The sequence below is a fragment of the Streptomyces rimosus genome, from assembly GCF_008704655.1.
In the GTDB taxonomy this organism is placed as follows: Bacteria; Actinomycetota; Actinomycetes; order Streptomycetales; family Streptomycetaceae; genus Streptomyces; species Streptomyces rimosus.
In genome coordinates this window covers 6,773,187-7,003,872 of sequence record NZ_CP023688.1, presented here as the reverse complement: position 1 = coordinate 7,003,872, position 230,686 = coordinate 6,773,187, and the positions used below count along the sequence as shown (strand labels likewise).

Genomic DNA, 230,686 nt, shown 5'->3' with positions numbered 1-230,686 from the left:
CCACCAGTCCAAGCTGACGCTGATGAGCGAGTCGCTGCGCAACGACGGCCGCATCTGGGTGCCGAAGGCCAAGGGCGACACCCGCCCGCCCGCCGAGATCCCCGAGGCGGAACGCGACTACTACCTGGAGCGGATCTACCCCTCCTTCGGCAACCTCGTCCCCCGCGACATCGCCTCCCGCGCCGCCAAGAACGTGTGCGACGAAGGACACGGCGTCGGGCCCGGCGGCCAGGGCGTCTACCTGGACTTCGCGGACGCCATCGCCCGGATGGGCCGCAAGGCCGTCGAGGAGAAGTACGGCAACCTCTTCGACATGTACGAGCGGATCACCGCCGAGAACCCGTACGAGGTGCCGATGCGGATCTACCCCGCCGTGCACTACACGATGGGCGGCCTCTGGGTCGACTACGACCTCCAGACCACCGTGCCCGGCCTGTTCGCCATCGGAGAGGCCAACTTCTCCGACCACGGCGCCAACCGGCTCGGCGCGTCCGCCCTCATGCAGGGCCTGGCCGACGGCTACTTCGTCCTGCCGTCGACGATCAACGACTACCTGGCCCGCAACCCCCACCACGACGAGGTCACCACCGACCACCCCGCCGTCCAGGAAGCCCTGGCCCAAACCGAGGACCAGCTCAACCTCCTGCTGTCCATCGACGGCGACCGCACCCCCGACTCCTTCCACCGCGAACTGGGCGAGCTGATGTGGGAGCTGTGCGGCATGGCCCGTACGGAGACCGGCCTGCGCAAGGCGCTGGACCGCATCCCGCAGATCCGCGAGGAGTTCTGGCGCCGCGTCAAGGTGCCCGGCACCGGCGAGGAGCTCAACCAGTCCCTGGAGAAGGCCAACCGTATCGTCGACTACCTGGAACTGGCCGAGCTGATGTGCCTCGACGCGCTGCACCGCGCCGAGTCCTGCGGCGGCCACTTCCGCGAGGAGTCGCAGACCCCGGACGGCGAGGCCGCCCGCCGCGACGAGGAGTTCTCCTACGCCGCGGCCTGGGAGTTCACCGGCACCGGCACGGCTCCCGTCCTGCACAGGGAAGACCTGGTCTTCGAGTACGTCCACCCCACCCAGCGGAGCTACGCATGAAGCTCACCCTGCGCGTCTGGCGCCAGCGCGACGCCGGCGCCGAAGGCGGCATGACCACCTACGACGTGGACGGCATCTCGCCCGACATGTCGTTCCTGGAAATGCTCGACACCCTCAACGAAGAACTGATCCTCAAGGGCGACGACCCGGTCGCCTTCGACCACGACTGCCGCGAGGGCATCTGCGGCGCCTGCAGCCTCGTCATCAACGGCGAAGCACACGGCCCGGAGCGCACCACCAGCTGCCAGCTGCACATGCGCTCCTTCCGGGACGGCGACACCATCGACGTCGAGCCGTGGCGCGCGGCGGCCTTCCCCGTCGTACGGGACCTGGTCGTCGACCGCTCCGCCTTCGACCGGATCATCCAGTCCGGCGGCTACATCACCGCGCCGACCGGCGCCGCGCCCGAGGCGCACGCCACGCCCGTGCCGAAGCCGGACGCGGACACCGCCTTCGAGCACGCCGAGTGCATCGGCTGCGGCGCGTGCGTGGCGGCCTGCCCGAACGGTTCGGCGATGCTGTTCACCTCGGCCAAGGTCAACCATCTCAACGTGCTCCCCCAGGGCGCGCCCGAACGCGAGTCGCGGGTCCTGGACATGGTGGCCACGATGGACGAGGAGGGCTTCGGCGGCTGCACCCTCACCGGCGAGTGCGCCACCGCCTGCCCCAAGGGCATCCCGCTGTTCAGCATCACCAGGATGAACCGGGAGTACGTACGGGCGGCCCGCAAGGGCAGGCGGTGAAACGGCCGCGGTCGTCCGGAACCCGGTGGGCCGCCCGCCCCGCTCAGTCGAACGCGCCGTGCCGGCGCAGCCAGGCCATCGGGTCCACGGCGGACCCGTAGTCCGGGGTGGCCCGGACCTCGAAGTGCAGGTGCGGTCCGGTGACGTTGCCGGTGGCACCGGACCGCCCGATGCGCTCCCCGGCGCCGACGCTGCTGCCTTCCGCCACCCGGATCTGCGAAAGATGCGCGTACTGCGTGTACGAGCCGCTGTGGTGCCGGATGACGACCTCGTACCCGTACGCGCCGCCCCAGCCGGCCTTCACCACGGTCCCGCCGCGGGCGGCGCGCACGGCGGTCCCCACCGGCACGGCGAAGTCCTGCCCCGTGTGCGCGCGGGCCCAGTGACTTCCCCCGGCCCCGAACCCGGCGGTGAGCGCGCCACCGCTGACGGGCCGTACGGCATCACCGGCCGCGGCCCGCACGGCGGGCCGCTCGGCGGAGCGCGCGGCGCGTTGCTTCGGTTTCGCGGCCGTACCGCTCAGCTTCAGTTTCGTACCGACCTTGATCAGGTCGGGATTGCCTCCGACCGCTGCGCGATTGCTCGCATACAGCTTGCTCCAGCCGCCCTCGACCCGGTGCTTCGCGGCGATCTCGGAGAGGCTGTCGCCGGGGGCGACGGTGTACGTCCCACCGTCCGCCGCGGAGGCGACGGACGCGCCGACGACCGGCAGCGCGAGAGTGGCCGCCGCGGTCGAGGCGCGGGTCAGTAATCGCCCCGCGCCACTGCGGCGACGCGGGGCTCGGTGACGGCCGGTCGGCGAAAACATCATGGCGAGGTTTCCTTCCGGTGGGCATCCGGGATCCGAACGCGAGAACGGTAGGGAGCCCCCGACCATGAACACAAGCACCACGCGGGAATCGGGCAGCGACTGACCCGATAGGCCCGTTACGCGCCCGGGTTCCGCCTTCTCCCAGCCCCGTTCACGTTTCCTCGCCGTCACTCGGACGCAACCCGGCCTCGAACAAGCCGTGTGCACCGGTGCGTACTTGTCCCCCGGCACGACGCCTCTGCCGCCTGCCGCGCGCAACGCTTTCACAGACGGCCTTGCGCGCCATCCTCTCTACCGGCACACCCAATTCCTCGGCCTCGGCATACAGTTCGGCCAGTTCTTCCGCGGTAAAAGCAACCGTGATCGCAGGCATGCCCGCAGGCTAGGGCACCGCACGGTGCGCTCGTCCCCCTACCGCCGTCACGGGGGACCGGGCGGACATGCGTTCTCCCGCCTCAGGCATCCGGCCGCTCTCTTCCTTGATGCCTCACCGGTACGCCACGGTGCGCACACGCGCCGAGGCGCCCTCCACCGGGATGTGAAGGGCGCCTCGAACCCGCATGAACCAGGGTCGGATCACCGCACCGGATGCCCCGCCCCCCGCAGCGTCTCCTTCACCTCGCCGATACGCAGGTCCCCGAAGTGGAACACCGAGGCGGCCAGTACCGCGTCCGCGCCGGCCTCGACCGCCGGGGGGAAGTCGGCCAGGCGGCCGGCGCCGCCGCTGGCGATGACGGGGACGGTGACGTGTTTGCGGACGGCGGCGATCATCTCGGTGTCGTAGCCGTCCTTGGTGCCGTCGGCGTCCATGGAGTTCAGGAGGATCTCGCCGGCGCCGAGGTCGGCGGCGCGGTGGGCCCATTCGACGGCGTCGATGCCGGTGCCTCGGCGGCCGCCGTGGGTGGTGACCTCGAAGGAGCCGGTCTCGGTGCGGCGGGCGTCGACGGACAGGACCAGGACCTGGCTGCCGAAGCGTTCGGCGATCTCGCGGATCAGGTCGGGGCGGGCGATGGCGGCGGTGTTGACGCCGACCTTGTCGGCGCCGGCGCGCAGGAGTTTGTCGACGTCCTCGGGCGTGCGGACGCCGCCGCCGACGGTGAGGGGGATGAAGACCTGTTCGGCGGTGCGGCGGACCACGTCGTAGGTGGTCTCGCGGTTGCCGGAGGAGGCCGTGATGTCGAGGAAGGTCAGCTCGTCGGCGCCCTCCTGGCCGTAGATCTTGGCCATTTCGACGGGGTCGCCGGCGTCGCGCAGGTTCTTGAAGTTGACGCCCTTGACGACCCGGCCGTTGTCCACGTCCAGGCAGGGGATGACTCGGACCGCCAGGGTCATGTGCTCGTGGCCTCTCTGAATGCTTCGAGTTCGACTTCGACCAGTACGCGCGAGTCGGCGAAGCCGGAGACCACGACCAGGGTCGCGGTGGGCCGTACGGCGTCGAAGAGTTCCTTGTGGGCGCGGGCCGCCGCGTCCACGTCACGGGCGTGGGTCAGGTACATACGGGTGCGGATGACCGCGTCGGCGCCGAGCCCGAACGGCTCCAGCGCCGCCAGCGCGTTGGAGAAGGCGACCTTGGTCTGCTCGTACGGGTCGCCCTCCCCGTACAGCACGCCGCCGACCAGTGGCATCGTGCCGGCGACCAGGACGCGGTCGCCGGCCGCCACGGCGCGCGCGAATCCGATCTCCTCTTCCCAGGGACTGTCGGTCTGCGCGCGCTCGATGGTCATGACGAAACGGCCTCCAATGCCTCTTCCAGGGTGAACGCCTTGGCGTAGAGCGCCTTGCCCACGATCGCGCCCTCCACGCCCTCCGGCACCAGTGTGGCGATGGCGCGCAGGTCGTCCAGGGAGGAGACGCCGCCGGAGGCGACAACCGGCCGGTCCGTCGCGGCGCAGACGCCCCGCAGCAGTTCCAGGTTGGGGCCCTGGAGGGTGCCGTCCTTGTTGATGTCGGTGACGACGTAGCGGGCGCAGCCCTCGGAGTCGAGGCGGGCCAGCGTCTCGTAGAGGTCGCCGCCGTCGCGGGTCCAGCCGCGGCCGCGCAGCGTGGTGCCGCGGACGTCCAGGCCGACGGCGATCTTGTCGCCGTGCTCGGCGATGACCTTGGCGACCCACTCCGGGGTCTCCAGCGCGGCCGTACCGAGGTTGACGCGCTTGCAGCCGGTGGCGAGCGCGGCCTCCAGGGAGGCGTCGTCGCGGATGCCGCCGGACAGTTCGACCTTGATGTCCATCGAGCGGGCCACCTCGGCGATCTGCGCGCGGTTGTCGCCGGTGCCGAACGCCGCGTCGAGGTCGACCAGGTGCAGCCACTCGGCACCCGCGCGCTGCCAGGCCAGCGCGGCCTGCAGCGGGTCGCCGTACGACGTCTCGGAGCCGGACTCGCCGTGCACGAGGCGGACCGCCTGGCCGTCGCGGACGTCGACGGCGGGGAGGAGTTCGAGCTTGCTCATCGCGGAGGGTCCTAGAGGGTCTGGGTCCAGTTGGACAGCAGCTGGGCGCCGGCGTCGCCGGACTTCTCGGGGTGGAACTGGGTGGCCCACAGCGGGCCGTTCTCGACGGCGGCGACGAACGGCTCGCCGTGCGTGGCCCAGGTGACCTGGGGTGCGCGCATGTTGGGGTTGCCGACTTCCAGCTCCCAGTCGCGTACGGCGTAGGAGTGCACGAAGTAGTAGCGCGCGTCGGCGGGCAGCCCGGCGAACAGGCGCGAGCCCTCGGCGGCCTGGACGGTGTTCCAGCCCATGTGCGGGACCACGTCGGCCTTCAGCGGGCCGACCGTGCCGGGCCACTCGTCCATGCCCTCAGTCTCCACGCCGTGCTCGATGCCACGGGAGAAGAGGATCTGCATGCCGACGCAGATGCCCATGACGGGGCGTCCGCCGGCCAGGCGGCGACCGATGACCCAGTCGCCGCGGGCCTCGCGCAGGCCCTTCATGCAGGCGGCGAAGGCGCCGACGCCGGGGACCAGCAGTCCGTCGGCGTTCATCGCCTTGTCGTAGTCACCGGTGATCTCCACCTCGGCGCCGACGTGGGCGAGGGCGCGCTCGGCGGAGCGGACGTTGCCGAAGCCGTAGTCGAAGACGACGACCTTCTTCGCGGGTGCGGTACTCAATTCCACACATCCAGACGGAGAATGCCGGCGGCCAGGCACATGGCCGAGCCGATGCCCAGCAGGACGAGCACGCTCTTGCCCATCCCCTGCTTCCAGAAGGAGTAGAGCCCGCCGAGCAGGAAGAGGCCGAGCACGATGAAGACGGTGGACAGGCCGTTCACAGCGCTCCCTTGGTCGAGGGGAGGATGCCGGCGGCGCGCGGGTCGCGTTCGCTGGCGTAGCGCAGCGCGCGGGCCAGCGCCTTGAACTGGCACTCCACGATGTGGTGGGCGTTGCGGCCGTACGGCACGTGGACGTGCAGGGCGATCTGCGCCTGCGCCACGAAGGACTCCAGGATGTGCCGGGTCATCGTGGTGTCGTACGTGCCGATCATCGGCGCGATGTTCTCCGGCTCGGTGTGCACCAGGTAGGGGCGGCCGGAAAGATCGACGGTCACCTGGGCCAGCGACTCGTCCAGCGGGACGGTGCAGTTGCCGAAGCGGTAGATGCCGACCTTGTCGCCGAGGGCCTGCTTGAAGGCGGCGCCCAGCGCGAGGGCGGTGTCCTCGATGGTGTGGTGGGTGTCGATGTGCAGGTCGCCGTCGGTCTTGACCTTGAGGTCGAAGAGGCCGTGCCGGCCGAGCTGGTCGAGCATGTGGTCGTAGAAGCCGACGCCTGTCGACACGTCCACCTGGCCGGTGCCGTCGAGATCGATCTCGACGAGCACCGAGGTCTCCTTCGTGGTGCGCTCCACGCGCCCAACGCGGTTCATCGGTTCTCCTTCAGTACTGCACGGACCGCGTCGAGAAACGCGTCGTTCTCGGCCGGGGTTCCCGCGGTGACCCGCAGCCAGCCCGGTACACCGTTGTCACGGACCAGGACGCCCTGGTCGAGGATGGCCTGCCAGGTGGCGTGCTGGTCCTCGAACCGCCCGAACTGGACGAAGTTGGCGTCCGAGTCGACCACCTCGCAGCCGATGGCGCGCAGCTCGTCCACCAGCCGGTCGCGCTCGGCCTTGAGCTGCTCGACGTACTTCAGGAGCGTGTCGGTGTGCTCCAGGGCGGCGAGCGCGGTGGCCTGGGTGACGGACGAGAGGTGGTACGGCAGGCGGACGAGCTGGACGGCGTCGACCACGGCGGGGTCGGCGGCCAGATAGCCCAGGCGCAGGCCGGCGGCGCCGAACGCCTTGGACATGGTGCGCGAGACGACCAGGTTGGGGCGGCCCTCGATCAGCGGGAGCAGCGAGGGGCGGTGGCTGAACTCGCCGTACGCCTCGTCCACCACGACCAGCGCGCCGCCGGTGTCGGCGCGGGCCGCCTGCGCGGCCTCGTACAGCGCGAGAACCGTTTCGGCGGCGACGGCGGTGCCGGTGGGGTTGTTGGGCGAGCAGATGAAGACCACGTCGGGCCGGTGCTCGCCGATGGCCGCGACGGCGGCCTCCACGTCGATGGTGAAGTCGTCGTTGCGCGGGCCGGAGAGCCAGCCGGTGCCGGTGCCGCGGGAGATCAGGCCGTGCATCGAGTACGAGGGCTCGAAGCCGATGGCGGTGCGGCCGGGCCCGCCGAAGGTCTGGAGCAGCTGCTGGATGACCTCGTTGGAGCCGTTGGCGGCCCAGACGTTCGCGGCGGTGACCTCATGGCCGCCGGTGCGCGTCAGATAGGCGGCCAGCGCCGTGCGCAGCTCGACCGCGTCCCGGTCGGGGTAGCGGTTCAGTTCGCGGGCGGCCTCGGTGACCCGCTCGGCGATCCGCCGCACCAGCGGTTCGGGCAGCGGGTACGGGTTCTCGTTGGTGTTCAGGCGTACGGGGACGTCCAGCTGCGGCGCGCCGTACGGGGACTTGCCGCGCAGCTCGTCCCGGATGGGAAGGTCGTCGATCTTCGTCACGTGCTCGCTCACTCGCCCTGCGGGATCTTCCAGTCGAACCTTGCCTTCAGCGCCGCGCCGTGGGCCGGGAGGTCCTCGGCCTCGGCGAGGGTCACCACATGGTGGGCGACCTCGGCCAGCGCGTCGCGGCTGTAGTCCACGACATGGATGCCGCGCAGGAACGACTGGACGGACAGGCCCGAGGAGTGGCAGGCGCAGCCGCCGGTGGGCAGCACGTGGTTGGAGCCGGCGCAGTAGTCGCCGAGCGAGACGGGGGCGTACGGGCCGACGAAGATCGCGCCGGCGTTGCGGACGCGGGCGGCGACCGCGGAGGCGTCGGCGGTCTGGATCTCCAGGTGCTCGGCGCCGTACGCGTCGACCACCTTCAGGCCCTCGTCCACGCCGTCCACCAGCACGATCGCGGACTGCCGCCCGGCCAGCGCGGTGCTGATCCGCTCGGTGTGCTTCGTCGCGGCCACCTGGGTCTTCAGCTCGGTCTCGACGGCGGCGGCCAGTTCGGCCGAATCGGTGACCAGGACGGCGGCGGCGAGCGTGTCGTGCTCGGCCTGGCTGATCAGGTCGGCGGCGACGTGCGCGGCGTCGGCGGTGGCGTCCGCGAGGACCGCGATCTCGGTGGGCCCGGCCTCCGCGTCGATGCCGATCCGGCCCTTGAGCAGGCGCTTGGCGGCGGCGACGTAGATGTTGCCGGGGCCGGTGACCAGGTTGACCGGGCGGCACTCCTCGGTGCCGTACGCGAACATCGCGATCGCCTGGGCGCCGCCGGCCGCGTACACCTCGTCCACGCCGAGCAGGGCGCAGGCGGCGAGGATGGTCGGGTGGGGCAGGCCGCCGAACTCCGCCTGCGGCGGGGAGGTGACGGCGACCGCGTCGACGCCCGCCTCCTGCGCGGGCACGACGTTCATGACCACGGAGGACGGGTAGACGGCCAGGCCACCGGGTACGTACAGGCCGACACGCTCGACCGGGACCCAGCGCTCGGTGACCGTGCCGCCGGGCACGACCTTGGTGGTGACGTCGGTGCGGCGCTGCTCGCGGTGGACGATCCGGGCGCGCCGGATCGACTCCTCCAGGGCGGCTCGTACGGCCGGGTCCAGCTCCGCGAGCGCGCGCTCCAGCGCCTCGGCGGGCACCCGTACGCGCTCGATGGCGACACCGTCGAACCGATGGGCGTACTCGATCAGCGCGGCCGTCCCACGATGGCGCACGTCCTCGCAGATGGGCCGCACCTTCTCCAGGGCGGCTTCCACGTCGAACTCGGCACGGGGCAGCAGGTCGCGCAGGGCGGCGCCCTCGGGGAGGGCGTCACCGCGCAGATCGATTCGGGAGATCACCCCTCCAGTGTCTCAGACCCGTTCCCGGGCGCGGCCGCCCGTATCAGTCGGTGATACACAGCACCGCGGACCGCGCGGACCCCACCGGACCTGGCGGAAGACCGGCCGGAACCGGACCTCACGGTTCGTGTTGAGCCGGTCACTCAGCGGGAATGGGGCTCGTACGGGCGTACGGAGTGACGGGGCTGACGCGCGGGACACCGGGCGTACGGGAAACCGCTGGACGCGGACGCCCGTACGCGGGACCGTACGGACCCGCCCGGGGGAGCGGGAGACACGGGGAACAGCGGGGAAAGGGGGACATCAGGTGGCCACGCCGGAGGAGGGCGACGCGCCGGCGGAGCTCATGCTCAACCCGGCCGAATGGAGCATGTGGCAGGCGTTCCGCAACGGCAGCACCTGCGATCTGCGCACCGGCGACCCGGCCAGGGACGACCCGCACGGGCAGTTCCGGTGGGGCCCGGACCGGCGGGTGCGCGCCCGCATCCTGGCGCTCCTGCTGCTGGAGGGGCCGCCGGCGCAGCCCGGCCGGGTCTCCGCGCTGAAACTGGCGGGTGCGTACATCACCGACACTCTCGACCTTGCGGGCGGCACGATCAAGCCATTCGTGGAGCTGCGCGACTGCCGCTTCCAGAACGAGATCGTGCTGCCCGAGAGCCGCTTCACCACACTGCGCATGGTGGGCTGCGCGATACCCCGGTTCGAGGCGGCCCGGCTGCACACCGAGGGCGATCTGCACCTGCCGCGCTGCGTCGTGCGCTCCGGCATCCGGCTGACCGACGCGCACATCGGCACGGACCTGCTGCTCAACCAGACGGTGGTGCACAAGGACCGGCAGGGCCGGTCGGTGATGGCGGACGGGCTCACCGTCGCCCAGGACCTCCAGGCCGAGATGATGGAGTCCTACGGGGAGCTGTCGCTGCGCGGCGCGACGATCGGCGTGTCGCTGAGCCTGCGCGGCAGCCGGCTGAGCAACCCGTACGGCCGCCGCGCCCTGAACGCCCCGCAGATGACGGTCGAGCGCACGCTGTACCTGACCGGCGCGGGCCTGGCCAACTCGCCGTTCTCCAGCACGGCCGCCACTCCCCCGTACGGCATCGCCCACACCCCCACCCGGGGCACCCGCCTGCAGCGCTTCGAGTGCGAGGGCGGGATGCGGCTGGACGACGGGCGGTTCGGCGACGCCGTCGACTTCGAGCAGGCGCGCTTCATCATGGAGCCCGACCAGGAGCTGTCGCTGCGCCGCATCCAGACCCCCGAGCTGCGCTTCCTGGGCGAGCGGCCGCAGCGCGGGCGGGTCATCCTCTCCGGCGCCCGGGTCGTCAACCTGGTCGACAAGGCGGCGAGCTGGCCGGGGCTGGGCGGGCTGTGGATGGCGGGCTTCACCTACGAGACGCTGATCCCCCGCGGGCACTTCCCGCTGTCCCGGCGGGTGGAGTGGGTGGCCGCCGCCACACCGGAGTACGCCCCCGAGCCGTACGAGATGCTCGCCGCCGCCCTGCGCCGCAGCGGCGAGGACTCCGACGCGCGTGAGGTGCTGCTCGCCAAGCAGCGGCGGCGGCGCGAGACGCTGCCGCTGGCCGCCAAGGCGTGGGGCGTCCTCCAGGACTGGACGGTGGCGTACGGCTACCGTCCTGGGCGGGCCGCGGTGTGGATGGCGTTCCTGTGGGCGCTCGGCACGGTCTACTTCGCCCAGTACCCGCCCCCGGCGCTCAAGCCCGGCGAGGCGCCGCCCTGGAACCCGTACCTCTACTCCCTCGATCTGCTGCTGCCGGTGATCGACCTCTACCAGGGCTCGTCGTGGAAGCCGGACGGCGCGTCCCAGTGGGTGGCCGCGATCATGATTCTGACGGGCTGGGTGCTGGCGACGACGGTCGCGGCGGGCGCGTCACGGCTGCTGCGGCGGCAGTAGGAGCGCGACGGCGCCCGCTCCAGGGGCCGCCCGGCCCTCGTACGAGGGCCGTTGTCCCCTGGCGCCGGGCGCCGGATCGCGGGCCGCGAACCACACCCGTCTCCACAGGCTCTAGGCTTACGGGCTGTGACCTCCGTGCGCCTACCGCTCTTCCCGCTGAACTCGGTGTTGTTCCCGGGACTCGTCCTCCCGCTCAACGTATTCGAGGCGCGGTACCGGGCCATGATGCGCGACCTGCTCGCGCTCCCCGAGGACGAGCGCCGGTTCGGCGTCGTCGCGATCCGCGACGGCCGCGAAGTGGCGCCCTCCGCCCCCGGCCTGCCGGACAGCACGGCGATGCCCGCCGGCGGGCCCGGCGCCGGCTTCGGCCCCGACCCGATCAGCGCCTTCCACACCGTGGGATGCGTGGCGGACGCGGCGACCATCCGCGAGAAGAGCGGCGCCCCCGGCACCGGCCTCGCGTCCGACGAGAACGCCGAGGCGGAGGGGACGGCCCCCGGCACCGGACCGGACGCCCCCGGGTACGAGGTGCTGGCCACCGGCACCACCCGCTTCAAACTGCTGTCGGTGGACGCCTCCGGCCCGTACCTGATGGGCGAGGTGGAGGAGCTGCCGGAGGTCGAGGGCGAGGGCGCCGGGGCGCTGGCCTCCGGTGTCACCCGGGCCTTCCGTACCTACCAGAAGCGGCTGGCCTGGGCGAACGAGCGCACCCTGGCCGGCGGCCAGGACCTGCCCGATGAGCCGTCGGTGCTGTCGTACCTGGTCGCGGCCGCCGCCGTGCTCGACATCCCCGCCAAGCAGCACCTCCTGGAGGCGCCGGACACCGCGGCCCGGCTCACCCGGGAGCTGGAACTCCTTCGCCAGGAGACGGCGGTGATCGGTAAGCTCCCGTCGCTGCCCGCGGTGGACCTGACCCGGCACCCCACCAGCCCGAACTGAGCACGCGGGCGGCCGTCCCGTCCGTAGCCGTACCGACCCGTGCCCGTACCACCCCGAAAAGTCTTACGAGGGCGACGACCATGTCCAAGAAGCCGAAGCGGACCAAGCAGGCGAAGAACGGGAAGCAGCCGGCCGGCGCCGGGGGCACGCCCGCGACGGTCGCCCTCACCGAGGCGGGCGTCGACTTCACCCTCCACGCGTACGAGCACGACCCGGCCACCGCGTCGTACGGCGAGGAGGCCGCCGAGGCGCTCGGCGTCTCCCCCGACCAGGTCTTCAAGACGCTGCTCGCCGAGGTGGACGGCGCCCTGACCGTCGCCGTCGTGCCGGTCTCCGGCTCCCTCGACCTCAAGGCCCTGGCCGCGGCGGCCGGCGGCAAGCGCGCCGCGATGGCCGACCCGGCCGCGGCGGAACGCAGCACGGGTTACGTACGCGGCGGCATCTCGCCCCTCGGCCAGCGCAAGCGGCTGCCCACGGTCATCGACGCGTCGGCCACCGCGCACGCGACGGTGTGCGTGTCGGCCGGGCGCCGCGGGCTGGAGGTCGAGCTGGCCCCCGCCGACCTCCAGGAGCTCACGCAGGCGACGCTCGCGGAGATCGCGCGCGGCTGAGCGCGGGCGCGGCCGGATGCGTCCCGTACGCCCCGGCCGTCACCGTGCGAGGTCTTTACGCCTCCCGCTTCCTCCGCTACGACCCGTGGAGGAGGTACGCCCATGTCGAAGAAGACCCGCAAGCGGAAGTGGCGCATCAAGAAGGGCAAGGCCAATCACGGGCGCCGGCCCGCCTGAGTGACCGGGACGGGCCCGCGCGCTTCGCGGGCCCGCTCCCGCCGTCCGACGACGGCCGGGGCCCCTCCGTCAGCTGTCCGACGACGGCGGCGGGGGCGGCGCCTGATGGGGCCCGGTGGCCCAGTCCGACATCGGCGGCTCCGGGTCGCGGGGGCCGAAGAACCCGGTCACGAGCAGGTGGGTGACCATCGCGGCGACCGGCCAGGCGAGCAGCGCGCCCTTGGCCTGGAGACGCAGCGGCGCGTCGAACGTGACGCCCTTGCCGACCTCCGCGGCCCGTGCCGCCAGGTCCGACGTCGGGCCCATGTACATACCGAGCCGCCAGGCCACCACTGAACCGAGCAGCCCGCCCACCGTCAGCGCCACCACCAGCGGGATGCCGCCGCCCTTGCGGTAGAAGAAGGCCGCCAGCGCGCACAGCACCCCGAAGCCAAGGCCCAGCAGGACGAACGTGCCGTCCCCGCCGATGGACTCCTCGCCCTCGCTGTTCTTGAGATAGACATTGCCGCTGCCGTCCGCGATCAGCGGGACGTGCGGCGCCAGCCACGCCCACAGGACGCCCAGCAGCGCTCCGCACACCGTCGCCACGATCGCGATCAGCGCCGCCTCACGCAGCTCCCGGCGGAACTCGGCCCGGTCCTGCACGGCGGTCCCCTCGGTGGTCGAAACGGCGTTCGCCCCCTGGGCTGTCCCGGCCGAAGCGGCCCAGGGGTCGTACGCGCGCTCGGGCGGCTGGTTCTCGTGCGGTCGGCCGTCGGACGGCCCGTCCTGGGACGGCTGATCGTTGGGCGGCGTCTGTGGTGCGGTCACCCCGTCATCGTGCCAGGTGGACACGGTGCCGTCGGCGGGAGGCCGGGGCCGCGACCGGTTCCCGCCGGTCTGCCCGCACCCGTCCGGCCGGCTCCCGTGATCCGCCGGGTCCGTCACCGTACGGCCGCCCGGCGGTACGCCCAGGCCGCCACCGCCAGCGACAGCACGCCCACGGCCGCGCAGACGCCCAGGTCCGCGACGACCGCCAGCCAGTCCGGGTGGGCGTCGAAACCACGCGCCAGGGCCTCGACGCCGTACGTGGACGGCAGCAGGTCACGCGCGTACGAGATCGGCGCGGGCAGCCCGGCGGCCGGCAGCACGCCCAGCAGCAGGGCCGCGGACATGCCCAACTGGCCGCACAGCGTGGCCAGTTCGGGGCGGGGCGCGAGCAGGCCGAGCGCGGCGCCGAGCCCCGCGAGGGCGGCACCGGCCAGCGGGATGACCGCGATCAGCACCCACAGGTGCGCCATCGGCAGCTGGAACAGCAGACAGCCGGTCACGGCCGTGACCACCGTGCCCGGCGCGGTGAACGAGGCGTACGCGGCGGCCGCGCCGAGCACCACGGCGGCCGGCGGCACCGGCAGCGTGGCGTAGTGGTCGAGCCCGCCGCCGGCCCGCAGCTGACCGAAGTACTGCGCCAGCAGGTTCAGCGCCACGAACGCCACGACCAGCACGCTGGAGCCCGAGACGACGGCCCGTGCGGCGTCGCCGCCGTCCACCACGCCGCGCATCAGGACCATGATCCCGATGGACTGGAAGGTCGCCACGAACAGCAGCGGGATACGGGCCACGCGGGCCCGCGACAGCTGGGCAAGGTAGACGGCACTCAGCGCGGGGAACAGGCGCGCCCGGGGCGCCAGCGGGGCCACGACGATGCCGGTCACGTCCTCGGCACGAGTCGCCTCCCCGGTCCCGGTCGCAGCCCGGGCCACCGTCTCCGCCGCCGTCCCCGGCACCGCGTCCGCCTCGGCGGGAACCACGCTCACGCCTTCACCAAGCCTTCCTCCGTACGGCCCCCCAGCGCGAGATACACATCTTCCAGGCTCGGCGTCGCGAGCGTGAAGTCGTCCAGCGCGGCGAAGGCCGGGCCGGCCGTCACGGCCGCCACCGCCTCCCGCGCGCGGTCCGGCGGCAGCCGCAGCGTCCAGCGCCGCCCGCTGGCCCGCGCGGCCGCGCCGAGCGCCGCCACCTCGGGCACGTCCAGCGGCGCCCGCTCCCGCCACACCAGCTCCAGCCGGACCTCTTCCCCCACCAGGCCCTTCAGCCCGCCGGGCGTGTCGCAGGCGATGACCCGGCCGCGGTCGATCACCGCGACCCGGTCGAGCACGCTCTCCGCCTCGATCACGTTGTGCGTCACGAGCAGCACGGTGGCGCCGCGGTCCGCCCTCCGGCGGTCCACGGCCGCCCACACGGCGCGGCGCGCCACGGGGTCCATGCCGGTGGTCGGCTCGTCCAGAACCAGCAGCGGACGCTCGCCGACGAGTACGGCGGCGAAGCATGCGAGGCGGCGCTGGCCGCCGGAAAGCCGCTTGAGCGGGCGCCCGGCGATATCGTCGAGCCCCAGCTCCCCCACGACCGCGTCCCGCTCCGCGCGCGCGTCCCGCGCCGTCAGGCCGCGCAGGCGGCCGGTGGTCTCCACGGCCAGCGCGACGGTCATCTCGTCCAGGGCACTCGACTCCTGCCCCAGATAGCCGAGCAGCCGCGCCGCGCGCTCCGGATACCGCACGAGGTCGTGCCCCAGCACGGTGACGCTGCCGGAATCCGGGCGCAGCAGGCCGGTCAGCTGGCGCACCAGGGTCGACTTGCCGGCACCGTTCGGGCCGAGCAGCCCGAAGATCTCGCCCCGCCGTACGTCCAGACTGATCCCGTCACTCGCCCGAACCGCCGGCGCCCCCGCCGCCCCTCGCCGCCCGCGCACCGCGGGGTACGTCTTGACCAGGTCCCGCACGGCACACACCAGCTCGCCGCACTCCACCCGCTTCGCACCCATCCTCACGACCCACGAGCCTACGCGTCCCCCCGGCCTGCCTCTCGTTCACCCCCTGTGGGTGGGTCGGCTGTTGGGGGGTGGTGGGTTTGCGGTGCTGCCCGGTGGGGGTGCGGTTGCCCCGGTGGGGGTTCGCCTTGACGCTTCGGGTTCGGTGGGTGGGGCTCGGGGCCCCGCAGGGGTCACTCCTCGGCGCCTGGAGCGGCCGATAGGTCGGACGCAACCGGGGCTTCGGTCGCCTGCGGGGAGACCCCTACGTGTCCCCGAGCCCGCGCCGTGGGCGGCTTTCCCGCCGCCGTGGCGGGGGTCTTTTACAGACCCCTGGCGGCCGGACCCATGCGGCCCCCTCCGCACGACGCGGAGCCGCCCGGGCCCTGCGCCTACGCAAGGGCGAGCTTCCGCTCATGGGGGGGGGCGCGCACCAGGCTTCTTTCCCCCTCCCCCCACCGGCCCGCACACGCCACACCGACGGGAGGGGGTGTGCAGGGGGACACTCCCCGCAGGCGACCGTTACATGGTTGCGTCCAGACATGACGGCCGCTCCAGGCGCCGAGGAGATGACCCCCTGGGCACCCCCGCCCCACGACAAACCCCATGCGTATCCGCGCGAAGCGCGGGCCAGGACCCCCTACTCCCCCACGGGAACCCCGGCCGCGGTCCGCAAATCCACTTCCCGCCAAAACCCGGCCCGAATCGCATACCGATCATGCTCATCGATCTGATCATCCTTATGCGCAAGCAGCCCGAACCGAGCCGCATACCGCAGCAACTCACCATCGATCCGATGCGGAATCCGGGGATACTCCGTAGAGATCTGCTGAAGATGCGCCGCATCGGACAACCGCTCCGTCCAGCGGCGAGCGAACACCTGCCCCACTTCGAACGGATCACCGCTGACCGCCGTGATGTCCTCCTCACGATCCGCCCACCGCTGCTCCGCACTCGTGAGCTGGGCCAGCGTCGGCAGGGACGCGGTTTCGGGGGGTTCGCCGACGGGGCCGCCGCGCTCGACCCAGCCCTTGTCGGAGGACCACCGCAGCGTCGCGCTCGGTACGGGCGCCGGCGTCGCGGTGGCCCCGCTGGGCCCGGCGCCGGGGCCGCGGTTGAGGCCGGCAAGATCTTTGGGGGTGGGGACGGGAGCGCCCCGGCCACCGGCCGGCCCGCTCTCGCCGTCCCGTTCACCCGCGCCCGACCGGGCGCATGTACGTGCGGGCCGAGCCGTACCGTTCGTACCGTTGTGCTCGTGTCCACCGCCCCGCTCCGCCTCATGCGCGGCGGACGCCGCGGCCGCCGCGGCGGCGACGGCGGATTCGGGCAGCGGGGCCGAGAGGATCGCGGCGATCTCGGGCCGCGGCGCGGGCGGCGGCGCGCACGGTCCGCCGAGTTCCTTCAGGCGTACGGCGCGGGTGATCCACTCCCGGTCGAGCACACGCCGCTCATCGGCCTCGGCGACCAGGTCCTCGGACTGGTTGTAGTCGCCGTCGGCCGCCTGGACGGCCCACAGGTGCACGGCGACGCCGTGTTCCTTGGCGGACATCAGGCCGGGCAGCAGGTCGCCGTCGCCGGTGACGAGCACGATGTCGGAGCAGGCGCGGTTGCGCGCCAGTTCGGTCAACTCCGCGTGCATCGCGGCGTCGACGCCTTTCTGGGCCCAGCGTCCGTCGCTTCGGGTCAGGGCGCCGAGCCGGACCGTGACGCGGGACATGACGCGCAGCCGCCGGTGTTCGGGCTGCGGTACGCGGTCGGGCGCGCCGTCGAACCAGTAGATGCGCAGCAGCGGCCGTTCCGTGTCGGCCTCGGCGCGCTGGCGCAGGCCCTGGATGAGCTCGGCGTGATCGACGGTGATCCGGGAGCGGGTGGGCTCTCCGGCGAGCAGGCTCGCGGCGGCGCCCAGCAAGTATCCGGCGTCCACCAGGACGACGCAGCGATCCACGTTCCACCCTCTTCCCTGAGGTGCTGAAGTCGGACGCCCCCCGGCTCGGCCTGTGGCACGAGGTTTTCCTACGGCTTTCCTTCGAGTCTGCCCGACCGTACGGGGGTTAACTGCCCGAACTCGATCATCGGCGTGGCGGATTCGCCGCCGAAGGCGAACACACCACGTGACGCACCGTATGACTGACGGTAATTGTCCAAAATGCGCCCCTCGACGTCGCGTGTAAGCCTGGTCACGGCCCCGATCCCAGGATCCCCCTCAGGAGGCACGATCATGGCCAAAAACAAGAATCGCGACCGCAATCAGCAGCAGAAGGGTGCGCAGGCCGCCGAGCGCGGTCGCGAGGAAGCACAGAAGTCGGCGATGGAGGCCCAGGCGTCGGCCCAGACGTTCGAGGCGTCCCCGAGTGATGTCGCCCGTAAGCACCAGCGGCGTTTTGGTCACAACTGATCGCTGCCGCGCGGCAGTAGCAGCAGAGGGGCGCACCCGTCCGGGGTGCGCCCCTCTTCGCGCTCCATGCGCCACCGGGTCGCGCCCCCGGACGGCGCCCCCGACTTTGTTCCCGGGGTGAATAAATGCGAGGGGCGGGCAGCCTCGGCCGCCCGCCCTCACCGGCTCACCCCGCCAGGCAGGACGGGCCCAGCAGCACCTTCAGGTCGCCGAAGAGCGACGGATCGGGCGTGACCCGGTGCCGGTCGAGCCGGAGCACCGTCGTCTTGCGCGTGCCCTGGAGCTTGATGCGGACCTCGGTCGCGCCGCGGTGGCTGGTGAGCACCTCGCCGAGCTTCTCGACCAGCGGCGGGGTGACCTTGACCGTGGGGATCGTGATCGTCACGGGCGCGTTGGCGCCGGCCTCGGAGAGGTCGGGGACCATCATCTCCATGGCGACCAGCCGCGGGATGTCCTCGCGCTTGTCCAGCCGGCCCTTGACGAAGACCACGGTGTCCTCGACGAGTTGGGTGGACACCAGCTGGTAGGTCGCCGGGAAGAACATGCACTCGATGGAGCCGGCCAGGTCCTCGACGGTGGCGATGGCCCACGCGTTGCCCTGCTTGGTCATCTTGCGCTGGAGGCCGGAGATGATGCCGCCGATGGTGACGATCGAGCCGTCGGAGTAGTCGCCGCCGGTCAGCTGGGAGATCGCCGCGTCCGCCTTGTCGGACAGCACATGCTCCAGGCCGAACAGCGGGTGGTCGGAGACGTACAGGCCGAGCATCTCGCGCTCCTGCGCGAGCAGGTACGTCTTGTCCCACTCGATGTCGGAGAACTCGATATCCAGACCGAAGCCGGGGCCGTCGTCGGAGCTGTCGTCGCCCATGCCGCCGAAGAGGTCGAACTGCCCCTCGGCCTCCTTGCGCTTGACCTGCACCACGTTGTCGATCATGGCTTCGTAGTGCGCCATCAGGCCCTTGCGGGTGTGCCCCATCTCGTCGAAGGCGCCCGCCTTGATCAGGGACTCGGTGGTGCGCTTGTTGCACACGACCGCGTCGACCTTGTCGAGGTAGTCAGGGAAGGAGGCGTACTTCCCCTTGGCCTTGCGGCAGCGGATGATCGAGTCGACGACGTTCTGGCCGACGTTGCGGACGGCGGTGAGGCCGAAGAGGATCACGTCGTCACCCTGGGCGGCGAAGTTCGCCAGCGACTCGTTCACGTTCGGCGGGAGCACCTTGATGCCCATGCGGCGGCACTCGTTCAGATAGACCGCCGACTTGTCCTTGTCGTCGCGCACCGAGGTCAGCAGCGCGGACATGTACTCCGCCGGGTAGTTCGCCTTCAGATAGGCGGTCCAGTACGTGACGAGGCCGTACGCGGAGGAGTGGGCCTTGTTGAACGCGTAGCCGGCGAACGGGACCAGCACGTCCCACAGGGCCTGGATCGCCTGGTCGCTGTAGCCGTTCTTGCGGGCACCGGCCTGGAAGATGGTGAAGTTCTTCGCCAGTTCCTCGGGCTTCTTCTTGCCCATGACGCGACGGAGGATGTCGGCCTCGCCGAGGCTGTACCCGGCGATGATCTGGGCGGCCTTCTGCACCTGCTCCTGGTAGACGATCAGGCCGTAGGTCAGGCCGAGGGTCTCCTTGAGCGGCTCCTCCAGCTCCGGGTGGATCGGGGTGATCTCCTGGCGGCCGTTCTTGCGCTCGGCGTAGTTGATGTGCGAGTTCATGCCCATCGGGCCCGGGCGGTACAGGGCCGATACGGCGGAAATGTCCTCGAAGTTGTCGGGCTGCATCTGGCGCAGCAGCGAGCGCATCGGGCCGCCGTCGAACTGGAAGACGCCGAGGGTGTCACCGCGGCAGAGCAGTTCGAAGGTCTTGGGGTCGTCCAGCGGGACTTCCAGCAGCTCCAGGTCGACGCCCTTGTTCGCCTTCACCATCTTCAGGGCGTCGTCCATGATGGTGAGGTTGCGCAGGCCCAGGAAGTCCATCTTCAGCAGGCCGAGCGACTCGCACTGCGGATAGTCCCACTGGGTGATGGTGACGCCGTCGGTGTGCCGCACCCAGACGGGGGCGTGGTCGATGATCGGCTCGCTGGACATGATCACGCCGGCCGCGTGCACGCCCATCTGCCGGACCAGGCCCTCGACGCCCTTGGCGGTGTCGATGACCTTCTTCACGTCCGGCTCGTTCTCGTACATCGACCGCACCTCGCCCGCCTCGTTGTAGCGGGGGTGCTGCGGGTTGGTGATGCCGTCCAGGTCGATGCCCTTGCCGAGGACGTCGGCGGGCATGGCCTTGGTGATGCGGTCGCCCATCGCGTACGGGTAGCCCAGCACGCGCGCGGAGTCCTTGATGGCGTTCTTCGCCTTGATCTTGCCGTACGTACCGATCATGGCGACCTTGTCCTCGCCGTACTTCTCGGTGACGTACCTGATCACCTCGACGCGCCGACGCTCGTCGAAGTCGATGTCGACATCGGGCATGGAGACGCGCTCGGGGTTCAGGAACCGCTCGAAGATCAGGCCGTGGGTGACCGGGTCGAGGTCGGTGATGCCCATGGCGTACGCGACGATCGAGCCGGCCGCCGAGCCACGGCCGGGGCCCACCGCGATGCCGTTGCGCTTGGCCCACATGATGAAGTCGGCGACCACGAGGAAGTAGCCCGGGAACCCCATCTGGATGATGACGTCCATCTCGTACTCGGCCTGCTTCTGGCGGTCCTCGGGGACGCCGCCCGGGTAGCGGCGCTCCATGCCGCGGCGGACCTCCTCCTGGAACCAGGTGACCTCGGTGAAGCCCTCGGGGATGTCGAACTTCGGCATCAGGTCGCGCTTCTCGAACATGCCGGTGGTGTCGATCTGCTCGGCGACCAGGAGGGTGTTGCGGCAGCCCTCCTGCCAGGCGTCCGAGGAGTCGATGGCGTACATCTCGTCCGTGGACTTCAGGTAGTAGCCGGTGCCGTCGAACTTGAAGCGGTCCGGGTCGGTGAGGTTCTTGCCGGTCTGGATGCACAGCAGGGCGTCGTGGGCGGTCGCCTCGTGCGCGTAGGTGTAGTGGGAGTCGTTGGTGACCAGCGGGGGGATGCCGAGCTTCTTGCCGATCTCCAGCAGGCCGTCGCGGACCCGGCGCTCGATCTCGATGCCGTGGTCCATCAGCTCCAGGAAGTAGCGGTCCTTGCCGAAGATGTCCTGGTACTCGGCCGCCGACTTCAGGGCCTCGTCGAACTGGCCGAGGCGCAGCCGGGTCTGCAGCTCACCGGAGGGGCAGCCGGTGGAGGCGATCAGGCCCTCGGACCACTGGGAGATCGTCTCCTTGTCCATCCGGGGCCACTTCTGCAGCCAGCCTTCCTTGTACGCGTCGGAGGAGAGCTTGAAGAGGTTGTGCAGCCCGGTCTTGTTCGCCGCCCAGATCGTCTTGTGGGTGTAACCGCCGGAACCGGAGACGTCGTCGCGCTTCTGGTGCGGCTGGCCCCACTGGATCTTGCGCTTGGTACGCCGCGACTCGGGCGCCACATACGCCTCGATGCCGATGATCGGCGTCACACCGGTCTTCTGCGCGGTGTGGAAGAAGTCGTAGGCGCCGTGGAGGTTGCCGTGGTCGGACATGGCGATGTGCGTCATGCCCATCTCCTTGCACGCCTCGAACATGTCCTTCAGCCGCGCGGCACCGTCCAGCAGGGAGTACTGGGTGTGCACGTGCAGATGCGTGAAGGGCGGCTTGGCCACGGTGGACGACCTCCGGACGGGGAGTGGCGGGGATTCTCGGGACGGTCTCGAAGTCTACGACCCTCCACCGACAACGAGAGCGGTCGCCGCGCCCCGCGGGCGGCGGCCGGGCACCCCTGAGTAGCCTCGGCCGTTGGAAGAGACGGCACACCCGTCTGCATCACCTGCCCCAGGAGGCACACCGCGATGTCGTCCCAGCACGTCCCGGCGCCGGACGCCGATCGGCGCGGCGAGGAGATCCTCGCCGTCTTCGACACCGCCTTCGGACAGCTGCTCGCCGCCGACCCGGCGGCCTTCCGCGTCAAGTTCCGGAAGATGGCCGCGTCCGCCTTCGCCTTCTACCGGGGCACGGCCTGCCTCTTCTACCACGACCTCCAGGCGCAGGACGGCGGCGCGGGCAGCGGCCCGTACGAGGACGAGCAGACCGGCCAGGTGTGGATCCACGGCGATCTGCACGCCGAGAACTTCGGCACGTACATGGACGCCACCGGCCGGCTGATCTTCAACGTCAACGACTTCGACGAGGCGTACGTAGGCCCCTTCACCTGGGACCTGAAGCGCTTCGCCGCCTCGGTGGCCCTGCTCGGCTACGCCAAGGCGCTGAGCGACGGGCAGATCGGCGAGCTGGTGGGGATCTACGCCACCGCCTACCGCGAGCGCATCCACGCGCTGGCGACGGGGGCCAAGGACGACGATGTGCCGCCCTTCACCCTGGACACGGCCGAGGGCCCGCTGCTGGGCGCGCTGCGCATGGCCCGCTCGCTGACCCGCTTCGGCCTGCTGGACTCGATGACCGAGATCCGCGACTTCGAGCGGCGCTTCACCGAGGGCGGCGGCACGGTCGAGCTGGACGCGGCGACCCGCTACAAGGTCCTGGCGGCCTTCGACGGCTATCTGGAGACGCTGCCCGAGTCCAGCCTGACCCGCCCGGACTCCTACCGGGTCAAGGACGTGGTGGGACGCCGCGGCATCGGCATCGGCTCGGCGGGCCTGCCCTCGTACAACATCCTGCTGGAGGGCAACAGCGACGCCCTGGAGAACGACGTCGTGATCTACATGAAGCAGGCGCAGACCCCGGCGGTCTCGCGGCACATCACCGACCCGCGGGTGCGCGGCTACTTCCAGCACGAGGGCCACCGCACGGTGATCTCGCAGCGCGCCCTCCAGGACCACGCCGACCCCTGGCTGGGCTGGACCGAGCTGGACGGCGCCGGGCAGCTGGTCGCCGAGATCTCGCCGTACGCGGTCGACCTGGACTGGTCGGACATCGACGACCCGGAGCAGATCGCGGCGGTCGTCGCGGACCTGGGGCGGGCCACCGCGACGATGCACGCCGCCGCGGACGACGAGAGCGGCCACTCCCTGGTGCCGTTCTCCACCGAGCGCGCCATCGACGCGGCGATCGCCGCCGACGAGGAGGGCTTCGGCCGGCTGCTGGTGGACTTCGCGCACGCGTACGGGGCCCGGGCCCGCGCCGACCACCAGATCTTCGTGGACCTCTTCCGCAACGGACGCATCCCGGGGCTGTGAGCCTGCCCACCGGGTGAGCCGGGTCACGGGGTGCGGCGGGCCCGCACGGGGCCGGGGCGAGAGTGCGCGGCAACGTGTTCGCGCCTCTTAGTCCCCGCTTACACCGGACCATGGCAGACTCGCTGCAATGGACATCTCGGCGGCACACCTGCGGGCACTGCGCGCGGCGCTCTTCACGGCGCTGTGCGTGACGCTGTCCGCCGCGGGCCATGTGCTGCTGTCCCGGATGCCGCTGCCGCTGACCCTCGTCGCCGCCCTCTCGGCCGCCGTCTTCACCGTCGCGTACGCGCTGGCCGGCCGGGAGCGCGGCTTCTGGCGCATCGCCGCGCTGCTCGTACCGCTGGAGCTGGCCGCCGACACGGTCTTCTCCGCAGGTCAGCACACCTGTTACGGACGGGCCGGCGGGCCGGTCACCGGTCCGCTGCGCTCCCTGGGCGTGGACCTGCTGTGCGGTGGCGGCAATGTGGGCACGCCGCTGGCGCACCTGTCCGGTGACGATCCGGCGCCCGTCTCGACCTGGCTGCTGCTGCTCGCCGTGCACGTCGCGGTGGGGTTGCTCGCGGCGGCCTGGCTGCGGCGGGGCGAGGCGGCGCTGGCCCAGTTGCTGGGGGCCGTGACCGCGTTCGCGTTCCGGCCGCTGCTGCTGGCGGTGGCGGTCGTCCGGGCGCTGCCCGTACCGCACCGCCCGGCCGCCCGGCCCACGCGCAGCGAACCGGTACCGCGGGCCGTCCCCCTTCTCGTGCACTGCGTCGTACGGCGTGGACCGCCCTGTTCCCTCGCCGCGTAGCCTTCGGGCCGCGGCTCACCGGACAGGCACCCGTTCACACCTTTCCCAGGAGCAGGACAGTCATGAGCAACCGCAACAGCCAGGCCAACAAGCAGGCAGCCCGCGAGCGGCTGCGCGTCGAGCGCGAGCGGCAGAAGAAGAAGGAGAAGGTCCGCCGGCAGCTGACTGTCGGCGGCGCGATCGTCGCCGTGCTGGCCATCGCGGGCGGCATCGGTGTCGCCGTGGCCAACTCGGGCGGCGGCGATTCGGGCGGCGGCGCCGACAAGTGGGCCAAGGCCGCGAGCGCCAAGCTGGTGCAGCCGGCCAACACGTCGGGCAAGAACGGCCTGGACATCGTCGTCGGCAAGAAGGACGCCAAGCACACGCTGACGCTCTTCGAGGACGCCCGCTGCCCCGGCTGCGCGGCCTTCGAGCAGAACGTCGGCGAGACGGTCCAGAAGGACATCAAGGCGGGCAAGTACAAGGCGTCCTTCCACCTGGGCACCTTCCTGGACAACAACCTCCAGGGCACCGGCTCCAAGAACGCGCTCAGCGCGATGGGGGCCGCGCTCAACGTGAGCCCCGACGCGTTCCTGAAGTACAAGGAAGCGCTGTTCTCGAAGAAGTACCACCCGGAGGAGACCGGCCCGGACAAGTTCGCCGACAACGACTACCTGCTCAAGGTGGCCGACACGGTGCCGGACCTGAAGGGCAACGCGAAGTTCGAGAGCGCCGTGAAGGCCGGTACGTACAACCGCTGGGCGCTGGAGATGTCGGAGAACTTCAACTCCTTCAAGGACGTCAAGAGCACGCCGACGATCAAGCTGGACGACACGGTGCTGGGCACCGACTCGCCGAACGGCAAGGTCGCCCCGTCCTCGCCGGACGCCTTCACCGCGGATGTCGACAAGGCGATGAAGGGCTGACCGCGCACGCCTCTTCCTGAGCGCCCTGCCCGGAGCCCCGGACCGACGCCCCGGTCCGGGGCTCCGGCGTTCGCCGATGCCAAATCTTGACCCGGCGACTCGCCGTGCCCATGGCAGACTCCGGGCATGGAGCGGACCGGGGCACGGCCGGGGGCGCCCTCGGGTGTCCCACTGCGCGCGGTACGCGCCGCGGTGTTCGCCGCGCTGTGCCTGACGCTGTCCGCCGCCTCGCACGTCCTGCTCACCCGCACCCCGGTGGCGCTGACCACGCTCGTCCCGGTCGGCGTCGCGGTGTTCGCCCTCGCGTACGCCCTGGCGGACCGCGAGCGCGGCTTCCGGCACATCGCCGGGCTCCTCGTGCCGGTGGAACTGGCCGCCGACACCGTCTTCACCTCCGGCCAGCACACCTGTTACGGGCAGGGCGGCGGCCCGGTCACCGGGCCGCTGCGCTCGGTCGGCGTGGACCTGCTGTGCGGCGGCGGCGATCTGGGCGCGGGCAGCTCCCCTCCCCTTCGGGCCATGGAAGACGCCCCGGAAGGTGCGGCGGTGCTCCCCTGGCTGCTGCTCGCCGCGCACATCGCCGTCGGGCTGCTGGCCGCGGCCTGGCTGTGGCGGGGTGACGCCGCGCTGGACCGGCTGCTGTACGCCGTACGGGCCTGCGCGTTCCGGCCGCTGCGGCTCGTGGCCGCCGCGTCCGCCGCCGGTCCGTGCGCGGTACGCCGCCGGGTTCGCCCCCTGCGTCCGCTCCCCCGGCCCCGGCCGCTCCCCCGGCTCGGCCACTGCGTCGTACGGCGCGGCCCGCCCCGGCCCCGGACCGCCGCGTACTGACATGCACGTACCAAAAGAACCGGGACAGGGAGTCGGGAAGCACCATGAGCGACCGCAACAGCCAGGCGGGCAAGCAGGCGGCCCGCGAGCGGATACGCGCCGAGCGTGAGCGGCAGAAGAAGAAGGAGAAGGTCCGCCGGCAGCTCATCGTGGCGGGCACGGTGGTGGGCGTCCTCGTCGTCGCCGGCGGGATCGCCTTCGGCATCATGAAGGCGAACGAGCCCACCGGGTGGGAGGCGGCCAAGGAGGCCGACCTGGTCAAGCCCGCCAACACCGGCGGCAAGAACGGCACCGAGATCGTCATCGGGAAGCCGGCGGCGAAGGAGACCCTGGAGGTCTTCGAGGACGTCCGCTGCCCGGCCTGTGCGAGCTTCGAGCAGAGCGCGGGCCCGGCCCTCCTGAAGGGCATGGAGGACGGCCGCTACAAGATCCGCTTCACCATGTACACGTTCATCGACGGCGGGCAGGGCGGCGAGGGCTCCAAGAACGCGCTCAGCGCGCTCGGCGCGGCCCTGAACGTGAGCCCTGAGGCGTTCCTCAAGTACAAGACCGCGCTGTACTCCGAGAAGAACCACCCGGAGGAGGCCGACGACGCGTACGCCAAGGACGCGAAGCTGCTCGCGGTGGCCGACCAGGTGCCGGAGCTGAAGGGCAACGAGAAGTTCCGGACGGCGGTCAAGAACGGTACGTACGACCGCTGGACGATGGAGATGACCGCGCTCTTCGGCCGCAAGGGCGTGACCGGCACGCCGGCGTTCCTGCACGGCGACAAGAAGCTCAAGCTGCCGCCGGTCCCGCAGCAGCAGATGACCAAGCAGCAGTACTACGAGCTGGCCACCGCCAACTTCAACAAGATGATCGACGACGAGTTCGGTCCGGCGAAGAAGGAGGGGGGCGAGCAGAAGAAGGACGCGGCGCGGTAGCCGCGGCCGGTTCGGCGGACGGCGGTTTACGGCTCGGCGAACTTTGTGCCGCGGGCCTCCCCTCCTGCCCTACGCGACAGTATGGTCATCGGCCGTGACCGACCATGACCAGATATCCCGCCGTACCGCCGTCACGGCCGCAGCCGCCTCCGCCGCCCTGCTGCCCTTCGCCACCGCGGGCCCCGCCCACGCCGCCGGGACGCGTGCCACCGGCCGGACCCGCGCGGGCACGCCGCAGGTCTTCCAGCACGGCGTGGCCTCCGGCGACCCGCTCCCGGACGGCGTCCTGCTGTGGACCCGCGTCACCCCCGAGCCCGGCGCGGTGCCCGGCTCGGGCCTCGGCCGGGACACCACGGTGGGCTGGGAAGTGGCGGCGGACCAGGACTTCGGCTCGGTGGTCGCGCGGGGAACCGCGACCACCACGGCCGCGGCCGACCACACCGTCAAGGCCGATGTACGCGGTCTGGCGCCCGCCACCACCTACTACTACCGCTTCACCGTCGAGGGCACCCGCTCGCCCGTCGGCCGCACCCGTACCGCCCCCGCGCACGACGCCAAGGCCCCCAACGTCCGCTTCGGCGTGGTCTCCTGCGCCAACTGGGAGGCGGGCTACTTCTCCGCTTACCGGCACCTCGCGGCCCGCCGCGACCTGGACGCGGTGCTGCACCTCGGCGACTACATCTACGAGTACGCGACCGGCGGCTTCCCCTCCCCGGGCAAGGTCGTACGGCAGCACTCCCCGAAGCACGAGATCATCACGCTCGCCGACTACCGCACCCGGCACGGCGTCCACAAGACCGACCCCGATCTCCAGGCCCTGCACGCCGCGCACCCGATGATCGCGATCTGGGACGACCACGAGTTCGCGGACAACGCCTGGTCGGGCGGGGCGGTGAACCACACCCCGGGCACCGAGGGCGACTGGGCGGACCGGATGGCCGCCGGCAAGCGCGCCTACTTCGAGTGGATGCCGGTACGGACCTCCGTCGCGGGCACCACCTACCGCCGGCTGCGCTTCGGCAAGCTGGCCGATCTGCACCTGCTCGACCTGCGCTCGTTCCGCGACCAGCAGGCCGGGGTGGGCAGCGGGAAGGTGGACGACCCGGACCGTACGATCACCGGGCGGGCCCAGCTGGACTGGCTCAAGGCCGGGCTGGAGCGCTCGGACACCGCCTGGCGGCTGGTCGGCACGTCCGTGATGATCTCCCAGGTCGCCTTCGGGTCCGTACCGGCCCATCTGCTGGCGCCGCTCGCCGAGCTGCTGGGCCTGCCCAAGGAGGGCCTGGCGGTCAACACCGACCAGTGGGACGGCTACACCGACGACCGGCGCGAGCTGCTGACCCACCTGCGCGACCGGGGCATCGGCAACACCGTCTTCCTGACCGGCGACATCCACATGGCCTGGGCGAACGAGGTGCCGGTCAAGGCCGCGACCTACCCGGCAGCGCCGCCGGTCGCCACCGAGTTCGTGGTCACCTCGGTGACCTCCGACAACGTGGACGACTTCCTGCACGTCGCCCCGCACACCGTCTCGCTGGCCGGTGTCGCCGCCGTCCGGGCCGCCAACCGCCACGTGAAGTGGGTGGACATGGACTCGCACGGCTACGGGGTCCTGGACGTGACGGCGGAGCGCACCCAGATGGACTACTTCACCATCTCCGACCGCACCGACCCGCACGCCACCACCGCGCCGGCGCGCTCCTACCGGACCCTCTCGGGCACCCAGCAGGTGGAGCGGGTCCGGCAGCCGGTGCGCTGACCCGCCGCCGGGCCCGGCACCACCGTTACAGCGAGTCGAGGAAGCCGAGGGCGACCTTCCAGGCGCTCTCGGCGGCCTCCGCGTCGTAGTCCGGCAGGTCGGGGTCGGTGAACAGGTGCCCGGCGCCCTGGTAGCGGTAGACCTCCACGTCCGCGCCGGCCCGCCCCATGCGCAGGTACCAGGCGTTCAGCCAGTCGTGCGGCTCGAACGGGTCCGGGTCCGCGACGTGCAGTTGTACGGGCAGCTCGTCGACCGCCGCGTCGTCGGCGATGTCCGAGGTGCCGTGCATCAGCAGCAGCCCGCGCGCCTTGTCGTCCGCCAGGGCCAGGTTCTGGGCGACCGCGCCGCCGAAGGAGAAGCCCGCGTAGACCACGCCCCGGTCGGAGTACGGGGCCACGGCCACCACCGCGCGGCGCAGCAGCTCGTCCTTGCCGATCTCGTCCTTGATCACCACGCCGTCCTCGACGGTCTCGGCGGTCCGCCCGCCGAAGAGGTCCGGCACGACGACCTCGTGCCCGGCCTCGCGCAGCCGGTCGGCGGCGGCGTGCACAGCGGGTCGCAGACCGCACACCGAGTGGAACAGAACAACCGTCGAGGGTTTCGCGGACGGCGCGGACGGCGAGGCGGGCGAAGAGGCCACTGAGTTCACTTCCCTGTCATTGAATCGCACTTTCACCATCGTGCCAGTTACGGTCGGGAGGAACCGGCACGAAGCTGACCACAACTAGGAGGACCGAAGTGTCCATGGAGGACGTGCTTCGTCCGCTCATCGTCGTCGGCGGCTCCATAGTCGTGACGCTCATTCTGGGCTGGCTGGTCGATCTGGCACTGCGCCGGGCCGACACCGCCCGCCCCGACACGCCACTGTGGGGCCTGCTGCGGCGCTGCCGGGTCCCCCTGCAAGTCGTGCTGGTCACCGCGCTGCTGCGCGGGTTCTACGACAGAACCGGCGTGGCGTTCATCGAGGACCACGAAGCCGGTCTCGGCCAGGTCCTCTCCCTCATACTGATCGCGGCCACCGCCTGGCTCGCCATCCGCGCCGCCGCGGCCATCGTGGAGTCCTCGTACTCCCGCTACGCGGCGGGCGCGCGCGACGCCGCCCGGGTGCGCCGGGTCCGTACCCAGGTCACCCTGATCCAGCGGGTGGTCACGGCGATCGTCATCGTCGTCGCGGCCGCCTCGATGCTGCTGACCTTCCCCAGGATGCAGACCGTCGGCCAGTCCATGCTGGCCTCGGCCGGTCTGGTCGGCATCGTCGCCGGTGTGGCGGCGCAGTCCACGCTCGGCAACCTCTTCGCCGGCCTGCAGATCGCCTTCGGCGACATGGTCCGCATCGGTGACACCGTGGTCGTGGACAAGGAGTGGGGCACGGTCGAGGAGATAACCCTGACCTTCCTGACCGTACGGACCTGGGACGAGCGCCGGATCACCATGCCGGTGTCGTACTTCACCAGCAAGCCGTTCGAGAACTGGTCGCGCGGCGGCGCGCAGATGACCGGCACCGTCTTCTTCCACCTCGACCACGCGGCGCCGGTGGAGAAGATGCGGCACCGGCTGCACGAGATCCTGCAGAACAGCGCCGACTGGGACGGCCGCGGCTGGAGCCTGGTGGTCACCGACACCACCCCGACCACGATCCAGGTACGCGCCCTGGTCACCGCCCGGGACTCGGACGCCATCTGGTCGGTGCGCTGCGAGGTCCGCGAGCGGATGATCGACTGGCTGCGCGCCGAGCACCCGTACGCGCTGCCGCGGGTCGTCACCGCCGCCGCTCCGGACGGCGGGGAGAACGCCGCCCGGCTGGCCGACGGGCAGCGGACCCCGGGCACCCTGGACAAGGGGCCGGGGCTGGACGGCTGACGGGCCGGGGGCGACGTCGCCCTTACGGCAGCGGCGCCCCCCGCAGGCTGCGCATGTCGAGCTGGCGCAGCACCCGGTCCACGATCTCCGGGTCGGCACCCGGCTCGCTGCGCGCCGACAGCACCTCGTGGCGGGCGGCGGAGAGCATCTCGCTCTGGATGCGCTGCACCTTCTTCATCCGGGTGATGCGCTTCTCGAAGTGCTCGCGCCGGTCGTCGTCCACGATGTCCGGCGCGATGCGGGCGCCCATGTCGTACGCGCGCCGGGCGAGCTGCTCGCTGATCTCCTCCGGCATCTCCTCGACCTCGAGGATTTCCTTCAGGCGCCGCTTGGACGCCTTGATCACCCGCAGCGCCAGCTCGTGTTCCAGCTTCTCCTCGGCCTCCGTGTCGGCCCGTACGCGCAGCTTCTTGACCAGCGTGGGCAGCGACAGGCCCTGGACGACGAGGCCGGAGAGCACCACCGCGAAGGCGATGAAGAGGATCTCGTCGCGGGCCGGGAAGTCCGCGCCGCCGTCGATCTGGTACGGGATGGCCAGCGCCAGCGCCACGGACGCCACGCCGCGCATCCCGGACCACCACATGATCACGGTCTCCCGCCAGCTCAGCGGGATGTCCTCGTCGAAGTCCCGGCGCTTGTGCATGCGCTTGGCCAGCCAGGCGGCGGGCAGCAGCCACAGCAGCCGGACGCCCACCACGACCACCACGATGGCGGCGCCGATGCCGAGCATCTCGCCCCAGCGGCCGGACGCGGCCTTGATGACGTTGTGCAGCTCCAGGCCGATCAGGCCGAAGGCGACGCCGGTGACCAGGGTGTCGACGATCTCCCAGAAGGTGTAGCCGGCCAGCCGGCCCATCACGTCGTCGGCGTCCACCGCGTACTCGGCCAGGAACAGCGCGGTGGTCAGCACCGCCAGCACGCCGGAGCCCTTGAACTCCTCGGCCAGGACGTAGGCGACGAACGGCACCAGCAGCGTCAGGCCGATCTGCAGCGTCGGGTCGCCCAGCAGGCCCATCAGCTTGTTGGCGGCCCAGCCCAGCACCAGGCCGACCGCTATGGCGACCACCGCGGACAGCACCAGCGAGCCGACCGCGCCGGGCACCGAGAAGGAGCCGCTGACGGCCGCGGCGAGCGCGACGTGGTAGAGCACGATCGCGGTGACGTCGTTGAACAGTCCCTCGCCCTCCAGGATGGAGACCATGCGGCGGGGCAGCCCCAGTTTGCCCGCGACGGCGGTCGCGGCGACCGGGTCCGGCGGCGCGACCAGGGCGCCGAGCACCACCGCCGCGGCGATCGGCATACCGGGGACGACGGCGTGCGCGACGGCGGCGACGGCGGCCGTGGTCGCGAAGACCAGGGCCACCGCCAGCAGGAAGATGGGCCGGATGTTGGCCGTGAACTGCCGCCAGGAGGTGCGCTGCACGGCCGCGTACAGCAGGGGCGGCAGCACCAGCGGCAGGATGTACTCCGGCGGCACCTCGACGTTCGGTACGAACGGCAGCAGCGCCAGCACCGCGCCCGCGAGCGTCATCAGGACCGGCGACGGCAGGCCCAGCCGGTCGCCGACCGGGACCATGACCACGGCCCCGAGCAGTAGGACGAACATCAGGGCCAGCTGGTCCACGGTGGCGCGCTCCGGGGTCGAAATCGATCACGTTCCGCCCCAAGCCTGCCATGGAACGCGCAAAAACCGCTCGGACGAGCGTTCCGGCCGCTCGTCCGTCCGGCCTACCCCCGCGCCCGTGCCTCAGGCCGCGCGGATCAGGCGCTCTCCGCCCGCACCCGGTCCAGGGCGCGCTGGAGATCGTCCGGATAGGCGCTCTCGAACTCCACCCAGCGGCCGTCGGCCGGGTGCTCGAAACCGAGCTGCACGGCGTGCAGCCACTGGCGGGTGACGCCGAGGCGCTTGGCGAGCGTCGGGTCCGCGCCGTAGGTCAGGTCGCCGACGCACGGGTGGCGGTGGGCGGACATGTGCACGCGGATCTGGTGCGTACGCCCCGTTTCCAGCTTGATGTCCAGCAGGCTGGCGGCGCGGAACGCCTCGATGAGGTCGTAGTGCGTCACCGACGGCTTGCCTTCGGCCGTCACCGCCCACTTGTAGTCGTGCTGCGGGTGGCGCCCGATGGGGGCGTCGATCGTGCCGCTGAGCGGGTCCGGGTGGCCCTGCACCAGGGCGTGGTAGCGCTTGTCGACCGTACGCTCCCGGAACTGCTGCTTGAGCAGGGTGTACGCGCGCTCCGACTTGGCCACCACCATCAGGCCCGAGGTGCCGACGTCGAGGCGGTGCACGATGCCCTGGCGCTCGGCGGCGCCGGAGGTCGAGATCCGGAAGCCCGCGGCGGCGAGCCCGCCGATGACGGTGGTGCCCGTCCAGCCGGGACTGGGGTGCGCCGCGACGCCGACCGGCTTGACGATCACCACGATGTCGTCGTCGTCATGGACGATCTCCATGCCCTCGACGGGCTCCGCGACGATCTCCACCGGTGGCGCGGCCTGCGGCATCTCCACTTCCAGCCAGGCACCGCCGTGCACCCGCTCGGACTTCATGACTTCGGCGCCGTCCACCCGGACCTTCCCGCCGGCCGCCAGCTCGGCGGCCTTCGTACGGGAAAAGCCGAACATCCGGGCCAGCGCGGCGTCGACGCGCTCGCCCTCCAGGCCGTCCGGTACGGGCAGGGTGCGGATCTCGGGAATCGTGCTCACCCCACCGAGTATGGCAGTCCCCGATGACACTCCCGCCGGGGACCGTGCGCCCGGCGGACCTTCGGGCCAGTCAGTCCTTGTGGACCGTGCCGTCCGGGTCCAGGCCGCGGAAGGACAGGATCACGATCAAGATGCCGCCGCAGACGATCGCCGAGTCCGCGAGGTTGAACACCGCGAAGTGGGTCGGGGCGATGAAGTCCACCACCGCGCCCTCGAAGACGCCCGGCGTACGGAAGATCCGGTCGGTCAGGTTGCCGAAGGCGCCGCCCAGCAGCAGGCCGAGCGCGATGGCCCACGGCAGGCTGTAGAGCTTGCGGGCCAGCCGCGCGATCACCACGATCACGATCACCGCGATCAGGCTGAGGAAGATCGTCAGCGCCTCGCCGATCCCGAAGGCGGCACCGCGGTTGCGGATCACCTCCAGGCGCAGCAGCGAGCCGATCACCTCGATCGGGGCGTGGTGCTCCAGCTTCGCGACCACCAGCGCCTTGCTGCCCAGGTCGAGGAGGTAGACGACGGCCGCGACCAGGAGCAGCGCGGCGATCCGCCGCTTGCCCCGGCGCGCGGTGGCGCCCGCCTGCGCTTCCTGCTCCAGCCGCTGTTCCCGCGGCGCCACCCGGTCGCCGTCGCACCCGGGTCCCGGCACCGCCGCCGCTTCCGGCCCGGATTCGGGACCGGTCTCCGGCGTACCGGTGATGCGCTCCGCCTCTGCCACGTTGTGAGCCCCTCAGCCCGTCGAGTCCGCACGCCAGGCCGCCCCCGGCTGAGGACGAGAGTACGGCACAGGCGTGCGGACACCGCCGGTACGGGGGCCATCGGCCTCGGGTGATGTCCCCGCGCCCGGCCGGACGGCCCGTCCACCGGGCCGCCCGTCACTGGCGCCGTTCCTGCTTCTGCTTGCACTCCACACACAGCGTGGCCCGGGGAAACGCCTGCATACGGGCCTTGCCGATCGGCTTGCCGCAGTTCTCGCACAGGCCGTACGTGCCCGCGTCCAGCCGTTCCAGCGCGCGCTCGGTCTGCAGCAGCATCTCGCGCGCGTTGGAGGCCAGCGCCATCTCGTGCTCGCGGGTGATGTTCTTGCTGCCGGTGTCGGCCTCGTCGCCGGTGCCTTCACCGGTGTCCCGCATCAGCCCGGCGAGCGCGTTCTCGGACGCCTCGATCTCGGCACGCAGCCGTGACACCTCGGCGTGCAGTTCCGTACGCGCCTCGGCGACCTCCGGCGGGGTCCAGGGGTCCTCACCGGGCCGTACGGCCAGCTCGCCGGGGGCCGCCGCAGCGCGCGCCTTGGGCACCGCGCCCGCCGTCCCGTCCTGCTCCGCCTCGGCGGTCGGTGCCCCGCCCGGAGTCTGCTTCTCCACCACCGTCTTGGCTCCCGTCTTCTTCGCCGGCACCGCCTTCCCGGCGGGTGCGGTCTTCTTGGCCGCCTTCCTCGGCGCGGCCTTCCCGGCCGGGGGCTTGCCGTTCGGAAGGGGATCCCCGGCCTCCTCCAATGCCCTGGCGGCCGCCGTCTTCCTGGCCGCCGTCTTTTTCGCAGGCGTCTTCCCGGCCGCCTTCTTGGCCGTCTTCTTGGCCGCTTTCCGGGCCTCCGGCTGCTCCGGCGCCCCGTCCGGCGCATCCGGTTCGGCCTCCGTGCTCATCGCCGCGGCGGCGGACACCCGCTTCTTCGCCGCCGGGCCCGGCTTGCCTGCCGCGGCCTTGCCGGCAGCCGCCGTGCTCTTCTTCCCGGCGGTCTTCTTCGCCACCATGGCCGCGACCCCTTCACGTATGTGATCATGCTCGCGAATCGTGACCGGAACGATAAATCGCCTCAAGGCACGCGGCAACGGGACGCACCGCCCTTTCCCACCCGGTCTCCCCACGCGGGAGCCCGGTCTGCATCCGTTGTGCCCCCCTGCCCGCCCGGTAATCCGCCAGCCCACGGCGCGCGTGGTCGCCGGCGCGGCCCGCCCGCCGCGCGGGCGCCGACTCCCGCGCCCTGCGTATCGCCATTCGGGTCACGCCCTCGGCGCCCGCTACCTCACTCGGCGCAGCCCGGGAAACCGGTCGGCCCGCACCCCCGGTGCCCCGTACACTGGGGGAAGCGAAAGGCGCGGATGGGACGAGTAGCGTCGTACGCAGCCATCAGCGATCCGGGGACGGTGCGAGCCCGGAGGCGTGCACGACGTGAAGATCAGCCCGGAGCCGCCGGAAGAAAGCCGCACGCAGCCCCGCGGCGAGTAGAACCGGCCTCGCGACCCCAATGAGGGGGCGGTGGAGCGCTCACCGCCAAGGAGGGTGGTACCGCGGGAGTGCAGACTCTCGTCCCTCCGGACGGAGAACGCAGCAGGTGTCCGCCGGAGGAACGCCCCGATGTCACAGCCTCAGTACCGCCAGGTACCCGCCCAGGTAGACCTGCCCGCCCTCGAGCACGCGGTGCTCGACTTCTGGCGCGAGCAGAAGGTCTTCGCCCGAACCCTCCAGCAGTCCGAGGGGCGGCCCGAATGGGTCTTCTACGAAGGCCCGCCGACCGCCAACGGCATGCCCGGCGCCCACCACATCGAGGCCCGCGTCTTCAAGGACGTCTTCCCCCGCTTCCGCACGATGCGCGGCTACCACGTCGGCCGCAAGGCCGGCTGGGACTGCCACGGCCTGCCGGTCGAACTGGCCGTCGAGAAGGAGCTGGGCTTCAACGGCAAGAAGGACATCGAGGCGTACGGCATCGCCGAGTTCAACGCCAAGTGCCGCGAGTCGGTGACCCGCCACACCGACGCCTTCGCCGCCCTGACCACCCGGATGGGCTACTGGACGGATCTGGACGAGCCGTACCGCACCATGGACCCCGACTACATCCAGTCGGTCTGGTGGTCCCTCAAGCAGATCTTCGACAAGGGCCTGCTGGCCCAGGACCACCGTGTCGCCCCCTGGTGCCCCCGCTGCGGCACCGGCCTGTCCGACCACGAGCTGGCCCAGGGCTACGAAACCGTCGTCGACCCCTCGGTCTTCGTGCGCCTGCCCCTCACCTCGGGCCCGCTGGCCGGCGAGGCGGCCCTCCTGATCTGGACGACCACCCCCTGGACCCTGGTCTCCAACACGGCGGTCGCCGCCCATCCCGACGTCACCTACGTGGTGGCCACCGACGGCCGGGAGAAGCTCGTCGTCGCCGAGCCCCTCCTCGAAAAGGCCCTCGGCGAAGGCTGGACCGCCACCGGGCAGTCCTTCACCGGCCGCGAGATGGAGCGCTGGACCTACCGCCGCCCCTTCGACCTGGTCGAGCTGGAGGACGCCAACTTCGTCGTCAACGCCGAGTACGTCACCACCGACGACGGTACGGGCCTGGTCCACCAGGCCCCGGCCTTCGGTGAGGACGACCTCAAGACCTGCCGCGGCTACGGCCTGCCGGTCGTCAACCCGGTGCGCCCCGACGGCACCTTCGAGGAGGGCCTCGCCCTCGTCGGCGGCCAGTTCTTCAAGAAGGCCGACGAGCGACTCGTCGCCGACCTCGACGCCCGCGGCCTGCTCTTCCGGCACCTCGCCTACGAGCACAGCTACCCGCACTGCTGGCGCTGCCACACCGCGCTCCTCTACTACGCCCAGCCGTCCTGGTACATCCGCACCACCGCGGTCAAGGACGCCCTGCTGCGCGAGAACGAGCACACCAACTGGTTCCCGGAGTCGGTCAAGCACGGCCGCTTCGGCGACTGGCTGAACAACAACATCGACTGGGCGCTCTCCCGCAACCGCTACTGGGGCACTCCCCTGCCGATCTGGCGCTGTGCCGAGGACCACCTCACCTGCGTCGGCTCCCTGGCCGAACTCACCGAACTCACCGGCACCGACCAGTCGGACCTGGACCCCCACCGTCCGTACATCGACGCCGTCACCTTCGCCTGCCCCACCTGCCAGGGCACCGCGACCCGCGTCCCCGAGGTCATCGACGCCTGGTACGACTCGGGCTCCATGCCCTTCGCGCAGTGGGGCTACCCCTACAAGAACAAGGAACTGTTCGAGAAGCGCTACCCCGCGCAGTTCATCTCCGAGGCGATCGACCAGACCCGCGGCTGGTTCTACACCCTCATGGCCGTCGGCACCCTCGTCTTCGACAAGTCCTCGTACGAGAACGTCGTCTGCCTGGGCCACATCCTCGCCGAGGACGGCCGCAAGATGTCCAAGCACCTGGGCAACACCCTGGACCCGATCCCGCTGATGGACCAGCACGGCGCCGACGCGGTCCGCTGGTTCATGGCAGCGGGCGGCTCCCCCTGGGCAGCCCGCCGCGTGGGCCACGGCACCATCCAGGAGGTCGTCCGCAAGACGCTCCTCACCTACTGGAACACGGTCGCCTTCCAGGCCCTGTACGCCCGCACCTCCACCTGGGCCCCGAGCGCGTCCGACCCCGCCCCGGCCGACCGCCCCCTCCTCGACCGCTGGCTGCTCAGCGAGCTGAACGCGCTGACACAGGGCGTCACCGACGCGCTCGAAAGCTACGACACCCAGCGCGCCGGCAAGCTCCTCTCCTCCTTCGTCGACGACCTCTCCAACTGGTACGTACGCCGCTCCCGCCGCCGCTTCTGGCAGGGCGACAAGGCGGCCCTGCGCACCCTCCACGAGGTCATCGAGACGGTCACCCGCCTGATGGCCCCCATCACCCCGTTCATCACCGAACGCGTGTGGCAGGACCTGATCGTCCCGGTCACCCCCGAAGCCCCCGACTCGGTCCACCTGAGCACCTGGCCCGAGGCGGACCACTCGGCGATCGACCCGGAGCTGTCCCAGCACATGCTCCTGGTCCGGCGCCTGGTCGAACTGGGCCGCGCCACCCGCGCCGAGTCCGGCGTCAAGACCCGCCAGCCCCTCTCCCGGGCCCTGGTCGCGGCCGCCGGCTTCGAAGCCCTCTCCCCCGAACTGCGCACCCAGATCACCGAAGAGCTGAACGTCTCCACCCTCGCCTCCCTCTCCGAGGTCGGCGGCTCCCTGGTGGACACCACGGCCAAGGCCAACTTCCGCGCCCTGGGCAAGCGCTTCGGCAAGGGCGTCCAGGCAGTGGCCAAGGCCATCGCCGAAACCGACGCGGCAGCCCTCTCCCTGGCCCTGCGCGAGGGCACGGCGACCATCACCGTCAACGACGAAACGGTCCCCCTCTCCCCCGACGAGGTCATCATCACCGAGACCCCGCGCGAGGGCTGGTCGGTGGCCTCCGACGCGGGCGCCACCGTAGCCCTCGACCTGGAGATCACCCCCGACCTCCGCCGAGCCGGCCTGGCCCGCGACGCCATCCGCCTCATCCAGGAGGCCCGCAAGAACAGCGGCCTGGACGTGGCCGACCGTATCGCTCTGCGCTGGCAGACCACCGACGACGAGGTCCGCACCGCCCTGACCGACCACCAGCCCCTGATCAGCGAAGAGGTCCTGGCCACCGACTTCGCCCAGGGCGAGGCCGACGACACGTACGGCCCGGCCTTCGAGGATGAGTCCCTGTCCCTCACCTTCCGGCTGAGGAAGACGGAGGCGTAAAGCCCCCGGTCAACACGCCAACGGCCCCCGACGCGCGATGCGTCGGGGGCCGTTCTCATACGGACAGGGTGGGGTCTTTGTGGCACCTCAGCGCAAAACGCACGGAAAGCCGCGCACGGCGCGGGCTCGGGGACACGTAGGGGTCTCCCCGCAGGCGACCGTTGCATGGTTGCGTCCATACATGACGGCCGCTCCAGGCGCCGTGGGGGCACCCCCGGCCGAAGGCTGGGGGAGAGTGACCCCTGCGGGGCCCCGAGCCCCCACCCACCGAACCCCAAGCGCCAAGGCGAACCCCCACCGGGGCAACCGCACCCCCACCGGACCAGGCGAACGCAAAGAACCGGGCCCCCGGGAAAACCCCGGGGACCCGGCCCTGATTGCCGACTACGCGCACACCGCGCCTACGTCAGTTGTCGTCCTCATCGATCAGAAACCCACGCATAGGCGACGGCGCCTGCTGCATCGGCTGCTGCCCCTGCGGCCGGACCGGAGCCATCGGCTGCGTCATCGCCGGCGACATCTGCTGCTGCCCACCGTACGACGGAGCGCTGCCCGAGCCCCCACCGTGACCGCCCATCGACTGCCCGCCGCCCATGGAGTGGTTCCCACCCATGGACCCCGCACCGGCCGACGCCATCGACGGCGACGGCGGCAGCGAGGCGGTCGCCGGCGTCCGCGGCGGCGCCAGCGAGTCGTCGGCCTGGTTCTCCAGCTGGCGCAGCTGGCTCTCCAGGTAGGACTTCAGCCGCGTACGGTACTCGCGCTCGAAGCCGCGCAGGTCTTCGACCTTGCGCTCCAGCGTGGCGCGGGCCGACTCCAGCGACCCCATCGCGACGCGGTGCTTCTCCTGCGCGTCCCGCTCCAGCGCGTCCGCCTTGGCACGGGCGTCCCGCTCCAGGCCCTCCGCGCGCGACCGGGCCTCGCCGACGATCTTGTTGGCCTCGGAACGGGCCTCCGCGATCGCCTGGTCGGCGGTCTGCTGCGCGAGCGAGAGCACGCGAGCGGCGCTGTCACCGCCCGGGCCCTGCCCCGGCTGCGGCAGCTGCGGGCCGCCGTGCCCACCGGGACCGCCCATGGGGCCGCCCAGCGGACCACCAGGGCCCATCGGACCAGGACCGTGCGGGCCCTGCGGCCCGGGACCGTGGCCACCGGGGCCGGCCGGCAGCTGCGGGGCCCCTCCGGTCAGCTGCGGCGGGCCGCCCAACTGCTGCTGTTGCTGCTGTTGCTGCGGCGGCACCGGCTGCGGTCCGGATATGGCGGCGGGCACAGGAGCGCCGGGCCTGCCCTGCTGGTGCTGCTGCCCCTGGTCCTGCTGCTGCTCCTGCTGCTTGCGCATGTTCTGCTGCTGGTTCTGCGCGGCGGCACGCGTCGCGGCGGCCAGCTTGGCGCGCAGGTCCTCGTTCTCGCGCAGCAGGCGGGTCAGTTCGGCTTCGACCTCGTCGAGGAAGGCATCGACCTCGTCCTCGTCATAGCCTTCTCGGAGGCGGACGGTCGTGAACTGCTTGTTCCGCACGTCCTCGGGGGTCAACGGCATCTCTACTTCACCTCAACGTAGTCGTCGGCAATCGGCAAGACCGTATCGTTCACACCAACAACACCGACCTCACGACGGTGATCAGGATGTACACGATGATCATCAATACGAAGAAGGACAGGTCGAGCGCCACGCCCCCGAGACGCAGCGGCGGAATGAACCGCCGCAAGAGCTTGAGTGGCGGATCAGTGACAGTGTAGGTGGCCTCCAGAACGACCACCATTGGCTTGCCGGGTTGCCATGAACGGGCGAACTGGAAGACGTAGTCCATCACCAGCCGGAAGATCAACACGATGAGGAAGCAGTACAACGCGATGTAGATCACCTGCCCAGCAATGCTCATCCGCGCTGTCCTCTCCCCTTGCCTTGCTGTCGTGTTGGGGCCTTACGGCCTGGTGTGCCCGGTGTTGCGTCTCAGCTCTGGTTGAAGAACCCGCCCTCTGCGATGCGGGCCTTGTCCTCCGCCGTGACATCGACGTTAGCAGGCGACAACAGGAACACCTTCTGCGTCACCCGCTCGATGCTGCCGTGCAGACCGAAGACCAGACCGGCGGCAAAGTCGACAAGTCGCTTCGCGTCCGTATCGTCCATCTCCGTGAGATTCATGATCACCGGAGTGCCCTCACGGAAGTGTTCCCCGATGGTACGGGCTTCGTTGTAGGTCCGGGGGTGCAGCGTGGTGATGCGGTAGGGCTCCCGCTCGGACACAACCTTGGGCATGATCACCGGTGCGTTCTTCTCCAGGTTCGGACGGTCGGGTGTGATGGACGCCACGGGGGCGATTCGGGCGGGTCGTCCGCTTTCGGCGGCCGGCGGTGCGGACTCACGTTGCGCGGGAGGCTGGGTGACCCGTACCGGTTCGTCCCGTTCCGGGTGCGGTTCGGTGGGTACTTGGGCCTGCTGTCGCCGCCCCCGGTCGGGCTCCGGGTCAAGCTCGGGCTCGAACTCGTCGTCGGGGTCGAACCCCCGGCCGTCGTACCCATCGTCCTCCACGAGGCCGAGGTAGACCGCCATCTTGCGCATCGCGCCGGCCATTCTCTGCGTCCTCCGCTCTGTGGTGGATCGGCTCCGTCACCGGGCGCCTTGAATCCACGTGGCCTGCCCTCCTTTTGGGGGCAATGACCATATTTTGTGCTGTGGTCCGACTTGCTTGGCGACGTTACCCGAGCCGTGGTCGGACTCCGAGTACCGCGGTGCCGACGCGCACATGTGTCGCACCGGCGGCCACGGCGTCATCAAGGTCCGCGCTCATCCCTGCTGACACCATGTTCGCAGCAGGATGGTTCCCGCGCAGGCCGGATGAGATTTCCATCAAACGCTCGAAAGCCGCCCGCGGATGCCCCGCGTACGGGCCGGCCAGCGGAGCAACCGTCATCACACCGTCCAGGCGCAGCCCTTCGGCGGCGGCGATCGCGTCGGCGAGAGCGTCGACCCCGGCCGGGGTGACCCCGCCGCGCCGGCCGAGCTGCCCCTCGTTGTCGCCCGACTCGGCGTCAAGTGCCACCTGGATCAGGCAGCCCAGCTCCCGGCCGGCCCGTACGGCCTCCTTCGAGAGCGCCGTCACCAGCTTGGGGCGGTCGACCGACTGCACGACATCGGCGTAATTGACCACAGACCGTACTTTGTTGGTCTGGAGCTGTCCGACGAAGTGCCAGTCGAGGGGCAGATCCGAGCACTCGGCGGCTTTCGGTGCCGCGTCCTGGTCACGGTTCTCCGCCACGTGGCGGACGCCGAGTTCCGCGAGCAGCCGGACGTCGCTCGCCGGGTAGGTCTTCGTGACCACGACGAGGGTCACGTCCGCACGATTGCGACCGGCTTTGGCGCAGGCGGTGGAGATTCGTTCTTCCACGTGCGCCAGGTTGTCGGCCAGTTCGGTCCTACGATCCGTCACAGCTCAGCATCCAGCCATACATAACTCGCGAGCCGCCCGGTGATGCGGTCGCGCCGGTACGAGAAGTGGTCCGCCGACTCCAGCGTGCAGATGTGGGAATGTTCACCCACCCGCACGCCGTGCGCGGCCAGTTGGGCACGGACCCCGGCGGCCATGTCGACCGCGGGCGTGCCCCGGGAGGTGGTGGCCCACGCTTCGGGCACCACCGCAGCGACCTCGGCGCGCATCGCCTCGGGCACCTCGTAACACCGCCCGCAGACCGCGGGTCCGGTACGGGCGATGATGCGCTCCGGGTCGGCGCCGAGCGCGGTCATCGCCTCGACGGTCGCCGGGACCACCCCGGCCACCAGGCCCGGGCGCCCCGCGTGGGCGGCGCCCGTGACTCCGGCGACCGGGTCGGCCAGGAGGACCGGGGTGCAGTCGGCGGTCAGGACGGCGAGAGCCAGGCCCCGGCGGGCCGTCACCACCGCGTCCACGCAAGGGATGTCCGTGTCGTCGCGCCACGGTCCGTCGACCACGGCGACGTCCCGGCCGTGCACCTGGTTCATCCACACGACCTGCGCCGGGTCCAGGCCGAGCGCCTTGGCCGCCAGTTCGCGGTTGGTCCGCACGGACTCGGGGTCGTCGCCGACCGCGCCGCCGAGGTTGAGCTCGGCATACGGAGCGGCGCTCACCCCGCCCCACCGGTCGGTGAAGGCGAAGTGCGCGCCGCTCGTGTCGTTCGTCAGCACCGGGTGCTGCTGCCCTATCACGTCGGGACTTCGGTTATTTCAGGAAGTCGGGGACGTCCAGTTCCTCGGCCGTGGTGTCCGAGTACGGACGGGCCGGCGGAACCTGCGGCGAGGTGGTCGGGGGCGGCGGCACCTCGCCCAGCGGGGACGGGTCGGCCGGGGCCGGCTCCTCGTCCCGTACGGGCACCGAGCCCAGGCCGCCGAAGGACGACGGCCGCGGTTCGGCCTGCGGGGCCGGGCGGCTGGGGGCCGGGGCCGGCTCCTCGCGCTTGCCGTTGTTCTGGCTGCCGAGCACGGTCTGCTGACGGGCCGGCGGCTGGCCGCCGTCGAAGCCCGCGGCGATGACCGTCACCCGTACCTCGTCGCCGAGCGCGTCGTCGATGACCGCGCCGAAGATGATGTTCGCCTCGGGGTGGGCCGCCTCGCTGACCAGCTGCGCGGCCTCGTTGATCTCGAAGAGACCGAGGTCGGAGCCGCCGGAGATGGAGAGCAGCACACCGCGGGCGCCGTCGATGGACGCCTCCAGGAGCGGCGAGGAGATCGCCATCTCGGCCGCGGCCACCGCGCGGTCGTCGCCGCGCGCCGAGCCGATGCCCATCAGGGCCGAGCCCGCCTCGGACATCACGGACTTGACGTCGGCGAAGTCGAGGTTGATCAGGCCGGGGGTGGTGATCAGGTCGGTGATGCCCTGGACACCCGACAGCAGTACCTGGTCCGCGGACTTGAACGCGTCGAGCACGCTCACCTGGCGGTCCGAGATGGACAGCAGTCGGTCGTTGGGGATCACGATGAGGGTGTCGACCTCGTCGCGCAGGCCGGCGATGCCGTCCTCGGCCTGGTTCGCTCGCCGGCGGCCCTCGAAGGTGAACGGGCGGGTGACCACACCGATCGTCAGGGCGCCCAGCGAACGCGCGATGTTGGCGACGACGGGCGCGCCGCCGGTGCCGGTGCCGCCGCCCTCTCCCGCGGTCACGAAGACCATGTCGGCCCCCTTGAGGACCTCCTCGATCTCCTCGCGGTGGTCCTCGGCCGCCTTGCGGCCGACATCGGGGTTGGCGCCGGCGCCCAGGCCACGGGTGAGTTCCCGGCCGACGTCCAGTTTGACGTCGGCGTCGCTCATCAGCAGGGCCTGTGCATCGGTGTTGATCGCGATGAACTCGACGCCCTTGAGCCCGACCTCGATCATCCGGTTGATGGCGTTCACGCCACCGCCGCCGATGCCGACGACCTTGATGACTGCGAGGTAGTTCTGCGGTGCTGCCACGTCGAAGGCCTCTCGCCTCGAGTTACGTGTCGCCGCCGCACCGGGGTGCGGTCGCCGACTGATGCCGATGGGACGGTTCGTTGTGCCGACCCGAACCCTAACGCTGAAGTTTAGGGTTACCAGTGCCTGTGTTCCTGGGACTCTTTGGAACGAGACACTAAGTCGACAAGTGGCGCACGTTCAACGAACACGCCGAACCTCCCGTTTTTCTTTTCACCCTATGTGATCACCCATAGTGGTAGCCATCCAGGGTGCTGGCCTGCGGGTACGCACGTCAACTCCCGGACACCGCGGGTGCGGTGGGCACACTCACATCGAAGTGGCGCGCGTCACGCGCCGCTTTCAGGGCGGCAGTGAGCACCTTGGCCTTGGCCGTACTGCGTTCCTCGCTCCCCCAGACGACGGTACGGCCATGTGTCAGCCGCAGCGTGATGGAGTCGTAGGAGCGCACCTGAACGGTACGAACGTCCTGGTGAACCGCCTTGGGCAGGGCGGCGACGACGGTCGCGGCCGCGGCGCGGATCCGGTCGGGACCGAACCGCTTCAGGCTCGGGCTGTCGCGTACGGCCATTTCCAGAAGCGGAACGCCCTTCGGGGCGGTGGTGACGGTGGCGAAACGGATGCCTTCGGCGTCCACTTCGACGAACTTTCCGCCCGTTTGAATAAGGAGTTCCGGCTGCCTTTCGGTCACTTTCAAGCTGACCGTGTGCGGCCAGGAGCGGGACACCTCAACGGACTTGATGCGCGGGAGTTTCGCGCGCAGCCGCTCGGCGATGGCCCTCTTGTCCACGGAGGCGAGGGGGGTGTCCATCGGGACCGCGGCGGCCCGTACGACCTCATCCTCCGTCAGAACCCCGGTACCGGTGGCCTTGACCGACTCCGTACGCAGCCAGGTGGAGCCGTACAGGGCCCAGGCGCCGAAGCCGGCCAGCAGCACGGCGCCGGCCAGTGTGATGATCAGGACGCGGCGGGACGGCAGCCGGAACCCGCCGCGCGGCGCGAACCGGCCGTTCTTCGGGCCGGACGACTTTCCGGACTTCTTGCCTCCGCCGCCGCTGGAGCCGCCGGATCTGCCGGAAGCGGGCGGGCGGGAGCGCGCGGGCTTCTTCTCACCGCGCCGAGCGGTCGTCGGTCCGGCCACGCTCCCTCTCCTTCCGGCCGCCGCCCCGGGGTGTGCCCGGGGCGGCGCCGCACTTTTCCGTCAGCGGCCGGCGACCGCCTCGTACACCATCCCGACCAGCAGCTCGTCCGCGTCCCTGCGGCCGAACTCGGACGCCGCGCGGGACATCTCGTACAGCCGGTGCGGGTCGGCGAGCACCGGGAGCACCTGGCTCTGCACCCACTCGGGCGTCAGCTGCGCGTCGTCGATCAGCAGGCCGCCGCCGGCGTTGACCACCGGCTGGGCGTTCAGCCGCTGTTCGCCGTTGCCGATGGGCAGCGGGACGTAGGCGGCGGGCAGCCCGACGGCGGACAGTTCGGCGACGGTCATCGCGCCCGCGCGGCAGAGCATCATGTCGGCCGCGGCGTACGCGAGGTCCATCCGGTCCACGTACGGTACCGGTACATACGGGGGCATCCCGGGCATGTTGTCCACATGCGGCATTTCATTCTTCGGGCCGACCGCGTGCAGCACCTGGATGCCGGAGCGCTGGAGCGCGGGCACCGCGGCCTGGATGACCTCGTTCAGCCGCCGGGCGCCCTGCGAGCCGCCGGAGACCAGCAGCGTCGGCAGGTTGGGGTCCAGCCCGAAGGCGGCCCGGGCCTCGGGGCGGACCGCGGCCCGGTCCAGGGTCGCGATGGAGCGGCGCAGCGGGATGCCCACGTACCGGGCGTCGCGCAGCTTGCTGTCCGGCGTGCTGACCGCGACGTACTTGGCGTAGCGCGAGCCGATCTTGTTGGCCAGCCCGGGGCGGGCGTTCGCCTCGTGCACGATGATCGGCACCCCGCGCCGCTTGGCGGCCAGGTAGCCGGGCAGCGCGACATAGCCGCCGAAGCCGACGACGCAGTCCGCCTTGGTGCGCTCCAGGATCTGCTCGGCGGCCTTGATCGTGCCGCGCAGCCGCCCGGGGACGGTGATCAGTTCGGGCGTGGGCTTGCGCGGCAGCGGTACGGCCGGAATCAGGCCCAGCTCATAGCCCCGCTCCGGCACCAGCCGGGTCTCCAGCCCCTTCTCCGTGCCGAGTGCCGTGATCCCCACGGTCGGGTCCTGCCTGCGCAGGGCGTCCGCGAGGGCGAGCGCGGGCTCGATGTGGCCGGCGGTCCCCCCACCGGCGAGTACGACATGCACCGAAATTCACCGCTCTCCGGACGGCCGCTTCTTGACGCGCCGTCTCATCGTCTTCCGTCTCACCCCAGCCAGTTTCCTGCCGAAAACAGGCTGCCGCATGGCCAGTGCCGCCCGTGCAGCGGGCTCGTCACGCGCGAAGGCGATCAGCAGACCGATGGCGAACATCGTCGGCAGCAGGGCGGAGCCCCCGAAGGAGAACAGCGGCAGCGGGACCCCGGCGATCGGCAACAGACCGAGCACCGCACCGATGTTGATCACGGCCTGGGCCGTGATCCAGGTGGTCACGCCTCCCGCTGCGTACCTCACGAAGGGATCCTCCGTGCGTCCGGCCACGCGGATACCCGCATAGCCTAGAGCCGCGAAGAGGGCGAGCACCGACAGCGTCCCCGCAAGCCCCAGTTCCTCCCCGGTGATGGCGAAGATGAAGTCGGTGTGCGGTTCAGGGAGTTCACCCCATTTTTCCATACTGGCGCCGAGCCCCGAACCGAAGAATCCGCCGGAGGCCAGCGCGTAGATGCCGTGCACGGCCTGCCAGCACTGGTCCTGCGGTCCCGGATCGGTCGCGCCGATGCAGGCGAGCCGGGCCATCCGGTTGGCGCTGGTCTTGATCAGCAGCGCCCCTATCACGGTGGCGGCGCCGAGCACGCCCACGAAGAGCCGGGTGGGGGCGCCGGCCAGCCACAGCAGCCCGAAGAGGATCGCGGTCAGGATGATGGCGGTGCCCATGTCGCCGCCGAGCATGATCAGGCCGAGCAGCAGGAAGGCCACCGGGATCAGCGGCACCAGCAGGTGCTTCCACTGCATCAGCAGCTTCTTGTCCTGCTTGCGGGCCAGCAGGTCGGCACCCCACAGGACCAGCGCCAGCTTGCCGAACTCGCTGGGCTGCATCTGGAAGGGGCCGCCCAGGTTGATCCAGTTCTGGTTGCCGTTGACCGCGACCCCTATCCCGGGGATCTGCACCAGGGTCATCAAGAAGACCGAGACGGCCAGCAGCGGATAGGCCAGGGTGCGGTGCACCCGGACCGTCATCCGGGCCGCCACCAGCATCAGGATGCCGCCGAGCACCGCCGCGAGCAGCTGCTTGCGGAAGAAGTACGTCGGCGCCAGCCCGAGCTGGAGCGCCTTGATCTGGGAGGCCGAGTAGACCATCACCAGACCGAGCACGGTGATCAGCAGACTGCCGCCGACCACCAGGTAGTAGGCGGTCAGCGGCCGGTCCCAGGCCCGTCTGAGCCGGGTGTACGGCCCCCGCGGGGTGCGGGGGCCGCCGCCGCGCGCCGGGCGCGGGCCGAAGCCGGTGCGCCGGGCCGGGCGCGGCGGCGCCGCCTTCGCCGATCGGGCCGTCATCGTCGTCCCCTCCACAGGTGCGCTGCGCCGTGCGTCCTCGACGGCGGCGGGGACGTACGGACTACTGTTCCTGAGCGGCCAGCGTGCGGACCGCGTCGGCGAAGGCTTCGCCCCGCTTGTTGTAGTTCAGGTACATGTCCATCGAGGCGCAGGCCGGGGCCAGCAGGACGGTATCGCCCGGCCGGGCCAGGCGGGCGGCTTCCCGGACGGCTTCGGACATCGCCCCAGTGTCGGTCCGGTCGAGGTCGACCACCGGCACATCCGGCGCGTGTCGCGCCAGGGCCTCCCGAATGAGCCCCCGGTCGGCGCCGATCAGGACCGCGCCGCGCAGCCGGCCGGCCGACTTCTGTACGAGTTCGTCGAAGGTGGCGCCCTTGGCCAGGCCGCCGGCGATCCAGACGATGTGCTCGTACGCCGCCAACGACGCCTCGGTGGCGTGGGTGTTGGTGGCCTTGGAGTCGTCCACGTACGCGACCCCGGCGATGTCCGCGACGCGCTCGATGCGGTGCGCGTCCGGGTGGAAGGCGCGCAGGCCGTCCCGTACGGACTGGGGGCGCACGCCGAAGGCGCGGGCGAGGGCCGCGGCGGCGAGCGCGTTGGCGATGTTGTGCGGGGCCGCGGGCGTCACGTCCGAGACCTCGGCGAGTTCCTGCGCCTGCTTGTGCCGGTTCTCGACGAAGGCGCGGTCGACGAGGATGCCCTCGACGACGCCCAGCTGCGAGGGGCCCGGGGTGCCGAGGGTGAAGCCGATGGCGCGGCAGCCCTCCTCGACGTCGGCCTCGCGCACCAGGTCCTCGGTGGCCTTGTCGGCGACGTTGTAGACGCAGGCCACGGTGTTGCCCTCGTAGATGCGGCCCTTGTCGGCGGCGTACGCCTCCATGGAGCCGTGCCAGTCGAGGTGGTCCGGGGCCAGGTTGAGGACGGTGGCGGAGTGGGCGCGTACGGAGGGCGCCCAGTGCAGCTGGTAGCTGGAGAGCTCGACGGCGAGGACGTCATACGGCTCGTCGGAGAGCACCACGTCCACCAGGGGGACGCCGATGTTGCCGACGGCGGCGGTGCGCAGCCCCTCGGCCTCCAGGATGGCGGCGAGCATCCGTACGGTCGTGGTCTTGCCGTTGGTGCCGGTGACCGCGAGCCAGGGCGGAGCTGGTTTTCCCGCACGGGGCTCACGCAACCGCCAGGCCAGCTCCACATCGCCCCATACGGGGACGCCGGCCGCCTCGGCGGCCTGGAAGAGCGGGCTGGTGGGCTTCCAGCCGGGGGTGGTGACGACCAGGTCGGTGCCCTCCGGGAGCGTGTCACCGTCGCCGAGGCGGACGGTGATTCCCAGCTCCTCCAGGGGCGCGGCCTGGGCGCGCTCCCGCTCGCCGTCGCTGCCGTTGACGACGGTGACGACGGCGCCGAGGCCGGCCAGGGCGCGGGCGGCGGGGACGCCGCTCACACCGAGGCCGGCCACGGTCACCTGCTGTCCGGCGAGGTCCAGGGCACTCACTTGGCCGCCTGCCAGCCGCCGTAGAAGATGCCCAGACCGACGATCACGCACATGCCCTGGATGATCCAGAACCGGACCACGACAAGGACTTCGGACCACCCCTTCAATTCGAAGTGGTGCTGGAGCGGCGCCATCCGGAAGACCCGCTTGCCGGTGAGCCGGAAGGAGCCGACCTGGATGACCACCGACATGGTGATCAGGACGAACAGGCCGCCGAGCACGGCCATCAGCAGCTCCGTACGGGAGCAGATGGCCAGGCCCGCCAGCGCGCCGCCCAGGGCCAGCGAGCCGGTGTCACCCATGAAGATCTTGGCGGGCGAGGTGTTCCACCACAGGAAGCCGAAACAGGCGCCCATCAGGGCGGAGGCGACGACCGCCAGGTCGAGCGGGTCGCGCACCTCGTAACAGGCCGGTCCGGCGCTGATCTGGTTGGCGCAGGACTCCTGGTACTGCCAGATGCCGATGAAGGTGTACGCGCCGAAGACCATCACCGAGGCGCCGGTGGCCAGGCCGTCCAGGCCGTCGGTGAGGTTCACGCCGTTGGACATCGCCAGGATCATGAACAGCGCCCAGATGACGAAGAGCACCGGGCCGATCTGCCAGCCGAAGTCCTGGGTGAAGGAGAGCCGGTCGGAGGCCGGGGTCTGGCCGCGCAGGTCGGCGAACTGCAGCGAGAGCACCGCGAAGGCGATGCCGACGATCAGCTGGCCGGCCATCTTGGCCTTGGCCCGCAGACCCAGCGACCGCTGCTTGACGATCTTGATGTAGTCGTCGAGGAAGCCCACCAGGCCCATGCCGGCCATCAGGAACAGCACCAGCACACCCGAGAAGCTGGGGTCGCTGCTGGTGATGACCTTGGTCAGCGCATACGCGATGAGCGTGGCCAGGATGAAGGCGATACCGCCCATGGTGGGCGTACCGCGCTTGCTGTGGTGGTCGCGCGGGCCGTCGTCGCGGATGTACTGCCCGTACCCCTTCCTGGCCAGCAGCTTGATCAGCAGCGGGGTGCCGATCAGGGTCAGGAAGAGCCCGATCATTCCGGAGAAGAGGATCTGCTTCATCGTGTTCATCGGGTGGCGGCCCCGCCCTTGACACCGTCGTCGTCCAGCAATGCCGCGGCGACCCGTTCCAGGCCGACCGACCGGGACGCCTTCACCAGCACGACGTCACCCGGCCGCAGCTCGCTGCGCAACAGGTCGATCGCCGCCTGCGCGTCGGACACGTGCACCGACTCCTCACCCCACGAACCCTCGTTCTTGGCGCCCATGTCGAGCCAGGCCGCTTCCCTGCCGCCGACCGCCACGAGCTTGCTGACGTTGAGCCGGACGACCAGGCGCCCGACCGCGTCGTGTTCGGCGAGTGACTCCCCGCCGAGCTCGGCCATCTCACCGAGCACCGCCCACGTACGGCCTCCCGTTGTCTTGGAGGCTTCGCCCATCGCCACGAGCGCGCGAAGCGCCGCCCGCATCGATTCCGGGTTCGCGTTGTAGGCGTCGTTGACGACCGTCACACCGTCCGCGCGCTCGGTGACCTCCATGCGCCAGCGGGAGAGCGTGCCGGCTTCGGAGAGCGCGGCGGCGATCTCGTCCACGGGCATGCCCAACTCATGGGCGACGGCGGCCGCGGCAAGCGCGTTCGACACGTGGTGCTCACCGTACAGCCGCATGGTCACGTCGCTGCACCCGGAGGGTGTGTGAAGCGTGAAGGAGGGCTGTCCGAGCGCCGTGAGCCGGACATTCTCGGCACGTACGGCGGCGTCCGCGGACTCGCCGAAGAAGACCGTGCGGGCCTTCGTGCGCGAGGCCATGGCCCGTACGTACGGATCGTCCGCGTTCAGTACGGCGATGCCGCCCTCGTCGGCGGTGGGCAGCACCTCGACCAGCTCGCCCTTGGCCTGGGCGATCTGCTCGCGGCCGCCGAACTCGCCGATGTGCGCGGAGCCGACGTTGAGCACCACGCCGATCCGCGGCGGGGTCAGCTCCGCCAGGTAGCGGATGTGGCCGATGCCGCGGGCGCCCATCTCCAGGACGAGGAACTTGGTGTCGGCGTCCGCGCGGAGCGCGGTCACCGGCAGCCCGATCTCGTTGTTGAGGTTGCCCACCGGGCACACGGTCGGCCCGCTGCGCGACAGCAGCTGGCCGATCAGGTCCTTGGTGCTGGTCTTGCCGGCCGAGCCGGTCAGCCCGACGACGCTGGTGCCCAGGCGGCCGACGACGGCGCGGGCCAGCGCGCCGAGGGCGGCGACCACGTCGTCCACGACGATCGCGGGAACGCCGACGGGGCGGGCGGCCAGGACCGCCGCGGCGCCCGCCTCGACGGCGCGCCCGGCGTAGTCGTGGCCGTCCACGCGCTCGCCGGCGAAGGCCGCGAAGAGGCTGCCGGGGCGGACCTCACGGGAGTCGAACACGACGGGGCCGGTGACCCGGGCTTCCGGGTCCGGTATGTCGTGCTGCTGCCCGCCGACGATGCTCGCGATCTCGGCGAGGGACAGGGAGATCACTTCTCACCCCCGGCCGTGGGCAGGAAATGCCATTCGAAGGGTTTTGCGCGCATGGCGGTGTGTCATCCCTGGTGGTTCGGCTGCTGCGAGTTCAACGAAGCCTCGATGGCCCGGCGCAGCACCTGTCGGTCGTCGAAGGAGCGGACCACTCCGGCGATGTCCTGGCCCTGCTCGTGGCCCTTGCCCGCGACGATCACGGTGTCGCCGGGCTCGGCGCGGGCCACGGCGGCCGCGATGGCGGCGGCCCGCTCCTCCTCGACCAGCACGGTGCCGCGCTCGTGGACGGGCACCTCGGCGGCGCCCGCGAGCATGGTGGCGAGGATCGCGAGGGGGTCCTCGCCGCGGGGGTTGTCGGAGGTCAGTACGGCGGTGTCGGCGAGGCGGGCGACCGCCGCGCCCATCGGCTTGCGCTTGTGCGGGTCGCGGTCGCCGCCGCAGCCCAGCACGGCGTGGATACGGCCCTCGGTGACCTTGCGCAGGGCGCGCAGCACCGATTCGACCGCGTCGGTCTTGTGGGCGTAGTCGACGACCGCCAGGTACTTCTGGCCGGCGTCCACGCGCTCCAGGCGGCCGGGGACGCCGGGCACCGCGGCGACGCCGTCGGCGGCGGTCTGCGGGTCCACGCCGGCCACGGCCAGGGCCGTGATGGCGGCCAGCGCGTTGGCGACGTTGAAGGGGCCCGGGATGGGCGCGGCGGCCCGTACGGACACGCCGTCGGGGCCCAGCACGGTGAAGGTGGAGCCGAGCGCGCCGACCTCGACGTCGGCGGCGCGCCAGTCGGCGTCCGGGTGGCCCTCGGCGGAGAACGTGGTGACCGGCACCTCGGACTCGCCGGCGGCCAGCCGCTTGCCGTACTCGTCGTCGATGTTGACCACGCCGGCCTTGCTGCGGGCCTTGGTGAACAGCTGGGCCTTGGCCTGGAAGTAGTCCTCCATCCCGGAGTGGAACTCCATGTGCTCCGGGCTGAGGTTGTTGAAGATCGCGACGTCGAAGACGCAGCCGTCGACGCGGCCGAGGACCAGCGCGTGGCTGGAGACCTCCATGGTCACCGCGCGCACGCCGCGCTCGCGCATGACGGCGAACAGCGCCTGGAGGTCGGTGGCCTCGGGGGTGGTGCGCTCGGACTTCAGGCGCTCGTCGCCGATACGGGACTCGACGGTGCCGATGAGCCCCGTCTTCCCGCCGCCGGACTTCTCGGCGGCGGCCCGCAGCCCGCCGTCGATCAGGTACGCGGTGGTGGTCTTGCCGGAGGTGCCGGTGATGCCGATCTGGAGGAGGTCCTGGCCCGGGTCCCCGTAGATCGAGACGGCGAGCGCGCCCATCCGGGCCCGCGGCTCGTCCACGACCAGGACGGGCAGTCCGGTGGCGGCGGCGCGCTCACGGCCCGCCGGGTCGGTCAGGACCGCCGCGGCGCCGAGGTCGGCCGCCTGGCCCGCGAAGTCGGCGCCGTGGAAGCGGGCACCGGGCAGCGCGGCGTAGACGTCACCGGGGCGCACGGCCCGTGAGTCGTGGGTGATGCCGGTGACGGCGGTATCGGCGGCGTCCGCCGCGGCCGGCACCGAGGTGCCCAACTGCTCGGCGAGGTCCGTCAGGGGGGTGGGACGGACCCGCTCTGGGCGGGGCGCTCCCGGGAATTTCCCGGCGGCGTCCTTCTGGGCGTTGTGGGACTGATCAGCGTGTGACACGGCGGTGAGCGTACCGGGCGCGGCGCCCTCGGGGCGAAGTGAGGGCCGGGTCCCGGAGCGGTTCCCGGGGTCGGGGGTGATGGTCGTCACGGCGGCCTGCCTCGTTTTCATTCGCCTGGCTTGAAGGTGACGGGCAGGCGCGGGGGCTGGGCGCCGCTCGGCGGGACCTGGAGCGTCTTGAGCGCGAACTCCATGACCTGCTGGTAGATCGGGCCGCATACCTGGCCGCCGAAGTAGCTGCCCTTCGTCGGGTTCTGGACGGCGCAGTAGACGGTGATACGGGGCTGGTCGGCGGGCGCGAACCCGGCGAAGGATGCGGTGTAGCCGTGGTAGCGGCCGGTCTTCGGGTCCACCCGGTTGGACGTGCCGGTCTTGCCGCCGACGCGGTACCCGTCGATCTTCGCCTTGGCGCCGGTGCCCTCCTTGTCGTCGACCACCGATTCGAGCATGGTGGCCAGTGTCCTGGCGGTCTTCTCGCTGACCACCCGGGTCTTCTCCGGCTTCGGCGCGGCCTGGTAGTGGCCGTCCGGGCCCGTACTGCCCCGTACGAGCGTGGGGGCGATCCGCTCGCCGCCGTTGGCGATGGTCGAGTAGACCGAAGCGGCCTGGACGGCGTTGAGCGACAGCCCCTGCCCGAAGGGGATGGTGTACTGCTGCGAGGTGCTCCACTTCAGCGGCGGGGCCAGCAGACCCGCGGTCTCGCCCGGGAAGCCGAGCCCGGTGGGCTTTCCGATCCCGAACTTGCGCAGGTAGGAGTAGAGCACCTGGTTGGCCTCCTTACGGGTCTTGCCGAGCTGCTCGGTGGCCAGGATGGTGCCGATGTTGCTGGACTTGGCCAGGACGCCGTTCAGCGTGAGGTGCCAGGTCGGGTGGTCGATGTCGTCCGCGAAGTTGCGGTCGCCGCGGTGCAGCCGGTTGGGGACGGTGACGCGGGTGGCGGGGGTCGCCGCGCCCTCCTCCAGGACGGCGGCCATCGACATCAGCTTGCTGGTGGAGCCGGGTTCGAAGGCGTCGGTGAGGGCGGCGTTGCCCAGCGCGTCCGGGTCGGCCTTGGAGATGTCGTTGGGGTCGAAGCCGGGAGCGTTGGCCAGGGCCAGGATCTCGCCGGTCCTGGTGTCCTGGACCACGACGTAGCCCCGGTCGGCCTGCGACTCGGCGACCTGCTTGGTGATGGCCTGCTGGGCCATCCACTGGATGTCGCGGTCCAGCGTCAGCTCTATGTCGGTGCCCGGGACGGCCGGGTGCTCCTGGGTGTCGGCGGTGGGGACGCGGCGGCCGCCGGACTGGGCGTAGACCAGCTTGCCGTCCTTGCCCGCCAGCTGCTTGTCGAGCCGGGCCTCCAGGCCGCCGCCGCCCCGGCCCTCGCTGTTGACGAAGCCGAGGACGCCGGAGGCCAGGTCCTTGTTCGGGTAGACGCGCTTGCTGTGCTTGTCCGCGAAGATCCCGACGAGCACGTTGGGGCGCGGCTTGCTCTTGGGCGCCTTGGCCGCCTTGGCGTCCAGCGCCTTGCGCAGGTCCTTGATCTGCTTCCAGACCTGCGGGGTCCGCTGCCGGGCGAGCCGTACGTAGCGGGAGCCGGGCGTGGCGAGCTTCTTGGCCAGGACGGCCCGGTCCTCGCCCAGGATCGGCGCGAGCAGCCCGGCGGCCTGCTGCGGGGCGTCCTTGATCTTGATCTTGTCGGGCGCGAGCAGGCTGGGGTCGGCGGTGATGTCGTACGCGTCCACCGTGGTCGCCAGGTCCACGCCGTCCCGGTCGGTGATCGCGCCGCGCTCGGCGGCCAGCTTGACCGGGACGTAGCGGTTGACGTTGGCCTTGGCGGCGTACGCGCCGGCGTCCACGGCCTGCACCTGGAACAGCCGGATCACGAAGATCAGCATGATCAGCGTGAGCGCGAGGGAGACCATGCGCAGCCGGGGGCGCGGGCTGCCCAGCCGCAGGGTCGAGGGGCCGGAGCGGGGGCGGGGGCCGCGGGCGGCCGGGGCGCGCTTGGGTGCGGAGCGCTGGGCGGCGGGGCGCGGTGTGCTGCGGGACTGGCCGGTACGGGACTGGCCGGCGCGTGCCTGGCCGCCTCGGGACTGGCCTGCGCGGCCGTCGGGCGGGGTGGGGCGGGGGACGCGGCGGGGGGCCGGGGGCTTGGTGCCGGACGCTTTGGCGCCGGACGGCTTGGTACCGGACGGTCTGGCGCCGGTGCCGGGGCTCTTCGGGCCGGGGGTGCTCGCGCCCGTGCTCTTCGGGCCGGGGGTCTTACCGGGTGTCTTGCCGGGCGTCTTCCCGCCCGTGCTCCTCGCTCCGGAGCCCTTCGGGCCGGGGCCGGAGCCGTTCGCGGAGCCGTTGCCGGAGCGGGGGCCCTTGGGGTCGGTCATACGGCGTCCTCCTCCGGTGCGGCCGTCCGTACGACGGAGGCCGCGGGCGCGGCATCGGGCAGGGCGTCGGCGTTCTCGTACGGCACGGTGTTCTCGTACGTCACGGGCTCACCTGCCGGAGGTCGTCGGTGCGGACCCGGGCAGCGGGCGGCCGGGCGCGGTGAGGGCGGGCATGGGATGGTCGGGCAGCGGCGCGTCCGGGGCGGTGGGCGCGGGACGCGGCCCGGCGGACGGCCGGGGGCCGGCGGCCGGTGCGGCCGCGGGGCCCGGCGCGGGCCGCGGCGCGGGGACGGCGAGCCGCGACGGGCCGGGCGCGCTCATCGGGCCGACGCCGCCGCCCGCGGCCTTGCTCGGCTTGCCCCGTACGGTGCCGTCCGGCTCCAGGAACGCCGGGCTGCCGCCGGGGACCATGCCCAGCTCGCGGGCGCGCTGCTCCAGGGCGCCGGGCGCGGAGAAGGCGTCCACCTCCTGCTGGAGCGCCTGCTGCTCGTCCTTCAGCTCGTCGGTCCGCTTCTCCAGCTTGCTCAGCTCGAAGGAGCCCTGGTTGAGCGCGGAATTGAGCAGCAGCAGCGTGATCAGACCGGAGCCGAGGAGCACCACCACCAGGAGCACGAACGGCGTACGCGCCGGTGTGCCGCCGGGGCCGGAGGCGAACAGGCCCGAGAGCCGGCCCGGCCCCGAGCGCGCCCGCCCCGGCCGGTTCACGCGATGTCCTCGCGGATGCGCTCGGCGCCGCGCAGCCGGGCGGGGGCCGCGCGCCGGTTCTCGGCGATCTCCTCTTCGGTCGGCAGCTCGGCGCCGCGGGTGAGCAGCTTCAGGCGCGGCTGGTACTGCTCGGGGACGACGGGCAGGCCGGGCGGCGCGGTGTGGGCCGCGCCGGCCGCGAGGACCTGCTTGACGATGCGGTCCTCCAGCGAGTGGTACGCGAGCACCGCGATCCGGCCGCCCACGGCGAGGGCCCGCACGGCGGCCGGTACGGCGCTCTCCACGGCGGCCAGCTCGGCGTTGACCTCGATGCGCAGCGCCTGGAACGTGCGCTTGGCGGGGTTGCCGCCGGTGCGCTTCGCGGCCTGCGGCAGCGCGTCGCGGATCAGCTCCACCAGGCGCGCGCTGTTCGTGAAGGGCTCCTTGGCGCGCTCCCGTACGACCGCCTCGACGATCCGCTTGGCCTGCTTCTCCTCCCCGTAGGCGCGCAGGATGCGGACCAGTTCGCCGGGCGGGTAGGTGTTGAGGACCTCGGCGGCGCTGATGCCGGTCGTCTGGTCCATGCGCATGTCGAGCGGCGCGTCCTGCGCGTACGCGAAGCCGCGGTCGGCCTCGTCCAGCTGCATGGAGGAGACGCCGAGGTCGAACAGGACACCCTGGACGCGCGGGACGCCGAGGCGGGCCAGGACCTCCGGCAGCTCGTCGTAGACGGCGTGCACGAGGGTGGCGCGGTCCCCGTAGGGGGCCAGGCGCTCCCCCGCCAGCTTCAGCGCGGCCGGGTCCCGGTCGAGGGCGATCAGGCGGGCGGCCGGGAACGTGGCGAGCAGCGCCTCGCTGTGCCCTCCGAGGCCGAGCGTGCAGTCGACGACGACCGCGCCGGGCTCGGCGAGCGCGGGGGCGAGCATGTCCAGACACCGCTGGAGCATGACGGGTACGTGGCGATCGTTGCTGCTCATGCGCCTTCCGATGGGGTGGGCGGCAGGTGGGTCCCCCCGGCCGCTGGCTGGGGGAATGCCGCACGTACCGCTTGGTCCCCGCCCGCTCTGAAGGGGAAGTGGCCCTCCGACGACGGGGAAGTGCCGTCGGCGGACCGGTTGGAGCGGGAGGAGGCCGAGCCGTACGTGCAGATCGCACGCGAAAGATTCGGGATCCAAGGAGAGCGTCACGCCTCCCACTTCGCGCCACTTTAGTCCACTGCCGCGCGGGGTCAATCAACCGGTTCCGCGCGTCCCGCACCGGCCGCCGGGGTGGTTCCGCGCGGTTTTCGAATGGCCCGGGAGCGCCGCGGGACGGGCCGGGCGAGCGGCCGCGACCGGGGCGAAAAGGCCGCTTTCACCCGATCGGCGGCGCCCGGCGGGGCGTGTGGAAAACCTCACAGGACGCCGTAGTGCCCCCCTATGCCCGCTCCCACGTGCAGCCTTACCGGCCGGTGCCCTTTACCGTGTTGCTATGTCGATACCTGCCTCTCAGCCGCTGCCCCCGTCCGCCGACAGCGCCCTGGCCCCCGCGGCCGGCACGGTCACCGACCGCCTCGTCGAGGCCAACAAACAGTACGCCGCCGCCTTCACCGACCCGGGGATGGACGCCCGCCCCGTCCTGAAGGTCGCCGTCGTGGCCTGTATGGACGCCCGGCTGGACCTCCACGACGCGCTGGGCCTCTCGCTCGGCGACTGCCACACCATCCGCAACGCGGGCGGCGTCGTCACCGACGACATCATCCGCTCCCTGACGATCAGCCAGCGGGCGCTGGGCACCCGCTCCGTCGTGCTCATCCACCACACGGGCTGCGGCCTGCTGAACCTGACCGAGGAGTTCCGCCACGAGCTGGCGGCCGAGGTCGGCCAGCGGCCCAACTGGGCGGTCGAGGCGTTCAAGGACCTCGACGAGGACGTCCGCCAGTCCATCGAGCGGGTGCGGACCTCCCCGTTCCTGCTGCACACGGACGATGTGCGGGGCTTTGTCTTCGATGTGACGACCGGTCTGCTGCGGGAGGTCGACCCGAAGTAGGCGCCGGGGGACGACGGTGATCCGCGGCCGGGAGGCCGTGATCCATGACAGCGGGGCCGGGCGGTCCGTCCGTCCGGCCCCGTCGTTCGCGCTGCTCAGCGGGTGGCCGCGGAAAGCCGGCGCCGGCCGGCGTGGGTCCGCGGGCGGGTGCGCGGCCGTGCGGCGGGGGCCGGCGCGCGAGTTATCCACAGGCCATGACGCGAAGCGGCGTGGACGGCGAGAATGCCTACGTGGCGTTGCCGCGGCCGAGGGGCCCGGCGGCGCTCGACGGGGAGGGCCGGTCCGTACGGAGGACGTGCGCCCGCAGTTGGGTGTCCCGCGTGCCGCGGGGCGCGGGGAAGGGCCGAGGAGGGCCGGGTGACGACCTTTGACGAGCAAGCGAGCCTTGGGGGTCCCCCCGCGCGGACGGAGCCGGGCGCGCGGGGCGATCTGACCACCACGGCGGAGCGGGTCCGCAGGTCGGTGGAGGGCGTGATCGAGGGCAAGCCGGAGGTCGTGCGGCTCGCGCTGACCGTGCTGCTCGCGGAGGGCCATCTGCTCATCGAGGACGTGCCGGGCGTCGGCAAGACGATGCTCGCCAAGGCGCTGGCCCGCTCCATCGACTGCTCGGTGCGGCGCATCCAGTTCACCCCCGACCTGCTGCCGTCGGACATCACCGGCGTCAGCGTCTTCGACCAGCAGCGCCGCGACTTCGAGTTCAAGCCCGGCGCGGTCTTCGCCCAGGTCGTGATCGGCGACGAGATCAACCGTGCCTCCCCCAAGACCCAGTCGGCGCTGCTGGAGTCGATGGAGGAGCGCCAGGTCACGGTGGACGGCCAGACGTACGAGCTGCCCGCCCCCTTCATGGTCGTCGCCACCCAGAACCCGGTCGAGATGGAGGGCACGTATCCGCTGCCCGAGGCGCAGCGGGACCGCTTCATGGCCCGCGTCTCGATCGGCTACCCGAGCCCGGACGCCGAGCTGCAGATGCTGGACGTGCACGGCGCCGCCTCGCCCCTGGACGACCTCCAGCCGGTCGCGCACGCCGACGAGATACTGAAGCTGATCGACGCGGTCCGCACGGTCCACGTCGCCGAAGCGGTGCGCAGATACGCCGTGGACCTGGTCGCCGCCACCCGCAGCCACCCCGATCTGCGCCTCGGCGCCTCGCCGCGGGCGACACTGCACCTGCTGCGCGCGGCGAAGGCCGCGGCGGCGCTGGCCGGCCGGGAGTACGCCCTCCCGGACGACGTGCAGGCGCTCGCGGTGGCGGTGCTGGCCCACCGGCTGCTGCCGACCGCGCAGGCCCAGCTCAACCGCCGTACGTCCGAGCAGGTCGTGGGCGAGATCCTGCGCCGCACACCGGTGCCCGACCCCTCGGCGCAGCAGTGGCCCAGGCCCCACCCGGGGCAGCCGCCCGGCCTGCGGGGGTACTGATGACGGCCGGGGGGATCGAGGGCGCGCCGGAGCGCGGCGGTCTGCGGGCCGCCTTCGCCGGGCTGACGACGCGCGGCCGGTCCTTCCTGGCGGCGGGCGTCGCGGCCGCCGTGTGCGCGTACGCCCTCGGGCAGACGGACCTGCTCCGCGTCGGGCTGCTGCTGGCCGTGCTCCCCCTGGTGTGCGCGATCGTGCTGTACCGCACCCGCTACCGGGTCGCGGGCAGCCGTACCCTCTCCCCCGCCCGGGTGCCGGCCACCGCCGAATCGCGGGTGCGGCTGCGCGTCGAGAACGTCTCGCGGCTGCCCACCGGTGTGCTGATGCTCCAGGACCGCGTGCCGTACGTACTGGGCCCGCGCCCGCGCTTCGTGCTCGACCGGGTCGAGGCCGGGGGCCGCCGGGAGGTGTCCTACCGGGTCCGTTCCGACCTGCGCGGGCGCTATCCGCTGGGGCCGCTGCAGCTGCGGCTCTCCGACCCGTTCGGCATGTGCGAGCTGACCCGCTCCTTCAGCGACCACGACACGCTGACCGTCGTGCCGCGGGTCGAACCCCTGCCGCCGGTCCGGCTCGCGGGCGAGGCGTCCGGGTACGGCGACGGCCGCCAGCGCTCGCTCGCCCTGGCCGGCGAGGACGACGTGATCCCCCGCGGCTACCGCCACGGCGACGACCTGCGCCGCGTCCACTGGCGCTCCACCGCGCGCTACGGCGAGCTGATGGTCCGCCGCGAGGAGCAGCCGCAGCGGGCCCACTGCACGGTCCTGCTCGACACGCGGCGCACGGCCCATCAGGGTTCCGGCCCCGACTCGGCGTTCGAGTGGGCGGTGTCGGGCGCCGCGTCGGCTGCGGTCCACCTTCTGGAGCGCGGTTTCTCGGTCCGTTTTCTGACCGACTCTGGCATGTCCGTACCGGGCCCCGACGGAACCGGCGGCTGGGCGGGCGGCGCCGAATCCGCCGACACCGCCGGCCTCCTGCTGGACACCCTGGCCGTGGTCGACCAATCCGACGAACCCGGCCTGGCCCGGGCGTATGACGTCCTGCGCAGCGGCAACGAAGGGCTGCTGGTGGCATTCTTCGGCGACCTCGACGAGGAACAGACCGCGGTGGCCGGACGGATGCGGCGGCGCGGCGGCGCGGCAGTCGCCTTCGTACTGGACAGCGACGCCTGGTCGCGGGGCACCGGATTCCGCTCCACCGGTGGTCAGCCGCGGCTGCCGCTGGAGGAGCGGTTGCGGATGCTCCAGGAGGCGGGCTGGAAGGCACTGCCGGTGCGACCCGGTGATTCGCTGGCGGAGCTTTGGCGGCGGGTGGATCGGGTGGGGGGTGCTCCGGGGGCGGGGGACTCCGGGGGCTCCGGTACGGGCGGTGCTGGTGTGGTCGGGGGTGCCGGTACGGGCGGCGGGGCGGGGCCGGGGAGCGAGGTGGGGGCATGAGCGGGCGGGCGCGGCTGACGGTTTGTGCAGTGGTGGCGATGCTGGCCGCTTCTTGTGCGCTGCTGTCGTTGACGGCGCGGTGGTGGCAGGTGGATCGGGCGGGCGTGGCGGAGGGATCGGCGGGCGGCGGGCCGGTGGCGGGAGCCGCCGGGGGTGCCGGTACGGCCGGCGCTGATGCGGCCGGTGCTGTCGCTACGCGCGGGGGCGTCAGCGCTAGCGGCACGGCCGGGGGCGCCCGGCCGGTCGCGGCGTCGGGGAGCGGGGCAGAGGCATGAGCGGGCGGGCGCGGCTGACTGTGTGCGCGGTGGTGGCGACGTTGGGCGCTTCTTGCGCGCTGTTGCCGCTGGTGGATCCGGTCGGCTGGATGCTGCAGGCGGCGATTCTGCTGACGATCGTGTCCGGGGTGGGGGCGCTGGCCCGCCGGGTGCCGCTGGCGCGGCCGCTGACGGTGGCGGCGCAGGCCGTGGTGGCGCTGCTGCTGCTCACCGTGCTCTTCGCGCACGACAAGGCGATCGCCCTGGTCCTGCCCGGCCCGGACGTCTTCGCGGAGTTCGGCGAACTGGTGCAGGAGGGCGTCGCCGACGTCAGCCGGTATGCGATACCGGCCCCGGTGACGGCCGGCATCCGTCTGCTGCTGGTCGGCGGGGTGCTGGTGGTCGGCCTGATCGTGGACGCGCTGGCCGTGACGTACCGCAGCGCGGCGCCCGCCGGACTGCCCCTGCTCGCGCTGTATTCGGTGGCGGCGGGCCTCTCGCAGGGCGGGGCGGGCTGGCTGTGGTTCCTGGTCGCGGGGGCCGGATATCTGCTGCTGCTCCTGGCCGAGGGCCGGGACCGGCTCTCGCAGTGGGGCCGGGTGTTCGGTGGCCGGAGCGCCGGCTCCGGGAGGCCGGCGTTCTCCGGCGGGCAGAGTTACGCGGGCACGGTCGGCGGCCCGGCGCAGGCCCCGGTCCGTATGGGCCGCCGGATCGGCGCGCTGGTGCTGGGCGTCGCCCTGGTGGTGCCCGCGGTGCTGCCCTCGCTCGGCGGCGGGCTGCTGGGCCAGGCGGTGGCCGGCCGCGGTCCGGGCGGCGGAGGCGGCACGATCTCCGCGGTGAACCCGCTGGTGTCCTTGCAGAACAGCCTGAACCAGCCCGAGGACCGGCAGGTCCTCAACTACCGCACCACCGCCTCCGACACGCGTGACATGTATCTGCGCATCGTCGCGCTCGACCAGTTCGACGGCACCGCGTGGAAGCCGTCCGAGCGTGCCGTCAAAGACGTGCCGGACCGGCTGCCCGAACCTGCCGGACTGAGCCCGGAGGTGGACGTCACCCCCGTCAACACGAGCATCTCCACCGCTCCTTGGTACGCGCAGAACTGGCTGCCCCTGCCCTACCCCGCCTCCCGCGTGGACATAGCCGGGCGCTGGCGCTTCGAGCCGGAGGGCCGCACGCTGGTCGGCGACCGCGGGCAGAACACGCGGGGCGTGCAGTACCAGGTCGAGAGCCTGCTGGTCCGGCCCACCGCGCGCCAGTTGGAGGAAGCGCCCGCGCCGCCCGCCGAGCTGACGCGCGAGTACACCAAGGTCCCGGACTCGCTGCCCCCGGTCGTGCGCGAGACCGCGAAGCAGGTGACGAAGGGCGCCGGCACGGCGTACGACAAGGCCGTCCGCCTCCAGGACTGGTTCTCGCTCAACGGCGGCTTCACCTATAACACGGAGGTGCGGGCCGGCAGCGGCACGGAAGCCATCTCCCGGTTCCTGGAGCAGAAGGAGGGCTTCTGCGTGCACTTCGCCTTCTCCATGGCGGCGATGGCACGCACGCTGGGCATACCCGCCCGGGTCGCGGTCGGCTTCACCCCCGGCACCCGGCAGAGCGACGGCTCGACCTCGGTCGGTCTGAAGGACGCCCACGCCTGGCCCGAGCTGTATTTCGAGGGCACCGGCTGGACGCGGTTCGAGCCGACGCCGAGCCGGGGCACGCTGCCCGACTACACCCTCACCAACACCCCGTCCAACGGCGGTACGAACGCCCCGGCACCGCAGCCGTCGCGCTCGGCGGCGGCGCCCGTCGGGCCGTCCCCCGCGCAGAGCTGCGCCCCCGCCGAGCGGCGCGTCGGCCCGTGCTGGACGCCGCCCGCGCAGTCGACGAGCGGCCCGGCCGAGGGCGGGCCGTCGCCGTGGACCGTAGCGGCGATCGTTATCGGCATCCCGCTCCTGCTTCTGCTTCTCCTGCTACCGGTGCTGTGGCGGCTGCGGGCCCGCTCCCGACGTCTCGGCGGCAGCGTGGCCGGCCGACACCGTCCACGGTCGGCCGCCGCGCCGGACCTCCGCACGGCCCATCTCGAACCGGACGACTCCGGCTGGGACGGCGGCGGCGCGCCGGAGTCCCGGGGCGGCATACCGGCCGGGGCCACGCGCACGCTCGCGGCCTGGCAGGAACTGATCGATTCCGGCTGGGATTACGGCATCCTGCCGGACGAATCGCTCACTCCCCGCAAGGCGGCGGAGCGGATCGTGCGGATAGGCGAGTTGCGGGCGCCGGCGGCGGAGTCGGCCCACCGGGTCGCGGCGTCGGTGGAGCAGGTGCTGTACGCACCGCATCCGCAGCCGGCGCCCGGCCTCGCCGACGAGGTGCGCCGCGTCCGTACCGGCCTGCACGACGCCGCGTCCCGGCGCCTGCGGCTGCGCGCGCTCCTGGCGCCGCGCTCCGCCGCACGGGCCCTGTGGACCCTGTCGTCCCGCTGGTCGGCCTTCCTCGCCCGCTGCGCCACGAGCCCACCGGCCACCGCGGTGCGCAAGGTGGCGAGCGCTCTGCGGCTGTCCCGGGAGCGGACATAGAGGTACGGCTCTTTCGCGAGCGGACGTAGAGATACCTCATTCGCGAGCGGACGTAGCGGTGCGCCTTCTTTCGCGAGCGGACGTCAACGTCAGGAGGTCAGCGAGCGCGCGTCAGCGTACGGGCGCGCGCGTGGGCGCCCGGCGAACCGTGGGCGCGGCGAGAGCGCGGAGCGCGTGGGGGGTGCAGCGCGTGAAAGGCGGAGCGGAGGGCGCGAAGGCCAGGAGGGGACGGCCAGGCTGTGTACCGAGGCAACAGCGGCCTGATAGCGGCGCCCTGGGACGTGGCCCGCACCACGACCGGCACCGCGACCCGCGCCCCACCTCGACACCCCGCTTTGCCCTCGCGTATGCAAAGAGCGAAGTCGACCGGTAACCGGCCGCAGCCCCGGCCGCCCCCGGCCGTCGCTCCCCCGAACACGAGAAGCGGCCGTCCGGAATCCGGACGGCCGCGACATCTCAAATGTTGGGCGTGGCAGGGCGAGCAGGAGGTCGGGGAGCCGAGGGGCCGGTCAGTGGCCCTGTTCGTCGCGGCGGCGCTGCCACCGGCTCTCGATCCGGTCCATCATCGAGCGGCGCTGCCGGGCCTGGCGCCTGGCCTGACCGCCACCGGGTCCCGCGCGGCCGCCCGCCGCGGCCTGCTGCTCTCCCGGCTTGGGCGCCTTGCGCCAGCCGGTGACCGCGAGCACCGCGCAGCCGAGCATCACGAGGAAGCCGACCACGCTGATCCAGATCTGCTGGGCGACCATACCGGCCATGAGGAGCGCGATACCTACCAGGAAGCCCGCGACCGCTTGGTAGACCCGTCGCCGGGTGTACGTACGCAGCCCGCTTCCCTCAAGCGCTGTCGCGAACTTCGGATCTTCGGCGTACAGCGCTCGCTCCATTTGCTCGAGCATGCGCTGCTCGTGCTCCGAGAGCGGCACGGAGTCCTCCTACTCGTCGGTCGCGGGGGGCGACCGGGTGCGACCCTTTCAGGATAGGCAGGGAATCGCCCCCGTGAAACCCGCCCCTCTACGCCAATTCACCGCCCGGGCCGCCGTGGCGGTCGGTGGTGCCTGCAGCCTGCATTCCCCACCCGCCGATCCGTCATGCCGGGCGTTGTACCCCCGATCATACGGGGCGAAGCGGCTGATCGGGTGGCCTGTGGCCGACTGCACGCACAGCGTGAGCGGCTCGGGGAAGTCAGCCGCGCTCGGCGAGCACGTGCAGCTGGGTGGCGACCGAGTGGAACGCGGGGTTCTCGGCGGCGGCTGCCTCCAGTTTCAGCAGGGCGTCCATGGCGCCGGGCTCGGTGTCCACCAGGACGCCGGGCACCAGGTCGGCGAAGACCCGTACGCCGTGCACACCGCTGACCTTCAGGCCGGTGTCCGAGACCAGTGCGGTGAGCTGCTCGGCGGTGAAGCGCCGGGGCACCGGGTCCCCGTCGCCCCAGCGGCCCGCCGGGTCCGTCAGGGCGTTCCTGGCCTCGGTGAAGTGGCCCGCCAGGGCGCGGGCGAGCACGGCGCCGCCCAGTCCGGCGGCGAGCAGGCTCAGGGTGCCGGCCGGGCGCAGCGCGCCGACCGCGTTGCGCACGCCCTCGGCCGGGTCGTCGACGTACTCCAGCACGCCGTGGCACAGCACGGTGTCGTAGCCGCCGGGCTCGACCACGTCGAACAGGCCGTGGGCGTCGCCCTGCACGGCGCGCACCCGGTCGGCGACGCCCGCTTCGGCGGCCCGCCGCTCCAGGGCGAACAGGGCGTTGGGGCTGGGGTCCACGACCGTGACGCGGTGGCCGAGGCGCGCGACCGGCACGGCGAAGTTGCCGGTACCGCCGCCGGTGTCCAGGACGTCGAGGACGTCCTGCCCGGCGGCCGCGGCCCGGCGCTCCAGGGCCTCTACGAGAACCTCCCAGACCACGGCGGTACGAAGGGATGCGCGCGGGCGCAGCGGGTCAGACACGGCGGGTGGCTCCTCGACGGGGGCATGGAACTGATGGGTACCACCCTAATGGGACGCGAGGGGACGGCCCGGCCTCCCGATACCGGCCGACCGGGCCGGATACCCCTGCCCCCGCCCCCGCCCGTCACCCCGCCCGCTGGGACGGCAGGGTGGGCTGGAGGAGCAGCATCCGTTCCACCAGGCGCAGGAACATCGCCACGTCGCGGATCAGGTCGTCGGCGTCGCGCGGGCCGGCCGCGCCGGCTATGCCCGCCTCGGCGCGGGCACGGCGCTGGGCGCCGGAGGCGAACAGGGCGCTCCACTCGGCGAGTTCGGGAGCGACCTCGGGCAGCACCTCCCAGGCGCTGCGGATGCGCTGCCTGCGGCGGAGGCTGGTCTCGGGGCGGCCGCGCACGGCGAGGACGGCGGCCGCGGTGCGCAGTGCGGCGAGGTGGGCGGTGGCGTAGCGCTCGTTGGGGGTTTCCAGGTCGCGGGCTTCGTCGATGCCACGCTGGGCCTGGGCGAGCAGGTCGAGGGCGGCGGGCGGCGCTGCCGCCCGGCGCAGGACGGGGTGGACATCGCCCGGAGGGCCGTACGCCGCGGAGCTGCCCGCGGCCGAACTGGCTGCCATGACGAACCTCCTGTCGTCGCATGACGGTTCGGGGACCGTATGGGGCCATCGTGCGGCACACCACTGACAATCGGCTCTGACCTGCTCTTTCCCTGTGCGGGGCGGGTAATTCGGGGAGATCGCGGCTTTCCCCGGAAAGCGGGCGGACGGCCGGGACCCCCTTGCGGAGACATGACAAGGCTGCGCATACTTTTTGAACTGACTGGTCAGTTCAAAGGAGGGGATCGTGCACAGCACCCCGCACGGGGCGGCCGTCACCGCCACCGGGCTCGGCGTCCGGGGCCCCCGCGGCTGGGCCTTCCGGGACATCGGCCTGACGGCCGGGCCGGGCTCGCTGATCGCCATCGAGGGCCCGTCCGGTTCGGGACGCACCTGCCTACTGCTCGCGCTCACCGGCCGGATGACGCCCTCCGCCGGTACGGCCGAGGTCGCCGGGCTGCCGCTGCCCAAGAAGATGGCGGCGGTACGGGCGATCACCGCACTGGCCCACGTACCCGGTGTCACGGATCTCGAACCTGCCCTGACGGTGGCCGAGCACCTGCGCGAACGCACCCTGCTCCAGCACCGGTTCGGCGAATCGGTGCGCGCGCTGCTGCGCCCGCGCCGGGAGCGTACCGCGGCGGCCCGCGCCCGTACCGACGCGGCCCTGGAGGCGGCCGGTCTGGATGTGGAGGTTCTGCCCAAGGGCGTACGGACGGCCGTACGCGACCTGGAGCGCGCCGAAGCGCTGCGCCTGTCGCTCGCCCTGGCGCTGATCGGGAAACCCCGCCTGCTCGCCGTGGACGACACCGACATGAAGCTCTCCGACGCCGAACGCGCAGGCGTCTGGGCGACGCTGCGCGCCCTGGCGGAGTCCGGGACGACCGTCCTCGCGGTGTGCAGCCAGGCGCCCGAGGGCGCGGTCGTGGTGCGTACCGGAGCGCATGACGCAGAAGCAGCGACCAGCGACGAAAAGAAGGAGGCGGCGGATGCGCTCGCCGAGGCTGGCCGCGCTTGAGCTGAAGCGGTTCGGGAGGGGCAAGCTGCCGATGGCGGCGCTGATCGCCCTCCTCCTGCTGCCGCTCCTGTACGGCGCGCTCTACCTGTGCTCCTTCTGGGACCCGTACGGGCGCCTGGACAAGATCCCGGTCGCGCTCGTCAACGAGGACACCGGCGCGGAGGTCAAGGGCAAGAAGGTCGCGGCCGGTGACAGCATCGTCGATGGCCTGCGCGACAGCCACACCTTCGACTGGCACCGGGTGAGCGCCCAGGAGGCGGACCGCGGCGTCGAGGACGGCTCGTACTACCTGTCGCTGACCGTTCCCAGGGACTTCAGCAAGCGCATCGCGTCCAGTGGGGGCGACCATCCGGAGACCGGCGCCCTTCAGGTCCGTACGAACGACGCCAACAACTACATCGTCGGGCAGATCTCCCGCACGGTCTTCTCCGAGGTGCGCTCGGCGGCCTCCGCGAAGTCCTCGCGCAGCTTCTACGACAACATCTTCGTCTCCTTCTCGACGCTGCACGACAAGACCCAGGAGGCCGCGGACGGCGCCGGGAAGCTCAAGGACGGCATCGGGCAGGCCCAGGACGGCACCGGAAAGCTGAAGGACGGCCTGGGGACGGCGAAGAACGGCAGCGGCACCCTGGCCGACGGCCTGAAGGACCTCGACGCGGGCGCCGGGCGGCTCTCCACGGGCACCGCCGAACTCGCCCGGGGCGCGACCGCCGCCTCCCGGGGCGCGGACCAGTTGGCCGGCGGTTCCGGCCAGGTCGCCCAGGGCACCCAGCAACTGGCCGACAAGGTCAACGGCGTGGCGGCGGAGGTGGGCCCGTTCGTCCGTGCGCACGGCAAGGAGATCGGCCGGGTCGCCCGGGTGGTCGCCGACGGCGCACAGGCCGTACGCGAGAACCTGGACAAGCTGCCGCGCGCCGCCGACGCGGGCGCCAGGCTCTCCCGGGGGATGTCCGACCACCTCGCGGCCTTCTACCGGCAGCGCTGCGGGGACGCGGCGCGGCCCGACGCCTCCTGTGCCGAGCTGAAGCAGCTCAAGGAAGAGGCGGCACGCGCGGCGGCCAAGGCCGAGGAGATCAGCGGCTACGTGCACGACCAGAAGAACCTCGACCGCCTCGCCCGCGACCTGGACTCGCTGCACCGCCTGGCGGACGAGCTGGCGCGGCGCGGCCCGCATCTCGGCGCCGACCTGGACGCCGCCGTCAAGAAGATCAACCAGCTCAACGCGGGCGCCCACCAGGTCTCCGCGGGCGCCGGCAAGCTGGCCGCCGGGACCGGCAAGCTGGCGGACGGCGCGGGGCAGGCGGCCGACGGGGCCAGGAAGCTGCACGACGGCGCCGGACGCGCCTCCTCCGGAGCGGACGCTCTCGACCAGGGCGTCGGCAAGCTGAAGGACGGCGCGCAGACCCTGTACAGCGGCATGTACAAGCTCTCCGACGGCTCGCAGAAGCTGGCCGGCGGCCTGCACGACGGCGTACGGCAGATCCCCGACTACGACAAGCACGACCGGGACGCCCGTACGCGCGTCATGTCCGACCCGGTGCAGCTCGCCTCCGAGGCCACGCACCGCGCGCCCAACTACGGCACCGGTTTCGCCCCGTACTTCATCCCGCTCTCCCTCTGGGTCGGCGCGATGGTCGCCTACATGCTGATCCCGCCGCTCAACCGGCGCGCGCTCGCCATGGGCGCGGGCGCCTGGCGGATCGCGGTATCCGGATGGCTGCCGGTGTTCGCCCTGGGGGTGCTCCAGACGGCCGCCCTGATGACCGTGCTGCGCTTCGGGCTCGGCCTGCACATGGAGCGGCCGGCCGGCACGGTCGGGTTCCTGCTGCTGGCCACGGCCTGTTTCGCGGCGATCGTGCAGTGGCTCAACGCCCGGTTCGGACCGGCCGGCCGCATCCTGGTGCTGGCGCTGCTGATGCTCCAGCTGACGTCGGCGGGCGGTACGTACCCGGTGCAGACCAGCCCCGGCTTCTTCAACGCGATCCACCCGTTCCTGCCGATGACTTACATCGTGGAGGGGCTGCGGCGGCTCATCACGGGCGGTGAGCTGACGCCCGTGTGGCAGGGCAGCGTGGTGCTGCTCGCCTTCACCGCGGCGGCGCTCGCGCTCACCGCCTGGGCGGCGCGCGGCAAGCAGGTCGTACGGCTGAAGGACCTCCATCCGGAGCTGAGCCTGTGAGCGCGCGGGCCGCCGGGGGCGGCACAATCACCCCCATGGAAAGCTCCAGCACGCGCCGCCAGGCCACCCGGCGCAAGCTCTTCGAGGCCGCGGTCACGCTCATCGCCGAACAGGGCTTCTCCTCCACGACCGTGGACGAGATCGCCGAGCGGGCCGGTGTCGCGAAGGGCACCGTGTACTACAACTTCGCGAGCAAGAACGAACTCTTCGAGGAGTTGCTGCGGCACGGCATCGAGCTGCTGGCCACCTCCCTCCAGGAGGCCGCGGACGGGGCCGCCGCCCGGGGCGGCACCCGGGTGGACGCGCTGGACGCGATGATCCGGGCCGGGCTGGACTTCATCGCCCGCTATCCGGCGCTGACCCAGCTGTACGTGGCCGAGCTGTGGCGGACCAACCGGGCCTGGCAGTCCACGCTGATGGTGGTGCGGGAACGGGCGATCGCGGTGGTGGAGGGCGTGCTCCGGGAGGCGGTGGCGGGCGGCGAGCTGAGCGAGGACATCGACATCCCGCTGACCGCGTCCGCGCTGTTCGGGATGGTGCTGGTGGCGGCGCTGGACTGGCAGTCCTATCAGCCGCACCGGTCGATCGACGACGTGCACGCGTCCCTGTCGCGCCTGTTGCAGGGCCGGGTGAGCGGGCACCCGTAGGCGCCCCGCGCATACGGAAGCGGCGGCGGTGGCCGGCATCATCTGCCGGCCACCGCCGCCGTCGTACCGGCGCGCTGCCCCGGAGCGGATCGTTCCCCCGGCGATCCGTCCAGGACAGCGCTTCCCCCGTGGGGCCCCGTACCCCCGTGCACTCCCCATGTGGAGCCCCCGTGCTCCCCCGTCACGTCCGGGCTGCCGTGCCGTTCCGCCGCCCCGTGTCGGCGGTGCGGCCCGGCTTCCCTTCCGTGGCCCCCACTCTTCCGTCCGCCCAGGTCGCGGCCCATCCGCGTACCTACTCATCTCAGGGACTGAGTACGGATACTCAATCCTGAGCACCGGCGCGCAGCGGCTGGCTACGATCTCCTGCGTGTCTGTACTCCCTCTCGTCTTCACCAGCGGCTGGGCCAGCGGTATCAACGCCTACGCCGTCGTCCTGCTGCTCGGCGTGCTCGGGGCGACCGGCGTCACCGACGAGGTGCCCGAAGCGCTCCAGCGACCCGATGTGCTGATCGTCGCGGGGGTGCTCTTCCTGTGCGAGGCCGTCGCCGACAAGATCCCTTACGTGGACTCGGTGTGGGACGCCGTGCACACGGTGATCCGGCCGGTGTCCGGCGGCGTCGTGGCGGCCCTGCTGGCCGGCCACGACGGGTCGCTGCCGCAGCTGGCGGCGGGCGCGGTGGGCGGCTCCAGCGCGCTGGTGAGCCACCTGGTGAAGGCGGGCACGCGGATGGCGGTGAACACCTCGCCCGAACCGGCCAGCAACTTCGTGCTGAGCACGCTGGAGGACCTGGGCGTCGCGGGCATCGTCGTCTTCGCGGTGTTCCACCCGGTGGCCGCGGCGATCATCGCCGGGGTGCTGCTGGTCGGCGGGATTCTCCTGGTGGCGTTCCTGTGGTCCCGCGTACGGCGCTTCCTGCGGCGCAGGAAGCAGAGGCGCGAGGAACGGCGGGTGGCGGCGGCGCGCGGGGCGGGGACGCGCGGGACCGGGACGCCGGTGGGCTGAGCCGGGGCCTGTGGCGTTCCGGTCCAGGTCAGGCAGGCCGCGGCCGGATTGTCAGTGCCGCCGGATAAAGTCGCAGGCATGGCACGGATTGCGGTGATCGGCGCCGGGATGGGCGCGATGGCGGCCGCCGCCCGGCTGGCCGTCGCGGGCCACCGGGTGGCGGTGTACGAACGTAACGGCACGTACGGCGGCGCGGTGCGCCGCTTCGAGCGCGCGGGCTTCGGCTTCGACACCGGCCCCGGGCTGCTGCACCTCCCCGCCGTCTACCGCGACCTGTTCGTCAAGACCGGCCGCGAGCCGCTGGAGAGCGTGCTGGAGCTGTCCCAGGTCGACCCCGCCGCCCGCCACGTCTTCGCGGACGGCACGGCCGTCTCGCTGCCGAACGCCTCCCGGGCCGGCGTCCTCACGGCGCTCGACGGCGCGCTGGGCGCGGGCGCCGGTGAGCGCTGGAGCGACTTCCTGGGCCGCGCCCGCGAGGCGTGGGACCGCACCCGCCGGCCGCTGCTGGAGGAGCCGCTGTGGCCCGACTGGCAGGTGCTGGGGCGCGATCCGTATCCGGCGCTGCCGAAGCGCGGCCTGTTCGGGCGGCGCAGGCCCGCGGCGGACGGCACCCTCGCCGAGGTGGCCCGCCGCGAGCTGAAGGACCCCCGGCTGACCGCCCTCCTGGAGAGCTACGCCGTGGCGTACGGCTTCGATCCGCGCACCGCCCCCGCGAGCGCCGCGATCCTGCCGTACATGGAGCAGACTTTCGGAAGTTGGTATCCGCGTGGCGGCATCCGGGCGCTGGCGGACGCGCTGTACGAGCGCTGCCTGGCCCGGAAGGTGGAGTTCACCTTCGGCGCCGAGGTCACGCGGATCGTCGAGGCGGACGGCCGGGCGGCCGGTGTCGAGCTGCGCGACGGGAGTTGCGCCGAGGCGGACACGGTCGTCGCGGGCATTGCCCCCGACCTGCTGACGGCGCTCCTGAAGGGCGCCGATCCGTGGGGCGCGGACGACGTACGGCCCGCGGCGGACGAGCGCCGCCGGGTGCCCGGCCGGTTCACGGTCGCGCTCGCCCTGCGCGGCCCCCGCCCGGCGGACGCGGCGCACCGCACGGTGGTCCACGCCGCCGACCCCGCGGCGGAGTTGGCGGCCGTCTTCGGCGCGGGTCCGGGCACGCTGTGCGACCGCCCGACGGTGACGGTGCTGCGCCCGGACGACCCGGAGTCCCGGCCCGACGACGACCACGAGGCCGTGACGCTGAGCGCCGCGGTCGCACCGTACGGAGACCTGGCCCGGCCCCCCGCCACGGCCGGGAGCGGCGCACCGGCCGCGTCGGCCGACCCCCGAAGCGGCGCGCACGAGGGGGCAGTTGAGGAGACGGCCGCGCTGGCTGCCGCCGCCGACCGGCTGATCGAGGCCGCCGGGGCGGCGATACCCGGGCTGCGGGAGCGGGTGCTGTGGCGGGCCGTGCTGCCGCCCGCCGAGGGCGAGTCGGTGCCTGGCCCGGCGCTGGCCGGTGCCGGAGGCCGTTTCCTGCGCCCCGCCAACCGCACCCGCATACCCGGGCTGTACGCGGTCGGCGGCTGGACGCACCCGGGCGGCGGGCTGGCACACGCCGGGATGTCCGGCGCTCTCGTCGCGGGGCTGATCGTGAACGGGGACGACTGGCGCGGCTCCCAGTGACCCGGAGCGCGCCCGCCCGATCGCCGGCGCTGCCGCCGCCCGCTCAGTAGCGGTACTGCTGCCCGTCAAAACCCTGGTTCTGCGGGGGCTGGTAGGGCGGGTACGGCTGCTCCGGGGCGGGCTCGTTGCCCCGCTGCTGGGGGACCCACACCCCGCCGGGCGGCGTCTCGCCGTACGACGACTGCGGGTCCTGCACGCCGGTGTACTGCTGCCCCGGATAGCCCGGCGAGCCCCCGAAGGCGTCGGGCTGCTCGTACGGGTCGTACTGCCCGGGATACTGCTGCGAGCCGAGGTAGGGATCGGAGTAGGGCGCCTGCTGGCCCGGCCCCTGGGCGTGGGGCTGGCCGTGGGCCTGGCTCTGGTCCTGGCCGGTGCCGTAAGCGCTGTAGTGGTCGGTGTAGGCGTCCTGCCCGCCCTGGGCGGCGGCGCCCCCGTAACCACCGTCGTAGCCGTAGCCGCCCTGGCCGTAGTCCTGGTAGCCGTCGTACGCGGCATAGCCGGGCTGCTGCGGGCGCGCGTCGGTGCTGTATATGCCGTACTGGCCGGTGTCCTCGGGGATCGGCTGGGGCGCGTAGACCTCGGCGGGGTCGGCGCTCGCGTAGCCGTCGTGGGATCCCGCCTGCGCCTGGGCCGGGAAGCCGTCCTGCGGGGCGAAGGGGTCCGTGCCGTCGTACGCGGCCGGGGCGGCGTCCGCTCCCCCGGCGCCCGCGCCCTCCATGGCCGGGACGGCTTCCAGGTCGGAGACCTGGAGCGTCGGACCGGCGGACGCGGCCCGGCCGCCGCCCCGGGCCCGGCGCCGCCGGTTGTCACCACGCTTGCCGCTGTCCCCGCGCTTACCGCTGTCTTTCCGCTTGCCGCGCAGCGCCCAGCCCTCGGAGAAGCCGCTGCGGAAGGAGAGCGTGACGTAGGTCTGCCCGACGGCGAAGGCAATGGCGCCCACCGCTATGACGATCACCGACGGAATGACGACACCGACGACCACGCCGAGGAAGCCGGTGAAGGCCAGCAGCCGCCACCGCAGCCGGGCCTTGTACTGGAGCAGCACTTCGCCGAGGAGCCAGAGCGCGACACAGGCGAACGCGATGTACAGGACCACCAAGCCCATATAGGCCCCTCTTCCGCCGCTCCACAGACGGCGTGGTGCGGCAAACCGCCGTCAGGACTGCTGGTGCAGTCCCAGGTTCTCGTAGATTTCCAGCGTCGCCGTGGAGTGGTTCAGGGTGATGAAGTGCAACCCGGGACTTCCCTCGGCCATCAGGCGCGCGCACAGCTGTGTCGCGTACTCGATGCCAATGGAGCGTACAGCCGCCGGGTCGTCCTTGACGGCGAGGATGCGCTCGGCGAGCTCGGGCGGGAAGGCCGCGTTGCTGAGCTGCGCGAACCGTTCGATCTGGCGGACGTTGGTGACCGGCATGATCTCCGGGATGATGGGTGTCTCGCAACCCGCCGCGGCGACCCGGTCGCGCAGCCGCAGATAGTCCTCGGCGTAGAAGAACATCTGGGTGATGGCGAAGTCCGCGCCGGCCCGGCACTTGTCGACAAAGTGCCGTACGTCGGTGTCCCAGTCCGTCGAGCGGGGGTGCATCTCCGGGAAGGCGGCCACGCCGACGCAGAAGTCGCCGGACTCCTTGATCAGCCGGACAAGTTCGGCGGCGTACAGCACGCCTTCGGGGTGCTGGACCCAGTCGCCCATCGGGTCGCCGGGCGGGTCGCCGCGCAGCGCCAGCATGTTGCGGATGCCGGCGTCGGCGTACTGCCCGATGATGTTGCGCAGGTCGGCCAGCGAGTGGTTGACGGCGGTCAGGTGGGCGACCGGGGTGAGGGTGGTGTCGGTGGCGATCCGCTCGGTGGCGCGCACGGTGCCTTCGCGGGAGGTGCCGCCCGCGCCGTAGGTCACCGAGACGAAGGTCGGTGAGACGGCCTCGATGCGGCGGATGGCGTTCCACAGCGTCCGCTCGCCCTTCTCCGTCTTCGGGGCGGCGAACTCGAACGAATACGACTGCTTGCCGGAAGCGAGCAGGTCGCGCACGGTCCGCGCGCGATCAGTCCTGGTGGAAGCTGTGCCAAGGGCCATACGTGCAGATTATCCACCGGTGCGGTCCGCACCAACCAGCTCCGACGAAATGCCCGGATAGCCGCATTCCGGTCCACGCCTTGGACACCGGCCGGCCATCTCACGTCCAGGCGGAGCACCCCGAACGACTCATGCTTCGTGGGCGCGCACCCGCTTCGCCAGGGCGGCGGCAGCGGCTCCCGGGTCCTCGGCCTCGGTGATCGCCCGTACGACGACGACCCGGCGGGCGCCCGCCGCCAGCACCTCGTCCAGGTTGTCCGCGTCGATGCCGCCGATCGCGAACCAGGGGCGCTCGGGGCGCCGCGCGGCGGCGTACCGCACGAGGTCCAGACCGGGGGCGTGGCGGCCGGGCTTGGTCGGGGTGGGCCAGCAGGGGCCGGTGCAGAAGTAGTCCACGCCGGGCTGGGCCAGCGCGGCGTCCACCTCCGCCTCGGCGTGGGTGGACCGGCCGATCAGCACGTCGTCGCCGAGGATCGCGCGGGCGGCGGGCACCGGCAGGTCGCCCTGCCCCAGGTGCAGCACGTCCGAGCCGATGGCGTGCGCGACGTCGGCGCGATCGTTGACGGCCAGCAGCTTGCCGTGCCGGCGGCAGGCGTCCGCGAAGACCTCCAGGTGGGCCAGCTCCTCGCCGGCCTCCATGCCCTTGTCGCGCAGTTGCACGATGTCCACGCCCGAGCCGAGCACCGCGTCCAGGAACCGCGGCAGGTCGCCCTGGCGCCTGCGGGCGTCCGTGCACAGGTAGAGCCGGGCGTCGGACAGGGCGTCGCGTGCGGTGGTCATCGGGCGGATCCCCCCAGGTCTGCGGCGTACGGGCCGGGCCTTCCGGCCCGTACGCCCTCGTGGTGCGAAACGGTCGCGGCCGCGGGTGCGGCAGCGACGGCGAACGGCCGCGGACAGGCCCGCGGCCGGGTCAGGCGCTGCTAGACGGCGAGCGCCTGGGCTCGGCGCTTCACCTCCGTACCGCGATTCTCACGCAGGGCCTGGGCGGGGGTGCCGGGCAGTGTCTCGTCGGGGGTGAAGAGCCACTCCAGCATCTCCTCGTCGGTGAAGCCGTCGTCCCGCAGGAGCGTGAGCGTCCCGACGAGTCCCTTGACGACCTTGCCGTCCTTGATGAAGTCGGCCGGCACATGAAGGGCACGGTTCTCGCCACGGCGCACCGCGATCAGCTGGCCCTCCTTCACCAGCTGCCGCACACGCGTCACCTCGACGTCGATCATCTCGGCGATGTCGGGCAGGGTGAGCCAGGCGGGAACGAGTCCATCGATCTTTGCGTCAATCTCGGTCACGGGACAAGCCTGCCACCTCCCACTGACAGCCGGTAGCGGGGCATCGCCATCGGTGCAGGCAGGCACCCGTACGAGACCCCTGCCCGGGCCCGCCGCCGGGCCTCAGACGGCCGCCGACTTCAGCGGTACGGACGCGTCGGCGGCCAGCCGCCGGTCCAGCACCGCGCCCCGTTCGATGAGCTTGCGCCCCTGCGCCAGGTCGCGCGGCCGGCCCACCGCCAGCAGCGCGACGAGCACGCCGTCGCGCAGCCAGATCACCGACCAGGCCGCGCTCTCCGGGTCGCCGCGCCAGACCGTCTCGTCGGCGCCGGTGTGGTGCCCGGCGTACTGCACGAAGCGGCCGAACTGCTCGGACCAGAAGTACGGGACCGGGTCGTACACCGGACCCTCGGCCTCGCCGCGGGCGATGGTGGCGGCGACCGTGCGCGGACCCTGGAGGGCGTTGTCCCAGTGGTGGACGAGCAGGCGGCTGCCGTAGCGGGCGGACGGGAAGGAGGCGCAGTCGCCGACCGCGTACACGTCGGGCAGCGAGGTGCGCAGCCGCTCGTCGGCCAGTACGGAGCGGTCCTCGGGCGACAGTTCGACGCCGGAGCCGGCCAGCCAGGCGGTCGCGGGCCGGGCGCCGATGCCGACCACGACCGCGTCGGCGGCGAGCGTCGTGCCGTCGGCGAGCGTGACCGTGCCCTCGGTGAGGGCGGCGACCCGGGCGTTGATGCGCAGCTGGGCGCCGCTGTCCTCGTACCAGGCCGCCATCGGGGCGGCGACCTCGGCGGGCAGCGCGCCGGCCAGCGGCCGGTCGGCGGCCTCGACGACGGTCACCCGGCAGCCCGCCTCGCGTGCCGCGGTGGTGAACTCGGCGCCGATCCAGCCCGCGCCGACCACCACGACCTCGCGCTGCTCGGCCAGCACGGGCCGCAGCCGCTCGGCGTCGTCGATGGTGCGCAGCACGTGGACGTCCGGCAGGCCGTCGCAGCCGGGCAGGGTGACCGGTTCGGCACCGGTCGCGATCACCAGGTGGTCGTACTCGACCGGTCCGGCATCGGTCTCGACCACCTTCGAGGCGGGCGCGAGTCCGGTGGCGTGCCGGCCCAGGACCAGGTCGATGCCGAGCGCCTCGAAGTCCACGTCGAAGGTCGAGCCGTCGGCCTTGCCGAGCAGCACGGCCTTGGACAGCGGCGGGCGGTCGTACGGCCGGTGCGGCTCGTCGCCGAGCACCGTGATCACCCCGCGCCAGCCCTGTTCGCGCAGGGCGACGGCGGTCTGTACGCCGGCCAGTCCGGCGCCGACGATGACGACGCGCCGGGCGCGTTCGGCGGCGCGTTCGGCGGGTTCGCCGCCCTGGCGCGCGGGGGCGGGGTCCTGGGGCTGCGTCTGCTCGGTCACCCGATCACTCTAGGACGGCGTGTCGCGCCACCCCGAGATCCGCGCAACGAGATCTATGACACAACGTCACGGCCGGTCACCCTCAGGTGCCCGCGCGACGCCCCGTGTTCACGCCCCGTTCCCCGGCCCCGGCGCTCCCTTACGGCGCGTCCGCGGCCCGTACTAGGGTTGCGGGGAACGCACTCGCGGGAGCCCGGACGCACCGGGCTGAGAGGGAGGCTGCTGCGGCCTCCGACCGTACGAACCTGATCCGGGTCATGCCGGCGAAGGGAGGGGCTGGACGCCCATGCATCCATCCGCACAACCGTCCGTACGGACCTCGGAGCCCACCTCGGTACCGACGTCCCCTGGCGTACCGACGTCCCCTGACGCACTCGTCATCGGCGGCGGCATCATCGGCCTGGTCACGGCCTGGCGGGCGGCCCAGCACGGGCTGCGCACCGCCGTCGCCGACCCGGCGCCCGGCGGCGGCGCCGCCCAGGTCGCGGCCGGCATGCTGGCCGCCGTCACCGAACTGCACTACGGCGAGCAGACGCTGCTCGGCCTCAACCTCGCCTCCGCCCGCCGCTACCCGGACTTCGCCGCCGAGCTGGCCGAGGCGAGCGGCCGGGACCTGGGCTACCGAAGGTGTGGCACGCTGGCCGTCGCGCTCGACGCCGACGACCGCGCCTATCTGCGCGATCTGCACGCCCTCCAGCGCCGCAGCGGACTGGACTCCGAGTGGCTGAGCGGGCGTGAGTGCCGGCGCCTGGAGCCGATGCTCGCGCCGGGCGTGCGCGGCGGGCTGCGCGTGGACGGGGACCACCAGGTCGATCCGCGCCGGCTGGCCGCAGCGCTGCTCGCCGCCTGCGAGCGGGCCGGGGTCGCCTTCCACCGCACCACCGCCGAGCGGCTGACCGTCGAGCGGGGCCGCGCCACCGGCGCGGAGCTGGCCGACGGGAGCCGGATCGCGGCCGGGCAGGTCGTGCTCGCCGCGGGCAGCCGCAGCGGGCGGCTGGCGGGCGTCCCCGAGGACGTGCTGCCGCCGGTACGGCCGGTCAAGGGCCAGGTGCTGCGGCTGCGCATGCCCGAGGGGCTGCCCGGCGGCGTACCGTTTCTGTCCCGCACCGTACGGGCCGTGGTGCGCGGCGGCCCGCTCTACCTCGTACCGCGCGAGGACGGCGAGCTGGTCGTCGGCGCCACCACCGAAGAACTCGGCTGGGACACCACGGTCACCGCGGGCGGGGTCTACGAACTGCTGCGGGACGCCCACGAACTGATGCCCGGCATCACCGAACTGCCGCTGATCGAGACCCGCGCCGGGCTGCGCCCCGGCTCGCCCGACAACGCGCCGCTGCTCGGCCCGACCGCGCTGCCCGGCCTGCTGCTGGCCACCGGTCACCACCGCAACGGGGTGCTGCTGACGCCCGTCACCGGCGACGTGCTGGCGGCGGCACTGACCGGCGGCCCGCTGCCGGAGGAGGCCCTGCCGTTCGCCCCGGACCGCTTCACGACGCAGCCGTACGGTGCCCGGCCGGGCGCCGCGCCCACGCCCGTCCCCGCCTCTCAGGAGCAGCCCGCATGACCGTCAGCACGTCCATCAGCGTCTCCGTGAACGGCGAGCCCCGCGAGGTCCCCGGCGGGCTCACCCTGGACCGGCTCGTCGCCGGGCTCACCACGGCCTCCAGCGGCGTGGCCGCCGCCGTCAACGAGACGGTGGTGCCGCGCGGCCAGTGGCCCGCCACCCCGCTCGGCGACGGCGACCGCGTCGAGGTCCTCACCGCAGTCCAGGGAGGCTGATCCCCGTCATGGCCGACGATCTCTTCACCATCGCCGACACCGCCTTCGACTCCCGTCTGATCATGGGGACGGGCGGGGCGCCCAGCCTGGACATCCTGGAGCGGGCGCTGCTCGCCTCCGGTACGGAGCTGACCACGGTCGCCATGCGCCGCCTGGACCCGACCGTGCAGGGCTCGGTGCTGTCCGTGCTCCAGCGGCACGGCATCCGCGTCCTGCCGAACACCGCCGGCTGCTTCACCGCCGGCGAGGCCGTGCTGACCGCGCGCCTGGCCCGCGAGGCACTGGGCACCGACTGGATCAAGGTCGAGGTGGTCGCCGACGAGCGCACGCTCCTGCCCGACCCCATCGAGCTGCTGGACGCCGCCGAGACCCTGGTGGACGACGGCTTCACCGTCCTGCCGTACACCAACGACGACCCGGTGCTCGCCCGCAAGCTGGAGGACGTGGGCTGCGCGGCGATCATGCCGCTGGGCGCCCCCATCGGCTCCGGTCTCGGCATCCGCAACCCGCACAACTTCCAGCTGATCACCGAGCGGGCCGGGGTCCCGGTGATCCTGGACGCGGGCGCGGGCACCGCCTCGGACGCGGCGCTCGCCATGGAGCTGGGCTGCGCCGGGGTGATGCTGGCGACCGCGGTGACCCGCGCGCAGGAGCCCGTCCTGATGGCGGAGGCGATGCGGCACGCGGTCGAGGCCGGCCGGCTGGCGTACCGGGCGGGCCGTATCCCGCGCCGCCACTACGCGGAAGCCTCCTCGCCCACCGAGGGCGTCGCCGTGCTGGACCCGGAGCGGCCCGCCTTCTGAGGCGCGGCGGACGCCACCCGTGCGGCCGATGGCTGTACGGGTGCCGCCCGCGCCCGGCGAAACGGACATCCGGCGCGTCCCGCCCCGGCCCGCGCCCCGCCCCTGTCACCGTTCGGTCGCAGAAAGGCGCTGGTCGTGGGCGGGGCGTGGGCCATCACCACGGCGGCTCGTAGACTCCTCTGCCGTGGATACGACCCTTCAGGACCCGCTGGTCGGGCAGCTGCTCGACGGCCGGTACCAGGTGCAGGCGCGCATCGCCGCCGGCGGCATGGCCACGGTCTACCGGGCCATGGACACCCGGCTGGACCGGGTGCTCGCCCTGAAGGTGATGCACCCGTCGCTGGCGGCCGACGCCGCGTTCGTCGACCGCTTCATCCGCGAGGCGAAGTCCGTGGCCCGCCTCGACCACCCCAATGTCGTCGGCGTGTACGACCAGGGCACCGACGGGACGTATGTGTACCTGGCCATGGAGTACGTCGCGGGCTGCACGCTGCGCGACGTGCTGCGGGAGCGCGGCGCCCTCCAGCCGCGCGCCGCGCTGGACATCCTGGAGCCGATGCTGGCCGCGCTGGGCGCCGCCCACCGGGCCGGGCTGGTACACCGCGACATGAAGCCGGAGAACGTGCTGATCGGCGACGACGGCCGGGTCAAGGTCGCCGACTTCGGGCTCGTACGGACCATGGGCACCCACACCACGGCCTCGACCGGCTCCGTCCTGGGCACCGTCTCCTACCTGGCGCCCGAGCAGATCGAGGACGGCAGCGCGGGGCCGCCCGCGGACGTGTACGCCTGCGGTGTCGTGCTCTTCGAGATGCTGACCGGCGGCAAGCCGCACTCGGGCGGCAGCGCGGCACAGGTCCTCTACCAGCACCTGCACGAGGATGTGCCGCCACCGTCCACGTACGCGCCGGAGCTGGCGCCGCAGCTGGACGACCTGGTCGCCGCGGCCACCGCGCGCCGACCCGAGCTGCGCCCGCAGGACGCGGTGACGCTGCTCGCGCAGGCCCGCACGGTCCGCGCCGACCTGAGCGACGCGCAGCTGGACGCGGTGCCGCCGCAGGCCAGGGAGGTGCCGGAGGGCGGTTCCGCGGCGGGCTCCGAGGACCGTACGAGCGTGCTGCCGCGGGCCGTCGCCGTACAGCCGCCGCTGCCGCTGGAAGAGCCGCAGCCGGACGGGGAGCCGCTGCACCGCACCAGCCGGCTGGAGCTGCCGCCGGCGGAAGCGGCTTCGGCGGCCGAGCCGACCACCCGGCTGCGGCCGGCCGCCACGGGCCGGTCCGGGGCGGTCGCCGGGCTGCTGCGGGCCCGGCGCAAGGCCGTTTCCATCGTGGCGGCCGTGCTGCTCGTCCTCGGGGTGGGCGCGGGCGTCTGGTACATCAACTCCGGCCAGTTCACCACCGTCCCGGCCGTCCTGGACATGACCCAGGCGAAGGCGGAGAAGACGCTGCGGGCCGAGGGCCTGAACGTGGAGGTGAAGCACGCCTTCAGCCCGAACGTCGAGCGTGGCCACGTCATGGCCACGACCCCGGAGAACGGCAAGCGCATCCGCGGTACGGGCACGGTCGTCATCACCCTGTCCAAGGGCCCGGAGATCGTCCAGGTGCCCGAGCTGGCGGGCACGCCGGTCGCCGACGCCAAGCGCAAGCTGCGTGACCTGGGGCTGACCGTCGGCACGGTGCGCAAGGAGTTCTCCGACGAGGTCGCCAAGGGCTCGGTGATCAGCACCGATCCGGCGGCGGGCAGCAAGCGCCGCCCGGACACCGCCGTCGCGCTGACCGTCAGCCGGGGCGCCGCGGTGGACGTGCCGGACGTGACCGGCCGGGACCGCGCGGACGCCGAGGCCACGCTGCGCGGCGCGGGCTTCGATGTGAAGATCGCGGACGGTACGGTGCACTCGCCGCACGAGGCGGGCAAGGTGGCCCGCCAGTCGCCCGGCCAGGGCAGCAAGCAGGGCAAGGGTGACACCGTCACCCTCACGCTCTCCTCGGGCCCGGAGATGGTCGCCGTCCCGGACGTGACGGGCAAGAGCACCGACGAGGCCAAGCGGGCGCTGACCGGGGCGGGCTTCGAGGTCGAGGTCAAGAAGCCGTTCCTGTTCCCGCGGGACAAGGTCGAGAGCCAGTCGGTCGCGGGCGGCGAGCAGGCGGCCAAGGGCAGCAAGATCACCATCCGGCTGGAGAGCGCGCTCTGAGCCGGGCCCGCGGCGTGTGTCCCCGCGGGTACGGCCGCACCGCGCGCCCACTGTGAGCAAGGACGCCCGCCCGCACGCCGGGCGGGCGCCGTGCGCCTGGCACCCTTGACGGGTGAGCACTTCCCCCTCCCCGCAGCACGCCCGTGAGCGCAATCCGGTCGGCAGCCATGTGCCGGTGGCCGGCGGCCTGGCCAAGGTCGGCATCCCGTACGCCCGTGACATCGGCGGCGAGGCCGTGCAGGTCTTCGTCGCCAACCCGCGCGGCTGGGCCACCCCGGCCGGTGTCCCGCAGCAGGACGAGGCGTTCCGGGAAGCGTGCGAGCGGGAGGCGATCCCGGCGTATGTGCACGCGCCCTACCTCATCAACTTCGGCTCGCACAACGACGGGACGGTCGAGAAGTCCGTGGTCTCGCTGCGGCACTCGCTGCTGCGCGGCCGGGCGATCGGCGCGCTGGGCGTGGTGGTGCACACCGGCTCGGCGACCGGCGGGCGGCCGCGCGCGGAGGCGCTGGCGCAGGTGCGCGAGCGGGTGCGCCCGCTGCTGGACGAGCTGACGCACGACGACGACCCGTGGCTGCTGCTGGAGCCGACGGCGGGGCAGGGCGCGTCGCTGTGCGCGCTGGCCGAGGACCTGGGCCCGTACTTCGACGCGCTGGACCGGCACCCGAAGCTGGGCGTCTGCCTGGACACCTGCCACGCCTTCGCGGCCGGGCACGACATGGCGGCGCCCGGCGGGACGAAGGCGCTGCTGGACGAGCTGGTCGACACGGTCGGCGAGGGACGGCTGAAACTGATCCACGCCAACGACTCCAAGGACGTCGTCGGCGCCCACAAGGACCGCCACGAGAACATCGGCTCGGGGCACATCGGGGCCGACCCGTTCGGCGAGCTGTTCCGGCACCCGGCCACGGCGGGCGTACCGCTGGTGATCGAGACGCCGGGCGGCAAGGAGGGCCACGCGGCGGACGTGGCGCGCCTGAAGGAGCTGCGCCACCCGGCCTGAGGTGGCAGCCTGGGCATACCGATGCACCAGGCACACGACGGGCACGAGCACGGCGGGCACGCGGCGGCGAGCTGGGGCGCCGCGGCCCGCGCGACGCTGCACTGCCTGACCGGCTGCGCCCTCGGCGAGATCCTGGGCATGGTCGTCGGTACCGCCCTGAGCTGGCACAACGCCCCGACGATGGTGCTCGCGGTGGTGCTCGCCTTCGTCTTCGGCTATGCCCTCACCCTGCGCGGTGTGCTCGGCTCCGGGCTCGGCCTGCGGGCCGCCGTACGGGTCGCGCTGGCCGCCGACACGCTGTCCATCGCGGTCATGGAGCTGATCGACAACGGGGTGATCGTGCTGATCCCCGGGGCGCTGGACGCGGCGCTGTCCGACGCCCTGTTCTGGTGGACGCTGGCGCTGTCACTGGCCCTGGCGTTCGTCGTGACCACGCCGGTGAACCGGTGGATGATCTCCCGCGGCAAGGGACACGCCGTAGCACACCGATATCACTGAGCGCGGCCCGCATTCCGGCCGTTCCCGGACCGCCGCCGGGCGGCCCGGCGCGCTACAGCTCGGGCCCGTCCCCCGGCTCCTCCTGATACGAGTAGCGCTGCTCGCGCCACGGGTCACCGAGGTTGTGGTAGCCGCGCTCCTCCCAGAAGCCACGGCGGTCGGCCGTCATGTACTCGATGCCGCGCACCCATTTGGGCCCTTTCCAGGCGTACAGGTGCGGGACGATCAGCCGGACCGGGAAACCGTGCTCGGCGGTGAGCGGCTCGCCGGAGCGATGGGTGGCGAACAGGCACTTGGCGTCGGCGAAATCGGCCAGTTTCAGGTTCGAACTGAATCCGTATTCGGCCCACACCATCACATGGGTGACATCCGGAGCCGGTGGCGCGAGATCGAGGACGGTGCGGGTGGACACGCCGCCCCATTCGGCGCCGAGCATGCTGAACTTCGTGACGCAGTGCATGTCGGCGACCACGGTGGTATAGGGCAGCGCCGAGAATTCCTCGTGCGTCCAGCAGTGCTTGCCGCCGTCCGCGGTGGCGCCGAAAGCCCGGAACTCCCAGCGTTCCGGCCGGAATTTCGGCACCGGGCCGTAATGCGTGACCGGCCATCCCCGTTGCAGTCGCTGCCCCGGAGGCAGCTGAGGATGCTCCGCTTCGCGGCTTTCGGGCTGACCCATGCTCCCCATGGTGTCAGACCCTCGGGGGTGCCGATGACCAGGGCGGCAGCGATTCGGGCAACTCGTACTAAGCGTGCACTTACTGGACGCCCCGCGCGCGACGGTGCGAGGATGCGCGGCACCTGCCAGTTCTCGCGTGGAAGGAGCCCGCCGTCATGCAGGGCGACCCCGAGGTCATCGAATTCCTCAACGAGCAGCTGACCGCCGAGCTGACCGCGATCAATCAGTACTTCCTGCACGCGAAGATGCAGGAGAACTTCGGCTGGCACAAGCTGGCCAAGTACACCCGGCACGAGTCGTTCGACGAGATGAAGCACGCGGAGATCCTCACGGACCGCATTCTCTTCCTGGACGGGCTGCCCAATTACCAGCGGCTCTTCCACGTCCGGGTGGGCCAGACGGTCACCGAGATGTTCCAGGCGGACCGGCAGATCGAGGTCGAGGCGATCGACCGGCTCAAGCGGGGCATCGAGCTGATGCGGGCCAAGGGGGACATCACGTCAGCCAACATCTTCGAGAGCATCCTGGCCGACGAGGAGCACCACATCGACTATCTGGACACGCAGCTCGATCTGGTCGAGAAGCTGGGTGAGCCGCTCTACATCGCCCAGGTCATCGAGCAGCCGGACAGCTGAGCCGGTCCGGCAAACCGTTCCTGCGGAGCGGGGCGGGGCACGGCCACCGGTCGGGCCGGCGTCAGGCCGCTTCCGGCAGGGCGCCGGGCGTCGTGTCCGGGACCGCGCCGGGCGTCGTGCCGTAGGTTCCGCGCGCCCCGGCCGCCGGCAGTTCGGGCACCTCGGCGCCCAGCGGTTCCGGCGCGCCCTGGTCGATCAGCTCGCGCCGGGGGCACGCGCCGCGGCCGAGCAGTGCCTGGATACGGCGTACGCAGCCGCCGCAGTCGGTGCCGGCCTTGCAGGCGGAGGCTATCTGGCGCGGGGTGCAGGCGCCGGATTCCGCGTGGTCACGGACTTGCTGCTCCGTGATGCCGAAGCACGAGCAGACGTACACGCGGGTCACCTCCGTCGACCTGTTCCGCGGTGAGGTTACCCTTACCTTACCCGGGACGGAAGAGCGGTAACAACGGCGATGGGGCGCGAATCCCTGTGATCCGCGCCCCATCGGGTGTCCACCGGCCCGGCCGGGCCCCGCAGAGCTACTGGTCCCGGTACATCTCCGCCACCAGGAACGCCAGGTCGAGCGACTGGCTGCGGTTGAGCCGCGGGTCGCAGGCGGTCTCGTAGCGCTGGTGGAGGTCGTCGACGAAGATCTCGTCGCCGCCGCCGACGCACTCGGTGACATCGTCGCCGGTCAGCTCCACGTGGATGCCGCCGGGGTGGGTGCCGAGGCCCTTGTGCACCTCGAAGAAGCCCTTGACCTCGTCCAGCACGTCGTCGAAGCGCCGGGTCTTGTGACCGGAGGCGGCCTCGAAGGTGTTGCCGTGCATCGGGTCGCAGATCCAGGCGACCTTGGCGCCGGAGGCGGTGACCTTCTCGACCAGCTCGGGCAGCTTGTCGCGGATCTTGTCCGCGCCCATGCGGGTGATGAAGGTCAGCCGGCCCGGCTCGCGCTCCGGGTCCAGGCGCTCGATGAGGGTGAGCGCGTCCTCGGCGGTCGTCGTCGGGCCCAGCTTGACGCCGATCGGGTTGCGGATGCGGGAGGCGAACTCGATGTGCGCGCCGTCCAGTTGGCGGGTGCGCTCACCGATCCAGACCATGTGCCCGGACACGTCGTACAGCTTGCCGGTGCGGGAGTCCGTACGGGTCAGCGCGGACTCGTAGTCCAGCACCAGCGCCTCGTGGGAGGAGTAGAACTCCACCGTCTTGAACTCCTCCGGGTCCACCCCGCAGGCGTTCATGAAGTTCAGCGCGCGGTCGATCTCGCGCGCCAGCGCCTCGTAACGCTGCCCGGACGGGGAGGACTTCACGAAGTCCTGGTTCCAGGCGTGCACCTGGCGCAGGTCGGCGTAGCCGCCGGTGGTGAAGGCGCGCACCAGGTTCAGCGTCGCGGCGGAGGCGTGGTACATCCGCTTCAGGCGCTGCGGGTCCGGGATGCGGGCCGCCTCGGTGAACTCGAAGCCGTTGACGGAGTCGCCGCGGTAGGTCGGCAGCGTCACGCCGTCGCGGGTCTCGGTCGGCTTGGAGCGCGGCTTGCTGTACTGGCCGGCGATCCGGCCCACCTTGACGACCGGGACCGACCCGGCGTACGTGAGGACCGCGCCCATCTGGAGCAGGGTCTTGAGCTTGTTGCGGATGTGCTCGGCCGAGACGGCGTCGAACGCCTCCGCGCAGTCGCCGCCCTGGAGGAGGAACGCCTCACCCCGGGCGACCGCTCCCAGGCGCTCGCGCAGCTGGTCGCACTCGCCGGCGAAGACGAGCGGCGGATAGGACTCCAGCTCGGCGATCACATCGCGCAGAGCCTCTTGGTCCGGCCATTCGGGCTGCTGCGCCGCGGGCAGGTCTCGCCAGGTGTTGCCACCGGCGTGGATTTCAGCGTTCACGGTCACGGGTCAAACTTTACGGGGTCGGGACAGGGGTCCATCTCGCCGACCGGGATGTGAGACGAAGCTCCCACTGCCGTGGACGCCCGCGCACACGGCAACAGGGTCCGGGCGCGGGCTCTCAGTCCGGTACGCAGTCCTCCGGGGTGCCCCGGGCGATGGCGGCCAGCGCGGTGAGCGCGTGCGTCAGCTCGTCGGCGGCCGGGGCGGCGAGGGCGACGCGGACGGCGCCCGGGGCGGGTGCGGCGCCGTGCGCGCCCTCCGGGCCGACGGCGAACGCGGCGCCCGGGGTGACGGCGATGCCGCGCCGGGCGGCGGCCGCGAGGAAGGTCTCGGCGCGCCACGGCGCGGGCAGCTCCCACCAGGCGAAGTAGGCGGCCGGGTCGGCATGGACACGGAATCCGGCCAGGTGCTCGCGGACCAGGGCCTGCCGGGCGGCGGCGTCCCGGCGCTTGGCCTCCACGATCGCGGCGACCGCGCCGTCGCACAGCCAGCGGACCGTGGCGTTCAGGGCGAAGGCGCCGGCCGTCCAGCCGCCGGAGCGCAGGGCCGCGGCGACCCGCTCGGTGTACGAGGGCGGCGCCAGCACCAGGCCGACGGTCAGGCCGGGCGACAGGCGCTTGGAGAGGCTGTCGACCAGAAGCGTGCGTTCGGGGGCGAGGGCGGCCAGCGGCGGGAGTCCGGCCTGCCGGTCGTCGTCGAGCAGGAAGGACCAGACGGCGTCCTCGACGGCCCACAGGTCCAGCGCGCGGAGGGTGCCGGCCAGCTCGGCCCGGCGCTCGGCCGGCATGGTCACGCCGAGCGGGTTGTGCAGCGTCGGCTGGAGGTAGACGGCGTGCAGCGGGGCGCCGCGGTGGGCGGTCCGTACGGCGTCGGGCAGCAGGCCGTACGCGTCGCCGGCCAGCGGCACGAGGGTGACGCCGAGGCGGGCGGCGACCGACTTGACCAGCGGATAGGTGAGCGCTTCGACGCCCAGGCGCCCACCGGGCGGCACCAGCGCGGCGAGGGCGCCCGCGATGGCCTGGCGCCCGTTGCCCGCGAACAGCAGACCGTCCGGGTCGGGCCGGAAGTCCCCGCGGGCCAGGAGGGCGGCGCAGGCTTCGCGGGCGGCCGGGGAGCCGGTGGCGGGGGCCATCGTCAGGGCCGCGCTCAGTACGTCGGGGCGCAGCAGGGGCGATAGGCCCTGGGCGAGGAGGGCGGCCTGCTCGGGGACCTCGGGGTAGTTCAGTTCGAGGTTGACGCGGGGGCGGCGGGCCGGGTCGGCGGGCTCGGCCAGCGCGGGTCCGGGGCTGTGCTGCGCGGCGCGTACGTACGTGCCGCGGCCGACCTCGCCGACGGTCAGCCCGCGGCGGGTCAGCTCCCGGTAGACGCGGGTGGCGGTGGAGTTGGCGATGCCGTGGGCGCGGGCGAAGGCGCGCTGGGTGGCGAGCCGGTCGCCGGGGCGCAGCCGTCCGGCGGCGATGTCGGCCGCGACGGCGTCGGCGATGCGCTGGTAGTCCTCCACGGGCCTTCTCCTCAGATCAGCCTGATTGCACCGAGAGCAATGTTTCTATTGCACCGAGATGATGCGCCCCATAGCATCGAGCCGTCAACAGGCCAGCGGCCAATTTCCGGCGAACAGGGGCGAGTTGTGCTGCATACCGCTGCCGTCAACGGCATCACCCTCACCTACGAGGACACCGGCGAAGCGGACGGCGCGACCGTCCTCCTCGTCCACGGGCACCCCTTCGATCACACGATGTGGGCCCCGCAGACCACCGCCCTGGCCGCCGCCGGGCACCGCGTGATCGTCCCCGACCTGCGCGGCTACGGCGCTTCCCAGGTCGTGCCGGGCACCACCCGCCTGGAGGTCTTCGCGGCCGACCTCGCCGCGCTCCTGGACCATCTGGGGGTGACGGAGCGGATCGTCCTCGGCGGGCTGTCGATGGGCGGCCAGATCGTCATGGAGTGCGCCCGCCGCTTCCCGCACCGGCTGCGCGCCCTCGTCCTCGCGGACACCTTCGCCCACGCCGAGACGCCCGAGGGCCGCCGGGCCCGCAACGCCATGGCCGACCGGCTGCTGCGCGAGGGCATGGGCGGCTACACGGAAGAGGTCCTCGACAAGATGATCGCACCGCGCACCATCGCCGCCCGGCCCGCGGTGGCGGAGCACGTGCGCCGCATGATGCGCGGCACGCCGCCCGAGGGCGCCGCCGCCGCGCTCCGGGGCCGCGCCGAACGCCCCGACTACACCACGACGTTGGCCCGCCTCGCCGTCCCGGCCCTGGTGGCCGTCGGCCGCGACGACACGTACACACCGGTCGCCGACGCCGAGTTCCTGCGCGACCGCATCCCGGACGCCCGTCTCACGGTCATCGAGGACGCCGCCCACCTGCCCAACCTGGAGCAGCCGGACGCCTTCGACGCCGCCCTGACCGGCTTTCTCTCGGTGCTCCCGGAGCGGGTCGGGTAGGGTGGCCCGCATGTACGCGCAACCGGCAACCATGACCTGGTGGTGGACCGCTCATCCGGCGGCCCACTGATCGCGCGTACGTACCGACATCGCGAAGGCCGCCCGAGGGGCGGCCTTTCCGTTTGTGCGGGCCGTTCCTCCCCTCCTGGAAGGAACCGCCGTCATGCCTCGCTCCACCCACGACGTCCTGCGGCGTCTGCTGTCCCCCGGCTGCCCGCCGTTCGCCCTGCTGCGCCGCCGCACGCCCGGCCGACCGGCCGCCGACACCGTCGAGGTGCTGGTCGGCGAGGTGACCGAGGTGCCGCGGCTGGCGGACATCCCGCTCGGTGCGGGCGTGCCGGAGGGCGGCGCGGCGACCGCCGACGCGCTGGCGCTCGTACCGTTCCGGCAGATCCGCGAGCGCGGCTTCGATGTCCGCGACGACGGCACACCACTGGCCGTACTGCGCCCGGACGAGGCGTACGAGCTGCCCCTGGACGAGGTGCTGGAGCAGTTGCCCGCGCATGAGGTGCGGGTCGAGGACGGCGCCTTCGACGTCTCCGACGACGCGTACGCCGGGATCGTCGAGCGCGTCCTGAAGGACGAGATCTGCACCGGGGAGGGCGCCAACTTCGTCATCCGGCGCACCTTCCAGGGCGAGATCCCGGGCTTCGGCGCGGCCGACGCGCTGGCCCTGTTCCGGCGGCTGCTGGCCGGTGAGCGCGGCGCGTACTGGACGTACGTCGTCCACCGGCCGGGCCTGCGCACGCTGGTCGGCGCCAGCCCCGAGGTGCACGTCCGGATGTCCGGCGGGACGGTCGTGATGAACCCGATCAGCGGCACCTACCGCTACCCGGCCGGCGGCCCCAGCGCGGAACACCTGCTGGAGTTCCTGGGCGACCGCAAGGAGGTGGAGGAGCTGTCCATGGTCGTGGACGAGGAGCTGAAGATGATGTGCACCGTCGGCGACAAGGGCGGTGTGGTGGTCGGGCCGCGCCTGAAGGAGATGGCGCACCTCGCGCACACGGAGTATGAGCTGCGCGGGCGCTCCTCGCTCGATGTGCGGGAGGTGCTGAAGGAGACGATGTTCGCGGCGACCGTGGTCGGCTCGCCGGTGCAGAACGCCTGCCGGGTCATCGAGCGCCACGAGGTGGGCGGCCGGGGCTACTACGCCGGGGCGCTCGCGCTGATCGGCCGGGACGCGGGCGGCGCGCAGACGCTGGACTCGCCGATCCTGATCCGTACGGCCGACATCGACGCGGACGGCGGGCTGCGGGTCGCGGTCGGCGCCACGCTCGTACGGGCCTCCGATCCGCGCGGCGAGGTCGCCGAGACCCATGCCAAGGCCGCCGGGGTGCTCACCGCGCTCGGCGTGCGCCCCGCGCCGGACCGTACCGAGGACGCCGCCGGACGGCCGCGGCTGGCCGACGACCCGCGGGTGCGCGCCGCCCTGGACGCCCGGCGCGCGGACCTCGCTCCCTTCTGGCTGCGGATGCAGAGCAGCGCGCCGACCGCCGCGCTGACGGGCCACGCGCTGGTGATCGACGCGGAGGACACCTTCACCGCGATGCTGGCGCACCTGCTGCGCACCTCCGGGCTGACGGTGACGGTGCGGCGGTACGACGAGCCGGGCCTGCGGGAAGCCGCGGCGGCCCACGAGGGGCCGATCGTGCTCGGCCCTGGGCCCGGCGACCCGTCGGACACCGCCGATCCGAAGATGCGCCTGCTGCGCGCGCTGACGGCGGAGCTGGTCCGCGACCACCGGCACGGCCTGCTCGGGGTCTGCCTCGGCCATGAGCTGATCGCCGCCGAACTGGGCCTGGAGATCGTGCGCAAGGAGGTGCCGTTCCAGGGCGCGCAGGAGCGCATCGACTTCTTCGGCCGCCCGGAGACGGTCGGCTTCTACAACACCTTCACGGCCCGCTGCGACGAGCCGGCGGTGACGGAACTGGCCATGCACCGCGTCGAGCTGAGCCGGGACGCGGCGACCGGCGAGGTGCACGCGCTGCGCGGTCCGGGCTTCGCGGGGGTGCAGTTCCACCCGGAGTCCGTGCTGACGCTGGACGGGGCCGGGATCACCGCGCGGCTGCTGGCCGCTGTCCTGGTGTGACGAGGAAGTTGTCGTTGACGCGGCCGGCCAGGTAGTCCTCGACGTTGCGTACGGTGGCGCCGATGATCTGACCGACCGCGTCCTCGGTGAAGTACGCCTGGTGCGAGGTGACCAGCACGTTCCCGAAGGTCATCAGGCGGGCGAGGGTGTCGTCGTCGATGACCTCCAGGGACTTGTCGAAGAAGAAGAGCCCGGCCTCCTCCTCGTAGACGTCCAGGCCGACACCGGCGAGCCGGCCCGCCTTGAGGGTCTCCACGAGCGCCGCGGTGTCCACCAGGCCGCCGCGGCTGGAGTTGACCAGGATCGCGTCGTCCTTCATGGCGGCCAGCGCGGCGGCGTCGATGAGGTGGCGGGTGGACTCCAGCAGCGGTACGTGCAGGCTGATCAGGTCCGATTCGGCGAACAGCCGGTCCAGGCCGACGTACTTCATGCCCAGCTCGGCGCAGCGCGGGTTCTCGGCGATGTCCCAGCCCAGCAGCTCCATCCCGAAGCCGTGCGCGATACGGGTGAACGCCTCGCCGATCTTGCCGGTGCCGAGCACGCCGACGGTGCGGCCGTGCAGGTCGCGGCCCATCAGCCCGTCCAGCCGGAAGTCGAAGTTGCGGGTCCGGTTCGCGGCCCGGACGATCCGGCGGTTGACCGCCATGGCCAGGCCCCAGGCGAACTCCGCGACGGAGTACGGCGAGTACGAGGAGACCCGGCCGACGGTCACGCCGAGGTCGGCCGCGGCCTCCAGATCGATGTTGTTGTAGCCGGTGGAGCGCTGGGCGATCATCTTCGTGCCGCCGACGGCCAGCTCCTGGATCACCTCGGCGCACAGGTCCGCGTTGACGCTGACGCTGACGACCTCGTAGCCCGCGGCGATGGGGGCGGTGTCGCGGTTGAGGAAGACGTCGAGACAGCGGACCTGGTGGCGGCCGGCGAAGGCCTTCACCAGCAGCGGCCGCTCGTCCGCCTGCACGCCGAATGCGATGATCTCCACGGTGTCTCCCGCCGTTGCCGGTCACTCGGTCCGGTCACCGGCGCGCCCGTCACGCCACGTCGGGCGCATTCCGGGCATATGCGGTGACACGGCCGAATATACGGCGCCGGGCCCGGCCGGGCCGTCCAGATGCCGGGCGCGGCGGCATCCGGCGCCGCGACGAGGCGCCCGTACCGGTGGAAGGCCCGCTCAGCCGAAGAACACCCCGGCTTCCGCGTACAGCTTCGGATCGACGGTCTTGAGCTTCGCGGTGGCCTCCGCCAGCGGCACCCGCACGATGTCGGTGCCGCGCAGCGCGACCATCTTCCCGAAGTCGCCGTCGCGCACCGCGTCGATCGCGTGCAGGCCGAAGCGGGTGGCCAGCCAGCGGTCGAAGGCGCTGGGCGTGCCGCCGCGCTGGGTGTGGCCGAGCACCGTCGTACGGGCCTCCTTGCCCGTACGCTCCTCGATCTCCTTGGCCAGCCACTCGCCCACACCGGTCAGGCGGACATGCCCGAAGGAGTCCTTGGTGCCGTGCTTGAGCACCAGGTCGCCGTCCTTGGGCATGGCGCCCTCGGCGACCACCACGATCGGCGCGTAGCGCACCTTGAAGCGGGACTCGATCCAGCCGCAGACCTGGTCCACGTCGAAGCGCTGCTCGGGGATGAGGATGACGTTGGCGCCGCCGGCCAGTCCGGAGTGCAGTGCGATCCAGCCCGCGTGCCGGCCCATCACCTCGACGACCAGGACGCGCATGTGGGACTCGGCGGTGGTGTGCAGCCGGTCGATGGCCTCGGTGGCGACGCCGACGGCGGTGTCGAAGCCGAAGGTGTAGTCGGTGGCGGACAGGTCGTTGTCGATGGTCTTGGGCACGCCGACGCAGGGGATGCCGTATTCGCCGGAGAGCCGGGCGGCGACGCCGAGGGTGTCCTCGCCGCCGATCGTGATCAGCGCCTCGACCTCCTCCTTGGCGAGGGTCTCCCGGATCCGGCGGATGCCGTCCTCGTGCTTGAGGGGGTTGGTCCGCGAGGAGCCGAGGACCGTGCCGCCGCGGGGCAGGATGCCGCGTACGGCGGGGATGTCGAGCGGTACCGTGTCGCCCTCCAGCGGCCCGCGCCAGCCGTCCCGGAAGCCGACGAAACCGTAGCCGTACTCCTGGACGCCCTTGCGCACCACGCCCCGGATGACCGCGTTCAGACCGGGGCAGTCACCGCCGCCGGTCAGTACTCCGACCCGCATCGCTTCATCACCTTCATCCGTGAGGGGCCGCGCCCGCGCCGGTGGCCGCGCGCGGCCGTGCTGTGCCGACGCCGGTCACGCTAATGGCGAGGTGTGTCACCCAGGGATGGGGCGGAAGGCGAATTCCCCGGAAATGCCGGGGAGTTGGCGCGATGCGTTCACTCGTACGAGCGGATGGCACAGGGCGCGTACGGCGTCCCGCGCGCCGCACGGACGGCATCGCGCCCCGGGCGGCGCGGGCTCACGCCTCGTCCAGGCCGCGTTCTATCGCGTACCGCACCAGCTCGACGCGGTTGTGCAGCTGGAGCTTGCCCAGGGTGTTCTGCACGTGGTTCTGGACCGTGCGGTGCGAGATGACCAGCCGCTCGGCGATCTGCTTGTACGACAGGCCCTTGGCGACCAGGCGGAGCACCTCGGTCTCCCGCTCGGTCAGCCGGGGCGCGCCCGGCTCGTCCTCGGCGGCCGGTGCGGGCTCGGTCGCCAGTCGGCGGTACTCCCCCAGGACCAGTCCGGCCAGGCCCGGCGTGAACACCGGGTCGCCGGCCGCCGTACGCCGCACCGCGTCCAGCAGCTCCGCCGTGCTGGCCGACTTCAGCAGATAGCCCGTCGCGCCGGACTTGACGGCCTCCAGCACATCGGCGTGCTCGCCGCTGGCGGAGAGCACCAGCACCCGCAGCGCCGGGTTGGCGCCGACCAGTTCCCGGCAGACCTCCACGCCGGGCAGGCCCGGCAGGTTCAGGTCCAGCACCAGCACGTCGGGCGCCGCGGCCTGCGCGCGGCGCACCGCCTGCGGCCCGTCCCCGGCGGTGGCCACCACCTCGAACCCGGCCTCGGCCAGGTCGCGGGCGACCGCGTCCCGCCACATCGGGTGGTCGTCGACCACCATCACCTTCAGGCTTGCGGCCTCGCTCATGCCGTGCTCCTCCCCCGCTTTCCGCCCCCGGGCACCACACCGGCCTTGGGGACCTTCAACTCCACTTCCGTGCCCTGGCCGGGGACCGAGATCCAGTCGGCGCTGCCGCCCAGGTCGCGCAGCCGGCCGCGGATCGACAGGGCGACCCCGAGGCGGCCCTCGCGCTCGGCGTCCGCGAGCCGCCCCTCGGGGATGCCCGGGCCGTCGTCCCGCACCGTCACGATCACCTCGTCCGGCTCGTCCTCCACCAGGATCCACGCCTGTGCCGTGGCACCCGCGTGCACCCGCACATTGTCCAACGCGGCACTGACAGCGGCGGCCAGCTCCGCTGCGGCGGCGGCCGGGAGCACGACGGGCGCGCCGGGCTCGGAGAAGGTGACGCGCGCCCCGGCGTGCGGCGCCAGCAGGGCCCGTACGTCGCAGGGACCGGCGTCGGGGCCGTCCTCGGCGCACGGCACGGGTGCGGCCAGCGCCTCCTGCGGGGTGCGGACCGCGTCGTCCGCGGCGCCGGAGACCCCCGGGCGCGACGGCGGGACCAGCCCGCTGGAGACCAGCGTGCGCAGCGCGACCTCCTGCTCGCCCGCCATCCGGCCCAGCTCGGCCGCCTCCCCGCCGATCGCGGCACCGCGCCGCTGCACCATGGCCAGGACCTGCAGGACGCTGTCGTGGATGTCCCGGGCCAGCCGTTCCCGCTCGCGGGTGGCGGCCTCGATCTGGAGCGCGCGGGCGAGGGTGCGCTCACTGGCGCGGGCCACCTCGACCACGTAACCGATGGCGACGCTGGCCACCCACACCAGCACCACGTTGTGGATGGTGTCGCGGGCCAGCTCCTGGCGCTCGACCAGGTTGACCACGGCGACCAGCGCGGAGGCGACCGCGGCCCAGCGCCAGCCGCCCTTGATCGCGAAGCCGAGCACCGCGCCCGCCGTCCAGATGGAAGGCAGGGTCGCCGCGCCGTCCATGATCCGCTCATGGCTGTCCGCCACGAGGGTGAGCAGGATGCCGCCGAGCGCGAAGGACAGGTCACCGATGAGGAAGGCGCGGGTGCAGCGCTCCGCCGAGGTCGTACGACGCCAGGTGAAGGCCATCCACACGGTCAGCGCCGTCATGTAGGCGGCGGCGACGAGGGGGTGGGCGTACTTCTTGTACGAGACCACGAACAGGACCAGGACGTAGGCCAGGGTCAGCACGCGGTAACCGGTCAGCGCCCGCCACAGCGGGAGCTCCACGGACATCCGGACCGGCCGCCCCGGGCGCCCCGTGCCCCGGCCCGCCGCCCCACCGGCCGCGGACCGTATCTCTGCCTCTGCCATTTCGCCCCCACCCCTGTGCCGGGGCGCGACTACGCCCCGGATCCGGTCCGGCCCTGCTGCTCCGGCTGCCCCTTGCCGGTCTTGGCCGCCTTTTCGGCCTTCTCGGCCTCGGCCTTCTTCTTGGCGGCCTCCGCGATCTGCCGCTTGGCGGCGGTCGCGTAGATGTCCACGTACTCCTGGCCCGACAGCTTCATGATCTCGTACATGACCTCGTCGGTCACCGAGCGCAGGATGAAGCGGTCCCCCTCCATGCCGTGGTACCGGCTGAAGTCCAGCGGCTTGCCGATACGGATGCCCGGCCTGATCATCTTCGGCATGACCTTGCCGGGCGGCTGCACCTTCTCGGTGTCGATCATGGCGACGGGGATGACCGGGGCGCCGGTGGCCAGCGCCACCCGGGCCAGGCCGCCCGGCTTGCCGCGGTAGAGGCGGCCGTCCGGCGAGCGGGTGCCCTCCGGGTAGATGCCGAACAGCTCACCGCGCTCCAGCACCTCGATGCCGCTCTTGATCGCCGCCTCGCCCGCGCCGCGCGCGCCCGAGCGGTCCACCGGCAGCTGGCCGACCCCCTTGAAGAAGGCGGCGGTCAGCTTGCCCTTGACGCCCGGAGTGGTGAAGTACTCGGCCTTGGCGATGAAGGTGACCTTCCGGTCGAGCACCGCGGGCAGGAAGAAGGAGTCCGAGAAGGACAGGTGGTTGCTCGCCAGGATCGCGGGTCCCGTCGCGGGGATGTTCTCCAGGCCCTCCACCCAGGGACGGAAAGCCAGCTTCAACGTCCCGCCGACGGAAAACTTCATTGCGCCGTAGATCAACCCACTGCCTCCTGTGTCTGACGCAAAGACCTTAACCTGCCCCGACGCCCCCCTCTCCTCGAAGGTCCGCTCCGCCGGCGGTGAACGGGCCCCGCCGCGTACGGCCCGGGCGCCTCCCGGCGACGGCCGGGGCACGGGGTGCCTTTGGACCTATCCGCCCGGCGCCGCTCCGCGTACGCTTCCAGTAACCCGCACAAACCGTTGCCGCCCGGCCCCTCACCGATCGGAGTTCCCCGGTGCCGCTGCTTCCCGGAGCCGAGCCGTTCCGCCGCGACGGCGGCCCGACCGGCGTCCTCGTCTGCCACGGATTCACCGGCTCCCCGCAGTCCGTGCGCCCCTGGGCGGAGTATCTCGCCGACCGCGGCCTGACGGTCTCGCTGCCGCTGCTGCCGGGACACGGCACCCGCTGGCAGGACATGCAGCTCACGACCTGGCAGGACTGGTACGCCGAGGTCGACCGCGAGCTGCGGTCGCTGACCGGACGCTGCGAGCGGGTCTTCGTGTGCGGCCTGTCGATGGGCGGCGCGCTGGCGCTGCGGCTGGCCGCCCAGCACGGCCCCGCCGTCAGCGGCCTGGCCCTGGTCAACCCCGGCAACAAGGTGCACGACGCGGCCGCCCCGCTGCTGCCGGTGCTGCGGCACGTGGTGCGGACGACCAAGGGCGTGGCGGACGACATCGCCAAGCCCGGCGCCCACGAACTGGGCTACACCCGGGTGCCGCTGCACGCCGCGCACTCGCTGCGCCGCTTCTTCCAGATCGTCGACGCCGAACTGCCCCGGGTGACCCAGCCGTTGCTGGTGCTGACCAGCCCGCAGGACCACGTCGTGCGGCCCGCCGACTCCGAGCGCATCCTGAGCAGGGTGTCGTCCACGGACGTGCGGCAGACGCTGCTGGAGCGCAGCTACCACGTCGCCACGCTCGACCACGACGCCGAGCGGATCTTCCAGGAGACCTACGACTTCATCGCCCGCCTGGCACCGAGCGTGCGCGGGGGCGTGGAGAGTGAGGAGACGGCCGCCAGTGGTGGAGCGTAGCCCCCGCGACCCCCGCGACCCGCTGGACGAGGAAGCCGCCTGGGCCGAGATAGTGGCCGGGTACGGCGAGGCGCCCGCCTTCCCGGACGAGGACGGGCCGGTCTCCAGCACGGACCGCGGCGGCGCCGACAGCCCTTCCGGCGACCGTGCTCCCGGTGACCGTGCTCCCGGTACGGGCACGGACCGCGCGGACCGCGGCCGTACGGACGAGGACCGCCCGGACAGTACGCCGCGCGCCGACGGGAAGCCGCCCGAGAAGGCGGGCCCGGGGCGTGCGGACGGGGACGACGGCGGCCTGACGGTCGAGGAGCGGCCGCGCAGCGAGCCCTCCCCCGGTGCGCCCGGCCGGCCCGGCGGCGACTCCGTCGGCAGCTTCGTGGTCTTCGCGCCCGGCGTCGGGCCGCGCGACTGGTCGGCGAAGGAAGCGTCCGACAACGACTTCGACGACTCGGACGAGGGCCACTTCGAACCGCCCGAGCCGCCCCCGCTGCCCAAGGCCGACGTGACGGCCAAGTTCGCCTGGATCGCTGTGCTCGGCGGGCCGCTGCTGCTGGTGCTCATGGTGCTGTTGCAGCAGCCCGTCACCTGGTGGATCACGCTGCTGGGCATCGGCGGCTTCCTGGGCGGCTTCGCCACGCTCGTGGCCCGGATGAAGCACGACGACGAGGACGAGGACGACCTGCCGGGCGGCGGCGCGGTCGTCTGACCGCGCCCGCGCCGCCCGTCCCGCCCTCCTTCGGGCGGTTTACCCCGCTTCGCCGGGTGTCCTGACCGCCGGTGACCCTCCGACCGGGGATGATCACGCCGAGTGTCCGGCCGTGTCTCCGGGAGGCCCCCATGCGTCATCCGCTCGCGTCGTCATGCCCACGTCCGCGCCGTCGCACCCGGGTGGCCGCGGCCGCCGCCACCGCCGCCGCGGTCACCGGGCTGCTGGCCACCGCTCCGGCGGCGGCCGGTCCGCCGCGGGCGCGGCAGCCCGCCGGGCCGGGGGCCGTGGTCTCGCTCGGCGACTCCTACATCTCGGGCGAGGCCGGACGCTGGGCGGGAAACTCCGACGCCAACCCGGCCAACCACCTGCGTATCGACGCGCTCGGCCCCACCGCGTACTACGACAACGCGGCCCGCACCGCCGAGCGCGTCCCGAAGTGCCACCGCTCGCGCTCCGCCGAGATCCACCTCGGGCTGCCCGGCACCGAGAGCGAGAACCTGGCCTGCTCCGGAGCCCGTACCGACTCCTTCCTCGCGCCGAGGGGCGTCGCCAAGCCGGGGCTGGACTTCTCGGACGCGGCGGGCGTACCGGGCCAGGCCAAACAGCTGGAGGAGTACGCCCGTGACCACCCCGTGCGGCTGGTCGCGGTCTCGGTCGGCGGCAACGACTTCCGCTTCGCTGACGTGGTCCAGTCCTGCGTGCTGGCGTATCTGAGTCCGCTGCCGAAGGCGTGCAGCCAGGACGCGGCCAACCGGGCCCGGTTCACCGACCGGGCGGTCGAGCAGCGGGCGGGCGACATCGCGGGCGGCCTGCAGAACGTACGGCGGGCGATGCTGCGGGCGGGCCACGACCCCGACGAGTACGACGTGGTCGTACAGAACTACCCGGCGCCCATCCCGCACGGCCGCGACTTCCGCTACCCGGCGCCGCTGGGCGCGCGCCAGACGCTGGGCGGCTGCGGGTTCAACGACCGGGACGCCGACTGGGCGGTGGACAGCGTGCTGCCCGCGGTCAGCCGCGCGGTCGAGCGGGGCATCGACAGGAGCGGGCTGACCAACGTCCGCTTCCTCGACCTGACGCACAGCTTCGACGGGCACCGCCTGTGCGAGCGGGGCGTCGGGCTGGTCGATCCGACGCGCGGCACGGTGAGCCGGTGGACCGACCCGGGGGCGTCGGACAGAACCGAGTGGATCAGCTGGGTGCGGACGGTCAGCGCGGTGCTGCCGCCGTTCCAGGTGCAGGAGGCGCTGCACCCCAATTACTGGGGCCAGTTGGCGCTGCGCAACTGCCTGCGGCAGGCGTACGCCTTCACCGGCACCGACAAGGCCCCCAAGAGCCGGCTCACCTGCACCGGCGGCGGTCCGGGCCGCAACGAGCGGGGCGAGCCGCGGATGCGGCTGTCCTGAGGGGTTACGCGGCGGCCGGGACCCGGAGGGCGGCCAGCACCGGCAGGTGGTCGGTCGCCGCGAGGAGGTCGCCGTGGCTGACGCCCGGCAGCTCGCGCGGCACACCGCAGCCCAGCACCTCGACGCCCTCGGTGGTGAACACCGCGTCGATGCGCTGATGCGGGTCGTGGGGTGTGGAGGTGAACTCCCCGCCCCACGGCGCCGCCGCCCAGGCGTCGGTGAGCGAGCCCGCCAGCCGCCGGAAGGCACGCCCGTCCGGCCGGTCGTTCAGGTCACCGGCCGCGACGGCGTACGGGGTGTCCAGCGCGCGCAGCCGCTCCAGCAGCAGGCCCGCCTGGTCGTGGCGCTCGGCCGCCTGGAGGCTGAGATGGCAGCTGAGCAGGCCGAGCCGGGCGCCCCCGACCCGTACCACCGCGGTCGCGAAACCGCGCTGGTGCAGGCCGGGGGTGCGGGGCAGCAGCACGTCCTCCGTGCGCTCCACATGGGCGCGCAGCGAGGACAGGATCATCGGGCCGGCCGCGGTGGCGCCGCCCGTCACATACACCAGGTCCGTGGCCCGGCAGAGCTTCGCCACGCTCTTGCGCCAGCGGAAGAAGCGCGGCGCCTCCTGCACGAACACCAGGTCCGGGGCGCAGGCCCGGATCACCCGGGCCAGCGCCGCGCGGTCGTCGCGCAGCGAGCGGACGTTGTAGCTCAGCACGCGGAGCACGGCCGAGCTCCGCTTCGCTCCGCCTCCGCTCGATGCAAAGTCCTCGGAAGCGGAGCCCGGCTCGGTGCGGGAGGTGGGCAGTGCGGCCGGCACCGCGGGTCAGCCCTGGCGCGCCAGGTCGGCGGCGCCGACCAGACCGGCCTTGCCGCCGAGCTGGGCGGCGAGGACCTGGGCGTGCGGGCGCCACTGGTTGCCGACCAGCCAGCGCCGGAAGGACTTGCGGATCGGGTCGAGGACCAGTTCGCCCTCGTCCGAGACGCCGCCGCCGACGATGAAGGCGGACGGGTCGAAGAGCGAGGCCAGGTCGGCGAGGCCGGCGCCGGCCCAGCGGGCCAGCTCGCGGAAGGAGTCGATGGCGACCGGGTCGCCCTGGCGGGCGGCCTCGCTGATGTGCCGGCCCTCGATGCCCTCGGAGGTGCCGTCGCCCATCGACAGCAGCACCTGGGCGTTCTCCGGGGTGGCGAAGGCGCGCTGGCGGGCGTAGCGCAGCAGGGCGCGGCCCGAGGCGTACTGCTCCCAGCAGCCCTGGCTGCCGCAGCCGCACAGCAGGCCGTCCGGTACGACGCGGATGTGGCCGAACTCGGCGGCGACGCCGAACCGGCCGCGGCGCAGCTTGTTGCCGATGATGATGCCGCCGCCCAGGCCAGTGCCCAGGGTGATGCAGATGACGTCGCTGTGGCCCTGTCCCGCGCCGAAGCGGTACTCGCCCCAGGCCGCCGCGTTGGCGTCGTTCTCGACGACGACGGGCAGGCCGACGCGCTGTTCGACCTTGTCCTTCAGCGGCTCGTGGCGCCAGTCGATGTTCGGTGCGAACAGGACGGTGGCCCGCTTCTCGTCCACATAGCCGGCGGCCCCGATGCCGACGGCCTCGACCTGGTGGTCGGCGCTGATGGTGCGGACCGCGTCGGCGATGGCCTCCGTCAGCTCGTCGGTGGCCTGCGGGGTCGGCACCTTGCACGTTTCGAGGATCGTGCCCTCTTCGTCGACCACGCCGGCCGCGATCTTCGTGCCGCCGATGTCGACGCCGATGGTGAGTCCCATGTGTCCCTCAGTTATTGGTCGTACCCCGCCGCGTCCAACGGTACCGGAGTGAGGGGCGCCACCCGCGCCCTCCCGACCAAGAGGGACCGTCCGCCGGTCTCAGTCGAGGTCGATCCGCTCGGTGCCGGCCGGTCCGCCGTCGTCCCGGCGGGGGCCGTCCGGGGTGTCGCGCCTGTCGCGGAGATCACGGACGTTGCCGCCGTCCCGGCCCGTCTGCGGGTCGGTGGCGTCGCGCGGGTCGGCCGCCGCGGCTTCGTCGGCGGCCTCGCGGGTCCAGCGGCTCTCGCTGTTCTGGACGGCGGAGCGGTAGGCGGCCAGCAGTTCGGAGCCGGCGGCGGCGAGGTGGTCGAAGACCTCCGGGTTGCGCTCGACGACCGGCTCCACGACGGCCTTGGCCTGCCGGAACAGCTGCTGTACGGCGCCCTGCGCGGCCATTCCGGCGAGCGCGCCCGGCAGCTGGATGCCGGCGAGCTTGTCCGTGACGGCCTCGGCGAGGCGGCGCAGTTCCTCGGCGGCGCTGCCGGGCGGCGGGCCGTACTGCGCGCGGCGGCGGGCCTTCTCGGCGGCCAGGTCCTCGGCGCAGGCCGTCTCCCAGGCATCGGTGTCGAACCGGTCCGTACGGTCGGCGGGGCGCTCGGTGGCATCGCTCATGGCGGACTCCTGCGGCGAGGCGGTTCGGCCGCCGCGCGGCGCGGCGGGTTCGAGGCGGTGCTGCTTCTCCCGACGTTACCCGAACGGCGGTGTGCCGTTCACAGACCGCGGGGCCAGAGGGCGGGGTCGGGGGTGAAACGGATGTGCAGCGCGCCGTCGCGCAGTCCCGCCCCGGAGACCGAGCAGCGGCGCAGCGCGGAGGGCAGGGTCCGTATCCGCCGGAACCGGCCGGCCGTCACGATCACCTCGTCGCCGCGCCGCAGCAGCCCGAGCCCGTCGCGCTCGGCGCCCGGCAGCGGCACCCGCCACACCAGCAGGCCGTCCGAGGCGAGCCGGTCCTCCACGGTCCAGGGGTCCGCGGCGTCGCCGGGCGCGGCCGGTTCCCCGGTCGCGCCGCCGATCAGCGCGTCCAGTTCCTCGACGCCCTCGGGGTCGCGGCCCAGGTGCGGCACCTCGACGACCGGCGCTTCGGGGAACTCCTCGCGCAGCGCCTTGAGCGCGCTCTGCTGCTGTCCGGAGAGCCCGGCCAGGAAGGGGTCGGACGAGCCGGTGGGCAGCAGCCGGTTGGCGACGACGGCGTCGGTGCGGTGTCCGTACAGGGCGAGGCCCGAGCGCACCTCGCGCAGGTCGGCGACGGCGCCGGGGCCCGCCTCGGTGACGATCCGTACGGTCGTGCCGGGGTGGTCGATGACGGCCTGTACGGCGGCGAGTTCGTGCTCCCAGCGCTCGGCGGCCTCGTACAGCTTCTGCGTGGGCAGTTGCACGCCCGCCAGCTGGGCGAGCACCGGCCGCAGCGCGCGGGCGGCCTGGCGCTCGGGCGGCAGCAGGCGGCGGAGGTAGCGGCGGGCCTGCTCGGGCAGGGCGAGCAGGGCGACGGTGTCGGCGGCGGGCGGCATGTCGACGACGACCGTGTCGGGCCCGTCGGGCTCCCCGCCCGCCTGGTGCGCGGCGCGCAGCTCGTGGAGCAGCGCGAACGCCTCCGCACCCGGCAGTTCGGTCAGTTCGTCCTCGTCCAGGGGCGCGGCGCCGAGCAGGTCGAGGGCGGCTTCCGCGCGCTCCTGGAAGGCCAGCACCTCACGGCGGAAGTGGTCACCGGCGTCGACGCAGCGGACGTGCAGGCCGGGGACGACGGGCACCGGGCCGTCACCGGGGCGGACGGGCCGGATGCCCAGGGCGCGTTCCGCCGCGCCGCCGCGGGCGGTGAGCAGCAGGACGCGCTCGCCGCGCCGGGCACCGGCCAGGGCGGTCGCGGCGGCGATGGTGGTGCGGCCGGCGCCGCCGGGGCCGGTGACGAGGACGGTGCGCATGGTCAGAGGCTCTTGGCCGCACCGTCGGCCGGGGCGGCGGGGCCGCTCTCGACGCGCTTCTTCAGCCCGTCCAGCGCGCGGTCGATGATGACCTTCTCCGCCTTGCGCTTGATCATGCCGAGCATCGGGATCTTGACGTCCACGGTCAGCTGGTACGTCACTTCGGTGTGCGCCCCGCCGGCCAGCGGAACCAGCCGGTAGGAGCCGTCGAGGGTACGCAGCATCTGGGACTTCACCAGCGACCAGCTGACCTCGTGATCGCTGATCCAGTTGTACGCGAGGGTGTGGTCGTCCTTGATCGCACCGGCGTCCAGCAGCAGCCGTACCTGCTCCGCACGGCCCTGCTCGTCCTTGCTGAGGATCTCGGCTTCCTTGACCTCGCCGGTCCAGTCCGGATAGCGGGCAAAGTCGGCGATCACTCCCATCACCTCGGCGGGTGCCGCCTCGATCGTGATGCTAGAGCTGGTGTGTTCGGCCATCGCCGTGACTCCTCCATGCCGATTCGTGCCGGTCCGCCAGACGCGTATCCCTGCTGCTGAAGGCTACCGCGCGGGGGAAGCGCCCCGGACAGGCTCCCCGCTGGTCCCGGCCGTCCCCGGAGAAGGTCCCGGGAAGGCCGTCACCACTCCATGACGTACGGCGTTCCCGTCGCGTTGAAGTGCCCCACGTTCACGCACTCGGTGGCGCCGACGCGTACCCGCGGGGCCAGCGGCTGGTGCACGTGTCCGAACAGCGCGTAGCGGGGGCGGGTGCGGCGGATCGCGTCCAGGAGGGCGGCGCTGCCGCGCTCGAAGCGCCGGGCGACGACGTCGTAGCACAGCTCGGGGACGTCCGGCGGGATGTGGGTGCACAGCACGTCCACCTCGCCGACGGCCTCGATCTTGGCGGCGTACTCCTCGTCGCTGATCTCGTACGGGGTCTTCATCGGTGTCGTCAGCCCGCCGCCGACGAACCCGAAGACCCGGCCGCCGATCTCCACCCGCTCGCCGTCCAGGACGGTGGTGCCGGGCCGCGCGTACTCGGGCCACAGGTGGGGGAGGTCCACGTTTCCGTAGGTGGCGTACGTCCGGTCCGGGAACGCGGCGAACAGTTCGGCGTACTGCCGGCGGACGGCTTCCTCGATGACGGCCATCCGGCCGCCGCCCTCGCGTTCGATGTCGCCCCACAGCCGCCGGCCCAGCGCGCGTGCTTCCTCGAAGCGGCGGGCGGTACGCAGTTCGACCAGCCGGTGGGCGTTCTCGACGCCGAAGAGGTCGGGGAAGATGCCGCGCGAGTGGTCGGCGTAGTCGAGGAAGAGGACGAGGTCGCCCAGGCAGACCAGGGCGTCGGCCCCGTCGCCCGCCCTGGCGAGGTCCGTTCCGTTGCCGTGTACGTCGCTGACCACATGCACTCGCATGACGTCACCCTAGATCGAACGGCGTACCGCCGGGAGAGGGGTCCGACCTGCGGTTACTTCCCGGTCACCGAAAGCCTGGTCTACTCTGCGCTGAGCAGTCCCCAGGCGTGTCCGTAGGTGCGGCACACCGCTGTGACGCATCGAACATCTGGGCGTACACCCCTATGCCAAAGCGATACCGGTGGGTAACGTCCGGGCAGTCCACCACCCCCCTGCCTGATCATGGACCGCAGCCGGCCGGCACACAGCGTCGTGAGGCCGGCGCCAATGAGGAGCAGCAGTCTTGCGCGAGTTCAGCCTTCCGGCCCTGTACGAGGTCCCCGCGGACGGCAACCTGACGGATCTGATCCGCCGCAATGCCGCGCAGCACCCCGATGTCGCCGTCCTGGGCCGCAAGGTCGACGGGCGGTACGAGGACGTCACCGCCACCGAGTTCCTCGCCGAGGTACGGGCCGTCGCCAAGGGCCTGATGGCCACCGGGATCGAGCCCGGCGACCGGATCGGCCTGATGTCGCGCACCCGCTACGAGTGGACGCTGCTGGACTTCGCGATCTGGAGCGCGGGCGCGGTCACCGTCCCCGTCTACGAGACCAGCTCCGCCGAGCAGGTGCAGTGGATCCTCGGCGACTCCGGCGCGGTGGCCTGCGTGGTCGAGTCCCCCGCGCAGGAGGCCGCCGTCGAGTCCGTACGGGACCGGCTGCCCGCGCTGGAGAACATCTGGCAGATCGAGCGGGACGCGATCGCCCGGCTGCGCGCGGCCGGCGAAGGGATCACCGACGCGGAGGTGGACGAGCGCAGCGCCGCCGCCGACGCGGACTCCCCCGCCACCATCGTCTACACCTCCGGCACCACCGGCCGCCCCAAGGGCTGTGTGCTCACCCACCGCAGCTTCTTCGCCGAGTGCGGCAACGTCGTCGAACGCCTCAAGCCGCTCTTCCGCACCGGCCACTCCTCGGTGCTCCTCTTCCTCCCGGTGGCGCATGTCTTCGGGCGGCTGGTGCAGGTGGCGTCGGTCATGGCGCCCATCAAGCTCGGCCACGCGCCCGACATCAAGAACCTCACCGACGACCTCGCCGCCTTCCGCCCCACGCTGATCCTCGGCGTCCCCCGGGTCTTCGAGAAGGTCTACAACTCGGCGCGGGCCAAGGCGCAGGCCGAGGGCAAGGGCAAGATCTTCGACCGGGCCGCCGAGACGGCCATCGCCTACAGCCGCGCGCTGGACACCCCGGCCGGGCCCGGCCTCGGCCTGAAGCTCAAGCACAAGCTCTTCGACAAGCTGGTCTTCGGCAAGCTGCGCGCGGTGCTCGGCGGCCGGGCCACCCACGCCATCTCCGGCGGCGCGCCGCTGGGCGAGCGGCTGGGCCACTTCTACCGGGGCATCGGCTTCACCGCCCTGGAGGGCTACGGCCTGACGGAGTCCTGCGCGGCCACCGCCTTCAACCCGTGGGACCGGCAGAAGATCGGTACGGTCGGCCAGCCGCTGCCCGGCTCGGTGGTCCGCATCGCCGACGACGGCGAGGTGCTGCTGCACGGCGAGCACCTGTTCACCGAGTACTGGAACAACGAGGCCGCGACCAAGGAAGCGCTGTCCGACGGCTGGTTCCACACCGGTGACATCGGCACCCTGGACGAGGACGGCTACCTCGCGATCACCGGCCGCAAGAAGGAGATCCTGGTGACGGCGGGCGGCAAGAACGTCGCCCCGGCCGTCATCGAGGACCGCATCCGCGCGCACGCGCTGATCGCCGAGTGCATGGTGGTCGGCGACGGCCGCCCGTTCGTCGGCGCGCTGGTCACCCTCGACGAGGAGTTCCTGCCGCGCTGGGCGGCGGAGCACGGCCGCCCGGCCGGGCAGGGTGTCGCCGAGCTGAGCCGGGACCCGGAGCTGCTGGCCGCGGTGCAGCGGGCGGTGGACGACGGCAACGCGGCGGTCTCCAAGGCCGAGTCGGTGCGCAAGTTCCGCATCCTGCCGACGCAGTTCACCGAGGAGTCCGGGCATGTGACGCCGTCGCTGAAGCTGAAGCGGAACGTGGTGGCGAAGGACTTCGCCGACGAGATCGAGGCGATCTACCGCCCGTAGCGGGCGGGGTGACGCTGCGACGAAGGCCGGGCGGCTGGTTCCTCCAGTCCGCCCGGCCTTCGCTCATACCGCCGTTGCATGCCGCTTACAGAAGCGCCTTCAGCCGCTCCGCCAGCAGGTCCCAGCGCCACTTCTCCTCCACCCAGGCCCGGCCGCGCTCGCCCATGCGGCGGCGGGCCTGCGGGTCCTTCAGGAGGGCGATGACGCGCTCGGCGGCCACCGTCGGGGAGCCGCCCGGGACGACGTACCCCGTCTCGCCGTCCAGCACCGCGTCCGGCGCGCCGCCGGAGTCGCCCGCGACGACCGGGAGCCCGGTGGCGGACGCCTCCAGGTAGACGATGCCCAGGCCCTCGACGTCCAGGCCGCCGCGCCGGGTCCGGCACGGCATCGCGAAGACGTCCCCGGCGCCGTAGTGGGCGGGCAGTTCCTCCCACGGGACGGAGCCGGTGAAGCGCACCGAGTCCGCGACGCCCTTCTCGACGGCGAGCGCGTGCAGCTGCTTCTCGTACGGGCCGCCGCCGACGATGAGCAGCACCGCGTCCGGCACTTCGGCCAGAATGCGCGGCATCGCCTCGATCAGGGTGTCCTGTCCCTTGCGCGGCACGAGCCGGGAGACGCAGACGACGACCGGCCGCTCGGCGAGCCCGAGGCGGGCCCGTACCTCGTCGCCGCCCGAGCCGGGGTGGAACGTCTTCTCGTCCACGCCGGGCGGCAGTTGGACCATGCGGCCGGCGGCGGCCGGGGTCAGGGCGGCGGCGATCCGCGAGCGGGTGTACTCACCGAGGTAGGTGATCGTGTCGGTGCCCTCGCCGATCCGCCGCAGCAGCTGGCGGGAGGCGGGCAGCTGTGCCCAGCCCGCCTCGTGCCCGTGCGTGGTGGCCACGATCCGGCGCGCGCCCGCCCGGCGCAGCGCCGGGGCCATCAGGCCGAGCGGCGCGGCGGCGCCGAACCATACCGAGGAGCAGCCGTGGCGGCGCAGCAGGGCGGTGGCGGTGCGGGTGACCCGGGGCGTCGGCAGCAGCATCGTCGTACGGTCCCGTACGACCGGGAAGGGCTGCTCGGCGTCGAAGCGGGCGGTGGCGGCGACGCCCTCCTGGCTCCGCTTCCAGGTGGAGGCGTAGACCACGACCCGCTCCGGGTCCAGGCGCAGCGCCATGCTGTGCAGGAAGGCCTGGATGCCGCCGGGGCGGGGCGGGAAGTCGTTCGTGACGATCAGCGTCTTGTCCATTGCCCTCGCACAGTACCGGGTCGCCGGACACGGCCGGTGCGGGCGGCCCCGGCACGGACGTGTCTCGTCTACGGTCGGGACAGGCCGTCGTGCGCGCGTGCGGACGCGGGCGGCGGGAGGACGGCGGAGGACGGGGGACGAGGTGCCGATGACCAGGGCCGGCAACCGGCCCCCGTGGGACGCCGTGCGCGCCCTGGCGCCGCCGGTGGCGGTGTGGGCCGCGACCCGGGCGGTGCTCCTGCTGTGCGTGTTCAAGGTGCTGGTGCTGCCGGGGCCGGACGTGACCAGTGACGTCGCGGGCATCTACCACGGCTGGTACGAGGTCCTGAAGTCCGGCAGCTTCCCGCAGGACGACGTGACCTGGCAGTATCCGCCGGCCGCCGCGCTCGCCGTGCTCTCCCCCGGCCTGCTGCCCTTCCTGGACTACGCCTCGGCCTTCTTTCTGCTGGCCGGTGCCGCCGACGCGGCCGCCTTCGCGCTGTTCCTGTACGCGGGCCGGCGGCCGGGCAAACGTCTCACCGGCGCCTGGGTGTGGACCGCGGGCGTCGCCCTGCTGGGCCCGACCGCGTACTCCCGGTACGACCTGATGGTCACGGCCGTGGCCGTCGCCGCGCTGTTCGCCGCCGCCAGTCGGCCGCGCCTCTCCGGCGCGCTGCTGGCCTTCGGCGCGCTGCTGAAGGTCTGGCCGGTGCTGCTGCTGACCGGCGCTCCCCTGCGAGGCGTCCGGGCCCGCAAGTTGTGGGGCGCGGCGGCCGTCGGCGCGCTGACGCTGGCGCTGCTGCTCGTCGCGTGGGCCCCTGGCGGGCTGGCGTTCCTCACTTTCCAGCGCGACCGGGGTACGGAAGTGGAGTCGCTGGGCGCGCTCGTCTTCCATCTCGCCCGGCAGTTCGGCTGGGATGGCGAGGTGCTGCTGAACTACGGCTCGGTGGAGTTCGTCGGCCCGTACGTACCGCTGGTCAGCTCCCTGGCGCTGGTCCTGACCGCGGTGGCTTTCGGCTGGCTGCTGCTGTGGCGGCTGCGCGCGCGGGAATTCACCTCCGCCACGCTCGCCGACGCCGCCTTCACCGCCGTCCTCCTCTTCGTCACCACCAGCCGGGTCATCAGCCCGCAGTACATGATCTGGCTGGTCGGTACGGCAGCCGTGTGCATGACGCTGCGGGCGAGCCGGATGGCGCTGCCCGCGTTCCTGGTGCTGCTGGCGGCCGGGGCGACGCTGCTGGAATTCCCCGTCGGGTTCGCGGACGTGGTGACCAGTCAGGGGCCCGGCGTCGTCATGCTGACCGTACGCGATGCCCTGCTGGTGGCCGCCTCTCTGACTGCCTGCCGCAGGCTGTGGCGCTCTACGGCCACCGGGCCACGGCGGCGGCGCGCGGGCGTCGCCCGTCCGCGGGCCGCCGGAACCGGGCACGGGCCGGACGCCGAACCGGAGCCCGGAACCCGGCGCGGGCCCGATGCCGAACCGGAGCCCGGCACCGTCGCCACCTCCCGTACGGAAGCGGCCTCACCAGGGTTCGCGCTGTCCGTCAGCCCAGCTGCTCGGCCACGTACGCCCGCCACCGCCGGGTGAACTCCGCCGGGCCGACGCCCAGCTGATCCCGCATCGCCCGCCCGGCGCTCTCCGTCCCGCCGTGCCCCGCCGCCCGGTAGAACGCGCCGAGCTTCCGCTCGCCCCACCTATCGGCGATCATGCGGCAGGCCAGCCAGCCGCCCTCGTACGCGCGGGCCAGCTGCCGCGCGCTGCGGCTGAAGCGGAAGTCGCCGTCGGCCGGAAGCCGGGACGGCGGCGCGCCCTTGGCGACCGCGTGGGCCAGTTCGGGAGCGGTGGTGGCGGCCGGGCGCCCGCCGCCACGGTAGGCGGCCCAGTCGGCGAAGCCCTCGGAGAGCCACATCGGGGTGTCGGACGTGGTGACCGTACGCGTCGCGACATGGGTCGCCTCGTGCGTCAGCACGACCTGCCGGCCGGCCGCGGACAGTTCGCCGTACGCCTCCGGGTTGACGACGACCCGGTCGGCGGGGGCCGCCGGGGCCGGGCCCGACTCGCCGGTCGTCACGGCCGCTATGCCCCGGTAGCCCGCCGGATCGGTGGCGTTCAGCAGCTCCGCCATCCGCTCCAGCGACTGCGGCGCCTCGACCACCACCCGCCCGGCCCACTCCCCTGCCCACGCCTTGCCGACGGCGGGCACCGCCGCGTCCGTACGCTCGGCCAGCTCGCGCAGCGCCGCGGTGCCGCGCCCGACCCCGAGGACCAGGCTGTGCCGCCCCCGGACCACCTCGACCGGCCCCTGGTCCCACAGCTGGCGCGCACTGCGCCGCCCGCTCGTCGCGCCGTCCGAATCCGAGCTGATCCGCCACCGGCCGCCGCGGTCGGTGAGGGTCAGGTACTGGACGGCGGTGACCGGCGCGGTGTCGTACCCGGTGAGCCGGTAGCGCAGCCGCACCTCGGCCGCGACCCGCCGCCCGTCCGCGCCGACGACCGCGGGCAGCCCGAACGCGTCGGTCCGCACCAGCTCGTACGACCAGGCGGCCAGCGGCACCCGCGCGAGGTTGGCGAACATCCGCCGCTGCTCGGAGCCGTACGCGGTCGCGCGGGGGTCGACCGAGGCGAGGAAGGCCCCGGAGTCCCGGTTCCGTACGGCCGCGGCGCGCTGGTCCAGCATGCGCTGGATGCCCGGCGGGGCGGCCTGCGCGCCGGCCGGATCGTCGCAGCCGGTGAGGAGCGCCAGCAGCACCAGCGGCAGGGCCGCGCACAGTGCCGCCCTGATCCCCCGGACCGTCCGCCGCCGTACCTGATGACCTGCCACGCGGCTGATCGTAAGCACCGTCCCGGAACGCGGACAGGGGTCAGGGGCGGGTTACGGACGAGATCGGCATCATGCCGACGGGGTCGGACCGCACCCGCGCACCCGGATACGGCGCGTGCACCACCTGTCCGTTGCCCACATACATGGCGACATGACTGGCATCGTCCCGGTAGATGACCAGGTCGCCCGGCTGTGCCTGGCTGACCTGAACCTGCCGTCCCGCGCCGCGCTGGGCTTGCGAGGTGCGCGGGATGCCGACTCCGGCGCGCGCGTAGGCCCACTGCATCAGCCCGGAGCAGTCGAAAGCGGACGGACCGGAGCGCCCCCACGCGTACGGCGTGCCGATCGCCGCGCGCACCGCCTGGACGGCGGCCCCGGCGCGGCCCGAGGGGTGCGCCGCCCCGGACGGGGCGGGCAGCGACCGCCCGACGCCGCGGTTCGCCCGGTCGTAGGCCGCCCGGTCGGGGCCGGTCAGGGCGTTCAGCAGGTGCTGCGCGGCGGCCAGTTTGCGTTCGATGTCCTTCTTGTGGCTCGCCACCTCGCGCCGGCTCGCCTCCAGGTCCGTCAGCTTGCCGGCCGCCGCCCGGCGCTCCTGCTCCAGCCCGCGCTGGGCGCCCTGGAGTTCGCGGAGCTGCCCGGCCTGGTTGCCGTGGACGCGGTCGAGGACGGACGCCTTGTCGAGGTAGCTCGCCGGGTCCTCGGACAGGATCAGCTTCAGGGCCGGGTCCAGGCCGCCGGAGCGGTACTGGGCGGAGGCGATGGCGCCGAGCCGGGCGCGCAGCCGGTTGACGCGCTCCTGGCCGCGGGCCACCCGGTCCTGGAGGGCGGTGACTTCGCCCCGTAGCTTCCGGGTCCGTTCGGAGGCCCCGTTGTAGTCCTCGGTGACCTTCTCGGCCTGCTCGTAGAGCGCGTCGACGCGCGAGGTGACCTCGGCGGGTGCCGGAGCCGGGGCGGCGCTGGCCCCGCCCGCCGACAGGGCTGCTGCCGCGGTGACCGCGGCGGCCGACAGGACGGTGATCCTGGTCGCACCGGCCAGGCCGGACTGTGAGACACGGCGGTGGGACACCACGAGAAGCCGCACTCCTTCCGTGCAGCCGCTGCCGCCCGGACGGACGGTCGATGACCGGCGACTGCGAGGGCAGACAGTAACGGCGCCGGTGGCCCGTATCCAAAGACCCGCAACGCGCCCTGCCGGTACGCAAAAAGCCGCCCCGCCGGTGACTGCGCAGGTCACCGGCGGGGCGTGAAGTCAGCGGCGGCCACCGCAATTCGCCCGATCGGGCGGCAGCGGCGGCCGGTCCGCGTCAGACGCGGACGCCGAACTGGAAGGGCATGTTGTTGATCGACTCGTAGCGCACGGACGCGCCCGGCTTCGGCGCGTGCAGCACCTGGCCGTTGCCCGCGTACAGGCCGATGTGGTGCAGGTCGCCGTAGAAGAGCACCAGGTCGCCCGGCTTGAGGGCGCTCTGCGAGCTGATGCGGGTACCGGCGTTGGCCTGCGCCTGCGAGGTGCGCGGCAGCGACTGGCCGGCCTGCTGGTAGGCCCAGGAGGTCAGGCCCGAGCAGTCGAAGGAGGACGGGCCGGTGGCGCCCCACACGTAGGGCGAGCCGATCTTGGAGGCGGCGGCGGACAGCGCGGCGGCGCCACGGCCGGAGGCCGGCGTGTCGTTGCCCAGGTCGGGACGCTCGTTGCCGCGGCTGGAGCGGTTCTTCTGCTGCTCCTCCTTCTGGAGCGCTTCCTTCTCCTTGGCGGTGAGGGTGTTCAGCAGCTCCTGCGCCTTGGCGAGCTTGCCCTTGATCTCGTCCTTCTTCTCACCCAGCGCCTTGCGGGTGTCCGAGAGGTCCTGGATCTTGGACGCGGCCTCCTGGCGCTCCTGCGCGAGCTGCCGCTGCTTGTCCGCGATGGTCTTCAGCTGCTCGGCCTGCTTGCCGCTCAGCTGGTCGAGCGTGGCGGCCTTTTCGAGGTAGGTGTCCGGGTCGCCGGACAGGAAGAGCTGCACGGACGGGTCTATGCTGCCGCTGCGGTACTGGCCGGAGGCGACCGAACCGAGGCCCTTGCGGAGCTGGTTCAGCTCTCCCTGGCCGCGGGCGACCTTGTCCTGGAGGCTGTCCACCTCCTTCTGCAGCTTCTCCTGGTCCTCCTTGGCCCCGTTGTACTTCTCGGTGGCCTGCTCCGCCTGCTCGTAGAGCTTGTCGACCTCGGACTTGACGTCTTCCTTCTTCGGCTTCGGGTCGGCATGGGCGGCCTGGGACGAGAGGGCGACGGCCGCGGCCGCGGTCGCGGTGAGCACAGTGACACGCGTGCGGCTCGGCTGCTTGGGTCGACGGTGGGACGCCACGGAGGCGAGCTCCTTCTTCCTTCAGCCGCCTACCGGGAGTGGGGGGAGCTGGACCCCGGCTCCGCGCCAACGCCGCGGATCTGGCGGTTCCTTCACTGTTCATCCCGGATGGATGATCAACTGCATGAAGGGTTGAGGCCTGACCTTAGTAACCGAGTTGTGATCGCTTCAAATCCTCATCGGAAAAAACTCCCGGATGGTCCTCATCCTTTACCAACATCACACAGGCAGTAGCGGTCACTTGACACTCAGGCACGAACGGTGGGCATGAGATGCCTCGTTGATGGGTACACCTTTACCTCCGTTCCGCGCGCCGCACCGGCCTCGGATCCCCCGGCGGCACTTCCCGGAACCTACCTCCCGCCCCACCCCGGTTGTCCCGCGTTCCGGACAAGTCGTACGCATAGTACGGATCGCACGAATCGCACAAACGGACCGTACGACCCGCAGTCCACCGGTGGTTCAGATACGGGCGAGCCGCTTGAGCAGCAGGGTGGAAGCCACCGGTCGCGCCCCCGCCTTGGCGACACCGTCGGCCACCTCGCGGTCCGTGGAAACCACCACGACCGGGCGGCCCGGCGGCTCGGCCCGTACGAGCTGGCGGATCAGCTCATCGGCCGTCACACCCGGCTTGCTGAACAGGACCCTTACCCCGCGCGGCGGCGCGAGCAGCACCGGCGCGGCCAGTTCGGCACCGTCGAAGACACACGTCATCTCCGCGCCCGTCTGCGCCGCCAGCACCGCCAGGCCACCCAGCAGCCGCAGCCGCTGCTTGTCCAACGGCATCGTGGGGTAGCCGGTCTTGGTGACGTTGTAGCCGTCCACCACCAGGTGGGCCTGCGGCAGCGCCAGCAGTTGGTCCAACAGCGCCGGGTCGGTCTCCGACAGCGCGCGCGTGGCGATGTCCTTCGGCGTCATCTTCCCCGGCGCCACGGCATCGACGGTGTCGGCCGGGTGTGTGTCGGCGGGCGGCAGCGCCAGTTCGCGGCGCAGCCCCTGGGCCGCGTCCAGCACGGTGTCCAGCAGCAGCCGCAGTCGCATGTCCTCGACGCTGCGACCCTCCCGCGTGGCGCGGCGGCTGGCCTCCAGCGAGCCCTCGGCCTCCGCGATCCGGGCCTTGAGGCGGCGGGCCTCACTGTCGGCCGCGTTCTTCTCCTGCGCGGCGGCGGCCCGTACGGACTCCGTCTCGGCCACGGCCTTGCGCACCGCCGCCTCACCGCGCTTGACGTCGCTGAGCGCGCTGCGCAGCTTGCGCTGCAACGACTCGTTCTCCTTGCGCAGCGCGTCCAGGTCGCCGCGGACGCGCTCGGCCTCGCTCCGCGCCTCCGCGCGTACCCGTGCCAGTTCCTCGCGCAGCGCCGCCAGCTCGCGCTCCGCCTCCTCGCCGGCCCGCTCGGCGCGGGCGCGCTGCGCCTCCTCGCCGGCCGCCGCGACGAGCTTGACCCAGCCCTCGGGGCGCAGCACATAGGCCGCCGCCGCGACATCGAGCGGGTCGGCGGCGGCGGGCGGGGTGCCGCTGTCCAGCGCCTCGGCCAGCTCCGGCTGGGCCTCGCGCAGCCGGCTCGCGATCCGCTGCCGGAAGACCGCGTCGTTCTCCAGCGCCGCCGCCATCGCGTTGCCCGCGAACTTGGCGCGGCGGCTGGGGGTGAACCGGGCGTACTGCCGCAGCGGCGGCGGGAGTTCGGTGACCGTCAGGCCGCCGAACGCCTCCGCGGTGAGCGCCACGACGCGGCGCCGCACGCCCTCGGGCAACGGACGGTCGAGCACCTCGTCCGCCGCGGCCGCACCGGCCTCGGCATCGCGCTCCGCCCCCGCAGGCCCATCTGGACGCTCCACCACTGCTGCATCGCTCCGATCTCAGGCGCTCGACTCAGGCGCTCGCGCCCGGCCGGTCCACCAGCTCGATCTGGTCGACCGCGTTGCACCAGCGGCAGCGCACGGACTCGATGCTCTCACTGCGCACCTCGCGCTCCTCCACCTTCGCCTCCCCGGCCAGGTCGAAATGGAGGTACTCCACGGCCTCGGACCGGCGGGTCACATCGAAGCGCGTCAGGTTGCCGCACAGCGTGCAGCGCCACCGGGTCCCGTCCGTCGGCAGGGGAACAGCCATGGTGTCGTCCTCTTTCGTCACGCTCGGGCGAGCGGGGCTCGTGCTGTCGTTCGGGGGCTTCCCGCGGTGCGCCGTCGGACTGCGGAAGTACGCGGGGTACTGCCCGTACCCTACGGCCTGATGCCGGTACGGTGCGGGCCCCGGCCGAGAGGCGGGACGCGGCGAGGCGCTCTGTCCCGAATGCCCCCCATTGAGCCATGATCACTTCATGACGGCCCCGCCCCTGATCCCCCGGACGCCCCGCGTCCGCTCGGTGCTGACCGTGTTCTCCCGCATGACGAACGTCCTGATCGCCGTGTGCTGCGTCCTCTTCGTCATCGGCCCCGCCTCCGGCCTCAACGGCATATACGGGACCGGCGACGCCGTCGTCCAGGCCCAGACCGCGTACTTCGAACGGTGGGGCGTCATCCCGCGCGACCTGTGGAGCGGCTCCCCGCGCGCGCTGCTCACCCCGCTGACCGCCCTGTTCGTGCACGGCAGCTGGCTGCACCTGCTGGGCAACGTGCTCTTCCTGTACGTCTTCGGCGGCATGACCGAATCCCGGATGGGCCGGCTGCCGTTCACCGTCTTCTACGTCGTGACCGGCTACCTGGCCCTGATGGGCTACGCGGCCGCGCACGCCGCCTCCGGCCAGACCCTGGTCGGCGCCTCGGGGGCGATCTCCGGAGTGCTGGGAGCCTTCCTCTACCTGTTCCCCAGAGCCCGGGTCACCAGTCTCTACCCGTTCCTGTTGTTCCTGCCGCTGCGCTTCCCCGCCTGGATCGTGCTGCTCTTCTGGTTCGTCCTCCAGTGGCTCGCCGCGCAGCGCGACCCCAGCACCCCGGGCGTCGCCTACCTGGCCCATGTCGTGGGCTTCGCCCTGGGCTTCCTCTACGCCTGGGTGCGCTACCGGCCCGCCCCCTGTCCGACGCGGGACGCCGCCGCGGCCACGGGTAGTGTGGGGTCCGCCGGAACGGCGAAGCAGCAGGCGACCGAGGGAGAGAGCCAGCCGTGATCACTTCGATCGTGCTCATCAGGACCAGCGTGGACCGCATCCCGGAGATCGCGGAGAAGATCGCCGCGCTGGAGGGCGTCAGCGAGGTCTACTCGGTCACCGGTGCGCACGACCTGATCGCGATGGTGCGGGTCGCCCAGCACGACGAGCTGGCGGACGTCATCCCCGGCCGGATCAGCAAGATCCCGGGCGTCGCCTCCACCGAGACGCACATCGCCTTCCGTACGTACTCCCAGCACGACCTGGAAGCGGCCTTCGCCATCGGCCTGGACGCCTGATCCGGGCGGTCGCCGCCCGCTGATACGACAGCCGCGGCGGCCGGCTCCTGTGGCCGCCGCGGCTGCGGCCCGGGCGTCTGTGCACGCCCGCGCCGTTTCCCCCGCGCCGCGGCGCCCGGACAGCGGAGCGCCGCGACGAGGTGGTCCTTAGGCGGCCGCCGTGTCCGGCACGCAGCGCCCGTCCTCGGTGCGGTAGCTCCACCGCGCGCCGTCCGCGACCAGCTCCTTGACGGCCCGTACGAAGCGGTCCACGTGCTCGTCGGGCGTACCGGCGCCGAAGCTCACCCGGATGGCGTTCAGGCTCTTCTCCCCCGGCGCGCCCTCCGGCGCACCGCACTCGCCGGGCGCCTGCGACTCGGCGCCCAGCAGGGTCCGTACGAGCGGGTGCGCGCAGAACAGCCCGTCGCGGACGCCGATCCCGTACTCCGCCGAGAGGGCCGCCGCGAAGTGCGAGCTGTTCCAGCCGCGGACCACGAAGGACAGCACGCCCACCCGCGGCGCGTCGTCCCCGAACAGCGACAGCACGCGCACCTCGGGCACCTCGGCGAGGCCCGCCCGTACCCGCTCGACCAGATGCTGTTCCCTGGCCACCAGGTTCTCGAAGCCCGCCTCGGTGAGGGCCTTGCAGGCGGCGGCGATGGCGTAGGCACCGATGACGTTCGGCGAGCCGGCCTCGTGGCGGGCGGCGGTGGTGTGCCACTCGACGTCGACACCGCCGTCGGCGCGGCGCGCGACCGTACGGCTGGCGCCGCCGCCCGCGAGGTACGGCTCCGCCTGCTGGAGCCAGTCCGCGCGCCCGGCCAGCACACCGGCGCCGAAGGGCGCGTACAGCTTGTGGCCGGAGAAGGCCACCCAATCCACGTCCAGTTGCGCGATGTCGACCGGGTGGTGCGGGGCGAGCTGGGCGGCGTCCAGCACGATCCGCGCGCCGTGCGCGTGCGCCGCCGCGGCCAGCTCCCGTACGGGCCACAGCTCACCCGTCACGTTGGACGCACCCGTCACGCAGACCAGGGCGTGCCGGTAGGGCTCGCGCTCCGCCAGCGCCCGCTCCAGGGTGTCCACCGCCTGCTCCGGCGTGCGCGGCGCGTCCAGGTAGGTCACCTCGGCGTCCGCGCGCTGCTCCCAGGGCAGCAGCGAGGCGTGGTGCTCGGTCTCGAAGACGAAGACCCGGGTGTCCGCGGGCAGCACCGCGGCCAGCAGATTGAGCGAGTCGGTGGTGGAGCGGGTGAAGACCACCTGGTCTCCTTCCCGGACCCCGAGGAAGCGGGCAACCTCCGCCCGGCTGTTCTCGAACAGGTCGGTGGACAGCTGCGAGAGGTAGCCCGCGCCGCGGTGGACGCTGCCGTAGTACGGGGCGTACGCGGCCACGTCGTCCCAGACGCGCTGGAGCGCCGGGGCGCTGGCGGCGATGTCCAGCGCCGCGTACCCGACCTCGCCGCCGGTGACGAGCGGGACCAGGACGTCGCGACCCAGCACGGGCAGCGGGGCGCAGACGGCGGAATCGGTGGCGACAGCGGAAACAGGCATGGCGAACTCCCGTGAAGGCAGGGCGACTTCGCTGCGGGGCACACACGCAGGAGCGGGGCCGGCCGGCAGCGGTGAAAGAGGAAAAGGGTGCGGAAAACGGGGCCGTGCGGCCCTAACGCATTCGCTGCATCACAGGAGATCTCCCTCGACGACCAGGATCCCTGGCGAGGGATCCGCGCTTGCCGCAGACCTCGCTGCCTGCGGCCTGGTCATCACCCGGGGCACCCCGCCACGGACGGAGGGTTGCCGGACAGCGGGCCGGGGCCGTAGTCGCTGTCACTCGTGACCTGCGCAGCATCATGCCACATGATCGGACGCGCGCAAGGCCCGGTCCGCATCCCGGACCGGGCCCCGCGTCACCTCACCGCTTCCTCAGGCGTTGCTGGCCGCCACCCACCGCTCCAGGGCCCGGCGGGCCGCGCCGGAGTCGATGGCCTCGGCGGCCCGCTCGATGCCCGCCGCGATCTGCTCGGCCAGCGGCGCCGCGGACGGCGCCAGCGCCACCAGCGCCGCCGCCGAGTTCAGCAGCACCGCGTCGCGCACCGGCCCGTGCTCGCCGCCCAGCAGGCGGCGCGCCACGTCCGCGTTGTACGAGGCGTCGGCGCCGCGCAGCGCCTCCACGGGCACCAGGCCGATCCCCACGTCGCGCGGGTCGAAGGTCTCCTCCCGTACGGCGCCGTCGCGCACCACCCACACCTTCGAGGTGGCGGTGGTCGTCAGCTCGTCCAGTCCGTCGTCGCCGCGGAAGACCAGTGCGGAGGAGCCGCGCTCGGCCAGCACGCCGGCCAGGATCGGGGCCATCCGCGCGTCGGCGACGCCGGTGGCCTGGGCGCGGACCTTGGCCGGGTTGGTCAGCGGGCCCAGCACGTTGAAGGTCGTACGGATGCCCAGCTCGCGCCGTGCGGCGGCGACGTGCCGCAGCGAGGGGTGGAACTTCACCGCGAAGCAGAAGGTGATGCCGGCCTCCGCGGCCACCTCGACGACCCGGCGCGGCGTCAGGTCGAGGTTGACGCCCAGCTTCTCCAGCACGTCGGACGCGCCGCTGGCCGACGAGGCGGCGCGGTTGCCGTGCTTGACGACCTTCGCGCCGGTGCCGGCGACCACGATCGAGGACATGGTGGAGATGTTGACCGTCTTGGCGCCGTCGCCGCCGGTGCCGACGATGTCCACGCTCGGTCCGGGCACGTCGATGAGGTTGGCGTGCGCGTACATCGTCCGTACCAGGCCGGAGATCTCGGCGACGGTCTCGCCCTTGGCGCGCAGCGCCACCGCGAACCCGGCGATCTGCGCGTCGGTGGCCTCGCCGCGCATGATCCGGTCCATCGCCCACGCGGTGTCGTCGGCGCTGAGGTCACGGCCCTGGAGGAGCGTTTCCAGCACGGCCGGCCAGGTGTGGGCCGCCACGCTGTCGCCGCCGTTCGGGGTCGCAACGTTCATGGTCCACACTCCTGGATTCGTGTCCTGCTGATGCGCAGAACCCTATCCGGCGGCACGGCATGCCGAAGGGCCCCGTCCAGTCTGCAGACGGGGCCCTCTGGGTGGCGTACTTACTCGGTGGTACTGCCGTGCGTCACACGGCGGGGATCAGTGGTGGCCGTGGCCGCTGGTGATCTCCTTGTACTCCTCCGGGGTCGGCTTCGGGATGACGTTGTCCTCGCCGTAGTAGCCCTTGGAGAGCTTGGCGCGGAGCTTCGTCGACCGCTTGACCTTCCGCTCGACACCGTTCTCGTCGACCTCCGGGCCGATCTCGAACGGCTTGGGCTGCTCGTGCTGCGTGAGCACGTGCAGCTGCTCCTGGTTGAGCGGCTCGTGCACCTCGATGAACTCACCGTGCGGCAGCCGCTTGATGATGCCGGACTCGCGTCCGTGCAGCACCTTGTCGCGGTCGCGGCGCTGGAGGCCCAGGCAGATCCGCTTGGTGACGATGAAGCCCAGGATCGGGCCCGCGAAGAACGCGATCCGCACGAACCAGGTGATCGAGTTGATCGACAGGTGGAAGTGGGTGGCCCACAGGTCGTTGCCACCGCCGACCAGCATCACCAGGTACGCGATCAGCCAGGCCACACCGAAGCCGGTACGGGTCGGGGCGTTGCGCGGACGGTCCAGGATGTGGTGCTCGCGCTTGTCGCCGGTGACCCAGGACTCGACGAACGGGTAGACCGCGATCGCCACCAGCACCAGCGGGAAGATCAGGATCGGGATCAGCACACCGAAGTTGATGGTGTGGCCCCAGATGTCCCACTCCCAGCCGGGCATCACACGGACCAGACCCTCGGCGAAGCCCATGTACCAGTCGGGCTGGGCGCCGGTGGACACCTGGTCGGGCCGGTACGGGCCGATGGCCCACACCGGGTTGATGCTGGCGACCGCCGCGATCACCGAGATCACGCCGAAGACCAGGAAGAAGAAGCCTCCGGCCTTGGCCATGTAGACCGGCAGCAGCGGCATGCCGACGACGTTCTTGTTGGTCTTGCCGGCACCCGGGAACTGCGTGTGCTTGTGGTAGAAGACCAGGATCAGGTGCGCCACCAGCAGGCCGAGCATGATGCCCGGCAGCAGCAGCACGTGGACCGTGAAGAACCTCGGGATGATGTCGTGCCCCGGGAACTCCCCGCCGAAGATGAACATCTGCAGGTACGAGCCGATCAGCGGCATCGCCAGGATGACACCCTCGATGAACCGGACGCCGGTGCCGGAGAGCAGGTCGTCCGGCAGCGAGTAGCCGGTGAAGCCGGTGAACATGCCGAGCACCAGCAGCAGGAAGCCGAACAGCCAGTTGACCTCGCGCGGCTTGCGGAAGGCGCCGGTGAAGAACACCCGCATCATGTGCACCATCATGCCGCCCAGGAAGACCAGGGCCGCCCAGTGGTGGATCTGCCGGATGAGCAGACCGCCGCGCACGTCGAAGCTGATGTCCAGCGTCGACTCGAACGCCTGCGTCATCCGGATCCCGTGCATGGGCACGTACGAGCCGTGGTAGGTCACCTCGGCCATGCTCGGGTGGAAGAACAGCGTCAGGTAGACGCCGGTCAGGATGATGATGATGAAGCTGTAGAGGCAGATCTCGCCCAGCATGAAGGACCAGTGGTCCGGGAAGATCTTGCGCATGTTGGACTTGGCGAGGCTGTAGATGCCCAGCCGGCCGTCCGCCCAGTCGGCGATCCGCTCGCCCCGCGGCGCCTGGCCGCGGCGCGTGGTGGTCGCGCTCGTCTCGTTACTCATCCGCGCTCCCAGAAGCTCGGGCCGACGGGCTCCGCGAAGTCGCTTACGGCTTCGAGGAAGCCGTCCTTCACCGTGATGTGCAGCTGCGGCAGGGCGTGTCCGGCGGGGCCGAAGATGACGCGTCCGCCGTCGGACAGGTCAAAGGTCGACTGGTGGCAGGGGCACAGCACGTGGTGCGTCTGCTGCTCGTAGAGGCTGATCGGGCAGCCCACGTGGGTGCAGATCTTCGAGTAGGCGACGATGCCCTCGTGCGACCAGTCCAGTTCCTGCTTGTCCTTGATGTTCTGCGGCTGGATCCGCACGAGCATCAGGGCGTCCTTGGCGATCTTGGTGTTGAACTCCTCGTCGTCCTCCTCCAGGCCCTCGGGCTTGGCGAACGTCAGGGAGCCGACCGCGATGTCCTCGGGACGCAGCGGGAGGTTGGTGGACTGGTTGACCAGGCGGACGCCCTTCTTCCAGCCCGTCGTGCGCAGCTTCTTCTCCGGCAGCGGACCGAGGTCGCGCAGCAGCACGACACCGGACAGCGGCACCACGGCCAGCGCGCCGAACATGGTGTTGCGGATCAGCTTGCGACGGCCGAAGCCGGACTCCTTGGCACCCTGCCGGAAGTCCTCCATGACCTTGGCCTTGACCTCGGGGGTCGCCTCGATCGGGTGCCGGTCGTCGGCGACCTCCTCGTCGGACATCAGCGTGCGGGCCCAGTGGACCGCGCCGGCGCCGATGCAGAAGAGGGCCACACCCAGCGTCAGGCCCAGCGCGAAGTTCAGCGCGCTGACGTGGCCGAACGGCCAGATGTAGACGATCTTGTCGACCGGGAAGATCACGTACGAGGCGATGAAGCCGATCGTCGCCAGCATCGACACCGTGAACAGCAGGGCGACGGTGCGCTCGGAGCGCTTCGCGGCCTGCTCGTCGATGTCCTGGATGCGGTGCTCGTGGGGCGGCAGCCCCGGGTCGGCGAAGGGGTTGTCCGCCGTGTCCACCGCGCCGCCGTGAGCCGTGTCCCGCTCACCGGGGAGGTTCTTTTCTGGCACGTCTTCGTGTCGTCCAGTCTCACTCATGACTTCTTGGCCTTCGTAGTCCGGGCTGCGACCCAGATGGCGACCGCGATCAGCGCGCCCAGGCCGGCGATCCAACCGAAGAGGCCCTCGGTGACAGGTCCGAGACCGCCCAGGCCCAGACCACCGGGGCTGGGGGTGTCGTCGCTGTTGACGGCGCCGAGGTAGGACACGATGTCCTTCTTGTTCTGCGGGGACAGCGAGCCGTCACCGAACGAAGGCATGTTCTGCGGGCCGGTCTCCATGGCCTCGTAGATGTGCTTCGGGTCCACGCCCTCGAGCGTCGGTGCGAACTTGCCGTTGGTCAGGGCACCGCCCTTACCGGTGAAGTTGTGGCACTGCGCGCAGTTCGTACGGAACAGCTCACCGCCCTTGGCGATGTCCGCGCCGTCCTTGCTGTACTGGTCCTTGTTCGGCACGTTGGGACCGGCACCCAGCGACGCGACGTACGCGGCGAGCTGGTCGATCTCGGCCTGGCTGTAGATGTTCTTCTTCCGCGGCACCTGGGCGCCGGGCTGCTGCGCCGGCATCCGGCCGGTACCGACCTGGAAGTCGACGGCGGCGGCGCCCACGCCGACCAGGCTCGGGCCGTCGGAGGTGCCCTGACCGCCGGTGCCGTGGCAGCTGGCGCAGCCGACGGCGAAGAGCTTCTTGCCCTCCTTGATGGCAAGAGACTGGGCGGTGTCATCGGCCTGGGCCTTGTCCGCAGGCGCGAACGCGGCGTACAGCCCCCCAGTGACCGCCAGCGCGAAGAGTAGGACGACGAGCGCCGCCAGCGGATGGCGCCGTCGTGCGGAGAGCTTTTTCACGGATTACCCCGGTGTCAGGATCTTCTGCGTCGATGCTTTGGCTATGTCTGTCTGAAATGCGGTTCCGGTACGGGACCGGTCACCGGATCAGGTAGATCGTGGCGAAGAGGCCGATCCAGACGACATCGACGAAGTGCCAGTAGTAGGACACGACGATGGCCGCGGTGGCCTGTTCGTGGGTGAACCTCTTGGCCGCGTACGTCCTGCCCAGGACCAGCAGGAAGGCGATGAGTCCGCCCGTCACGTGCAGTCCGTGGAAGCCGGTGGTCAGGTAGAACACCGAGCCGTACGGGCTGGACGAGAGCGAGAGGCCCTCTTCCTTGACCAGATCGGTGTACTCGAAGACCTGACCACCGATGAAGATCGCCCCCATGATGAAGGTGATCACGAACCAGGTCCGGAGCTTCTTGACATCGCCGCGCTCGGCCGCGAACACACCGAGCTGGCAGGTCAGCGAGCTGAGTACCAGGATCGTGGTGTTCGTCGCGGAGAACGGAAGATTCAGCGCATCGGCGGATTCCTTCCAAAACTCGGCCCCGGTCACCGATCGGAGGGTGAAGTACATCGCGAAGAGGGCCGCGAAGAACATCAGCTCGGAACTCAGCCAGATGATGGTTCCGACGCTGGTGAGGTTCGGCCGATTGACCGACGGGTGCGCGTGCCCGGTTTCTACTGTCGTTGCTGTCGCCACGACCGACATTATGTCGGTCGCTTATCCCGCCCTCACTCCGGGGGGTGCCGTTCGGTGTGTCAAGGGCGTATGCCCTGCTCGTACGGCCCACCCCGGCCGTCGCCCGAAGGAGGGAGGCGCTGCCCGCCGGGTGGCGGCACACCCCCGCCGTGACCAGTCCTGACGGCCCGTCGGCCAGATCTTGGATCGCGCCGAACCCTCCTGCGCACGGCCGTACGAGCAGTAGCATCCGCGCAGGAGGCACCTCCCGGCGGCGTCCGGGCGTGGCCCCGTCCGAAGCCGTACTGCCGAGATGCGTGGAGGAACGATGCAGGCGACTGCCACGGTGCTGGTCTACAGCGACAACGCCGACACCCGCGAGCAGGTACGGCTCGCGACGGGCCGCCGGCCTGCCGCGGACGTGCCGCCGGTGGAGATCCTGGAGTGCGCGACCCTGCCGGCCGTCCTGGAGGCCCTGGAGCAGGGCGGGATCGACGCGTGCGTGCTGGACGGGGAGACCGCGCCGGCCGGCGGCATGGGCGTGTGCCGGCAGATCAAGGACGAGATCTTCCACTGCCCGCCGGTACTGGTGCTCATCGGGCGCCCGCAGGACGCCTGGCTGGCGACCTGGAGCCGCGCGGACGCCGCTGTGACGCACCCTGTGGACCCGGTGGAGTTCACGGACGCCCTGGCCGGGCTGCTGCGCCGCAGGCTCCTGACGGGGGCCTGAGCGGCCCTCTGAGGGCCCTCCTGAGGGGTCCTCAGACCTGGGGGCGCAGCCGGGCAGCATTCTCGGGACCCGGCCGCTGCTCCTGCTCGCCCGTGGTGCTGAGCCTGTTCTTGTCCAGCGCGCTGCCCGCGCGCCATTCCTTCCACGGCATGTTCCAGTCGCCGAAGCCGTTGTCGAAGGGCGTCATGGTCTCGCCGCCGCTGTTGACGACCTTGACCAGGTCACCGACCTGCACGGTGTCGAAGAACCACTTGGCGTTCTCCGTGTTCATGCCGGTGCAGCCGTGGCTGACGTTGGCGGCGCCCTGCGACCCCACGGACCAGGGCGCCGCGTGGACGTATTCGCCGCTCCACGTCACCCGGGTGGCCCAGTAGACCGGCAGGTCGTAGGAGTCGGAGCTGCCGGACGGGATGCCGATCGTGTCGCCGCGCATCCGGACGAAGCTCTCCTTGCCCAGCACGACCTTGGTGCCGTTGCGGGTGGAGTAGCCCGGCTTGCCGGTGGTGACGGGGATGGTGTTGATCACCTCGCCGTTGCGGGTGACCGTCATGGTGTGCGCCGCGGCGTCCGTGACCGCCTCCACCCGCTCCCCCGTACGCAGCTTCACGGGCTTGGCGGGGCCCCCGTACAGCCCGCCGGCGATCTTCAGGCCCTCCAGGTTGCTGTGCACGTCGATGGCGGCGTGCGTGGGCCAGTACTCCTTCGGCCGGAAGTGCAGGGTCTTGCTGTCGACCCAGTGCCAGGAGCCCTCGACGCGCGGGGTGGACTCGACCTTGAGCGCGCCCTCCACGACCGCGCGCGCCTTGGGGTCCTTGACCGGCTTGCTCAGCTGCGCGGTGACGGGCTGACCCACCCCGTACGTGCCGTTGTCGGGCCCGAACTTGACGTTCAGCCGGTCGCCGGTGTCCTTGGTGTCGATCTGGAGGATCTTGCGGCCGGGCGCGCCGTCCTCGTCCTCGGTGCTCACCCGCACCGTGTAACGGGTGCCGGCGGCCAGCGGGACGGTGGTGTGCCACTGCTTGCCGTCCGCCGCCAGTTCGCCCCTGATGTAGCGGCCGGAGGCGTCGGTGGCGGTCACGTCCGTGATCCGGGCCTCGTCGCCGGTGGTGGTGATCTCCAGCGGCTTGTCCGGGTCGGCCTTCTCATCGCCGCCGGGCGCGTTGGCCGAGATCTGTTCGGCCGCGTCGTACGGCGTCTCCGAGAGCGGGTCCGCGTCCGAACCGCCGCAGGCGGTGGCGCCCCCCGCCAGAAGCGTCAGCAGGGAGGCGCAGCCCAGCGCCGTCCGGTGGCGTGGTCGGTGGCTCATGCCCCCAAAGTAGGAAGGTTCACCGGCCACGGCGCGCTGGAGGACTGCAAACGGGCGGGCCCGGACACCTGGGGAGGTGTCCGGGCCCGCCCGGTGCGGGGACCGCGTTACTGCGTGCGGTTCTCGCCGCGGTAGTACTCGAAGACCCAGCCGAACAGGCCGATCAGGATGATCGGGGCCGAGAAGTAGAGCAGCCACCAGCCGAAGACGACGCCCAGGAAGGCGAGCGCGCCGCCGAAGCCCAGGGAGAGCGGCTGCCAGCTGTGCGGGCTGAAGAAGCCCAGCTCACCGGCGTCGTCGGAGACCTCGGCCTCGTCGTTGTCCTGCGCGCCTGCGTCCACCCGCCGGGCCGTGAAGGCCAGGTAGTAGCCGATCATGATGCACAGGCCGAAGGCGAGGAACAGCGCGGTGGTGCCCGCCGGCTCCTTCGACCACACGCCATAGACGATCGCCATGGCGAGGACGAAGACGGAGAGCCAGATGAACATCTTGCCCTGGATCTTCACTTGCCGACCTCCTTGCCACCGGCCAGCGCGGTGTCCTTCTGGCCCTCGTTCTCCAGGGCCTCCAGCGCCGCGATCTCCGGGTGGTGGAGGTCGAACGCCGGGGATTCACTGCGGATGCGCGGCAGGGTGAGGAAGTTGTGCCGCGGCGGCGGGCAGGAGGTCGCCCACTCCAGCGAGCGGCCGTAGCCCCAGGGGTCGTCGACCTCGACCTTCTTGCCGTACTTGGCGGTCTTCCACACGTTGTACATGAACGGCAGCATCGACAGGCCGAGCAGGAACGAGGCGATCGTCGAGATCGTGTTCAGCGTGGTGAAGCCGTCGGCGTTCAGGTAGTCCGCGTAGCGGCGGGGCATGCCCTCGGCGCCCAGCCAGTGCTGGACGAGGAAGGTGCCGTGGAAGCCGACGAACAGCGTCCAGAACGTGATCTTGCCGAGGCGCTCGTCCAGCATCTTGCCGGTGAACTTCGGCCACCAGAAGTGGAAGCCGGCGAACATCGCGAAGACGACGGTGCCGAAGATGACGTAGTGGAAGTGCGCCACGACGAAGTACGAGTCCGAGACGTGGAAGTCCATCGGCGGCGAGGCCAGGATGACGCCGGTCAGACCACCGAAGGTGAAGGTGATCAGGAAGCCGACGGCCCAGAGCATCGGCGTCTCGAAGGACAGCGAGCCCTTCCACATGGTGCCGATCCAGTTGAAGAACTTCACACCGGTCGGTACCGCGATGAGGAATGTCATGAACGAGAAGAACGGCAACAGGACGCCGCCCGTCACGTACATGTGGTGCGCCCACACGGTGACCGAAAGGCCCGCGATCGAAATCGTCGCCGCGATTAGACCGATGTAACCGAACATCGGCTTCCGGGAGAAGACCGGAATGACCTCGGAAATGATGCCGAAGAACGGCAGCGCGATGATGTACACCTCGGGGTGGCCGAAGAACCAGAAGAGGTGCTGCCAGAGCAATGCGCCGCCATTGGCCGCGTCGAATACATGCGCCCCGAATTTACGGTCCGCCTCCAGGGCGAACAGCGCGGCGGCCAGGACCGGGAAGGCCAGCAGGACCAGCACACCGGTCAGCAGGACGTTCCAGGTGAAGATCGGCATCCGGAACATCGTCATGCCGGGGGCGCGCATGCAGATGATCGTGGTGATGAAGTTGACCGAGCCGAGGATCGTACCGAAGCCGGAGAAGGCCAGACCCATGATCCACATGTCGGCGCCGACGCCCGGCGAGCGGACCGCGTCCGACAGCGGGGAGTAGGCGAACCAGCCGAAGTCGGCCGCGCCCTGCGGGGTCAGGAAGCCGGCCACCGCGATCAGCGAGCCGAAGAGGTACAGCCAGTACGCGAACATGTTCAGCCGCGGGAACGCCACGTCGGGCGCGCCGATCTGCAGCGGCATGATCCAGTTCGCGAAACCGGAGAACAGCGGCGTCGCGAACATCAGCAGCATGATCGTGCCGTGCATCGTGAACGCCTGGTTGAACTGCTCGTTCGACATGATCTGCGTGCCGGGACGAGCGAGCTCGGCGCGCATCAGCAGCGCCATCAGGCCGCCGATGCAGAAGAACGCGAACGAGGTGACCAGGTAGAGCGTACCGATGGTCTTGTGGTCAGTGGTCGTCAGCCAGCTCACCACGACGGAGCCGGGAGACTTCTTGCGTGCGGGCGGTGCTGCCTCAGCCGTATCGGCGGCGGCACCCTGAGGTTCGTTGAGGATGCTCACTTGTTGTTGGTCTCCGCGTTCCTGGCGTGATCCGTCTGCTTGATGCCGGACGGCAGGTAACCGGTCTGGCCCTTCTTCGCCAGGTCCTTCAGGTGCTCCCGGTACTTCTCGGGGGAGACGACCTTGACGTTGAAGAGCATCCGGGAGTGGTCGACGCCGCAGAGCTCGGCGCACTTGCCCATGAAGGTGCCCTCCTTGTTGGGAGTCACCTCGAAGACGTTGGTGTGGCCGGGAATCACGTCCTGCTTCATCAGGAACGGGACCACCCAGAACGAGTGGATGACATCACGCGACGTCAGGACGAACTGAACCGTCTCGCCCTTGGGCAGCCACAGGGTCGGACCCGGGTTGCCGGTCTGCGGGTTCCGCGTGCCCGGGATGCCCTCGTCGTACACGCCGTCGGCGCCGGCGGGGACGTTCTTCTTCCACTTGTCCGGGATCGCGGAGAGTTCCTTGGAGTTGATGTTCGTGGTTTTGGCGTCGCCGTCCACGTTCTCCAGGTAGTTGAACGCCCAGCTCCACTGATAGCCCACCACGTTGATGACGTGGTCGGGCTTCTTCGAAGTCTTGAGGAGTTCGCTCTCATCGCGCGCGGTGAAGTAGAAGAGCACCGCGATGATGATGAACGGAACGATGGTGTACAACGCCTCGATGGGCATGTTGTACCGCGTCTGTGCGGGGACCTCCACCTTGGTCCGGCTGCGGCGGTGGAAGATCCAGCTCCAGATGATCAGGCCCCACACCAGCACGCCCACTGCGAGGGCGGCGGCCCAGGAGCCCTGCCAAAGGGAGAGGATCCGCGGCGCCTCTTCAGTAGCCGGATTGGGCATGCCGAGGTTGGGAAAGTCCTTGTATGTGCAACCGGTCGCGGTTGCCAGGACCAGTCCCGCAGCCAGCACCTGCGGCAGCTTCCGCCGCATCGGGCGCCGCGACGAGCGGTCGGAGCCGTTGGGACTCACGTAGCGCCTTCCCGAGAGTCTCGCCCGCGAGACCGGCTGCGGCCGTCTCGCTGGTCGGTCGCCGGCCCTGGCACGGGCAGGGGTTTGGATGTTTATGCGGACCAAACCCTACTGGACGCTATTTGGGGTCGCGCGGGGAGGGTGCCCAACGCGCCGCACCGCCCTCCGAAGGGGTGGCTGCGGCATCCGGGGGACGGCCCCCGCGCGCCGGAATGCCGGGCTCCGCCGGTCATCTGACGCCGTGCCCGGCGCCCGGACCCGAACACGCTAGCGTCAGGGGCGTGTCCTACTTCGACGCCGCCTCGGCCGCTCCCCTGCACCCGGTCGCCCGTGAGGCCCTGCTCGCCTCGCTCGACGAGGGCTGGGCCGATCCGGCCCGCCCCTACCGGGAGGGCCGCCGCGCCCGGCTGCTGCTCGACGCGGCGCGGGAGGCCGCGGCGGAGGCCGTCGGCTGTCGACCCGACGAGCTGGTTTTCACCCCTTCGGGGACGCAGGCGGTGCATTCGGCCATGTCCGGCACGCTCGCCGCCCGTCGGCGTGTCGGCCGCCATCTGGTCCACTCAGCGGTGGAGCACTCCTCCGTCCTGCACGCCGCCGCGGCCCACGAGGCGGCGGGCGGCACGGTCACCGAGGTCGGCGTGGACCGTACGGGCCGGGTGGCCGCGGGGGACCTCGCCGCAGCGCTGCGCCCGGACACCGCGCTGGCGGCCCTGCAGTCCGCCAACCACGAGGTGGGCACCGAGCAGCCCGTGGAGGAGGCCGCCACGGCCTGCCGGGAGGCGGAGGTGCCGCTGCTGGTGGACGCCGCCCAGTCGCTGCCCTGGGGCCCGGTGGGCGGCGCCTGGTCGCTGCTTACGGGGAGCGCGCACAAGTGGGGCGGGCCGCCCGGCGTGGGGCTGCTGGTGGTCCGTAAAGGCACCCGGTTCGCGCCGCAGGGTCCGCAGGACGAGCGCGAGTCCGGCAGGGTACCGGGCTTCGGGAACCTGCCCGCCGTGGTCGCGGCGGCGGCCTCGCTGCGCGCCGTACAGGCCGAGGCGGCGGCCGAGGGGGCGCGGCTGCGGGAGCTGGTGGACCGTATCCGGGCCCGGGTGGCCGCGGCGGTGCCGGACACCGAGGTCGTCGGCGATCCGCTGCGCCGGCTCCCCCACGTGGTGACCTTCTCGTGTCTCTATGTCGACGGAGAGACGTTGCTGCACGAGCTGGACCGGGCGGGCTTCGCCGTCTCGTCCGGGTCGTCCTGCACGTCGAGCACGCTGACGCCGAGCCATGTGCTGCGGGCTATGGGCGTGCTGTCGGAGGGCAACGTACGGGTGTCGCTGCCGACGGGCACCGCCGAGGCCGACGTGGACCGCTTTCTGGCCGTCCTCCCGGAGGCGGTCCGTTCCGTACGGGAACAGCTGGGCGCCCCGGTGGCCGCCGAGCCGAAGACCACGGGGCCGGAGACCGCCGGACCGGTCGTGGACGCGCTCGGCAAGCGCTGTCCGCTGCCCGTCATCGAGCTGGCGAAGGTGATCGGCGACGTACCGGTGGGCGCCACGCTGACCGTCCTTGCGGACGACGAGGCGGCACGGCTGGACATTCCCGCGTGGTGCGAGATGCGGGGCCAGGAGTACGTGGGCGAGCGGCCGGCGGAGCGCGGCGCCGCGTATGTGGTGCGGCGCCGGGTCTGAGCGAAGCGGCGGGCGATCCGGGCCCGCCGCCCCCTACCGCGACCGGATCAGGCCAGATGCGCGCGGATCTCGTCCGCGGCCTCGTGGCCGTACGCCTTGGTGAAGCGGTCCATGAAGTGGCTGCGGTGCAGCTCGTACTCCTGGGTGCCGACGGTCTCGATGACCAGCGTCGCCAGCATGCAGCCGATCTGCGCGGCGCGCTCCAGGCCGACGCCCCAGGCCAGGCCGGACAGGAAGCCGGCGCGGAAGGCGTCGCCGACGCCGGTCGGGTCGGCCTTGGCCTTCTCCTCGGCCGTACCGACGAGGATGTCCGGCTGACCGGCCCGCTCGATGCGCACGCCGTCGGCGCCCAGCGTCGTGACCCGGGTGCCGACCTTGGCGAGGATCTCCTCGGAGGTCCAGCCGGTCTTGGACTCGATCAGGCCCTTTTCGTACTCGTTGTTGAAGAGGTACGCGGCGCCCTCGGTGAGGGTGCGGATGCCCTCGCCGTCCATCCGGGCGATCTGCTGGGAGAAGTCGGCGGCGAACGGGATGCCGCGGGTGCGGCACTCCTCGGTGTGCCGGACCATCGCCTCGGGGTCGTCCGCGCCGATCAGCACGAGGTCCAGGCCGCCGACGCGCTCGGCGACGGTGTGCAGCTCGATCAGCCGCGCCTCGCTCATCGCGCCGGTGTAGAAGGAGCCGATCTGGTTGTGGTCGGCGTCGGTGGTGCACACGAACCGGGCGGTGTGCTTGACCTCGGAGATGCGCACCGAGCGGGTGTCCACGCCGTGCCGGTCGAGCCAGGCGCGGTACTCCTCGAAGTCGTTGCCGGCCGCGCCGACCAGGATCGGGGCGGTGCCGAGCTGCCCCATGCCGAAGCAGATGTTGGCGCCGACGCCGCCGCGCCGTACGTCGAGTTCGTCGACCAGGAAGGAGAGGGAGACCGTGTGCAGCTGGTCGGCGACCAGCTGATCGGCGAAACGGCCGGGGAAGGTCATCAGGTGGTCGGTGGCGATGGAGCCGGTGACTGCGATACGCACGACGGGTCTGCTCCTGCGGGAGGCGGAAGGACGGGACGGACGTTGGTCAACGGTACCGGGTGTCCTGATCTCCCCCCACCAGGCGAAACTACCCCTTAGTAGGGCTTTCTTCGCGGTCCGGCAGATGCGTACGGTGCCGGTATGACCAAGCATGTGAAGGGCGTCACACCCCGTTCGTCCGGCGTTCGCGCCGCCGCCTCCCGCCGCTCCCCCGGCTCCGCCGAGCCGGAGTCGATGGCCCAGCTGCTGGGCGACTGCGCGCGGATGGCACCGCACTGGCGCAGCGGCCCCCAGGCGCCCCGGCCGCCCGCCCGCGAGCTGCACGGCATCACCGTCCCCGCCTCCTCCACGGCCCTGGTCAGCGGGATGTCCGAGTACGGCGACTGAGACCGGGGGGAACCGCGGACGCTCCGGCTCCGTCCAACCGGCGTCCTCCCCACGCAGGAGGGCACGTCAGTTGTTCAGCGGAGCCGAAGGAGCGAAGCGGTGAGCACCGAGGACACCTCCCCCGCGTCCGGCGGGGAGCATTCCACCGACGATACGCAGGAGACCACCGCCCGGCGCCGGCGCAGCCCGCTGATCGCGGCCTCGGTGGCCGCGGCCGTGCTGCTGGCCGGCGGCGGCGCGGCGTACTGGGCCTCGACCGCCTCCGGCGGCGGGGACAGTGGCGCCGGTGCCCGCCCCGAGGGCGGCCCGCCGCCGCTGGCCCTGGACGGCTACGCGACGGGCAAGGGCACCGGCTCGCACAGCGGCATCGCCCCCGGCGAGCCCGACCCGTCGGGCTCGGGCTACCGGGCGACCGGCAAGCTGCCCGACGGCCCCTCCTCCGCCCCCGTCTACCAGCCGCGCGGCCAGGTCTCCCAGGAGGCCGTGGCCCGGCTGGCCAAGGCCCTGGACCTGCCCGGCCAGGTCCGCTCGGACGGCGACTCCTGGAAGGTGGGCGGCCTGACGCGGGACGCGCGCAGCCCCGTCCTCCAGGTGGCCAAGAGCGGTTCCGGCGCGTGGACGTACTCGCAGTACGGCACGCCCAACGGGACCGGCTGCGCGGAATCCGGCAAGGGCTCGGACAGCTCGCAGGCGAGCGGCCCCGGCTGCCGCACGGGCGACGAGAGCGGCGAAAAGGGCGCCGTCTCCCCGGAGAAGGCGAAGCAGGCCGCGCAGCCGGTGCTCGCGGCCCTCGGCCAGAAGGACGCCAAGCTGGACGCGAGCGGACTGTCCGGCGCGGTACGCACCGTCAGCGCGAACCCGGTGATCGGCGGGCTGCCCACGTACGGCTGGCAGAGCGACATCCAGGTCGGCTCGGACGGCCAGGTCGTCGGCGGCAGCGGCCAGTTGGCGCAGCCGGTCAAGGGCGACACGTACCCCGTACAGAGCGCGGAGAAGACGCTGGAGCGGCTGAACGCGACGCACGGCGGCGCGAACTCCGGCATCGGCGGCTGCGCGACGGCCGAGCCGCAGAAGCAGGACAAGGCCGGCGGCCAGGACGTCGAGCCGTGCGTGGGCAACGCCTCGGCGCGCAAGCCCGCCGACGTGACCGGCGCGGTCTTCGGGCTCTCGATGCAGTACGTCGGCGGCCGCCCGGCGCTGGTGCCGTCGTGGCTGTACACGGTGCAGCGGGCGGGCGGCGGCACGGTCACCCACCCCGCGGTGGACCCGAAGTACGTCAAGAAGGGCGACGGCGGCACCTCCGCCCAGCCGCCGGACAGCGGCAAGCCGTCGGGCAAGGCCGGGGCGATGAGCTTGGAGTCGTACTCCCTCGGCGCGGACGGCAAGTCCCTGAAGCTGCACTTCTGGGGCGGCGTGTGCAGCGTCTACTCGGCGACCGTCGAGCAGACCGGCAAGAGCGTCAAGGCCGAGGTCATCGGCAAGGACAAGAAGCCGAACCAGATCTGCGTGAAGATGGCGAAGGAGTTCACGCAGACGGTGCCGCTGGACAAGCCGCTGGCGGGGCGGGATGTGATCGACGCGTCGTCCGGCAAGGAAGTACCGGCGAAGTAGCCGTCGCAGGCTTACGCGCACACGACAACGGCGGCGCTCCCCATGGAGGGGGGGCGCCGCCGTCGTACGCGCTTACGCGCCGGCGTCCGGGCCGTCGACTCAGTTGAAGGAGTCGCCGCAGGCGCAGGAACCCGTGGCATTCGGGTTGTCGATCGTGAAGCCCTGCTTCTCGATGGTGTCGACGAAGTCGATGGAGGCGCCGCCCAGGTACGGGGCGCTCATCCGGTCGGTGACGACCTTGACGCCGCCGAAGTCCTTGACGACATCGCCGTCCAGCGACCGCTCGTCGAAGAAGAGCTGGTAGCGCAGTCCGGAGCAGCCGCCGGGCTGGACGGCCACGCGCAGCGCGAGGTCGTCGCGGCCTTCCTGCTCCAGCAGGGCCTTCACCTTCGACGCGGCCGCGTCGGACAGGATGATGCCGTCGCCGACGGTGGTCTCGTCCTGAACGCTCATCTAGATCTCTCCCGGGTTGTACGGACCGCTTGCCCTCGGCTGCAACCGATGGGGCCCCGGATTAATTCCGGCTGGGCGCGACGTGTTGTGGGCCTTCCGTCTTCATGCTCGCACACCCGCGGCGGGGTGCGGGCGGCCGCGGCACAGGGATGCGTCACATCGACACGATGGCCATCGTCAAACTGACGTGAAGCGGTTATGATAGATAACGTCAAACCGACGAAAAGGCTTCCGGCGCCACCAGCACCGGCCCCGGGTGCGGCCTCGCCTCCGGTGCAAGCACCGGCTCCACCGGAGCGGCTACGCCGCGCTGAATTCACGGAAAGAGAGGGTGCGTGTCGTGACCACCGCCCAGCCCCTGGACGTCCAGCCGACCCCGCTCGCGCTGCTCCTCCTCGGCCGCGAGGCCGACCCCAAGAGCGAGCGCGGCGTGGACTGCCCCGGTGACCTGCCGGCTCCGTCCGACCCCGGTCTGGTCGAGCGCGCCCGCGCCGCCAAGGCGAAGCTCGGGGACAAGGTCTTCGTCCTCGGCCACCACTACCAGCGCGACGAGGTCATCGAGTTCGCCGATGTGACCGGCGACTCCTTCAAGCTGGCGCGCGACGCGGCGGCCCGGCCGGACGCCGAGTACATCGTCTTCTGCGGTGTGCACTTCATGGCCGAGTCCGCCGACATCCTGACCACCGACGACCAGCAGGTCGTCCTGCCCGACCTGGCCGCCGGCTGCTCCATGGCCGACATGGCCACGGCCGAGCAGGTCGCCGAGTGCTGGGACGTGCTCACCGAGGCCGGCGTGGCCGAGCAGGTCGTCCCCGTCTCGTACATGAACTCCTCCGCCGACATCAAGGCGTTCACCGGCAAGCACGGCGGCACGATCTGCACCTCCTCCAACGCCAAGCGCGCGCTGGACTGGGCCTTCGAACAGGGCGAGAAGGTCCTGTTCCTGCCCGACCAGCACCTGGGCCGCAACACGGCCGTCCGCGACATGGGCATGTCCCTGGACGACTGCGTCGTCTACAACCCGCACAAGCCGAACGGCGGCCTCACCGCCGAGCAGCTGCATGCGGCCAAGATGATCCTGTGGCGCGGCCACTGCTCCGTGCACGGCCGCTTCTCCCTCGAATCCGTCGAGGACGTACGGGCCCGCATACCCGGCGTGAACGTCCTCGTCCACCCCGAGTGCAAGCACGAGGTCGTGGCGGCGGCGGACTACGTGGGCTCCACCGAATACATCATCAAGACCCTCGAAGCCGCCCCCGCCGGCACCAAGTGGGCCATCGGCACCGAACTGAACCTGGTCCGCCGCCTGGCCAACCGCTTCGCCGCCGAGGACAAGGAAATCGTCTTCCTCGACAAGACGGTCTGCTTCTGCTCCACCATGAACCGCATCGACCTCCCCCACCTGGTCTGGGCCCTGGAGTCCCTGGTGGACGGCAAGGTCGTCAACCGCATCCAGGTCGACCGCGAGACGGAGAGCTTCGCGAAGCTGGCACTGGAGCGGATGCTGGCGCTGCCGTAACGCGCGGAGCGCGCCTTTGGCGCGCAGGGTGCCCGTGGTCTGTGGGGCCGCACCGGACGAGGGGTCCGGTGCGGCCCCACGCCGTTTCGCCTCCAGCCCGCCGGTTCCCAGACCGAGTGGTCTCGTCCACGATCACGCTCCACCAGGGCGCGCGAAGTGTACAGTTCTGCACATGAGTGACACTCTGCCGATCACCGAAGCGCGCGCCCGGTTCGGGTCACTGGTGCGCCGCGCCTCCCACGCCCGTGAGCGGATCACGATCACTGATCACGGCCAGCCGGCGGCCGTGTTGATAAACCCCCAGGAACTCGCCGACCTGGAAGACGCCCTGGCATTGGCGCGATACCGCGCGCGGCAGGGTTCCGGGGAGACCGCGGGTGTCCCGCACGACGAGGTACGTGCCCGGCTCGGGCTGGAGCGCGGTTGACATACGAGATCATCTGGGACCCGGCCGCCGTCGACGCGGCGACCCGGTTCCTCAAGGACGACGCCGACGGACTGCGCCTCCTGATGGACGCCGTCGACCTGCTCGCCGCTCAGCCGCGCCCGACGGGTAGCGCCGAGTACGGTTCACCTGACCTGCGGCGCATACACGTCGGCCGCTACCGGGTGCTGTACGAAATCACCGAGGCCACCATCACGATCGTGGTCATCCACATCGGCCGCCTCGGCTGACGGCAGGGGACGAACGCACCTCAGCCCGTCCCAGAACCTCCCCGGGACGGGCTGAGTCATATGCGTCAAGCGCTCCGGGCGCCTCAGACTCCCGCAGGCTCCGGCGTGCGGGGCTCGCTCTTGTCGGAATCCTCGGCCCGGCGGGCCATCCGCTTCGCCGCCCGCCGTTCCTTCCGCAGTTCGATCATCGCGTACAGCGTCGGTACCAGCAGCAGCGTCAGCAGCGTGGACGTGATCAGGCCGCCGATGACGACCACGGCCAGGGGCTGGGAGATGAAGCCGCCGTCGCCGGTGACGGACAGGGCCATCGGGAGGAGGGCCATGATCGTGGCGAGGGCCGTCATGAGGATGGGGCGGAGGCGGTGGCGGCCGCCTTCGATGACGGCTTCGACGATGCCGTAACCCTGGGCGCGGTACTGGTTGATCAGGTCGATCAGCACGATCGCGTTGGTGACGACGATGCCGATCAGCATCAGCATGCCGATCATCGCCGGGACGCCCATCGGGGTGCCGGTCGCGACCAGCAGGCCGATCGCGCCGGTCGCCGCGAAGGGGATCGAGACGAGGAGGATCAGCGGCTGGACGAGGGACCGGAAGGTGCCGACCAGCAGCATGAAGACGATGGCGATGGCGGCCAGCATGGCCAGGCCGAGCGAGGAGAACGCGTCGGACTGGTCGGCGGAGACACCGCCGATCTCGGCGGTGTCGCCCTCCGGCAGGTCCAGCGCCTTGATCTTCGACTGGAGCTGGGCGGTGACCGCGCCGGTGTTGTCACCGGTCGGCTTGGCGGTGATCGTGGCGGACCGGGCGCCGTCGATACGGGTGCTCCGGACCGGGCCCGCGACCGTACGGATGGTGGCCAGGTCGCCGAGCTTGGCGGGGCCCGCCGGGGTCGGTACGGCCAGGTCGCGCAGCGCGGCCTCGGACGTGACCGGGTGGGCGGACTTGATGACGATGTCCCGCTCGGCGTTGTCGATCATGGCCTTGCCGCTGGTGGTGCCGCGCACCGCCTGGGCGACGACCTGCCCGAGGGCGGCCTGGCTGTAACCGGCCTCCGCCGCCTTCGCGTTGGCCTGCACGGAGATCCGCGGCACGCTGCGGGAGAGGTCGCTCTGCACGTCGGTGACGTGGTCGAGGCCGGCGACGGTGGCCCGTACCTGCTCGGACGCCTTCTTCAGTACGTCCGCGTCGGCGGCCTTGACCACCACGCTCAGGTCCTGGTTGCCGAAGCCGCCGCCACCGGCCGAGACGGTGGTCTCACCGATGTCCTTGCCGAGCTTGCCGAGTTCGGCGCGGAGCTTGTCGGTGACCTTCCCGGAGTCCGCCGCGTCCTTCAGCTTGACCTGGTACGACGCCTGGTTGGCGCCGCTGCCGCCGCCGAAGGCCGCCATGAAGCCGGACGAGCCGACGGTGACCTGGTAGTCGGCGATCTCGTCCATCCCGGCGAGGACCTTCTCCACCCGCTCGGCCTGCGCGTCGGACGCGGCGAGGCTGGTCCCCGGCGTCAGCTCCTGCTTGACGCTGAGGGTGTCCTGGTCGCCCTGGTCGAAGAAGTTGGTCTTCAGGAGCGGGGCCATGCCGAAGGTGGCGAGGAGGACGACGACCGCGATGACGACGCTGGTGATGCGGCGGCGCGTCGCGAAGCGCAGGACGGGCACGTACAGGCGCTGGAGCGGGCTGCCGCTCTCCTTGGCCTCGGCGGCCCGGCGCAGTTCCTCGGGGTCGGTGCCCTCGGGGATCTGCGGCGCGCGCAGGAACCAGTAGGAGAGGACCGGGACGACGGTCAGGGACACGAGGAGCGAGGCGAGCAGGGCGACCGTGACGGTGATCGAGAACGAGCCGAAGAGGGCGCCGACCATGCCGCCGACCACGCCGATGGGCAGGAAGACCGCCACCGTGGTCAGGGTGGAGGAGGTGATCGCGCCGGCCACCTCGCGGACGGCGGTGAGGATGGCCTGCTGCCGCTCCTCGCCGTAGCCGAGGTGCCGTTTGATGTTCTCCAGGACGACGATCGAGTCGTCCACGACACGCCCGATGGCGATGGTCAGCGCGCCGAGGGTGAGCATGTTCAGCGACAGGTCGCCGGTCCACAGCACGATCAGCGTGATGACGACGGACAGCGGGATGGAGACCGCGGTGACCAGCGTCGAGCGCAGGCTGAGCAGGAAGACCAGGATCACGATCACGGCCATGACCAGGCCGAGCAGGCCCTCGGTGGTCAGCGACTCGATGGACTTCGAGACCGCCGGGCCCTGGTCGGAGACGACCGTGACCTCGGCGCCCTTGCCCAGCGCCGTACGGATCTTCGGCAGCTTGTCCTTGACCGCCTCCGAGATGTCCACGGCGCTGCCGTCCTGGCCCATGGTCACCATGACGGCCAGGCTGGGCTTGCCGTTGGTGCGCGTGATGGAGGTCGGGGTGGCCGACTCCTCCTTGACGGTGGCGATGTCACCGAGGCGCACGGACTTGCCGGCCGCAGCGCCCCCGGCCCCACCGGGACCTGCCGCCGGGGTGACCGTCAGGTCCCGTATCTGCTGCGCGGAGGTGAAGCCGGAACCGACCTGGACGGTGTTGCTCCGGCCCTTCTCGGAGAACGAACCGGCCGGTACGGACGCGCCGTTCGCCTCCAGCGCCTGCCCGAGCGCCGCGGCCGTCAGCCCGGCCCGCGCCAGCTTGGCGTCGTCGGGGGTGACGGCGACGACACGGTCCTGGACGCCGTTGACGGTGACCTGGCCGACGCCGTCGATGTTCTTCAGGTCCGGCACCACGCTGCGGTCGAGCTGGTCGGCCAGCGCCTGCTGATCCTTGCCCGCCGCGGACACGGCGAGCACGACGGCCGGGATGTCGTCCGTCGAACCGGCCACGACCTGCGGGTCCACGTCCTTCGGCAGCTTGGCGCGGGCCCGGTTGACGGCCTGCTGCACATCGGCGACCAGCCGCTTGGAGTCGTTGCCGTAGTCGAACCGGGCCATGATGACGGCCGAGCCCTCGCTCGCCGTCGAGGTGACGCCCTTGATGCCGTCGACCGCCTGGATTCCGTCCTCCAGCGGTTCGATCACCTGCTTCTCGACGACGTCGGGCGAGGCACCCTGGTAGGGCGCCAGCACGGACACCATGGGCAGTTCGATGGTGGGCAGGAGCTGCTGCTTGAGCTGGGGGATCGCGATGGCGCCGAAGGCGATCGCGACGATCGACATCAGCGCTATCAGGCCCCGTTGTACGAGGCTGAGTCGGGACAGCCAGGACATGGGTGGGGTCTCTCTTCTGTTCTGTACTGCGGCGTGGTCGTACGGCATGGCCGCACGGTGCTGCCGTACGGCACGGCCGTACGGCGTTCCGGCGGGCGGGCACCAGGGAGGGCACCACTGGCCCGACTAAACGATCCGCCATGCCCCACGCGCTTTTCCTCGCTCGCAGGTCGGTTTCCGCCCCACCCGGCTACCGCGTTCGGAGTACGCCGGTCTCCACCCCCTGCTGCACCCGTGGGACTACCGCACCCGCGGCCGGACCAGCCCCGATTCGTACGCGATGACCACCAGCTGCGCCCGGTCGCGCGCGCCCAGCTTGGCCATGGCCCGGTTGACGTGCGTCTTGACCGTCAGCGGGCTGACCGCGAGCTCCTTGGCGATCTCGTCGTTGGACAGCCCGCCCCCGACCAGCACGAGCACCTCCCGCTCCCGCCCGGTCAGCGTGCCCAGCTCGGCCGCCCCCGGCCGCCCGGCCCCGCCCTCCGCGGGCCCCTCCCCCTGCGCGAGGAACTTGGCGATCAGCCCCTTCGTCGCGGCCGGCGACAGCAGCGCCTCCCCGGCCGCCGCGATCCGGATGGCGGCGAGCAGCTCGTCCGGCTCGGCCCCCTTCCCGAGGAACCCGCTGGCCCCGCCGCGCAGCGCCTGCACCACGTAGTCGTCCACCTCGAAGGTGGTCAGGATGACCACGCGTACGGCGGTCAGGTCCGGATCGGCAGTGATCATGCGGGTGGCGGCGAGCCCGTCCACCCCCGGCATCCGGATGTCCATCAGCACCACATCGGCCCCCGTGGCCCGCGTCAGCTCATACGCCTCCGCCCCGTCGGACGCCTCCCCCACCACCTCCATGTCGGACTCGGAGTCCACCAGGATGCGGAAGGCGCTGCGGAGCAGGGCCTGGTCGTCGGCGAGCAGCACCTTGATCGTCATCCGGTCTCCCCCGTGCGGCAACTGCGGCCGGACGCTCCGGCCTGGTGGGTGGCTTGGGTGGTGTGGAGGGGCAGGCGTACGTGTACGCGGAAGCCGCCGGTGGGGCGGGGGCCGGTTTCGACGGTGCCGCGCAGGGCTTCGACGCGTTCGCGCATGCCGATCAGGCCGTGGCCACCGCCGGGTTCCGGGGCGTCGGGGCCGTCCGGACCGGTGCCGTCGTCCAGGACCGTGACCGTCAGGGCATCGGCGGTGCGGGTGATGCGGACCGTCGCGCGGGCGCCCTGACCCGCGTGTTTGTGCACGTTGGTCAGGGCTTCCTGGACGATGCGGTACGCGGTCAGGTCGATGGCGGCGGGCAGGGCGTCCGCCGGGCGCGGTACGTCGAGGTCGACGGGGAGGCCGGCGCGTACGAAACCGTCGATGAGGTGGTCCAGGACGGCCAGGCCCGGCGTGGGTTCGGTGGGGGCCCGCGGGTCGTCGGACTGGCGCAGCAGGCCGACGGTGGCACGCAGTTCGTCCAGGGCGGAGCGGGATGCCTCGCGTACGTGGGCCAGGGCCTGCTTGGCCTGGTCGGGGCGGCTGTCCATGACGTGCGAGGCGACTCCGGCCTGCACGTTGACCAGGGCGATGTGGTGGGCGACCACGTCGTGCAGTTCGCGGGCGATGCGCATGCGCTCCTCGGCGACGCGGCGCCGGGCCTCCTCCTCGCGGGTCCGCTCGGCGCGTTCGGCCCGTTCCCGTATCGCGGCGACGAAGGCGCGGCGGCTGCGGACCGCGTCACCGGCCGCGGCGGCCATGCCGGTCCAGGCGAAGATCCCCAGGTTCTCCTGCGCGTACCAGGGGCGGGCCCCGAAGAGCATCGCGGCGGCGGTGAGCACGACGACGGTCAGCGCGCCGACGCGCCAGGTGGTGGAGCGGTCCGTACGGGCGGCGAGGGTGCACAGCGCGATGACCACGGAGCAGGCGACCGGGGCGCGCGGGGCCTCGGTTTCCAGGAGGAGTTCGAGGACGGTGCAGACGCCGGTCACCGCCAGCACGCTGCGCGGGAAGCGGCGGCGCACCGCCAGGGCGCCGCTGGCGACGGCGGCGAGGACCGCGGTGGTGACGGTCAGGTCGCGTTCGCCGAAGCGGGGGCCGTGCGGACCGTGCGGACCGGCCATCGCGCCGACCAGGATGGCCACGAAGACGGCGAGCGCCAGCACGGTGTCGCAGGCGCGCGGGTGGGCGCGTATCCAGGCGAGCGGGCCGCCGCCCGGACGCGGGCCGGCCTGCCCGGGGGCGAGGGGAGTCACGGGGAAACGGTAGCGCCCCGGTCCCACGCGGGGTCCGGGGCGCTGCCTGCGCTGGAGGTCGTACGGGCCGAGCGGTGGCCGGTGGCCAATGACCGATGGCCGGGCGGAGCGGTCCGGAAGTGGGTGACGGTCGCCCCGAAGGTCGTGGCGGACCGCTTCGGTGGCCGGTGGCCGGTCAGCCCGGTAGCCGGTACCCGATCGGTCCGGCCGCCCGGCGGCGGCCGGTCAGTCCGGGATCGAGCCGCCGCCCCGGCCCGCACGAAGCCGTGGTCTCACCCCGGGATCAGCCCGTCGTCGCTGAGCATCTGCCTGACCTCGTCGAGGGTCGCGTCCTCGGCGGGCAGGATCAGTTCGGACGGCTCCAGGGAGTCGTCCGGCAGTGGGGCGCCCAGGCGGCGTACCGCGTCCAGAAGGGCGCTCAGGGTGCGCCGGAAGCCGTCCTCGTCGCCGCTCTCCATCTCGTCGAGCAGCTCGTCGTCCAGCTTGTTCAGCTCGACGAAATGCGCGTCGTCGAGCTTCACCTGCCCCTCCCCCATGATCCGTACGATCACGACGGTCTCCTTCTGGTCCGGTTTCCGGTCCGGTGCGGCGGTCGCGACGAGGCTAACCGCCGCCGGCCGTCACTGCTTGTCGAAACGCGGCTGTCCGGGCTGCGCCTGCGGGGCCTGCTGCCCCTGGCTCGCCTGGCCGCCCTCGATGGCCTGCTTGTCGGCGCCCGGGCCCGCCAGCTCGGCCTTCATGCGCTGGAGTTCCAGCTCGACGTCCGTACCGCCGGAGAGCCGGTCCAGCTCGGCGGCGATGTCGTCCTTGGCCATGCCGGACGGGTCGTCCAGCGCGCCGGAGGCGAGCAGTTCGTCGATGGCGCCGGCCCGGGCCTGCATCTGCGCGGTCTTGTCCTCGGCGCGCTCGATGGCCATGCCGACGTCGCCCATCTCCTCGGAGATGCCGGAGAACGCCTCGCCGATCCGGGTCTGCGCCTGGGCGGCGGTGTAGGTGGCCTTGATCGTCTCCTTCTTCGTACGGAAGGCGTCGACCTTGGCCTGGAGGCGCTGGGCGGCGAGGGTGAGCTTCTCCTCCTCGCCCTGGAGGGTCTGGTGCTGCGTCTCCAGGTCCGTGACCTGCTGCTGGAGGGCCGCCCTGCGGGACAGCGCCTCGCGGGCGAGGTCCTCGCGGCCGAGCGAGAGGGCCTTGCGCCCCTGGTCCTCCAGCTTGGAGGACTGGGCCTGGAGCTGGTTGAGCTGGAGCTCCAGGCGCTTGCGGGAGGTCGCCACGTCGGCGACGCCGCGGCGTACCTTCTGGAGCAGCTCCAACTGCTTCTGGTACGAGTAGTCAAGGGTCTCGCGCGGATCCTCGGCCCGGTCCAGGGCCTTGTTGGCCTTCGCGCGGAAGATCATCCCCATCCGCTTCATGACACCGCTCATGGGCCTCGCGCGCCCCCTTCTGACCGAGTTACATCGGGCTTCGGCTCCAGCACATCTACAGACCCCACAGTACGGGCCCGGGTTCCATTACCGCACTGTTCGGACCCGGATGCGCTCCTCCTACAGGACGATCAGGACGGCCCGGTCCTCCGGCGCAGGGAGTAGGGAACGCCCGGGGACCCCACCACCCGTCCTTTTCACCCCGTTACGTCCCTGATGGCGCACCGGTCACGGGACCGCGCCGTTGCCGGATCGTTCCCCATGCCGCTGTGGTCCATGCACCGCGTACCCGTACCCTTGCGTATGTGTTCCGAAGCCGTTCGAAGGATGAGCAGGCCGCGACCGCCAAGGTGACCGCGTCCGAGCCCAAGCAGCCCCGCGACCCGCAGGCCCCGAAGGGCCGCCCGACGCCGAAGCGCAACCAGGCGCAGGCGCAGCGCCGTACGCGCGCGCACACGCCGGCCAACCGCAAGGAGGCGCAGAAGGCCGCGCGTGAGGCGCGCCGCGCCGACATGGCCCGGCAGCGCGAGGCGCTGGCCAACGGTGACGAGCGGTTCCTGCCGGTGCGCGACAAGGGACCGGTGCGCCGCTTCGCGCGCGACTTCGTCGACTCGCGCTGGTGCGTGGCGGAGTTCTTCCTGCCGATGGCCGTGATCATCCTGGTGCTGACGATGCTGCGGCAGCCGGGGATCCAGAACATCGCGCTGCTGCTGTGGCTGTTCATCATCGTGCTGATCGTGATCGACTCGTTCGTGCTGTGGTTCTCCCTGGGCAAGCGCCTCAAGCAGCGCTTCCCGAACGAGAACCTGAAGGGCGTCAAGCCGTACGCCCTGATGCGCACCCTCCAGATGCGCCGGCTGCGTCTGCCGAAGCCGCAGGTCAAGCGCGGAGAGCGGCCCTGAACGCGACCCCTTCGGGCTTTTCGCCCGGCGCCGGACGGTGGCTGGGCGGACTGGGCGGACTGCGCGACACGGTCCGCCAGGAGCTGGTGGCCCGCCAGCTGGAGGAGCAGATCTCGGCGCGCTTCCCGGTGGGACAGCGGCTGCGGGTGCTCGATGTGGGCATGGGCCAGGGCACCCAGGCGCTGCGGCTGGCCCGCGCCGGACACAAGATCACCGGTGTGGAGTCCGACCCCGCGATGCTGGCGGCCGCCCGCGCGGCCCTCGCGGAGGAACCGGCCGGCATCCAGGAGCGCGTCCAGCTCGTCGAGGGCGACGGCCGGGACACCGGCGTGCACTTCCTCCCCGGCGCCTTCGACGTGGTGCTGTGCCACGGCGTGCTGATGTACGTGGCGGAGCCGGACCCGATGCTGGCCGGACTGGCCCGCGTCCTGGCGCCCGGCGGCCTGCTGTCCCTGGTGGTGCGCAACGCCGACGCGCTCGCGATGCGGCCGGGGCTGTCCGGCGACTGGGACGGCGCGCTGGCGGCCTTCGACTCCGCCGAGTACGTCAACCGCCTCGGCCTGAAGGCACGCGCCGACCGCCTGACGGCGCTGACCGCCACGCTCGACGGGATCGGCGCGCCGCTGGAGACCTGGTACGGCGTACGGATCTTCACCGACACCGCGGCGGACGACGCGCCGCTGCCCGCCGACGGCGAGCTGGAACGGCTGCTGGCCGCGGAGGACCGGGCCGGGCGCACCGACCCGTACCGCTCGGTGGCCGCACTGCTGCACCTGTGCGGCGTACGAGGTGGAACGGGGAGCGAGGGGCGCTAGGAGCGCGGGTGTGCAACCGGGCGTGCGCACGAGCGCGCGCCCCGCCCCTGTCTCCAGCCGCCCGTGCCAAATCCCCTACGGGTAAAAGACAGGTAATCGCCCCTCTCCCGCGTCTTGTTCTTCGTGAGCACCGACACCCCGAGAACCGCCCCGGCCGCCGCCGACGCGGAACCCCCGCAGCCCTCCCTCCCCGTCCGCAAGACCTGGCGCGTGCTGTACGGCCACATCCGGCCGCACCGCGCCGCCATCGCCCTGGGCGGGCTGCTGACCCTGGTCGGCTCGGCCGCCGGCCTCGTCCAGCCACTGGCCGCCAAGGCGCTGGTCGAGCGCCTGGGTGTGCACGAGTCGATCACCATGCTGCTGGTGCTGCTGACCGCGCTGGTGGTGGCGGGCGCCGTGGCGGAAGCGGTCGGCGCGTACGTCCTGGAACGCACCGCCGAGTCCGTGGTGCTCGCCGCCCGGCGTCAGCTCGTCGCCCGGCTGCTGCGGCTGCGGATGCCCGCGGTGGACCGCAGCAAGCCCGGCGACCTGATGTCGCGGGTCACCGCGGACACCACGCTGCTGCGCGCGATCACCACCCAGTCGCTGGTGTCCGCCGGGACCGGCCTCGCCACCCTGGTCGGCGCGATCGTGTTCATGGCCCTGCTGGAGCCGGTGCTGCTCGGGGTGACGGTCGCCGTGATCGTGCTCATCGGCAGCTCCATGGGGCTGGTCATGCCCCGGATATCCAAGGCGACGAAGCGGGCGCAGGAGGCCGTGGGAGCGATCTCCACGGCGCTGGAGCGGACGTTCGGCGCGTTCCGTACGGTCAAGGCGTCCGGCGCGGAGCGGCGGGAGGAGGCGGCCATCGAGGCGGCCGCGCGCGAGGCGTGGCGCGGCGGCGTACGGGCCGCGAAGTGGCAGTCCCTCGCGATGTCCTCGGTGGGGCTCGCGGTCCAGGTCTCCTTCCTGGCCGTGCTGGGCGTCGGCGGCGCGCGGGTGGCCTCGGGGGCCACCGACATCGCCACCCTGATCGCGTTCCTGCTCTACCTCTTCTACCTGATCGACCCGATATCCCGGCTGGTGGAGGCGGCGTCCGCCTACCAGGTGGGGTCGGCGGCGATCGCCCGGATGGCGGAGGCGGAGGGCCTGGAGACGGAGCCCTTGGAGACGGAGCCCCTGGAGGCAGGGGATCAGGAAGGCGCCGGGGCCGCCACCCCCGCGAAGCCCGCGAGCATCGCCTTCGAAGGGGTCACCTTCCGCTACCGCCCGGACCTGCCGCCCGTCCACCACGGCGTGGACTTCGTGGTGCCCGGCGGCGGCATGACGGCGTTCGTCGGCCCGTCCGGCGCCGGCAAGTCCACCGTCTTCGGGCTGGTGGAGCGGTTCTACGAGGCGGACGGCGGCCGGGTGCTGGTCGATGGCACGGACGTACGGGACTGGCCGCTGGAACGGCTGCGCGCCCAGATCGGCTACGTCGAGCAGGACGCGCCCGTCCTGTCCGGCACCTTGCGTGAGAACCTGATGTTCGCGGCGCCCGGCGCCACCGACGACCAGCTGGCCCGCGTCCTGACCCGGACCCGGCTGGACGGCCTGGTCGAACGGCTGCCGGAGGGCCTGGAGACGCCGGTGGGACACCGCGGCAGCAAGCTGTCCGGCGGCGAGCGGCAGCGGGTGGCGATCGCGCGGGCGCTGCTGCGCGAGCCGCGGCTGCTGCTCCTGGACGAGGCGACCTCGCAGCTGGACGCGGTCAACGAACTGGCGCTGCGGGACACGGTCGCGGAGGCGGCCCGTACGACCACGGTGCTCGTGGTGGCGCACCGGCTGTCCACCGTCACGCTCGCGGACCGGATCGTGGTGATGGAGGCGGGACGGGTGCGCGCGATCGGTACGCACGCGGAGCTGGTGGCGAGCGATCCCCTGTACGGAGAGCTGGCGGCGACGCAGTTTCTCGCCACGGCGCCGGATGACCGGGCGAATCAGGCGTCCTGACGGGACACTCCAGGCATGACGCCTTCACCGACTTCCCCTCACAGGGCGGCGGTCGCCGCGGCGGCCGCCCTGTGCGCGACCGCACTGATGGCCGGCTGCTCCGGTTCGGGCTCGCCCGACTCCGCCGACCGGTCCCCGTCGTCGGCCCCCGCCACCTCCCCCGCGAGGGCGGCGGCCCCCAGCGTCAGCACCGACCTGCAGAACGCCTATCAGAGGGTGGTGAAGGACGTGCTGCCGTCGGTCGTCCAGATCACCACCGGGGAGGGGCTGGGCTCGGGGGTGGTCTACGACGCGCGCGGGCACATCGTCACCAATGCGCATGTCGTCGGCCAGGAGAAAACGTCCAAGGTGACCACGGCACGGGGCAGCCGCTCGCTGAACGCCTCGCTGGTCGCCTCCTATCCGGAGCAGGACCTCGCCGTCATCAAGATCGACAAGGCGCCGGGCGATCTGAAGCCGGCCACCTTCGGCGACTCCGCCAAGGTGGAGATCGGGCAGATCGTGCTCGCCATGGGCAGCCCGCTGGGGCTGTCCGGCAGCGTCACCCAGGGCATCGTCTCGGCGACCGGACGCACCGTCAGCGAGCCGAGCAGCGGCGGCGGCACGGGCGCCACCCTCGCCAACGTGGTGCAGACCTCCGCCGCCATCAACCCGGGCAACAGCGGCGGCGCCCTGGTCAACCTCTCCGACCAGGTCATCGGCATCCCCACGCTGGCCGCCACCGACCCGCAGATGGGCGAGGGCGCGGCCCCGGGCATCGGCTTCGCCATCCCGGCCTCCACCGTCCGCAACATCGCCGACCAGATCATCAAGGACGGCAAGGTCACCAACTCGGGCCGCGCGGCGCTCGGCATCACCGGCCGCACCATCGTCGGCCAGGACTTCGAGGGCGCCGGGGTGAGCGTCGCGAGCGTCAAGGAGGGCGGCCCGGCCGATCAGGCGGGCATCAAGGCGGGCGACGTCATCGTGAAGTTCGACGGGACCGCCGTCCGCACCATGCAGGACCTGTCGGAGGCGCTGGCGGGCCACAAGCCCGGCGACAAGGTGGAGGTGACGGTCGACCGGGACGGGGCGCAGAAGACGGTACGGGTCACACTCGGGACGATCTGAGCAGGTCGGGGCGGCGGACACCCGGCCGGTACGGATGCGGCGGGCCCCGGGCGGGATGGCTCCGGCGGGCACTGACCCGTACGGATACTGCGGGCACCGGCCGGGCCGCTCCCCGGCCGGTGCCCGCCGGCCCGGTCAACCGGTCAACCGGTCACCCCGCCGCCTCCGCGTGCAGGCTCATCCCGTAGATCTCGGTGCTGTCCTCGAAGAGCGTCACCTTGTCGGCGCCCCCGTCGAGGAGGTCCTTCCACACCTCGCCGATCCAGGACTCCGCGTCCCCCTGGGTGGTGAAGTCCTCCGGCTGCACCGCGGGCTCCACCTCCGTACCGTCGGCCTTCTCGAACCGCCACGTCCACACCATGTCCGCCTCCTGGTCCACCGAGTGCCTGCTCGTCGCGTACCACTGCCGCACCGGGGCGCGCCGGGAAGCCGTGCCGCCCCCGCCCGCGCCGGTGCGCCGTACGCCCGGCGTATGCCCCGCCAACGCGCGGTGTACGTCCCGCGTACGTGCTGTTCCGCAGCCTAGGCCCTGTCGTCAAGCTTCCGCCGTCTGCCCGGAGGGCAGGCCCCGCGGCGTCTGGTGCACCCCGCTGCGCTCCGTCTCGGCTCTTCGACCCGTCCTTCGGAAGCCGAGCCGATCGCAAGGCGGAAGGTCTTCCGGGTACTGGGTGTACCGGGAAGGGCCCGACAACGGTGGGGGCCCCGCGCCGTGCAGGCGTGGGGAGTGCGTCCTGGGGGCACCTCCCAGCGGTAGCCGGGGGAATCGCGGGGCAGGCGGGAGCTTGGCGACAGGGCCTATCGGCCGTGTCGAGACCGGCCCCCGCGCGCCCGGCCGGCGTGGACGGGAGAAAATCGGCGCGTGGAACTGACTCTGCTCGGCACCGGAGCCCCCCGGGGGCTGCCGCGCCCCGGCTGCCCCTGTGCCGCCTGCGCCACCGCCGTCGGCGACGAGGCGCGGGCGGCCACCGCGCTGCTCATCGACGGGGCGCTGCTTCTGGACCTGACCCCGGGCCCCGCGTTCGCCGCCGCGCGCGCCGGGCATTCGCTGACCGCCGTACGGCAGGTGCTGCTCTCGCATCCGCACGACGGGCCCGCGATGGAGGTGCCCGCCGGGCTGCCGCAGCCGGGGCGGGTCGCGGACGGCCGGGAGCTGGCGCTGCTGGACGGGCACCGGGTGCGGGCCGTCGCCGTGGACGTACCGGGTACCGGTTACGAGGTCGGCGGCCCGGAGGGCGAGCGGCTGCTGTATCTGCCGCCGGGCGCAGCGCCGGCCGGGCTGGCGGAGGGCGAGGGCCGCGGGCGCGGCTCCGGCCCGTACGACATGGTTCTGCTGGACGTGCTGGGGCGGCCGGACGCGCTGGCGCGGTTGCGGGCGAGCGGGGCCGTGGACGCGGCGACCGATGTGCTGGGCGTCCATCTGGACCACGATGTACCGCCCGGCCCCGAGCTGCACCGCAGGCTGGCGGCGGCGGGCGCGCGCGCTGTACCGGACGGCACGTCGCTGCTGGTCGGCGAGTACCACGCGGTGCCCGACCTGCCGCGCCGCACGCTCGTGCTGGGCGGCGCGCGCAGCGGCAAGTCGGCGGAGGCCGAGCGGCGGCTGGCGGCGTTCCCGGACGTTCTGTACGTGGCCACCGGCGGCACCCGGGACGGGGACACCGAGTGGGCCGCGCGGGTCTCGGCCCACCGCGAGCGCCGCCCGGCTTCCTGGCGTACGACGGAGACCTGCGACCTGCTGCCGCTCCTCGAAGGCGGCGCCCGCCATGAGGAGCGCCCGGTCGGCAGCGCCGTACCGGACGCGCCGGACGACTCGCCGCTGCTCATCGACTGCCTCGCCCTGTGGCTGACGCACGCCATGGACGAGGTGGACGCGTGGGACGACGGGAAGTGGGCGGCGGGCGGCGAGCGGGAGCTGCGCGCGCGGGTGGACGAGCTGGTCGCGGCCGTACGCGGCACCCGGCGCCCGGTGGTGGCGGTGAGCAACGAGGTCGGCTCGGGGGTGGTCCCGGCCACCGCGTCCGGCCGCCGTTTCCGCGACGAACTGGGCCGGCTCAACGCGATGTTCGGCGCCGAGTGCGAACACGTCCTGCTGGTCGTCGCCGGTCAGGCGCTCGCGCTGCGCGGGTGACACGGCCCGCAGCCACCAGGCCGGTACTCGCGCCGACGCGGATGACCCAGCCCACACCCGCCGGACAGCCGCTCGCACCGCGCTGACGACACCGCGATCACCGGGCAGGTACTCGCACTGCGCGGTGACACAGCCCGCGACCCCCGCCGGCGCTTGCGCTGCGCGGATGACACGGCCCGTCCCATGCCCGTGTCCGCTTGCCCGCGCCCGCGGCGCCGGGTGGTCTTGTCCTGTGACCGATACGGAGGGCAGGGTGACCGGCGCGGGCGGCCCGCCGGTCCCCGCGGCCGGTCCGGTGACCGCCGCTGGCGCCCCGTGGCGCGCCGCCGCGGACGCCCCGGGGTGCCCCGTCTCGTACCGCTTCGACGCCGTCGTACGCGCCTACGTACACCGCCACCCGCTGGCCACGGTCGTCGCGCTCGGCGAGGGGCTGGGGACCGCCTTCTGGCGGCTGGACAACGGGCGGCTGCACTGGCTGAGCGTGGAGGCGCCGGAGACCGCGGCGGTCCGCCGGATGCTGCTGCCGGACGGGCCCCGGCGGCGGACGCTCGCCTGCCCGGTGACCGGTCCCGGCTGGCTGGACGCGGTCCGGGCGCCGGAGCGCGGGGTGGTGGTGACCGCACGCGGCCTGCTGATGTTCCTCCGTCCGCCCGAGGTACGGGCCCTGTTCGCGGCGTGCGCGGAGCGCTTCCCCGGCGGCGCGCTGGTCTTCGACGCGGTTCCCCGCTGGTGCGCGGGCCGTACGCCTCCCGCCGCGCCGCCGCTGCGCTGGGGCCTGAACGCCGCCGACCTCCCGAAGATCGCGGGCGCACATCCGAACGTCGTCGCCGTCCGCGAGGTGCCGCCGCCCGGCCGTGGGCCGCTCGCCGGGCGCCTGGCGCGGTGGCGGCAGTACGTACCGCTGCTGCACACGCCCGCCCGTACGGTCACCGAGATCCGCTTCGGCGCCCGCCGGACCGCCGCGGCCCGCTTGCCGGGAGGCGCCGCGGCCGACCCGGAGCGGCCCGCCGGGCACCGTTCCCGGTAATCTGCGCCGAATGAGCGCCCTGAACCTCGATGACTTCGCCCACCTGATCGAGCGCCCCGACGGCGGCGCGCGCCGTGACGCCGAGGAGCGCCGGGCGCGGCTGGCGCTGCGGCCGGGAGCCCTGGGCCGGCTGGACGAGATCGGCGAGTGGCTGGCCGCCACGCAGCAGCAGGTGCCGGTACGGCCCGTCGAGCGGCCGCGTGCGGTGCTGTTCGCGGGCGATCACGGCGTGGCGTCGCTGGACGTGTCGGGCCGCCCGGCCGGGAGCACCAAGGACCTCGTACGGGACGTGCTGGACGGGTCGAGCCCGGCGGCGATCCTGGCGCGCCGGGCCGGGGTGCCGGTGCGCGTCGTGGACGTGGCCGTGGACTGCGACCCGGCGGAGCTGCCGGAGGAGGTCACCCGGCACCGGGTGCGGCGCGGTTCGGGCCGTATCGACATCGAGAACGCGCTGACCGCCGAGGAGGCGGAGCAGGCGTTCCGGGCGGGCATGGCGGTCGCCGACGAGGAGGCGGACGCCGGTACGGACCTGGTCGCGCTGGGCGATCTGAGCGTGGGCGGCACCACCGCGGCCAGCACACTGATCGCCGCGCTGTGCGGCACCGACGCGTCGGTGGTCACCGGGCGCGGCGGCGCCGGCATCGACGACCTGGCCTGGATGCGCAAGTGCGCGGCGATCCGCGACGCGCTGCGCCGGGCCCGGCCGGTCCTCGGCGACCAGCTGGAGCTGCTGGCCGCCACCGGCGGCGCCGACCTGGCCGCGATCACCGGTTTCCTGCTGCAGAGCGCGGTCCGGCGCACCCCGGTGATCCTGGACGGGGTGGTCTCGGCGGCCTGCGCGCTGGTGGCGCAGCGGGTGGCGTTCCGGTCACCGGACTGGTGGCTGGCCGGGCAGATCAGCGGGGAGCCGGCGCAGGCGAAGGCGCTCGATCGGATCGCGCTCAACCCTCTGCTCGATCACGGCGTCACTGCTGGTGAGGGGACGGGGGCGCTGCTCGCCCTGCCACTGGTGCAGGCGGCCGCGGCCCTGGCGGCAGACCTGCCCGTACGCGACTGACCGGAGCCTGTCGGCACCGGCCCGCGCACCCGCGGGACGGCCGGATTCCAGCGGATCCGGGCGTCGGTGGCGCCCCCATATGATCAAGTTTCATGGGAGAAGTCCGCTTGAGCCCGGATGAGGACCGCACCAGCGGTCGGTGGTCACAGCGCGGCGCCGCGTACGCCGTGTGGTATCTGCGAGCCGTCACCTTCATCAATGTCCTCAGTGCCGTGTGGGTGTCGATCGGCAACGACATCCGCCGGCACAACGTCGACGAGTTCTTCACTCCCTATCTGCTGACCGCGGGCTTCGCCTCCGGCGTCTTCTCGCTGTTCTTCGCGGTGACGATGCGCCGCCGCAAGCGCGCCGCCTGGATACTGAACCTGGTCCTTTCCGGGCTGTTCCTGGTGCTGTTCGCGCTCGCGATGGTGGCGGCGCCGGAGTTCCGCCGGCACGGACAGAACTGGTTCTCCTTCGTGGTGACGCTGCTGTTCGTCGTCTCGCTGCTGGTGGGCCGCAAGGAGTTCTACGCCAAGGGCGACCGCTCCAACCCCAAGCTGGCCGCGGCCGTCGCGCTCGGCGGCCTGCTGGTCACCTCGCTGCTCGCGGCGTGCCTGGTCACCGTCGCCAACACCGCATCGAGCGGCCACTCGACGTTCCTGGAACGCTGGCGCTACGGCGTCATGCGGCTGGTCTCCATCGCCGCCGACGACTCCCGCTTCCCCGGCATCGCCACGCCGAACTGGGTCAACGTCGTCATCAACGTGATGAGCACGGTCCTGCTGCTGCTCGTGCTGTGGGCGGCCTTCCGTTCCGTACGGAGCACCGACCCGATCACCGCCGAGGACGAGGAGAAGCTGCGCGACCTGCTGGCGCGGCAGGGCGACCGGGACTCGCTGGGCTATTTCGCGCTGCGCCGCGACAAGAGCGTCATCTGGTCCCCCAGCGGCAAGGCCGCCGTCACCTACCGCGTCGTCGGCGGGGTCTCGCTCGCCTCCGCCGACCCGATCGGCGACCCCGAGGCGTGGCCCGGCGCCATCGACCTGTGGCTCGCCGAGGCCCGCGCGCACGGCTGGACGCCCGCGGTGATGGGCGCGAGCGAGGAGGGCGGCACGATCTACGCCCGGCACGGCCTGGACGCGCTGGAGCTGGGCGACGAGGCGATCGTGGACACGGAGGAGTTCACGCTGGAAGGGCGCGCGATGCGGACCGTCCGGCAGGCGTACAACCGCGTCAAGCGGGCCGGCTACACGGTCCGTATCCGCCGCCACGCGGACATCCCCGAGCCGGAGATGGAGCGGCTGCTGAAGCTGGCCGACGACTGGCGCGACGGCGAGACCGAGCGCGGCTTCTCCATGGCGCTGGGCCGGCTGGGCGACCCCGCCGACGGGCGCTGCGTGATGCTCGAATGCACCGACGCGGACGGCGAGCTGCGCGCGCTGCTCAGCTTCGTGCCGTGGGGCAAGCAGGGCCTGTCCCTCGACCTGATGCGGCGGGACCGGGACTCCGACAACGGGCTGATGGAGTTCATGGTCCTGGAGCTGATCCAGCGCGCGAAAGAGGTGGAGATCACTCAGGTCTCGCTGAACTTCGCGATGTTCCGCTCCGTCTTCGAACGCGGTGCGCGGCTCGGCGCGGGCCCGGTGCTGCGCCTGTGGCGCTCGCTGCTCAGTTTCTTCTCCCGGTGGTGGCAGATCGAATCGCTCTATCGCGCGAACGCGAAATACCGGCCCATCTGGGAACCCCGGTACATGCTCTTCGAAAAGAGCACCGACCTGCTGCGCATCGGCATCGCGAGCGCCCGCGCCGAGGGATTCCTCGAAGCGCCCGGCCTGCCGAAGTGGCTCAACCGCAAACACCTGGAGACCAAGAGATGAGCGAGCCGGTCCTGCGCCGCGCCGTGCGTGCCGAGTGGGGCCTGCTGTTCCGGACCCTGTGGTCCGGGTTGCGTACCAAGAAACTGGCGGCGATCCCGATGACGATCGCCGCCGTCCTGCTCACCTCCCTCTTCCAGATCGTCCAGAACCAGTCCTGGGGCTATCAGTTCGTCCAGAACATCGGCTCGGTCCAGGCCGACGAACATCTGTGGCTGGCGCTGCTGCGCACACCGCTGTCGCTGTTCGTGCCCGCCCTGGACCTGCCGGTGTGGGGCGCGCTGGCGCAGATCCTGCTCGTCTTCGGCATCTGCGAGATCTGCCTGGGCCGGGCCCGGACGCTGCTGATCGCGTACGCGGCCACGCTGGCCGGGACGATGTACGCGCGCATCGGCATCTGGCTCGGCCCCGACAACCCCATCGGCCTGCCGCCCACCGACGCGTTCGTCCACGACACCGGGCCCTCGGCGGCCGTGGTGGGCCTCGGGATCTTCGTGTGCTGGGTCTACCGGGCGTGGTTCACCTGCGCGCTGGTGGTGCTGTCGATGGTCTACGAGATCGTGTTCATCAAGAACAACCTGGCGGGCCGGGAGCACATCGCCGCCGTCGTGGTGCTGCTGGTGCTGTGCGGGGTCTGGGAGGTGCTGCACCGGCGCAAACCGCGCGGGACGCAGCGGGCCAGAGCCGGCGCCTGAACGGCTCCCGAAAGGTTTCGGCACCTTCAGGAATGCGGCACCTTCAGGAATGCGGCGCCTTCAGGAATGCGGCCCCTTCAGGAGTTCGGCGCCCCGCCGATGACGTGGTTGACCCGGCGGCGCAGCCCGTTCCAGCGCCGGTCGTGCCGGAAGGCGCGGACCTTCGCCTTGGCGCGGGCCTTGGGGCGCCGCCGGTAGAACCGCTTCGCCCAGGGTGAGTTCGGCCGCGCCAGCCGCACCGCCCCGAACAGCGCGACGAACGGTACGAACACCCCGATCACCGCCAGCCTCCCCTTCCCCTTGAAGAGCGCCACCAGCGCGAACAGGAAGTTGATGCCGACGGTCCGCACCACCCGGAACCGGTTGTGGAACTCCTCGGGGTCCAGCTCGTTCACCCCGAACGGCAGCGCGCCGCCCAGGATCAGCGCCACCAGCGCGGCCGTGACGATCACGATCTCCACGCTCTTGGTGCCCTGCTCGCTCCAGTACACGTCGTCCAGGTGCAGGATCAGCGCGAACTCGTCCAGCACCAGCCCGACGCCCATCCCGAACAGCACCGCCGCTATCCCGGCCCCGTACCCGTGGCGCCCGCCGGCCAGCGCGGTGAACCCGCCGATGACCATCAGCACCACACCGGGCACGACGTGGTGGATGTGCAGGCCCCCCGGCGAGATGTTGCGGAAGGGGCCCTTCCCGGCCCGGATCAGCCGGGTGATCACCCGGGTCACGGCGAACGTCAGCACGAAGGAGACGAGCGCGAGCAGCAGGGGGAGCTTCCCCGGCTCGATGATGTTGCGGAACCACCAGTGACCCATGCCACGCACTCCCCGTTTGTCGCGTATAGGGGCAATTTACGCCGTACGGTCCGCGGCGGCCGGGTTAGCCTGCCGCGGTGAACGACGCCGCCACCTCCTCCGGCCCCCCGCCTTCCCCCACCCTCGGGGACGCCATGCGTTTCGCCTTCGGCACGCTGACCGTGCTGCCGGTACGGCTGCGCCGCTGGGACCGGGCGGCGGCACGCGGCGGCATGCTGTGCGCACCGGTCGCGGGCCTGGTGATCGGCCTGGCGGCAGCGGCCCTCGGCACCCTGCTCACCCTCCTCGGCAGCGGCCCCCTCCTCGCCGCCGTCGCCACGGCCGCCGTCCCCGCCGCCCTCACCCGCGGCCTGCACCTCGACGGACTCGCCGACACCGCCGACGGCCTGGGCAGCGGCAAGCCCGCCGACGACGCGCTGCGCATCATGAAGCAGTCCGACATCGGCCCGTTCGGCGTCATCACGCTGCTGTTCACGCTGCTGGCCCAGGTGGCCGCCCTGTCCCACCTCTACGAACAGAGCTGGACCCACGGCGCGGCAGCCGCCACCCTCTCCGCCGTCACCGCCCGCTGCGCCCTCACCCTCACCGCCCGCAAGGGCGTCCCGGCAGCCCGCCCCGAGGGCCTGGGGGCAGCGGTGGCCGGCACGGTACCGCTGCGCTGGGCGGCAGCAGCGGCGACACTGGTAACCGCCCTCGCCGCAGCCACCGGCGCCCTCCACGGCCCGCACGAAGCCCTCCACGCGACCCTGGCCACCCTCCTCGCCCTCGCCACAGGAGAAGCGACCCTACGCCGCTGCCGCCACCGCTTCGGCGGCATCACCGGCGACGTCTTCGGCGCGATCGCGGAGGTGACGGGGGTGGTTGTTCTGGTGGTGCTGGCGGTGGGGTAGTGCCGGGACCAGGCCCACCTACGCCTAAGTTGCCCCCGTGGCGCACGACAACCAACCCCAGCGCATGTCCGACACCGAGCTGGAGCAGTTTCGCGAGCTCCTGCGGCGCTACTGCGCGCAGGAGCTCGACCAGTGGGAGGCGTGGCGGTTGGAGACGCCGTACGGTCCCGTATACGTCACTTTGAGCCGGGCGCTACCGGAGGGGACGGACGGGAGTGCGTACCGGCCTCTCTAGATGCTCCGCCTCCCACGGCCTCAGCAGCTCTCCCGCCAAGCGTCCAAATGCAGCCGCTTCTGCATGGAGCTGAGTCCCAGGCGCTTGGAGGTGCGGCAGAAGCGGGAGGCCGGGAGTTCGTATTCGACGTGGAAGACGGCCTTGTCGGCCTTGATGAAGGGGGTCATGGCCGCGCACTCGTCGTACTCGGCGCACTGCTCGTTGACGGCGAAGTCGAAGTCGCCGACGAGCTGGGGGATCTGGTCGAGGTCGTTCTTGAGGCCGACGGACATGCCGCGGTCGTGGGCCAGTTTGGCGATCATGCGGTTGAAGGCGAGCTGGTCGTCGGCGGTCAGGTCGAAGCCGGTCTTGTTCTTGTAGCCGTCGACGTTGTCCGGCTCGACGGCGTCGAAGCCCTTGTCGCGGCACATGTCGAAACGCTTCGCCATCAGGGGACGCAGCACGTCCAGGCGGCGGATGTCGAGCCAGCGCTCGCCCTTCCAGCCGTTCTCCTCGCCGATGACGTTCTTGGGGAAGCGGCGCGCGTCCGGGCGGAAGTCCTCGTAGGCGCCGACGCTGATGTAGCAGATGGCCTTGCGGCCGCGCTTGTGGAGGTCGGCGACCGTGGCGGCCTTGTGGTTGAAGCCGTCGATGTCGTAGACGGGCGCGTCGACGGACAGGTCGAGCTTTCCGGTCAGCTGCCACTGCCAGTCGGTGCCGGGCTCGGGGCGCCAGATGGGCTTGTGCGTACCCGTGCCGCCGCCGGGGCTGCTCGGGCTTGCGGTGCCGGGGCTCGCGCCGTGGCTGGGCTTGCCGTCCGGGCCGTCCGGTATCTGGGAGCAGGCGGTGGTGACCAGCAGGAGCGAGCCGAGGAGGAGCAGCAGTCTCTTGCGGAAGCGCGGGGACGTCATCGGGGGGTCTCCAGGAAGGGGGGAAGGGCGTCCCAGGGGTGCGGCGCAGTGCCGGGGACGGCGCAGTGCACGGCGGCCCCGCGCTGCCGGGCCAGCTCGGCGGCGGCCTCCGCGCAGGTCTCGGGGAGGCCGTGGATGAGGTGGCAGAACCGTTCGGGCGGGTGGTGGGCGGTCCACTCCGGGATCTCGGCGTTCTCGTACGCCGCCCAGCTGTTCTCGAAGGTGACCAGGAGGTCGGCGAAGTCGAGGTAGCGGGGGTGCGGGTGGAGACCGTGGTTGAGGACGACGGTGCCGGCCCCGGCGGCGCGCGCGGCAACCGTCAGCCGGCTGTAGTGCGCGAGGAGACCGGCGTCGGCGGCGGCCTGGTCGAAGAACGCGCCGTCGGCCCCGTACCAGTCGCGGTGCCGCAGCAGGTCCTGGGCGACGGCCGCGTGCGGACGGCGCCCGTAGTCGGTGTCGGTGTAGCCGAGGATGCGTACGCCCGCCTCCCGTAACCGCCGGGCCACCTCGGCGAAGTCCCGGTCGGGGGCGGTGCCGGGGCCGCTGGCCGGGTTGAGCACCACGCCGTAGAGGTCGGGCGCCGCCTCGATGAGCCGCCGCCAGGCGTCCGGGCGCTCGGCCGGGTGCTCGTAGAGGGGGACCAGCAGCTGGCGGGAGGGCGGACGGGGCTGTCGCGAGGACGGCCGGGTCATGGTTCGTGGGCTCCTGTCGGAAATGGGGCGAGATGCTGAGGATACGAGTACCGGCCACGGCACGCGGATCCGGCGTCGGTTACCGGCCAGGGGCGGGGCCCGGGCCGGGGCACCTGCCCATCGGGCCGCGGTGCGCGGGACCGGCGCCGGATTCCGGCCAGGGGCGGGGCCCGGACCGAGGCACCCGCCCGTCGGGCCGCGGTGCGCGGACCCGGCGGGGGGCGGGACCGTACGGGAGCGCCCGTCCGTCGGCCACGGCGCGCGGAACCAGCGAGGGGCCGTCCGTATGGGAGCGCCCCTCCGTCGGACCACGGCGCGCGGAACCAGCGAGGGGCCGTCCGTATGGGAGCGCCCCTCCGTCGGGCCACGGCACGCGGATCCGGCCCCGGTTACCGGCCGGGGACGAAGCCCCGGACGGGACCGCCCGCCCGTCGGTCCGCGATGCGGGGACCGGGCACCGTACCGGACGTGCGGGCGCGCCGTACGAGCGTCGAGCGGCTGTCGCCTCCTCAGCGATGAGCCGTGGCCCTCCCCAGCAGCACCGAGACCAGCCCGCCCAGGACGAGCGCGGCCACCCCGCAGACGATCAGCTGCGCGACGGCCGGAGACAGTGGCCCGGCCACCAGGAGAACCGTTTGAGCGATCGCGGCCAGGCCGCACACCGCCGCCGCGACCGGCACCGCTCCGAACGCCTGGAGCAGCAGCGCCGTCCACAGCACCGTGCCCAGGCACAACAGCCCCAGCGCGTGCGCCCAGTCCATCGGCGGTCCCTGCCGCCACACCGCGCTCCCGACGCCGCCGAGCAGCGCCAGGACCGCGAGGTAGCAGGCCAGGCAGCGGGCCAGCGCGCCGGAGGTGGCGCGCCAGAACGCGGCGAAGGTGGTGCTGGCGCGCAGCCCGGCCACCGCCCGGCTGCGGTAGCGGTACAGCAGCCATTCGGCCGGGCCCATGCTGAGCGTGAGGGCCACCGCAGCGGGCGCCGCGACCTCGGCGTGCGCCCCGTACCGCAGGACGTCGCCGAGCGCCGTGTGCAGCACCAGGACGCCGATGGCCAGGCCGAAGAGCCCGTACGGCACGGAGGCCACCGCGCGCGGCGCGGGCCCGTCGTGCCGGGGCTCGCTGCGGCAGCGCCACACGGTGACGGCGGCCAGCGCGAGAGCCGCGCCGAGCGACAGCACGAGCAGCCCTTCGCGTACGGGGTCCGGCGGCACGTACACCGCCATCAGCGCGGCGCCGAGCCCGACCGGGGCCAGCGCGCACAGCAGCCACCGTTCCTGCCCGAAGACGAGCAGCGCGGTCGCGGCGCCGAGGTAGACCGCCTGGCCGGCGGCGAAGGCCACCGCGCCGGGGGCGTCCGCGTCGGCGACGCCGACCGCCCAGGCGACGCCCGCCCCGAACAGCGCGCCCAGCGGCGCGCCGACGGCCAGCGAGCGGGCGGCGGGCCACCGTTCGCCCAGGCCCAGCCAGGAGTACGCGCGGTGGGCGAGCGCCTGGTTCCAGACCCAGCCGGCCAGGGCGCCCGCCAGCAGCGGGAGGGTGCCGGCGGGCAGCCCGCGGGAGTCCGGCGGCCCGGACAGCAGGTGGGAGCCGACGACGTAGGCGAGGCCGGGCAGGGCGAAGACCAGGGCGCGCAGCAGGCAGCCGAGCAGGCTGACCCGCCAGGGGTCGGTGAGGACGCGGTCCGGCTCCGGGTAGCGGCGCGGCACGCGCTCGTACAGTTCCTCGGCGAGGGCGAAGGAGTTCTCGCGCCCGTAGGTGAGCTTGATCTGGTCGTCGCTCATGCCGTCGGACTCGATGATCGCGGCGATCTCGTCGGGGTGGACGGCGGCGGCGATCAGATCGCCCATGCGGCCGGCGAGTTCGTCGACCGGGTCGGGCGCGGCCCACTGCGGGCGCTGCGGACGCGGCACGTCCGGCAGGTCGTCCGTACGGTCCTTGCCCTCCCCCGGTACGAGCCAAAGGGGTCCGCTCACCAGCCGCCCCCGTCAGCGGCGAGCGGGGCGCGCCACGGGCCGCGCAGCTGGAGGGTCCACTCCTCCCGGGATTCCTGCGTCTCCTGCGCCTGCCGGTCCGCGCCGTCGAGTTCGCGGTAGATGGTGCGGAAGCCGTCGACCGAGCGGCGCAGCGTGAACTGGTCGATCACCCGCTGCCGGGCCCGGCTGCCGAGTTCGGCGCGCTTCTCCCAGCCGCCCTTGAGGAGTTCGAGGGTGGCCTTGGCCATGGCCTCCGGTTCCCGGGGCGGTACGACGAGTCCGGTGTCACCGACCGCCTCGCGTACCCCGCCGACATCGGTCGAGACCGTCGAACGGCCGCAGGACATGGCCTCTATCAGGCTGAACGGGAAGCCCTCGGAGATGCTGGAGAGCATGACGATGCTGCCGGCGGCGTAGGCGCGGGCCACGTCGTCGATGCGCCCCTCCCAGCTGAGCCCGTCGGTCACACCGAGCGAGGCGGCCAGCTTCTCGCAGCGGGTCTTGTACGCCTCGCCGCCGGCCGGCACCCCGCCGAACAGCCGCAGCCGCAGGTTGGGTACCTCGGCGCGGCACAGCGCGTAGGCGCGGATGAGGGTTTCCAGGTCCTTGATCGGGTCGATCCGCCCGGCCCAGCTCAGCGTCGGGTCGTCCGGCTCCTGTTCGGCGTGCGGGAAGAGCTGCACATCGACGCCGTTGTAGACGGTCCGTATCTTCTCGGGCGGGGTGCCGCCGCGCTCCTCCCAGCGGGTGTTGTACTTGTTGCACGGCGTGACCAGGTCGGCGGCCCGGTAGCTCTCGATCGTCAGCTGCCGGTAGAAGCCGAGCATCAGGGCCTTGACGGGCCAGCGCTGCGCGTCGCGGCGGTAGCCGAGGTAACGTTCCCGCAAGTAGATGCCGTGCTCGGTGAGCAGGAACGGCACCTCGTCGAACTCCTTGGCGGCGAGCGCGGGCAGGCAGGCCAGCCCGTTGCTGACCGCGTGCGCGACGCTGTCCCGCGGTATCCGTACGGCCAGCGGGCGCAGCGCGTGCTCCAGCAGGTCGGTGGCGGTCAGCGCGTCGTGGACGGTGGGTTCGGCGGCGCGGGTGGCGACGTGCGGCAGGGTCCAGATCCACATCAGGGAACGCAGCGCCGTCTCGGTGCGCAGCGCGGCACTGAGCCGCCCCTCGCGGGCGAGCGCGGCCAGCGCGTACAGCTCGGTGCCGAAGTCGGTGCAGGACTGCGGGTCGAGCATGGAGAGCAGGAAGCGCTCGTAGGTGTCGACGAAGCGACGCCGTTCGCGCCCCCGGAGCCCGGCGGTCCGGCGGCCCGGCTGCGGGCCCCACATCGGCACGGAGGACTGCGCGTAGACGTTGGCGGGCAGGTCCCAGGTCACCGGTTCCCGGCCGCTGCCGGTCAGCGCGATGACGTTGAAGCGGACTTCCGGCATGCCCCGTACGAGCTGGTCGCACCAGGTGGAGACGCCACCGTGGACGTGCGGATAGGTGCCCTCGGTCAGCATGGTGACATGCCGGCCGGGCTGTGGCGCGTCGTCCGGCCGCGGACTTCGGCTGCCGACCTCGTACAGGGTTGCGTTCATGGCAAATCCCCCCCGGGAACATAGGTGCTGGGTGGAGCGGTGTGGGGCGCGCGGGCGCGGGTGTTGCGGGCACCGTGCGGGCGCGGTGGTGCGGCCGGCGGCCGTGCCGGCCAGGTGCGGCGTGCGGGCGCGGACTGCGGGGACGTATGCGGGCACGCCGGTGCGGCGAGCGGGTGCCGGTGTGCGGGCACGCCCGAGGGGCACCGGTACGGACGCGTCCGTACCCACGCGTCCGTGCCGGTGCCTGAAGACGGGTGCGCCCTGCTGCACCGGTGCGTCGGTACGGGCGCGATGAGTCTGTGCGGTGGAAGCTGTGCGGTGTCGTTGGTGCGGGGTGGTGCGGTGCTGCGGGTACGGCCGCGTGCGGGCTGCGGTGCGGGCGCGCGCCGCGCGTGGCCGTGGTGCGATGTCATGGGGTGGTGCTGTGTGTGTACGTGCGGGCCGGGTGATCGCCGCGGTGCGGGTACGCGACGGCCGGCCGCCCGGTCCGGGCCCGCCGGGCCCGGCAAGCGGGCCTGGCGGTGCCGGGAACGCGTCAGGCGGTCGTCGGAAGCTTGAGCGTGATGGCCGCTCCGGGCGACTGCGCTGTGGCCCACTCCGATACCCGTCCGGCATAGCGAGTGCCGAAATCCACGGTCCCATTCGGGAGTTGTGTTCTGGTTCCGTCGGGCATCGTAGCCGCAGCGGCCACCCCGGCCGGCGACGTGATGGTGACAGTGTCGCCAATTCTGTATGCCGTCACCGAACCGGCGTCCAGGGCCTTCTGCCAGGCCGCACGCTGCTGCATCTCGCGTCCGATGTCCCGGTGGCGCTGGTTGACGACCGGCGTGTCGGCGGCGAAGAACCCGCGATAGTCGGCCAGAACTTTGTCCAGAACCGGATAGGCGATCCGGTCCTCGGCGAGGTTCGACTGGTGGATGTAGTGCGGGCGCGGGTCGTTGGCCAGAGCATGCCCGAGAGCGGTGCGCGCCTCCAGCGGGACGATGTACGAGGTGTAGCCGGTGGAGGTCGGCAGGGGCGCGGGCAGACAGGTGGAGTTGGGGTCGGTCTCGCAGATCCCGCTGCCGCCGTCGGCCTTGCTGGTGTAGATCCAGTTGTACTCGTCGGTCTCCTCGGCCGCCGTCGCCGCGTTGTAGAACACGTTCATCGGGTAGCGCGGCACGGTCAGCGCCGGGCCGGCCTGCCGCTGCGCGGATTCCCGCGAGTTGTCGCTGGCGAGCCACTTGACGCCGGTGGCGGTGAGCGCCGGGGCGAGGTTGGGGTTGTCCTGCGGCTGCTGCGGCGTGGACTTCAGGCCGGAGTGCTCGCCGGTGACCAGCTCCGAGGCGTCCACGTCCAGGCCCTTGGCCACACCCCAGGCGTGGTTCTTCTCGATCTCCGCGGTGATCTCGCTGCGGCTGACCCACCGGGTCTGGCCGAACCAGTCCTTGGCGCAGCGCCAGGGCACGGTCGAGGTGTCCTGCACACAGCCCAGGAAGGGGTGGGTGTAGGTGTGGTTGACCCAGCGGTACGCGGACTTGTCGGCCAGCAGCCGGTCGGCCAGCGCGTCCACGCCGCCGTGTTCCGCCTTCCACTCCTCGCCGGAGCCCGCGTTGTAGACCAGGTCGAGCTGGTAGCCGCGGTCGCGCTGCCACTGGGCGGCGTACGCGGCGTCCGCCTCGGTCATCCGGATCTGCGCGGTGTCCGGCACACCCGGCGGGCAGTCGAAGTCCCCGGGGGTGCAGTTGTTCTTGGTGTCCCAGCGGGAGTCCGGCGCGAAGATGTCGTCGACCTGTACGGAGAAGTAGTTGCGGCTCTGGCCCAGGTGGACGCCCTGCGTCAGCCAGTCCACGATGCCCCGGGCGAGCAGCCGGAACTGCTGCTGGTAACGATTCTGCGCGAAGGTGACGACCAGTTCCCTGCGGCCGTCGTGGGCGTACTCGCCGATCAGCGAGCCGCGCGCCGGGCCGCCCGGCACGGCCGCGTCCAGGTACGTCGTGAACGTGGCGCCCGCGGGCGGGTTGGCGACCGGCTGGGCGATGTAGCCGTACGACTCGGAGACCTTCGGGTCGGCGTCCTCGAAGGGCACCGCGCCCTTGAGGTAGCCGAAGGGCCCGGTCTTGCCCGCGTCGGTGGTACGGGTGGCGAAGCCGTCCAGCACACCGGCGTAACCGCCCTCGTCGGGCGTGCGCAGGCCGACGTCGGGCCGCGCGTAGGTGTAGGCGTCCACCTGCGGGATCTTGTACGTGGTCTCGTACGTCTTCAGGGCCGCCAGCTCCGGCGAGTCGGCACTGCCGAAGGGGTTGTCGTTCGACATCACCACGCCCTGGAACTTGGCGCGCGGCCGGCCGTCCACGGTGTCGCTGAGGAACGCCTCGTTGATCACCGGCCGGCCGGAGGCCGACAGGTTGACGGTCGTGTACGGGATGCCCTGGCTGCGCAGTTCGCTCGCGATGGCGTCGGTGGTGTCACCGCCGTCGGTGATCACCAGCACCCGCAGGTCGATACGGGGCACCACGTCGGCGGCGGCCGGCGCCGCCTGCGCGGGCGTGGTCGCCACCGCCAGCGGCAAGGCCGTGACGAACGCCGTGGCGAGCGCCGTGAGAATCCTGGCCGGTCTGATGGACGACTTGCTGTTGCTGCCCATGGGCACAGTCCCTTCCCCCCGGAAGTCCCCCTGCTTCCGGAAGCACACCGGGCAGGCTCGTGCTCATCATGCGAAGGTTCGCGGGCCTGTATCCCACAGTCACCACGACTGTGACGCACGTCTCATTCGTCGCACGGGAATTGACGGCGGAACCCGGCACGCCGGACCGGCCATGTTTCCCGTGAAACCGGCAACTTCCCGGCTGGTGAGGCGCGTTGGGGCCAGCGGTGCGGGTGGTGAAGATGTGACAGGACGGCCGATACGGCATCAAGCGGTTACGGGCGGCGGGCCCAAGCGTAGGCTCGGCCGCAGCAGCGCCCTGGGCGCGAACGGATTCCCGGACGGAACAGGACTTTCATCACCGTGACTGCACTGACCCTCAGCACATCCTCCGCCGCGACGTTGCGTGCGGACGCCGTCGTCGTCGGCCTGGCCAAGGGCGCCAAGGGCGCCGTGCTGGCCCCCGGCGCCGAGGCCGTGGACAAGGCGTTCGACGGCAAGCTCGCCGCCGTACTGGAGACCCTCGGCGCGAGCGGCGCCGAGGGCGAGGTGACCAAGCTGCCCGCCGCCTCCGGTCTGAAGGCCGCGGTCGTGCTGGCGGTCGGTCTGGGCAAGGCCCCGGCCGAGGACGCGGACTACGACGCCGAGGCGCTGCGCCGCGCCGCCGGCTCCGCCGCCCGCGCCCTGGCCGGCAGCAAGAAGGCCGCGTTCGCGCTGCCCGCGGAGGACGCCGAGGCCGTCGCGGCGATCGGCGAGGGCGCGCTGCTCGGCGCGTACGCCTTCAGCGCGTACCGCAGCAACGGCGACGCGAAGGCCGCCCGCGGCGCCAAGAAGGCCGACGACAAGTCGGCGCCGCTCGCCGAGGTGGCGATCCTCGGCGGCAAGCCGCGCGACAAGGCCCACAAGGCCGCCGTCGAGCGGGCCCAGACGCTGGCCGCCGAGGTCAACCGCGCCCGCGACCTGATCAACACCCCCTCCAACGACCTCACCCCGAAGTCCTTCGCCGCGCAGGCCCAGGCCGCCGCGAAGGAGTTCGGCCTCAAGGTCGAGGTGCTGGACGAGCGGGCCCTGAAGAAGGGCGGCTACGGCGGCCTGATGGGCGTCGGCCAGGGCTCGGAGAACCCGCCGCGCCTGGTGCGGATCGGCTACACCCACGCGAAGGCCGAAAAGACCCTGGCGCTCGTCGGCAAGGGCATCACCTACGACTCGGGCGGCATCTCCCTGAAGCCGGCCGGCCACAACGAGACCATGAAGTGCGACATGAGCGGCGCCGCCGCGGTGTTCGCCGCGGTCGTGGCCGCCGCCCGGCTGGGCCTGCGGGTCAACGTCACCGGCTGGCTGGCGCTGGCCGAGAACATGCCGTCCGGCGCCGCGCTGCGCCCCGGCGACGTGCTGACCATGTACAGCGGCAAGACCGTCGAGGTGCTGAACACCGACGCCGAGGGCCGGCTCGTGCTGGCCGACGCGCTCACCCGCGCCTCCGAGGAGCAGCCGGACGCGATCGTGGACGTCGCCACGCTGACCGGCGCCATGGTGCTGGCGCTGGGCAACCGCACCTTCGGGATCATGGCCAACGACGACGCCTTCCGGGCGAGCCTCCACGAGATCGCGGAGGAGGCCGGCGAGCCGTCCTGGCCGATGCCGATGCCGTCCGAGCTGCGCAAGGGCCTGGACTCCCCGATCGCCGACCTGAAGAACGTCGGTGAGCGGGCCGGCGGCGGCCTGCTGGCCGGTGTCTTCCTCCAGGAGTTCGTCGGCGAGGGCATCCCGTGGGCACACCTGGACATCGCCGGTCCGGCCTTCCACGAGAGCGCGCCGTTCGGCTACACCCCCAAGGGCGGCACCGGCTCCGCGGTCCGCACCCTGGTGGGCCTGGCCGAGCGCACCGCCGAGGGCGATCTCGGCTGACCCGTACGGGTTGCTCCCGATGTGACGGTACGGCCCCGGGTACGGCACCCGGGGCCGTACGCGCGTGTACGCCGGTCGCCACCGCGGCCGTGCGCCGCGTGTTCGCCCTCGACGAAATTCGTACACGTCTACGCCGGAGTAACCGCCAGCGCAACCCCCGGGAACGGCCATCGTGCCGCCCCGCAGCCCGGCCCGCCGTCCCGCCCGCGTTCAACAAGTGCGAAGATGGGTTCTTGGCAGGACAGGGCCCCCCTTACTCAGGGCCGATCCAAGAAGCGGCCGATCAACAGCCGCCGCCCGGTCACCGACGACCGGCTCCGGCGTACCCATGCATGGAGGACGTGACGTGGCGAACGACGCCAGCACCGTTTTCGACCTAGTGATCCTCGGAGGCGGTAGCGGCGGTTACGCCGCTGCCCTGCGCGGGGCGCAGCTGGGCCTGGACGTCGCCCTGATCGAGAAGAACAAGCTCGGCGGCACCTGCCTGCACAACGGCTGCATCCCCACCAAGGCCCTGCTGCACGCCGGCGAGATCGCGGACCAGGCTCGCGAGGCCGCGCAGTTCGGTGTCAAGGCCTCCTTCGAGGGCATCGACATCGAGGGCGTCCACAAGTACAAGGACGAGGTCATCTCGGGCCTGTACAAGGGTCTGCAGGGCCTGGTCGCCTCGCGCAAGGTCACCTACATCGAGGGTGAGGGCCGGCTGTCCTCCCCGACCTCCGTCGACGTCAACGGCCAGCGCGTCCAGGGCCGCCACATCCTGCTGGCGACCGGCTCCGTGCCGAAGTCCCTGCCGGGCCTGAACATCGACGGCGACCGGATCATCTCCTCGGACCACGCGCTGAAGCTGGACCGCGTGCCGAAGTCCGCGATCGTGCTGGGCGGCGGCGTCATCGGCGTCGAGTTCGCCTCCGCGTGGAAGTCCTTCGGCACCGACGTGACCATCGTCGAGGGCCTCAAGCACCTCGTCCCGGTCGAGGACGAGAACAGCTCCAAGCTGCTGGAGCGGGCCTTCCGCAAGCGCGGCATCAAGTTCAACCTCGGCACCTTCTTCGACAAGGCCGAGTACACCCAGGACGGCGTCAAGGTCACACTGGCCGACGGCAAGTCCTTCGAGGCCGAGGTGCTGCTGGTCGCCATCGGCCGCGGCCCGGTCTCCCAGGGCCTGGGCTACGAGGAGGCCGGGGTCGCCATGGACCGCGGCTACGTCCTGGTCGACGAGTACATGCAGACCAACGTGCCGACCATCTCGGCCGTCGGTGACCTCGTCCCCACCCTCCAGCTCGCGCACGTCGGCTTCGCCGAGGGCATCCTGGTGGCGGAGCGACTGGCCGGTCTGAAGACCGTGCCGATCGACTACGACGGCGTGCCGCGCGTGACGTACTGCCACCCCGAGGTCGCCTCGGTGGGCATCACCGAGGCCAAGGCCAAGGAGCTGTACGGTGCCGACAAGGTCGTGGCTCTGAAGTACAACCTCGCGGGCAACGGCAAGAGCAAGATCCTCAAGACCGCGGGCGAGATCAAGCTCGTCCAGGTCAAGGACGGTGCCGTGGTCGGCGTCCACATGGTCGGTGACCGCATGGGCGAGCAGGTCGGCGAGGCCCAGCTGGTCTACAACTGGGAGGCCCTGCCGGCCGAGGTTGCGCAGCTCATCCACGCGCACCCGACGCAGAACGAGGCGCTCGGCGAGGCCCACCTGGCCCTGGCCGGCAAGCCTCTGCACTCCCACGACTGATCCCGGTCCGGGCGCGACCACATCCGCACTTTCTGTAAGGAGCAAGAGAAACCATGGCGGTTTCCGTAACCCTTCCGGCGCTCGGCGAGAGCGTCACCGAGGGCACCGTCACCCGCTGGCTCAAGGCCGAGGGTGAGCGCGTAGAGGCCGACGAGCCCCTGCTGGAGGTGTCGACCGACAAGGTCGACACCGAGATCCCCGCCCCCGCCGCCGGCGTGCTGGCCTCCATCAAGGTGGCCGAGGACGAGACCGTCGAGGTCGGCGCCGAGCTGGCGATCATCGACGACGGCAGCGGCGCGCCCGCGGCCGAGTCCGCCCCGGCGCAGGCCGAGGCCCCGGCCGCCCAGCCCGAGCCCGCCGCGGCTCCGGCCCAGGAGGCCCCCGCCCAGGAAGCCCCGAAGCAGGAGGCCCCCGCGGCCCCGGCCGGCGGCGCCCAGGGCTCCGGTGCAAGCACCGGCTCCACCGGAGCCTCCGGCACTGATGTTCTGCTCCCCGCGCTCGGCGAGAGCGTCACCGAGGGCACCGTCACCCGCTGGCTCAAGGAGGTCGGCGAGGAGGTGGCCGAGGACGAGCCGCTGCTGGAGGTCTCCACCGACAAGGTCGACACCGAGATCCCCGCCCCCACCGCCGGCACCCTGCTGGAGATCCTGGTGGGCGAGGACGAGACCGCCGAGGTCGGCGCCAAGCTGGCCGTCATCGGTCAGAAGGGTGCGGCTCCGGCGCAGGCCGAGGCCCCCGCGGCTCCGGCTCCCGCCCAGGAGGCCCCGAAGCAGGAGGCTCCCAAGCAGGAAGCCCCCAAGCAGGAGGCTCCGGCTCCGGCCCCGGCCCCCCAGGCGCCCACCACCCCGGCCCCGCAGGCCGTGACCACCCCGGCTCCGGACCCGGTTCCGGCCGCCCCCGCGCCGGCTCCGGCCGCCGCCCCCGTCACCCCGGCCCCGGCCGCGGGTGAGGCGGACGCCGCGTACGTCACCCCCCTGGTCCGCAAGCTGGCCCAGGAGAACGGCGTCAACCTGGCCACGGTCAAGGGCACCGGCGTCGGTGGCCGTATCCGCAAGCAGGACGTCATCGCCGCCGCCGAGGCCGCCAAGCAGGCCGCTCCGGCTGCCGCCGCTGCCCCGGCCGCTTCGGGCACCAAGGCCCCGGCCATCGAGGCGTCGCCGCTGCGCGGTCAGACCGTCAAGATGCCGCGGATGCGCAAGGTCATCGGCGACAACATGATGAAGGCGCTGCACGGCCAGGCGCAGCTGACCTCCGTGGTCGAGGTGGACATCACCAAGATCATGCGGATGCGCAACAAGGCCAAGGACGCCTTCGCGCAGCGTGAGGGCGTCAAGCTCTCCCCGATGCCGTTCTTCGTCAAGGCCGCTGTCCAGGCGCTGAAGGCCCACCCGGTCGTCAACGCCCGGATCAACGAGGACGAGGGCACGATCACCTACTTCGACACCGAGAACATCGGTATCGCGGTGGACGCGGAGAAGGGCCTGATGACCCCGGTCATCAAGGGTGCGGGCGACCTGAACATCGCCGGCATCGCCCGCAAGACCGCGGAGCTGGCCGGCAAGGTCCGCACCAACAAGATCAGCCCGGACGACATGTCGGGCGCGACCTTCACGATCAGCAACACCGGCTCGCGCGGTGCGCTGTTCGACACGGTCATCGTGCCGCCGAACCAGGTCGGCATCCTGGGCATCGGCGCCACCGTCAAGCGCCCGGTGGTCGTCGACCACCCGGAGCTGGGCGAGACCATCGCCGTGCGCCACATGACCTACCTGGCGCTCTCCTACGACCACCGCCTGGTGGACGGTGCCGACGCGGCCCGTTACCTGACGACGGTCAAGCAGATCCTGGAGGCCGGCGAGTTCGAGACCGAGATCGGTCTCTGAGCACGGCAGCCACCCCGTAGGTGTGCAGGGTCGGCCCCGGTTCGTACAAGTTCGTACGAGCCGGGGCCGACCCGTTTTCGTTCCACGGATAATGGCCCTCCCGTGGTGGCCCCGTACCGCCCGTCGGCCCGGGGACCCGGCCGCCACCTGCCGCACGCTCTGAAGGAGCACGTCATGACCCCGCCCGTCGTCCATTCGCTCCGCGAGCAGATCCGCGAGCACATCCTGGAGGGGATCGTCAGCGGGCGCTGGCAGCCCGGCGAGCGGATCGTGGAACGGCGGATCGCGGTCGAGCTGGCGGTCAGCCAGACGCCCGTACGCGAAGCCCTGCGCGAGCTGGAGTCGCTCCAGCTGATCGAGTCGGCCCCGAACAAGGGCGTACGCGTACGGAATCTGACCGCCGACGACCTCAAGGAGAGCTATCCGGTACGGGCCGGGCTGGAGCAGGTGGCCGCGGAGCTGGCCGCCGGGCGGCTGGCCGAGGACACCGCGGCGCTGGACCGGGAGGTGGCGGCGCTGTGCGAGGCGGACCGGCACGGCGACGGCGAGGCGCAGGTGCGGCACACGGTCGCCTTTCACCGGGAGATCGTGCGGGCGGCCCGTAACGCCGTCCTGCTGCACACCTGGGAGTCGCTGGGCGTCGAGGTGTGGACCACGCTCTCCATCCGCTGGTTCAGCCCCGAGCCGCGCTCGCACGCCCGGGACCACCAGGAGATCGTGGACGCGTTCCGGCGGCGCGACCCGCGGATCGGCGAGCTGCTGAAGACCCATGTGCTGAGCTGCGCGCCACGGGTCTGACGAGTCAGGTCCCCAGGCGCACGCGCCGGGTCTGATGAGTCGGATTCTCAGGCTCACGCCCCGGGTCCGATGAGTCAGGTCCTCAGGCACACGCCCCAGGACTGACGACTCAGGCCCCAGGCACACGCCCCGGGTCTGACGACTCAGGCCCACAGGCACCCGCACCGCAACTGACGACTCAGGCACCAGGCACCCGCCACGGGCCCGAATCCGCAGGTCCGCAGCCGTATCGCCTTCGATTCGGAGCCGCAGGCGACCTGGCACCCCGTGCCTAAAAGGCTGGCACCCCGTGCCGACCTGCGGTTTTTCCTTCAACTTGCGTTGATCGATCATCGATCAGAGGCGTATCGTCGTTCCTGGGGCGCGACACCCCTGCCTGCCAAGCACTCATCGCACCTCCCTCCTTCGTCCGGAAAGGGGCCACCCATGCCCGATCCCGTGCGCATGCCGTACAGCCAGCTCGACCAGGTCCCGGACCGCGACCCGGAGGAGACGGCCGAGTGGCGCGAGTCCCTGGACGCCGTCACGAAGGCGGCCGGTGAGCACCGCGCCGCCTACCTGATGCGCCGTGCCGTGGAGCACACCGGTGCCCCGGGCCTCGCGCCGCTGGAGACCGACTACGTCAACACCATCCCGACCGCCGCCGAGCCCGAGTTCCCGGGCGACGAGGCGATGGAGGCCCGGATCACGGCGTGGAACCGCTGGAACGCGGCTGCCATGGTCACCCGCGGCTCCCGCCTCGGCCTCGGCGGCCACATCGCCACCTTCGCCTCGGCGGCCTGGCTCTACGAGACCGGCTTCCAGCACTTCTTCCGCGGTAAAGAGGCCGACGGAAGCGGCGACCAGCTCTACATCCAGGGCCACGCCTCCCCCGGCATCTACGCCCGCGCCTTCCTCGAAGGCCGCCTCACCGAGGACCAGCTCGACCGCTTCCGCCAGGAGGCGGCCGGCGACGGCCTGCCCTCGTACCCGCACCCGCGGCGCCTGCCCTGGCTGTGGGAGTTCCCCACCGTCTCCATGGGCCTCGGCCCGCTCTCCGCGATCTACCAGGCGCGCTTCAACCGCTACCTGGAGCACCGCGGCATCAAGGACACCTCGAACTCCCACGTATGGGCGTTCCTCGGTGACGGCGAGATGGACGAGCCCGAGTCGACGGCCGCACTGGCGCTGGCCGGCCGCGAGGGCCTGGACAACCTGACCTTCGTCATCAACTGCAACCTGCAGCGCCTGGACGGCCCGGTCCGCCCCAACTACAAGATCGTGCAGGAGCTGGAGGCCCAGTTCCGCGCGGCGGGCTGGAACGTCATCAAGTCCCTGTGGGGCCGGGCGTGGGACGAGGTCTTCGCACAGGACACCGACGGCGCCCTGCTGCGCCGCCTGCGCGAGACCCCGGACGCGCAGTTCCAGACGTACGCCACCCGCGACGCCGCCTACCTGCGCGAGCACTTCTTCGGCGCGGACCCGTCGCTCGGCCGTATCGCCCAGGGCCTGTCCGACGCCAAGCTGCTGGAGCTGTTCCAGACCTCCCGCGCGGGCCACGAGCCGCGCAAGGTGTACGCCGCGTACAAGGCCGCCGTCGAGCACAAGGGCGCGCCCACCGTCATCCTGGCGCAGACCGTCAAGGGCTACACCCTCGGCGAGGGCTTCGAGTCCCGTAACGCCAACCACCAGATGAAGAAGCTCACCGGCGAGCAGTTCCGCACCATGCGCGACCTCCTGGAGCTGCCGATCCCGGACAGCGCCCTGGACGCCGACGTCGTGCCGTACGCCCACCCCGGCGCCAACTCGCCCGAGATGGAGTACCTGCGCGAGCGCCGCGCCGCCCTCGGCGGCCCGGCCCCCGCCCGCAAGGTCGTCGCCAAGCCGCTGCCGATGCCCGCCGACAAGGCGTTCGACGCGCTGAAGAAGGGCTCCGGCTCGCAGGAGATCGCCACCACCATGGCGTTCGTCCGCCTGGTCAAGGACCTGATGCGGGACAAGGAGACCGGCAAGCGCTGGGTGCCGGTCGTGCCCGACGAGGCCCGTACCTTCGGCATGGAGTCGCTGTTCCCGTCCGCCGGGCTCTACTCCCCCGTCGGCCAGACCTACGACCCGGTCGACCGCGACCAGCTCCTGTACTACAAGGAAGCCAAGGACGGCCAGATCCTCAACGAGGGCATCACGGAGGCCGGTTCGCTGGCCGACTTCACCGCGGCGGCGACCTCGTACGCCACCCACGGCGAGCCGATGATCCCGTTCTACATCTTCTACTCGATGTTCGGCTGGCAGCGCACCGCCGACCAGTTCTGGGCGCTCGCCGACCAGCTGGGCCGCGGCTTCGTCATCGGTGCCACGGCCGGCCGTACGACGATGACCGGCGAGGGCCTCCAGCACGCGGACGGCCACTCGCACCTGATCGCCTCCACCAACCCGGCGGCGCTCTCCTACGACCCGGCGTTCGCGTACGAGGTCGCGGTGATCGTCAAGGAGGGCCTGCGCCGGATGTACGGTCCGGACGCGGAGGACATCTTCTACTACCTGACGGTCTACAACGAGACCAAGGTGCAGCCCGCCATGCCGGAGGGCGTCGAGGAGGGCATCCTCAAGGGCCTCTACCGCTTCAAGGAGGCCGGGCCCGCCGCCGCGGACGCGCCGCGCCTCCAGCTGCTGGCCTCCGGCACCGCCATCCACTGGATCCTGGAGGCCCAGGAGATCCTGGCCCGCGACTGGGGCGTGGCGGCGGACGTCTGGTCGGCGCCGTCCTGGACGGAGCTGCGCCGCGACGCCCTGGAGTGCGACGCCGCGCGTCTGGAGGGCGAGGACCGTATCCCGTACGTGACCCGCGCGCTGGCCGGTGTCCCCGGCCCGGTCGTGGCGGTCAGCGACTGGATGCGTGCCGTGCCCGACCAGATCGCCCCGTGGGTCGAGCAGGACTGGACCTCCATCGGCACCGACGGCTTCGGCCTCTCCGACACCCGCGAGGCCGCCCGCCGTCACTTCGGCGTCGACGCCCAGTCGGTGGTCGTGCAGGCCCTGGCCGCGCTGTCCCGCCGCGGTGACGTGAAGGCGGAGACGGTCAAGGAGGCCAAGGAGCGGTACGGGCTGTAAGCCCTGTGAGACGCGGCGGGCGGTTCGTCCGCCGCGTTCGCCCCTGAGGCATGTCCGCCCCACGCGCCGGGTCCGGTCGGCGCCCCCCGCTCCCGTGCGGAGACCACTTCAACCGCGCCCGGGGTCTCCGCACGGGATCTTCGTATGCCGATACTTGTCGGCACGCGGGGCGACGCTCAGGATGGCGTTCAGGACGGCTTTCAGGACGGCATGATGCAGGCATGCGTGCTGCCCGGCTGATCAGAATGGTGCTGCTGCTCCAGTCCCGCCCGTCGATGACGGCCGCCGAGCTGGCGCGGGAGCTGGAGGTCTCGGAGCGTACGGTCGCCCGCGACGTGCTCTCCCTCTCCGAGGCCGGGGTGCCCGTCTACGCGGACCGCGGCCGGGCCGGCGGCTACCGGCTCATCGGCGGCTACCGCACCCGGCTGACCGGCCTGGGCCGCAGCGAGGTGGAGGCCCTGTTCCTCTCCGGCGTGCCCGCCGCGCTGCGCGACATGGGGCTCGCGGACGCCGCCTCCGCCGCCCGCCTGAAGGTTTCCGCGGCGCTGCTGCCCGAGCTGCGGGACGCCGCCGACGGCGCCGCCCAGCGCTTCCATCTCGACGCGCCCGCCTGGTACCGCGAACCGGCCACCCCGGAACTGCTGCCCGCCGTCGCGGACGCGGTCTGGGACGACCGGCGTGTGGCCGCCCGCTACCGCCGCAAGGACACCGAGGTGGAACGGGAGTTGGAGCCGTACGGGCTGGTGCTCAAGGCGGGCGTCTGGTACCTGGCGGCACGCGCCGGTGAGGACGTACGGGTGTACCGCATCGACCGTTTCACGTCCGTCACCCTTCTCGACGACCGCTTCACCCGCGACCCCGATTTCGACCTGCCCGCCTTCTGGGCGGAGCGCGCCGCCCAGTTCGCCCGCTCGATCCTGCGGGACGAGGTGACCGTACGGCTGACGCCCGCGGGCGCCCGGCAGCTGCGGCACGTCACCGACCGCGCCGGCGCCGACGAGGCCCTCGCGGCGGCGGGTGAACCCGACGAGCAGGGGCGGATCACCGTCACCCTGCCCGTCGAATCCCTGGACGTCGCCTTCAGCCAGCTGCTCGGCCTCGGCCCCGAAGGGGAGGTGCTGGCTCCGGCCGCACTGCGGGAACGGTTCGCCGAGGCGGCGGCGCGTACTTATGGGCTGTACCGGGAGTCGTGAGGGGGGCGGGGCCGGAGTCGGGGGCTGAGCCGGGGGCCGGGGGCCCGGGGCCGGGGGGCCGGGGCCGCCCGTACCCGCCCGGGGCCTCCCCGCCCGTCCCGCCTACCGGTACCCGGTCGTGTCCGCCGGCTTCCCCGCCTGTTCGACCTCGGTGATGTAGCGCCAGGCGTCCGGCGCGGAGCCGTCCACGTCCGTGAAGCCGTACTCCTTCGCCAGGCCGCCGCTGGAGAGCGCCTGCCCGTTGAAGCGCGCCACCTCCGGATCGGCGGCCAGCGCCGCCACCGCCCGCCCGACGAACACCGGCGTCTCCGAGATCGCGAAGTGCGGGTTCTGCGCGCAGCCCGCCCGCCAGTTCTCCTCGGTGACCTTGAAGTGGGTGTCCAGCATGGCCTCCGAGCGCAGCCAGCCCGGCGTCACGCACACCGCCGTGCAGCCGTACTCGGGCAGCTCCTCGGCGAGCCCCTTCGCCATTCTGATCGGCGCGCTCTTGGCCAGGTCGTAGTAGAACGGCTCCCGGTAGCGCCGGTTGAACTCCTCCGTACCGTCCGTCACCTCCACCACCAGCCCGCCGGGACGGCGGATCAGCAGCGGCAGCGCGCAACTGCTGGTGATGATGTGGCTCTCGACCCCGAGCCGCAGGACGCGCAGCCCCTTCTCCAGGTCGTGCTCCCACATCTTCTTTCCCCACTCGACATGCACATCGCCGCCCCACAGGTCGTTGACGAGGAGGTCCAGCCGCCCCTGCTCGCGGTCGATACGCCCGGTCAGGGCCCGTACCGCCGCCGGGTCGAGGTGGTCCGTCGGTACGGCGACGCCGGTGCCCCCGGCCGGCGCTCCGGCCGCCGTCACCAGCTCGGCGGTCTCCTCGATCGTCTCGCTCGACCGGCCGACCTCGCTGATGTGCCCGCGGGTCGTACGGCCGGTGACGTAGACCGTGGCGCCGCCCCGGCCCAGCTCCACCGCCATCGCCCGGCCCGCGCCCCTGGTGGCCCCGGCGACCAGTGCGACCTTTCCGGTCAGCGGTCCCGGAGTGGTGGTTGTTGCGGCCATGGTGTTCTCTCCTTCACGCATGGCACGACCTTCGCGCCGAAACCCGACACCTTGTGTCCGGTTTTTGTGTCGCTTTCTGTGTCCGCTTTCCTGGCGGAGCGGAGCGGGCTCCTGCCGTTGGGCCGGTGTGGTCGGTGTGGTCGGTGTGGACTTTTCCCGGCGGTTCGGTGTGGATAACGACACCGTCGCATCTGGGGTAGTCCGCGTGCGGCGCCGCGCGGCAGCAACGATGCTGGACCCGTGATGGACGAGACGGAGTTCTGGCAGCTGATCGACAGCTCCCGCGAGGCCGCCGAGGGCGACCCCGAGGAGCAGGCAGACGCGCTCGTCGAACGGCTGGTGGCCCTCGACCCGGACTCCGTGGTCGACTTCGCCCGGCACTTCGAATCGCGCTACAACCGCGCGTACACCTGGGACCTATGGGCCGCCGCCGCACTGCTGCTGGGCGGCGCGGGCGATGACGCCTTCGACTACTTCCGCTGCTGGCTGATCGGCCAGGGCCGGGAGATCTTCGAGGGCGCGCTGCACGATCCGGACAACCTCGCCGACCTGCTGGACATGTTCGACGAGGAGGTGGACGGCGACGCGGAAGAGCTGGGTTACGCGGCGGACGAAGCGTACGAACAGCTCACCGGCGCCGAGATGCCGGACCTCGGCCTCCCGGCCCAGCCGCCCGAACCGCTCGGCACCTATATCGACAACGACGACGACCGCGCCCTGGCGGAACGTCTTCCCCGGCTGTGGGACCGGTTCGGCACCTGAGAGGGCGCGGGGTCACGGGGTTACGAGGCACGGGACGGGTCCGTTCCATGCCCCGTCCTCAGACCAGCATCTTGCCCATCATCACGTCGTCCACGTACTTGCCCTCCAGCAGGAACTCCTCCGGCAGCACGCCCTCCACCGAAAAGCCCGCCGCCTCGTAGAGCCGACGGGCCGGGGCGTTGTGCCCGAGGACGCGCAGGGTGACGCGGCGGGCCCCCTCGTCCAGCGCCCGCGCGCAGGCCGCGTCCAGCAGGGTCCGGGCGACGCCCCGGCCGCGCGCCCAGGTGTCCACGGCCAGGCCCTGGATCTGCCGTACGTGGGCGTTGCAGGGCAGCGGCGTCGGCGGCACCAGCCGGATGTAGCCCGCCAGCCGGCCGGCGATCTCCGCCACGAGCAGGTCCTCGGGGCGGTGCCGGTCGTCGAAGAACCGGTCGTACGGGGGCTGCGGCCGGGGCGTGACCGCGTGCAGCGTGGACCACGTACGGCGGTCCAGCACCGCGAGCGGCTCCTCGTCGGCCAGGACGGCAGTACGTACGAACGATTCGGACATGCGTGCCACTGTGTCATGTGTCCGTCGCCGGGGGCAGTATGGCTGCCATGCGGATCGCGATCACCGGCTCGGCCGGTCTCATCGGTACGGCACTCGTCGGCTCCCTGCGCGCGGGGCGCCCTGACCAGCCGTCGGACGGTGCCGGCACCGGCACCGGCACCGGCGGGCACGAGATCGTCCGGCTCGTACGGCACGCGCCGCGCGCCGCCGACGAGGTGCGCTGGGACCCCAAACGCCAGACCGTGGACGCCGCCGGGCTCGCGGGCTGCGACGCCGTGGTGCACCTCGCGGGCGCGGGCGTCGGCGACCACCGCTGGACCGACGCGTACAAGCGCGAGATCCGGGACAGCCGCGTCCTGGGCACGGCGGCGCTCGCCGAGGCCATCGCCGCCCTGGACACCCCGCCGCGGGTCTTCGTCTGCGGCAGCGCCATCGGCTTCTACGGCGATACCGGCGACCGGCGGACGGACGAGTCCGCGCCGCCCGGCGACGACTTCCTGGCCCGGGTCTGCGTGGACTGGGAGGAGGCCGCCGCACCGGCCGTCGAAGCCGGCATCCGTACGGTCTTCGCGCGCACCGGGCTGGTCGTGGGGCGCCAGGGCGGTGCCTGGGGACGGCTGTTCCCCGTCTTCAAACTGGGCCTGGGCGGCCGGCTGGGCAGCGGTGACCAGTACTGGAGCTTCATCTCCCTGCACGACCACATCGCCGCGCTCCGCCACCTGATCGACACCGACGGACTGAGCGGGCCGGTCAACCTCACCGCACCCGAGCCGGTCACCAACCGCGAGGTCACCGCGGCGATGGGCCGCGTCCTCCACCGCCCCACCCCCTTCCCCGTACCGGCCCCGGCTCTGCGACTCGCCCTGGGCGAATTCGCCGACAACGTCCTCGCCAGCCAACGCATCATCCCCCAACGCCTCCTGGACTCCGGCTACACCTTCACCCACCCGACGGCGGACGAGGCGATCCGGGCGGCGGTTGGGGGGTGATGTGGGTGGGGGTGGGGCGGGGGTGACCCGCGCGCGGAAGAGGTCGGGCCCGGTGGGGGAATGGGCGCGGCCGTGATCGCATGGGGACGGGGCTGTCCGGCGCGCGGTGGGAACGGGACTCTCCAGCGCGCGGTGGGAGCAGGCGCGCCCGGCCACGGGAGGAGGCGTGAGATGCGATCGGAACGGGTCCGGCCCGGCGGGGGGACGGGCGCAGCCGCGAGCGCACCAGACCCGGCCCGCAGTGGGAACGGGCCTGCCCGGCCGGCGATGAGAGCGGACGCGCCCGGCCGCGGGACGAGGCGTGAGCCGCGATCGGAACGGGTCCGGCCCGGTGAGGGGGCGGGTGCAGCCGCGAGCGCAACAGACCCAGCTCGCGGTGGGAACGGGCCTGCCCGACTGGCGATGAGAGCGGGCGCGCCCGGCCACGGAACAGGCGCGGTCCCGCGCACGGAACGGGTGCGGCCCCGCGCACGGAACAGGCACGGCCCGCCGGGAGAACAGGCGCAGCCGCGATCGCAACGGGCCCGGCCCGCGACAGCCCACCACCCGTCCCTCCCCCGCGCCCTCCGGGCGCACCGCACTGCGTGCCGCCTCACGCGACGCCGTGGGCGACCGCGGCTCCGCGCCTCCCACGGACGGCGGTCGGCGGCACTGCGTGCCGCACCGTGCACCCGTGCGCGGTCTACGCGCGATCCCCCCGGCCGCGGGCCCGTTCTTAAGGTTCCAACCTCACGAACTCGGCATCCCGCGCGCCGGTACGGGGCAGGAGCCCCCTAGCGCCGGCACCGGGACCGACCTCGGGAGGGCACGTGCTGCGCACCGCATCGACCGTGGACGTCGTCATCGTCGGGGCCGGCCTCGCCGGTCTCGCCGCCGCCCACCATCTGACCAGCGCGGGAGCCACGGTCACCGTGCTGGAGGCCGCGCCGTACGTCGGCGGCCGGACCAGCACCGATCACCTGGACGGCTTCCGGCTGGACCGCACCGGCCAACTACTCGTCACCTCGTACCCCGAACTCCGCACCACCCCCGGCCTCAGCGGCCTGGTCCTGCGTCACTTCGCCCCCGGGCTGTGTCTCCACAACGGCCGGCGGAACCAGCGCGTCGGTGCCCCCCGGAGCACAAGGGGCGCACTTTCGGCCGCGCGCGCCCTTTCGCGCGCCGAGCGACGCGCCGACCGTTCCGCCGCCCAAGTGCTGGCGGCCCGCCCCGTCTTCCCGCCGTACATCCCCGACGGGTTTCTGCGCCCCCTTCTGTCCGCCCTCCTGTGCGATCCCGGACTCACCGGATCCAGCCGCAACGCCGCCCTGGCCCTGCGGTCCTTCGCCCGCGGACGGCTGTGCCTGCCCGCAGGCGGCGCCTCGACCCTGCCCGAACTCCTCGCCGCCTCCCTTCCCCCCGGCACCGTACGCACCTCCGTACGCGCCGTCTCGGTCTCGACCACCGGCGTCGGCACCGCCGCCCACGGGCAATTCCCCTGCCGTGCCGCGCTCGTGGCCACCGGCGCGCGCGATGCGGCAGGGCTGCTCCCGGGGCTGCGGGTCCCCGATTTCCACCCGGTGACCATCGTGCACCACACCACTGACAGTCCCCCGGCCCCCGAACCGGTGGTCTTCCTGCCCTCCGAAGGCCCGGTCGCGCACACCTTCGTCGCCAGCGAGGCCGACCCGTCCCGCGCCCCGGCGGGCCGCGCCCTGGTCACCACGACCGTGCTGGGCGCCCCGGCGACCCTGCCCGCCCGCGCACTGGACAAGACGGTCCGCCCCCAACTCGACCGGATCTACGGCACGTCCACCGACACCTGGGACCTGCTGGCCGTCCACCACGACCCGGAGGCGGTCCCGGCCATGCCCGTACCGGACGATCCGCACCGCTCCGTACGGCTGCTGGCCGGGCTGTACGTGTGCGGCGACCACCGGGACACCGGCACCGTCCAGGGCGCCCTGCGCTCCGGCCGCCGGGCCGCCCGCGCCGCCCTCGACGACCTGCGCCTGCCCCCGTTCCGCGAACCCTGCGAGCTGTCGGCCGCGGCCTGACCCGCGCCCCAGGGCCGGACACACGGACGGACGGGCAGGGCCTGCTACCGACCCCGCCCGTCCGCCCGGCGCGTTGTCACCCCGTCACGCCTTTATCGCCGCCACCCGATCGCGGTATCCGCGTACCGCCGCCGCGTCCCGGTACGGCTCCAGTCGGCGCTCGAACTCGCGGACGTACTCATGCGCCCGTACGGACCGCATCTCGGACGCCTGGAGCGCCGCCTCCGCGCCCAGCGCGCACGCCTGCTCCAGCTCGCCCAGGCCGAGGCGCGCCGTCGCCAGCACCACCCGGCAGAACAGGCGGCTGCGCGCGAACCCGGCGCCGCGCAGCTGGAGCGAGCGCTCCGCGTGCTGCGCCGCGGCCCGGAACTGCTGGAGGTCGCGGTGGCAGTGCGCCAGTTCGTCGGCGAGCTGCGCCTCGTCGAAGAAGCGCGCCCAGTACGGCGTGTCGTCCCCGGGGCGCGCCGTCTCCAGCGCCCGTTCCGCCCGCGCGAGCGAGGCCGTGCACGCCCGTACCTCGGTCAGTACGCCGTGCCCGCGCGCCTCCGCCGCGTGCAGCAGGGCCTGCACGCCGGGCGGCGCGTTGCTGCCGACCCCCTGCTGGGCCACCCGCGCCAGCTGGACGGCCTCCCGGCCGTGCCCCAGATAGACGGCCTGCCGGCTCATGGTCACCAGGACGTACGCGCCGTACGCGCGGTCCCCGGCAGCCTGCGCCAGCCGCAGCGCCTGGACGAAGTACCGCTGGGCCAGGCCGTGCGCGGCGATGTCGTACGACGTCCAGCCGGCCAGCCGCGTCAGGTCGGCGGCGGCCGCGAACAGCCGCCGCCCGGCCGCCTCGCCGTACGTGCCGCGCAGCATCGGCTCGACCTCGTGCTCCAGGTAGCGCACCAGGGCCTGGCGCGCGTGCCCGCCGCCGTACGCGTGGTCCAGCGCGCGGAACAGCTCGCCGACCGACCGGAGCGCCTTGATGTCCCCGGCGGACACACGGTAGGTGTGCGCCCGGTCCGAGCGCTCCGCGCGCTCGGGACGCTCCGTGCGCCCGGGCCGCTCGGTATGGCCGGGAGGGCGCTCGTGACCGGGCCGCTCGTGGGTCGGGCGCTCGTGGCCCGGACGCTCCATCTGCCGCTGCCGGGGCACCGCCACCTGCATCCGGCCCGGCGCGGGCAGCCGGCCGGCGGGCTCCGCCGCCTCACCGTGCGCGACCCGCTCGTCGGCCCGTCCGATCAGCCAGTCCCGGCTGGGCACCACCAGCCCGGCCGGGGTGAAGGCGATCTTCCGCAGCTCCGCGTGGCTGCCGGAGTCCTTGCGCCACAGCCCGCTGACGATGTCCACCGCCTCGCTCGGCGTGGCCGCGAATTCGAGCCCGGCGTACACCGGCGCGCAGGCGTCCAGGCCCAGATCCTGGGCCGACAGCCGACGCCCCAGTCTGCGCGTGAAGACCTCGGCGATCAGGGCGGGTGTGGTGCCTCTGGGCTGCTGCCCGCGCAGCCAGCGCGTGACCGACGTCTTGTCGTAGCGGAGGTCGAGCCCGTGCTCCAGGCCGAGCTGGTCGACCCGGCGGGCCAGCCCGGCGTTGGAAAATCCCGCCTCCGCGATAAGCGCGGCTAGCTGTCGGTTGGGCGTGCGCTGGGGGGGTCGGTCCGTCATCAGCTTTACCGGTCTCCTGCCTTCCGGGCCGAGCTGCCCGGGTTCGGCGGACCCTGACCGGCGCTGCTCCCTGCCCTCGTGGAACGGCGTGAATGTAACGGCCGCGGGCGGCTTTCTCGCCGCGTTCGCCACGCGTTCATCCGATCGTGTGAGCAGGGCTCGTACTGTCCTCCGCGCTCGCACAAGCGACCTCGGCCGGGCCCCGCACGGGTGGCCCCCCGGAGTGCCCCGGGGGCTCCCGGAACACCTCCGCGCGCCCGCGCGCCGGTCCCCCGCCCCGGGCGCCTGCGGGCACCGTCCGCCCCCGCCGTACAGTTGGCGTGGGCGCGAAGGACTCAACAAAGTTCGAAGAGGAGCTGCCGTGACTGCGATCTCTCGGGGGGACACCCCCGCACCCGAGGGGCTGCGCTTTGTCCATCTGGGCTTCGGCGCCCACGCCGTCGATTACGAGGAGGCGTGGCAGGAGCAGCGCAGGGTCCACGCCGCCCGGTTCGCCGACGAGATCCCGGACACCTGCCTGCTGCTGGAGCATCCTCCCGTCTACACCGCGGGCCGGCGTACGGAGGCCAGCGAGCGCCCCCTGGACGGCACCCCGGTGATCGACGTCGACCGCGGCGGCAAGATCACCTGGCACGGCCCCGGCCAGCTCGTCGGCTACCCGATCCAGAAGCTCCCGCGCCCGGTCGACGTCGTCGCCCACGTACGGCGCCTCGAAGAGGCCCTGATCCGCGCCTGCGCCGAATTCGGCCTGGAGACCACCCGGGTCGAGGGCCGCAGCGGGGTCTGGGTGCTGGGCGACCCGGTCGCCGACCGCCCGTCCCTGGGCGGCCTGTCCCTGGACTTCGACCCGCGTACGGCCGACGAGGAGTTCGACCCGCGGCTGAACGGCCCGGAGTACGCCCCGTCCAACGCCGGCCAGCGCCGCGAGGACCGCAAGCTGGCCGCGATCGGCATCCGCGTCGCCAAGGGCGTCACGATGCACGGCTTCTCGCTCAACGTGAATCCGGACAACACCTCGTTCGACAAGATCGTCCCGTGCGGCATCCGCGACGCCGGGGTCACCTCCCTCGCCAACGAGCTGGGCCGGGAGATCACCATCGCCGACGTGCTGCCGGTCGTCGAGAAGCATCTGCGCGCCGTGCTGGAGAACGCCGTGCTGCTCCCCCGCGCGGTCTGAGCCGGTTCGCCGGCCGACGGGACCCCCGTAAGGCCGCCGGATCCGACCGCGAGGAATGCGCCCCTGCCATACGGGGTTGCCGTGCACGTAAAGACGTGCGAATTGACGGGCGTACCCTGGTGTACGCCGAAGAAACGAAGTCGTAGGGAGCCGGACGTGTCCGCTGTCGCACCCGACGGACGCAAGATGTTGCGCCTGGAGGTCCGGAACAGCCAGACCCCCATCGAGCGCAAGCCCGAGTGGATCAAGACCCGGGCGAAAATGGGCCCCGAGTACAACCACCTGCAGGGCCTGGTCAAGAAGGAGGGCCTGCACACGGTCTGCCAGGAGGCGGGCTGTCCCAACATCTACGAATGCTGGGAGGACCGCGAGGCCACCTTCCTGATCGGCGGCGACCAGTGCACCCGGCGCTGCGACTTCTGCCAGATCGACACCGGCAAGCCGCAGGAGCTGGACCGCGACGAGCCGCGCCGGGTGGCCGAGTCCGTGCAGACCATGGGCCTGAAGTACGCCACGATCACCGGCGTCGCCCGTGACGACCTGGAGGACGGCGGCGCCTGGCTGTACGCGGAAACCGTCCGCCAGATCCACGCCGCGATGCCCGGCACCGGCGTCGAACTGCTCATCCCCGACTTCAACGCGGTCCCCGAGCAGCTCGCCGAGGTCTTCTCCTCGCGCCCCGAGGTGCTCGCGCACAACGTCGAGACGGTGCCGCGCATCTTCAAGCGCATCCGCCCCGGCTTCCGCTACGAGCGGTCCCTCGAGGTCATCACCAAGGCCCGCGAGGCCGGCCTGGTCACCAAGTCCAACCTCATCCTGGGCATGGGCGAGGAGCGCGCGGAGATCAGCCAGGCGCTCCAGGACCTGCACGACGCGGGCTGCGAGCTGATCACCATCACGCAGTACCTGCGTCCCTCGGTGCGCCACCACCCCATCGAGCGCTGGGTCAAGCCCGCCGAGTTCGTGGAGCTCAAGGAGGAGGCCGAGGAGATCGGCTACGCCGGCGTCATGTCCGGCCCGCTGGTCCGCTCCTCCTACCGCGCCGGCCGCCTGTACCAGCAGGCGATCGAGCGCCGCCAGGTCGAGGAGTCGGCCCAGGCCGTCTGAGACGGCCACGCACCTCCCGCATGGGGCACAGCTGACCTCTGGGTCGGAATGTGAGTCCCGGCACACGCTGCGACGACGCGGCCCGCACCATCCCAGGCAGGGGCGGTGCGGGCCGCGTCAATGTTTCATCGGTGTTTGACCGCCGGGTCATCAGTTGGTAACACCGATCTGTAACGATGGTTTCACACAACGCATCCACTATTCCTCCAGAAGGGGAAACCGTCATGCAGGCCGCGCCCGCTCGCGCCACCGCCGCTCTCCCCCTCCCGTCGGTCACCGACGCCCTGCGCGCAGTCGAGTCCGTACTGATGCGCGGCGGTCAGCGCACAGCCCGCCGGAACGCGTGGACATCGGTACTGGAGGACCGCCGTCGCGCCAGGGACCGGCGGGAGGCCGAGCACGTACTGGAGGCCGCGGCGACCGAGGGCCCGAGCGCCACGTAAACTGCGCCCCATGGCGAGGAAGGCAAAAGCAGACAGCGCTGAGGGCGCTGCGAACTCCGGGCGACTGAAGCAGATCGCCCAGACCTACAAGATGACCCGTCGGGTCGACCCCAAGGTCGGTCTTGTCGTCGCCGGCGTGGGCATCGTCGTTTTCGGCGTTCTCCTCGTCCTCGGCTTCGTGATCGGGCACCCGGTCTACCTGGGCATCCTGGGATTCGTCCTGGCCTTCCTCGCGATGGCGATCATCTTCGGCCGGCGTGCCGAGCGGGCCGCCTTCGGACAGATGGAAGGCCAGCCCGGCGCGGCCGCCGCGGTACTGGACAACGTGGGCCGCGGCTGGACCGTCACCCCGGCGGTGGCGATGAACCGCCAGCAGGACGTCGTGCACCGCGCCGTCGGCAAGGCGGGCATCGTCCTCGTCGGCGAGGGCAACCCGAACCGCGTACGCGGCCTGCTGGCCGCCGAGAAGAAGCGGATGGCCCGCATCGTCTCGGACGCCCCGGTCCACGACTACGTGGTCGGCGACGGCGAGGGCGAGATCCCGCTGAAGAAGATCCGCACCACCCTGCTCAAGCTGCCGCGCACCCTGCCCGGCCCCCAGGTGACGGCCGTCAACGACCGCCTGCGCGCCCTCGGGGACCTGATGAGCAACATGCCGGTCCCGAAGGGCCCCATGCCGAAGGGCATGCGGATGCCCAAGGGCGGCGGCGGCAAGATGCGCTGACCATCGCGTCGGCGGACGCGATGGAGCGCGTCACTGGAACGGCCGAAGGGCCTGGGATCTTTGTGGTCCTGGGTCCTTTGGGTTTTTTTGGGGGTGTGGTGGGGCTGGGTGGCGGTGGGGAGGTGGGGGTGTTGCGTGGGTACGGGGGTGTGTCGGCGCATTGGGGGCGGGTCGACGGGCGGGGGCGTAGCGCCGCCGGGACGGGGGCGTTCCGTCGGGACGGGGCCGCATCGTCGTGACGGGCTCGTAGCGTCGGGACGGAGGTGTGTCGCCGAACCGCACTCGTATCGACGAGACGGGGCCGAGTCGTCGAATCACCGTCGTACCGACGTGACGGGGCCGTAGCGCCGAATCGCATCCGTACCGACGAGTTCGGGACCGTAGCGGCGATTCGGCCACGTAAGGACAAGACTGGGCCGTATACCGTGCGCCGCTGCCTCCGCCCCCGCCACCGCCGCCGTCACACCGGCATCGGCTCAGATCCGCACCTGCACCGCGCGGGCCATGCGGTCGTGGAGGCCGCGGCCGTCACGGTCCCAGATCACCGCCGGGATGATCACGACCAGCGCGACCGTACGCAGGACGACGCGCGGCAGCGACAGCCGTCCGCCGTCCTCGGCGACGACCCGCAGGCCCAGGATCCGCTTGCCGGGCGTGAAGCCCACCGTGCCGACCGTGAGCACGCTGAGCACCGCGAAGACGGCCAGCGCCCAGTTGCTCGTCGCGTTCGCGCGGCCGTCGCTGAGCAGCCCGTACGCGACGAGCATGCACAGCGCCCAGTCGATGAAGAGGGCGGCGAAGCGCCGGCCCGGGCGCGCGAGCGAACCCGGCCCTTCCTCGGGCAGCCCGAGCCGCTGCCCGCGGTAGCCGAACTCGACGCCCATGTCCTCGGCTGCCGCGCGGGGCCCGGAGATCCACGATCCGATTGCTTGCCTGTTGTCCACCCGTCCACGGTACTGCGACCGCATACGTTCCCCCCTCCGCGGGGCACCCGCGACGGCCGCCGTAACCCGCCCCACACCGCCCCACGACGACTCCGCCCGCCGGACGCCCCCGGACGGAGCCGGCCCTCACCCCACCCCTCCACCACCGCCCCCGGCCCGTGCCGGGCCACCCACTGATCGCCCGCAGACCAGCCACCGCCCACCCGCCAACCGTCCTCGGAATGATCAATTCCGCTCCAAAAACAGGCCGCGCGGCGGTTAACCTCGGCGAAACAAATGGGTCATGCTTGAGAAATCCCGCCTGCCTATGGTCGGGCAAGCGCGCCACCGCACACGGCTGCGCTCCGAGTAGCAATCCCGCGTGCGCCGATCGTCGGTGACCGGGCTAGGAGGAGTTGGATGTTCCAGAACGCCGACGAGGCCAAGAAGTTCATCGCGGACGAGGACGTCAAGATGGTCGACGTCCGCTTCTGCGACCTGCCCGGTGTCATGCAGCACTTCACGGTGCCCGCGGAGGCGTTCGACCCGACCGAGGAGCTGGCCTTCGACGGCTCCTCGATCCGTGGGTTCCAGGCCATCCACGAGTCCGACATGGCCCTGCGCGCCGACCTCTCCACCGCCCGCGTGGACCCGTTCCGCCGCGACAAGACCCTCAACATCAACTTCTTCATCCACGACCCGATCACCGGCGAGCAGTACAGCCGTGACCCGCGCAACGTGGCGAAGAAGGCCGAGGCGTACCTCGCCTCCACCGGCATCGCCGACACCGCGTTCTTCGGCCCCGAGGCCGAGTTCTACGTCTTCGACTCGGTCCGCTTCGAGACCTCCGCCAACCGCTCGGTCTACGAGATCGACTCCGAGGCGGGTGCCTGGAACACCGGCTCCGAGCTGAACAACCGCGGTTACAAGGTCCGCTACAAGGGCGGCTACTTCCCGGCTCCCCCGGTCGACCACTTCGCCGACCTGCGCGCCGAGATCTCCCTGGAGCTTGACCGCGCCGGCCTGAAGGTCGAGCGCCAGCACCACGAGGTCGGCACCGCCGGCCAGGCCGAGATCAACTACAAGTTCAACACGCTGCTGGCCGCCGCCGACGACCTGATGCTGTTCAAGTACATCGTCAAGAACGTCGCCTGGCGCAACGGCAAGACCGCGACCTTCATGCCCAAGCCGATCTTCGGCGACAACGGCTCCGGCATGCACGTCCACCAGTCCCTGTGGTCCGGCGGCGAGCCCCTCTTCTACGACGAGCAGGGTTACGCGGGCCTCTCGGACACCGCCCGCTACTACATCGGCGGCATCCTCAAGCACGCCCCGTCGCTGCTCGCCTTCACCAACCCGACGGTGAACTCCTACCACCGCCTGGTCCCCGGCTTCGAGGCCCCGGTCAACCTGGTCTACTCGCAGCGCAACCGTTCCGCCGCGATGCGCATCCCGATCACCGGCTCGAACCCGAAGGCCAAGCGCGTCGAGTTCCGCGCCCCGGACCCGTCCTCCAACCCGTACCTGGCCTTCTCCGCGCTCCTCCTCGCGGGCCTGGACGGCGTCAAGAACAAGATCGAGCCCGCCGAGCCGATCGACAAGGACCTCTACGAGCTCGCCCCCGAAGAGCACGCCAACGTGGCCCAGGTCCCCACCTCCCTCCCCGCCGTCCTCGACGCCCTCGAGGCCGACAACGAGTACCTCCAGCAGGGCGGCGTCTTCACCTCCGACCTCATCGAAACCTGGATCGACTACAAGCGCACCGCCGAAATCGCCCCGATCCAGCTCCGCCCGCACCCGCACGAGTTCGAGCTTTACTTCGACATCTAAAAGGCGGAGTCGAAGCCAGAAGTAGCAGCGAGGGCCGCTACCCCATGCCGGGGTAGCGGCCCTCGCCTGCTTTCCCGGCTCTGTGAGCGGCGGCAGCTCTTCTACTGGCGGTCAGCTGCCCGTCCCGAGAGGTCGAGTTCGCTCTGCTCCGGCTGTGGGAAGGGTTCCCAAGGTGAGGGAGGGGAGATCGATGTCGCGGAGGAGACGGTCGGTCTGTGCTTGCATGAGCTCGGGTCCGCCGACGTTCGTGTAGGGCGCCTGTTCGCCCAGGATGACGTCGTAGTGGTGGTCGCCGTCGTACAGCACCTCCTGCCGTCGCATGCGCTTGGCGACTCCGGCCGGCACGTCATCGGGTACACCGAGGAAGTCAACGACCTGCCTCAGGATCACGGTGGCGTATGCCTCGGTCTGGAGAGTCCCCCGGACCATCGTGGGCACGTATGCCTTGCACCTCGAATCACACATTCACGCGAAGTGTCAAGAGGGGGGATAACGCACCGAGGGGCTGGGTAGTGCTCGGCCGCTGGGGGCGCCGGGTCCGGGGGAGCGCCCCCAGTAGGTAGGGAGACGGACGACGAGAGGGTGGGGCGTGGTGGCGGAGCCGTTTGAGTTGCCGGGGTTTTATCTGCCGTACCCGGCTCGGATGAACGCGGGGCTGGAGGAGGCTCGGCGGCATTCCAAGGAGTGGGCTCGGGGGATGGGGATGTTGGAGGGGTCGGGGGTTTGGGGGGAGGGGGATTTGGATGCGCATGATTACGCGTTGTTGTGTGCGTACACCCATCCGGACTGTTCGGCGGATGTGCTGTCGCTGGTGACGGACTGGTATGTGTGGGTGTTCTTTTTCGACGATCATTTCTTGGAGGCGTTCAAGCGGACGCAGGACCGGGTGGGCGGGAAGGCGTATCTGGATCGGCTGCCGTTGTTCATGCCGATGGATCTGGGTACGCCGGTGCCGGAGCCGGCCAATCCGGTGGAGGCGGGGCTGGCGGATCTGTGGGCTCGGACGGTGCCTTCCATGTCGGAAGGGTGGCGGGCCCGGTTCCGGGAGAGTACCGAGCATTTGCTGAATGAGTCGTTGTGGGAGTTGTCCAACATCAATGCCGGGCGGTTGCCCAATCCCGTCGAGTACATCGAGATGCGGCGGAAGGTGGGTGGTGCGCCTTGGTCGGCGGGGCTGGTGGAGTTCGCCGCGCAGGCCGAGGTGCCGGCGGCGGTGGCCGGGGCGCGGCCGTTGCGGGTGCTGAGGGATACGTTCGCGGACGCGGTGCATCTGCGGAACGACGTGTTCTCGTACCAGCGGGAGACCGAGGAGGAGGGGGAACTCAGCAACGGGGTGCTGGTGCTGGAGAATTTTCTGGGGTGTTCGACGCAGGAGGCGGCGGAAGCCGTCAATGATCTGATCACTTCGCGGGTGCAGCAGTTCGAGAACACGGTGATGACGGAACTGCCGGTGCTGTTCGCGGAGAAGGGGCTGAGTCCGCGGGAGTGTGCGGACGTGCTGGCTTACGCCAAGGGGTTGCAGGACTGGCAGGCGGGCGGGCATGAGTGGCACATGCGGTCGAGCCGGTACATGAACGGGGGTGGGGAGGCGGCGGACGCGGGTGCGGGTGCGAGCTGGTCGCCGTTTGTGTTCGGCGGGTTGGGGACTTCCGGGGCGGATGTGCGGAAGGCCGTGGCGGTTACCGGGGCCAAGCGGGTGCGGAACTTCACGCATGTGCCGTATCAGAAGGTGGGGCCTTCACAGCTGCCGGATTTCTTCATGCCGTTCGCGACGATGTTGAGTCCGCATCTGGATGGGGCGCGGGTGAACACGGTGGAATGGGCGCGGCGGATGGGGCTGCTGCGGCCGCAGGCCGGAGTGCCGCTTTCGGGGATCTGGGACGAGGGGAAGCTGAAGGATTACGACTTCCCGTTGTGCGCAGCCGGGCTGCATCCCGACGCGACGCCGGAGGAACTGGACCTGTCGTCGCAGTGGCTGACCTGGGGGACGTACGGGGACGATTACTACCCCGCGGTGTTCGGGGCGGTACGGAATCTGGCCGGGGCGAAGGCGTGCAATGCGCGGCTTTCGGCGCTGATGCCGGTGGAGGACGGCGCGGCCGCGCCGGAGCCGGCGAACGCGATGGAACGCGGGCTGGCCGATCTGTGGGTCCGTACGACGGAATCGATGGACGCGGAGGCGCGGAAGACGTTCCGGGACAGCGTCGAGGCGATGACGGCCGGGTGGATCTGGGAGTTGGAGAACCAGGCGCTGCATCACATTCCCGATCCGGTGGATTACATCGAGATGCGGCGGGCGACGTTCGGCTCCGACATGACGATGAGCCTGAGCCGTGTCGGGCATGGGCGGCGGGTGCCGGAGGAGATTTATCGCAGTGGGACCATGCGTTCGCTGGAGAACGCCGCGGCCGACTACGCGACGCTGATGAACGACGTGTTCTCGTACCAGAAGGAGATCGAGTACGAGGGTGAGGTGCACAACGGGGTTCTGGTGGTGCAGAACTTCTTCGACTGCGACTATCCGACGGCGCTCGCGATCGTGCACGACCTCATGACGTCACGTATGCGGGAGTTCCAGCATGTGGCGGCGAACGAACTGCCGGTGCTTTACGACGACTTCGATCTGTCGGAGGAAGCGCGGGCACTGCTGGACGGGTACGTGAAGGAACTGGAGAACTGGATGTCCGGAATACTGACCTGGCATCGAGGGTGCCGGCGGTATCGCGAGGAGGACTTGCGGCGGCATAAGGGAGATAAGGGCGGTATGGGTTCGGGGGTGCGGAGCGGGGCGGTCGCCGGTGCGGCTGAGGCCGTGGCGGCCGGGGCTGGTGAGTGGAGTGGGCGGCCTACTGGGCTGGGGACCTCGGCGGCGCAGGTGGCCTTGCGACAGGCAACTCCGGTGCGGCAGTAGGGGGAGCGTCGGGGCCGGAGGCGGAAGCTCGACGGTCTTCGGGCATGACGTGTGGCCCCTCCCGGGTCTGGGCCGGGAGGGGCCGCCGGGGCCGGCCGGCCGCGCTCAGAGGCGGCGGAGGCCCGGTAGGTCAGGTGGTGTGATCAGGGTCGGTTGGAGTCGTCGCTCGTGTTCGCGCGCAGTCGGCGGCGCGGCGCCTGCCGGTTCAGCGGGCGTTCTCAATGATCAGGGAGCGGACCATGCGGCAGGTCGTGTTGGAGGGCGGGTGCACTCCGATACGGGCCGCGGTGGTGCGGATGGTGCGGTTACGGGCCCGCTCCGGGGTGTAGACACCACCGTCGAGCAGGGCTATCGCCAGGCGCATGGCCTTCAGACGGCGGTTGTGGGCTTCGTACCACTCGCGCGGGAGACCGGCGGGCAGCGGCTTCTTGACCATCGGTGTGCGGCGGACCACCCGGCGCGCGGCGGTCTTGCCGTACGTGGTCTTCTTCGTGGCGGCGGTGTTCTTGGACGGTGCGGCTACGGCCATCGGCAACCTCCCGGGTCGACAGCGAAGCAGTCCTGGACTGCTTCCTTTCTGCCTCCAATTTTAGTGCCGACCACTGACAAAGCCCCCTGGTCAGGGAGCGCTTGGGCAGCCTACGGAGCCGTGGGGCGCCGGCTGACGTCAGCGCGTTCGCGGGGTGCTGGAGCCGTCCGGGGCGGGGGTGGGAGCGGGGGTACGGGAGCCCTCCGGGCCGGTAACCGGGAGGGCGATGCCGTTGCTGGAACAGCGCACCGTCCACGGCTTTCCGCCGCTCCCCGGCTCGTACATGCGCACATCGACCTCAGTGGCCGGACGCCCGCCCGGAATGGCGGCGTTGGCGGCGGTGCACGCGATCTGGTGGACGGCCGCCGCCTCCATACGGGCCACGGCCATGGGGAGGTAGACGCTCACCGCGCCGTTCGCGGGTACGGCGGTCAGCCGGCCCGGCATCTGGGGCACCACACTGACCAGCCCGCGGGCCCGCTCCGCCTCGGTGGGTCCCTTGACCAGCAGGTCCAGGGCTTCCTGCGGCCCGACCGGGCCGTCGGCCGGGCGGGCGGCCGCGTGGATGCCGAGGGGTGAGAGGAAGAAGATGCGGGCGGTGTACGTGGCGGTGCCCGGCTGCCGGATGCCTTGCGCGGGGGCGCCGGCCTGTACGTAGCCGGTGGGGCTGATGCCGCAGCCGGTGAGGAGGAGGGTCAGGAGGAGGGAGGGGAAGAGGGTGAGCGAGAGGGCTGTGCGCAGAGTGGTGCTCTTGGTCCTCGTGGACGGGGCGGTCCGCGTCGGTCGGATCGGGCTCCTCATGGACGGCCGTCCTCGATCTCGGCACCCTTGGTCTCGGCGCCTTCAGTCTCGGCACCCTTGGCCTCGACACCCTCGGTCTCGGCACCCTTGGCCTCGACACCCTCGGCCTCGGCGTCCCTGGCCCCAGCGCCCCCGGCACCGGGCACGGAAGCGACGCCCCCCGCCCCGGACCCGTCCGCCCCCGACCCGTTCGTCTCCACCCCCACCCCACCCCACGGATCCACCGGCACCTCCACCGTGAACACCGCTCCCCCACCTGGCGCGTTGGCCGCGCGCAGGGTGCCCCCGTGGAGCCGTACGTTCTCCATCGCGATGGCCAGGCCCAGGCCGCTGCCGCCGGAGCGGGCGCGGGCGGCGTCGGCCTTGTAGAAGCGGTCGAAGACGTGCGGGAGCGCTTGTGGGTCGATACCGGGGCCCTGGTCGGCCACGTCGATACGGAGCCGTCCCGACGTTGCGTACGCGGTCAGCCGGACCGGCGTACCGCCGTGCCGCAGCGCGTTGCCGACCAGGTTGGCCACGACCACGTCGATGCGGCGCGGGTCGAAGCGGGCCCGCAGTCCCTCGGGGAGGTCGGTCTCGACCTGGTCCTGCCAGCCGCGCAGCTGGAGCGTCTTGCGGAGCGCCATGGCGACGTCGATCTCGTCGAGGTGCAGGTCGGCGGCGCCCGCGTCAAAGCGCGAGACCTCTATCAGGTCCTCCACCATGCGGGCGAGCTTCGTCGTCTCGTCGCTGATGAGGCGTACGGCGTCGGCGGTGTCGGGGTCCAGCCGGGCGGCGTCCTCGTCGAGGACTTCGGTCACGGCGGACATGGCCGCCAGCGGGGTGCGCAGCTCGTGCGAGACATCGGCAGCGAAGCGCCGGGCGTTGGCCTCCATACGGCGCAGTTCGGCGTCGTCCTTCTCCAGGGCGCGGGCCATTTCGTTGAACGTGACGGTCAGATCAGCGAGTTCGTCGCGGCCGGTCACCGGGAGCCGGGTGTCCAGTTCGCCGGAGGTGATGCGTTCGGCCGCCTCCCGCAGGCGGCGGACCGGCCGCAGCACGCGGCGGGCGGCGAACAGCGCGGGGACGACGGCCAGCGCGAGCGCGGGCAGTGCGCCCGCCTGGGCGGAGGTGACCAGGGCGGAGATGTCGGCCTTCTCGTCGGTCAGGGGGAACTCGGCGTAGACGATCAGGCCGGAGGGCTTGCCTTGCTGGGGGGCGGCCGAGGGGGTTGCCTTGGAGCCCGTACGGCCCGCCCCGTCCCCACGGCCATCCGCGTCCGTGAAGTCCACCGGCATGCCGATCGCCAGCCACGGCTGCCCGTCCCGGTCCACCCGCTGGAAGATCGGCGCGTGCTGCTCGCGTACGGCCTTGCGCAGACCGTCGGTGACCGCAGCCCCGCCCTTGGCCGCACCACCCGTCCCGCCCGCCGAGGAATCGGCGCCCGCGCCCCACGGCCCCGGCACGACCGGCCCGTCCTCGTACTGCGCGTACGTGCGCCAGTTGCGGGAGCCGCCCGCCCGGTCGAGCTGGACGACGAGGTTCTGCAGGTCCTCGCGCCGGGGCGGGAAGGGCAGGTCGGGGCCGAGGGACTGCATCTGGTCGCGCAGGTCGTGCACGGCGGTGTTCTGAGTGCGGGCCAGTATCGCCGTACGGGCCTGCCGGAAGGTGAGCGCGGCGGTGATCAGCGCGCTGAGCGCGGAGACGACGAGGAAGCCGACGATGAGGCGGGTACGCAGCCCGCGCAGCCTGGTGCAGGCGGCGGCCAGCCACTCACGGCCCCGCGTCGGCGCGGTCCCTTCCGGGGACGTACGGGTGCTCACAAGGGTCCGAACCGGTAGCCGAAGCCCCGTACCGTCTGTACGTACGCGGGCGTGCGCGAATCGTCCTCGATCTTGGCGCGCAGCCGCATCACGCACGCGTCCACCAGCCGTACGTCCCCGTAGAAGCTGTGCTCCCAGACCTGTTCGAGGAGCTGCTGGCGGCTGAAGACCTGGCCGGGCGAGTCGGACAGGAACAGGAGCAGTTTCAGCTCGGAGGGGGCGAGCACGACGTCCCGGCCGTTCTTGGTGACGAGCAGACCGGCGCGGTCGATGGTCAGCGCACCGTACGTCACGGAGGAGGACGCGGACGGGGCGGACACGGCAGGGGAACCACCGGAAGCCCCCGCATCCCCACCTCCCTCCCCCACCACACGCCGCAGCACCGCCCGCATGCGCGCCTGGAGCACTTCGCCGCTGGCGGGCTTGACCACGTAGTCGTCCGCGCCGGCCTCCAGTCCCACGACCATGTCGATGTCGTCGCCGCGCGCGGACAGGATGATGATCGGGATCTGCTGCGTCTCGCGGATGCGGCGGCACACCTCCAGGCCGCTCATGCCGGGCAGCATCAGGTCCAGCAGCACCAGCTCGGGCCGGAAGCGGTCCAGCGCGAGGAGGCCGGTCTCGCCGCTGGCGGCCGCCTCGACCTCGTGACCGCGGCGGCGGAGCGCGAGGTGGACGCCCTTGCGTACGGCGGGGTCGTCCTCGATCAGCAGCACACGGGTCATGGGGCGGGGGTCTCCGAAGCGGGCCGGGCGGACGCTGGTCGAAAGCGTACGGCGAGGAAGGGGCCCGACCATGGTGCGCGGCGTTCATGACGCCGTGTCTCGCATTGTGTGAGGAATTGATGACGGCCGCGGCCCGCCCGCCATCCCGGCCCGCCCAGACCAACCGCCCCGGCCGCCCCGGCCGCCCCGAGAGCGAACCGCCCCCGCCCGAAGAGCCCGTACGCCCCGCCTGCCCCACCCGCCCCAGCACCCCGCGGCTACCGCGCCCCCGCTCCCCCTACCCCCTCCCCTCCACCTCCTCCTTGAGCCGCTTCTTGTCCGGCTTGCCGACCGAGGTGAGCGGGATGCTGTCCACCTGGTGCACGGCGCGGGGCGTGTACATCGCGCCCCTGTGTGCCACGACGAAGTCGGTGATCCGCGCGGGGTCGACCGTGCGCCCGGGTGCGGGGACGACGGCGCAATGCACCTCCTCGACCTCGTCCGCGCCGCGTACGCCGAAGACCGCGCACTGCGCGATGTCCGGGTGGGTGTGCAGCAGGTCCTCCAGTTCGGCCGGATAGACGTGGCCGCCCACCACGATGATCATTTCCTTGACCCGGTCCATCAGGTAGAGATAGCCGTCCTCGTCCCGGTAGCCGACGTCGCCGGTGCGCAGCCAGCCGTCGCGGATCACCTGGGCGGTCAGCTCGGGCTGCTTCCAGTAGCCGGTCATCAGGCCGCCGGAGCGGACGTACACCTCGCCGCTGGCGTCCGGCGGGAGGGGGCGGTCGTGCTCGTCGCGGATCTCGATGTCCACGCCGGGTACGGGGCGGCCGACGGTGATCTGCCCGCCCCGCCCGGTGATGGCGTGCTCCGCCGGGCTCACCTCGGTGAGCAGCAGGGCCTCGGACTGCCCGTACCAGCCGTAGAGGACCGGTCCGAGGACGTCCAGGGCCTGCCGCAACCGGGACGGGGAGGCCGGGCAGCCGCCGTAGCTGATGCGGGTGAGGCTGCTGAGGTCGGTGGTGGCGAGGTCGGGGTGGTCCAGGAGTGCGTAGAGCAGGGGCGGCAGCAGCCATATGTGGGTGATGCGCTCGCGGGCGATCGCCGCGAGGACCGCACCGGGCTCGAAGCGCTCCTGGAGGACGACGCTGCCGCCCGCGGCCAGCGTCATGTCCGCCACGTGTCCGGCGAGGTGGGTGAGCGAGGTGCAGGCGAGCTGGCGGGGCGGGTCGCCGGCCGCTTCGACGGGGTAGGACAGCAGCGTCGCGTACGGGCCGTGCGCCGTCCGGATGCCCTTGGGGACGCCGGTCGTGCCGCCCGTGTAGCGGATGCACCAGTCCTCGTCGGCGCGGGCGGCGCTCTCGACCGTACGGCCCGAAGGGCGGGCGGCGGCCAGGGCGGTCAGGTCCTCGGCCTCCAGCCCGGTGCCGCCGGGGCCCAGCATCAGGACGTCCGGCGCGGGCCCCTCCAGATGGGAGAGGAGTTCCGCGGCGGCCTTGGCCGATTCCGGCCCGACGAGCAGCAGCGCGGTCTCCGCGCTCTCCACGAGGCGCGCCTGGGTTTCCGGTGCCTGCCCCTCGTAGAGGAGGACGATCCGGGCACCCAGCAGGTTGACCGCGTACCGGGCGGACAGGGCCTCCGGCCGGTTCCCGGCCAGTATCGCGACCGTACGGCCGCGCCCGATGCCGCGGTCGGCCAGCTCGGCCGCCATCCGGTGCACGCTGTCGTGGAGCTCGGCGGCGGTGATGTCCCGCCCCTCGGCCGTGGTCAGTACCGGGCGTTCGGGGCTGCCGGTCAGCTTCTGGAGAATGATCTCGACGTAACTCGTGAACGCGGTCATGAGCTGCGCCTCCTTGTCGTACGTGAGCGCGCGTCGCGGTGTGCGAAGGCCGTGATCACGACGTTAGGCGGCATCGTCGATGCCTTCCAAGACCAAAATCGGCATGTAGGCATAGCAGTTGAGCCATGAGGCGGGAAGCCCGCCGGGGGCGCGGCCGGCGCCCCCGGCTCCACGCCGGATTCTGCTAAACCGCCGCATTCCCCGGGTGCTTGATGCCTTCCACCAGCCGCGTGAAACTCTCCGCGCCGTGTCCCTCGGACACCTGGCGGCGTATCAGTTCCAGCAGCGGAAGCAGGACATCCGCGCCGATGCCCGCTTCCCGGCTGGTGTGTACGAGGTGTTCCACGGCCGCCGCGTTGAAATCGAGGCTCTGGACGTCGGTGCGGTAATCCCCCGAATCCAGGAAGTCGGCCATGGCGGGCAGGCCGAGGGTCATGGCGTTGAGCCACGGCACGGCGAGCGCCGTGAACTCCTTGGCCGGTACGCCCGCCGTGCCGACCAGTGCCGCGCCGTGCAGGAAGCCCCCGAACATGGCGTACATGGCCGCCAGCAGACCGACGTCGTACAGCGGCGCCGTGCCGGGGTCGGTGCCGAGGTGGGTGGACCGGCCGAGCCGTTCGAGCAGGCCGCGGTGGGCGGCGAAGAGGGCGTCCGGGCCGCTGTAGAGGAGCATCGACTGCGGGCCGCCGATCAGCGCGGGGACGGCCATGATGGCGCCGCTGAGGTGCCCGATGCCGTGCTCGTCCGCCCAGGCCGCGGTGGCGCGGGCGTCCTGCGGGGAGACGGTGGTCAGGTTGATCACCGTACGGCCGGCGAGCCGGTCCGCGAGCGGGGTGAGCACGTCGCGTACGGACCGGTGGTCCATGAGGCAGACGACGGTGACCGGGGAGGCGGCTGCCGCCTCGGCGGCGTCGGCGGCGAGGGTGGCGCCGGCCGCCACGAGGGCGTCGGCGCGGCCCGGGGTGCGGTTCCAGACGGTGGTCGGGTGGCCGCCCTCCAGGAAGGCGGCGGCCAGGGCGCGGCCCATGGCGCCCAGGCCGAGGACGGTGACCGGGGTGGGCTCTGCACCGGGTGCGGTGGATGTCACGGAAAACTCCGGAAAGGTGGTGAGGACGGGCAGGAACAGGAGCGGCGCGCCGGGGAAAATCCTCGCGTCCCGCCTGCCGGTCCGCAATTACCCACTTGAAAGTTGGTTACTTACCCGGAGGTGCGTACGGAGGCCCGGGTCATACCTTTGGCCATTCCTTATCCGCCGTTATGGTGACGCGGCGACCGGCCCCGCCGATTTAACGTGGACGGCTCATTCCCTTTTCCCGCACCGGCTACATGCCGCACCGACCACATTCCCGCACCGCCCCATTTCCGTATCACCGGGGAAAGGAGCTGCCCATGGCTTCCAGCATGCTGTTCGGAGGCGTCTACGGAACCGTGCTCTCCAGCGCCCTGCTGGCCGCCCTACAGAGCGAGGGCGCACCGTTCACGCCCGTCTACGACGCGCTGTGGGTGCTGGTCACCGCCGTGACGGCGGCGCTCGCGCACGGCTATGCGCACCACATGGCCACCCATCGCGGGCACAGCGCCGGGCACCGCTGGTACGCGCTCGGGCACCGGCTGATCGACGAGTGGCCGCTCGTCGTCGCCTCGCTGCCCACGGTCGTACTGCTGCTGGCCGCCGGGAACTGGAACTGGCCCGAGGGCCCCACCACGGCGGCCGGGCTGACGCTCAACGCGACGCTGCTGTTCGCCTGGGGCATGGCCGCCGCGCTGCGGATGGGGTACCGCAGACGCGGGGCCGTGCTCATCGGGGCGGCCGACGCCGCGCTGGGCCTGGTGATCGCGGTGGCCAACGCCCTGATCAAGTGAGCGGTACGCCCTGATCACGCAAGCGGTTTGCGTTCCCCCGCCCCCTCGAACGACGCCTCCGCCGCCGCCAGCACCTCCGTCACCCGCAGCCCGAACCGCGCGTCGCACGCGTGCCCTTCGCCGCTGCGTACGGAGGCGAGCAGGGCGTCCACGGCGCGCTCGTAGGCGACTTCCGGGCCCTCCTGGCGGCGCGGCAGCGAGGTGGCGCCCGAAGTCCCGTACAGCGTGACGGACACGCCGGACGCCGCCCGCGGCGCGGTCAGGCTGACCGTCGCCGAGCTGGCCGCGCCGCCCGCGTGCCGCAGGGTGAGCAGCACCGTGTCGCCGGGGCCGCGGGTGGCCGTGACGTGCTCGGCGTCCCCGAGGACGGGCAGCAGCAGGGACAGTGCGTGGGGGCCGACGTCCCAGAGGGCGCCCTTCTCGCGGCGCCAGGGCGAGGCCGCGTACGGGCTGTCGCTGTCCGCCGCGAAGACCGAGCCGAGCCAGTCGGCGTGCGCGGTGAACCAGCCGCCGGCCGCGGCGGCCCGGTCGACCCACTCCCCCTCGGCGGTGCCGAAGCGCGCGGTGAAGAACACGATCGAGGCGACGCCCGCCCGCTCGGCCGCCTCGGCCACCGCCCGCGCCTCCGCGACGGTGGTGGCGACCGGCTTGTCCAGGAGGAGGTGGCGGCCGGCCCCGGCGGCCCGTACGGCGAGGTCCGCCTGCACGGACGGCGGGAGCGCGATGGCGAGGGCGTCGGTGTCGGCGAACAGGTCCTCCGGGGTCGCGTACGGGCGGGTGCCGTGGCTCGCGGCCAGCGCGGCGGCGGCTTCCGGGCGGCGTCCCCACACGCCCGTGAAGGTGACGCCGGGGTGGGCGGCGAGGGCGGGGGCGTGCACGCGCCGGGCCCAGGGGCCGGTGCCGAGGAGGCCGATGCGCAAGGTCGTCGTCATGCCGCCAGTGTGCCCGCGCGCGCGGGCGCCGCGCGCGCCGTGGCGCGAACCGCGCGGGTCCGCAAGGTCCGGCGGTGCCCGTTCTCGGTGCGGAAGTTCTCCGCGGGAAAGCCGTCCCGGTTTCCGGGTCCTTCTCGTGCCGTTGTCGGGGCCTTTCGGGACAGATGACGTAGGCAAGGGCCATCCACAAGAATTCGGCGCATCTTGCGTTGTCCACCCCCGGCGGCCCGCAGTACAAGAAGAGGACTCCTTCCAGGAGGACTCCCACAGTGCACCGCGAGAACCGAGAGGCTCGGTGACAAGCAATGCCGATCGAGTTCCACACCGCCGTCTCGAACGAACCGGAAGAACAGCAAGTCGTCTTCAGTGCCGAGGAGTTGACCGTCCAGCCACCGTCCGAGGGGCCGCAGGGCGACGCGGCCAGGGCGACCGCGGACGGCCTGGAGAACGTGCGCGGCTACACCCGTCCCGAAGGCACGCCGGAGCAGCTGTGGCAGCCGCCGACCGCCGCGCTGCCGGACATCGGCGAGGCGTCCTTCGGCCCGCCGCCGGTCGCCGCCGAGACCGTGCACGGCCCGGACGACCGGGTGCAGATCACCGACACGTCCGTCTACCCGTGGCGGGTGCACTGCTCGCTGCTGATCACCGCGGCGGACAACTCCCGCTGGATCGGCACCGGCTGGTTCATCGGCCCGCACACCCTGGCCACCGCCGGGCACGTCGTCTACATCAAGAACAGCGGCGTCGCCGGGCGCGACGGCTGGGTCAAGAGCATCAACGTGATGCCGGGCCGCAACGGCAACACCCTCCCGTACGGCGTCGTGACCAGCACCAGCTTCCGTACGGTCAACGGCTGGGCCAACAACGGCGACGAGAACTACGACTACGGCGCGATCATCCTGCCCAACAACCTGGGCAACACGACCGGCTGGTTCGGCTTCGGCGTGTGGTCCGACGCCGACCTGCTCAAGACGGTCGGCAACATCTCCGGCTACCCGGGCGACAAGCCGGCCGGCACCCAGTGGTACGACGCGCGCGGCGTCGCCTCCGTAGGCCCGCGCAAGGTGTACTACGACATCGACACGGCGGGCGGCCAGAGCGGCAGCTCCGTCTACCACTTCTACAACGGCGGCCGGTACGGCATCGCGATCCACGCGTACGGCGGCGCGGTCACCAACTCCGGCACCCGGATCACCACGCCGGTGTACAACAACTACGTGGCGTGGAAGGCGTGACCGTACGGCAGGCATGACCGTGCGAGACGAGTGAACGGATGAAGGGGCCCGGCATGGCGGTGATCTCCGGAGTCGTGGTGGACGCGGACGGCCGGGCCGTCCCGGACGCCCGGGTGTACCTCGCCGCGGGCCCCGGTTCCTTCCCGGACGTGGCCGCGCTCACCGACGCCGAAGGGCGCTTCACCCTCTCCGCCGGCGCCGACGGCCGCTACACCGTCGAGTGCCGCTCGGAGCGGGGCGGCGGCGTGGCGCGGGCCGCCGGGGCCCCGGTCACGGTGCGCGGCGGCTCGGCCGAGCCGGTGGAGATCCGGCTCGGCTGAACGGGCCCGGCCGGTCCTGCCGACCGGGTCCCGCCCGCCGTCACGCACGGTCCCCGGGGATGATGGAGGGCATGAAAGCGCCCTCCGCCTACGCTCCCTGGCTCGCCCCGCTGTACGTCGGCGCCGTCCAGCTCGGCGCGTACGCCACCGCGCGGATGCCCGCGCACGAGCGCGCCGAGCTGCTGCGCGCGCACTCCACCAACGTCCACAACCTGCGTGCGGGCCGCTGGCGGACGCTGGCGACCAGCGCCGTGTTCGTCGAGAGCCCGCTGCCCGTCCCGTACGGGCTCGCGCTGCTCGCGGCGCTCGGCACGGCCGAGGCGGCGTGGGGCACCCGGCGGGTGGCCGGGATGTTCGCCGCCGGGCACATCGGCGCCAGCGTGCTCGTGTACGGCGGGCTGCGGGCGGCCCGCGCGCTCTCCCACGAGTACGTCACCCCCGACACCGAGCGGGCCGTGGACGTCGGCGCGAGCTACGGCTTCTACGCCACGGTGGGCGCGCTCGCCGTGTCCCTACCGCACCGCGGGGCGCGGGCGGCGGCGACGGCGGGGCTGCTGGCGCTGGGCGTCCACCCGGTCCTGCGCAGGGAACGGGACTTCACGGACGTGGGGCATCTGACGTCCCTGCTGCTGGGTATGGGCGCGGGCGCCGTGTTCAAGGCCCGCCGCCGGGCCCGCGCCGGGCGGCGGGACACCTGAAGGACAGAACACCGGCAGTCTGGTTGAATGGGGGCATGGCCAGCCTTACCGAAACCGCGACGGGTCGCAGCGACCTAGAGCCTTTCTGGCCGTCCCGGCAGGGGCATCACTTCGACCGTCTGTGTTGCCGCGCGCACTGAGCGCGGGCCCGCACACACCTCTCCGACGCCTTTCGCGGCGTCCCCAGCCCTGCCCGCGCGCACGACGTCCACCGACGCCCCCACTGCGCGAAAGAGCTGACCGATCATGACGAACGTCCGTACCCTCACCGCCCCTTCCGCGAAGTCCGCCGCCGTCTCCGCCCCCGTCTCGGCCGCCGCGACAGCCGCCGCCCTGCCGGGCCGCCAGCGCCTGCGCGCCGTGGCGCCCGACGAACTGCCGCCCGTCGCCGACCTGCTCACCTCCGGCGCGACCTGGCTCCCCGCGCCACAGCACAGCCTGCCCGCGCTGCCGGGACAGCCGGCCATGGTCGGCTATCTCGTCCTGGTCCCCGCGGAGTCGGTACCGGCCGCGGCGGCCCCGCCGGGCACCGCCGTGGGGCCCGCCCCGGACACCGTCGGCCCGGCCGCGGCGACGACCGGGGACGCGACCGTACGCATCGACCCCGAGCAGCGGACCGTGCACGTCCACGGCCGTCCGCTGGACCTGACGTACCTCGAATTCGAGCTGCTGGCCCACCTCGTCGCGCACCCGCACCGGGTGCACACCCGCGACCAGCTGGTGACCACGGTGTGGGGGTACGGGCACGTCGGCGACGGCCGGACGGTGGACGTGCATGTGGCCCGGCTGCGCCGCAAGTTGGGCGCGGACGTGCGGTCGTCGATCGTGACCGTACGGCGCGTCGGCTACAAGTACGTACCGAGCGCCTGATCCGGCGCGGGCGCTGCGCCCACCCGGCACGCACCCGGCGCGTAACGGACCGGCTCGCGGACGGTGCGGGAGACGGCGGCGCGGGCGAGGGCCGCCAGCGTGCGCCGGTCGTGCGCGCCGGGGTGCGGGAGCAGCGGGGGGTGCACGGTGACGCGTACGGTCAGGCCGCGCGCGCCGACCACCCGCCGTACGGAGGACAGGAACTCCTCGTCGCCGAGGAAGCCCGCGACCGTGCTGGGCATCCCCAGCTGCTCGTACGCGATGGTCACCGGCCGTACGGGGGCGTCCGCGTCCAGCGCCGCCTGGAAGGTGGCGCGCCGGAACGCGCCGTGCGCCACCGAGCACCAGGTGGTGGCCTGCGGGAACGCGGCCACGGACCGGCCGGAGCGCAGCAGGTCCGCAAGGCCGGCGACGGCCGTGGGCAGTTGGCGCGGGCCGGCGCGGTCGATGAAGCGGGTGCCGGCGCGGCGGGCGAGGGTGCCCACCAGCGGCCAGTCACCGACCTCGCGCTTGGCGAGCAGGGTCACCGGCTCGACGGCGAGCAGCGCGGGGATGTCCAGCCAGGAGATGTGGTTGGCGACGACGAGGGTGCCGGGGCGGGCCTGCGACGCGGGCGTGGCGTCCGCCCCGTGCGGCACCGCGGACCCCGCCCCGTACGGCACCGCGAGCCCCACCCCGTCCCGCGCCGCCTCGACCACGAGCCGTACGCCGACCGAGGCGAGCACCGCCCGCGCGTGCGCCCGCAGCCGGGCCGGTTCGGCCATCCGCTCGCCGTCCCGCAGCGCGCGGCCCGCGGCGCGTGCGAAGGCGGCGCAGCGGCGGGCGGTCTCCGTGAACGGGACCCGCGGCGCGGCGTGCGCGGCGCACCGCGGGGTGCACTCGGAGCGCACCTCCCAGGTGCTCACGGCCGGCCCCCGGCCACCGGAGCGCGCCCGTCCGCCTGCTCCCCCAGAAAGAACCGCCGGTACCGCTCGTTGAGCCGCTCCATGTCCAGCAGCACGAAGAAGTCCGCCACATCGAACTCCGGGTCGTGGGCGGGCGGTCCGCACACCCACGCGCCGATCCGCAGGTAGCCGCGGAGCAGCGGCGGCAGCAGCGACGGGTTCGGGCGGGCGTCCGGGCCCGGTCCGGCGGGCCGCCACGGGTGGTGCGGGGTGACGCGCAGGGTGGGCGGTGCGGCGTACCGGGTGCGGCCCAGCTCCCACGCGGCGGCCGCGGCCGCGCCCCCGTCCCCCAGCGGTACGGAGGCGCAGCCCGCCAGGTAGCGGTGTCCGGAGAGCAGGGTGTAGCGGGCCAGCGCGGCCCACATGAGGTTGATGACGGCGCCGCTGCGGTGCTCCGCGTGCACGCAGGAGCGGCCCGCCTCGATGAGCGAGGGGCGCAGCGCGGCCAGCGCCGTCAGGTCGAACTCACCGTCCGAGTAGAGGCGTTCGGTGCGGCCTGGCGGCAGCAGCCGGTAGGTGCCGACCACGTCGCCGGTCGCGGTCTCGGTGACGATCAGATGGTCCGCGCGGGCGTCGACGGGGTCGATGTCGTGGCCCGCCACGGGCGAGTGGAGGGTGGCGCCCATCTCCTCGGCGAAGACCCGGTGGCGCAGGCGCTGGGCGGCGCGTATCCGGTCCGGCGCGTCGGCGATCGAGGTCTCGTACGGGGCGGCGGTGGCGGGCGGGGTGGCTGCGGACACGGTCGCGGGGACGCTCATGGGGCTCTCCGTCCGGAGGTCGAGACGTGGTGAGGCCGACGGGATCGCGTACGGGAGAAGACGGCGGCCACCGGGTGCGATCGCCTGGGGCACCCCCGGGGGGGTGGTGCCAGGTACACCCCCTTTTCCGGGGGCGCGGCCCAGTGGCCTGGACTTCTCTTCCAGGCAGACTGTCCCCGCGCCCGACGTCCGGGCGCGTGAAGGAGAGGGAGCGTACGGATGAGAGTCCGCCGAACACTGGTCGCCGGGGCACGAGGTCTCTGGCTCACAGGCTTGTCACTCGTGGGCTCGGCCGCCCTCTTCTGCCTCACCCTCGTCTCGCTCGCCTCGCTGCCGCTCGGACTGGGCTGGCTGACCACCCCGCCCCTCATATCCCTGACCCGGCGCTACGCCGACCAGCGGCGGCGGTGGGCGCACGACTGGACCGGGCTTCGCATACCGGACGACCAGCGCCCGCTCCCCGACCGGCAGCCCGGCCTGTCCGGTCATGTGCAGCACTGCTACCAGCTGCTGCGCGACCCGGCGACCTGGCGGGAACTGGGGTGGCTGGGGGTCGACCTGACGGCCGGGTGCATCACGGCGCTGCTGCCGGGCGTGCTGATCGTGCTCGGCATCGAGGGATTCGTCCTCCCGCTGCTGGTCTGGAAGGGCCTGGTCCACGACTACGAGTACGTGTTCCTGTCCGTCTCGGACCCGGTACAGGTGGCCCTGATGCCGGTGCTGGGCGCGGCGGTGCTCGCCGCCTCCCTCTTCAATACGAAGCTGCTCAGGGTGCACTTCCGGCTCGCGGCGGCGTTCCTCACCCCGTCCAAGGCCGAGCTGGCCGCCCGGGTGACACGGCTCACCGAGACCCGGCACGACGCGGTGGACGTCTCGGCCGCCGAACTGCGCCGGATCGAGCGGGACCTGCACGACGGCGCGCAGGCCCGGCTGGTCGCGATGGGCATGGACCTGGGCACCATCGAGGCGCTGATCGAACGCGACCCGGCCAAGGCCAAGGAGCTGGTCTCCCGCGCCCGTACGTCCTCGGCACAGGCCCTGACCGAACTGCGCGACCTGGTCCGCGGCATCCATCCCCCGGTGCTCGCCGAACGCGGCCTGGACGACGCCGTACGGGCGCTGGCCCTGCGGATGCCGCTGCCGGTGGAGGTGACCGGGCGGCTGCCGGGCCGCCTGGAGGCGCCGGTGGAGTCGGCCGCGTACTTCTCCGTGAGCGAGTTGCTCACCAACGCCGTGAAGCACGCGGACGCGGAGCGGGTGTGGGTGGACCTGGAGTACGCCGAGGGGCGGCTGCGGATCAGCGTCGGCGACGACGGCCGCGGCGGTGTGGTCCTGTCCGCGGACGGCACGAGCGGGGCCGCCCACGGCGGTGCCCACTCCGGCCTGCGCGGCCTCGAACGCCGACTCGGTACATTCGACGGCATTCTGGCCGTCAGCAGCCCTGTGGGCGGCCCCACCCTGGTCACGCTGGAGATCCCGTGCGCGTTGTGCTCGCCGAAGACCTCTTCCTCCTGAGGGACGGGCTGATACGGATGCTGGAGGCGTTCGACTTCGAGATCGCCGCCGCCGTCGGCAACGGACCCGATCTGGCGCGGGCGCTGGAGGAGGAGCGGCCGGACGTGGCAGTGGTCGACGTGCGGCTGCCGCCCACCCTCACGGACGAGGGCCTGCAGTGCGCGCTCGCCGCCCGCCGCGCCCGGCCCGGCCTGCCGGTCCTGGTCCTCTCCCAGCACGTGGAGCAGCTGTACGCGCGCGAACTGCTCGCCGACGGCACCGGCGGTGTCGGCTACCTGCTCAAGGACCGGGTCTTCGACGCCGAGCAGTTCATCGACGCGGTACGGCGGGTGGCGGCGGGCGGGACGGCCATGGACCCGGAGGTGATCGCCCAGCTGCTGTCCCGGCGGTCCGGGGACCGGCCACTGGCCCGGCTGACGCCGCGCGAGACCGAGGTGCTGGAGCTGATGGCCGAAGGCCGCTCGAACACCGCCATCGCGAGCAAACTCGTGATCACCGAACGGGCCGTCGCCAAGCACACCTCCAACATCTTCGGAAAGCTGCAACTGCCGCCGTCCGACGACGACAACCGCCGGGTGCTGGCGGTGCTGGCGTACCTGGACCGTGGCTAGGAGCTGCGCGTATCACACCTGGCGGCACCGCTGGAAGCCGCTCGGGCCACCGCGTACGCTGACGATCCGTACGCAGAACCGTACGGACCGCGAGCGAGGAGTTCACCGTATGAGTGCCGCAGCTGAGAAGGAGTGGCTCTACGCCCTCGACATCTCCGACGCCACCTGGCAGCGCGCCCCGGGCGAGTCCGAGGAGGCGGTGGAGATCGCCTTCCTGGAGAAGGGCGCGGTGGCCATGCGGAATTCGAAGGAGCCGGACGTGGTGCTGCGGTACACCGAAGCGGAGTGGCGCGCGTTCGTCCTGGGCGCCCGGGACGGCGAGTTCGACCTCGACCGCCACCTGCCTTCGGAGTAGCCGCGCGTGACCGTACGGCGGCGGGGCGGCCTCGCCGCCGTACGGAGCACCTCGTCCGGCGACGGCGGACGAGGTGACCATCCCAGGATTCACTCGTTTCACCGAACGTGGAGCAGCAGCAGGCAACAGCCCCCCGTCCGGACGGCTCCGGCGCCGGTGACGGCCCGGACGTCTTCGTCGGCGTCGACCAGGCCGAGGCCGCCCTCGTCGAGCACTACCCGCGGCTGACGCGCCTCGCCTACCTGGTGCTGCCGCCCTCGCTGGGGCGCAACCGGCGCGTCCTGACGGCGCATGCGATCGTGCAGCGCGCGCTGCCGCGCCAGGACTCCCGCTCCCCGCTCCCCGTCCTGCCGTCCCAGCGCCGCTCCGGCCGCCCGGCCGCCGACCCGGGCTACGCGTTCGTACGGCTGCGGATGCTGCGCTCCGCCCTGGCCGCCGAACGGCCCCGGCTGCGCCTCCCCTTGGTGCGCCGCGAGGTGTCCGTGCCCTCCCTTCCCCCGCTGCTGCCGCGGGTCTGGGGGCTGCGGCTGTTCCCGCGGGCCGGCGGCGCGGACGAACTCGCCCTCGACCGGACCCTGTCGGCGCTCTCCGGCCCGGCCCGCGCGGCGTATGTGCTGCGCGCCCTGGAAGGGCTGGGCGACGCGGACGTGTGCGCGATCCTGGAGGAGGCCGGGGCACAGGACGCGCCCGGCGCGCTCGCCGCGGCGGCGGACACCCCGCTGCCCGCGGGCAGCCGGGACCGCTCGCTGCTGGAGTCCGCCGAATTCGACCCGTGCTCGCTCCAAGCCCGGCCCACCGACCTCATGCGGCGCCGCCAGCGCACCCGCGCGGTGCCGGCGGCCGGGGCAGCGGTGCTGGTGTGCGGAGCGCTGCTGGGTCTGCCGGGCGGCGGTTGGGGCCCCGATGGCGCCGCGGCTCCCCCGTACGCCCAGAACCCGGCGGCCCAGGCCGCCCTCGACCCCGCCAAGGTGACGCGGGCCCCCGCCGGGGCCTGGCAGGACGCGACACGGCGGGGTCTCGCGGCGTGGCCCGCCCGCGGAGACCGCACCCACGACAGCGCGCTGCTCCGGCGCGCGCTGGCCGTGTGGGCCAGGCCCGGCCCCGACGTGCAGGTCTCCGCCACCCCGGGCACCGCCAAGGGCCCCGCGGCCGGTCCGCCACAGCTGCTCTACGCGGGCGTGGTGGACCGGTCCGCGGTGGTGCTGCTGTACGACGGGCTGCGCGTGGTGCGCTATGTCGAGGCTGCCGACGGTACGGGCGAGGGGAGCGAGGACGGCCCCGGCGCGGCGCTGGACCTCGCCCGCACGGACAACTCCGACGATGCCTCCGCCCCGGCCCTGGTCCTGAACCGCGCGGACAGCAACGTCCGCTATCTGACCGCACCCTGGATCGACCGCGCGGACCTGACCGACCTCCGGAAGCCCGCCGACGCTCCCCAGCCGCTGCACCTCGACGACGGCACGACCGGCCCCGTACCGTCCCCTGCCCAGGCCACCGGTTGCACCGCCTGGCAGGCCCTGCGCATGGACGGCCACCTCTACACCGACCTGGGCGAACTGCTCCCGGCCCGCCTGACGTACGGCGCACCGGACCGGCCGGGCGACCCGTCGGGACCGCAGGCACGCGCCGCCTGGGCCCGTACGGCATGTCACCTCGGCGGGCTGCGCGGCCAGGGCGTGCGAAGCGTCAACTCCTGGGAGTTCGCCCGCGGCCCTCTGCCCGCCGGCGGCGGCACCGCCGCCTGGCTCTGCACCCGCGCCGAGACCTGGCGCGGTCCCGGCTCCCGCACATTCGCCCAGATCCAGACCCCCACCAAGCCCGGTCGGCCCGACGCACCGGGCACGGTCGTGGCCCGCTCCGAAGGCGGCCCCGGCTGCGGCCCCCGCGAGCCGTGGGCCCTGGCCGGAGTGCTGTGGAAGGCGCAGGGCGGCCAGTGGTGGCTGGTGGCGGCGGGCAGCGGACAGCTCACGGAGATCACCGCGCGGGGCGGGGTGACAGGCCGCGCGGCCGGTCCGCTGCTCACCGTACCGGCCGCGGCGGGCGCTCAGGCCGAGCTGTCGGCGCGGCTGCCGAGCGGGGCGCGGGTGTCCGGGCTGAAGTAGAAGGACGGCAGTGAAGGGGTGCGGCAATTCCCCGTCCCAGCCCTGTTGCCCACCCCGTACTCACCAGTACATTGACGCCATGTCTAATACGGCCTCGTTGCGGCCCCGGCCGACCGCGTCCGAGCACACCCCGTTGAAGGCCCGCAACGTCGCCTTCGACTGGGCGGACACCCCGCTGCACTGGATTCCCGGCGACCCGGACAGCACCCACACGATCAATGTGCTGCATCTGCTGCTGCCCGCCGGCGAACGGTGGTTCGTGCACGTCTACAAGCAGGTGCTGCCGCAGATCCGCGACGCGCGGCTGCGGGAGGACGTGCTCGGGTTCATCGGGCAGGAGGCGATGCACTCGCAGGCGCACGACGACGTGCTGCCGCATCTCAAGCGGCTCGGGCTCGACCCCACCCCGTACACCGCGCAGGTCGACTGGCTCTTCGAGAAGCTGCTCGGCGATCGCACCCTGCCGCCGGGCCGGGCGCGTCAGTGGTGGCTGATGGAGCGGGTCGCGATCATCGCGGCGATCGAGCACTACACCGCGTTCCTCGGGGACTGGGTGCTCAACGCCGGGGCGCTGGACGCGCGGGGCGCCGATCCGACGATGCTGGACCTGCTGCGCTGGCACGGCGCGGAGGAGGTCGAGCACCGTTCGGTGGCCTTCGACCTGTTCATGCACGTGGACGGCGGCTACCGGCGGCGGGTGCGGACCTGGGCCACCGCTTTCGGCGCGCTGGTCTTCCTCTGGCAGCGCGGCGCCCGCTTCTTCATGGCGAACGACCCGACGCTCCCGGACGGCCGGGCCAGCCTTCGGGAGTTCGCGCGGGGCGGGCGGCAGGGCGTGCTGCCCACGCCGGGGGCGATGGCCCGTTCCATCCCGCAGTACCTGAGCCGCGCCTACCACCCGTCGCGGTACGGCAGCACCGCGCAGGCTGCCGCCTACCTCGCGCGATCCCCCGCCGCGACCGCCGCCGAGGCCCGCCCGACGCACCCCGCCCGCCCGACAGGAGCCGCCTGACATGCCGTCCCTCCCCCGCATACCCACGGTCCTGATCGCCGCCGGCGCCGCGCTGGTCGTCCGGCGGGCGCTGCGGCGGCGCATCGGCCGGTCGCCGCTGTGGCCGATGCCCGCCCTGGAGAACCCCGTCTCCGGCCAGGGCCGCGACCGCTCCGGTCCCCGGCAGCTGCTGGTCGTGGAGCGCGCCGAGGAGGCCGAGGGCGTCGTACGGCTGCGCCTGGAGGGCGACGGCCTGCCGGGCTGGGAGCCGGGCGCGCACGTGGACCTGGTGCTGCCGTCCGGCGCCGTACGCCAGTACTCGCTGTGCGGCGACCCCGCCGACACCGGCTCGTACACGATCGCGACGCGGCTGATCGAGGACGGCCGGGGCGGCTCGCGGGAGGTGCACGAGCAGCTGCACGAGGGCACGGCGGTCGAGGTGCGCGGGCCGCGCAACCGCTTCCGGCTGGAGGAGTGCCACGCCTACCTGTTCATCGCGGGCGGCATCGGCATCACGCCGATCCTGCCGATGCTGCGGCAGGCCGAGTCCGAGGGCGTGCCCTGGCGGCTGGTGTACGGCGGGCGGACGCGCGCGTCGATGCCGTTCCTGGCGGAGATCGAGAAGCTGGCGGGCGCCGCGTCGGACTGGGTGACGGTGGTCGCCGAGGACGAGGACGGCCTGCCCGACCTGGCCGCCGCGCTCGCCGACGCGCCACCGCACGCCGCCGTGTACTGCTGCGGCCCCGATCCGCTGATGGACGCGGTCGCCGCGCTGCTGCCACAGGGCGCGCGCGGACTGACCCTGTACACCGAGCGGTTCGCGCCCGCGGCGGCCGCACCGGCCGGGGAGAACGCGGAGTTCGAGGTGGAGCTGCGGCGTACCGGCCGTACGGTCACGGTCCCCGCGGACCGCAGCGTCCTGCGCGCCATCCGCGACCAGGCGCTGCCCGACCTGCCGTACTCCTGCGAGCAGGGGTTCTGCGGCACCTGCCAGCAGCGGGTGCTCGCCGGGGAGGTGGACCACCGCGACGAACTCCTCACCGACGCCGAACGGGACGACTCCCTGCTGATCTGCGTCTCGCGGGCGCGGGGGGAGCGGCTGGTGCTCGACCTCTGAGGGCCGGGGGCAGCGGGCGCGGAGCGGGTCGTGCCCGGTCTCCGACCGCTTCGCGGAGACCGCTGTCCGCACTCCGGTCGTTCGATTCCGCGGTGCGGTCCCGGTCGTTAGGGTGTTCGCATGACCAACGGGGCGCGCCGCAGGATGGGTGTCGAGGAACGGCGCGAGCAACTGATCGCCGTGGCGCTCGGCCTGTTCAGCCACCGGGCCCCGGAAGAGGTCTCGATCGACGAGATCGCGGAGGCGGCCGGCATCTCCCGGCCGCTGGTCTACCACTACTTCCCGGGCAAGCAGAGCCTGTACGAGGCGGCGCTGCGCCGGGCGGCCGACGAGCTGGCCGCCCGGTTCGTGGAGCCGCACGAGGGCCCGCTCGGCGCCCGGCTGCTGCGCGTCATGGAGCGCTTCTTCGACTTCGTGGAGGAGCACGGCCCCGGTTTCTCCGCGCTGATGCGCGGCGGGCCGTCGATCGGCGCGATGGAGGCGGCGGGCTCCGGCCGGGCGCGCGCGATGATCGACGGGGTGCGCCAGGCCGCGTACGAGCAGATCCTCGCCCACCTGGGGGTGACGGGTCCGGCGCCGCGAGTGGAGCTGGTGGTCCGCTCCTGGATATCGCTCGCCGAGACCACGGCGCTGATCTGGCTGGACAGCCGCGCCATTCCGCGCGGCGAGCTGGAACGGCAGTTGGTGCACGACTTCGCGGCGCTGGCGGCGGTGAGCGCCGCGTACGACGAGGAGATGGCCGGTCTCCTGGGCCGCGTCCTCGCCGACGAGCCGTCCGACGGCCCGTTCGGGGATCTGCTGACGCGGCTGGTGGCGCTGGCACCGCAGCCGACGTAGGGCGGGCACTCCGCAAGAAGGCGAGCACGCCAGATTTCGTTGGCCAGGGGCGGTGGCCGGTGGCCGGTGCCGGGCTGCCAGGAGTGTCCGGCGGAAAGGTTCGTGCTCCGGCGCGGGCCTCCGTCCGCCGGGCCGGACCCCGCTCTCCGACGCCACAGCGGGAACAGCGCCCCCTGCCGCGCGGGCAGCCCCCGCCGTAACGTCCCGGACACCTGCGAACGGCCGCTTTCTCGTCTTCCGCACCGGCAGAAACAGAGCGATTCAGTCGGCCTCATTGCCCCTGAGGTTCCCACGGTCCGCAGCACTACCTTGGCTGACGGCCCGGGGAACGGCCCCGGGCCGAAGCGAGGGGGCAGACATGGCGAACGCGGACTTCCAGCCGAGGACATTCATCCGCCGCAACCAGGCGTGGACGTCCGGTAACGGCGAAACCCTGCTGCGCCTCCAGGAGGACGGCAACTTCGTCGCGTACCGCAACGGCAAGGCGAGCTGGCAGGCGGACGGCGTCTACCCGAACGGCGAGACGGCCGCCTTCGAGATGGACGGCGACCTCGTCGTCTACGACTCCTCCGGCCGGCAGATCTGGCACTCGGACACCGGCGGCAACCACGGGGCCAAGCTCTCCGTGCAGGACGACGGCAACATCGTCATCTACAACGCCAGTGACAAGCCGATCTGGGCGACGAACACGGGGTCCTGAGCCACGGGGCGGGCGCCGGTGAGCGAAGCAACCGCTTTCCGGCCCTGCCCCTACCGGTCGCCGCGTACGGGGCCGCCGCATGTCCCGGGACCGCCTGACGTCCCGGGGCCGTCGCATGTCCCGGGGCCGCGCCGTTCCACCGCACCTGCGGCACAATCCGCGCATGGACATGATCAGTTACCGCCTCGCCGAGGACACCGACGCCGATGTGACCGCCCTCGTCGCCCTCTACGACGGCGCCGCCCGATGGATACAGAGCCGCGGCATCGACCAGTGGACCCCGGGCGAACGGGACGCCGCGCACTTCCGGCTGCGCATCAAGCAGGACGAGGTGTGGTTCGCGGAGCTGCACGGGGAGATCGTCGGCGCGTGGGAACTGTGGTGGGAGGATCTGCCCGCCTGGGGGCCGCGACCGCCCGAGGCGGGCTATCTGCACCGTCTGATGGTCGACCACGACCGCGCCCCGGCGGGTACCGGCCGCGCGATGCTGTCCCGTGCGGAGCAGCGGATCGCCGCGGCGGGCCGCCCGTTGAGCCGCCTCGACTGCAAGTCGGGCAATCCGCGTCTGCGCCCGTATTACGAGAGCGCGGGCTACCGTGTCGTCGGCGAGCAGCCCGCGAAGGTGGGCTCGGACGGCAGCAGGTACACCGTGACGCTGATGGAGAAGCGCCTGCTCGGGCCGGGCGCATAGGGGGCGCATAGGGGGCGCGCACCCGGCGCAGAGCACCGGCGCGCGATGAGGCGCCGCACCACCGGTCCGGGTTGTACGGGCCTTTGTCCGGTGCGAACAGCCCTTTCGGACAATCCCCCGGGCCGGGAGAGTGGATGTCACCGGGGCCTGCGGGTCGAGGGACCACGGGGGCCCATGGAGTCCGCTCCGGCGGACGTATGGGGGAACCATGGGAAGGGTCCACGGGGGAAACCCAGGCCCCGGAGCCGCCTTCGGCGGATGGGCCGTTCATGGGCAGGGCGGCCCATGAACGGCCCCACCAAGAGCCTCGCGAACGGCCCCACGCAGGGCTTCGAGCACGCCCCCACCGCGCCGCGAAACCACCGCGCCGCGAACCTACCGCTCCGCGAACACCGCCACCGTCCGCCCCGGCACCGCGAACGTCCCGGTCCGCTTCTCGTACGACGCCGCCTTCACCACCGGGTCGGCGCCGCGCGCCTGGACACGGTGCAGCCCGTACCGCTGCCCCGCCAGCGCCGGGACCCGCTGGACCTGCCGGTGCTGCGTCGCGTTGAACACCACGACCAGCTTGCCCAGCCGCATGGTCACCACGCCCAGCGTCTCGGCCGTCCCCGACAGCGGGAAGGACAGCGCCTCCTGTACGGCGGCGGCACTGCCCAGGCCGAAGACCGGCTCGGCGGCATGGATACGGAGCAGGTCGCGGTACGCGGCGGAAGCGGCGGTGATCTCCGTGCAGCCGGGGCGCAGGGCCGGGTCGGCCAGCAGCGGCCGGGCGTACGGCCACTTGTCCTTGTTGTCGGCGGCGGGCGGCAGGCCGCGCCCGAAGCCGTTGCCGTCCCGGCAGTCCCAGTGCAGCGCGTTGAACCAGTCGCCGCTTTCGAAGGAGTTGCGGTCCAGCGACTTGGACCGGAGCAGGTCGCTCCCCGCCTGCGAGAGGGCCGGGCCCTGCGAGAGCGCCGCGACGCCCAGGGCCACGACCTGCATCCGCGCCCGGTCGGCGGGGGACGTGGGCTGTGGGAGCTTGTAGGCGAGGGCGTCGTAGAGCGTCTCGTTGTCGTGGGCATCGGCGTACGCGAGGGCGTCGCCGGGTGCCGCGGCGTACCCGGCGGGCGCGCCGTTGTAGTCGACCTCCGAGCCCTTGACCGTACGGCCCGAGGTGTCGGTGAAGGTGTAGCCGGCGAGGTTGCCGGTCAGACCGACCTTGATCAGGTCCTGGTAGTGGAGCAGGCGGGCGCGCTGGTCGGCCGGGGTGCCGTTGGCGGGCGAGGGGTTGGGGGCCGTGTAGAGGCCGGAGGCGAAGCCCTGGACGCGCGGGTCCGCGTCGAAGGGGCCGCCGCCGCGCACCGCGTCGCGCGAGCGGTCGTTGAAGGTGGCGATGCCGGTGCCCGCCATGTTGCGCTGTGTGGCCTGGACGAAGCGCGCGTCGTTCGCGACCTCGCCGAAGTTCCACCCCTCTCCGTAGAGGACGATGGCCTTGCCGTCCACGCCGTCCTTGGCGACGGTCAGCGCGTCCAGGGCCTTGCGCACGGCCAGGATGTTGGCCTTCGGGTGGTGCCCCATCAGGTCGAACCGGAACCCGTCGACCTTGTATTGCTTCGCCCAGGTCACGATCGAGTCCACCACGAGCCGGCCCATCATCAGGTGCTCGGGCGCGGTGTTCGCGCAGCAGGTGGAGGTGGCCACGGAGCCGTCGTCCAGCAGCCGGTGGTAGTAGCCGGGCACGATGCGGTCGAGTACGGACAGCGCGCCCTGCCCGCTGGCGGCGGTGTGGTTGTAGACCACGTCCATGACCGTACGCAGCCCGGCCCCGTTAAGCCCCTGCACCATGCGCCGGAATTCCACGGTCCGGGCGCGCGGTGAGTCGGGGTCGGAGGCGTACGAGCCTTCCGGCACGGTGTAGTGGAACGGGTCGTACCCCCAGTTGTACGCGTCACGCCCGGCCACCTTGCCCACGCACTCCTGCTGCCGCTCGGAGTCGGCGGGCAGTGCCGCCAGGTCGCAGTCGGGGCGGGCCTGGTCGGCGCGCCGTTCCGGGATGGTCGCGATGTCGAAGGCGGGCAGCAGATGGACGTACGAGGTCCCCGCGTCCGCGAGCGCCTTGAGATGACGCATTCCGTCCGAGCGGCGATCGGTGAAGGCCAGGTACTGACCGGGATGGCGCGAGGTCCGGTCCGCCACCGAGAAGTCCCGGATATGCAGCTCCTGTATACGGGCCCGGTTCAGCGGCACCGCGGCGGGCTTCTTCAGCTTCGCCCACCCCTTAGGCGCGAGGCGCGGATCGGCGAGGTCCACGATGACGCTGCGCTGCGAGTCGGCGGTCAGGGCGGTCGCGTACGGGTCGGTGACCTTGTTGGTCACGAAGCGGCCGACGCTCGGCGCCCAGACGGTCACGACGTAGCGGTACGGCTTCCCCGCCCAGCTCCGCGCGCCCCGCACCTGCCACACACCGCTGGCGTCGTCCCGCCGCATCGGCACCGTCCGCCCGTCGAGCTCCAGCGCGACGGTGCGGGCGGTCGGCGCCCAGACGGCGAGCGTGGGACGGCCGCGCCGGAAGACCGGGCCGAGCGGCACCGTGGCGGCGGCCGGTCCGTACAGGTCGTCCAGTACGCCGGGGATCTGTACGCCGGTGCTGACGCGCCGCCCGTCCGCGTCCCGCTGCACGGCGACGAGCCGTTCCCGCAGCGCGGTGGCCGCGAGCCGCTGATCACGCGGATCGACGGCAAAGGCCGGGAAGTCCTTCAGATGCGGATACGCGGCCCGCTCGGCGGGACCGAGCGCGGCAGGCGCAAGACGTATCAGCCCTTGGCCCTCCCCCTCCACCCCGAACTCCAGCTGGGCGGGCGCGTGCCGGGCGCCCTTCCACACCACGGTGTCGCGGTCGATCCACTGCGCTGCCGCCCGGGCGGGAGCCGGTGGCGGTGCGGCGTTCGCGGGGAGCGGGGCGGGCAGGACCGCCGCGCACAGAGCCATGGCCACGGCTGCGACGGTACGGCGGAGGGTGCGCCTCACGTAAGGACTCCTTCAGGACGTTCGGGGAAACCGGCCGGTCAGGAGCTCAGCCGCAGGTGCGCGCGCCGACGTGCAGCGCGAGCGCGGTGTTCGGGGCGAGCGTGGCGGTGAAGCGGCCGTCGGCGCCGACGGTCACCGGCTTGCGGCTCTGTACGTCGCAGTACGCTCCGGCGGGCAGCGAGGTCTGGAACGTACGGGTCAGCGGGCTGCCCTCGTGGTTGACGACGGCGTACCCCTTGTTCCCGCGCCCGAAGGCGATCGCGTCGTTGCCGTTGTCCCACCAGTCGGTGACGGCCGCGCCGCGGGTCGCGTTGCGGAACCCGACCATGGCGCGGATCTCGGGCCAGTTGTGCTGGCACTTCCAACGGTCCTGCCAACAGGCGCGTACTTCACCACCATTGGGCGGCCCATCGTCATTCACGGAAAACTCGTACCCCGAGTGCACATCCGGCGCCCCGTAGGGCCACGCCAGCATGAAGACATTGGCGAGGGTGTAGTCCGCGCCGTCCTTGTAGCTGAGCGTGGAGCCGTTGCGCTCGGTGTCCCAGTTGTCGACGAAGACCCCGGACTTCCCGGAGGGCAGGTACGCCCAGCCCTCCCCGAAGTTCTTCAGATACGCCAGCTTCTCGTTCTGGAACACCCGCTTGAGGTCCCGCCCGTAGCGGAACTCCTGCACGTCCCCGTTCCCCAGGTATTCCGTCGGCGATACGGCCTCGCCCTCCCCGTAGATCGCCTCCTGCTTCCAGTACACGGACGGGTCCTTCAGCTGCTTCTTGATCGCGGCCAGGTCCTCCGCCGCCATGTGCTTGGCCGCGTCGATCCGGAAGCCGTCCACGCCGAGCGACAGCAGGTCGTTGAGGTACGCGGCGATCCGCGACCGGACGTACGGCTCGCCGGTGTCCAGGTCGGCCAGATCGACCAGTTCGCAGTGCTGGACGTTCCACCGGTCGCGGTAGTCGGTGATCCGCTCGGTGCAGTCGTCCATGTCCTGACGCTGGTAGATGCCCGGGTAGTCGTACTTCGTATACGAGGACCCGCCCGTCCCCGTACCCGACCCGGCCGACATCTGGTTGATCACCGCGTCCGCGACGACCTTGACCCCGGCCGCGTGGCAGGCGTCCACCATGTGCTTGAAGGCGGCCCGGTCGCCGAGCCGCCCGGCGATCCGGTAACTGACCGGCTGGTACGAGGTCCACCACTGGCCGCCCTGGATGTGCTCGGTGGCCGGGGAGACCTCCACGTAGCCGTAACCGGCGGGCCCGAGCGTGGTCTTGCACTCCCTGGCCACCGAGTCGTAGCGCCACTGGAAGAGTTCGGCGGTCACGTCCTTCGCCCCGGGCGGCGCCGCGTGCGCCGGCTGCGGCGGCGGGGCGAGGACGGCCGCCGCCGCGCCGGAGAGGAGGGCGAGGGCGGCGGCCGTGGATCTGCGGGCGGACGGGTGTCGGCGGGTGCGGGCCATGGTTCCTCCTGAGGGGGTGGGAGGTGTTCGACCGTCGTTCTATCCGCCGCGGTTGATTGTTGCAAGAGTTTGCGCAAGAGATTGCAGCGAGGTTACGGCTGTTGCGGCAGGCCCCGCCGCCGTACCGCCGCCCCGCGCTCACACATCCCAGGCGACCGGAAGACGCTTCACCCCGAAGACGTCCGCGGACTCCGGACGCAGTTCGACCTCTTCGGCCGGTACGGCCAGACGCAGCGTGGGGAAGCGGTCGAACAGCGCGGAGAACGCCACCCGCAGCTCGATGCGGGCCACTTGCTGCCCAAGGCACTGGTGAACGCCGTGACCGAAGGCCAGGTGTCCGCCGCCCTGCCGCCGGAGATCGAGCACATCGGGGTCGGCGAAGCGCTCGGGGTCGCGGTTGGCGGTGCTGAGCGACAGGGCGACCGTCGTGCCGGCCTTCACGGTCTGACCGCCCAGCTCGACATCCTCCAGCGCCGTACGCCAGAACTGCTTGCCGACGCTGAGGTACCGCAGCAGCTCCTCCACCGCTCCGTCGACAAGCGCGGGATCGGCGCGCAGCGCGGCCAGTTGCTCAGGGTGCTGCAACAGCGCGAAGGTGCCCAGCCCCAGCACATTCGTGGTCGTGTCGAGCCCGGCCGTCAGCAGGACCAGGCTGATGCCCTTCAACTCCTCGTCGGTGAGGTCGGTGTCGGTGAGGTCGCTGAGCACGTCGTCGGTGGGGTTCGCGCGCTTGGCGGCCACCAGGTCCGCGAGGTAGTTCTGGACCTCGGTGTAGGCCGCCATCAGGTCCTCGTCGCTCGTCTCACCGTTCATGAACGAGTCGATCCGCCCCTGGAAGAAGCCGCGGTCCTCGTACGGCACGCCCAGCAGCTCGCAGATCACGATGGCGGGGATGGGCTTGGCGAACGCGGCCACCAGGTCCACCGGCGGGCCCGCCTTCTCCATGGCGTCCAGGCACTCGGCGGTGACCTGCTCGATGCGCTCGGTCAGCAGCCGCATCCGCCGCACGGTGAACTTCCCCATCAGCGGCTTGCGGTAGCGCCGGTGCTGCGGGTCGTCCATGAGGACGAACTCGCCGGGTGGCGGCGGCGGAATCTCGAAATCGACCACGTTCATCAGCTCCTTGCGCGAGCTGAACCGCGGGTCGGCGAGCACGGACCGCACCATGTCGTACCCGGTGATCATCCAGCCGGGCTTGCCGCCGGGGTGGGTGTAGTGGCCGATCGGGCCCTGCTCGCGGGCGTCGAGCAGTTCCTTCGGCGGGGAGAAGGGGCAGCCGGCCCGGGGCCCGGTGGGCAGCGGCGGGACGGCGTGGGCGGTGCGGGCAGTGTGGGTGGACTCAGCCATGGTCATTCCTCAGCTCGCGACAGTGCGCGTTCGGCACATCGCGAAAGCTACGTTGCATTCACGCAAGCGTCAACGTACAGAACCACGCTTCCGCACCTCAGCGGCGCCTAATTGATGCAATGACGCTGAGATTGAACGCAACGACGCGTTGCAATGGCTGACGGCGAAGGCAATACTGACGGCATGCCAGGAGGACGGTTGACCCAGCAGGAGCGTCAACGCATCGCGGACGGACTCGCCGACGGCCTCTCCTACGCGGAGATCGCCAGACGGCTCGACCGGCCGACCTCGACCATCAGCCGGGAGATCGGCCGCAACGGCGGCCCCGGCGGCTACCGCCCCCAGCAGGCACACCGGGCGACGGCCCAGCGCGCGCGGCGCAGCACACCGGCGCCGCCACGCGCGGCCGGACCGTCGGGCGGTGCGGTGGAAGAGGAGATCATCGAACTCGCGGTCAGGTCAGGGATGCCGAGGATGACGGCGCGCGTCCACGTCGACCTGGCCCTGTCCGAGGACGGCAGACGCACCGCGGCCGAACTGACCCGCCGGCTGAAGGTCAGCCCGGCCTCCGTCTCCGTGGCCGTGAACTTCCTCGTCCAGCACGGCTACGTACGGCGCGAGCGCGACCCGCAGCGGCGTCGCGACATCTACGTGATCGACGACGACGCCTGGTACAACTCGGTCGCGACCAGCGCGCGGCAGACGCTCGCGACGATACGGGCCACGATGGCGGTGGCGGAGACCGCCGGGCTCGACACGCCCGTGGGGCAACGGTCGGCCAAGGCGGCGACGTTCCTGGAGCGGGTCATCACGGACATGATGGAATCGGCCGATCGGTGGCGGTTCCTTCTGGAGTGACTCCCGGTACGAGGTCCAGCTCCGCGCGTACGGTCTTGCCGACCGGTACGCGGTCCAGGACGGACCACCGGGTGGCGAGCGCGGCCACGACGATCAGGCCGCGCCCGGCGTCCGCGTCGGGCGGCGCGGGGGTGTGGGCGTCGGGGGACGGCGGGCGCCGCTCGGTCCGCGTGTCCGTCACGTCGATCCGCAGCGTCCCCGTACGGGCGAGCCCACCGACGATGGCGAGCCGCAGCTCGAAGTCCCGCCCCGGTACGCGGCCGTGGGTGACGGCGTTGGCGGTCAGCTCCCCGACGACCACGCCGACATCGTCGGAAAACGGCGTCCCGTACGGGAAGCCCCATGCGTCGAGCCGGTGCACGGCGAGGTGGCGCGCCAGTCGCGCGCCGAGTCGCGTGCTACTGAAGCGTTGGGTGAACACACGTACGGTTACGGGGGGCTTGGGCGGGCGGGTGATGAGTTGCGCGTGCATGCAGCCACGGTTGCCTGTTCGCGGCTGGTAAGGCCACCCTCCCGACCCGTACGCATGCGCAGCGTACGGGTAGCCGCCGTAGACGTACGGGTAACGGGCCGTGACCATTTGCATGTTGAGCGGATTAGCCAGCTGAGCAATGGAGGTGGCCTAAATGGCAAGCAACGCGTACGGCTTCGAGCCGGAGTCCACAAACAGCCTCAAGACGTTCGGGGCCGTGGTGAAAGTCTTTCGGGAACGAGCGGGCCTGACTCAGGAAGAGCTGGCCCCGCTGGTGCAGTTCTCTGCGCAGACCGTCGCCTCGATCGAGCAGGGGCGACGCCTTCCTGATCCGGAATTCATCCAGCGCGCGGAGGAGGTACTCGATGCGTTCGGTACGTTCAAGGCAGCGGCAGAGCACCTGTCACGTCGTGCGGGACTGGCGGCCTGGTTCCGGCAGTGGGCTGCGTTGGAAGCGCGGGCCGTCGCGCTCTGCGCGTACGAGTGCCGGGTCATCCCGGGCCTGTTGCAGACGGAGGCGTACGCGCGAGCCGTAACCCTGAGCGTCCCTCCTCCACCGGACGAGCAGGAGGCCGAAGAGCGAGTCGCCGCGCGTCTCGCACGGCAGAAATTGCTGCACCGAAGGCCACCGATCGCGTTCAGTTTCATCCTCGAACAATCGCTGTTCGAGCGCGGCACAGGCGGCGCGGGTGTCACCCGCAACCTCATCGACCATGTGCTCGGCTGCGCGGAACTGTGGAACGTGGAGCTTCAGGTCATGCCGCGTTGGCAGCCGAATCACGCGGGGCTGGACGGCCCCATGAGGCTGCTGGAGACTTCGCGGAACAAGTGGCTCGGATACAGCGAGGGCCAGCAGTGCGGGAACCTGATCACGGGGCCCAAGGACGTCAGCGTGCTGTATCAGCGCTATGCCAAGATGCGCTCACAGGCCCTTTCCCAGGAGAAGTCCGTGAGCCTGCTCAAACAGATCCGAGGAGCGCTATGAGCCCTACAGAGCCGTCCTGGTTCAAGAGCAGCTACAGCGGCTCGCAGGGTGACGACTGCGTAGAGATCGCCACCACCCCCACCACCATCCGCATCCGCGACTCCAAGAACATAACCGGCCCCCACCTCACCGTCCCGGCGGACGCCTGGGCCGCCTTCCTCGCCGTTGTTGACCGGGCCCCCTGACCGCAGTTGCATGGAACGCGGCCCTGCCCCAGGGCCACCGCACCCGCGAGAGGACGGTGGGTTCCATGGCGGCGTACGACACCCTCGACCGGAAGTTCAGCATTCTCTTCGACTGGTTCGACCGGACCGAGGACGGCTGGCTGACCCGCGAGGACTTCGAGCAGATGGCCGCGATGTTCACGGCGCTGGTCCGGCCCGGGGACACCGAGAACCGGACCGCGATGCGCGACGCGTTCATGAGGTGGTGGGACGTGCTGCGGGACGCGGGCGGCGTGGACAGTGAGGGGCGGGTCGCGCGCCGGACGTTCATCGACCTGATGCGTACGCAGGTGACCGAGCCGAAGACGTTCGAGCACGTCGTACTGGCCATCGTGGACGCGCTGATGAGCGCCCTCGACACGGACGGCAGCGGCGAGCTGACCGCCGACGAGTACGTGCGCATGTACGACGCGCTCGGTGTCGACCCGGCGACCTCGCAGCCCGCCTTCCGGCGGCTGGACCGGGACGGGAGCGGGGCCATCAGCCACGCGGAGTTCCGTACGGCGATCGAGGAGTTCTACCTGAGCCCGGACCCGGAGGCCCCGGGCAACTGGCTGCTCGGGTCGCCGCTCGCAGCGGGTTAGCGGCCCGCGATGCGCAGCCGGTTCGACGCGCTGGCCCGGTTGTACGAGGACATGGCCGAGTTGCCCTGGCGGCGGGACCTGGAGTCGTACTCGGTGCGGGAGCTGCTGGGTGATCTCACCGGCCGGTCCGTGCTGGACATCGGCTGCGGCACCGGCCAGTACTGCCGGATGCTCAGGCGGGCCGGCGCCGGGCGGGTGGTCGGTTACGACATCTCCGCGGGCATGATCGCCCATGCCGCGGACCGCGAGTCCTGGGAACCGCTCGGCATCCGGTACACGACCGAGCCACCGGCGGACGGCACGTTCGACATCGCGCTCGGCGTGTACGTGCTGCCGTACGCGACGGCGTACGACGAGCTGGTCGAGCTGTGCGCGGTGGCCGCCCGGGCACTGGTCCCGGGCGGCCTGTTCGTGGCGCTGCCCGTCAATCCCGACTACGACGGGCGGCCCACGTACTACGAGCGGTACGGCATCCGGCTGCACGAGGACGAGCCCCGCGCGGACGCCTCACGGATCACCCTGGAGCTGTGCTTCGACGCGTACGAGGTCAGCGTCGAGGCACGCCACTGGACCCGGCGCGCCCTCCAACAGGCCCTGCTCGACGCGGGGTTCACGGGCATCGACTGGCACCCCTTCCGGGTGTCCCCCGCCGCCCTGCGCTCGTACGGCACCGACTTCTGGTCCCCGTACCTGCGCTGCCCGCACGCCGCGCTGATCAGCTGCCGGACTCCCCGCCCTCATGCACCGTGACGAACACCCCGCGCGCCTTCTCCCCCGCCGCATCCGGCCACGGAGCGCTGATGTGACCGAGCGCCCCACCGGCCGGCTCCTCGCCCGCCGTCAGCACACGGTGTACGCGCAGGACCAGCGGGCGGGACGACCGGATGTGGATGTCGGTCGCGGACGCGCTCTGCGTCACCGACTCGGGCCCGGTGGCCCCCTCGTGGCCGGGTTCCGTGAAGTGCGGGAGGACGGTGGGGTCGAGGGCGTCGGTCTCGCTCTGGGCCTGGGGGGCGGCCTTGCCGAGGAGGCAGGCGAAGAGCTGGGTGGCGAGGACCGGGTCGTGGGTACCGTCGTAGACCCAGCGCTTGCCCAGGACGCCGTGTTCGAGCGTGCCGACCAGCGCGTGGTCGGCGCCGACCAGGGGCGCGCCCCGGTAGGTGAACGGGACGTGGTACGCCACCGGTTCGGGCCCGGCGGCATCGGTGGCCACCATGAATTCCATGCCGACCTCGCCCTCTGGGTCATCGAGCCGGAAGCCGCCCGTCCTGGCCAGCTCCGGCGCGCGGCCGTCGCCCGCGTACCAGGGCTGCTTGAGGAGCCAGGGGGCGAGCAGTTCCAGTTTGGTGGGCGAGAGGGTGGTGTGGTGGATGATGGCCATGGTCGTCCGGCACCTTTCCCGTGGTGGCTGCGGCGGCGCGGCTGGAGGCCGTCGCGGAGGGCCATCCTGTCATCCGCGTTGATCGCTGCGAAGCCGTACCGGGCGTACGCCGAAGTGGACACATACGGACGCGAACACCGAACGCTCCCGGTTTGAAACCCCGGAGAACGGGTACCCGCCCGAGCGCACCGTGAGGCTGTCCGGGCTGCGTGGAACCGGCCGACGCGGCGGCCTCGGGCGGGCGAGCCAGGGATGAGAGGCGAGCAGCGAAGTCCTCGCCAGCGGGCGCGACATGGCCTGACGGAGGGGCCGATGACTTCCCGCCGCCGGACGCAGCCCTGCCCCCGCCGCCGTCATGGGACGGGTGCCGGTCGATTGGCAGGCGCCGTATGACCACCACCGATCGCGAAGTGCGGATCGCCCACGGCGTTCTCGACCTCGCACACCGCCGTACGGGCTTCGACCCGCTGGAGCTGCTGCACGACCTGACCGCCGAGGCGGTCGCCCTGCTGCCCGTACGCAGCGCCGGTATCACCGTCCTGGAGCCGGACGGCACCGGCGTCGTGTACGTCACCGCGTCCGACGAACTGTGCCTGGCCCTGGAAGAGGACCAGATCGAACTGAACGAAGGCCCCTGCCTCGACAGCGCCCGTTCCCGCCGCCCGCTGCCGGTGCTCTCGCTGTCCGAGCCGCCGGCCAGCATCCGGTGGCCGCGCTTCGCGCCCCGCGCCCGCCGGGCCGGGATCACGGCGGTGGCCGCGGTGAACCTCCACCTGCCGCAACTGTCCCTGGGCGCCCTCAACCTGCTGATGGCAGGGCCGCCCTTCCCCGGTACCCACGACCTGCGGCTGGCGCAGACGCTCGCCGACGCCGCCGGTGCCGCCCTGGCCTTCCGGCAGCAGCTGGCCGACAAGGACCAGGTGCTCGACCAGTTGCAGACCGCCCTGGACAGCCGCCTGGTCATCGAACAGGCCAAGGGGGTGCTCTCCGCCCGCCTGGGCGTCGATATGGACGAGGCGTTCCAGCGGCTGCGCGCCCATGCCCGCTCCCGGCAGCAGAAACTCACCGACCTGGCGGCCCGGATCACCCGGGGCGACGTGCCCACCGATCTGCTCGAACCCGCTCGATGAGCCGGGGCCCCTCATCGCCGGTCGTTTCCTTGCCCTCAGGTCGGCCCGGGGGGGACGTGTCATGGTCCGCGGTGAGTTCACCGATCTTCTGAACAGTCTGTACCGGACCGCCGATACCGGCGGTGACCTGACCGACGCGCCGGCAGCCGAGGCCGCCCGCCTCCTGCGCCTCGACGCCCTGACTCTCGCCCTGCGCTCCCGGCGCGGCATGCTGGAGCTGCTGTGGGCCGATCCCGCCGACCCGCTCGGCCCGGAGCTGGAGGACCTGCAATACACCCTCGGCGAAGGCCCCACCCTGGAGGCCGCCAGGTCCGGACATGCCGTCATCGAAACCGACCTGGGCGCCGCCCCCAACGACCGCTGGCCGCTGTTCGCCCCCGCCGCGTGCCGCACTCCGGTCCGCGCCGTCATCGCCGTACCGCTCCTGCTGGGCGTCGCCACTGCCGGTGTCCTGACCGGCTACCGCACCGCCCCCGGGCCCTTCCCCGACGGCCAGTACCAGGATTTCACCCGGTTCGCCCGGGTCACCCTGGAGCTGCTGCTGCACACACCGACCCACGCCCTGGCCTCCGGAACCCAGGGCCCCGACCTGCACCGCGCGGCGGTCCATCAGGCCGCCGGCGTGCTCACCGCCCAGCTCGACGTGACCATCGACGAAGCCCTGGTACGCCTGCGCGCACACGCCTGGCGCCACGACCTGCCGCTGCTGCACGTCGCCCGCGGCATCATCGCCGGGTCCCTCCGCCTTTCGCCGGACCACTGAACCGGGCCGGTGCGGCCGGGCCCGCCGGAGGTGCGGCCGGGGCGGTCGATCCCCGCACCACCAACTCCGGCTGGAAGACGAACTCCGTGTGGCGGTCCGGCCCCCGGTCGCCGTCCGCACGCGCACGGATCTCCTCGATCAGCGCGTCCACGGCCGCCGTGGCCATCGCCCGCACCGGCTGGCGGACGGTCGTCAGCGGTGGGTCGGTGAAGGCGATGAGCTGGGAGTCGTCGAAGCCGATGACGGAGACCCGGGCCGGTACGTCGAGGCCGCGCTGCCGTGCCGCGCGGACGACGCCGAGGGCCATCAGGTCGCTGCCGCAGACGACCGCCGTACAGCCGGCGTCCAGCAGGGAGGCGGCTGCCGCGTGGCCGCCTTCGACGCCGAAGAGGGTGTGGCGGATGAGGCGTTCGGCCTGTTCGCGTCGTAGGCCGAGGGTGTCGGTGAGGGCCGTTGCGAAGCCTTCGGCCTTGCGGCGCGAGGGGACGTAGCGGGCCGGGCCGACGGCCAGGCCGATGGCGCGGTGGCCGAGTTCCGCGAGATGGCGTACGGCCATGCGGGCCGCCGCCCGGTCGTCCGGGGAGACGAAGGGGGCGGCGATGTCCTCGTGGTAGCCGTTGATGAGGACGTACGGGACGCCGCGGTCGGTCAGGCGGGTGTAGCGGGCGGGGTCGGTGGTGCTGTCGGAGTGGAGGCCGGAGAGGAAGATGATGCCGGTGACACCGCGGGCTTCCAACTGCTCGACCAGTTCGTCTTCCGTTGCCCCGCCGGGGAGCTGGGTGCACAGGACGGGCGTGTAGCCGTGGCCCGCCAGGGCCTGTTCGATGAGCTGGGCGAAGGCCGGGAAGATCGGGTTGGTCAGCTCCGGGACGATCAGGCCGACCAGGCCCGCGCTGGTGCGCCGCAGCCGTACGGGGCGCTCGCCGCCGAGTAGGTCCAGGGCCGCCAGGACCCGCTGCCGGGTGCCCCGGGCCACGCCAGCCTTCCCGTTGAGCACCCGGCTGACCGTCGCCTCGCTGACCTGGGCCTGCGCGGCGATGTGCGCCAGCCGGGGGCCGTTGCCCCCGGCCGGCGGCACGTCGGGGTGGTCGGTCACGCCTCCCACCACACGGCGGTGTCCGCCGGGATCATCAGCTCGTCGTCCACGGTGAGCAGGTCGGACGAGGCCAGCAGCAGGCGCCAGGACGGCTCGGCCGGGGCGCGGACCGGTTCTGCGGTCGTGTTCACGACGCAGACGAAGCCGCCGGGGCGCCGGAAGGCCAGCACGCCTTCGGGCGCGCCCAGCCACTCGACCGCGTCGCCCGCGCCCAGGCCGGGGTGCTCGCGGCGCAGCGTGAGGGCCGTACGGTACAGCTCCAGCATGGAGGCCGGGTCGCCGGTCTGGGCGGCGACACTCAGCCGCGCCCACTGCGGTGGCTGCGGCAGCCAGCTGCCGCCCGTACCGAAGCCGTACGGTGCGGAGTCGCCGGACCACGGGATCGGCACCCGGCAGCCGTCGCGCAGGCCGTCCTGCCCGTCGCCCCGGAAGAACGCCGGGTCCTGGCGCACCTCGTCGGGCAGATCGGTGACCTCGGGCAGGCCCAGTTCCTCGCCCTGGTAGACGTAGGCGGAGCCGGGGAGCGCGAGCATGAGGAGGGCCGCGGCGCGGGCCCGGCGCTCGCCGCCGCCGAGGCGGGTGCGGTGCCGTACGACGTCGTGGTTGGACAGGACCCAGGTGGTGGGGGCGCCGACCGGGCGCATCGCGTCGAGGGAGGCGTCGATGACGGCGCGGAGTCCGGCGGCGTCCCAGCCGGTGTTCAGGTAGTGGAAGTTGAACGCCTGGTGCAGCTCGTCGGGGCGCAGGTACAGGGCGGTGCGGTCGGCGCTGGGGGTCCAGGCTTCCGCCACGCCGATGCGCTCGCCCGCGTACTCGTCCAGGACCTTGCGCCAGGAGCGGTAGATCGCGTGGACGCCGTCCTGGTCGAAGAAGGGCAGCACCTGGTTGCCGAGCAGTTTGAGCTGGTCGGCGTGGCCCATGTCGGGCAGTCCCGGCGCCTTGACCAGGCCGTGGGCCACGTCGATGCGGAAGCCGTCCACGCCGAGGTCGAGCCAGAAGCGCAGGATGGAGCGGAACTCGTCCTGGACGGCGGGGTGGTCCCAGTTGAAGTCGGGCTGTTCGGGGGCGAAGAGGTGGAGGTACCACTCGCCGTCCGCGACGCGGGTCCAGGCGGGGCCGCCGAAGACGGACTCCCAGTCGTTGGGCGGGAGTTCGCCGTTCTCGCCGCGTCCCTTACGGAAGTGGAAGCGCTCGCGCAGCGTCGAGCCGGGCCCCTCGTCCAGCGCCTGCCGGAACCACGCGTGCTGGTCGGAGCAGTGGTTCGGGACCACGTCCACGATGATGCGCAGGCCCAGGCCGTGCGCGTCGCGGATGACGGCCTCGGCGTCGGCGAGGGTGCCGAAGGCCGGGTCGATGACGCGGTAGTCGGCCACGTCGTAACCGGCGTCGGCCTGCGGGGAGGAGTAGAAGGGGCTGAGCCAGACCGCGTCGACGCCGAGGTCCCTGAGGTACGGCAGGCGGGCGCGGATGCCGGGCAGGTCCCCCATGCCGTCGCCGTTGCCGTCGGCGAAGCTGCGCGGATAGACCTGGTAGATCACCGCGTCGCGCCACCACTGGGTCTCGGCGGTCGCTCCGGTGGCGTCGGTGTGCTGGGTGGTCATGTCATCCCTTGGTGGTGCCGGCGGTCAGTCCGGCGACGAGGTGGCGCTGGGCGAAGGCGAAGACCAGGGCGGCGGGCACCGCGATGATCACGGCGGCGGCGGTCATCGAGCCCCAGTCGTTGAGGTACTGGTTGACGAAGGTCTGCAGGCCGCCGGCGAGGGTCAGGTTCTCCTCACCGGTCATGAAGGCGGAGGCGTACGCGACCTCGGCCCAGGCCGTCACGAAGGTGTAGAAGCCGGTGACGGCCAGGCCGGGGCGGGCCAGCGGCAGGACCAGGCGCCAGAAGGTGCCGAAGGGGTTGAGGCCGTCGACGCGTCCGGCTTCGTCGATCTCCACCGGGATGGTGTCGAAGAAACCTTTCATCATCCAGGCGCAGAACGGTACGGCGATGGTCAGGTACGTGATGACCAGACCGGCCGGCTGGTTGAGCAGGCCCAGGCTCGCCATCAGGTTGTACAGCGGCACGATCAGCACCGCGACCGGGAACATCTGCGTGATCAGCAGCAGCCACATCAGCGGGCGCATGCCCGGGAAGCGGAAGCGGCTGACGGCGTAGCCGGTGGTGGCCGCGACGAAGACGCCGAGGACGGTGGTGACACCGACGACGACCACCGAGTTGCCGAACCAGGTCAGGAACTGGGTGTCGGCCACCACATGCCGGTAGTTGGCGAACGTGAAGTTGCTGACCAGGCCGGTGGTGAAGGCGTCGTTCTTCGGCTTGAAGGAGGTGACCAGCAGCCACAGCGGCGGGAAGACCGCGATGACGGCGGCGGTCAGGAGGGTCACGTGCAGGCCGACGGACGCCAGCGGGCTGCGCTTGCCGCGCAGGGGCTTGTTCATCACCACACCTCTCCCTGCTTGCGGAGCGAACGGCGGTAGACCACCGCGATCATGGACAGCAGGAGCAGGATCAGCACGCCCCAGGCGGCCGAGCCGGAGAAGTCCCGCGGACTGTCGACGAAGGAGAGCCGGTAGGCGTACGTCACCAGGATCTCCGTGGCGTCGCCCGGACCGCCCCGGGTGAGCAGATAGATCACCGGGAACATGTTGAACGTCCAGATGGTGGAGAGCAGGATCACGGTACTGCTCACCCCGCGCAGGCTGGGCAGGGTGATGTTGCGGAACCGCTGCCAGGCGCCCGCCCCGTCCATCTCCGCCGCCTCGTACAGCTCGCCCGGGATCGACTGGAGACCGCCGAGCAGCGCGACGAGCATGAACGGTACGCCCAGCCAGACGTTGACGGCGATGACCGACAGCTTGGCCCAGGTCGGGTCGTTCAGCCACGGCACCGCGTCGATGCCGCCGCCCGCCAGCAGCTTGTTCAGCAGGCCGTTCTTCTCGTTGTAGAGCAGCCGCCAGGTGAAGACGGAGACGAAGGCGGGGATCGCCCAGGGCAGGATCAGCGCCAGCCGGTAGAAGGTGCGCCCCCGGAGCTTGCGGTTGAGCAGGTTGGCCAGGGTCAGGCCGATGGCGAAGGTGAGACCGACGCAGGCCACCGTCCACACCACGGTCCAGCCGAGCCGGCTCCAGAAGACGCCGTCGCCGAGGATCTCGGTGTAGTTGTCCAGGCCGGTGAACCGGTAGGTGGCCGGGATGTGGTTCATGCCGATGTTGCGCTCGACGTTGGCCTCGTTGGCGTCGGTCAGCGACAGGTACAGGCCGCGGACCAGCGGGTAGCCGATGATGACGCCGATGACGAGCACCACCGGGGCGACCATGGTCCAGGCGTACCAGTGGGTGGCCAGGGCCTTGCGTACCCGGCCCGGCGCACCGGCGGACGCGGCCGCCTTCCGCCGGGCCCGGGACATCCGTACCGCGTCCGTCACTTGTAGTCCTTGAGGATCTTGCGGTAGCTGTCGCCGACGGCCTTGGCGGCCTGTTCGGGGGTGGCGGCGCCGGTGAGGACCTTGTTCATCTGGACCTTGATCGGCTCGAAGAGGGAGTTGCCCTCGGCGATCCACGGGCGCTGGACGGCCTTGTCGACGGC

Annotated in this window: 206 protein-coding genes and 2 riboswitches (2 of these 208 only partly in view); of the genes, 93 read left to right on the top strand and 113 right to left on the bottom strand. The window is 72.2% G+C overall.

Annotated features, from left to right (window positions below):
- Positions 1–1,093, top strand: partial view of a fumarate reductase/succinate dehydrogenase flavoprotein subunit gene (locus CP984_RS30630; protein WP_003984410.1) — the 3' portion only. The gene continues 857 nt to the left of window position 1, outside the view; 1,093 of the gene's 1,950 nt are visible here — the last part of the coding sequence; its start codon lies off the left edge, out of view; the stop codon is at positions 1,091–1,093.
- Positions 1,090–1,836, top strand: a complete 747-nt coding sequence (locus CP984_RS30625) for a succinate dehydrogenase/fumarate reductase iron-sulfur subunit (protein WP_003984411.1) — start codon at positions 1,090–1,092, stop codon at positions 1,834–1,836. The genes CP984_RS30630 and CP984_RS30625 overlap by 4 nt, the downstream gene beginning before the upstream one ends.
- A gap of 43 nt (positions 1,837–1,879) precedes the next feature.
- Here the strand turns inward: CP984_RS30625 and CP984_RS30620 are convergent, their stop codons facing one another.
- The 10 genes from CP984_RS30620 to hisD form a co-directional block, all read right to left on the bottom strand.
- Complete coding sequence (locus tag CP984_RS30620) at positions 1,880–2,647, bottom strand: M23 family metallopeptidase (RefSeq protein WP_003984412.1); 768 nt, start codon at positions 2,645–2,647, stop codon at positions 1,880–1,882.
- A 151-nt stretch (positions 2,648–2,798) separates the two neighbouring features.
- Positions 2,799–3,020 (bottom strand): hypothetical protein, encoded by a 222-nt coding sequence (locus CP984_RS30615; protein ID WP_078575715.1) that lies wholly within the window; start codon positions 3,018–3,020, stop codon positions 2,799–2,801.
- Positions 3,021–3,223: 203 nt separating this feature from the next.
- Positions 3,224–3,979 carry an imidazole glycerol phosphate synthase subunit HisF gene (gene hisF / locus CP984_RS30610; protein ID WP_003984413.1) on the bottom strand — a complete coding sequence of 252 codons (756 nt, stop codon included), beginning with the start codon at positions 3,977–3,979 and terminating at the stop codon, positions 3,224–3,226.
- Entirely contained in the window at positions 3,976–4,371 is a 396-nt protein-coding gene (locus CP984_RS30605; RefSeq protein ID WP_003984414.1) for a Rid family hydrolase, read from the bottom strand. Before CP984_RS30605 ends, hisF begins: the two co-directional genes overlap by 4 nt.
- A complete protein-coding gene (gene priA / locus CP984_RS30600) occupies positions 4,368–5,093 on the bottom strand; it encodes a bifunctional 1-(5-phosphoribosyl)-5-((5-phosphoribosylamino)methylideneamino)imidazole-4-carboxamide isomerase/phosphoribosylanthranilate isomerase PriA (RefSeq protein WP_003984415.1) in 726 nt (241 codons plus the stop codon). The genes CP984_RS30605 and priA overlap by 4 nt, the downstream gene beginning before the upstream one ends.
- Positions 5,094–5,104: 11 nt before the next feature.
- Positions 5,105–5,758 (bottom strand): imidazole glycerol phosphate synthase subunit HisH, encoded by a 654-nt coding sequence (gene hisH, locus CP984_RS30595; RefSeq protein ID WP_030184653.1) that lies wholly within the window; start codon positions 5,756–5,758, stop codon positions 5,105–5,107.
- Positions 5,749–5,913 (bottom strand): hypothetical protein, encoded by a 165-nt coding sequence (locus tag CP984_RS41560; protein WP_003984417.1) that lies wholly within the window; start codon positions 5,911–5,913, stop codon positions 5,749–5,751. Before CP984_RS41560 ends, hisH begins: the two co-directional genes overlap by 10 nt.
- A complete protein-coding gene (gene hisB, locus CP984_RS30590) occupies positions 5,910–6,503 on the bottom strand; it encodes an imidazoleglycerol-phosphate dehydratase HisB (protein ID WP_003984418.1) in 594 nt (197 codons plus the stop codon). Before hisB ends, CP984_RS41560 begins: the two co-directional genes overlap by 4 nt.
- Entirely contained in the window at positions 6,500–7,615 is a 1,116-nt protein-coding gene (locus tag CP984_RS30585) for a histidinol-phosphate transaminase (protein ID WP_030184652.1), read from the bottom strand. The genes hisB and CP984_RS30585 overlap by 4 nt, the downstream gene beginning before the upstream one ends.
- Before the next feature lie 8 nt (positions 7,616–7,623).
- Positions 7,624–8,946 (bottom strand): histidinol dehydrogenase, encoded by a 1,323-nt coding sequence (gene hisD / locus CP984_RS30580; protein ID WP_003984420.1) that lies wholly within the window; start codon positions 8,944–8,946, stop codon positions 7,624–7,626.
- 346 nt (positions 8,947–9,292) lie between these two features.
- On the opposite strand from hisD, the gene CP984_RS30575 reads away from it, so the two are divergent.
- The 3 genes from CP984_RS30575 (at position 9,293) to ybaK (ending at position 12,408) form a co-directional block, all read left to right on the top strand.
- Complete coding sequence (locus CP984_RS30575; RefSeq protein ID WP_043980202.1) at positions 9,293–10,858, top strand: hypothetical protein; 1,566 nt, start codon at positions 9,293–9,295, stop codon at positions 10,856–10,858.
- A 126-nt stretch (positions 10,859–10,984) separates the two neighbouring features.
- Complete coding sequence (locus CP984_RS30570) at positions 10,985–11,797, top strand: LON peptidase substrate-binding domain-containing protein (RefSeq protein ID WP_003984422.1); 813 nt, start codon at positions 10,985–10,987, stop codon at positions 11,795–11,797.
- A gap of 80 nt (positions 11,798–11,877) precedes the next feature.
- Entirely contained in the window at positions 11,878–12,408 is a 531-nt protein-coding gene (gene ybaK / locus CP984_RS30565; protein ID WP_003984423.1) for a Cys-tRNA(Pro) deacylase, read from the top strand.
- 246 nt (positions 12,409–12,654) lie between these two features.
- Here the strand turns inward: ybaK and CP984_RS30560 are convergent, their stop codons facing one another.
- From CP984_RS30560 to CP984_RS30545, 4 genes are all read right to left on the bottom strand, one after another.
- Complete coding sequence (locus CP984_RS30560) at positions 12,655–13,395, bottom strand: ABC transporter permease family protein (protein ID WP_202480692.1); 741 nt, start codon at positions 13,393–13,395, stop codon at positions 12,655–12,657.
- Between the two features lie 113 nt (positions 13,396–13,508).
- A complete protein-coding gene (locus CP984_RS30555; protein WP_003984425.1) occupies positions 13,509–14,381 on the bottom strand; it encodes an ABC transporter permease in 873 nt (290 codons plus the stop codon).
- A complete protein-coding gene (locus CP984_RS30550) occupies positions 14,378–15,385 on the bottom strand; it encodes an ABC transporter ATP-binding protein (RefSeq protein ID WP_030184646.1) in 1,008 nt (335 codons plus the stop codon). The genes CP984_RS30555 and CP984_RS30550 overlap by 4 nt, the downstream gene beginning before the upstream one ends.
- A 625-nt stretch (positions 15,386–16,010) precedes the next feature.
- Positions 16,011–17,315, bottom strand: coding sequence for an NYN domain-containing protein (locus CP984_RS30545; RefSeq protein WP_003985504.1), 1,305 nt, complete (start codon positions 17,313–17,315; stop codon positions 16,011–16,013).
- Between the two features lie 273 nt (positions 17,316–17,588).
- On the opposite strand from CP984_RS30545, the gene CP984_RS41555 reads away from it, so the two are divergent.
- Positions 17,589–17,765 carry a hypothetical protein gene (locus tag CP984_RS41555; RefSeq protein WP_003985505.1) on the top strand — a complete coding sequence of 59 codons (177 nt, stop codon included), beginning with the start codon at positions 17,589–17,591 and terminating at the stop codon, positions 17,763–17,765.
- Between the two features lie 166 nt (positions 17,766–17,931).
- Here CP984_RS41555 and dnaE read toward each other — a convergent pair whose 3' ends face one another.
- Positions 17,932–21,474, bottom strand: coding sequence for a DNA polymerase III subunit alpha (gene dnaE, locus CP984_RS30540; protein WP_003985506.1), 3,543 nt, complete (start codon positions 21,472–21,474; stop codon positions 17,932–17,934).
- A 186-nt stretch (positions 21,475–21,660) separates the two neighbouring features.
- On the opposite strand from dnaE, the gene CP984_RS30535 reads away from it, so the two are divergent.
- The 6 genes from CP984_RS30535 to CP984_RS30510 all read left to right on the top strand — a co-directional run bounded on the left by CP984_RS30535 (position 21,661) and on the right by CP984_RS30510 (position 28,206).
- Positions 21,661–23,004 carry a DUF2252 domain-containing protein gene (locus tag CP984_RS30535; protein WP_003985507.1) on the top strand — a complete coding sequence of 448 codons (1,344 nt, stop codon included), beginning with the start codon at positions 21,661–21,663 and terminating at the stop codon, positions 23,002–23,004.
- A gap of 127 nt (positions 23,005–23,131) precedes the next feature.
- Positions 23,132–23,791 (top strand): hypothetical protein, encoded by a 660-nt coding sequence (locus CP984_RS30530; protein WP_003985508.1) that lies wholly within the window; start codon positions 23,132–23,134, stop codon positions 23,789–23,791.
- Positions 23,792–23,853: 62 nt separating this feature from the next.
- Positions 23,854–24,696 (top strand): thioredoxin domain-containing protein, encoded by an 843-nt coding sequence (locus tag CP984_RS30525; protein WP_003985509.1) that lies wholly within the window; start codon positions 23,854–23,856, stop codon positions 24,694–24,696.
- A gap of 126 nt (positions 24,697–24,822) precedes the next feature.
- Positions 24,823–25,524 carry a hypothetical protein gene (locus tag CP984_RS30520; protein ID WP_003985510.1) on the top strand — a complete coding sequence of 234 codons (702 nt, stop codon included), beginning with the start codon at positions 24,823–24,825 and terminating at the stop codon, positions 25,522–25,524.
- A gap of 44 nt (positions 25,525–25,568) precedes the next feature.
- Positions 25,569–26,447 carry a thioredoxin domain-containing protein gene (locus tag CP984_RS30515; RefSeq protein ID WP_003985511.1) on the top strand — a complete coding sequence of 293 codons (879 nt, stop codon included), beginning with the start codon at positions 25,569–25,571 and terminating at the stop codon, positions 26,445–26,447.
- Positions 26,448–26,541: 94 nt separating this feature from the next.
- Positions 26,542–28,206, top strand: coding sequence for an alkaline phosphatase D family protein (locus CP984_RS30510; protein ID WP_003985512.1), 1,665 nt, complete (start codon positions 26,542–26,544; stop codon positions 28,204–28,206).
- 25 nt (positions 28,207–28,231) lie between these two features.
- On the opposite strand, the gene CP984_RS30505 is transcribed toward CP984_RS30510, so the two are convergent.
- Entirely contained in the window at positions 28,232–28,846 is a 615-nt protein-coding gene (locus CP984_RS30505) for a dienelactone hydrolase family protein (RefSeq protein WP_032921846.1), read from the bottom strand.
- Positions 28,847–28,950: 104 nt separating this feature from the next.
- On the opposite strand from CP984_RS30505, the gene CP984_RS30500 reads away from it, so the two are divergent.
- Complete coding sequence (locus tag CP984_RS30500) at positions 28,951–30,066, top strand: mechanosensitive ion channel family protein (RefSeq protein ID WP_043980192.1); 1,116 nt, start codon at positions 28,951–28,953, stop codon at positions 30,064–30,066.
- 22 nt (positions 30,067–30,088) lie between these two features.
- On the opposite strand, the gene CP984_RS30495 is transcribed toward CP984_RS30500, so the two are convergent.
- The 4 genes from CP984_RS30495 to CP984_RS30480 all read right to left on the bottom strand — a co-directional run bounded on the left by CP984_RS30495 (position 30,089) and on the right by CP984_RS30480 (position 34,517).
- The gene (locus CP984_RS30495; protein WP_003985515.1) at positions 30,089–31,690 is read right to left on the bottom strand and encodes a Na+/H+ antiporter; all 1,602 of its coding nucleotides are present in this window, start codon (positions 31,688–31,690) and stop codon (positions 30,089–30,091) included.
- A gap of 137 nt (positions 31,691–31,827) precedes the next feature.
- Positions 31,828–32,769, bottom strand: coding sequence for an RluA family pseudouridine synthase (locus CP984_RS30490; protein WP_003985516.1), 942 nt, complete (start codon positions 32,767–32,769; stop codon positions 31,828–31,830).
- A gap of 70 nt (positions 32,770–32,839) precedes the next feature.
- Positions 32,840–33,484, bottom strand: a complete 645-nt coding sequence (gene lspA / locus CP984_RS30485; protein ID WP_003985517.1) for a signal peptidase II — start codon at positions 33,482–33,484, stop codon at positions 32,840–32,842.
- Between the two features lie 157 nt (positions 33,485–33,641).
- Positions 33,642–34,517, bottom strand: coding sequence for a TraR/DksA family transcriptional regulator (locus tag CP984_RS30480; protein WP_030180126.1), 876 nt, complete (start codon positions 34,515–34,517; stop codon positions 33,642–33,644).
- Between the two features lie 604 nt (positions 34,518–35,121).
- On the opposite strand from CP984_RS30480, the gene ileS reads away from it, so the two are divergent.
- On the top strand, positions 35,122–38,262 hold the full coding sequence (gene ileS, locus CP984_RS30470; RefSeq protein ID WP_003986339.1) for an isoleucine--tRNA ligase: 3,141 nt from the start codon (positions 35,122–35,124) through the stop codon (positions 38,260–38,262).
- A 406-nt stretch (positions 38,263–38,668) separates the two neighbouring features.
- On the opposite strand, the gene CP984_RS30465 is transcribed toward ileS, so the two are convergent.
- The 16 genes from CP984_RS30465 to rsmH all read right to left on the bottom strand — a co-directional run bounded on the left by CP984_RS30465 (position 38,669) and on the right by rsmH (position 57,017).
- Positions 38,669–39,796, bottom strand: coding sequence for a DivIVA domain-containing protein (locus CP984_RS30465; protein ID WP_030180128.1), 1,128 nt, complete (start codon positions 39,794–39,796; stop codon positions 38,669–38,671).
- A gap of 49 nt (positions 39,797–39,845) precedes the next feature.
- Positions 39,846–40,139, bottom strand: a complete 294-nt coding sequence (locus tag CP984_RS30460) for a YggT family protein (RefSeq protein WP_003986336.1) — start codon at positions 40,137–40,139, stop codon at positions 39,846–39,848.
- Between the two features lie 71 nt (positions 40,140–40,210).
- Complete coding sequence (gene sepF / locus CP984_RS30455; protein WP_003986335.1) at positions 40,211–40,831, bottom strand: cell division protein SepF; 621 nt, start codon at positions 40,829–40,831, stop codon at positions 40,211–40,213.
- Between the two features lie 124 nt (positions 40,832–40,955).
- The gene (locus CP984_RS30450; RefSeq protein ID WP_003986334.1) at positions 40,956–41,687 is read right to left on the bottom strand and encodes a YggS family pyridoxal phosphate-dependent enzyme; all 732 of its coding nucleotides are present in this window, start codon (positions 41,685–41,687) and stop codon (positions 40,956–40,958) included.
- Complete coding sequence (gene pgeF, locus CP984_RS30445) at positions 41,684–42,439, bottom strand: peptidoglycan editing factor PgeF (RefSeq protein WP_030417377.1); 756 nt, start codon at positions 42,437–42,439, stop codon at positions 41,684–41,686. Before pgeF ends, CP984_RS30450 begins: the two co-directional genes overlap by 4 nt.
- Before the next feature lie 13 nt (positions 42,440–42,452).
- The gene (gene ftsZ / locus CP984_RS30440) at positions 42,453–43,682 is read right to left on the bottom strand and encodes a cell division protein FtsZ (protein ID WP_003986332.1); all 1,230 of its coding nucleotides are present in this window, start codon (positions 43,680–43,682) and stop codon (positions 42,453–42,455) included.
- A gap of 274 nt (positions 43,683–43,956) precedes the next feature.
- Positions 43,957–44,823: a cell division protein FtsQ/DivIB gene (locus CP984_RS30430; protein WP_003986331.1), complete on the bottom strand. Its 867-nt coding sequence runs from the start codon at positions 44,821–44,823 to the stop codon at positions 43,957–43,959.
- Between the two features lie 60 nt (positions 44,824–44,883).
- Positions 44,884–45,969, bottom strand: coding sequence for an undecaprenyldiphospho-muramoylpentapeptide beta-N-acetylglucosaminyltransferase (murG, locus tag CP984_RS30425; protein ID WP_003986330.1), 1,086 nt, complete (start codon positions 45,967–45,969; stop codon positions 44,884–44,886).
- 6 nt (positions 45,970–45,975) lie between these two features.
- The gene (ftsW, locus tag CP984_RS30420; protein ID WP_030180131.1) at positions 45,976–47,316 is read right to left on the bottom strand and encodes a putative lipid II flippase FtsW; all 1,341 of its coding nucleotides are present in this window, start codon (positions 47,314–47,316) and stop codon (positions 45,976–45,978) included.
- 61 nt (positions 47,317–47,377) lie between these two features.
- Positions 47,378–48,808, bottom strand: a complete 1,431-nt coding sequence (gene murD / locus CP984_RS30415) for a UDP-N-acetylmuramoyl-L-alanine--D-glutamate ligase (RefSeq protein WP_003986879.1) — start codon at positions 48,806–48,808, stop codon at positions 47,378–47,380.
- Positions 48,805–49,869, bottom strand: a complete 1,065-nt coding sequence (mraY, locus tag CP984_RS30410; protein WP_003986880.1) for a phospho-N-acetylmuramoyl-pentapeptide-transferase — start codon at positions 49,867–49,869, stop codon at positions 48,805–48,807. The genes murD and mraY overlap by 4 nt, the downstream gene beginning before the upstream one ends.
- Positions 49,870–49,874: 5 nt before the next feature.
- The gene (locus CP984_RS30405; RefSeq protein ID WP_003986881.1) at positions 49,875–51,308 is read right to left on the bottom strand and encodes a UDP-N-acetylmuramoyl-tripeptide--D-alanyl-D-alanine ligase; all 1,434 of its coding nucleotides are present in this window, start codon (positions 51,306–51,308) and stop codon (positions 49,875–49,877) included.
- 62 nt (positions 51,309–51,370) lie between these two features.
- Positions 51,371–53,083, bottom strand: a complete 1,713-nt coding sequence (locus tag CP984_RS30400) for a UDP-N-acetylmuramoyl-L-alanyl-D-glutamate--2,6-diaminopimelate ligase (RefSeq protein WP_003986882.1) — start codon at positions 53,081–53,083, stop codon at positions 51,371–51,373.
- 17 nt (positions 53,084–53,100) lie between these two features.
- Positions 53,101–55,356 carry a peptidoglycan D,D-transpeptidase FtsI family protein gene (locus CP984_RS30395; protein ID WP_078586907.1) on the bottom strand — a complete coding sequence of 752 codons (2,256 nt, stop codon included), beginning with the start codon at positions 55,354–55,356 and terminating at the stop codon, positions 53,101–53,103.
- A gap of 108 nt (positions 55,357–55,464) precedes the next feature.
- The gene (locus CP984_RS30390; RefSeq protein WP_050498816.1) at positions 55,465–56,061 is read right to left on the bottom strand and encodes an FtsB family cell division protein; all 597 of its coding nucleotides are present in this window, start codon (positions 56,059–56,061) and stop codon (positions 55,465–55,467) included.
- Entirely contained in the window at positions 56,058–57,017 is a 960-nt protein-coding gene (gene rsmH, locus CP984_RS30385; protein ID WP_003983735.1) for a 16S rRNA (cytosine(1402)-N(4))-methyltransferase RsmH, read from the bottom strand. Before rsmH ends, CP984_RS30390 begins: the two co-directional genes overlap by 4 nt.
- Before the next feature lie 493 nt (positions 57,018–57,510).
- Between rsmH and CP984_RS30380 the strand changes: the two genes are divergently transcribed.
- The 4 genes from CP984_RS30380 to CP984_RS30365 all read left to right on the top strand — a co-directional run bounded on the left by CP984_RS30380 (position 57,511) and on the right by CP984_RS30365 (position 63,732).
- On the top strand, positions 57,511–58,068 hold the full coding sequence (locus tag CP984_RS30380) for a beta-class carbonic anhydrase (RefSeq protein WP_003983734.1): 558 nt from the start codon (positions 57,511–57,513) through the stop codon (positions 58,066–58,068).
- A 357-nt stretch (positions 58,069–58,425) separates the two neighbouring features.
- On the top strand, positions 58,426–59,484 hold the full coding sequence (locus tag CP984_RS30375) for an AAA family ATPase (RefSeq protein ID WP_030180142.1): 1,059 nt from the start codon (positions 58,426–58,428) through the stop codon (positions 59,482–59,484).
- Positions 59,484–60,914: a DUF58 domain-containing protein gene (locus CP984_RS30370; RefSeq protein ID WP_030417375.1), complete on the top strand. Its 1,431-nt coding sequence runs from the start codon at positions 59,484–59,486 to the stop codon at positions 60,912–60,914. Before CP984_RS30375 ends, CP984_RS30370 begins: the two co-directional genes overlap by 1 nt.
- Before the next feature lie 271 nt (positions 60,915–61,185).
- Positions 61,186–63,732, top strand: coding sequence for a transglutaminaseTgpA domain-containing protein (locus CP984_RS30365; protein ID WP_030180147.1), 2,547 nt, complete (start codon positions 61,186–61,188; stop codon positions 63,730–63,732).
- Positions 63,733–64,241: 509 nt separating this feature from the next.
- On the opposite strand, the gene CP984_RS30360 is transcribed toward CP984_RS30365, so the two are convergent.
- The 3 genes from CP984_RS30360 to CP984_RS30350 form a co-directional block, all read right to left on the bottom strand.
- A complete protein-coding gene (locus CP984_RS30360) occupies positions 64,242–64,655 on the bottom strand; it encodes a DUF3040 domain-containing protein (protein ID WP_003983730.1) in 414 nt (137 codons plus the stop codon).
- A 259-nt stretch (positions 64,656–64,914) separates the two neighbouring features.
- Complete coding sequence (locus CP984_RS30355) at positions 64,915–65,670, bottom strand: methyltransferase (protein ID WP_003983729.1); 756 nt, start codon at positions 65,668–65,670, stop codon at positions 64,915–64,917.
- A 124-nt stretch (positions 65,671–65,794) separates the two neighbouring features.
- Positions 65,795–66,280, bottom strand: coding sequence for an SAV_6107 family HEPN domain-containing protein (locus CP984_RS30350; RefSeq protein WP_003983728.1), 486 nt, complete (start codon positions 66,278–66,280; stop codon positions 65,795–65,797).
- A 226-nt stretch (positions 66,281–66,506) separates the two neighbouring features.
- Here CP984_RS30350 and CP984_RS30345 point away from each other — a divergent pair, with 226 nt between their 5' ends.
- The 5 genes from CP984_RS30345 (at position 66,507) to CP984_RS30325 (ending at position 72,771) form a co-directional block, all read left to right on the top strand.
- Positions 66,507–67,277, top strand: a complete 771-nt coding sequence (locus CP984_RS30345; RefSeq protein WP_003983727.1) for an ATP-binding cassette domain-containing protein — start codon at positions 66,507–66,509, stop codon at positions 67,275–67,277.
- Positions 67,249–69,456, top strand: a complete 2,208-nt coding sequence (locus tag CP984_RS30340; RefSeq protein WP_003983726.1) for a YhgE/Pip domain-containing protein — start codon at positions 67,249–67,251, stop codon at positions 69,454–69,456. The genes CP984_RS30345 and CP984_RS30340 overlap by 29 nt, the downstream gene beginning before the upstream one ends.
- Before the next feature lie 35 nt (positions 69,457–69,491).
- Complete coding sequence (locus CP984_RS30335) at positions 69,492–70,103, top strand: TetR/AcrR family transcriptional regulator (protein WP_030180152.1); 612 nt, start codon at positions 69,492–69,494, stop codon at positions 70,101–70,103.
- A gap of 367 nt (positions 70,104–70,470) precedes the next feature.
- Positions 70,471–71,106 carry a DUF4126 domain-containing protein gene (locus CP984_RS30330; RefSeq protein WP_003983724.1) on the top strand — a complete coding sequence of 212 codons (636 nt, stop codon included), beginning with the start codon at positions 70,471–70,473 and terminating at the stop codon, positions 71,104–71,106.
- 78 nt (positions 71,107–71,184) lie between these two features.
- On the top strand, positions 71,185–72,771 hold the full coding sequence (locus CP984_RS30325; RefSeq protein ID WP_003983723.1) for a phytoene desaturase family protein: 1,587 nt from the start codon (positions 71,185–71,187) through the stop codon (positions 72,769–72,771).
- Positions 72,772–72,814: 43 nt separating this feature from the next.
- Here the strand turns inward: CP984_RS30325 and CP984_RS30320 are convergent, their stop codons facing one another.
- The 5 genes from CP984_RS30320 to CP984_RS30300 all read right to left on the bottom strand — a co-directional run bounded on the left by CP984_RS30320 (position 72,815) and on the right by CP984_RS30300 (position 77,514).
- Positions 72,815–73,876 carry a hypothetical protein gene (locus tag CP984_RS30320; RefSeq protein WP_003983722.1) on the bottom strand — a complete coding sequence of 354 codons (1,062 nt, stop codon included), beginning with the start codon at positions 73,874–73,876 and terminating at the stop codon, positions 72,815–72,817.
- Positions 73,877–73,927: 51 nt separating this feature from the next.
- A complete protein-coding gene (gene metF / locus CP984_RS30315; RefSeq protein WP_030180162.1) occupies positions 73,928–74,845 on the bottom strand; it encodes a methylenetetrahydrofolate reductase [NAD(P)H] in 918 nt (305 codons plus the stop codon).
- Between the two features lie 129 nt (positions 74,846–74,974).
- Positions 74,975–75,625, bottom strand: coding sequence for a thiamine phosphate synthase (gene thiE, locus CP984_RS30310; protein ID WP_003983720.1), 651 nt, complete (start codon positions 75,623–75,625; stop codon positions 74,975–74,977).
- 140 nt (positions 75,626–75,765) lie between these two features.
- A complete protein-coding gene (locus tag CP984_RS30305) occupies positions 75,766–76,131 on the bottom strand; it encodes an Rv2175c family DNA-binding protein (protein WP_003983719.1) in 366 nt (121 codons plus the stop codon).
- A gap of 102 nt (positions 76,132–76,233) precedes the next feature.
- A complete protein-coding gene (locus CP984_RS30300; RefSeq protein ID WP_003983718.1) occupies positions 76,234–77,514 on the bottom strand; it encodes an NAD(P)/FAD-dependent oxidoreductase in 1,281 nt (426 codons plus the stop codon).
- Between the two features lie 175 nt (positions 77,515–77,689).
- Positions 77,690–77,803: riboswitch (TPP riboswitch) on the top strand.
- Between CP984_RS30300 and thiO the strand changes: the two genes are divergently transcribed.
- The 6 genes from thiO (at position 77,801) to CP984_RS30270 (ending at position 83,788) form a co-directional block, all read left to right on the top strand.
- The gene (gene thiO, locus CP984_RS30295) at positions 77,801–79,078 is read left to right on the top strand and encodes a glycine oxidase ThiO (RefSeq protein WP_003983717.1); all 1,278 of its coding nucleotides are present in this window, start codon (positions 77,801–77,803) and stop codon (positions 79,076–79,078) included. (Overlaps the previous riboswitch by 3 nt.)
- Positions 79,075–79,293: a sulfur carrier protein ThiS gene (gene thiS, locus CP984_RS30290; RefSeq protein ID WP_003983716.1), complete on the top strand. Its 219-nt coding sequence runs from the start codon at positions 79,075–79,077 to the stop codon at positions 79,291–79,293. Before thiO ends, thiS begins: the two co-directional genes overlap by 4 nt.
- Positions 79,294–79,301: 8 nt before the next feature.
- A complete protein-coding gene (locus CP984_RS30285) occupies positions 79,302–80,096 on the top strand; it encodes a thiazole synthase (RefSeq protein ID WP_003983715.1) in 795 nt (264 codons plus the stop codon).
- A gap of 184 nt (positions 80,097–80,280) precedes the next feature.
- A complete protein-coding gene (pknB, locus tag CP984_RS30280; protein ID WP_003983714.1) occupies positions 80,281–82,287 on the top strand; it encodes a Stk1 family PASTA domain-containing Ser/Thr kinase in 2,007 nt (668 codons plus the stop codon).
- A 112-nt stretch (positions 82,288–82,399) separates the two neighbouring features.
- A complete protein-coding gene (locus CP984_RS30275; protein ID WP_043977737.1) occupies positions 82,400–83,290 on the top strand; it encodes a deoxyribonuclease IV in 891 nt (296 codons plus the stop codon).
- A 21-nt stretch (positions 83,291–83,311) separates the two neighbouring features.
- Entirely contained in the window at positions 83,312–83,788 is a 477-nt protein-coding gene (locus CP984_RS30270; RefSeq protein WP_003983712.1) for a DUF4396 domain-containing protein, read from the top strand.
- A 52-nt stretch (positions 83,789–83,840) separates the two neighbouring features.
- Here CP984_RS30270 and CP984_RS30265 read toward each other — a convergent pair whose 3' ends face one another.
- Positions 83,841–84,473 carry a sulfite oxidase-like oxidoreductase gene (locus CP984_RS30265; RefSeq protein WP_003983711.1) on the bottom strand — a complete coding sequence of 211 codons (633 nt, stop codon included), beginning with the start codon at positions 84,471–84,473 and terminating at the stop codon, positions 83,841–83,843.
- 146 nt (positions 84,474–84,619) lie between these two features.
- Between CP984_RS30265 and bfr the strand changes: the two genes are divergently transcribed.
- Positions 84,620–85,099, top strand: coding sequence for a bacterioferritin (gene bfr / locus CP984_RS30260; protein ID WP_003983710.1), 480 nt, complete (start codon positions 84,620–84,622; stop codon positions 85,097–85,099).
- Between the two features lie 61 nt (positions 85,100–85,160).
- Here the strand turns inward: bfr and CP984_RS30255 are convergent, their stop codons facing one another.
- From CP984_RS30255 to CP984_RS30245, 3 genes are all read right to left on the bottom strand, one after another.
- Positions 85,161–85,472, bottom strand: coding sequence for a (2Fe-2S)-binding protein (locus tag CP984_RS30255; RefSeq protein WP_003983709.1), 312 nt, complete (start codon positions 85,470–85,472; stop codon positions 85,161–85,163).
- 145 nt (positions 85,473–85,617) lie between these two features.
- Positions 85,618–86,967: a class II 3-deoxy-7-phosphoheptulonate synthase gene (locus CP984_RS30250; protein ID WP_003983708.1), complete on the bottom strand. Its 1,350-nt coding sequence runs from the start codon at positions 86,965–86,967 to the stop codon at positions 85,618–85,620.
- A gap of 115 nt (positions 86,968–87,082) precedes the next feature.
- Positions 87,083–88,465, bottom strand: a complete 1,383-nt coding sequence (locus tag CP984_RS30245; protein WP_030180172.1) for an aminotransferase-like domain-containing protein — start codon at positions 88,463–88,465, stop codon at positions 87,083–87,085.
- Positions 88,466–88,591: 126 nt separating this feature from the next.
- Between CP984_RS30245 and CP984_RS30240 the strand changes: the two genes are divergently transcribed.
- Positions 88,592–89,413 (top strand): alpha/beta fold hydrolase, encoded by an 822-nt coding sequence (locus CP984_RS30240; protein WP_003986452.1) that lies wholly within the window; start codon positions 88,592–88,594, stop codon positions 89,411–89,413.
- 163 nt (positions 89,414–89,576) lie between these two features.
- Entirely contained in the window at positions 89,577–91,502 is a 1,926-nt protein-coding gene (locus CP984_RS30235) for a phenazine-specific anthranilate synthase component I (RefSeq protein WP_003986453.1), read from the top strand.
- Here CP984_RS30235 and CP984_RS30230 read toward each other — a convergent pair.
- From CP984_RS30230 to CP984_RS30210, 5 genes are all read right to left on the bottom strand, one after another.
- Complete coding sequence (locus CP984_RS30230) at positions 91,468–92,484, bottom strand: 2-hydroxyacid dehydrogenase (RefSeq protein WP_003986454.1); 1,017 nt, start codon at positions 92,482–92,484, stop codon at positions 91,468–91,470. The two genes, CP984_RS30235 and CP984_RS30230, sit on opposite strands and share 35 nt — an antisense overlap.
- A 189-nt stretch (positions 92,485–92,673) precedes the next feature.
- Positions 92,674–93,702 (bottom strand): 6-phosphofructokinase, encoded by a 1,029-nt coding sequence (locus tag CP984_RS30225; protein ID WP_003986455.1) that lies wholly within the window; start codon positions 93,700–93,702, stop codon positions 92,674–92,676.
- A gap of 241 nt (positions 93,703–93,943) precedes the next feature.
- Positions 93,944–94,615, bottom strand: a complete 672-nt coding sequence (locus tag CP984_RS30220) for a response regulator (RefSeq protein WP_003986456.1) — start codon at positions 94,613–94,615, stop codon at positions 93,944–93,946.
- Entirely contained in the window at positions 94,612–95,850 is a 1,239-nt protein-coding gene (gene macS / locus CP984_RS30215; RefSeq protein WP_003986457.1) for a MacS family sensor histidine kinase, read from the bottom strand. Before macS ends, CP984_RS30220 begins: the two co-directional genes overlap by 4 nt.
- A gap of 107 nt (positions 95,851–95,957) precedes the next feature.
- Positions 95,958–96,722 (bottom strand): lysophospholipid acyltransferase family protein, encoded by a 765-nt coding sequence (locus tag CP984_RS30210; protein ID WP_032922188.1) that lies wholly within the window; start codon positions 96,720–96,722, stop codon positions 95,958–95,960.
- A gap of 251 nt (positions 96,723–96,973) precedes the next feature.
- Here CP984_RS30210 and CP984_RS30205 point away from each other — a divergent pair, with 251 nt between their 5' ends.
- From CP984_RS30205 to CP984_RS30195, 3 genes are all read left to right on the top strand, one after another.
- Entirely contained in the window at positions 96,974–97,771 is a 798-nt protein-coding gene (locus CP984_RS30205) for an alpha/beta hydrolase (protein ID WP_003986459.1), read from the top strand.
- On the top strand, positions 97,758–98,477 hold the full coding sequence (locus tag CP984_RS30200; RefSeq protein ID WP_030180176.1) for a hypothetical protein: 720 nt from the start codon (positions 97,758–97,760) through the stop codon (positions 98,475–98,477). The genes CP984_RS30205 and CP984_RS30200 overlap by 14 nt, the downstream gene beginning before the upstream one ends.
- A gap of 131 nt (positions 98,478–98,608) precedes the next feature.
- Complete coding sequence (locus CP984_RS30195) at positions 98,609–99,886, top strand: SGNH/GDSL hydrolase family protein (RefSeq protein WP_030190125.1); 1,278 nt, start codon at positions 98,609–98,611, stop codon at positions 99,884–99,886.
- Positions 99,887–99,890: 4 nt separating this feature from the next.
- Here CP984_RS30195 and CP984_RS30190 read toward each other — a convergent pair whose 3' ends face one another.
- The 6 genes from CP984_RS30190 to CP984_RS30165 form a co-directional block, all read right to left on the bottom strand.
- A complete protein-coding gene (locus tag CP984_RS30190; protein ID WP_030190123.1) occupies positions 99,891–100,688 on the bottom strand; it encodes an endonuclease/exonuclease/phosphatase family protein in 798 nt (265 codons plus the stop codon).
- 6 nt (positions 100,689–100,694) lie between these two features.
- On the bottom strand, positions 100,695–101,636 hold the full coding sequence (locus CP984_RS30185) for an ROK family glucokinase (protein ID WP_003987275.1): 942 nt from the start codon (positions 101,634–101,636) through the stop codon (positions 100,695–100,697).
- A 99-nt stretch (positions 101,637–101,735) separates the two neighbouring features.
- Positions 101,736–102,287 carry a DUF5304 domain-containing protein gene (locus CP984_RS30180; RefSeq protein ID WP_003987276.1) on the bottom strand — a complete coding sequence of 184 codons (552 nt, stop codon included), beginning with the start codon at positions 102,285–102,287 and terminating at the stop codon, positions 101,736–101,738.
- 98 nt (positions 102,288–102,385) lie between these two features.
- Positions 102,386–103,594 (bottom strand): ArsA family ATPase, encoded by a 1,209-nt coding sequence (locus CP984_RS30175; RefSeq protein WP_030180185.1) that lies wholly within the window; start codon positions 103,592–103,594, stop codon positions 102,386–102,388.
- Between the two features lie 2 nt (positions 103,595–103,596).
- A complete protein-coding gene (locus CP984_RS30170) occupies positions 103,597–104,073 on the bottom strand; it encodes an SRPBCC family protein (protein WP_003986813.1) in 477 nt (158 codons plus the stop codon).
- 140 nt (positions 104,074–104,213) lie between these two features.
- Positions 104,214–104,990, bottom strand: a complete 777-nt coding sequence (locus CP984_RS30165) for a metallophosphoesterase family protein (RefSeq protein WP_003986814.1) — start codon at positions 104,988–104,990, stop codon at positions 104,214–104,216.
- 283 nt (positions 104,991–105,273) lie between these two features.
- Here CP984_RS30165 and CP984_RS30160 point away from each other — a divergent pair, with 283 nt between their 5' ends.
- Positions 105,274–107,070 carry an AMP-dependent synthetase/ligase gene (locus CP984_RS30160; RefSeq protein ID WP_003986815.1) on the top strand — a complete coding sequence of 599 codons (1,797 nt, stop codon included), beginning with the start codon at positions 105,274–105,276 and terminating at the stop codon, positions 107,068–107,070.
- A gap of 85 nt (positions 107,071–107,155) precedes the next feature.
- On the opposite strand, the gene CP984_RS30155 is transcribed toward CP984_RS30160, so the two are convergent.
- On the bottom strand, positions 107,156–108,298 hold the full coding sequence (locus CP984_RS30155; RefSeq protein WP_003986816.1) for a glycosyltransferase family 4 protein: 1,143 nt from the start codon (positions 108,296–108,298) through the stop codon (positions 107,156–107,158).
- 148 nt (positions 108,299–108,446) lie between these two features.
- Between CP984_RS30155 and CP984_RS30150 the strand changes: the two genes are divergently transcribed.
- On the top strand, positions 108,447–109,865 hold the full coding sequence (locus CP984_RS30150) for a glycosyltransferase 87 family protein (protein WP_003986817.1): 1,419 nt from the start codon (positions 108,447–108,449) through the stop codon (positions 109,863–109,865).
- Here the strand turns inward: CP984_RS30150 and CP984_RS30145 are convergent.
- The 5 genes from CP984_RS30145 to CP984_RS30125 form a co-directional block, all read right to left on the bottom strand.
- Positions 109,822–111,099, bottom strand: coding sequence for a hypothetical protein (locus tag CP984_RS30145; protein WP_003986818.1), 1,278 nt, complete (start codon positions 111,097–111,099; stop codon positions 109,822–109,824). The two genes, CP984_RS30150 and CP984_RS30145, sit on opposite strands and share 44 nt — an antisense overlap.
- A 40-nt stretch (positions 111,100–111,139) precedes the next feature.
- A complete protein-coding gene (locus CP984_RS30140; RefSeq protein ID WP_030180190.1) occupies positions 111,140–112,168 on the bottom strand; it encodes a C40 family peptidase in 1,029 nt (342 codons plus the stop codon).
- Positions 112,169–112,403: 235 nt separating this feature from the next.
- Positions 112,404–113,438 carry a C40 family peptidase gene (locus CP984_RS30135; RefSeq protein ID WP_030180193.1) on the bottom strand — a complete coding sequence of 345 codons (1,035 nt, stop codon included), beginning with the start codon at positions 113,436–113,438 and terminating at the stop codon, positions 112,404–112,406.
- 462 nt (positions 113,439–113,900) lie between these two features.
- The gene (locus tag CP984_RS30130) at positions 113,901–115,277 is read right to left on the bottom strand and encodes an NYN domain-containing protein (RefSeq protein ID WP_030180196.1); all 1,377 of its coding nucleotides are present in this window, start codon (positions 115,275–115,277) and stop codon (positions 113,901–113,903) included.
- Between the two features lie 31 nt (positions 115,278–115,308).
- Positions 115,309–115,548: a hypothetical protein gene (locus CP984_RS30125; protein WP_003982413.1), complete on the bottom strand. Its 240-nt coding sequence runs from the start codon at positions 115,546–115,548 to the stop codon at positions 115,309–115,311.
- A 208-nt stretch (positions 115,549–115,756) separates the two neighbouring features.
- Here CP984_RS30125 and CP984_RS30120 point away from each other — a divergent pair, with 208 nt between their 5' ends.
- Together CP984_RS30120 and CP984_RS30115 are read left to right on the top strand one after the other, a co-directional pair.
- Positions 115,757–116,542, top strand: a complete 786-nt coding sequence (locus CP984_RS30120) for a rhomboid family intramembrane serine protease (protein WP_003982412.1) — start codon at positions 115,757–115,759, stop codon at positions 116,540–116,542.
- Positions 116,539–116,820: an Lrp/AsnC family transcriptional regulator gene (locus CP984_RS30115; RefSeq protein ID WP_003982411.1), complete on the top strand. Its 282-nt coding sequence runs from the start codon at positions 116,539–116,541 to the stop codon at positions 116,818–116,820. Before CP984_RS30120 ends, CP984_RS30115 begins: the two co-directional genes overlap by 4 nt.
- Before the next feature lie 147 nt (positions 116,821–116,967).
- Here the strand turns inward: CP984_RS30115 and CP984_RS30110 are convergent, their stop codons facing one another.
- From CP984_RS30110 to ctaE, 6 genes are all read right to left on the bottom strand, one after another.
- Positions 116,968–118,347 (bottom strand): aminotransferase class V-fold PLP-dependent enzyme, encoded by a 1,380-nt coding sequence (locus CP984_RS30110; protein ID WP_003982409.1) that lies wholly within the window; start codon positions 118,345–118,347, stop codon positions 116,968–116,970.
- Between the two features lie 170 nt (positions 118,348–118,517).
- A riboswitch (SAM riboswitch) is annotated at positions 118,518–118,635 on the bottom strand.
- Between the two features lie 84 nt (positions 118,636–118,719).
- A complete protein-coding gene (trpD, locus tag CP984_RS30105; protein ID WP_003982408.1) occupies positions 118,720–119,784 on the bottom strand; it encodes an anthranilate phosphoribosyltransferase in 1,065 nt (354 codons plus the stop codon).
- A 147-nt stretch (positions 119,785–119,931) separates the two neighbouring features.
- A complete protein-coding gene (gene qcrB, locus CP984_RS30100; protein ID WP_003982407.1) occupies positions 119,932–121,569 on the bottom strand; it encodes a cytochrome bc1 complex cytochrome b subunit in 1,638 nt (545 codons plus the stop codon).
- A complete protein-coding gene (qcrA, locus tag CP984_RS30095) occupies positions 121,566–122,630 on the bottom strand; it encodes a cytochrome bc1 complex Rieske iron-sulfur subunit (RefSeq protein WP_030180200.1) in 1,065 nt (354 codons plus the stop codon). The genes qcrB and qcrA overlap by 4 nt, the downstream gene beginning before the upstream one ends.
- Positions 122,627–123,436, bottom strand: coding sequence for a cytochrome bc1 complex diheme cytochrome c subunit (gene qcrC / locus CP984_RS30090; RefSeq protein ID WP_003982404.1), 810 nt, complete (start codon positions 123,434–123,436; stop codon positions 122,627–122,629). The genes qcrA and qcrC overlap by 4 nt, the downstream gene beginning before the upstream one ends.
- Positions 123,437–123,515: 79 nt before the next feature.
- Complete coding sequence (gene ctaE, locus CP984_RS30085) at positions 123,516–124,136, bottom strand: aa3-type cytochrome oxidase subunit III (RefSeq protein WP_003982402.1); 621 nt, start codon at positions 124,134–124,136, stop codon at positions 123,516–123,518.
- 298 nt (positions 124,137–124,434) lie between these two features.
- Here ctaE and CP984_RS30080 point away from each other — a divergent pair, with 298 nt between their 5' ends.
- Positions 124,435–124,836 carry a response regulator transcription factor gene (locus CP984_RS30080; RefSeq protein ID WP_003982401.1) on the top strand — a complete coding sequence of 134 codons (402 nt, stop codon included), beginning with the start codon at positions 124,435–124,437 and terminating at the stop codon, positions 124,834–124,836.
- Positions 124,837–124,867: 31 nt separating this feature from the next.
- Here CP984_RS30080 and CP984_RS30075 read toward each other — a convergent pair whose 3' ends face one another.
- The 4 genes from CP984_RS30075 to ctaC form a co-directional block, all read right to left on the bottom strand.
- Positions 124,868–126,142, bottom strand: a complete 1,275-nt coding sequence (locus CP984_RS30075) for a L,D-transpeptidase (RefSeq protein ID WP_003982400.1) — start codon at positions 126,140–126,142, stop codon at positions 124,868–124,870.
- Positions 126,143–126,249: 107 nt separating this feature from the next.
- Complete coding sequence (locus tag CP984_RS30070) at positions 126,250–126,648, bottom strand: cytochrome c oxidase subunit 4 (RefSeq protein WP_003982399.1); 399 nt, start codon at positions 126,646–126,648, stop codon at positions 126,250–126,252.
- Positions 126,645–128,375 carry an aa3-type cytochrome oxidase subunit I gene (gene ctaD, locus CP984_RS30065; protein WP_003982398.1) on the bottom strand — a complete coding sequence of 577 codons (1,731 nt, stop codon included), beginning with the start codon at positions 128,373–128,375 and terminating at the stop codon, positions 126,645–126,647. The genes CP984_RS30070 and ctaD overlap by 4 nt, the downstream gene beginning before the upstream one ends.
- A complete protein-coding gene (ctaC, locus tag CP984_RS30060; protein ID WP_003982397.1) occupies positions 128,372–129,334 on the bottom strand; it encodes an aa3-type cytochrome oxidase subunit II in 963 nt (320 codons plus the stop codon). Before ctaC ends, ctaD begins: the two co-directional genes overlap by 4 nt.
- Positions 129,335–129,615: 281 nt before the next feature.
- Here ctaC and CP984_RS30055 point away from each other — a divergent pair, with 281 nt between their 5' ends.
- Positions 129,616–131,004: a cysteine desulfurase/sulfurtransferase TusA family protein gene (locus CP984_RS30055; protein WP_003982396.1), complete on the top strand. Its 1,389-nt coding sequence runs from the start codon at positions 129,616–129,618 to the stop codon at positions 131,002–131,004.
- Between the two features lie 47 nt (positions 131,005–131,051).
- Here the strand turns inward: CP984_RS30055 and CP984_RS30050 are convergent, their stop codons facing one another.
- Positions 131,052–132,026 (bottom strand): carbohydrate kinase family protein, encoded by a 975-nt coding sequence (locus tag CP984_RS30050; RefSeq protein WP_003982395.1) that lies wholly within the window; start codon positions 132,024–132,026, stop codon positions 131,052–131,054.
- 141 nt (positions 132,027–132,167) lie between these two features.
- On the opposite strand from CP984_RS30050, the gene CP984_RS30045 reads away from it, so the two are divergent.
- Both CP984_RS30045 and CP984_RS30040 read left to right on the top strand, forming a co-directional pair.
- Positions 132,168–132,413, top strand: a complete 246-nt coding sequence (locus CP984_RS30045; RefSeq protein WP_003982394.1) for a hypothetical protein — start codon at positions 132,168–132,170, stop codon at positions 132,411–132,413.
- A gap of 99 nt (positions 132,414–132,512) precedes the next feature.
- Complete coding sequence (locus CP984_RS30040) at positions 132,513–134,024, top strand: hypothetical protein (RefSeq protein ID WP_003982393.1); 1,512 nt, start codon at positions 132,513–132,515, stop codon at positions 134,022–134,024.
- 99 nt (positions 134,025–134,123) lie between these two features.
- On the opposite strand, the gene CP984_RS30035 is transcribed toward CP984_RS30040, so the two are convergent.
- Complete coding sequence (locus CP984_RS30035; protein WP_003982392.1) at positions 134,124–134,477, bottom strand: HesB/IscA family protein; 354 nt, start codon at positions 134,475–134,477, stop codon at positions 134,124–134,126.
- A gap of 331 nt (positions 134,478–134,808) precedes the next feature.
- On the opposite strand from CP984_RS30035, the gene nadA reads away from it, so the two are divergent.
- The 3 genes from nadA to CP984_RS30020 all read left to right on the top strand — a co-directional run bounded on the left by nadA (position 134,809) and on the right by CP984_RS30020 (position 136,671).
- The gene (nadA, locus tag CP984_RS30030; protein WP_030180204.1) at positions 134,809–135,996 is read left to right on the top strand and encodes a quinolinate synthase NadA; all 1,188 of its coding nucleotides are present in this window, start codon (positions 134,809–134,811) and stop codon (positions 135,994–135,996) included.
- A gap of 172 nt (positions 135,997–136,168) precedes the next feature.
- Entirely contained in the window at positions 136,169–136,423 is a 255-nt protein-coding gene (locus CP984_RS30025; protein WP_003982390.1) for a type II toxin-antitoxin system Phd/YefM family antitoxin, read from the top strand.
- Positions 136,420–136,671 carry a type II toxin-antitoxin system RelE family toxin gene (locus CP984_RS30020; protein ID WP_003982389.1) on the top strand — a complete coding sequence of 84 codons (252 nt, stop codon included), beginning with the start codon at positions 136,420–136,422 and terminating at the stop codon, positions 136,669–136,671. Before CP984_RS30025 ends, CP984_RS30020 begins: the two co-directional genes overlap by 4 nt.
- Before the next feature lie 83 nt (positions 136,672–136,754).
- On the opposite strand, the gene CP984_RS30015 is transcribed toward CP984_RS30020, so the two are convergent.
- From CP984_RS30015 to CP984_RS29995, 5 genes are all read right to left on the bottom strand, one after another.
- Positions 136,755–139,919: an efflux RND transporter permease subunit gene (locus CP984_RS30015; protein ID WP_003982388.1), complete on the bottom strand. Its 3,165-nt coding sequence runs from the start codon at positions 139,917–139,919 to the stop codon at positions 136,755–136,757.
- 240 nt (positions 139,920–140,159) lie between these two features.
- Positions 140,160–140,846 (bottom strand): response regulator transcription factor, encoded by a 687-nt coding sequence (locus CP984_RS30010; protein WP_003982387.1) that lies wholly within the window; start codon positions 140,844–140,846, stop codon positions 140,160–140,162.
- The gene (locus CP984_RS30005; protein ID WP_043977735.1) at positions 140,843–142,138 is read right to left on the bottom strand and encodes a sensor histidine kinase; all 1,296 of its coding nucleotides are present in this window, start codon (positions 142,136–142,138) and stop codon (positions 140,843–140,845) included. Before CP984_RS30005 ends, CP984_RS30010 begins: the two co-directional genes overlap by 4 nt.
- A gap of 272 nt (positions 142,139–142,410) precedes the next feature.
- Positions 142,411–142,689, bottom strand: coding sequence for a PspA-associated protein PspAA (pspAA, locus tag CP984_RS30000; protein WP_003982385.1), 279 nt, complete (start codon positions 142,687–142,689; stop codon positions 142,411–142,413).
- Positions 142,690–142,758: 69 nt separating this feature from the next.
- Positions 142,759–143,559, bottom strand: coding sequence for a PspA/IM30 family protein (locus tag CP984_RS29995; RefSeq protein WP_078575462.1), 801 nt, complete (start codon positions 143,557–143,559; stop codon positions 142,759–142,761).
- Positions 143,560–143,864: 305 nt separating this feature from the next.
- Here CP984_RS29995 and CP984_RS29990 point away from each other — a divergent pair, with 305 nt between their 5' ends.
- The 4 genes from CP984_RS29990 (at position 143,865) to CP984_RS29975 (ending at position 148,357) form a co-directional block, all read left to right on the top strand.
- A complete protein-coding gene (locus CP984_RS29990; protein ID WP_030180209.1) occupies positions 143,865–144,461 on the top strand; it encodes a DUF3043 domain-containing protein in 597 nt (198 codons plus the stop codon).
- Between the two features lie 86 nt (positions 144,462–144,547).
- Positions 144,548–145,276: a class I SAM-dependent methyltransferase gene (locus CP984_RS29985; RefSeq protein WP_003982382.1), complete on the top strand. Its 729-nt coding sequence runs from the start codon at positions 144,548–144,550 to the stop codon at positions 145,274–145,276.
- A 123-nt stretch (positions 145,277–145,399) separates the two neighbouring features.
- Positions 145,400–147,247 (top strand): ABC transporter ATP-binding protein, encoded by a 1,848-nt coding sequence (locus CP984_RS29980; RefSeq protein WP_043977802.1) that lies wholly within the window; start codon positions 145,400–145,402, stop codon positions 147,245–147,247.
- A 15-nt stretch (positions 147,248–147,262) separates the two neighbouring features.
- Positions 147,263–148,357 (top strand): S1C family serine protease, encoded by a 1,095-nt coding sequence (locus CP984_RS29975; RefSeq protein ID WP_030180212.1) that lies wholly within the window; start codon positions 147,263–147,265, stop codon positions 148,355–148,357.
- A gap of 151 nt (positions 148,358–148,508) precedes the next feature.
- On the opposite strand, the gene CP984_RS29970 is transcribed toward CP984_RS29975, so the two are convergent.
- Positions 148,509–148,718 (bottom strand): hypothetical protein, encoded by a 210-nt coding sequence (locus tag CP984_RS29970; RefSeq protein ID WP_030683808.1) that lies wholly within the window; start codon positions 148,716–148,718, stop codon positions 148,509–148,511.
- A gap of 498 nt (positions 148,719–149,216) precedes the next feature.
- Here CP984_RS29970 and CP984_RS29965 point away from each other — a divergent pair, with 498 nt between their 5' ends.
- From CP984_RS29965 to CP984_RS41545, 5 genes are all read left to right on the top strand, one after another.
- Positions 149,217–150,485, top strand: a complete 1,269-nt coding sequence (locus CP984_RS29965) for a bifunctional adenosylcobinamide kinase/adenosylcobinamide-phosphate guanylyltransferase (protein WP_003982378.1) — start codon at positions 149,217–149,219, stop codon at positions 150,483–150,485.
- Between the two features lie 232 nt (positions 150,486–150,717).
- Entirely contained in the window at positions 150,718–151,512 is a 795-nt protein-coding gene (locus tag CP984_RS41550) for a class I SAM-dependent methyltransferase (RefSeq protein ID WP_176564557.1), read from the top strand.
- 10 nt (positions 151,513–151,522) lie between these two features.
- The gene (cobT, locus tag CP984_RS29955) at positions 151,523–152,569 is read left to right on the top strand and encodes a nicotinate-nucleotide--dimethylbenzimidazole phosphoribosyltransferase (protein WP_003982376.1); all 1,047 of its coding nucleotides are present in this window, start codon (positions 151,523–151,525) and stop codon (positions 152,567–152,569) included.
- Between the two features lie 92 nt (positions 152,570–152,661).
- Entirely contained in the window at positions 152,662–154,428 is a 1,767-nt protein-coding gene (locus CP984_RS29950; RefSeq protein WP_030180215.1) for a phosphatidylglycerol lysyltransferase domain-containing protein, read from the top strand.
- Positions 154,425–155,120 (top strand): hypothetical protein, encoded by a 696-nt coding sequence (locus CP984_RS41545; RefSeq protein ID WP_003982374.1) that lies wholly within the window; start codon positions 154,425–154,427, stop codon positions 155,118–155,120. Before CP984_RS29950 ends, CP984_RS41545 begins: the two co-directional genes overlap by 4 nt.
- A gap of 77 nt (positions 155,121–155,197) precedes the next feature.
- Here the strand turns inward: CP984_RS41545 and CP984_RS29940 are convergent, their stop codons facing one another.
- Positions 155,198–155,935 (bottom strand): hypothetical protein, encoded by a 738-nt coding sequence (locus tag CP984_RS29940; RefSeq protein WP_003982373.1) that lies wholly within the window; start codon positions 155,933–155,935, stop codon positions 155,198–155,200.
- A gap of 134 nt (positions 155,936–156,069) precedes the next feature.
- Here CP984_RS29940 and CP984_RS29935 point away from each other — a divergent pair, with 134 nt between their 5' ends.
- Together CP984_RS29935 and CP984_RS29930 are read left to right on the top strand one after the other, a co-directional pair.
- A complete protein-coding gene (locus tag CP984_RS29935) occupies positions 156,070–156,825 on the top strand; it encodes an adenosylcobinamide-GDP ribazoletransferase (RefSeq protein WP_043977799.1) in 756 nt (251 codons plus the stop codon).
- 37 nt (positions 156,826–156,862) lie between these two features.
- A complete protein-coding gene (locus CP984_RS29930) occupies positions 156,863–157,060 on the top strand; it encodes a hypothetical protein (protein WP_003982371.1) in 198 nt (65 codons plus the stop codon).
- Positions 157,061–157,080: 20 nt separating this feature from the next.
- Here CP984_RS29930 and CP984_RS29925 read toward each other — a convergent pair whose 3' ends face one another.
- The 5 genes from CP984_RS29925 to CP984_RS29905 all read right to left on the bottom strand — a co-directional run bounded on the left by CP984_RS29925 (position 157,081) and on the right by CP984_RS29905 (position 164,818).
- The gene (locus tag CP984_RS29925) at positions 157,081–157,950 is read right to left on the bottom strand and encodes an endo alpha-1,4 polygalactosaminidase (RefSeq protein WP_003982370.1); all 870 of its coding nucleotides are present in this window, start codon (positions 157,948–157,950) and stop codon (positions 157,081–157,083) included.
- A complete protein-coding gene (locus CP984_RS29920) occupies positions 157,947–158,642 on the bottom strand; it encodes a spherulation-specific family 4 protein (protein ID WP_003982369.1) in 696 nt (231 codons plus the stop codon). The genes CP984_RS29925 and CP984_RS29920 overlap by 4 nt, the downstream gene beginning before the upstream one ends.
- A 509-nt stretch (positions 158,643–159,151) precedes the next feature.
- Complete coding sequence (locus tag CP984_RS29915; RefSeq protein WP_030180221.1) at positions 159,152–160,615, bottom strand: hypothetical protein; 1,464 nt, start codon at positions 160,613–160,615, stop codon at positions 159,152–159,154.
- The gene (gene pelF / locus CP984_RS29910; protein WP_003987430.1) at positions 160,612–162,192 is read right to left on the bottom strand and encodes a GT4 family glycosyltransferase PelF; all 1,581 of its coding nucleotides are present in this window, start codon (positions 162,190–162,192) and stop codon (positions 160,612–160,614) included. The genes CP984_RS29915 and pelF overlap by 4 nt, the downstream gene beginning before the upstream one ends.
- A gap of 535 nt (positions 162,193–162,727) precedes the next feature.
- On the bottom strand, positions 162,728–164,818 hold the full coding sequence (locus tag CP984_RS29905; RefSeq protein ID WP_003987031.1) for a hypothetical protein: 2,091 nt from the start codon (positions 164,816–164,818) through the stop codon (positions 162,728–162,730).
- A gap of 363 nt (positions 164,819–165,181) precedes the next feature.
- On the opposite strand from CP984_RS29905, the gene CP984_RS29900 reads away from it, so the two are divergent.
- From CP984_RS29900 to CP984_RS29875, 6 genes are all read left to right on the top strand, one after another.
- A complete protein-coding gene (locus CP984_RS29900; protein WP_003987033.1) occupies positions 165,182–166,726 on the top strand; it encodes a leucyl aminopeptidase in 1,545 nt (514 codons plus the stop codon).
- A 346-nt stretch (positions 166,727–167,072) separates the two neighbouring features.
- Positions 167,073–168,461 carry a dihydrolipoyl dehydrogenase gene (gene lpdA / locus CP984_RS29895; RefSeq protein WP_003987034.1) on the top strand — a complete coding sequence of 463 codons (1,389 nt, stop codon included), beginning with the start codon at positions 167,073–167,075 and terminating at the stop codon, positions 168,459–168,461.
- Positions 168,462–168,514: 53 nt separating this feature from the next.
- Entirely contained in the window at positions 168,515–170,344 is a 1,830-nt protein-coding gene (sucB, locus tag CP984_RS29890) for a 2-oxoglutarate dehydrogenase, E2 component, dihydrolipoamide succinyltransferase (protein WP_030180224.1), read from the top strand.
- Positions 170,345–170,518: 174 nt separating this feature from the next.
- Positions 170,519–171,142: a GntR family transcriptional regulator gene (locus CP984_RS29885; RefSeq protein ID WP_003983448.1), complete on the top strand. Its 624-nt coding sequence runs from the start codon at positions 170,519–170,521 to the stop codon at positions 171,140–171,142.
- Positions 171,143–171,568: 426 nt separating this feature from the next.
- The gene (aceE, locus tag CP984_RS29880; RefSeq protein WP_003983447.1) at positions 171,569–174,229 is read left to right on the top strand and encodes a pyruvate dehydrogenase (acetyl-transferring), homodimeric type; all 2,661 of its coding nucleotides are present in this window, start codon (positions 171,569–171,571) and stop codon (positions 174,227–174,229) included.
- Between the two features lie 221 nt (positions 174,230–174,450).
- Complete coding sequence (locus tag CP984_RS29875) at positions 174,451–175,422, top strand: helix-turn-helix transcriptional regulator (RefSeq protein ID WP_003983446.1); 972 nt, start codon at positions 174,451–174,453, stop codon at positions 175,420–175,422.
- A gap of 102 nt (positions 175,423–175,524) precedes the next feature.
- Here CP984_RS29875 and CP984_RS29870 read toward each other — a convergent pair whose 3' ends face one another.
- The gene (locus CP984_RS29870; protein WP_003983445.1) at positions 175,525–176,472 is read right to left on the bottom strand and encodes an SDR family oxidoreductase; all 948 of its coding nucleotides are present in this window, start codon (positions 176,470–176,472) and stop codon (positions 175,525–175,527) included.
- 243 nt (positions 176,473–176,715) lie between these two features.
- Between CP984_RS29870 and CP984_RS29865 the strand changes: the two genes are divergently transcribed.
- The gene (locus tag CP984_RS29865) at positions 176,716–177,234 is read left to right on the top strand and encodes a DUF4240 domain-containing protein (RefSeq protein ID WP_003983444.1); all 519 of its coding nucleotides are present in this window, start codon (positions 176,716–176,718) and stop codon (positions 177,232–177,234) included.
- 58 nt (positions 177,235–177,292) lie between these two features.
- Here the strand turns inward: CP984_RS29865 and CP984_RS29860 are convergent, their stop codons facing one another.
- Complete coding sequence (locus CP984_RS29860) at positions 177,293–177,784, bottom strand: GNAT family N-acetyltransferase (protein WP_003983443.1); 492 nt, start codon at positions 177,782–177,784, stop codon at positions 177,293–177,295.
- A 38-nt stretch (positions 177,785–177,822) separates the two neighbouring features.
- Between CP984_RS29860 and CP984_RS29855 the strand changes: the two genes are divergently transcribed.
- Together CP984_RS29855 and CP984_RS29850 are read left to right on the top strand one after the other, a co-directional pair.
- On the top strand, positions 177,823–178,773 hold the full coding sequence (locus CP984_RS29855) for a TIGR01777 family oxidoreductase (protein WP_030190118.1): 951 nt from the start codon (positions 177,823–177,825) through the stop codon (positions 178,771–178,773).
- Between the two features lie 809 nt (positions 178,774–179,582).
- Positions 179,583–180,809: an FAD-dependent oxidoreductase gene (locus tag CP984_RS29850; RefSeq protein ID WP_003983441.1), complete on the top strand. Its 1,227-nt coding sequence runs from the start codon at positions 179,583–179,585 to the stop codon at positions 180,807–180,809.
- An 84-nt stretch (positions 180,810–180,893) separates the two neighbouring features.
- Here CP984_RS29850 and CP984_RS29845 read toward each other — a convergent pair whose 3' ends face one another.
- On the bottom strand, positions 180,894–182,456 hold the full coding sequence (locus tag CP984_RS29845; RefSeq protein ID WP_003983440.1) for a hypothetical protein: 1,563 nt from the start codon (positions 182,454–182,456) through the stop codon (positions 180,894–180,896).
- Between the two features lie 361 nt (positions 182,457–182,817).
- Between CP984_RS29845 and lipB the strand changes: the two genes are divergently transcribed.
- From lipB to CP984_RS29825, 4 genes are all read left to right on the top strand, one after another.
- Complete coding sequence (lipB, locus tag CP984_RS29840) at positions 182,818–183,633, top strand: lipoyl(octanoyl) transferase LipB (protein ID WP_003983439.1); 816 nt, start codon at positions 182,818–182,820, stop codon at positions 183,631–183,633.
- A 156-nt stretch (positions 183,634–183,789) separates the two neighbouring features.
- Complete coding sequence (lipA, locus tag CP984_RS29835) at positions 183,790–184,740, top strand: lipoyl synthase (RefSeq protein ID WP_003983438.1); 951 nt, start codon at positions 183,790–183,792, stop codon at positions 184,738–184,740.
- 224 nt (positions 184,741–184,964) lie between these two features.
- Positions 184,965–185,183, top strand: coding sequence for an SCO2195 family GlnR-regulated protein (locus CP984_RS29830; protein WP_003983437.1), 219 nt, complete (start codon positions 184,965–184,967; stop codon positions 185,181–185,183).
- Positions 185,184–185,193: 10 nt separating this feature from the next.
- Positions 185,194–185,907 (top strand): DUF4191 domain-containing protein, encoded by a 714-nt coding sequence (locus tag CP984_RS29825; protein WP_030181163.1) that lies wholly within the window; start codon positions 185,194–185,196, stop codon positions 185,905–185,907.
- A 476-nt stretch (positions 185,908–186,383) separates the two neighbouring features.
- Here CP984_RS29825 and CP984_RS29820 read toward each other — a convergent pair whose 3' ends face one another.
- Positions 186,384–186,851: an RDD family protein gene (locus CP984_RS29820; RefSeq protein WP_078575478.1), complete on the bottom strand. Its 468-nt coding sequence runs from the start codon at positions 186,849–186,851 to the stop codon at positions 186,384–186,386.
- Between the two features lie 399 nt (positions 186,852–187,250).
- On the opposite strand from CP984_RS29820, the gene glnA reads away from it, so the two are divergent.
- On the top strand, positions 187,251–188,660 hold the full coding sequence (glnA, locus tag CP984_RS29815; RefSeq protein WP_003983433.1) for a type I glutamate--ammonia ligase: 1,410 nt from the start codon (positions 187,251–187,253) through the stop codon (positions 188,658–188,660).
- A gap of 111 nt (positions 188,661–188,771) precedes the next feature.
- Here glnA and CP984_RS29810 read toward each other — a convergent pair whose 3' ends face one another.
- A complete protein-coding gene (locus CP984_RS29810) occupies positions 188,772–189,098 on the bottom strand; it encodes a Scr1 family TA system antitoxin-like transcriptional regulator (RefSeq protein ID WP_003983432.1) in 327 nt (108 codons plus the stop codon).
- Between the two features lie 154 nt (positions 189,099–189,252).
- On the opposite strand from CP984_RS29810, the gene CP984_RS29805 reads away from it, so the two are divergent.
- Positions 189,253–191,571 (top strand): terpene synthase family protein, encoded by a 2,319-nt coding sequence (locus CP984_RS29805; RefSeq protein ID WP_078575479.1) that lies wholly within the window; start codon positions 189,253–189,255, stop codon positions 191,569–191,571.
- A 205-nt stretch (positions 191,572–191,776) separates the two neighbouring features.
- Here CP984_RS29805 and CP984_RS29800 read toward each other — a convergent pair whose 3' ends face one another.
- The 6 genes from CP984_RS29800 to CP984_RS29775 all read right to left on the bottom strand — a co-directional run bounded on the left by CP984_RS29800 (position 191,777) and on the right by CP984_RS29775 (position 198,337).
- Positions 191,777–192,007: a hypothetical protein gene (locus tag CP984_RS29800; RefSeq protein ID WP_043977793.1), complete on the bottom strand. Its 231-nt coding sequence runs from the start codon at positions 192,005–192,007 to the stop codon at positions 191,777–191,779.
- Between the two features lie 231 nt (positions 192,008–192,238).
- On the bottom strand, positions 192,239–192,901 hold the full coding sequence (locus tag CP984_RS29795; protein WP_003983429.1) for a lipoprotein: 663 nt from the start codon (positions 192,899–192,901) through the stop codon (positions 192,239–192,241).
- Positions 192,898–194,526 (bottom strand): sensor histidine kinase, encoded by a 1,629-nt coding sequence (locus CP984_RS29790; protein WP_409350682.1) that lies wholly within the window; start codon positions 194,524–194,526, stop codon positions 192,898–192,900. The genes CP984_RS29795 and CP984_RS29790 overlap by 4 nt, the downstream gene beginning before the upstream one ends.
- Before the next feature lie 173 nt (positions 194,527–194,699).
- On the bottom strand, positions 194,700–195,428 hold the full coding sequence (locus CP984_RS29785; RefSeq protein WP_003983428.1) for a response regulator transcription factor: 729 nt from the start codon (positions 195,426–195,428) through the stop codon (positions 194,700–194,702).
- Between the two features lie 277 nt (positions 195,429–195,705).
- The gene (locus tag CP984_RS29780) at positions 195,706–197,250 is read right to left on the bottom strand and encodes an AMP-binding protein (protein WP_003983427.1); all 1,545 of its coding nucleotides are present in this window, start codon (positions 197,248–197,250) and stop codon (positions 195,706–195,708) included.
- A 184-nt stretch (positions 197,251–197,434) separates the two neighbouring features.
- Positions 197,435–198,337, bottom strand: a complete 903-nt coding sequence (locus tag CP984_RS29775) for an NAD(P)-dependent oxidoreductase (RefSeq protein WP_003983426.1) — start codon at positions 198,335–198,337, stop codon at positions 197,435–197,437.
- 302 nt (positions 198,338–198,639) lie between these two features.
- Here CP984_RS29775 and CP984_RS29770 point away from each other — a divergent pair, with 302 nt between their 5' ends.
- Positions 198,640–199,113: a hypothetical protein gene (locus tag CP984_RS29770; RefSeq protein WP_003983425.1), complete on the top strand. Its 474-nt coding sequence runs from the start codon at positions 198,640–198,642 to the stop codon at positions 199,111–199,113.
- Between the two features lie 14 nt (positions 199,114–199,127).
- Here CP984_RS29770 and CP984_RS29765 read toward each other — a convergent pair whose 3' ends face one another.
- A complete protein-coding gene (locus CP984_RS29765; protein WP_003983424.1) occupies positions 199,128–200,045 on the bottom strand; it encodes a Gfo/Idh/MocA family protein in 918 nt (305 codons plus the stop codon).
- A 305-nt stretch (positions 200,046–200,350) separates the two neighbouring features.
- Here CP984_RS29765 and CP984_RS29760 point away from each other — a divergent pair, with 305 nt between their 5' ends.
- The 4 genes from CP984_RS29760 (at position 200,351) to CP984_RS29745 (ending at position 203,168) form a co-directional block, all read left to right on the top strand.
- Positions 200,351–201,280, top strand: coding sequence for a trypsin-like serine peptidase (locus tag CP984_RS29760; protein ID WP_003983423.1), 930 nt, complete (start codon positions 200,351–200,353; stop codon positions 201,278–201,280).
- 53 nt (positions 201,281–201,333) lie between these two features.
- Positions 201,334–201,600 carry a carboxypeptidase-like regulatory domain-containing protein gene (locus CP984_RS29755; RefSeq protein ID WP_032921292.1) on the top strand — a complete coding sequence of 89 codons (267 nt, stop codon included), beginning with the start codon at positions 201,334–201,336 and terminating at the stop codon, positions 201,598–201,600.
- A 71-nt stretch (positions 201,601–201,671) separates the two neighbouring features.
- Positions 201,672–202,298 carry a rhomboid-like protein gene (locus tag CP984_RS29750; protein WP_003983421.1) on the top strand — a complete coding sequence of 209 codons (627 nt, stop codon included), beginning with the start codon at positions 201,672–201,674 and terminating at the stop codon, positions 202,296–202,298.
- Between the two features lie 246 nt (positions 202,299–202,544).
- Positions 202,545–203,168 carry a winged helix-turn-helix domain-containing protein gene (locus CP984_RS29745; protein WP_003983420.1) on the top strand — a complete coding sequence of 208 codons (624 nt, stop codon included), beginning with the start codon at positions 202,545–202,547 and terminating at the stop codon, positions 203,166–203,168.
- Here the strand turns inward: CP984_RS29745 and CP984_RS29740 are convergent.
- Together CP984_RS29740 and CP984_RS29735 are read right to left on the bottom strand one after the other, a co-directional pair.
- Positions 203,144–204,073, bottom strand: coding sequence for a lysophospholipid acyltransferase family protein (locus tag CP984_RS29740; protein ID WP_050498770.1), 930 nt, complete (start codon positions 204,071–204,073; stop codon positions 203,144–203,146). The two genes, CP984_RS29745 and CP984_RS29740, sit on opposite strands and share 25 nt — an antisense overlap.
- Positions 204,070–204,870 carry a GNAT family N-acetyltransferase gene (locus tag CP984_RS29735; RefSeq protein ID WP_043977731.1) on the bottom strand — a complete coding sequence of 267 codons (801 nt, stop codon included), beginning with the start codon at positions 204,868–204,870 and terminating at the stop codon, positions 204,070–204,072. Before CP984_RS29735 ends, CP984_RS29740 begins: the two co-directional genes overlap by 4 nt.
- A gap of 282 nt (positions 204,871–205,152) precedes the next feature.
- On the opposite strand from CP984_RS29735, the gene CP984_RS29730 reads away from it, so the two are divergent.
- The 9 genes from CP984_RS29730 (at position 205,153) to CP984_RS29690 (ending at position 213,789) form a co-directional block, all read left to right on the top strand.
- Positions 205,153–206,385, top strand: coding sequence for a sensor histidine kinase (locus CP984_RS29730; protein WP_003982811.1), 1,233 nt, complete (start codon positions 205,153–205,155; stop codon positions 206,383–206,385).
- Positions 206,349–206,996 (top strand): LuxR C-terminal-related transcriptional regulator, encoded by a 648-nt coding sequence (locus tag CP984_RS29725; RefSeq protein ID WP_003982812.1) that lies wholly within the window; start codon positions 206,349–206,351, stop codon positions 206,994–206,996. The genes CP984_RS29730 and CP984_RS29725 overlap by 37 nt, the downstream gene beginning before the upstream one ends.
- A gap of 109 nt (positions 206,997–207,105) precedes the next feature.
- Complete coding sequence (locus CP984_RS29720; protein WP_003982813.1) at positions 207,106–207,351, top strand: DUF397 domain-containing protein; 246 nt, start codon at positions 207,106–207,108, stop codon at positions 207,349–207,351.
- Positions 207,352–207,458: 107 nt separating this feature from the next.
- On the top strand, positions 207,459–209,453 hold the full coding sequence (locus CP984_RS29715; protein WP_003982814.1) for a hypothetical protein: 1,995 nt from the start codon (positions 207,459–207,461) through the stop codon (positions 209,451–209,453).
- Positions 209,454–209,532: 79 nt separating this feature from the next.
- Positions 209,533–210,465, top strand: a complete 933-nt coding sequence (locus tag CP984_RS29710; protein ID WP_030181143.1) for a metal-dependent hydrolase — start codon at positions 209,533–209,535, stop codon at positions 210,463–210,465.
- A gap of 1 nt (position 210,466) precedes the next feature.
- On the top strand, positions 210,467–211,561 hold the full coding sequence (locus CP984_RS29705) for a PDR/VanB family oxidoreductase (RefSeq protein WP_003982816.1): 1,095 nt from the start codon (positions 210,467–210,469) through the stop codon (positions 211,559–211,561).
- A 120-nt stretch (positions 211,562–211,681) separates the two neighbouring features.
- A complete protein-coding gene (locus CP984_RS29700) occupies positions 211,682–212,398 on the top strand; it encodes a TetR/AcrR family transcriptional regulator (RefSeq protein ID WP_003982817.1) in 717 nt (238 codons plus the stop codon).
- A gap of 358 nt (positions 212,399–212,756) precedes the next feature.
- Positions 212,757–213,098: a Curculin domain-containing protein (mannose-binding) lectin gene (locus CP984_RS29695; protein ID WP_003982818.1), complete on the top strand. Its 342-nt coding sequence runs from the start codon at positions 212,757–212,759 to the stop codon at positions 213,096–213,098.
- 163 nt (positions 213,099–213,261) lie between these two features.
- A complete protein-coding gene (locus CP984_RS29690; protein ID WP_003982819.1) occupies positions 213,262–213,789 on the top strand; it encodes a GNAT family N-acetyltransferase in 528 nt (175 codons plus the stop codon).
- A gap of 375 nt (positions 213,790–214,164) precedes the next feature.
- Here CP984_RS29690 and pulA read toward each other — a convergent pair whose 3' ends face one another.
- The 3 genes from pulA to CP984_RS29675 form a co-directional block, all read right to left on the bottom strand.
- Positions 214,165–216,798 (bottom strand): pullulanase-type alpha-1,6-glucosidase, encoded by a 2,634-nt coding sequence (gene pulA / locus CP984_RS29685; RefSeq protein ID WP_226048716.1) that lies wholly within the window; start codon positions 216,796–216,798, stop codon positions 214,165–214,167.
- A 46-nt stretch (positions 216,799–216,844) separates the two neighbouring features.
- Complete coding sequence (locus tag CP984_RS29680; RefSeq protein ID WP_003982820.1) at positions 216,845–218,257, bottom strand: alpha-amylase; 1,413 nt, start codon at positions 218,255–218,257, stop codon at positions 216,845–216,847.
- A 138-nt stretch (positions 218,258–218,395) separates the two neighbouring features.
- Entirely contained in the window at positions 218,396–219,604 is a 1,209-nt protein-coding gene (locus CP984_RS29675; protein WP_003982821.1) for a cytochrome P450, read from the bottom strand.
- A gap of 183 nt (positions 219,605–219,787) precedes the next feature.
- Between CP984_RS29675 and CP984_RS43060 the strand changes: the two genes are divergently transcribed.
- The gene (locus CP984_RS43060) at positions 219,788–220,462 is read left to right on the top strand and encodes a MarR family transcriptional regulator (protein WP_030181120.1); all 675 of its coding nucleotides are present in this window, start codon (positions 219,788–219,790) and stop codon (positions 220,460–220,462) included.
- On the opposite strand, the gene CP984_RS29665 is transcribed toward CP984_RS43060, so the two are convergent.
- Entirely contained in the window at positions 220,413–220,934 is a 522-nt protein-coding gene (locus CP984_RS29665) for an ATP-binding protein (protein WP_003982823.1), read from the bottom strand. The genes CP984_RS43060 and CP984_RS29665 overlap by 50 nt on opposite strands.
- A 154-nt stretch (positions 220,935–221,088) precedes the next feature.
- Here CP984_RS29665 and CP984_RS29660 point away from each other — a divergent pair, with 154 nt between their 5' ends.
- The 4 genes from CP984_RS29660 (at position 221,089) to CP984_RS29645 (ending at position 223,477) form a co-directional block, all read left to right on the top strand.
- Positions 221,089–221,919 (top strand): helix-turn-helix domain-containing protein, encoded by an 831-nt coding sequence (locus tag CP984_RS29660; protein WP_003982824.1) that lies wholly within the window; start codon positions 221,089–221,091, stop codon positions 221,917–221,919.
- The gene (locus tag CP984_RS29655; protein ID WP_003982825.1) at positions 221,916–222,104 is read left to right on the top strand and encodes a DUF397 domain-containing protein; all 189 of its coding nucleotides are present in this window, start codon (positions 221,916–221,918) and stop codon (positions 222,102–222,104) included. The genes CP984_RS29660 and CP984_RS29655 overlap by 4 nt, the downstream gene beginning before the upstream one ends.
- Before the next feature lie 65 nt (positions 222,105–222,169).
- Positions 222,170–222,727 carry an EF-hand domain-containing protein gene (locus tag CP984_RS29650; RefSeq protein ID WP_003982826.1) on the top strand — a complete coding sequence of 186 codons (558 nt, stop codon included), beginning with the start codon at positions 222,170–222,172 and terminating at the stop codon, positions 222,725–222,727.
- A gap of 9 nt (positions 222,728–222,736) precedes the next feature.
- On the top strand, positions 222,737–223,477 hold the full coding sequence (locus CP984_RS29645) for a class I SAM-dependent methyltransferase (protein ID WP_003982827.1): 741 nt from the start codon (positions 222,737–222,739) through the stop codon (positions 223,475–223,477).
- Here the strand turns inward: CP984_RS29645 and CP984_RS29640 are convergent.
- Positions 223,443–224,108, bottom strand: coding sequence for a maltokinase N-terminal cap-like domain-containing protein (locus tag CP984_RS29640; protein ID WP_003982828.1), 666 nt, complete (start codon positions 224,106–224,108; stop codon positions 223,443–223,445). The two genes, CP984_RS29645 and CP984_RS29640, sit on opposite strands and share 35 nt — an antisense overlap.
- Before the next feature lie 389 nt (positions 224,109–224,497).
- On the opposite strand from CP984_RS29640, the gene CP984_RS29635 reads away from it, so the two are divergent.
- Together CP984_RS29635 and CP984_RS29630 are read left to right on the top strand one after the other, a co-directional pair.
- The gene (locus tag CP984_RS29635) at positions 224,498–225,238 is read left to right on the top strand and encodes a GAF and ANTAR domain-containing protein (RefSeq protein WP_003982829.1); all 741 of its coding nucleotides are present in this window, start codon (positions 224,498–224,500) and stop codon (positions 225,236–225,238) included.
- Positions 225,239–225,299: 61 nt separating this feature from the next.
- A complete protein-coding gene (locus CP984_RS29630; protein WP_003982830.1) occupies positions 225,300–226,001 on the top strand; it encodes a GAF and ANTAR domain-containing protein in 702 nt (233 codons plus the stop codon).
- Here CP984_RS29630 and CP984_RS29625 read toward each other — a convergent pair.
- The 5 genes in view from CP984_RS29625 to CP984_RS29605 are tightly spaced (at most 14 nt apart) and all read right to left on the bottom strand, a layout consistent with a single transcriptional unit that may run on beyond the window.
- Positions 225,964–227,106, bottom strand: a complete 1,143-nt coding sequence (locus CP984_RS29625) for a LacI family DNA-binding transcriptional regulator (protein WP_371281059.1) — start codon at positions 227,104–227,106, stop codon at positions 225,964–225,966. The two genes, CP984_RS29630 and CP984_RS29625, sit on opposite strands and share 38 nt — an antisense overlap.
- Positions 227,094–228,698: a glycoside hydrolase family 13 protein gene (locus CP984_RS29620; RefSeq protein ID WP_003982832.1), complete on the bottom strand. Its 1,605-nt coding sequence runs from the start codon at positions 228,696–228,698 to the stop codon at positions 227,094–227,096. Before CP984_RS29620 ends, CP984_RS29625 begins: the two co-directional genes overlap by 13 nt.
- A gap of 1 nt (position 228,699) precedes the next feature.
- The gene (locus tag CP984_RS29615; RefSeq protein ID WP_003982833.1) at positions 228,700–229,539 is read right to left on the bottom strand and encodes a sugar ABC transporter permease; all 840 of its coding nucleotides are present in this window, start codon (positions 229,537–229,539) and stop codon (positions 228,700–228,702) included.
- Entirely contained in the window at positions 229,539–230,507 is a 969-nt protein-coding gene (locus CP984_RS29610; protein ID WP_043977770.1) for a carbohydrate ABC transporter permease, read from the bottom strand. Before CP984_RS29610 ends, CP984_RS29615 begins: the two co-directional genes overlap by 1 nt.
- A gap of 14 nt (positions 230,508–230,521) precedes the next feature.
- Positions 230,522–230,686, bottom strand: the 3' end of a protein-coding gene (locus CP984_RS29605; RefSeq protein ID WP_030181101.1) for an extracellular solute-binding protein. Its footprint extends 1,104 nt past the window's final position; 165 of the gene's 1,269 nt are visible here — the last part of the coding sequence; its start codon lies off the right edge, out of view — the gene reads right to left on this strand; its stop codon occupies positions 230,522–230,524.

Coding starts and splice junctions, on each gene's coding strand:
- CP984_RS29925 (WP_003982370.1), bottom strand. CDS start 157,950: ATGACGTCCCCGCGCTTCCGCAAGAGACTGCTGCTCCTCCTCGGCTCG.
- CP984_RS30550 (WP_030184646.1), bottom strand. CDS start 15,385: ATGGGTGCGAAGCGGGTGGAGTGCGGCGAGCTGGTGTGTGCCGTGCGG.
- CP984_RS30395 (WP_078586907.1), bottom strand. CDS start 55,356: ATGACCGACCCCAAGGGCCCCCGCTCCGGCAACGGCTCCGCGAACGGC.
- CP984_RS29875 (WP_003983446.1), top strand. CDS start 174,451: ATGCGTGCTGCCCGGCTGATCAGAATGGTGCTGCTGCTCCAGTCCCGC.
- sucB (WP_030180224.1), top strand. CDS start 168,515: ATGGCGGTTTCCGTAACCCTTCCGGCGCTCGGCGAGAGCGTCACCGAG.
- CP984_RS30270 (WP_003983712.1), top strand. CDS start 83,312: ATGCACCAGGCACACGACGGGCACGAGCACGGCGGGCACGCGGCGGCG.
- CP984_RS30170 (WP_003986813.1), bottom strand. CDS start 104,073: ATGGCCGAACACACCAGCTCTAGCATCACGATCGAGGCGGCACCCGCC.
- CP984_RS29975 (WP_030180212.1), top strand. CDS start 147,263: ATGACGCCTTCACCGACTTCCCCTCACAGGGCGGCGGTCGCCGCGGCG.
- CP984_RS30045 (WP_003982394.1), top strand. CDS start 132,168: ATGACCAAGCATGTGAAGGGCGTCACACCCCGTTCGTCCGGCGTTCGC.
- macS (WP_003986457.1), bottom strand. CDS start 95,850: ATGTCCGTGGAGCTCCCGCTGTGGCGGGCGCTGACCGGTTACCGCGTG.
- CP984_RS29755 (WP_032921292.1), top strand. CDS start 201,334: ATGGCGGTGATCTCCGGAGTCGTGGTGGACGCGGACGGCCGGGCCGTC.
- CP984_RS29885 (WP_003983448.1), top strand. CDS start 170,519: ATGACCCCGCCCGTCGTCCATTCGCTCCGCGAGCAGATCCGCGAGCAC.
- qcrA (WP_030180200.1), bottom strand. CDS start 122,630: ATGAGTGAGACTGGACGACACGAAGACGTGCCAGAAAAGAACCTCCCC.
- CP984_RS29745 (WP_003983420.1), top strand. CDS start 202,545: ATGACGAACGTCCGTACCCTCACCGCCCCTTCCGCGAAGTCCGCCGCC.
- priA (WP_003984415.1), bottom strand. CDS start 5,093: ATGAGCAAGCTCGAACTCCTCCCCGCCGTCGACGTCCGCGACGGCCAG.
- metF (WP_030180162.1), bottom strand. CDS start 74,845: ATGGCCCTTGGCACAGCTTCCACCAGGACTGATCGCGCGCGGACCGTG.
- CP984_RS29650 (WP_003982826.1), top strand. CDS start 222,170: ATGGCGGCGTACGACACCCTCGACCGGAAGTTCAGCATTCTCTTCGAC.
- CP984_RS30370 (WP_030417375.1), top strand. CDS start 59,484: ATGACGGCCGGGGGGATCGAGGGCGCGCCGGAGCGCGGCGGTCTGCGG.
- CP984_RS30015 (WP_003982388.1), bottom strand. CDS start 139,919: ATGTCCTGGCTGTCCCGACTCAGCCTCGTACAACGGGGCCTGATAGCG.
- CP984_RS29855 (WP_030190118.1), top strand. CDS start 177,823: ATGGCTGCCATGCGGATCGCGATCACCGGCTCGGCCGGTCTCATCGGT.
- CP984_RS30605 (WP_003984414.1), bottom strand. CDS start 4,371: ATGACCATCGAGCGCGCGCAGACCGACAGTCCCTGGGAAGAGGAGATC.
- ileS (WP_003986339.1), top strand. CDS start 35,122: ATGTCACAGCCTCAGTACCGCCAGGTACCCGCCCAGGTAGACCTGCCC.
- CP984_RS30285 (WP_003983715.1), top strand. CDS start 79,302: ATGGCCGACGATCTCTTCACCATCGCCGACACCGCCTTCGACTCCCGT.
- CP984_RS30110 (WP_003982409.1), bottom strand. CDS start 118,347: ATGCCTGTTTCCGCTGTCGCCACCGATTCCGCCGTCTGCGCCCCGCTG.
- CP984_RS29920 (WP_003982369.1), bottom strand. CDS start 158,642: ATGACCCGGCCGTCCTCGCGACAGCCCCGTCCGCCCTCCCGCCAGCTG.
- CP984_RS30380 (WP_003983734.1), top strand. CDS start 57,511: ATGTCGATACCTGCCTCTCAGCCGCTGCCCCCGTCCGCCGACAGCGCC.
- CP984_RS29940 (WP_003982373.1), bottom strand. CDS start 155,935: ATGGGTCACTGGTGGTTCCGCAACATCATCGAGCCGGGGAAGCTCCCC.
- thiO (WP_003983717.1), top strand. CDS start 77,801: ATGCATCCATCCGCACAACCGTCCGTACGGACCTCGGAGCCCACCTCG.
- CP984_RS29675 (WP_003982821.1), bottom strand. CDS start 219,604: ATGGCTGAGTCCACCCACACTGCCCGCACCGCCCACGCCGTCCCGCCG.
- cobT (WP_003982376.1), top strand. CDS start 151,523: ATGAGCGCCCTGAACCTCGATGACTTCGCCCACCTGATCGAGCGCCCC.
- CP984_RS30075 (WP_003982400.1), bottom strand. CDS start 126,142: ATGAGCCACCGACCACGCCACCGGACGGCGCTGGGCTGCGCCTCCCTG.
- qcrB (WP_003982407.1), bottom strand. CDS start 121,569: ATGAGTAACGAGACGAGCGCGACCACCACGCGCCGCGGCCAGGCGCCG.
- mraY (WP_003986880.1), bottom strand. CDS start 49,869: ATGAAGCAGATCCTCTTCTCCGGAATGATCGGGCTCTTCCTGACCCTG.
- CP984_RS30125 (WP_003982413.1), bottom strand. CDS start 115,548: ATGGCTGTTCCCCTGCCGACGGACGGGACCCGGTGGCGCTGCACGCTG.
- CP984_RS30530 (WP_003985508.1), top strand. CDS start 23,132: ATGGACATCTCGGCGGCACACCTGCGGGCACTGCGCGCGGCGCTCTTC.
- CP984_RS29710 (WP_030181143.1), top strand. CDS start 209,533: ATGTCTAATACGGCCTCGTTGCGGCCCCGGCCGACCGCGTCCGAGCAC.
- CP984_RS29780 (WP_003983427.1), bottom strand. CDS start 197,250: ATGACCGCGTTCACGAGTTACGTCGAGATCATTCTCCAGAAGCTGACC.
- CP984_RS29640 (WP_003982828.1), bottom strand. CDS start 224,108: ATGGCCATCATCCACCACACCACCCTCTCGCCCACCAAACTGGAACTG.
- bfr (WP_003983710.1), top strand. CDS start 84,620: ATGCAGGGCGACCCCGAGGTCATCGAATTCCTCAACGAGCAGCTGACC.
- CP984_RS30080 (WP_003982401.1), top strand. CDS start 124,435: ATGCAGGCGACTGCCACGGTGCTGGTCTACAGCGACAACGCCGACACC.
- CP984_RS30220 (WP_003986456.1), bottom strand. CDS start 94,615: ATGAGCGAGGCCGCAAGCCTGAAGGTGATGGTGGTCGACGACCACCCG.
- hisF (WP_003984413.1), bottom strand. CDS start 3,979: ATGACCCTGGCGGTCCGAGTCATCCCCTGCCTGGACGTGGACAACGGC.
- CP984_RS29865 (WP_003983444.1), top strand. CDS start 176,716: ATGGACGAGACGGAGTTCTGGCAGCTGATCGACAGCTCCCGCGAGGCC.
- CP984_RS29705 (WP_003982816.1), top strand. CDS start 210,467: ATGCCGTCCCTCCCCCGCATACCCACGGTCCTGATCGCCGCCGGCGCC.
- pelF (WP_003987430.1), bottom strand. CDS start 162,192: ATGAACGCAACCCTGTACGAGGTCGGCAGCCGAAGTCCGCGGCCGGAC.
- CP984_RS30175 (WP_030180185.1), bottom strand. CDS start 103,594: ATGCGCACCGTCCTCGTCACCGGCCCCGGCGGCGCCGGCCGCACCACC.
- CP984_RS29785 (WP_003983428.1), bottom strand. CDS start 195,428: ATGACCCGTGTGCTGCTGATCGAGGACGACCCCGCCGTACGCAAGGGC.
- CP984_RS29615 (WP_003982833.1), bottom strand. CDS start 229,539: ATGAACAAGCCCCTGCGCGGCAAGCGCAGCCCGCTGGCGTCCGTCGGC.
- CP984_RS30210 (WP_032922188.1), bottom strand. CDS start 96,722: ATGAAGTTTTCCGTCGGCGGGACGTTGAAGCTGGCTTTCCGTCCCTGG.
- CP984_RS30340 (WP_003983726.1), top strand. CDS start 67,249: ATGCGCTCGCCGAGGCTGGCCGCGCTTGAGCTGAAGCGGTTCGGGAGG.
- CP984_RS30195 (WP_030190125.1), top strand. CDS start 98,609: ATGCGTCATCCGCTCGCGTCGTCATGCCCACGTCCGCGCCGTCGCACC.
- CP984_RS41545 (WP_003982374.1), top strand. CDS start 154,425: ATGAGCGAGCCGGTCCTGCGCCGCGCCGTGCGTGCCGAGTGGGGCCTG.
- CP984_RS30265 (WP_003983711.1), bottom strand. CDS start 84,473: ATGGGGAGCATGGGTCAGCCCGAAAGCCGCGAAGCGGAGCATCCTCAG.
- CP984_RS29665 (WP_003982823.1), bottom strand. CDS start 220,934: ATGCACGCGCAACTCATCACCCGCCCGCCCAAGCCCCCCGTAACCGTA.
- CP984_RS30575 (WP_043980202.1), top strand. CDS start 9,293: ATGCTCAACCCGGCCGAATGGAGCATGTGGCAGGCGTTCCGCAACGGC.
- CP984_RS29690 (WP_003982819.1), top strand. CDS start 213,262: ATGGACATGATCAGTTACCGCCTCGCCGAGGACACCGACGCCGATGTG.
- CP984_RS30150 (WP_003986817.1), top strand. CDS start 108,447: ATGACCAGGGCCGGCAACCGGCCCCCGTGGGACGCCGTGCGCGCCCTG.
- CP984_RS30035 (WP_003982392.1), bottom strand. CDS start 134,477: ATGAGCGTTCAGGACGAGACCACCGTCGGCGACGGCATCATCCTGTCC.
- CP984_RS29795 (WP_003983429.1), bottom strand. CDS start 192,901: ATGAGGAGCCCGATCCGACCGACGCGGACCGCCCCGTCCACGAGGACC.
- CP984_RS30480 (WP_030180126.1), bottom strand. CDS start 34,517: ATGGTGGCGAAGAAGACCGCCGGGAAGAAGAGCACGGCGGCTGCCGGC.
- CP984_RS30465 (WP_030180128.1), bottom strand. CDS start 39,796: ATGCCGTTGACCCCCGAGGACGTGCGGAACAAGCAGTTCACGACCGTC.
- CP984_RS30180 (WP_003987276.1), bottom strand. CDS start 102,287: ATGAGCGATGCCACCGAGCGCCCCGCCGACCGTACGGACCGGTTCGAC.
- CP984_RS30365 (WP_030180147.1), top strand. CDS start 61,186: ATGAGCGGGCGGGCGCGGCTGACTGTGTGCGCGGTGGTGGCGACGTTG.
- ybaK (WP_003984423.1), top strand. CDS start 11,878: ATGTCCAAGAAGCCGAAGCGGACCAAGCAGGCGAAGAACGGGAAGCAG.
- CP984_RS30520 (WP_003985510.1), top strand. CDS start 24,823: ATGGAGCGGACCGGGGCACGGCCGGGGGCGCCCTCGGGTGTCCCACTG.
- CP984_RS29720 (WP_003982813.1), top strand. CDS start 207,106: ATGAGTGCCGCAGCTGAGAAGGAGTGGCTCTACGCCCTCGACATCTCC.
- CP984_RS29770 (WP_003983425.1), top strand. CDS start 198,640: ATGGCTTCCAGCATGCTGTTCGGAGGCGTCTACGGAACCGTGCTCTCC.
- CP984_RS30515 (WP_003985511.1), top strand. CDS start 25,569: ATGAGCGACCGCAACAGCCAGGCGGGCAAGCAGGCGGCCCGCGAGCGG.
- ftsW (WP_030180131.1), bottom strand. CDS start 47,316: ATGACGGCCCGATCGGCGAAGGCGGCGCCGCCGCGCCCGGCCCGGCGC.
- CP984_RS41555 (WP_003985505.1), top strand. CDS start 17,589: ATGGCCAAAAACAAGAATCGCGACCGCAATCAGCAGCAGAAGGGTGCG.
- CP984_RS29660 (WP_003982824.1), top strand. CDS start 221,089: ATGGCAAGCAACGCGTACGGCTTCGAGCCGGAGTCCACAAACAGCCTC.
- CP984_RS30350 (WP_003983728.1), bottom strand. CDS start 66,280: ATGGCAGCCAGTTCGGCCGCGGGCAGCTCCGCGGCGTACGGCCCTCCG.
- CP984_RS30025 (WP_003982390.1), top strand. CDS start 136,169: ATGAGTGACACTCTGCCGATCACCGAAGCGCGCGCCCGGTTCGGGTCA.
- CP984_RS29750 (WP_003983421.1), top strand. CDS start 201,672: ATGAAAGCGCCCTCCGCCTACGCTCCCTGGCTCGCCCCGCTGTACGTC.
- CP984_RS29700 (WP_003982817.1), top strand. CDS start 211,682: ATGACCAACGGGGCGCGCCGCAGGATGGGTGTCGAGGAACGGCGCGAG.
- CP984_RS29825 (WP_030181163.1), top strand. CDS start 185,194: ATGGCGAGGAAGGCAAAAGCAGACAGCGCTGAGGGCGCTGCGAACTCC.
- CP984_RS29870 (WP_003983445.1), bottom strand. CDS start 176,472: ATGGCCGCAACAACCACCACTCCGGGACCGCTGACCGGAAAGGTCGCA.
- CP984_RS30325 (WP_003983723.1), top strand. CDS start 71,185: ATGGCACGGATTGCGGTGATCGGCGCCGGGATGGGCGCGATGGCGGCC.
- thiS (WP_003983716.1), top strand. CDS start 79,075: ATGACCGTCAGCACGTCCATCAGCGTCTCCGTGAACGGCGAGCCCCGC.
- CP984_RS30010 (WP_003982387.1), bottom strand. CDS start 140,846: ATGACGATCAAGGTGCTGCTCGCCGACGACCAGGCCCTGCTCCGCAGC.
- CP984_RS29610 (WP_043977770.1), bottom strand. CDS start 230,507: ATGTCCCGGGCCCGGCGGAAGGCGGCCGCGTCCGCCGGTGCGCCGGGC.
- trpD (WP_003982408.1), bottom strand. CDS start 119,784: ATGAACGTTGCGACCCCGAACGGCGGCGACAGCGTGGCGGCCCACACC.
- CP984_RS30625 (WP_003984411.1), top strand. CDS start 1,090: ATGAAGCTCACCCTGCGCGTCTGGCGCCAGCGCGACGCCGGCGCCGAA.
- CP984_RS30120 (WP_003982412.1), top strand. CDS start 115,757: ATGACGGCCCCGCCCCTGATCCCCCGGACGCCCCGCGTCCGCTCGGTG.
- CP984_RS30320 (WP_003983722.1), bottom strand. CDS start 73,876: ATGGGCTTGGTGGTCCTGTACATCGCGTTCGCCTGTGTCGCGCTCTGG.
- CP984_RS30615 (WP_078575715.1), bottom strand. CDS start 3,020: ATGCCTGCGATCACGGTTGCTTTTACCGCGGAAGAACTGGCCGAACTG.
- CP984_RS29860 (WP_003983443.1), bottom strand. CDS start 177,784: ATGTCCGAATCGTTCGTACGTACTGCCGTCCTGGCCGACGAGGAGCCG.
- CP984_RS29995 (WP_078575462.1), bottom strand. CDS start 143,559: ATGAGCGGTGTCATGAAGCGGATGGGGATGATCTTCCGCGCGAAGGCC.
- aceE (WP_003983447.1), top strand. CDS start 171,569: ATGCCCGATCCCGTGCGCATGCCGTACAGCCAGCTCGACCAGGTCCCG.
- CP984_RS30185 (WP_003987275.1), bottom strand. CDS start 101,636: ATGGGACTCACCATCGGCGTCGACATCGGCGGCACGAAGATCGCGGCC.
- CP984_RS29635 (WP_003982829.1), top strand. CDS start 224,498: ATGACCACCACCGATCGCGAAGTGCGGATCGCCCACGGCGTTCTCGAC.
- ctaE (WP_003982402.1), bottom strand. CDS start 124,136: ATGTCGGTCGTGGCGACAGCAACGACAGTAGAAACCGGGCACGCGCAC.
- CP984_RS30500 (WP_043980192.1), top strand. CDS start 28,951: ATGGAGGACGTGCTTCGTCCGCTCATCGTCGTCGGCGGCTCCATAGTC.
- glnA (WP_003983433.1), top strand. CDS start 187,251: ATGTTCCAGAACGCCGACGAGGCCAAGAAGTTCATCGCGGACGAGGAC.
- CP984_RS30335 (WP_030180152.1), top strand. CDS start 69,492: ATGGAAAGCTCCAGCACGCGCCGCCAGGCCACCCGGCGCAAGCTCTTC.
- CP984_RS29630 (WP_003982830.1), top strand. CDS start 225,300: ATGGTCCGCGGTGAGTTCACCGATCTTCTGAACAGTCTGTACCGGACC.
- CP984_RS30235 (WP_003986453.1), top strand. CDS start 89,577: ATGCCTCGCTCCACCCACGACGTCCTGCGGCGTCTGCTGTCCCCCGGC.
- CP984_RS29735 (WP_043977731.1), bottom strand. CDS start 204,870: ATGAGCGTCCCCGCGACCGTGTCCGCAGCCACCCCGCCCGCCACCGCC.
- CP984_RS30155 (WP_003986816.1), bottom strand. CDS start 108,298: ATGGACAAGACGCTGATCGTCACGAACGACTTCCCGCCCCGCCCCGGC.
- CP984_RS29680 (WP_003982820.1), bottom strand. CDS start 218,257: ATGGCCCGCACCCGCCGACACCCGTCCGCCCGCAGATCCACGGCCGCC.
- CP984_RS29935 (WP_043977799.1), top strand. CDS start 156,070: ATGCGTTTCGCCTTCGGCACGCTGACCGTGCTGCCGGTACGGCTGCGC.
- CP984_RS29765 (WP_003983424.1), bottom strand. CDS start 200,045: ATGACGACGACCTTGCGCATCGGCCTCCTCGGCACCGGCCCCTGGGCC.
- thiE (WP_003983720.1), bottom strand. CDS start 75,625: ATGACCACCGCACGCGACGCCCTGTCCGACGCCCGGCTCTACCTGTGC.
- CP984_RS29645 (WP_003982827.1), top strand. CDS start 222,737: ATGCGCAGCCGGTTCGACGCGCTGGCCCGGTTGTACGAGGACATGGCC.
- CP984_RS30525 (WP_003985509.1), top strand. CDS start 23,854: ATGAGCAACCGCAACAGCCAGGCCAACAAGCAGGCAGCCCGCGAGCGG.
- CP984_RS29845 (WP_003983440.1), bottom strand. CDS start 182,456: ATGACGGACCGACCCCCCCAGCGCACGCCCAACCGACAGCTAGCCGCG.
- CP984_RS29800 (WP_043977793.1), bottom strand. CDS start 192,007: ATGGTCAAGAAGCCGCTGCCCGCCGGTCTCCCGCGCGAGTGGTACGAA.
- sepF (WP_003986335.1), bottom strand. CDS start 40,831: ATGGCCGGCGCGATGCGCAAGATGGCGGTCTACCTCGGCCTCGTGGAG.
- CP984_RS29695 (WP_003982818.1), top strand. CDS start 212,757: ATGGCGAACGCGGACTTCCAGCCGAGGACATTCATCCGCCGCAACCAG.
- CP984_RS30460 (WP_003986336.1), bottom strand. CDS start 40,139: ATGAGCATTGCTGGGCAGGTGATCTACATCGCGTTGTACTGCTTCCTC.
- CP984_RS29830 (WP_003983437.1), top strand. CDS start 184,965: ATGCAGGCCGCGCCCGCTCGCGCCACCGCCGCTCTCCCCCTCCCGTCG.
- CP984_RS29655 (WP_003982825.1), top strand. CDS start 221,916: ATGAGCCCTACAGAGCCGTCCTGGTTCAAGAGCAGCTACAGCGGCTCG.
- CP984_RS29970 (WP_030683808.1), bottom strand. CDS start 148,718: ATGGTGTGGACGTGGCGGTTCGAGAAGGCCGACGGTACGGAGGTGGAG.
- CP984_RS29620 (WP_003982832.1), bottom strand. CDS start 228,698: ATGACCACCCAGCACACCGACGCCACCGGAGCGACCGCCGAGACCCAG.
- rsmH (WP_003983735.1), bottom strand. CDS start 57,017: ATGAGCAGCAACGATCGCCACGTACCCGTCATGCTCCAGCGGTGTCTG.
- CP984_RS29760 (WP_003983423.1), top strand. CDS start 200,351: ATGCCGATCGAGTTCCACACCGCCGTCTCGAACGAACCGGAAGAACAG.
- CP984_RS30535 (WP_003985507.1), top strand. CDS start 21,661: ATGTCGTCCCAGCACGTCCCGGCGCCGGACGCCGATCGGCGCGGCGAG.
- CP984_RS30225 (WP_003986455.1), bottom strand. CDS start 93,702: ATGCGGGTCGGAGTACTGACCGGCGGCGGTGACTGCCCCGGTCTGAAC.
- CP984_RS30165 (WP_003986814.1), bottom strand. CDS start 104,990: ATGCGAGTGCATGTGGTCAGCGACGTACACGGCAACGGAACGGACCTC.
- hisB (WP_003984418.1), bottom strand. CDS start 6,503: ATGAACCGCGTTGGGCGCGTGGAGCGCACCACGAAGGAGACCTCGGTG.
- CP984_RS29905 (WP_003987031.1), bottom strand. CDS start 164,818: ATGGGCAGCAACAGCAAGTCGTCCATCAGACCGGCCAGGATTCTCACG.
- CP984_RS30620 (WP_003984412.1), bottom strand. CDS start 2,647: ATGATGTTTTCGCCGACCGGCCGTCACCGAGCCCCGCGTCGCCGCAGT.
- CP984_RS29950 (WP_030180215.1), top strand. CDS start 152,662: ATGGGAGAAGTCCGCTTGAGCCCGGATGAGGACCGCACCAGCGGTCGG.
- CP984_RS43060 (WP_030181120.1), top strand. CDS start 219,788: ATGCCAGGAGGACGGTTGACCCAGCAGGAGCGTCAACGCATCGCGGAC.